232 protein-coding genes, 1 tRNA gene and 1 pseudogene (2 of these 234 running past the window's edge) are annotated in these 223,311 nt (G+C 64.6%); 135 read left to right on the forward strand and 99 right to left on the reverse strand.

From position 1 onward, the window contains the following. The 9 genes from EB230_RS04860 to EB230_RS04900 form a co-directional block, all read right to left on the reverse strand. Nucleotides 1-787: the 5' portion of an FAD-binding oxidoreductase gene (locus EB230_RS04860; protein ID WP_056574305.1), read on the reverse strand. The gene continues 518 nt to the left of window position 1, outside the view; only the first 787 of its 1,305 coding nucleotides appear in the window; the start codon lies at nt 785-787; its stop codon lies beyond the left edge, outside the window. A gap of 108 nt (nt 788-895) precedes the next feature. Then, nucleotides 896-1,948, reverse strand: coding sequence for an ABC transporter substrate-binding protein (locus tag EB230_RS04865; RefSeq protein WP_172371638.1), 1,053 nt, complete (start codon nt 1,946-1,948; stop codon nt 896-898). Beyond that, complete coding sequence (locus EB230_RS04870) at nt 1,941-3,053, reverse strand: ABC transporter ATP-binding protein (protein ID WP_172371640.1); 1,113 nt, start codon at nt 3,051-3,053, stop codon at nt 1,941-1,943. The genes EB230_RS04865 and EB230_RS04870 overlap by 8 nt, the downstream gene beginning before the upstream one ends. Further along, a complete protein-coding gene (locus EB230_RS04875) occupies nt 3,050-3,850 on the reverse strand; it encodes an ABC transporter permease (RefSeq protein WP_056574311.1) in 801 nt (266 codons plus the stop codon). Before EB230_RS04875 ends, EB230_RS04870 begins: the two co-directional genes overlap by 4 nt. Continuing rightward, the gene (locus EB230_RS04880) at nt 3,847-4,728 is read right to left on the reverse strand and encodes an ABC transporter permease (protein WP_246738914.1); all 882 of its coding nucleotides are present in this window, start codon (nt 4,726-4,728) and stop codon (nt 3,847-3,849) included. The genes EB230_RS04875 and EB230_RS04880 overlap by 4 nt, the downstream gene beginning before the upstream one ends. After that, complete coding sequence (locus EB230_RS04885; RefSeq protein WP_056574314.1) at nt 4,725-5,900, reverse strand: acyl-CoA dehydrogenase family protein; 1,176 nt, start codon at nt 5,898-5,900, stop codon at nt 4,725-4,727. The genes EB230_RS04880 and EB230_RS04885 overlap by 4 nt, the downstream gene beginning before the upstream one ends. A 23-nt stretch (nt 5,901-5,923) precedes the next feature. Next, nucleotides 5,924-8,023 (reverse strand): acetate--CoA ligase family protein, encoded by a 2,100-nt coding sequence (locus EB230_RS04890; RefSeq protein WP_210261339.1) that lies wholly within the window; start codon nt 8,021-8,023, stop codon nt 5,924-5,926. 209 nt (nt 8,024-8,232) lie between these two features. Next, nucleotides 8,233-9,156 carry a LysR substrate-binding domain-containing protein gene (locus EB230_RS04895; protein ID WP_172371646.1) on the reverse strand — a complete coding sequence of 308 codons (924 nt, stop codon included), beginning with the start codon at nt 9,154-9,156 and terminating at the stop codon, nt 8,233-8,235. Next, nucleotides 9,153-9,800, reverse strand: a complete 648-nt coding sequence (locus tag EB230_RS04900) for a TetR family transcriptional regulator C-terminal domain-containing protein (RefSeq protein ID WP_056574323.1) — start codon at nt 9,798-9,800, stop codon at nt 9,153-9,155. Before EB230_RS04900 ends, EB230_RS04895 begins: the two co-directional genes overlap by 4 nt. Nucleotides 9,801-10,054: 254 nt before the next feature. Here EB230_RS04900 and EB230_RS04905 point away from each other — a divergent pair, with 254 nt between their 5' ends. Together EB230_RS04905 and EB230_RS04910 are read left to right on the forward strand one after the other, a co-directional pair. Then, on the forward strand, nt 10,055-11,446 hold the full coding sequence (locus tag EB230_RS04905) for an aminotransferase (RefSeq protein ID WP_172371648.1): 1,392 nt from the start codon (nt 10,055-10,057) through the stop codon (nt 11,444-11,446). A gap of 29 nt (nt 11,447-11,475) precedes the next feature. Continuing rightward, nucleotides 11,476-12,531, forward strand: a complete 1,056-nt coding sequence (locus EB230_RS04910) for a peptidase C39 family protein (protein WP_155772492.1) — start codon at nt 11,476-11,478, stop codon at nt 12,529-12,531. 23 nt (nt 12,532-12,554) lie between these two features. Here the strand turns inward: EB230_RS04910 and EB230_RS04915 are convergent, their stop codons facing one another. After that, entirely contained in the window at nt 12,555-13,040 is a 486-nt protein-coding gene (locus EB230_RS04915; RefSeq protein ID WP_056574333.1) for a hypothetical protein, read from the reverse strand. A 220-nt stretch (nt 13,041-13,260) separates the two neighbouring features. On the opposite strand from EB230_RS04915, the gene EB230_RS04920 reads away from it, so the two are divergent. Together EB230_RS04920 and EB230_RS04925 are read left to right on the forward strand one after the other, a co-directional pair. Then, nucleotides 13,261-13,626 (forward strand): RidA family protein, encoded by a 366-nt coding sequence (locus EB230_RS04920; protein WP_056574337.1) that lies wholly within the window; start codon nt 13,261-13,263, stop codon nt 13,624-13,626. Between the two features lie 31 nt (nt 13,627-13,657). After that, on the forward strand, nt 13,658-14,893 hold the full coding sequence (locus EB230_RS04925; protein WP_056574340.1) for an amidohydrolase/deacetylase family metallohydrolase: 1,236 nt from the start codon (nt 13,658-13,660) through the stop codon (nt 14,891-14,893). Nucleotides 14,894-14,908: 15 nt separating this feature from the next. Here EB230_RS04925 and EB230_RS04930 read toward each other — a convergent pair whose 3' ends face one another. From EB230_RS04930 to EB230_RS04940, 3 genes are all read right to left on the reverse strand, one after another. After that, on the reverse strand, nt 14,909-15,517 hold the full coding sequence (locus tag EB230_RS04930; protein WP_155772493.1) for a CatB-related O-acetyltransferase: 609 nt from the start codon (nt 15,515-15,517) through the stop codon (nt 14,909-14,911). 83 nt (nt 15,518-15,600) lie between these two features. Next, nucleotides 15,601-17,391 carry an NAD(P)/FAD-dependent oxidoreductase gene (locus EB230_RS04935; protein WP_056574346.1) on the reverse strand — a complete coding sequence of 597 codons (1,791 nt, stop codon included), beginning with the start codon at nt 17,389-17,391 and terminating at the stop codon, nt 15,601-15,603. 24 nt (nt 17,392-17,415) lie between these two features. Continuing rightward, nucleotides 17,416-18,360, reverse strand: coding sequence for a MurR/RpiR family transcriptional regulator (locus tag EB230_RS04940; protein WP_056574348.1), 945 nt, complete (start codon nt 18,358-18,360; stop codon nt 17,416-17,418). 310 nt (nt 18,361-18,670) lie between these two features. On the opposite strand from EB230_RS04940, the gene EB230_RS04945 reads away from it, so the two are divergent. The 5 genes from EB230_RS04945 to EB230_RS04965 all read left to right on the forward strand — a co-directional run bounded on the left by EB230_RS04945 (nt 18,671) and on the right by EB230_RS04965 (nt 24,359). Beyond that, nucleotides 18,671-19,504 carry an ABC transporter ATP-binding protein gene (locus EB230_RS04945; protein ID WP_056574351.1) on the forward strand — a complete coding sequence of 278 codons (834 nt, stop codon included), beginning with the start codon at nt 18,671-18,673 and terminating at the stop codon, nt 19,502-19,504. Then, a complete protein-coding gene (locus EB230_RS04950; RefSeq protein WP_056574354.1) occupies nt 19,501-20,343 on the forward strand; it encodes an ABC transporter permease in 843 nt (280 codons plus the stop codon). Before EB230_RS04945 ends, EB230_RS04950 begins: the two co-directional genes overlap by 4 nt. A 67-nt stretch (nt 20,344-20,410) precedes the next feature. After that, nucleotides 20,411-21,574: an ABC transporter substrate-binding protein gene (locus EB230_RS04955; protein WP_056574356.1), complete on the forward strand. Its 1,164-nt coding sequence runs from the start codon at nt 20,411-20,413 to the stop codon at nt 21,572-21,574. A 75-nt stretch (nt 21,575-21,649) separates the two neighbouring features. Then, nucleotides 21,650-22,738 carry a Gfo/Idh/MocA family oxidoreductase gene (locus tag EB230_RS04960; RefSeq protein ID WP_172371650.1) on the forward strand — a complete coding sequence of 363 codons (1,089 nt, stop codon included), beginning with the start codon at nt 21,650-21,652 and terminating at the stop codon, nt 22,736-22,738. Nucleotides 22,739-22,922: 184 nt separating this feature from the next. After that, on the forward strand, nt 22,923-24,359 hold the full coding sequence (locus EB230_RS04965) for an amidase (protein ID WP_172371652.1): 1,437 nt from the start codon (nt 22,923-22,925) through the stop codon (nt 24,357-24,359). Between the two features lie 189 nt (nt 24,360-24,548). Here EB230_RS04965 and EB230_RS04970 read toward each other — a convergent pair whose 3' ends face one another. Then, nucleotides 24,549-25,790: a Xaa-Pro peptidase family protein gene (locus EB230_RS04970; protein WP_172371654.1), complete on the reverse strand. Its 1,242-nt coding sequence runs from the start codon at nt 25,788-25,790 to the stop codon at nt 24,549-24,551. A gap of 312 nt (nt 25,791-26,102) precedes the next feature. On the opposite strand from EB230_RS04970, the gene EB230_RS04975 reads away from it, so the two are divergent. After that, nucleotides 26,103-26,909: a SapC family protein gene (locus EB230_RS04975; protein ID WP_172371656.1), complete on the forward strand. Its 807-nt coding sequence runs from the start codon at nt 26,103-26,105 to the stop codon at nt 26,907-26,909. A 278-nt stretch (nt 26,910-27,187) separates the two neighbouring features. After that, entirely contained in the window at nt 27,188-27,481 is a 294-nt protein-coding gene (locus tag EB230_RS04980) for a hypothetical protein (protein WP_056574365.1), read from the forward strand. A 93-nt stretch (nt 27,482-27,574) separates the two neighbouring features. Here the strand turns inward: EB230_RS04980 and EB230_RS04985 are convergent. Continuing rightward, a tRNA-Gly gene (locus EB230_RS04985) sits at nt 27,575-27,649 on the reverse strand. A 210-nt stretch (nt 27,650-27,859) separates the two neighbouring features. Here EB230_RS04985 and EB230_RS04990 point away from each other — a divergent pair. From EB230_RS04990 to EB230_RS05005, 4 genes are all read left to right on the forward strand, one after another. Then, nucleotides 27,860-28,357 carry a prolyl-tRNA synthetase associated domain-containing protein gene (locus EB230_RS04990; protein ID WP_056574368.1) on the forward strand — a complete coding sequence of 166 codons (498 nt, stop codon included), beginning with the start codon at nt 27,860-27,862 and terminating at the stop codon, nt 28,355-28,357. 84 nt (nt 28,358-28,441) lie between these two features. Continuing rightward, nucleotides 28,442-29,461: a thioredoxin gene (gene trxA / locus EB230_RS04995; protein WP_172371658.1), complete on the forward strand. Its 1,020-nt coding sequence runs from the start codon at nt 28,442-28,444 to the stop codon at nt 29,459-29,461. 123 nt (nt 29,462-29,584) lie between these two features. Beyond that, on the forward strand, nt 29,585-30,256 hold the full coding sequence (locus EB230_RS05000) for an LON peptidase substrate-binding domain-containing protein (RefSeq protein ID WP_056576377.1): 672 nt from the start codon (nt 29,585-29,587) through the stop codon (nt 30,254-30,256). Nucleotides 30,257-30,349: 93 nt separating this feature from the next. Then, nucleotides 30,350-30,595 (forward strand): Trm112 family protein, encoded by a 246-nt coding sequence (locus EB230_RS05005; RefSeq protein ID WP_056574374.1) that lies wholly within the window; start codon nt 30,350-30,352, stop codon nt 30,593-30,595. Nucleotides 30,596-30,882: 287 nt separating this feature from the next. On the opposite strand, the gene EB230_RS05010 is transcribed toward EB230_RS05005, so the two are convergent. From EB230_RS05010 to EB230_RS32545, 3 genes are read right to left on the reverse strand one after another with little or no spacing between them, the layout of a single operon-like run. Beyond that, nucleotides 30,883-34,218 carry an error-prone DNA polymerase gene (locus EB230_RS05010; protein WP_172371660.1) on the reverse strand — a complete coding sequence of 1,112 codons (3,336 nt, stop codon included), beginning with the start codon at nt 34,216-34,218 and terminating at the stop codon, nt 30,883-30,885. Further along, entirely contained in the window at nt 34,215-35,690 is a 1,476-nt protein-coding gene (locus EB230_RS05015) for a DUF6504 family protein (protein WP_056574381.1), read from the reverse strand. The genes EB230_RS05010 and EB230_RS05015 overlap by 4 nt, the downstream gene beginning before the upstream one ends. After that, nucleotides 35,632-36,669, reverse strand: coding sequence for a hypothetical protein (locus EB230_RS32545; RefSeq protein ID WP_246738915.1), 1,038 nt, complete (start codon nt 36,667-36,669; stop codon nt 35,632-35,634). The genes EB230_RS05015 and EB230_RS32545 overlap by 59 nt, the downstream gene beginning before the upstream one ends. 172 nt (nt 36,670-36,841) lie before the next feature. Here EB230_RS32545 and EB230_RS05020 point away from each other — a divergent pair, with 172 nt between their 5' ends. Next, nucleotides 36,842-37,264, forward strand: a complete 423-nt coding sequence (locus EB230_RS05020; protein ID WP_056574387.1) for a metallopeptidase family protein — start codon at nt 36,842-36,844, stop codon at nt 37,262-37,264. An 18-nt stretch (nt 37,265-37,282) separates the two neighbouring features. Here the strand turns inward: EB230_RS05020 and EB230_RS05025 are convergent, their stop codons facing one another. Together EB230_RS05025 and EB230_RS05030 are read right to left on the reverse strand one after the other, a co-directional pair. Next, a complete protein-coding gene (locus EB230_RS05025; protein ID WP_027047555.1) occupies nt 37,283-37,489 on the reverse strand; it encodes a DUF1737 domain-containing protein in 207 nt (68 codons plus the stop codon). Nucleotides 37,490-37,525: 36 nt separating this feature from the next. Further along, nucleotides 37,526-38,407, reverse strand: coding sequence for a CoA ester lyase (locus EB230_RS05030; protein ID WP_172371662.1), 882 nt, complete (start codon nt 38,405-38,407; stop codon nt 37,526-37,528). A 403-nt stretch (nt 38,408-38,810) separates the two neighbouring features. Here EB230_RS05030 and EB230_RS05035 point away from each other — a divergent pair, with 403 nt between their 5' ends. The 5 genes from EB230_RS05035 to EB230_RS05055 are packed head-to-tail and all read left to right on the forward strand — an operon-like array spanning nt 38,811 to nt 44,026. Further along, entirely contained in the window at nt 38,811-39,005 is a 195-nt protein-coding gene (locus EB230_RS05035; protein ID WP_172371664.1) for a hypothetical protein, read from the forward strand. After that, on the forward strand, nt 39,002-40,549 hold the full coding sequence (locus EB230_RS05040) for a DUF4173 domain-containing protein (protein WP_172371666.1): 1,548 nt from the start codon (nt 39,002-39,004) through the stop codon (nt 40,547-40,549). The genes EB230_RS05035 and EB230_RS05040 overlap by 4 nt, the downstream gene beginning before the upstream one ends. A 3-nt stretch (nt 40,550-40,552) precedes the next feature. Further along, nucleotides 40,553-41,245, forward strand: a complete 693-nt coding sequence (locus tag EB230_RS05045; RefSeq protein ID WP_056574398.1) for a response regulator transcription factor — start codon at nt 40,553-40,555, stop codon at nt 41,243-41,245. Continuing rightward, nucleotides 41,236-42,831, forward strand: a complete 1,596-nt coding sequence (locus EB230_RS05050; RefSeq protein WP_172371668.1) for an ATP-binding protein — start codon at nt 41,236-41,238, stop codon at nt 42,829-42,831. Before EB230_RS05045 ends, EB230_RS05050 begins: the two co-directional genes overlap by 10 nt. Before the next feature lie 28 nt (nt 42,832-42,859). Continuing rightward, complete coding sequence (locus EB230_RS05055) at nt 42,860-44,026, forward strand: FAD-binding oxidoreductase (RefSeq protein WP_172371670.1); 1,167 nt, start codon at nt 42,860-42,862, stop codon at nt 44,024-44,026. A 47-nt stretch (nt 44,027-44,073) separates the two neighbouring features. Here EB230_RS05055 and EB230_RS05060 read toward each other — a convergent pair whose 3' ends face one another. The 4 genes from EB230_RS05060 to EB230_RS05075 all read right to left on the reverse strand — a co-directional run bounded on the left by EB230_RS05060 (nt 44,074) and on the right by EB230_RS05075 (nt 46,207). Beyond that, a complete protein-coding gene (locus tag EB230_RS05060) occupies nt 44,074-44,847 on the reverse strand; it encodes a DUF72 domain-containing protein (protein WP_172371672.1) in 774 nt (257 codons plus the stop codon). A 75-nt stretch (nt 44,848-44,922) separates the two neighbouring features. Then, nucleotides 44,923-45,411, reverse strand: coding sequence for an SRPBCC domain-containing protein (locus tag EB230_RS05065; protein ID WP_056574408.1), 489 nt, complete (start codon nt 45,409-45,411; stop codon nt 44,923-44,925). Between the two features lie 38 nt (nt 45,412-45,449). After that, entirely contained in the window at nt 45,450-45,896 is a 447-nt protein-coding gene (locus tag EB230_RS05070; RefSeq protein WP_056574411.1) for an SRPBCC family protein, read from the reverse strand. Further along, nucleotides 45,896-46,207: a metalloregulator ArsR/SmtB family transcription factor gene (locus EB230_RS05075; RefSeq protein WP_056576380.1), complete on the reverse strand. Its 312-nt coding sequence runs from the start codon at nt 46,205-46,207 to the stop codon at nt 45,896-45,898. Before EB230_RS05075 ends, EB230_RS05070 begins: the two co-directional genes overlap by 1 nt. Before the next feature lie 235 nt (nt 46,208-46,442). Here EB230_RS05075 and leuD point away from each other — a divergent pair, with 235 nt between their 5' ends. The 3 genes from leuD to EB230_RS05090 all read left to right on the forward strand — a co-directional run bounded on the left by leuD (nt 46,443) and on the right by EB230_RS05090 (nt 48,591). Next, complete coding sequence (gene leuD / locus EB230_RS05080) at nt 46,443-47,048, forward strand: 3-isopropylmalate dehydratase small subunit (protein WP_056574414.1); 606 nt, start codon at nt 46,443-46,445, stop codon at nt 47,046-47,048. A 64-nt stretch (nt 47,049-47,112) separates the two neighbouring features. After that, nucleotides 47,113-48,051 (forward strand): hypothetical protein, encoded by a 939-nt coding sequence (locus EB230_RS05085; protein ID WP_056574417.1) that lies wholly within the window; start codon nt 47,113-47,115, stop codon nt 48,049-48,051. Between the two features lie 48 nt (nt 48,052-48,099). Further along, a complete protein-coding gene (locus EB230_RS05090; protein ID WP_155772495.1) occupies nt 48,100-48,591 on the forward strand; it encodes an ester cyclase in 492 nt (163 codons plus the stop codon). Nucleotides 48,592-48,683: 92 nt separating this feature from the next. Here the strand turns inward: EB230_RS05090 and EB230_RS05095 are convergent, their stop codons facing one another. Further along, nucleotides 48,684-49,838, reverse strand: a complete 1,155-nt coding sequence (locus EB230_RS05095; protein ID WP_246738916.1) for a tetratricopeptide repeat protein — start codon at nt 49,836-49,838, stop codon at nt 48,684-48,686. Nucleotides 49,839-50,134: 296 nt separating this feature from the next. Between EB230_RS05095 and EB230_RS05100 the strand changes: the two genes are divergently transcribed. From EB230_RS05100 to EB230_RS05115, 4 genes are all read left to right on the forward strand, one after another. Further along, nucleotides 50,135-50,527: a RidA family protein gene (locus tag EB230_RS05100; protein ID WP_056574426.1), complete on the forward strand. Its 393-nt coding sequence runs from the start codon at nt 50,135-50,137 to the stop codon at nt 50,525-50,527. An 8-nt stretch (nt 50,528-50,535) separates the two neighbouring features. After that, nucleotides 50,536-50,886, forward strand: coding sequence for a VOC family protein (locus EB230_RS05105; RefSeq protein WP_172375000.1), 351 nt, complete (start codon nt 50,536-50,538; stop codon nt 50,884-50,886). A gap of 89 nt (nt 50,887-50,975) precedes the next feature. Further along, the gene (gene leuB, locus EB230_RS05110; protein ID WP_172371674.1) at nt 50,976-52,079 is read left to right on the forward strand and encodes a 3-isopropylmalate dehydrogenase; all 1,104 of its coding nucleotides are present in this window, start codon (nt 50,976-50,978) and stop codon (nt 52,077-52,079) included. Nucleotides 52,080-52,083: 4 nt separating this feature from the next. Then, nucleotides 52,084-52,572: a GNAT family N-acetyltransferase gene (locus EB230_RS05115; protein WP_172371676.1), complete on the forward strand. Its 489-nt coding sequence runs from the start codon at nt 52,084-52,086 to the stop codon at nt 52,570-52,572. 123 nt (nt 52,573-52,695) lie between these two features. Here EB230_RS05115 and EB230_RS05120 read toward each other — a convergent pair whose 3' ends face one another. Both EB230_RS05120 and EB230_RS05125 read right to left on the reverse strand, forming a co-directional pair. Further along, on the reverse strand, nt 52,696-53,406 hold the full coding sequence (locus EB230_RS05120; protein ID WP_172371678.1) for a DUF805 domain-containing protein: 711 nt from the start codon (nt 53,404-53,406) through the stop codon (nt 52,696-52,698). 204 nt (nt 53,407-53,610) lie between these two features. Further along, entirely contained in the window at nt 53,611-55,476 is a 1,866-nt protein-coding gene (locus EB230_RS05125) for a DEAD/DEAH box helicase (RefSeq protein ID WP_172371680.1), read from the reverse strand. A gap of 457 nt (nt 55,477-55,933) precedes the next feature. Between EB230_RS05125 and EB230_RS05130 the strand changes: the two genes are divergently transcribed. Next, nucleotides 55,934-56,968 carry an aspartate-semialdehyde dehydrogenase gene (locus EB230_RS05130; RefSeq protein WP_056574440.1) on the forward strand — a complete coding sequence of 345 codons (1,035 nt, stop codon included), beginning with the start codon at nt 55,934-55,936 and terminating at the stop codon, nt 56,966-56,968. Between the two features lie 172 nt (nt 56,969-57,140). Then, the gene (locus EB230_RS05135; RefSeq protein ID WP_056574443.1) at nt 57,141-57,593 is read left to right on the forward strand and encodes a GNAT family N-acetyltransferase; all 453 of its coding nucleotides are present in this window, start codon (nt 57,141-57,143) and stop codon (nt 57,591-57,593) included. Nucleotides 57,594-57,597: 4 nt separating this feature from the next. On the opposite strand, the gene EB230_RS05140 is transcribed toward EB230_RS05135, so the two are convergent. Further along, nucleotides 57,598-58,011 (reverse strand): ACT domain-containing protein, encoded by a 414-nt coding sequence (locus EB230_RS05140; protein ID WP_172371682.1) that lies wholly within the window; start codon nt 58,009-58,011, stop codon nt 57,598-57,600. 189 nt (nt 58,012-58,200) lie between these two features. Here EB230_RS05140 and EB230_RS05145 point away from each other — a divergent pair, with 189 nt between their 5' ends. The 6 genes from EB230_RS05145 (at nt 58,201) to EB230_RS05170 (ending at nt 61,696) form a co-directional block, all read left to right on the forward strand. Then, complete coding sequence (locus EB230_RS05145) at nt 58,201-59,106, forward strand: bestrophin family protein (protein WP_056574448.1); 906 nt, start codon at nt 58,201-58,203, stop codon at nt 59,104-59,106. A gap of 137 nt (nt 59,107-59,243) precedes the next feature. Next, on the forward strand, nt 59,244-59,591 hold the full coding sequence (locus EB230_RS05150; RefSeq protein WP_172371684.1) for a metalloregulator ArsR/SmtB family transcription factor: 348 nt from the start codon (nt 59,244-59,246) through the stop codon (nt 59,589-59,591). Nucleotides 59,592-59,621: 30 nt separating this feature from the next. Beyond that, a complete protein-coding gene (locus EB230_RS05155; RefSeq protein ID WP_172371686.1) occupies nt 59,622-60,113 on the forward strand; it encodes an SRPBCC domain-containing protein in 492 nt (163 codons plus the stop codon). 155 nt (nt 60,114-60,268) lie between these two features. After that, nucleotides 60,269-60,679 (forward strand): DoxX family protein, encoded by a 411-nt coding sequence (locus EB230_RS05160; RefSeq protein ID WP_172371688.1) that lies wholly within the window; start codon nt 60,269-60,271, stop codon nt 60,677-60,679. 95 nt (nt 60,680-60,774) lie between these two features. Continuing rightward, nucleotides 60,775-61,302, forward strand: a complete 528-nt coding sequence (locus tag EB230_RS05165; protein WP_172371690.1) for an SRPBCC family protein — start codon at nt 60,775-60,777, stop codon at nt 61,300-61,302. A 130-nt stretch (nt 61,303-61,432) separates the two neighbouring features. Next, a complete protein-coding gene (locus EB230_RS05170; protein WP_172371691.1) occupies nt 61,433-61,696 on the forward strand; it encodes a YMGG-like glycine zipper-containing protein in 264 nt (87 codons plus the stop codon). Nucleotides 61,697-61,767: 71 nt separating this feature from the next. Here EB230_RS05170 and rpsP read toward each other — a convergent pair whose 3' ends face one another. The 7 genes from rpsP to EB230_RS05205 form a co-directional block, all read right to left on the reverse strand. Continuing rightward, a complete protein-coding gene (gene rpsP / locus EB230_RS05175) occupies nt 61,768-62,169 on the reverse strand; it encodes a 30S ribosomal protein S16 (RefSeq protein ID WP_010912392.1) in 402 nt (133 codons plus the stop codon). 110 nt (nt 62,170-62,279) lie between these two features. Beyond that, nucleotides 62,280-62,606, reverse strand: a complete 327-nt coding sequence (locus tag EB230_RS05180) for a chorismate mutase (RefSeq protein WP_019862096.1) — start codon at nt 62,604-62,606, stop codon at nt 62,280-62,282. Nucleotides 62,607-62,613: 7 nt separating this feature from the next. Continuing rightward, nucleotides 62,614-64,218, reverse strand: coding sequence for a signal recognition particle protein (gene ffh / locus EB230_RS05185; protein ID WP_056574454.1), 1,605 nt, complete (start codon nt 64,216-64,218; stop codon nt 62,614-62,616). A 283-nt stretch (nt 64,219-64,501) separates the two neighbouring features. Then, nucleotides 64,502-65,479: a type II CAAX endopeptidase family protein gene (locus EB230_RS05190; RefSeq protein WP_246738976.1), complete on the reverse strand. Its 978-nt coding sequence runs from the start codon at nt 65,477-65,479 to the stop codon at nt 64,502-64,504. A 160-nt stretch (nt 65,480-65,639) separates the two neighbouring features. Next, nucleotides 65,640-66,245, reverse strand: a complete 606-nt coding sequence (locus tag EB230_RS05195) for a DUF1236 domain-containing protein (protein ID WP_172371693.1) — start codon at nt 66,243-66,245, stop codon at nt 65,640-65,642. A 63-nt stretch (nt 66,246-66,308) separates the two neighbouring features. Next, nucleotides 66,309-67,406, reverse strand: coding sequence for a putative zinc-binding metallopeptidase (locus EB230_RS05200; RefSeq protein ID WP_172371695.1), 1,098 nt, complete (start codon nt 67,404-67,406; stop codon nt 66,309-66,311). Nucleotides 67,407-67,497: 91 nt separating this feature from the next. Next, complete coding sequence (locus tag EB230_RS05205; RefSeq protein ID WP_172370950.1) at nt 67,498-67,662, reverse strand: hypothetical protein; 165 nt, start codon at nt 67,660-67,662, stop codon at nt 67,498-67,500. Between the two features lie 188 nt (nt 67,663-67,850). Between EB230_RS05205 and EB230_RS05210 the strand changes: the two genes are divergently transcribed. Then, on the forward strand, nt 67,851-68,648 hold the full coding sequence (locus EB230_RS05210; protein WP_056576392.1) for a lytic transglycosylase domain-containing protein: 798 nt from the start codon (nt 67,851-67,853) through the stop codon (nt 68,646-68,648). A 165-nt stretch (nt 68,649-68,813) separates the two neighbouring features. On the opposite strand, the gene EB230_RS05215 is transcribed toward EB230_RS05210, so the two are convergent. Together EB230_RS05215 and EB230_RS05220 are read right to left on the reverse strand one after the other, a co-directional pair. Next, nucleotides 68,814-69,332, reverse strand: a complete 519-nt coding sequence (locus EB230_RS05215) for a hypothetical protein (RefSeq protein ID WP_172371697.1) — start codon at nt 69,330-69,332, stop codon at nt 68,814-68,816. 2 nt (nt 69,333-69,334) lie between these two features. Continuing rightward, nucleotides 69,335-70,558: an argininosuccinate synthase gene (locus EB230_RS05220; protein WP_172371699.1), complete on the reverse strand. Its 1,224-nt coding sequence runs from the start codon at nt 70,556-70,558 to the stop codon at nt 69,335-69,337. A 268-nt stretch (nt 70,559-70,826) separates the two neighbouring features. Between EB230_RS05220 and EB230_RS05225 the strand changes: the two genes are divergently transcribed. The 9 genes from EB230_RS05225 (at nt 70,827) to EB230_RS05265 (ending at nt 79,810) form a co-directional block, all read left to right on the forward strand. Next, nucleotides 70,827-72,911 (forward strand): bifunctional diguanylate cyclase/phosphodiesterase, encoded by a 2,085-nt coding sequence (locus EB230_RS05225; protein WP_246738917.1) that lies wholly within the window; start codon nt 70,827-70,829, stop codon nt 72,909-72,911. Nucleotides 72,912-73,405: 494 nt separating this feature from the next. Continuing rightward, the gene (locus tag EB230_RS05230) at nt 73,406-74,254 is read left to right on the forward strand and encodes an amino acid ABC transporter permease (RefSeq protein ID WP_244494119.1); all 849 of its coding nucleotides are present in this window, start codon (nt 73,406-73,408) and stop codon (nt 74,252-74,254) included. Beyond that, the gene (locus EB230_RS05235; RefSeq protein ID WP_172371703.1) at nt 74,251-75,015 is read left to right on the forward strand and encodes an amino acid ABC transporter ATP-binding protein; all 765 of its coding nucleotides are present in this window, start codon (nt 74,251-74,253) and stop codon (nt 75,013-75,015) included. The genes EB230_RS05230 and EB230_RS05235 overlap by 4 nt, the downstream gene beginning before the upstream one ends. A gap of 38 nt (nt 75,016-75,053) precedes the next feature. Further along, nucleotides 75,054-75,917, forward strand: a complete 864-nt coding sequence (locus EB230_RS05240; protein ID WP_172371704.1) for an ABC transporter substrate-binding protein — start codon at nt 75,054-75,056, stop codon at nt 75,915-75,917. A 7-nt stretch (nt 75,918-75,924) separates the two neighbouring features. Beyond that, nucleotides 75,925-76,752: a GntR family transcriptional regulator gene (locus EB230_RS05245; protein ID WP_172371705.1), complete on the forward strand. Its 828-nt coding sequence runs from the start codon at nt 75,925-75,927 to the stop codon at nt 76,750-76,752. Beyond that, nucleotides 76,749-77,489, forward strand: coding sequence for a BtpA/SgcQ family protein (locus tag EB230_RS05250; protein ID WP_172371706.1), 741 nt, complete (start codon nt 76,749-76,751; stop codon nt 77,487-77,489). Before EB230_RS05245 ends, EB230_RS05250 begins: the two co-directional genes overlap by 4 nt. Beyond that, nucleotides 77,486-78,004: an ureidoglycolate lyase gene (locus EB230_RS05255; protein ID WP_056574485.1), complete on the forward strand. Its 519-nt coding sequence runs from the start codon at nt 77,486-77,488 to the stop codon at nt 78,002-78,004. Before EB230_RS05250 ends, EB230_RS05255 begins: the two co-directional genes overlap by 4 nt. Further along, nucleotides 78,001-78,939 carry a carbohydrate kinase family protein gene (locus EB230_RS05260; protein ID WP_172371707.1) on the forward strand — a complete coding sequence of 313 codons (939 nt, stop codon included), beginning with the start codon at nt 78,001-78,003 and terminating at the stop codon, nt 78,937-78,939. Before EB230_RS05255 ends, EB230_RS05260 begins: the two co-directional genes overlap by 4 nt. Nucleotides 78,940-79,168: 229 nt before the next feature. Beyond that, entirely contained in the window at nt 79,169-79,810 is a 642-nt protein-coding gene (locus EB230_RS05265; protein ID WP_056574492.1) for a LysE family translocator, read from the forward strand. Here EB230_RS05265 and EB230_RS05270 read toward each other — a convergent pair. The 4 genes from EB230_RS05270 to rlmN are packed head-to-tail and all read right to left on the reverse strand — an operon-like array spanning nt 79,782 to nt 82,367. Next, nucleotides 79,782-80,258, reverse strand: a complete 477-nt coding sequence (locus EB230_RS05270) for a hypothetical protein (protein WP_056574497.1) — start codon at nt 80,256-80,258, stop codon at nt 79,782-79,784. The two genes, EB230_RS05265 and EB230_RS05270, sit on opposite strands and share 29 nt — an antisense overlap. Further along, the gene (locus EB230_RS05275) at nt 80,255-80,704 is read right to left on the reverse strand and encodes a hypothetical protein (RefSeq protein WP_056574500.1); all 450 of its coding nucleotides are present in this window, start codon (nt 80,702-80,704) and stop codon (nt 80,255-80,257) included. Before EB230_RS05275 ends, EB230_RS05270 begins: the two co-directional genes overlap by 4 nt. Next, nucleotides 80,701-81,138 (reverse strand): hypothetical protein, encoded by a 438-nt coding sequence (locus tag EB230_RS05280; protein ID WP_155772497.1) that lies wholly within the window; start codon nt 81,136-81,138, stop codon nt 80,701-80,703. Before EB230_RS05280 ends, EB230_RS05275 begins: the two co-directional genes overlap by 4 nt. Continuing rightward, nucleotides 81,135-82,367, reverse strand: coding sequence for a 23S rRNA (adenine(2503)-C(2))-methyltransferase RlmN (gene rlmN / locus EB230_RS05285; RefSeq protein ID WP_172371708.1), 1,233 nt, complete (start codon nt 82,365-82,367; stop codon nt 81,135-81,137). The genes EB230_RS05280 and rlmN overlap by 4 nt, the downstream gene beginning before the upstream one ends. A gap of 358 nt (nt 82,368-82,725) precedes the next feature. Here rlmN and EB230_RS05290 point away from each other — a divergent pair, with 358 nt between their 5' ends. Continuing rightward, nucleotides 82,726-83,025 (forward strand): hypothetical protein, encoded by a 300-nt coding sequence (locus EB230_RS05290; RefSeq protein WP_056574509.1) that lies wholly within the window; start codon nt 82,726-82,728, stop codon nt 83,023-83,025. Between the two features lie 255 nt (nt 83,026-83,280). Continuing rightward, nucleotides 83,281-84,636 carry a chloride channel protein gene (locus EB230_RS05295; RefSeq protein ID WP_172371709.1) on the forward strand — a complete coding sequence of 452 codons (1,356 nt, stop codon included), beginning with the start codon at nt 83,281-83,283 and terminating at the stop codon, nt 84,634-84,636. A gap of 56 nt (nt 84,637-84,692) precedes the next feature. Here EB230_RS05295 and EB230_RS05300 read toward each other — a convergent pair whose 3' ends face one another. The 3 genes from EB230_RS05300 to EB230_RS05310 form a co-directional block, all read right to left on the reverse strand. Then, on the reverse strand, nt 84,693-85,196 hold the full coding sequence (locus EB230_RS05300; RefSeq protein ID WP_065005469.1) for an invasion associated locus B family protein: 504 nt from the start codon (nt 85,194-85,196) through the stop codon (nt 84,693-84,695). A gap of 275 nt (nt 85,197-85,471) precedes the next feature. Then, nucleotides 85,472-85,834, reverse strand: a complete 363-nt coding sequence (locus EB230_RS05305) for a YkvA family protein (protein WP_056574518.1) — start codon at nt 85,832-85,834, stop codon at nt 85,472-85,474. Between the two features lie 138 nt (nt 85,835-85,972). Next, entirely contained in the window at nt 85,973-86,269 is a 297-nt protein-coding gene (locus EB230_RS05310; protein ID WP_081295064.1) for a 4a-hydroxytetrahydrobiopterin dehydratase, read from the reverse strand. Between the two features lie 104 nt (nt 86,270-86,373). Between EB230_RS05310 and EB230_RS05315 the strand changes: the two genes are divergently transcribed. Next, nucleotides 86,374-86,889, forward strand: a complete 516-nt coding sequence (locus tag EB230_RS05315; protein ID WP_172371710.1) for a low molecular weight protein-tyrosine-phosphatase — start codon at nt 86,374-86,376, stop codon at nt 86,887-86,889. On the opposite strand, the gene thpR is transcribed toward EB230_RS05315, so the two are convergent. Continuing rightward, nucleotides 86,793-87,389 carry an RNA 2',3'-cyclic phosphodiesterase gene (gene thpR, locus EB230_RS05320; protein ID WP_056574530.1) on the reverse strand — a complete coding sequence of 199 codons (597 nt, stop codon included), beginning with the start codon at nt 87,387-87,389 and terminating at the stop codon, nt 86,793-86,795. The two genes, EB230_RS05315 and thpR, sit on opposite strands and share 97 nt — an antisense overlap. 127 nt (nt 87,390-87,516) lie before the next feature. Then, nucleotides 87,517-88,161 carry an arylesterase gene (locus tag EB230_RS05325; RefSeq protein ID WP_172371711.1) on the reverse strand — a complete coding sequence of 215 codons (645 nt, stop codon included), beginning with the start codon at nt 88,159-88,161 and terminating at the stop codon, nt 87,517-87,519. Between the two features lie 87 nt (nt 88,162-88,248). On the opposite strand from EB230_RS05325, the gene EB230_RS05330 reads away from it, so the two are divergent. The 4 genes from EB230_RS05330 to EB230_RS05345 all read left to right on the forward strand — a co-directional run bounded on the left by EB230_RS05330 (nt 88,249) and on the right by EB230_RS05345 (nt 93,222). After that, nucleotides 88,249-88,953, forward strand: coding sequence for an ABC transporter ATP-binding protein (locus tag EB230_RS05330; RefSeq protein WP_056574536.1), 705 nt, complete (start codon nt 88,249-88,251; stop codon nt 88,951-88,953). Then, entirely contained in the window at nt 88,953-91,502 is a 2,550-nt protein-coding gene (locus EB230_RS05335; RefSeq protein ID WP_056574539.1) for an ABC transporter permease, read from the forward strand. The genes EB230_RS05330 and EB230_RS05335 overlap by 1 nt, the downstream gene beginning before the upstream one ends. Before the next feature lie 261 nt (nt 91,503-91,763). After that, the gene (locus tag EB230_RS05340; protein ID WP_056574542.1) at nt 91,764-92,537 is read left to right on the forward strand and encodes a Bax inhibitor-1/YccA family protein; all 774 of its coding nucleotides are present in this window, start codon (nt 91,764-91,766) and stop codon (nt 92,535-92,537) included. Nucleotides 92,538-92,655: 118 nt separating this feature from the next. After that, nucleotides 92,656-93,222: a GNAT family N-acetyltransferase gene (locus EB230_RS05345; RefSeq protein WP_065005474.1), complete on the forward strand. Its 567-nt coding sequence runs from the start codon at nt 92,656-92,658 to the stop codon at nt 93,220-93,222. A gap of 134 nt (nt 93,223-93,356) precedes the next feature. On the opposite strand, the gene EB230_RS05350 is transcribed toward EB230_RS05345, so the two are convergent. Next, nucleotides 93,357-93,743: a DUF2794 domain-containing protein gene (locus EB230_RS05350; RefSeq protein ID WP_056574545.1), complete on the reverse strand. Its 387-nt coding sequence runs from the start codon at nt 93,741-93,743 to the stop codon at nt 93,357-93,359. Nucleotides 93,744-94,305: 562 nt separating this feature from the next. After that, on the reverse strand, nt 94,306-95,091 hold the full coding sequence (locus tag EB230_RS05355) for a thioredoxin family protein (protein ID WP_056574551.1): 786 nt from the start codon (nt 95,089-95,091) through the stop codon (nt 94,306-94,308). Nucleotides 95,092-95,270: 179 nt separating this feature from the next. On the opposite strand from EB230_RS05355, the gene EB230_RS05360 reads away from it, so the two are divergent. Further along, nucleotides 95,271-95,948 carry a ceramidase domain-containing protein gene (locus EB230_RS05360; RefSeq protein WP_172371712.1) on the forward strand — a complete coding sequence of 226 codons (678 nt, stop codon included), beginning with the start codon at nt 95,271-95,273 and terminating at the stop codon, nt 95,946-95,948. Nucleotides 95,949-95,983: 35 nt separating this feature from the next. Here the strand turns inward: EB230_RS05360 and acnA are convergent, their stop codons facing one another. Beyond that, nucleotides 95,984-98,674, reverse strand: coding sequence for an aconitate hydratase AcnA (acnA, locus tag EB230_RS05365; protein WP_172371713.1), 2,691 nt, complete (start codon nt 98,672-98,674; stop codon nt 95,984-95,986). 285 nt (nt 98,675-98,959) lie between these two features. On the opposite strand from acnA, the gene ccmA reads away from it, so the two are divergent. The 4 genes from ccmA (at nt 98,960) to EB230_RS05385 (ending at nt 101,114) form a co-directional block, all read left to right on the forward strand. Beyond that, on the forward strand, nt 98,960-99,586 hold the full coding sequence (ccmA, locus tag EB230_RS05370; RefSeq protein ID WP_172371715.1) for a heme ABC exporter ATP-binding protein CcmA: 627 nt from the start codon (nt 98,960-98,962) through the stop codon (nt 99,584-99,586). A 1-nt stretch (nt 99,587) separates the two neighbouring features. Further along, nucleotides 99,588-100,253, forward strand: coding sequence for a heme exporter protein CcmB (gene ccmB, locus EB230_RS05375; RefSeq protein WP_056574562.1), 666 nt, complete (start codon nt 99,588-99,590; stop codon nt 100,251-100,253). Nucleotides 100,254-100,371: 118 nt separating this feature from the next. Continuing rightward, nucleotides 100,372-100,539 carry a heme exporter protein CcmD gene (gene ccmD, locus EB230_RS05380; protein ID WP_056574565.1) on the forward strand — a complete coding sequence of 56 codons (168 nt, stop codon included), beginning with the start codon at nt 100,372-100,374 and terminating at the stop codon, nt 100,537-100,539. Then, nucleotides 100,536-101,114, forward strand: a complete 579-nt coding sequence (locus tag EB230_RS05385; protein ID WP_172371717.1) for a DsbE family thiol:disulfide interchange protein — start codon at nt 100,536-100,538, stop codon at nt 101,112-101,114. The genes ccmD and EB230_RS05385 overlap by 4 nt, the downstream gene beginning before the upstream one ends. Before the next feature lie 233 nt (nt 101,115-101,347). Here the strand turns inward: EB230_RS05385 and EB230_RS05390 are convergent, their stop codons facing one another. Then, nucleotides 101,348-101,515: a hypothetical protein gene (locus EB230_RS05390; RefSeq protein ID WP_172371719.1), complete on the reverse strand. Its 168-nt coding sequence runs from the start codon at nt 101,513-101,515 to the stop codon at nt 101,348-101,350. A 294-nt stretch (nt 101,516-101,809) separates the two neighbouring features. Here EB230_RS05390 and EB230_RS05395 point away from each other — a divergent pair, with 294 nt between their 5' ends. Both EB230_RS05395 and EB230_RS05400 read left to right on the forward strand, forming a co-directional pair. Then, nucleotides 101,810-102,730, forward strand: a complete 921-nt coding sequence (locus tag EB230_RS05395) for an SMP-30/gluconolactonase/LRE family protein (RefSeq protein WP_172371721.1) — start codon at nt 101,810-101,812, stop codon at nt 102,728-102,730. Between the two features lie 162 nt (nt 102,731-102,892). Further along, the gene (locus tag EB230_RS05400; protein ID WP_172371723.1) at nt 102,893-103,099 is read left to right on the forward strand and encodes a 4-oxalocrotonate tautomerase family protein; all 207 of its coding nucleotides are present in this window, start codon (nt 102,893-102,895) and stop codon (nt 103,097-103,099) included. A gap of 201 nt (nt 103,100-103,300) precedes the next feature. Here EB230_RS05400 and EB230_RS05405 read toward each other — a convergent pair whose 3' ends face one another. The 10 genes from EB230_RS05405 to EB230_RS05450 all read right to left on the reverse strand — a co-directional run bounded on the left by EB230_RS05405 (nt 103,301) and on the right by EB230_RS05450 (nt 112,122). Further along, nucleotides 103,301-103,831 carry an NADPH-dependent FMN reductase gene (locus EB230_RS05405; RefSeq protein WP_172375003.1) on the reverse strand — a complete coding sequence of 177 codons (531 nt, stop codon included), beginning with the start codon at nt 103,829-103,831 and terminating at the stop codon, nt 103,301-103,303. Nucleotides 103,832-103,869: 38 nt separating this feature from the next. Then, nucleotides 103,870-104,490, reverse strand: coding sequence for a pyridoxamine 5'-phosphate oxidase family protein (locus EB230_RS05410; protein ID WP_056574575.1), 621 nt, complete (start codon nt 104,488-104,490; stop codon nt 103,870-103,872). Between the two features lie 97 nt (nt 104,491-104,587). After that, nucleotides 104,588-105,262 carry a septation protein A gene (locus EB230_RS05415; protein ID WP_140776098.1) on the reverse strand — a complete coding sequence of 225 codons (675 nt, stop codon included), beginning with the start codon at nt 105,260-105,262 and terminating at the stop codon, nt 104,588-104,590. 45 nt (nt 105,263-105,307) lie between these two features. After that, nucleotides 105,308-106,459, reverse strand: coding sequence for a signal recognition particle-docking protein FtsY (gene ftsY / locus EB230_RS05420; protein ID WP_246738918.1), 1,152 nt, complete (start codon nt 106,457-106,459; stop codon nt 105,308-105,310). Nucleotides 106,460-107,261: 802 nt separating this feature from the next. After that, complete coding sequence (gene mtaB / locus EB230_RS05425) at nt 107,262-108,602, reverse strand: tRNA (N(6)-L-threonylcarbamoyladenosine(37)-C(2))-methylthiotransferase MtaB (RefSeq protein ID WP_172371725.1); 1,341 nt, start codon at nt 108,600-108,602, stop codon at nt 107,262-107,264. Beyond that, nucleotides 108,602-109,486, reverse strand: a complete 885-nt coding sequence (dapF, locus tag EB230_RS05430) for a diaminopimelate epimerase (protein WP_172371727.1) — start codon at nt 109,484-109,486, stop codon at nt 108,602-108,604. The genes mtaB and dapF overlap by 1 nt, the downstream gene beginning before the upstream one ends. A 72-nt stretch (nt 109,487-109,558) precedes the next feature. Beyond that, nucleotides 109,559-109,996, reverse strand: coding sequence for a VOC family protein (locus tag EB230_RS05435; protein ID WP_172371729.1), 438 nt, complete (start codon nt 109,994-109,996; stop codon nt 109,559-109,561). 123 nt (nt 109,997-110,119) lie between these two features. Continuing rightward, nucleotides 110,120-110,281, reverse strand: coding sequence for a DUF1328 family protein (locus tag EB230_RS05440; protein ID WP_032932257.1), 162 nt, complete (start codon nt 110,279-110,281; stop codon nt 110,120-110,122). A 199-nt stretch (nt 110,282-110,480) separates the two neighbouring features. Next, the gene (locus EB230_RS05445) at nt 110,481-111,047 is read right to left on the reverse strand and encodes a hypothetical protein (protein ID WP_172371731.1); all 567 of its coding nucleotides are present in this window, start codon (nt 111,045-111,047) and stop codon (nt 110,481-110,483) included. A 70-nt stretch (nt 111,048-111,117) separates the two neighbouring features. Further along, nucleotides 111,118-112,122, reverse strand: a complete 1,005-nt coding sequence (locus EB230_RS05450; RefSeq protein WP_172371733.1) for an MBL fold metallo-hydrolase — start codon at nt 112,120-112,122, stop codon at nt 111,118-111,120. A 270-nt stretch (nt 112,123-112,392) separates the two neighbouring features. Here EB230_RS05450 and EB230_RS05455 point away from each other — a divergent pair, with 270 nt between their 5' ends. The 13 genes and pseudogenes from EB230_RS05455 (at nt 112,393) to EB230_RS05515 (ending at nt 126,370) form a co-directional block, all read left to right on the forward strand. Continuing rightward, nucleotides 112,393-112,932 (forward strand): protease inhibitor Inh/omp19 family protein, encoded by a 540-nt coding sequence (locus EB230_RS05455; protein ID WP_056574595.1) that lies wholly within the window; start codon nt 112,393-112,395, stop codon nt 112,930-112,932. Between the two features lie 137 nt (nt 112,933-113,069). Beyond that, a complete protein-coding gene (gene zapE / locus EB230_RS05460) occupies nt 113,070-114,269 on the forward strand; it encodes a cell division protein ZapE (protein WP_056574601.1) in 1,200 nt (399 codons plus the stop codon). A gap of 365 nt (nt 114,270-114,634) precedes the next feature. Next, on the forward strand, nt 114,635-115,603 hold the full coding sequence (gene mdh, locus EB230_RS05465; protein WP_056574603.1) for a malate dehydrogenase: 969 nt from the start codon (nt 114,635-114,637) through the stop codon (nt 115,601-115,603). A gap of 45 nt (nt 115,604-115,648) precedes the next feature. Further along, nucleotides 115,649-116,842: an ADP-forming succinate--CoA ligase subunit beta gene (gene sucC / locus EB230_RS05470; RefSeq protein WP_056574606.1), complete on the forward strand. Its 1,194-nt coding sequence runs from the start codon at nt 115,649-115,651 to the stop codon at nt 116,840-116,842. Between the two features lie 4 nt (nt 116,843-116,846). Further along, nucleotides 116,847-117,218, forward strand: a complete 372-nt coding sequence (locus tag EB230_RS05475; RefSeq protein WP_056574609.1) for a cupin domain-containing protein — start codon at nt 116,847-116,849, stop codon at nt 117,216-117,218. Nucleotides 117,219-117,221: 3 nt separating this feature from the next. Next, the gene (locus EB230_RS05480) at nt 117,222-117,719 is read left to right on the forward strand and encodes a DUF1579 family protein (RefSeq protein WP_172371735.1); all 498 of its coding nucleotides are present in this window, start codon (nt 117,222-117,224) and stop codon (nt 117,717-117,719) included. Between the two features lie 12 nt (nt 117,720-117,731). Next, entirely contained in the window at nt 117,732-118,634 is a 903-nt protein-coding gene (gene sucD, locus EB230_RS05485; protein WP_172371737.1) for a succinate--CoA ligase subunit alpha, read from the forward strand. Between the two features lie 136 nt (nt 118,635-118,770). Continuing rightward, the gene (locus EB230_RS05490) at nt 118,771-121,758 is read left to right on the forward strand and encodes a 2-oxoglutarate dehydrogenase E1 component (protein WP_056574618.1); all 2,988 of its coding nucleotides are present in this window, start codon (nt 118,771-118,773) and stop codon (nt 121,756-121,758) included. Nucleotides 121,759-121,800: 42 nt separating this feature from the next. Continuing rightward, entirely contained in the window at nt 121,801-123,081 is a 1,281-nt protein-coding gene (odhB, locus tag EB230_RS05495) for a 2-oxoglutarate dehydrogenase complex dihydrolipoyllysine-residue succinyltransferase (RefSeq protein WP_172371739.1), read from the forward strand. Nucleotides 123,082-123,139: 58 nt separating this feature from the next. Further along, entirely contained in the window at nt 123,140-123,658 is a 519-nt protein-coding gene (locus EB230_RS05500; RefSeq protein ID WP_172371741.1) for a hypothetical protein, read from the forward strand. Further along, the gene (locus tag EB230_RS05505) at nt 123,655-124,410 is read left to right on the forward strand and encodes an SDR family oxidoreductase (protein ID WP_172371743.1); all 756 of its coding nucleotides are present in this window, start codon (nt 123,655-123,657) and stop codon (nt 124,408-124,410) included. Before EB230_RS05500 ends, EB230_RS05505 begins: the two co-directional genes overlap by 4 nt. A gap of 76 nt (nt 124,411-124,486) precedes the next feature. Next, nucleotides 124,487-125,902: pseudogene (lpdA, locus tag EB230_RS05510) on the forward strand (dihydrolipoyl dehydrogenase); the annotation flags it as partial. 162 nt (nt 125,903-126,064) lie between these two features. Next, entirely contained in the window at nt 126,065-126,370 is a 306-nt protein-coding gene (locus EB230_RS05515) for a hypothetical protein (protein WP_172370952.1), read from the forward strand. Nucleotides 126,371-126,573: 203 nt separating this feature from the next. On the opposite strand, the gene EB230_RS05520 is transcribed toward EB230_RS05515, so the two are convergent. Together EB230_RS05520 and EB230_RS05525 are read right to left on the reverse strand one after the other, a co-directional pair. Beyond that, the gene (locus tag EB230_RS05520) at nt 126,574-127,641 is read right to left on the reverse strand and encodes a TraB/GumN family protein (protein ID WP_172371747.1); all 1,068 of its coding nucleotides are present in this window, start codon (nt 127,639-127,641) and stop codon (nt 126,574-126,576) included. Nucleotides 127,642-127,941: 300 nt separating this feature from the next. Continuing rightward, complete coding sequence (locus EB230_RS05525; protein ID WP_172371749.1) at nt 127,942-128,880, reverse strand: tyrosine recombinase XerC; 939 nt, start codon at nt 128,878-128,880, stop codon at nt 127,942-127,944. A gap of 147 nt (nt 128,881-129,027) precedes the next feature. On the opposite strand from EB230_RS05525, the gene rimM reads away from it, so the two are divergent. Then, nucleotides 129,028-129,627, forward strand: coding sequence for a ribosome maturation factor RimM (rimM, locus tag EB230_RS05530; protein WP_056574639.1), 600 nt, complete (start codon nt 129,028-129,030; stop codon nt 129,625-129,627). Continuing rightward, the gene (gene trmD / locus EB230_RS05535) at nt 129,624-130,322 is read left to right on the forward strand and encodes a tRNA (guanosine(37)-N1)-methyltransferase TrmD (protein ID WP_056574642.1); all 699 of its coding nucleotides are present in this window, start codon (nt 129,624-129,626) and stop codon (nt 130,320-130,322) included. Before rimM ends, trmD begins: the two co-directional genes overlap by 4 nt. Here the strand turns inward: trmD and EB230_RS05540 are convergent. Further along, nucleotides 130,304-131,056, reverse strand: coding sequence for a sulfite exporter TauE/SafE family protein (locus EB230_RS05540; RefSeq protein ID WP_172371751.1), 753 nt, complete (start codon nt 131,054-131,056; stop codon nt 130,304-130,306). The genes trmD and EB230_RS05540 overlap by 19 nt on opposite strands. A 328-nt stretch (nt 131,057-131,384) precedes the next feature. Between EB230_RS05540 and rplS the strand changes: the two genes are divergently transcribed. The 9 genes from rplS to EB230_RS05585 all read left to right on the forward strand — a co-directional run bounded on the left by rplS (nt 131,385) and on the right by EB230_RS05585 (nt 140,158). Then, entirely contained in the window at nt 131,385-131,930 is a 546-nt protein-coding gene (gene rplS, locus EB230_RS05545; protein WP_027042867.1) for a 50S ribosomal protein L19, read from the forward strand. A gap of 154 nt (nt 131,931-132,084) precedes the next feature. Next, the gene (locus EB230_RS05550; RefSeq protein ID WP_172371753.1) at nt 132,085-132,498 is read left to right on the forward strand and encodes an organic hydroperoxide resistance protein; all 414 of its coding nucleotides are present in this window, start codon (nt 132,085-132,087) and stop codon (nt 132,496-132,498) included. After that, complete coding sequence (locus tag EB230_RS05555; RefSeq protein ID WP_172371755.1) at nt 132,495-133,031, forward strand: MarR family winged helix-turn-helix transcriptional regulator; 537 nt, start codon at nt 132,495-132,497, stop codon at nt 133,029-133,031. The genes EB230_RS05550 and EB230_RS05555 overlap by 4 nt, the downstream gene beginning before the upstream one ends. Before the next feature lie 157 nt (nt 133,032-133,188). Further along, a complete protein-coding gene (locus tag EB230_RS05560; RefSeq protein WP_056574648.1) occupies nt 133,189-133,986 on the forward strand; it encodes a transporter substrate-binding domain-containing protein in 798 nt (265 codons plus the stop codon). 84 nt (nt 133,987-134,070) lie between these two features. Beyond that, a complete protein-coding gene (locus tag EB230_RS05565) occupies nt 134,071-134,883 on the forward strand; it encodes an amino acid ABC transporter permease (protein ID WP_056574650.1) in 813 nt (270 codons plus the stop codon). Between the two features lie 55 nt (nt 134,884-134,938). Next, nucleotides 134,939-135,574 (forward strand): class I SAM-dependent methyltransferase, encoded by a 636-nt coding sequence (locus EB230_RS05570; RefSeq protein ID WP_172371757.1) that lies wholly within the window; start codon nt 134,939-134,941, stop codon nt 135,572-135,574. A gap of 380 nt (nt 135,575-135,954) precedes the next feature. Beyond that, on the forward strand, nt 135,955-137,364 hold the full coding sequence (leuC, locus tag EB230_RS05575; RefSeq protein ID WP_056574655.1) for a 3-isopropylmalate dehydratase large subunit: 1,410 nt from the start codon (nt 135,955-135,957) through the stop codon (nt 137,362-137,364). Between the two features lie 277 nt (nt 137,365-137,641). Further along, the gene (locus EB230_RS05580; protein ID WP_056574657.1) at nt 137,642-138,838 is read left to right on the forward strand and encodes a GGDEF domain-containing protein; all 1,197 of its coding nucleotides are present in this window, start codon (nt 137,642-137,644) and stop codon (nt 138,836-138,838) included. Nucleotides 138,839-138,943: 105 nt separating this feature from the next. Beyond that, nucleotides 138,944-140,158, forward strand: coding sequence for a GGDEF domain-containing protein (locus tag EB230_RS05585; protein ID WP_172371759.1), 1,215 nt, complete (start codon nt 138,944-138,946; stop codon nt 140,156-140,158). Here EB230_RS05585 and EB230_RS05590 read toward each other — a convergent pair. Next, entirely contained in the window at nt 140,142-140,504 is a 363-nt protein-coding gene (locus EB230_RS05590) for a hypothetical protein (protein WP_056574659.1), read from the reverse strand. The two genes, EB230_RS05585 and EB230_RS05590, sit on opposite strands and share 17 nt — an antisense overlap. A 315-nt stretch (nt 140,505-140,819) precedes the next feature. Here EB230_RS05590 and EB230_RS05595 point away from each other — a divergent pair, with 315 nt between their 5' ends. The 9 genes from EB230_RS05595 to EB230_RS05635 all read left to right on the forward strand — a co-directional run bounded on the left by EB230_RS05595 (nt 140,820) and on the right by EB230_RS05635 (nt 148,302). Next, nucleotides 140,820-141,245, forward strand: coding sequence for a hypothetical protein (locus EB230_RS05595; protein WP_172371761.1), 426 nt, complete (start codon nt 140,820-140,822; stop codon nt 141,243-141,245). A 232-nt stretch (nt 141,246-141,477) separates the two neighbouring features. After that, the gene (sdhC, locus tag EB230_RS05600) at nt 141,478-141,897 is read left to right on the forward strand and encodes a succinate dehydrogenase, cytochrome b556 subunit (RefSeq protein ID WP_056574665.1); all 420 of its coding nucleotides are present in this window, start codon (nt 141,478-141,480) and stop codon (nt 141,895-141,897) included. 2 nt (nt 141,898-141,899) lie between these two features. Next, nucleotides 141,900-142,295, forward strand: coding sequence for a succinate dehydrogenase, hydrophobic membrane anchor protein (gene sdhD, locus EB230_RS05605; protein ID WP_056574669.1), 396 nt, complete (start codon nt 141,900-141,902; stop codon nt 142,293-142,295). A 1-nt stretch (nt 142,296) separates the two neighbouring features. After that, nucleotides 142,297-144,132, forward strand: a complete 1,836-nt coding sequence (sdhA, locus tag EB230_RS05610; RefSeq protein WP_056574672.1) for a succinate dehydrogenase flavoprotein subunit — start codon at nt 142,297-142,299, stop codon at nt 144,130-144,132. A 2-nt stretch (nt 144,133-144,134) separates the two neighbouring features. Next, complete coding sequence (locus EB230_RS05615; RefSeq protein ID WP_172371763.1) at nt 144,135-144,572, forward strand: DUF3052 family protein; 438 nt, start codon at nt 144,135-144,137, stop codon at nt 144,570-144,572. Continuing rightward, complete coding sequence (locus EB230_RS05620; protein WP_010912301.1) at nt 144,572-145,351, forward strand: succinate dehydrogenase iron-sulfur subunit; 780 nt, start codon at nt 144,572-144,574, stop codon at nt 145,349-145,351. Before EB230_RS05615 ends, EB230_RS05620 begins: the two co-directional genes overlap by 1 nt. A gap of 159 nt (nt 145,352-145,510) precedes the next feature. Then, nucleotides 145,511-146,899: a PLP-dependent aminotransferase family protein gene (locus tag EB230_RS05625; protein WP_172371765.1), complete on the forward strand. Its 1,389-nt coding sequence runs from the start codon at nt 145,511-145,513 to the stop codon at nt 146,897-146,899. Nucleotides 146,900-147,053: 154 nt separating this feature from the next. Continuing rightward, nucleotides 147,054-147,500 (forward strand): DUF983 domain-containing protein, encoded by a 447-nt coding sequence (locus EB230_RS05630; RefSeq protein WP_172371767.1) that lies wholly within the window; start codon nt 147,054-147,056, stop codon nt 147,498-147,500. Nucleotides 147,501-147,672: 172 nt separating this feature from the next. After that, nucleotides 147,673-148,302: a DUF480 domain-containing protein gene (locus EB230_RS05635; protein ID WP_172371769.1), complete on the forward strand. Its 630-nt coding sequence runs from the start codon at nt 147,673-147,675 to the stop codon at nt 148,300-148,302. Between the two features lie 57 nt (nt 148,303-148,359). Here EB230_RS05635 and EB230_RS05640 read toward each other — a convergent pair whose 3' ends face one another. Continuing rightward, entirely contained in the window at nt 148,360-148,593 is a 234-nt protein-coding gene (locus tag EB230_RS05640; RefSeq protein ID WP_056574690.1) for a hypothetical protein, read from the reverse strand. Further along, complete coding sequence (locus tag EB230_RS05645; protein ID WP_081295004.1) at nt 148,590-148,742, reverse strand: hypothetical protein; 153 nt, start codon at nt 148,740-148,742, stop codon at nt 148,590-148,592. The genes EB230_RS05640 and EB230_RS05645 overlap by 4 nt, the downstream gene beginning before the upstream one ends. A 173-nt stretch (nt 148,743-148,915) precedes the next feature. On the opposite strand from EB230_RS05645, the gene EB230_RS05650 reads away from it, so the two are divergent. Then, a complete protein-coding gene (locus tag EB230_RS05650) occupies nt 148,916-149,887 on the forward strand; it encodes an AraC family transcriptional regulator (protein WP_172371771.1) in 972 nt (323 codons plus the stop codon). Between the two features lie 141 nt (nt 149,888-150,028). Here the strand turns inward: EB230_RS05650 and EB230_RS05655 are convergent, their stop codons facing one another. Then, nucleotides 150,029-150,454, reverse strand: a complete 426-nt coding sequence (locus tag EB230_RS05655) for an OsmC family protein (protein WP_172371774.1) — start codon at nt 150,452-150,454, stop codon at nt 150,029-150,031. Nucleotides 150,455-150,674: 220 nt separating this feature from the next. Between EB230_RS05655 and EB230_RS05660 the strand changes: the two genes are divergently transcribed. The 3 genes from EB230_RS05660 (at nt 150,675) to EB230_RS05670 (ending at nt 151,941) form a co-directional block, all read left to right on the forward strand. Further along, nucleotides 150,675-150,902: a hypothetical protein gene (locus EB230_RS05660; protein ID WP_056574696.1), complete on the forward strand. Its 228-nt coding sequence runs from the start codon at nt 150,675-150,677 to the stop codon at nt 150,900-150,902. Next, complete coding sequence (locus tag EB230_RS05665; RefSeq protein ID WP_172371776.1) at nt 150,899-151,255, forward strand: YciI family protein; 357 nt, start codon at nt 150,899-150,901, stop codon at nt 151,253-151,255. The genes EB230_RS05660 and EB230_RS05665 overlap by 4 nt, the downstream gene beginning before the upstream one ends. A 158-nt stretch (nt 151,256-151,413) precedes the next feature. After that, complete coding sequence (locus tag EB230_RS05670; RefSeq protein ID WP_172371778.1) at nt 151,414-151,941, forward strand: hypothetical protein; 528 nt, start codon at nt 151,414-151,416, stop codon at nt 151,939-151,941. 157 nt (nt 151,942-152,098) lie between these two features. Here the strand turns inward: EB230_RS05670 and EB230_RS05675 are convergent, their stop codons facing one another. Continuing rightward, entirely contained in the window at nt 152,099-153,358 is a 1,260-nt protein-coding gene (locus tag EB230_RS05675; RefSeq protein ID WP_056574705.1) for a ubiquinone biosynthesis hydroxylase, read from the reverse strand. A 98-nt stretch (nt 153,359-153,456) separates the two neighbouring features. On the opposite strand from EB230_RS05675, the gene tesB reads away from it, so the two are divergent. The 8 genes from tesB to EB230_RS05715 all read left to right on the forward strand — a co-directional run bounded on the left by tesB (nt 153,457) and on the right by EB230_RS05715 (nt 162,359). Further along, nucleotides 153,457-154,317, forward strand: coding sequence for an acyl-CoA thioesterase II (gene tesB / locus EB230_RS05680; RefSeq protein WP_056574708.1), 861 nt, complete (start codon nt 153,457-153,459; stop codon nt 154,315-154,317). 322 nt (nt 154,318-154,639) lie between these two features. After that, complete coding sequence (locus EB230_RS05685) at nt 154,640-154,978, forward strand: P-II family nitrogen regulator (protein ID WP_056574711.1); 339 nt, start codon at nt 154,640-154,642, stop codon at nt 154,976-154,978. Nucleotides 154,979-155,009: 31 nt separating this feature from the next. Then, entirely contained in the window at nt 155,010-156,365 is a 1,356-nt protein-coding gene (locus EB230_RS05690; RefSeq protein ID WP_056574714.1) for an ammonium transporter, read from the forward strand. Between the two features lie 337 nt (nt 156,366-156,702). Then, complete coding sequence (locus EB230_RS05695) at nt 156,703-156,978, forward strand: hypothetical protein (RefSeq protein WP_056574716.1); 276 nt, start codon at nt 156,703-156,705, stop codon at nt 156,976-156,978. Nucleotides 156,979-157,186: 208 nt separating this feature from the next. Beyond that, nucleotides 157,187-159,835, forward strand: coding sequence for a DNA translocase FtsK (locus tag EB230_RS05700; protein ID WP_172371780.1), 2,649 nt, complete (start codon nt 157,187-157,189; stop codon nt 159,833-159,835). Between the two features lie 130 nt (nt 159,836-159,965). Continuing rightward, nucleotides 159,966-160,646, forward strand: coding sequence for an outer membrane lipoprotein carrier protein LolA (locus EB230_RS05705; RefSeq protein ID WP_056574722.1), 681 nt, complete (start codon nt 159,966-159,968; stop codon nt 160,644-160,646). Nucleotides 160,647-160,910: 264 nt separating this feature from the next. Next, nucleotides 160,911-161,717, forward strand: a complete 807-nt coding sequence (locus EB230_RS05710) for an exodeoxyribonuclease III (protein WP_056574724.1) — start codon at nt 160,911-160,913, stop codon at nt 161,715-161,717. Nucleotides 161,718-161,741: 24 nt separating this feature from the next. After that, a complete protein-coding gene (locus tag EB230_RS05715) occupies nt 161,742-162,359 on the forward strand; it encodes a GNAT family N-acetyltransferase (RefSeq protein WP_056574728.1) in 618 nt (205 codons plus the stop codon). Nucleotides 162,360-162,361: 2 nt separating this feature from the next. On the opposite strand, the gene EB230_RS05720 is transcribed toward EB230_RS05715, so the two are convergent. Beyond that, a complete protein-coding gene (locus EB230_RS05720) occupies nt 162,362-162,817 on the reverse strand; it encodes a cyclic nucleotide-binding domain-containing protein (protein ID WP_056574730.1) in 456 nt (151 codons plus the stop codon). Nucleotides 162,818-163,038: 221 nt separating this feature from the next. Beyond that, complete coding sequence (locus EB230_RS05725; protein ID WP_056574733.1) at nt 163,039-163,722, reverse strand: response regulator transcription factor; 684 nt, start codon at nt 163,720-163,722, stop codon at nt 163,039-163,041. Between the two features lie 144 nt (nt 163,723-163,866). Between EB230_RS05725 and EB230_RS05730 the strand changes: the two genes are divergently transcribed. Next, complete coding sequence (locus EB230_RS05730) at nt 163,867-164,403, forward strand: L,D-transpeptidase (RefSeq protein ID WP_171883343.1); 537 nt, start codon at nt 163,867-163,869, stop codon at nt 164,401-164,403. Nucleotides 164,404-164,488: 85 nt separating this feature from the next. On the opposite strand, the gene EB230_RS05735 is transcribed toward EB230_RS05730, so the two are convergent. Next, nucleotides 164,489-164,734, reverse strand: coding sequence for a hypothetical protein (locus EB230_RS05735; RefSeq protein ID WP_056574740.1), 246 nt, complete (start codon nt 164,732-164,734; stop codon nt 164,489-164,491). Nucleotides 164,735-164,898: 164 nt separating this feature from the next. On the opposite strand from EB230_RS05735, the gene gcvA reads away from it, so the two are divergent. Continuing rightward, nucleotides 164,899-165,831: a transcriptional regulator GcvA gene (gene gcvA, locus EB230_RS05740; protein WP_056574743.1), complete on the forward strand. Its 933-nt coding sequence runs from the start codon at nt 164,899-164,901 to the stop codon at nt 165,829-165,831. A gap of 21 nt (nt 165,832-165,852) precedes the next feature. On the opposite strand, the gene EB230_RS05745 is transcribed toward gcvA, so the two are convergent. From EB230_RS05745 to tsaD, 7 genes are all read right to left on the reverse strand, one after another. Further along, complete coding sequence (locus EB230_RS05745; protein ID WP_056574746.1) at nt 165,853-166,596, reverse strand: glycosyltransferase family 25 protein; 744 nt, start codon at nt 166,594-166,596, stop codon at nt 165,853-165,855. 13 nt (nt 166,597-166,609) lie between these two features. Then, on the reverse strand, nt 166,610-167,026 hold the full coding sequence (locus EB230_RS05750; protein ID WP_172371782.1) for a DUF1761 domain-containing protein: 417 nt from the start codon (nt 167,024-167,026) through the stop codon (nt 166,610-166,612). Nucleotides 167,027-167,078: 52 nt separating this feature from the next. Beyond that, on the reverse strand, nt 167,079-167,735 hold the full coding sequence (locus EB230_RS05755; RefSeq protein ID WP_056576411.1) for a methyltransferase: 657 nt from the start codon (nt 167,733-167,735) through the stop codon (nt 167,079-167,081). Beyond that, on the reverse strand, nt 167,732-168,157 hold the full coding sequence (locus EB230_RS05760) for an EVE domain-containing protein (protein ID WP_056574751.1): 426 nt from the start codon (nt 168,155-168,157) through the stop codon (nt 167,732-167,734). The genes EB230_RS05755 and EB230_RS05760 overlap by 4 nt, the downstream gene beginning before the upstream one ends. 38 nt (nt 168,158-168,195) lie before the next feature. Beyond that, a complete protein-coding gene (locus EB230_RS05765) occupies nt 168,196-168,492 on the reverse strand; it encodes a YciI-like protein (RefSeq protein WP_056574754.1) in 297 nt (98 codons plus the stop codon). Nucleotides 168,493-168,559: 67 nt separating this feature from the next. Then, the gene (locus EB230_RS05770; protein WP_056574756.1) at nt 168,560-169,576 is read right to left on the reverse strand and encodes an NAD(P)H-dependent glycerol-3-phosphate dehydrogenase; all 1,017 of its coding nucleotides are present in this window, start codon (nt 169,574-169,576) and stop codon (nt 168,560-168,562) included. Continuing rightward, nucleotides 169,573-170,658: a tRNA (adenosine(37)-N6)-threonylcarbamoyltransferase complex transferase subunit TsaD gene (gene tsaD / locus EB230_RS05775; RefSeq protein WP_171883344.1), complete on the reverse strand. Its 1,086-nt coding sequence runs from the start codon at nt 170,656-170,658 to the stop codon at nt 169,573-169,575. Before tsaD ends, EB230_RS05770 begins: the two co-directional genes overlap by 4 nt. A 157-nt stretch (nt 170,659-170,815) precedes the next feature. On the opposite strand from tsaD, the gene hemC reads away from it, so the two are divergent. From hemC to EB230_RS05805, 6 genes are all read left to right on the forward strand, one after another. Continuing rightward, nucleotides 170,816-171,742, forward strand: coding sequence for a hydroxymethylbilane synthase (hemC, locus tag EB230_RS05780; RefSeq protein WP_056574761.1), 927 nt, complete (start codon nt 170,816-170,818; stop codon nt 171,740-171,742). A gap of 2 nt (nt 171,743-171,744) precedes the next feature. Continuing rightward, on the forward strand, nt 171,745-172,461 hold the full coding sequence (locus EB230_RS05785; protein ID WP_172371784.1) for a uroporphyrinogen-III synthase: 717 nt from the start codon (nt 171,745-171,747) through the stop codon (nt 172,459-172,461). A 109-nt stretch (nt 172,462-172,570) separates the two neighbouring features. Then, nucleotides 172,571-174,034, forward strand: coding sequence for a COG4223 family protein (locus EB230_RS05790; protein ID WP_056574766.1), 1,464 nt, complete (start codon nt 172,571-172,573; stop codon nt 174,032-174,034). 10 nt (nt 174,035-174,044) lie between these two features. Continuing rightward, complete coding sequence (locus EB230_RS05795; protein ID WP_172371786.1) at nt 174,045-175,646, forward strand: heme biosynthesis protein HemY; 1,602 nt, start codon at nt 174,045-174,047, stop codon at nt 175,644-175,646. A 37-nt stretch (nt 175,647-175,683) separates the two neighbouring features. Further along, nucleotides 175,684-176,163, forward strand: coding sequence for a TerB family tellurite resistance protein (locus EB230_RS05800; protein ID WP_172371788.1), 480 nt, complete (start codon nt 175,684-175,686; stop codon nt 176,161-176,163). Nucleotides 176,164-176,181: 18 nt separating this feature from the next. Next, complete coding sequence (locus tag EB230_RS05805) at nt 176,182-176,898, forward strand: glutamine amidotransferase (RefSeq protein WP_056574773.1); 717 nt, start codon at nt 176,182-176,184, stop codon at nt 176,896-176,898. Nucleotides 176,899-176,940: 42 nt separating this feature from the next. Here the strand turns inward: EB230_RS05805 and EB230_RS05810 are convergent, their stop codons facing one another. The 8 genes from EB230_RS05810 to EB230_RS05845 form a co-directional block, all read right to left on the reverse strand. After that, a complete protein-coding gene (locus EB230_RS05810; RefSeq protein ID WP_172371790.1) occupies nt 176,941-177,249 on the reverse strand; it encodes an NIPSNAP family protein in 309 nt (102 codons plus the stop codon). A 48-nt stretch (nt 177,250-177,297) separates the two neighbouring features. Next, nucleotides 177,298-178,536, reverse strand: coding sequence for an MFS transporter (locus EB230_RS05815; protein WP_056574779.1), 1,239 nt, complete (start codon nt 178,534-178,536; stop codon nt 177,298-177,300). Nucleotides 178,537-178,694: 158 nt separating this feature from the next. Next, nucleotides 178,695-179,795, reverse strand: coding sequence for an aminotransferase class I/II-fold pyridoxal phosphate-dependent enzyme (locus EB230_RS05820; RefSeq protein ID WP_056574782.1), 1,101 nt, complete (start codon nt 179,793-179,795; stop codon nt 178,695-178,697). 125 nt (nt 179,796-179,920) lie between these two features. Further along, complete coding sequence (locus EB230_RS05825; RefSeq protein ID WP_056574785.1) at nt 179,921-180,385, reverse strand: MucR family transcriptional regulator; 465 nt, start codon at nt 180,383-180,385, stop codon at nt 179,921-179,923. Between the two features lie 211 nt (nt 180,386-180,596). Further along, nucleotides 180,597-181,301 (reverse strand): ROK family protein, encoded by a 705-nt coding sequence (locus EB230_RS05830; protein ID WP_172375007.1) that lies wholly within the window; start codon nt 181,299-181,301, stop codon nt 180,597-180,599. A gap of 14 nt (nt 181,302-181,315) precedes the next feature. Continuing rightward, entirely contained in the window at nt 181,316-182,692 is a 1,377-nt protein-coding gene (gene zwf, locus EB230_RS05835; RefSeq protein WP_172371793.1) for a glucose-6-phosphate dehydrogenase, read from the reverse strand. A gap of 22 nt (nt 182,693-182,714) precedes the next feature. Beyond that, nucleotides 182,715-183,731 carry a phosphogluconate dehydrogenase (NAD(+)-dependent, decarboxylating) gene (gene gnd / locus EB230_RS05840; RefSeq protein WP_056574791.1) on the reverse strand — a complete coding sequence of 339 codons (1,017 nt, stop codon included), beginning with the start codon at nt 183,729-183,731 and terminating at the stop codon, nt 182,715-182,717. 55 nt (nt 183,732-183,786) lie between these two features. After that, nucleotides 183,787-186,192, reverse strand: a complete 2,406-nt coding sequence (locus EB230_RS05845) for a glucan 1,4-alpha-glucosidase (RefSeq protein ID WP_172371795.1) — start codon at nt 186,190-186,192, stop codon at nt 183,787-183,789. Nucleotides 186,193-186,388: 196 nt separating this feature from the next. On the opposite strand from EB230_RS05845, the gene EB230_RS05850 reads away from it, so the two are divergent. From EB230_RS05850 to EB230_RS05865, 4 genes are read left to right on the forward strand one after another with little or no spacing between them, the layout of a single operon-like run. Continuing rightward, nucleotides 186,389-187,402: an ABC transporter substrate-binding protein gene (locus EB230_RS05850; RefSeq protein ID WP_056574797.1), complete on the forward strand. Its 1,014-nt coding sequence runs from the start codon at nt 186,389-186,391 to the stop codon at nt 187,400-187,402. A 49-nt stretch (nt 187,403-187,451) separates the two neighbouring features. Then, on the forward strand, nt 187,452-188,921 hold the full coding sequence (locus tag EB230_RS05855; RefSeq protein ID WP_172371797.1) for a sugar ABC transporter ATP-binding protein: 1,470 nt from the start codon (nt 187,452-187,454) through the stop codon (nt 188,919-188,921). Between the two features lies 1 nt (nt 188,922). After that, the gene (locus EB230_RS05860) at nt 188,923-189,903 is read left to right on the forward strand and encodes an ABC transporter permease (RefSeq protein ID WP_056574803.1); all 981 of its coding nucleotides are present in this window, start codon (nt 188,923-188,925) and stop codon (nt 189,901-189,903) included. Nucleotides 189,904-189,906: 3 nt separating this feature from the next. Then, nucleotides 189,907-190,854, forward strand: a complete 948-nt coding sequence (locus EB230_RS05865) for an ABC transporter permease (RefSeq protein ID WP_172371799.1) — start codon at nt 189,907-189,909, stop codon at nt 190,852-190,854. Between the two features lie 9 nt (nt 190,855-190,863). Here the strand turns inward: EB230_RS05865 and EB230_RS05870 are convergent, their stop codons facing one another. After that, nucleotides 190,864-191,388 carry a TetR/AcrR family transcriptional regulator gene (locus EB230_RS05870; RefSeq protein ID WP_162258938.1) on the reverse strand — a complete coding sequence of 175 codons (525 nt, stop codon included), beginning with the start codon at nt 191,386-191,388 and terminating at the stop codon, nt 190,864-190,866. Nucleotides 191,389-191,550: 162 nt separating this feature from the next. Here EB230_RS05870 and EB230_RS05875 point away from each other — a divergent pair, with 162 nt between their 5' ends. Together EB230_RS05875 and EB230_RS05880 are read left to right on the forward strand one after the other, a co-directional pair. Continuing rightward, nucleotides 191,551-193,263 carry an MFS transporter gene (locus EB230_RS05875; protein ID WP_056574812.1) on the forward strand — a complete coding sequence of 571 codons (1,713 nt, stop codon included), beginning with the start codon at nt 191,551-191,553 and terminating at the stop codon, nt 193,261-193,263. Nucleotides 193,264-193,369: 106 nt separating this feature from the next. Further along, nucleotides 193,370-195,442, forward strand: a complete 2,073-nt coding sequence (locus tag EB230_RS05880) for a 3-hydroxyacyl-CoA dehydrogenase NAD-binding domain-containing protein (protein ID WP_172371801.1) — start codon at nt 193,370-193,372, stop codon at nt 195,440-195,442. Between the two features lie 23 nt (nt 195,443-195,465). On the opposite strand, the gene EB230_RS05885 is transcribed toward EB230_RS05880, so the two are convergent. Further along, nucleotides 195,466-196,278, reverse strand: coding sequence for a LuxR C-terminal-related transcriptional regulator (locus tag EB230_RS05885; protein WP_056574818.1), 813 nt, complete (start codon nt 196,276-196,278; stop codon nt 195,466-195,468). A 115-nt stretch (nt 196,279-196,393) separates the two neighbouring features. Between EB230_RS05885 and EB230_RS05890 the strand changes: the two genes are divergently transcribed. The 5 genes from EB230_RS05890 to EB230_RS05910 all read left to right on the forward strand — a co-directional run bounded on the left by EB230_RS05890 (nt 196,394) and on the right by EB230_RS05910 (nt 201,186). After that, a complete protein-coding gene (locus EB230_RS05890) occupies nt 196,394-197,530 on the forward strand; it encodes an ABC transporter ATP-binding protein (RefSeq protein WP_065005489.1) in 1,137 nt (378 codons plus the stop codon). After that, nucleotides 197,511-198,674 (forward strand): spermidine/putrescine ABC transporter substrate-binding protein, encoded by a 1,164-nt coding sequence (locus EB230_RS05895; protein ID WP_172371802.1) that lies wholly within the window; start codon nt 197,511-197,513, stop codon nt 198,672-198,674. Before EB230_RS05890 ends, EB230_RS05895 begins: the two co-directional genes overlap by 20 nt. Nucleotides 198,675-198,738: 64 nt before the next feature. After that, on the forward strand, nt 198,739-199,602 hold the full coding sequence (locus EB230_RS05900) for an ABC transporter permease (RefSeq protein WP_056574830.1): 864 nt from the start codon (nt 198,739-198,741) through the stop codon (nt 199,600-199,602). Further along, nucleotides 199,602-200,414 (forward strand): ABC transporter permease, encoded by an 813-nt coding sequence (locus EB230_RS05905; protein WP_172371803.1) that lies wholly within the window; start codon nt 199,602-199,604, stop codon nt 200,412-200,414. Before EB230_RS05900 ends, EB230_RS05905 begins: the two co-directional genes overlap by 1 nt. Nucleotides 200,415-200,424: 10 nt before the next feature. Then, nucleotides 200,425-201,186: a glucose 1-dehydrogenase gene (locus tag EB230_RS05910; protein WP_056574835.1), complete on the forward strand. Its 762-nt coding sequence runs from the start codon at nt 200,425-200,427 to the stop codon at nt 201,184-201,186. Between the two features lie 57 nt (nt 201,187-201,243). Here the strand turns inward: EB230_RS05910 and EB230_RS05915 are convergent, their stop codons facing one another. After that, on the reverse strand, nt 201,244-202,134 hold the full coding sequence (locus EB230_RS05915) for a LysR family transcriptional regulator (RefSeq protein ID WP_172371804.1): 891 nt from the start codon (nt 202,132-202,134) through the stop codon (nt 201,244-201,246). Between the two features lie 106 nt (nt 202,135-202,240). Here EB230_RS05915 and bla point away from each other — a divergent pair, with 106 nt between their 5' ends. Next, nucleotides 202,241-203,134 carry a class A beta-lactamase gene (bla, locus tag EB230_RS05920; RefSeq protein WP_172371805.1) on the forward strand — a complete coding sequence of 298 codons (894 nt, stop codon included), beginning with the start codon at nt 202,241-202,243 and terminating at the stop codon, nt 203,132-203,134. Nucleotides 203,135-203,171: 37 nt separating this feature from the next. Here the strand turns inward: bla and EB230_RS05925 are convergent, their stop codons facing one another. The 9 genes from EB230_RS05925 to EB230_RS05965 all read right to left on the reverse strand — a co-directional run bounded on the left by EB230_RS05925 (nt 203,172) and on the right by EB230_RS05965 (nt 210,953). Beyond that, nucleotides 203,172-204,680 carry an aldehyde dehydrogenase family protein gene (locus tag EB230_RS05925; RefSeq protein WP_172371806.1) on the reverse strand — a complete coding sequence of 503 codons (1,509 nt, stop codon included), beginning with the start codon at nt 204,678-204,680 and terminating at the stop codon, nt 203,172-203,174. Nucleotides 204,681-204,733: 53 nt separating this feature from the next. Then, the gene (locus tag EB230_RS05930; protein WP_172371807.1) at nt 204,734-205,078 is read right to left on the reverse strand and encodes a cupin domain-containing protein; all 345 of its coding nucleotides are present in this window, start codon (nt 205,076-205,078) and stop codon (nt 204,734-204,736) included. A gap of 20 nt (nt 205,079-205,098) precedes the next feature. Then, nucleotides 205,099-205,440: a cupin domain-containing protein gene (locus EB230_RS05935; RefSeq protein WP_172371808.1), complete on the reverse strand. Its 342-nt coding sequence runs from the start codon at nt 205,438-205,440 to the stop codon at nt 205,099-205,101. A gap of 19 nt (nt 205,441-205,459) precedes the next feature. Further along, the gene (locus EB230_RS05940) at nt 205,460-205,810 is read right to left on the reverse strand and encodes a cupin domain-containing protein (protein ID WP_056574853.1); all 351 of its coding nucleotides are present in this window, start codon (nt 205,808-205,810) and stop codon (nt 205,460-205,462) included. After that, the gene (locus tag EB230_RS05945; RefSeq protein ID WP_172371809.1) at nt 205,807-207,081 is read right to left on the reverse strand and encodes a glycosyltransferase; all 1,275 of its coding nucleotides are present in this window, start codon (nt 207,079-207,081) and stop codon (nt 205,807-205,809) included. Before EB230_RS05945 ends, EB230_RS05940 begins: the two co-directional genes overlap by 4 nt. 12 nt (nt 207,082-207,093) lie before the next feature. Beyond that, on the reverse strand, nt 207,094-208,167 hold the full coding sequence (locus EB230_RS05950; protein WP_172371810.1) for an ABC transporter ATP-binding protein: 1,074 nt from the start codon (nt 208,165-208,167) through the stop codon (nt 207,094-207,096). Next, nucleotides 208,164-208,958, reverse strand: a complete 795-nt coding sequence (locus tag EB230_RS05955) for an ABC transporter permease (protein WP_172371812.1) — start codon at nt 208,956-208,958, stop codon at nt 208,164-208,166. The genes EB230_RS05950 and EB230_RS05955 overlap by 4 nt, the downstream gene beginning before the upstream one ends. Then, nucleotides 208,951-209,793 carry an ABC transporter permease gene (locus EB230_RS05960; RefSeq protein ID WP_056574866.1) on the reverse strand — a complete coding sequence of 281 codons (843 nt, stop codon included), beginning with the start codon at nt 209,791-209,793 and terminating at the stop codon, nt 208,951-208,953. Before EB230_RS05960 ends, EB230_RS05955 begins: the two co-directional genes overlap by 8 nt. A 92-nt stretch (nt 209,794-209,885) precedes the next feature. Next, complete coding sequence (locus EB230_RS05965) at nt 209,886-210,953, reverse strand: spermidine/putrescine ABC transporter substrate-binding protein (RefSeq protein ID WP_056574869.1); 1,068 nt, start codon at nt 210,951-210,953, stop codon at nt 209,886-209,888. A 235-nt stretch (nt 210,954-211,188) separates the two neighbouring features. Here EB230_RS05965 and EB230_RS05970 point away from each other — a divergent pair, with 235 nt between their 5' ends. The 4 genes from EB230_RS05970 to EB230_RS05985 are packed head-to-tail and all read left to right on the forward strand — an operon-like array spanning nt 211,189 to nt 216,107. Beyond that, entirely contained in the window at nt 211,189-212,127 is a 939-nt protein-coding gene (locus EB230_RS05970; RefSeq protein ID WP_172371813.1) for a GntR family transcriptional regulator, read from the forward strand. A 10-nt stretch (nt 212,128-212,137) separates the two neighbouring features. After that, nucleotides 212,138-213,421, forward strand: coding sequence for a glycosyltransferase (locus EB230_RS05975; protein WP_172371815.1), 1,284 nt, complete (start codon nt 212,138-212,140; stop codon nt 213,419-213,421). Nucleotides 213,422-213,426: 5 nt separating this feature from the next. Next, nucleotides 213,427-214,806: a glutamine synthetase family protein gene (locus EB230_RS05980; protein ID WP_056576417.1), complete on the forward strand. Its 1,380-nt coding sequence runs from the start codon at nt 213,427-213,429 to the stop codon at nt 214,804-214,806. A 2-nt stretch (nt 214,807-214,808) separates the two neighbouring features. Continuing rightward, nucleotides 214,809-216,107 (forward strand): FAD-binding oxidoreductase, encoded by a 1,299-nt coding sequence (locus EB230_RS05985; protein ID WP_172371817.1) that lies wholly within the window; start codon nt 214,809-214,811, stop codon nt 216,105-216,107. 16 nt (nt 216,108-216,123) lie between these two features. On the opposite strand, the gene EB230_RS05990 is transcribed toward EB230_RS05985, so the two are convergent. Further along, nucleotides 216,124-216,894 (reverse strand): IclR family transcriptional regulator C-terminal domain-containing protein, encoded by a 771-nt coding sequence (locus EB230_RS05990; RefSeq protein WP_172371819.1) that lies wholly within the window; start codon nt 216,892-216,894, stop codon nt 216,124-216,126. Between the two features lie 118 nt (nt 216,895-217,012). Here EB230_RS05990 and EB230_RS05995 point away from each other — a divergent pair, with 118 nt between their 5' ends. From EB230_RS05995 to EB230_RS06020, 6 genes are all read left to right on the forward strand, one after another. Then, complete coding sequence (locus tag EB230_RS05995; protein ID WP_172371821.1) at nt 217,013-217,870, forward strand: CoA transferase subunit A; 858 nt, start codon at nt 217,013-217,015, stop codon at nt 217,868-217,870. After that, nucleotides 217,867-218,661 (forward strand): CoA-transferase subunit beta, encoded by a 795-nt coding sequence (locus EB230_RS06000; protein WP_172371823.1) that lies wholly within the window; start codon nt 217,867-217,869, stop codon nt 218,659-218,661. The genes EB230_RS05995 and EB230_RS06000 overlap by 4 nt, the downstream gene beginning before the upstream one ends. Nucleotide 218,662: 1 nt before the next feature. Then, nucleotides 218,663-219,868, forward strand: a complete 1,206-nt coding sequence (pcaF, locus tag EB230_RS06005) for a 3-oxoadipyl-CoA thiolase (protein ID WP_172375009.1) — start codon at nt 218,663-218,665, stop codon at nt 219,866-219,868. A 253-nt stretch (nt 219,869-220,121) separates the two neighbouring features. After that, nucleotides 220,122-221,153: a BMP family protein gene (locus EB230_RS06010; protein WP_056574893.1), complete on the forward strand. Its 1,032-nt coding sequence runs from the start codon at nt 220,122-220,124 to the stop codon at nt 221,151-221,153. A 172-nt stretch (nt 221,154-221,325) separates the two neighbouring features. Then, nucleotides 221,326-222,837, forward strand: coding sequence for an ABC transporter ATP-binding protein (locus EB230_RS06015; RefSeq protein WP_172371825.1), 1,512 nt, complete (start codon nt 221,326-221,328; stop codon nt 222,835-222,837). Continuing rightward, nucleotides 222,837-223,311 carry the 5' portion of an ABC transporter permease gene (locus tag EB230_RS06020; RefSeq protein ID WP_056574901.1) on the forward strand. 581 nt of this gene lie beyond the right edge of the window, so the window shows 475 of its 1,056 coding nt (coding positions 1-475); its start codon is at nt 222,837-222,839; its stop codon lies beyond the right edge, outside the window. Before EB230_RS06015 ends, EB230_RS06020 begins: the two co-directional genes overlap by 1 nt.

The following is a 223,311-nucleotide window of genomic DNA, read 5'->3' on the forward strand; positions in this document are numbered from 1 at the left end:
TGGTCACCGGGATGACGGTCTGGCGCAGCCCTGGCCACAGGTTTCCGGTGTAGGCGTTGGTGGCCAGCACGACCTGTCGCGCACGGACCGAGGCCTGCCCGAGATCGAGCCGCCAGTTGTCACCTTCGCGCCTGAGGCCGAGCGCCGGCGAACGCGCCAGCACGGTGGCGCCCTGCGACATGGCGGCGGCGGCCAGGCCACGCGCGTAGCTCAGCGGCTGCAGCACACCGCCGCGCGGGTCGAACCAGCCGCCATGATAGGCCTCGGGCGCCGAGCCGGTGAGATCGGCCATTTGCTGGCGGTCGAGCAGGCGCGCCTCGACGCCCCTGGCGTGCCATTGCCGGAAGCGGGGCGTCACGATGTCCGAAAAAGGCCTGGGTCCATGCGCGCCCTGGATCCAGCCGCTGCGCTCGGCGTGGCAGTCGATGCGGTACTTCTCGATGAGATCGACGACCAGATCGCCGCCGGCACCAAAGGTCTCGGTGATGGCCCTGCCCAGTTTCCGGCCGAACCTGGCTTCGAGCGTGTCGGGATCGTGCTTCAGCCCGGCGATGATCTGCCCGCCATTGCGCCCGGAAGCGCCCCAGCCGGGTTCACTGGCCTCCACCACGATCACCTTCCTGCCGGCCTGCGACAAATGAAGGGCGGCGCTCAAGCCCGTATAGCCGGCACCGACAATGGCGACGTCGGCCACGGCATCGCCTTTTGCCCCGGCATAGAGCGGGGCGGGGATGGCGGTCGCGGCCCACAGGCTGGCCGGCAAGGCTTGGGGTGGGTCAACAGGCATGTCTACTCCGGCGAGATCGTGCGATGCGCCGCCTCAATCGCGGGCGGCGTCCTTGGGCCGATGCTCCGGCGTGGCGGGTTTCGGATCAGCCACGCCGGTCGGCGCGGTTCACTGCAGCATCAGCTGGTTCCACTTTTCCTCATAGGCGACAGAATATTTGTCGGCTTCGCCCTCGTTGAGGATCAGCATGTCCTTGATGTTGTCGGGCGACATGACGAGTATCTTCTTCGTGTCGGCATCGGCGCCCGCTGTCGCGCTGCTCAGCACCGGGCCATAGGTCCTGAGCGCGAGCAGCTTAGCCTGCTGGGCTTCCGCGAGCGCGAAATCGATCGCCTCATGCGCCAGCTCGACATTGGGCGACCCCTTGGGAATGACCCACCAGTTCGCCCAGGCGATGCCGTCCTTGTAGGTGAAGCCGACGGGCGCGCCTTCCGCTTCCGCCGCCAGCACGCGGCCGCTCCAGGCCGAGGACAGCGCCAGCTCGCCCGAGGAGAGCAGTTGCGGCGGCTGCGCGCCGCTGCCCCACCAGACGGTGACATGCGGTTTCAGCTCCTTGATCTTGGCCATCGCCATGTCGGCCTTCTCGGTCGTGTAGGGGAACACTTCCGAAGGCTTGAGGCCGGAGGCCAGCAGGGCGGCCTCGTAATTGTAGTAGAAGAAGCGGTAGAGGCCGCGCGGGCCGGGAAAGCGCTTCACGTCCCAGAAGTCGGCCCAGGATTGCGGTCCGGCATCCGGGAATGCCGTCTTCGACCAGGCGATGACGGTGGCGCCGGTCGAGGTGGCGATGCCGTTGGGGGCGACCCAGCTTTTTTCGAGTGCCGCGGCATTGGGGATTTTCGAAACGTCGATCGGTTCGAGGAAGCCTTCATTGGCGCCCTGCCAGACCGTGCGACCGCCGACGTCGACGAGATCCCACTCGACCGCCTTGGCCTGGACCATGGCCTTGATCTTGGCGGTCTCGGTCGGCGAGGTGTTGACCACCGGAATGCCCTTGAGCTGGCCGAACGGGTCGATGAAAGCCGCTTTTTCGGCGTTGGACAGGGCGCCACCCCAGGAGGTGAAGGTGAAAGGCCGGTCCGCCGCGCGCGCCAGTCGAGGAAGACCCGTCGCGCCGGCCAGCACGCCGCCCGCTGCCGTCAGAAGGAAAGTACGCCTATGCATCGGCTTTCTCCGTTTTGGTGGGTTTGGATGGGGAATGAGGAACCGCGCGGACATGGCCAGGCTTCCACGAGACATGGACCCTGGCGCCGGCCCGCAATGTCCGGTCGGTGATCTGCCGGGCGGCGAGCGTCTGGCCGCTCTCCAGCCGCAAGGTGAGCTGGGTCAACTCGCCGAGATAGATCACCTCGACGATCTCGGCGGCGACGCCTTCGCCGCCGCCGCCGAGCTCGACATGCTCGGGCCGGATCAGCAGCCGCGCCGGCTCGCCCGGGGCCGTTCCCGGCGCCGCGTCGACGGCGATGGTCTTGCGGAACGCCTCGACATCGACCGAGGCCTTGCCGCCGGATGAGGAGAGCACGCGCACCGGCAGCAGATTGGATTCGCCGATGAAGCCGGCGACGAAGGCGTTGACGGGACGGTCGTAGAGGTCGTCCACCGTGCCCAGTTGCTGGATGCGGCCGCTGTCCATGACCGCGATGCGATCGGAGAGCACCAACGCCTCTTCCTGGTCGTGGGTGACATAGATCGTGGTGCGGCCGAGCTTCTGGTGCAGCCGGCGCAGTTCGAGCTGCACCGAGCGGCGCAGCTGCTTGTCGAGCGCGCCGAGCGGCTCGTCCATCAAAAGCACGTCGGGCTCGATGACCAGCGCGCGCGCCAGCGCCACGCGCTGCTGCTGGCCGCCCGAGAGTTGCTGGACGGGGCGGTCGGCAAAGCCGTCGAGCCGCATCAGCGCCAGGATGTCGGTGACCCGCCTGGTGATGTCGGGCTTGGGCAGCCGGCGCACACTCAGGCCATAGCCGACGTTCTCGCCGACACTCATATGCGGAAACAGCGCATAGTTCTGGAACACCATGCCGATGTTGCGGTGGCGGGCGGGCATGCGAGTGACGTCGCGCTCGCCGATGCGGATCTCGCCCGCCGTCGGCTCGATATAGCCGGCGGTGAGGTTGAGCAGCGTCGTCTTGCCCGAGCCGGAGGGTCCGAGCAGCGTCAGGAACTCGCCTGATGCCACGTCGAGGTCGGTGGGCTCCAGCGCCCGAAAGCCGCCATAGGTCTTCGACACGCCGGCCAAGCGCAGCGACTGTCCCGAATGGATCACGGTCATCGGCTCGGGCTCCCGGATTTGCGGCTGAGAATCTGCGCCAGCGCGAACAGGACGATGGCCAGCGCGATCATCACCGTCGCGGCGACAGCGATGACCGGCGTGAATTCAAGCCGAATCGATTCCCAGATCTTCACCGGCAGCGTTTTCGAGGCATAGCCGGCCATGAACACGGCGATGATCACTTCATCGAAGGAGGTGATGAAGGAGAAGATGGCGCCACCGACGATGCCCGGCGTGATGTTGGGCAATGTGACGGTGCGGAAGATCCGCCATGGGCCGGCACCAAGGCCGGCGGCGGCACGCAGCCAGTTGTCGTCGACGGCGCGCAGGGCGATGCCGACATTGATGACGACGAAAGGCAGGGCCAGTATGGCATGGCCGAGGCTCATGCCAAGGATGGTGCCGCTCAGGCCGACATCGAGCGCGCTGCGGTAGAGCGCCACCGCCGTGACGATGACCGGCACGATCATCGGCGCCAGGAACAGGCCGGTGACGAGGGTGCGCAGGCGGCCGTCGATGCGGCGCAGGCCGATCGCCGCGAGCGTGCCGAGCACCACCGCGATGATCGTGGCCAGCATGGCGACCTCGACGCTGTTGATGAGCGACGTGCGCCATTCCGGATCGGCGAGGAAGCGCTCGTACCAGACGCCGGACCATGCGCGGGGCGGCAGATAGATGAAGCTCGCCTTGTTGAAGGAGGCCGGCACCACGGCAAGGATCGGCAGCACGAGGAAGGCGAGCACCAGGCTGGCGCCGGCGTTGGCTGACACGCGGAGCAGGAGTGGCAACCTGTTCATCGTGCGAACAGCCCCCTCTCGATCGGCAGCAGCCGGGCGGCCAGCGCCATCAGCACCAGCACGATGGCGAGCAGTGCCAGCGAGCCGGCGGCGGCGAGCGACCAGGCGAGGCGGTCGTTGACGAAGCTGGCGATCAGCATCGACAGCGTGATGGCATTCGAGCCGCCAAGCAGGGCAGGCGTGATGAAGAAGCCGAGCGACAGCAGGAAGACGAAGGTCGCGCCGCCGGCAAGGCCGGGCAGGCAGAGCGGCAGGTAGATGCGCCGGAAGGTGTCGACGAGGCTGGCGCCGAGCCCATCGCTTGCCAGCAGCAGGCGGCGGTCGATGCGGACCATGGCGCCGTAGAGCGGCAGGATCATGTAAGGCAGGAGGATGTGGATCATGCCGACCAGCACGCCGACATTGTTGAACAGCAGCGCCAGCGGCGAGTCGGTGATGCCGGTCGCCATCAACAGCCGGTTGATCGGCCCGTTGCGCTCCAGAAGCAGCATCCAGGAGAAGGTGCGCACCAGCACCGAGATCCAGAAGGGAAACAGCACACCGTAAAGAGCGAGGCCGAACCAGACACCGTCGAGGCGCGACAGTACATAGGCGACCGGCCAGGCGAGCAAAGTGCAGAGCGCGGTGACCACGATCGCGACGACGAAGGTGTTCCACATCACCTGGCGGTAGACCGCGCTTTCGGCCAGCACGCCGAAGGTCGCGAAAGGTCCGGCCGGGTCGGTGAAGGCCAGCGAGAAAAGCAGCGCCAGCGGCACCACGAACAGCAACGCCAGCACGATCAGAGCCGGGCCGAGCAGGCATGCGGTCTCGACATGCCGGCGCGACGGCAAGGCGGCCCGCGCTCTCGGCTCCGGCAAGGTGCTTGTTACCGTCACGCCCAGGCCACCTCGCTGAAGACGCCGATGCCGCGCTTGCGGATCTGGCCGGCAACGACCACGCGCTGGATTTCCGACGTGCCTTCCCATATGCGGTCGACGCGGATGTCGCGATAGAGCCGCTCGACCGGGTTCTCGCGCATGTAGCCGCGCCCGCCCAGCACCTGCAGCGCCTTGTCGATGACGCGGCCGGCGGCTTCCGAGCAGTAGAGTTTCAACGCGCTGGCATGGGCGTGCACGCGCTTGCGGTCGAGGCCCTGGTCGATCTCCCAGGCGACGCGGTAGAGCATCGACTTGGCGGCGAAGATCTCGACCGCCATGTCGGCCAGCATGAATTCCACGCCCTGGAAATCGCGGATAGGCCGGTCGAACTGGTGGCGAGAGGTGGCATAGTCATTGGCGATCTCGGCGGCGCGGGTCGCGGCACCCACGGCATGCGAGGCGATCTGCAGGCGCGCCTCGACGAACCAGTCCTTGGTCAGCTCGAGCCCCTGGCCGATCTTGCCGAGCATCTTGTCCTCGCCGACCGTGGTGCCCTCGAAACGCAATTCGGCATGGTCGAAGGCGAAATTGTGCATGAATTTCGGCGAGCGCAGATGCACCATGTTGTTTACCGGCTTGTCGACCAGGAACAAGGTCGGCTTGTCGGGATCGTCGTCGACATGGGCATGCACGATGACGAAATCGGATGCGTTGTAGGAGGTGACGAACCATTTCTCGCCGGTCAGGTGCCACTGGCCATTTTTCAAGCGCGCGCTGGTCTTGACCCGGCGCGGGTCGGAGCCGGCCTCCGGCTCGGTGATGGCGAAGGCGCCACGGCGATGGCCGTGCGAGGACGGGATCAGATAGTCGTGCTTCTGCGTCTCGGTGCCGAATTTCAGGCTCACCGGCGGGCGCCAGACACAACTCCACAGGCCATTGGTGACGCGGCCGAGCTGTTCCTCGATCGCCGTCTGCTCGACCATGGTCAGGCCGAGGCCGCCATTTTCCCTCGAGTGGTTGATGCCGGCCAGCCCCCAGTCGCGCACCTGCTGCCGGACAGCCTCCCGGCGCTCCATCGGCAGTTCGCCGTGCTCGTCGGTGACCGCTTCCAGCGGCAGCAGCACCTGGTCGCAGAAGTCGCGCCCCTTCTTCGACAGTTCCTTTTCGCGCGGGCTGAGATCGAAGTTCATGGCAGTCCTCTAAAAGCAGTTCATCAGGTCGGGCGCCCGGCGTTGCGGCCGAGCAGGAGCGCGTCGACGGCCATGCAGCCATGGTCGGAAACCAGGAGTGGGTTGACGTCCATCTCGTCGATGAGGTCGCCGAGATCGGCGGCTAGCATCGAGAAACGGGCCAGGGCGGCATGGAGCGCTGCCCTGTCGGCGGCCGGCCGGCCGCGCCCGCCGTCGAGCAGCGGGCTTGTCTTCAGCCTGCCGACCAGGGCTTGCGCCTGTTCGAGGCTGAGCGGCGGCAAGGCGACCGCGCGGTCCCTGAGCACTTCGATCCAGATGCCGCCGGAGGCAATGATCAGATAGGGCCCGAACTGTTGGTCGCGGATCAGGCCGAATGCGATCTCGACGCCCTTGGGCGCCATTTCGGCAACCAGCACCTGCGGACCGAGCCGCGCCGCCATGTCGGCATAGGCGACCGTCAGCGCCGGTTCATCGGCCAGGCCGAGGCGGACGCCGCCGACATCGGATTTGTGCTGGATGCCGGGGGCGGCGGTCTTCAAGGCAATGGGAAAGCCGATCTTTCGCGCTGCGGCGACAACGTCTTCCGGCGTGGCGGCGGCGATCGCACGCGGCGTGGCGATGCCATAGTCGGCCAGCAGCGCCAGCGCTTCGCTTTCGCCGAACGGCTTCTCCTGGCCAAGGCGCCGGCGCCAGCGCTCGCGGACCTCGCGTGGCACGGCATCGGGATGGGTATGGGTCGCCGCGCGCCGGTCGCGAAACGCCAGCAGATTGCGGATGGCCTGCAGGCCTTCATCGGTGCCGTCGATGACCGGCACGCCGGCCTCCGTGGTCGACAAGGCGAGTGCGCGGTGGTTCACCGTGGCGTAGTTGCTGACCACGGCAACCGGCTTGCCGGTCTTGGCGTGAGAACGGATCACGGCGCGGGTAAAGCCTTCGGCGACGTAGGAGCCGTCGCGTATGTCCTGGAACAGCACGCCGATGGCGGTGTCGGGGTCGGCGAGCATGGCGTCCATGCAGGCCTCGACATGCGTCTCGAAGTCGAGGCCCGAGCCCCAGACATCGAGCGGGTTCGCCGGCTGCAGGCCGCTGTCGAGATGCAGACGCAACCCCTCCTTCGTCCGCTCCGAGATGGCTGCGAACGGCACGCCGGCCTTTGCCGCGAGGTCGGCGACCATTTCGCGTTCACCGCCGGAATCGTGCAGGCTGGCAAGGCCGCCGCTGGCGGCTGGCCGGCCGGCCGAAAACAGAGCGAGATTGGCGGCGAGCTGGTCCAGCGTCTCGACGCTGAAGACGCCCCATTTGTCGAACAGCGCCTCGTAGGCGGCATTGTCGCCGGCAATCGCGCCGCTGTGGCTGGCGGCGAAGCCGGCGCTCAATTCCGTTCGCCCGACCTTCAGGACAACGACCGGAATGCCGAGCCGGTCGGCCTTTTCCAGGCAGCGGGCAAAATCGTCCGGCCGGCGCGCGGTTTCGAGAAACAGGCCGATGACCGACGTGTCGGGCTGGTCGAGCGCCCAGTCGACATAGTCTGATGTCGTCGTCGTCAGTTCGCGGCCGCTGGACACGCAAAGCTGGAATTTCAGCCGCTGGTCGTTGTAGGCGAGCGCGGAAAAGGCCGAGCCCGATTGCGTGATCAGCGCCACGCCGCCGGGCTTCATGGCGAGACTGGAGGCAAAGCCGGAGACGCGCAGGCCGATGCCGGGGTTGCAGAAGCCCATGCCGTTGCCGCCGCAAATGACGATGCCGGCCTCGCGGGCGATTTCGGTCAGCCGGTCGGCGAGCGGGTCATTGGCCGCCCCGGTCAGGTCGCAGCTGGCGAAGATGGTGACCGCCCTGGCGCCATGGCGGGCGGCCGCCAGCAGGTTGTCCTCGAGATAGTCATTGGCGACGCCGAGCACGACATGGTCGACCCTCTCCGGCAGGCTCGCCAGATCGGGAAAACACGGCACGCCTTCCACGACGTCGTATTTCGGGTTGATGGCGTAGAGCCGGCCAGAGTAGCCATCCATCGCCGCGGCGCGCACCATGGTATTGCCCGGCGTGTTGGGCCGCACGGACGCACCGACGAAGGCGATCGACGCCGGCCGCAACAGCGGATCGAGACGATGTCCTGCATTCGTCATGCCACCGAGGGCGGCAGGAATCCCAGCCAAATCTCTTCCTCCCACGGCTCGTTCCCAAAGCCATCTCGTCCCGGCGCTCTGGTTTTGGTTTTGCGAGCTGTCGGACCGATGGCGACTATAGAACCGGGAAACGTTCGCGCACGCTCCGAATAGTCACGAGGCGATGACCTGCAGTCATGGGGGTAAGGGCAAACGCGGCCATCGGCGGTTCAGCCAGCGAGGATTTCCCGTTTCAGCACGGCCATTTCATTGAGCAGCCAGTCGCGCACCAGCACGGCCGGCTTGCGCAGCGGGCGCCGTGCCGTTGCCACCAGGTAATAGTGGTCGCCGGTGCGCAACTCATGCCTGCCGCCCTTGACCAGGCCCTTCTGCAACAGTTCGTGGGCCACGACATGCCACCAGCCGAGCGCCATGCCGCGACCCTTGATCGCCGATTGGACGACCAGCGTGTAGTCGGAGAAGGTCAGGCTGCGGCTGCCCACCGGCTGTGGATAGTCGAACTGCGCGAGATAGTGCTGCCAGGGAATGCGCAGCGCGCCGGAGAGATGAGCGAGCGTGTGCCGGCTGAGATCGCTGCAATCGTCGAGGCTGCCGTGCTCGGCCAGGTAGGACGGGCTGCACACCGGCAGCACGACCTCTTCCATCAGCGCCCAGCTCTGTTGTTCGGCATTGGGCGGCTGGTTATAGCGGATGGCGAGATCGACATCCTCGATCGGGCCGGTCGGCTCGCCGCGCACCAGCTGGAAGCGCAGATCGATGCCGGGAAAGCTGGCTTGGAAACGGTCGAAGCGCGGCATGAACCAGTGCATGGCGAAGGCCGATGACAGCGACAGCGTCACCGTTCCGGCCTCGCCCTGGCGCGCCCTGATATCGTCGAGCGCGATCTCGATCTGCTGGAAGCCGCTGCCGACGGCGCCATAGAGCAAGCGGCCGTCATCGGTCAGGTCGATGCCGGTCGGCGCACGCACGAACAGCTTGACGTCGAGATGGCTTTCCAGCCGCGCGATCATGCGGCTGATCGCCGACTGGGTGACGTTGAACTCGCGCGCCGCGCTGGTGAAGTTGAGATGGCGCGCGGCTGCCTCGAACATGAAGATCGCATTGGGCGAGGGCAGCAGCTTGCGCAGGGTCATGGCCGTTGGCTCGTTTCGGTACCGAAACTTTTTGGGAAGAAGGCGCGGAGATAAGCCCAGCAGATGGCGCGGGCGCGCGTCCAGTCGGTCTTGCCTTGCCCGTCGCCAACCTGGCTTTCGATCCACAGCCCATCGAAAATGGCGCTCAGCCCGCCGGCGACCAGCCGGTAGTCCGCGGCCGGCGGCTCCTTTTGGGCGAGGGCCGATATCAGCGGTTCGAGCCGCGCCAGATAGGCCCTGTTGAGTTCGCTGAACCGCGCCCGGTAGTCGGCGTTGCGCGAGGTTTCGGCCCAGAACGCCGTCCACACGGCGATGTGCCTGTCGTCGGTGACATCGGAACCGAGGTCGAGATCGATCAGCGCCGCGAGCTTGGCCGCGGCATCGTCATGGGCGTCGCTGCGCGCATGCCAGGCCGCTCGGTATTCCTCGACCAGGGCGTCGAGAGCGGCCAGAAGCAGGCGGTCCTTGGTCTCGAAGTGGAACGAGACCAGGCCGTAGCCGCAGCCGGCCTCGCGCGCGACATCGGCCAGCGTCACGCCTGGCAGGCCTTTTCGCGCGATAACGGTGATCGCCGCCTGGGTCAGGCTTTGCCGCCGGCGCGCGACCTTTTCGGCATCGCGGCTTTTCTTGTCGGGCTTGCTCAATGGCGACGTTCTCCCTGGAGTGGTTTCGTATCCGGTTTTCGGCCGGCGAAGCAATGCTTGGTGGATGGCCGTGCGTGCAGGCGATCACTGGAGGCGGTGGGCCTTCCATCTCCCTTTCGGGAGCGTTGGCGCTGCCCCTCATGCGACGGTCCACTGGCACAATCATCATTGACTGATCAATCAGTCTACGAGATTATCGGCCAGCCGCAACCGGAAACGCAGGAACGGTTGCCAGGAAAACAGGAAGCCGTGCCATGCCGCCGCAGGACCTCGCCAACGACCAACGCGCAGCGCTCGACGCGCGCCACCTGATCCATCCCTGGACCGATTTCCGCGAGCAGCCGGTGCTGATCCTGGAGGAGGGCAATGGCGTCCATGTCCGCGACAGCAACGGCCACCGGATGATCGACGGCATCGGCGGCATGTGGTGCGTCAACATCGGCTATGGCCGCAAGGAGATGGCGCAGGCGATCGCCGCCCAGGCGGAGAAGCTCTGCTATTATTCGCCGTTCGGCTTCCTCTCCAACACGCCGTCGATCGAGCTGGCGGCAAAGCTAGCCTCCTACGCGCCCGGCGACCTGACCCGCGTCTTCTTCACCACCGGCGGCTCGACCGCGGTCGATACCGCGATGCGGCTGGCGAGCTTCTATTTCAACGTCACCGGACGGCCCGGCAAGCGTCACATCATCACGCGCGATCTCGCCTATCACGGCTCGACGCATCTCAGCGCCTCGCTGTCGGGCAAGCCGTCCGACCGGGGGCTGATCGACCTTGTCGAGGGCACAATCCACCATATCTCGGCGCCCAATCCCTACCGGCGCCCGGAAGGCGTGTCGGCCGAGGCATTCCTCGATCAGAAGGTGCAGGAGCTCGAGGACAAGATCCTGGAGCTTGGCTCCGAGAACGTCGCCTGCTTCATTGCCGAGCCGATCCTGGCCTCGGGCGGCGTCATCGTGCCGCCTGCGGGGTATCACAGCCGCACGCTGGAGGTCTGCCGGCGCCATGACGTGCTCTACATCTCGGATGAGGTCGTCACCGGTTTCGGCCGCAACGGCGCGATCTTTGCCTCGGAACCGGTCTATGGCATCGTGCCCGACATGATCACCTGCGCCAAGGGGCTGACGTCGGGCTATGTGCCGCTGGGCGCGGTGATGGTGTCCGACCGCCTCTACCGGCAGATCGCGGAAACGACCGAAGGCAGGATCTTCGCCAACGGCTTCACCTATTCCTCGCATCCGGTCGCCTGCGCCGCCGGCCTGAAGAATCTGGAGATCATGGAGCGCGAGGGGATTTGCGCCCATGTTCGCGAGGTCGGCCCCTATTTCCAGGCCGCGCTGAAGCCGCTGATGGACTCGCCGATCGTCGGCGACGTGCGCGGCAGCCACCTGATGGCCTGCGTGGAATATGTCAGCGACAAGAACGCCAGGACCGTGCCGCCGCAGGCCTGGCAGATCGCCCAGCGCATCATCCGCGAGACCATGCCGCGCGGGCTCATGGTGCGGCCGATGGGTTCGATGGTGATCATGTCGCCGCCGCTCATCATCACCAGGGCCTACATCGACGAATTGGTCGCCATCCTGCGCGAAGCGACGGAGGTGGTGACGGAACAGCTGCGACAGGAAGGCCTGCTGCCGCTAAAATCATGACACTGCAATTTTCAAACGGAGATGACCCCATGCCAGCTTCGCTGCCGACCAGCAGGGCCAGCGTGACAGTCTTCACAGCCGCTGACGCATCCGTCTGGGCGGACCTCACGGCGGCCATGCCGGCGGAGATCGGCGATCGTCTGGCCGGCCTGCGGGAGATTGCCGGCGTCACCGGCGTGGCGCGATACAGGGAAGGCCGCCCGGAGGCGATCATGGTCGGCCAGCGGCGGCCGTCGGCGGCGATGATGCGCATTGCCCTCTACTGGTCCGCCGCCAGCTTCATCGCGGGTGACGGCCCGTGCCTGCTGGAGGCGCTGGAGGCGGAGGCGCTTGTGCAAGATCTGCGATGCCTGCGCGCCGACGAGGATATGGCGCTGCGAATCGGCGGCCAATGGGAACGCCAGGACGGGTTCCTGCAACGCTGGATCGGCGCCGGGCCGACGCGCCGGCCGGAGGGTATACCGCCGTCCTGGCCGCAGACGGCGGGCTTCACCTGCGGACCGTCGGCGCTCGCCATGGCCATGGCTGGCCTCGACCCGGCCTTGTTGCCGGATCGGGCGCTGGAGGTCGAGCTGTGGCGCGAGGCCACCACCATCATCGGCCCGAGCGGCCCGGGCGGCTGCGACCCCTACGGTCTGGCGCTGGCGGCGCACCGGCGCGGGTTGCAGGTCGAAATGTTCATGAGCAGCGCCGGGCCGATCTTCCTCGACCGTGCCGCCTCGGAGGAGAGGCGCGGGCTGATGCGCTTCGTGCAGGCCGGTTTCAAACGCGACGCCGAAGCCGCGTCATTGCCGATCGAGACGCGCGCCTTTGTCATCGAGGAAATCGGGCAGGCGCTCGATCGCGGCCTGTTGGCGCTGGTGCTGATCGATCAGGCGCCGATGATGGGCTACACCTGCCCGCACTGGGTGCTCGTCCATGGCCATGGCGACGGCATCTACTTCCTCAACGATCCCTGGATCGAGCCTGACCGGCTCGAACGGAAGATGGACGTTGTCGACCTTCCGGTCATCGCGGCGGAGCTTGAGCGGATGGCCTGGTACGGCAATCCGGCCTACCGCGCCGCTGTGCTGGTTGGGCGATAGCGTTCGGCTCATCCGCCCCGGGTCTAGGCTCCCAGCGGATAAGGCATGTAGCCGACGAAGCCGGCGATCTTCCAGGTTCCGTCGACCTTCCTGCAGAAGTACAGCGTCTGCCATTTCAGCCGGTCGACGCTGCCATCCGCCTTGGCAACGGAGCCATCGAATTTCTTGTGCAGCACGGCGCGGTCGCCGTCGACATCGATGTCGCGCAGATTGGTGACGCGAAACAGCGCCTCGCGCAGCGGCTCGGCGAATTTGGTCGCGGCCGTCTCCCGGGCCTGGCGCAGCCACTCGTCGCGATAGATTTCCAGCCTCGGGAACTGCAGCCGCCAGGCATCGGCGTTGGCGAGGAAATGCGCATGCATGCCGAAGAAGCTTTCGGCGACGAAGTCATTCTCGACCATGGACCAGTCCTGGCCGATGAAGGCGTCGATGTCGCGCCGCACCAGCATTTCCCACAGCGCGTGGCGGTCGGCGTCGCCTGGTGGGAACGGGTTCTTGTCGAAAGTCATCCGCGGTTTCTCCGGTCTCGCATAGGCACCTGTCCGTACCGGCCGCGAGGCCGTCCGGCAAGCGCGCACGATGCAAGCGCTCTTGTAATAAAGCAACACGGATTTCGAAGAATGTTGCTTTCCAACAAGGACCCTATCGGGACCGGCCCGATCGCGGTAAATCTGCGCCGAAGCGGGTGCCGCCCTTGTGCCCTGCCGCGTGATCAGAGGAGGCCGTCCCTTGCCCAAGCAGACTTTTGGAACATCCCATGTGCCGCTGTCGCCCGCCGTGCGGGCCGGCGATTTCGTCTATGTCTCCGGCCAGGTCCCGGTCGGCGGTGACGGCATCGTGGTCAAGGGCGGCATTACCGAGCAGACCGAGCAGGTGCTTGCCAATGTGAAGGCAGCGCTGGCATTGGCCGGCTGCACCCTGGACGACGTGGTGAAGACCACCGTGTGGCTGGAAGACGCGCGCGATTTCGGCGCCTTCAACGCGGTCTATGCCCGGCACTTCCCGAAGAATCCGCCAGCGCGCACCACGGTGGAATCGCGGCTGATGATCGACATCAAGATCGAAGTCGAGGCGGTCGCCTACCGGCCGGCCTGATAAAGGACGCCACGTAGCGGAGGGTCTTCCCATGCAATTCGACCTCCTGCTCAGGGGTGGCCGGCTGATCGATCCGGCATCCGGGCTCGACGCGCCGCGCGATGTCGCCATCGCCAATGGCCGGGTCGCGGCGATCGACCCCGACATCCCGGCGGATCGCGCCGCGCAGGTCGTCGACGCGACCGGCTGCATCGTCACGCCCGGCCTCGTCGACCTGCACAGCCACGTCTATTGGGGCGGCACTTCGCTTGGCGTCGATGCCGACCGGCTGGCGGCCAAGAGCGGCACCACCACCTTCATCGATGCCGGCAGTGCGGGCGCCGGCAACTTTCTCGGCTTCCGCCGCCATGTCATGGAGCGCTCCAGGGTGCGCATCCTGGCCTATGTCAACATTTCCTTTGCCGGCATCTTCGGTTTCTCGCAGACCGTGTCGGTCGGCGAGTGCAGCGATCTCAGGCTATGCGAACCGCGCGAGGTGGTTGCCGCCGCGCGCGAGCACGCCGACGTGGTCGTCGGCGTGAAAGTCCGCTCCGGCAAGCATGCCGGCGGCACCAGCGGCATCGCGCCTGTCGATCTCGCCCTGGAGGCCGCCGACAAGGCGGGCCTGCCGCTGATGGCGCATATAGACGAGCCGCCGCCCGGCCGCTCGGAAGTGCTGCCGCGCCTGCGGCGGGGCGATATCCTCACCCATTGCTTCCGGCCGTTCCCCAACGCGCCGGTCTTCGCCTCCGGCGCGGTGCGGCCCGACATGCGGCTGGCGCGGGAGCGTGGCGTGATCTTCGATCTCGGCCACGGCATGGGTTCGTTCGACTTCGAGGTTGCCCGCGCCATGCTCGCCGAGGGGCTGGCGCCCGATGTCATCTCGAGCGACGTGCACCTTTACTGCGTCGACGGGCCGGCCTTCGACATACTGGTCTGCATGTCGAAACTCCTGGCGCTCGGCATGCCGCTGGTCGAGGTCCTGCGGGCCGCGACGCAAGGGCCGGCGCGGGCGATCGCACGGCCGGATCTCGGCACGCTGGCGGTCGGCACCGTCGGCGACGTCGCTGTCCTCCGCCAGCGGCCAGGCCGCTTCACCTTCGTCGACGCGGTCGGCGCTTCGCTGGTCGCCGATCAGCGGCTGGTCTCGGAAGGCATCGTCATCGGCGGCACCTGGTGGCCGAACGAGGCGGCGAACGATGCCAGCGAAACCGAGCGTTTCGAGCCGCATGCCAACCACACGCATGTCGAGGTCGCCGCCCGGCATTTCGGGCATCGGCACGAATGAGATCGCGCGGCGTGGTTACGCCGCCCCCACGACGCTCAGGAAACGCTCGATGCCTGTCGCGGTCAAAAGCTCGATCCGCTCACGGATGAGGTCGTCGCTCCAGTTCCACCACTCCAGCGACTGCAGGCGTAGGATGATATCGGGTGCGAACCGGTACCGCATGGTGCGAGCCGGATTTCCGACCGCGATTGCATAGGGCGGAATGTCCCGGGTGACGATGCTGCCGGCACCGAGAACCGCTCCATTGCCGATCGTGACGCCGCTCAGGACGATACAGCGAGCGCCGATCCACACGTCATGGCCGACCGTGATCGGCCCCTTGCCCACGGTTCCATCGCCGTTGCGGATCTTGCCGTTCACAGACTGGATCGGAAAGGTGGTCGCGGTGTCCACGCGGTGCTCGGCCGCGCAGATAAAGAGAACATCCGGGCCAATCGAACAGAACGATCCTATGCGCACCGGCACGTCTTCTCGCGGAACGAAGAACGATTTCTTGCTGAGACCGTAGGTATGGCGACCGATCTCGACGCCAGGCAGCGGAGGCAACGGGTCCTTCTTCAATCCCAGTTTTATGCGAAGTCCTCTCAGCAGCCCCATCGGTTCCTCCCCCGGGTTGCCGGGCACTATAGCGGAAATCCTCCCTTCTGAGAGGCCGCTCCCATCCGCTCGGCGATCGCTCCTCCCAACGAGGAGGAGATCGGGCAGCCTCACTGCCCGGAATTGCTCGGCTTCCCGTAAACCGGCGTCGCGATCCCCTCCATACGCGCCTTGATCTGCAGCGCCACATATTTGGAGTAGAAACGCGACAGCGCCAGGTTGCCGCCGTGGAACCACAGCGCTTCCTGCGCCGTCGGCTTCCACATGTTGCGCAGCTCGCCCTGCCAGGGGCCGGGGTCGCCCTTGACGCCGGAGCCGAGACCCCAGCAGGGCCCGACCTTGTCGGCGACCTCGCGCGAGACGAGCGCGGCCACATTCTCGTTCATCGACTGGTAGCCGGTGCAGGCGATGATGGCGTCGGCCTCGAGTTCGCTGCCGTCCTCGAACAGAATGCCGTGTTTGGTCAGCGACTTGATGGCGATACCGCTGCGGATGCCGATCTTGCCGTCGATGATCAGGTCCGAGGCGCCGACATCGATGTAATAGCCCGAGCCGGTGCGGTAGGCCTTCATCAGCAGGCCGGTCTCGTCGTCGCCGAAATCGATGGCGAAGCCCGAGGCGCGCAAGCGGTCATAGAAGGCGGCGTCGCGCGCCCGGATGACATCGTAGAGCGCGCGCTGGCCCTTCGGCACCAGGGCAAATGGCGTCGAGGCGACGATCATGTCGGCCTTTTCGGTGGTGATGCCGCGCGCCAGCGCGTTCTCCGAAAAGATCTCGAAGCCGACCTCCATCAGCGTATCCGACTTGACCACGGTGGTCGGCGAGCGCTGGATCATGGTGACGTCGGCGCCGCTTTCCCAGAGGTCGACGCAGACATCATGTCCCGAACTTGCCGCGCCGATGACCGCAACACGTCTGCCGCGGAACTTGTCGCCGCTGGCATACTGGCTGGAATGCAGCAGCTCGCCCTTGAACTCATCGGCGCCGGCCAGGTCGATCTTTCGTGGCGGGCCATAGGCGCCGGTGGCGAAGACGATGTGTTTCGGCTTCAGCGTGATCTGCCGGCCGACGCGGTCGACGACCACGGTCCACTCCTTCTTTGCCTCGTCATAGGAAGCGCCGAGGCATTTCGTGGCGACCCAGTAGTTGAGCTCCATGACGCGCGTGTACATTTCCAGCCAGTCGCCCATCTTGTCCTTGGGTGTGAAGACGGGCCAGTTTTCCGGGAACGGAATATAGGGCAGATGGTCGTACCAGACGGGATCGTGCAGCACGAGCGTGCGGTAGCGGTTGCGCCACGAATCGCCGGGCCTGGCGTTCTTCTCGATGACGATGGTGGGCACGCCGAGCTGCCTCAGCCGTGCGCCCAGCATGATGCCGCCCTGGCCGCCGCCGATGACCAGGCAGTAGGGTTGCTCGGAGGCGCCGAGCTCGCGCGTCTCGCGCGCCCTCGCCTCCGACCAGGTCTCGCGTTCGGGGTCGGCCTTGTGGCGCACGCCGAGCGGCCGCTCTGCGCCCTTGCGTTCCTCGAATCCCTTGAGGTCGGTCATCGCCGTGAACAGCGTACGGCAGCGGCCGTTGCGCAGGCGCATGATGCCTTGGCCGGAAGCCACCGCGGTCTCGAATGTGAACCAGGCTTCGATCGTGCCTTCGTCCGAAGTCGCTTCGCCGGTGACCCGCCACGCGGTGGGTCTTGTCGTCGCCAGCGTTGCCGCGAGCATGTCGGCAATGGCCTCACGGCCTTCCATGGTCGTGACGTTCCAGGTGAAGGTCAGAAGATCGCGCCAGTAGCAATCGTCGACGAACAGGTTGGCCGCCGCTGCCACGTCGCCGGCCGCGAGCGCCTGCGCAAGGGATTCGAGCCACGCGGCTGCCTGTTTCGTCGGTGCTGTTTCGAGCATGTCTTCCCCTCTTCCTGCAATGAACTAATCCCCGAGCGGCTCCATCTCCTTGCCGGTGCGGTGGATCTGGGCGTTGTACTTGATGCGGCGCACCGTCTCGCGTGCGGACCCGTCGAGCTTGTAGGCCGAGGCCACCGCCAGCAGGTCGATCGCCGCCAGGAAGGCGAAGCGCGAGGCCGTCGGCTTCAGCGTGTCGGGATATTCGGGCACCGCCACCGTGAGCCTGACGTCGCAGGCGCGGGCCAGATCAGTGTCGGGCGCGGTCACGGCGATCGCGTTGGCGCGGTAATGCTTGGCGAGTTCGACGGCCTCGATCACCTCGCGCGTGCGCCCGGTCGCCGAAATGGCGATCACCAGGTCGCCGGGCTTCAGCGTCGAGGCGGTCATCCGCATCAGATAGGGGTCGCACTGGGCGCTGACCGTGATGCCGTAGCGAAACAGCCGATACTGGGTCTCCTGCGCCAGCGCCGAGGAACTGCCACCAAGGCCGAAGACAGTGACCTGCCGCGCCTTGGCGATCAGCTCGGCGGCCTTCTGCAGCTCACCCGGGTCGAGCTGCCGTTCGGCCTCCTGCAGCGCCCGGCGCGCCTCGCCGAAGACGGCGTTCCAGAACGGCATGCCATTGTCGTTGCTGACGGTCGGCGACTTGGCCAGGTACAGCGCGCCGACGACGAGGCTCTGCGCCAGCTTCAGCTTGAAATCGCGCACCCCCTCGCAGCCGATGGCGCGGCAGAAGCGGGTCACCGTCGGTTCGCTCACCCCGGCGCGTTCGGCAATCGCCGCATTGGAAGCGTCGACGGCGTATTTGACATCGTCGAGCACGACATCGGCGACGCGGCGTTCGGCCGGGCGCAGCTCGGCGTAGGAATCCTTGACCAGCGAGATGATGTCGGGAATACGCCGGACAGGCTCGAGATCCTCCGGATCGGTGCTCAAGGCGCTGTCTTCCCTGTTGTCAGCTTCGGTCATGAAGTCGGTCTTCCCTGCCCTTTTCGACCTGACCTCTTAACATGTTTGCACGCTGTCGTTCCATGCGCCCGGCCACGCTGCAACCGTTGCGTGCCGCAAGGCATGTTTGCATCCATTTCGCCGAGTATGTAGGAAAGCAACACGCATTTCAAGACGAAGAAAACCGTTCAAAAACAAAGTACTGCAGATGGACAGGAGTTTTGGCGATACAGGTATCACCGCGAGCGCTTGACAGCAAAGTAGGATAGTTACAAACTGATTTTTGGCAGTCCGATGACCATTGGATCATCGCGCAATCTCCGAGGGGCGGATGAACGCGGGCGAGACAACAACGCCGAAACTTGGCGTGCAGGCAGCGACCAAGATCTATCACACGGCATCCGGCGACCTGCTGGCGCTGGACCGCTGCAGCCTGGACATCCGAGCCAATGAAATCGTCTCGATCGTCGGCCCGTCCGGTTGCGGCAAGACCACGCTTTTGTGGTCGATGTCGGGCCTGCACGGCCTGACCAGCGGCGAGATCCGGCTCGACGGCAAGGCGATCACCGGCCCGCATCCCGATATCGGCATCGTCTTCCAGGAAGCCAACCTCTTGCCCTGGCGCAATCTCGACGCCAACATCCGCTTCCCCTTCGAGATCAAGGGCGAGAAGCCGGACCGTGCCTGGATCGCGCATCTCCTGAACCGGGTCGGCCTGGACGGCTTTGGCGGCAAGTTCCCGCGCGAGCTTTCGGGCGGCATGCAGCAGCGCGCGGCGATCGTGCGGGCGCTGGCGCTGAAGCCCTCGGTGCTGTTGATGGACGAGCCGTTCGGCGCCCTCGACAGCTTTACCCGCGAGGAGATGAACCGGCTGGTCGAGGAGATCTGGCTCGACACCAAGACCACCATCGTCTTCATAACCCACAGCATCGAGGAGGCGATCTTTCTCTCCGACCGTGTGGTGGTGCTCAGCGCCCGGCCGGGCCGGGTCGCGAAGGAATATCGCGTGCCGTTCGCGCGGCCGCGCTCGCTGGAGATCATGGCGACCAAGGAAGTCTTCGACCTCACCAACCGGATCAAGATGGACATTGTCGGCGAGCGCGCCAGGCCGAAGGCACCGGAACAGGAGCGCACCAGCGCCGAGATCGTGAGGATCAGGCCGTGAGCGACGCGATCCCCGAATTCTCCAAATCCAAGCCGGGCGACGGCAAGGATGTCAGCCTGACCAATCTGTCGGCCTTCGCCAGCGGACCCGGCATCAAGTCGGGCAAGGAAGTGGCGGCCATCATCGCCGTTGCGGTGATCATCATCGGCGGCATCGAGCTGGCGCTGCGGCTGTTCCACGTGCCGCTCTACATCATGCCGCCGCCAAGCTCGATCGCCTACGCGCTGTTCGACGAGTTCCCGCTGATCGCGCCGCATCTCGGCTATACGCTGGTCGAGCTCTTGTCCGGCTTTGCCATCGGCGCCGTCGTCGGCCTGGTGCTGGCCGCCGTCATCACCCAGTTCCCCTTCGCGGAAAAGATCGTCGCGCCATACATCCTGCTGCTGGTCACCACGCCGATGCTGGCGCTGGTGCCGCTGCTCATCCTGCGCTTCGGCTTCGGCTACACGCCGCGCATCATCGCGGTGGCGCTGGCGGCCGGGCCGATGGTGATGATCAACGCCGCCACCGGCTTTCGCCGCGTCGACAGTGCCAAGATCGCGCTCGCCCGCTCCTACGGCGCCAGCACCTTGCAGATATTCTGGAAGATCCGCGCGCCGATGGCGCTGCCGATGATCCTGGTCGGGCTGATGATCGGCGCCATCTTCGGCCTGCTCACCGCCGTCGGCGCCGAGATGGTCGGCGGCGGCTTCGGTCTCGGCAACCGGCTCACCACCTATTCGTCGATGATCCAGATGCCGCAGTTCTTCGCCGTGGTGCTGATCCTGTCGACGCTCGGCATCCTGATCTACGTGCTGTTCTTCCTCATCGGCAAGAAATGGGCGAGCTGGGAGGCATAGCAGAGGGTATCGACGGCGCCCGGGAGGCGGGCGACAAGAAACTGACGTCAAACAAAAGGGGAAAGCGATGACCAAAGACAATTCGATCCGCCAGGCGGGGATCTCCCGCCGCTATTTCCTGCAGGTCACCGGCGCCGGCCTGGTGACGGCAACGGCGCTTGGCGCCACCGGCCTCAAGGCCAGGGCCGAGGCCTACGGCAAGTTCACCTGGATCTCGCCGCGCGGCACGCTCGAGGTGCTCGACGACTATCCCTACTGGGCGGCGAAGAAGGCCGGCTATTTCGACGGGCTCGACACCGACATGCAGCCGGGACCTTCGGACGGTACGGCGACGGTGAAGTTCGTCGATGTCGGCCAGGCGGATATGGGCTTCCCCTCGCCCGGCGTGTTCTCCTTCGCCATCCAGAACGGTATGAAGCTGAAGTCGGTGTTCCATATGGGCGCGCGCGACACGTTCAGCATCGCCTTCCGCAAGGGCGAGGGATCGAACGACCTCAAGAAGCTGGAAGGCAAGACCATACTGCTCGGCTCCGCCGCCTGGCAGTCGATCACCGATCCGCTGCTGGCCGCGCAAGGCGTGGACATCAAGAAGGTCAAATATGTCGAGGCCGGCTGGCCGACCTGGGGCACTGCCCTTGCCGGCGGCCAGGGTGACGCGGCCCTTTCATGGGAAGGACTGCGCGCCGAATGGATCGCCAAGGGCCTCGACTTCGAATACTGGCTCGGCGTCGAGCATTCCAAGCTGCCGGCCAACACCTTCGTCGTGCGGAGCGCCGATCTCGAGGATGCCGACAAGAAGGCGTTCCTGGAAAAGTACCTGCGCGGCTGGGCGATGGGCCTCGAATTCGGCTACCAGAACCCGCGCGCTGCGGTCGAGGCGGTGTTCGAGCAGTTCCCGACGCTGGCCAAGAATCTAGGGCCGGAGCTTGGCACCACGTCGATCCTGCAGCAGATCAACGTCTTCCGTGGCGACATGGACAAGCGCGGCGGCTGGGGCTCGCACGACATGGCGAGCTGGCAGGGCTTCTTCGACGAGATCCACAAGATCGGCCAGATCACCAATCCGGTGAAGGCCGAGGATGTCTGCACCAACGACCTGATCCCGGCGGCCAACGACTTCGACAAGGCCAAGGTCAAGGCCGATGCCGACGGCGTCAAGCTGTCGGAAGGCTTTGCCGCGCTCGATGTCGAGAAGATCAAGGCGCATCTGTTCGATTCGGCGGTCAAGTAGGGACTGGCGGCAGCAGAACCGGGCGGCGACAGGGTTGCCGCCCGCACTTCATTGAAGAAAGCATGGGAGGCTGATGTGGCCGACAAGGTAAAAGTGCTGGTGGTGGGCCTGGGCAATATGGGTGCGTCGCATGCCAGCGCCTATCACCGCTCCGAGGGTTTTCAGATCGTCGGCATCATGAGCCGCTCGATCAAGAGCAACACGAAGATCCCGGCGGAATTAGCCGGCTATCCGCTCTACGAGGATTTCGACCTGGCGCTGAAGGAGACAAAGCCGGACGCCGTCTCGATCAACAGCTGGCCGAACACCCATGCCGAATATGCGCTGAAGGCGATCGCGGCCAATTGCCATGTGTTCATGGAAAAGCCGCTCGCCACCAATATCGAGGATGCCGAAAAGGTCGTGGCGGCGGCACGGGCCAAGAAGCGCAAGCTGGTGCTCGGCTACATCCTGCGCGTCCACCCCTCTTGGATCAAGTTCATCGAGGTCGGCAAGACGCTCGGCAAGCCGCTGGTGATGCGTCTCAACCTCAACCAGCAGAGCAGCGGCAGTGCCTGGCACTGGCACAAGAACCTGATCGATTCGCTGATCCCGATCGTCGATTGCGGCGTGCACTATGTCGACGTCATGTGCCAGCTTACCGGCGCCAAGCCCGTACGTGTGCACGGCATCGGCGCCAAGCTCTGGGCGGAGGCCGACAAGCAGAATTACGGCCATCTGCACGTCACCTTCGATGACGGCTCGGTCGGCTGGTATGAAGCCGGCTGGGGTCCGATGATGAGCGAGACGGCCTATTTCGTGAAGGATGTGGTCGGCCCCAAGGGCGCGGTGTCGATCGTCGCCGGCCAGGCGGCGAGCACGGCCTCGGATGCCGAGGTGTCCAATTCGGCCGACATCGACCGGCACACCAAGACCGATGCGCTGAAGATCCATTATGCCGCCGTCGACGGCGACAAGAATTTCAAGAAACCCGACGAGATCGTCAGCATGGAGGACGAGCCCGGCCACCAGGAGCTGTGCGACCGCGAGCAGGCCTTCTTCCTGCGCGCCATTCGCGAGGATCTCGATCTGACCGAGCAGATGGATGCGGCTGTCAACAGCCTGCGTATCGTGCTCGCCGCCGAACAGAGCATCGAACTCGGCCGGACCGTCGAGCTGGCCTGACGCAATCCGGCCGCTGGTGCTGGAGGAGGCGCCGGCGCCGCAGGAGTTTCATCCTTCTCCCGTCCCTATACGGGAGAAGGTGCCGGCGGGCGGATGAGGGGCGGCGCTTGCATTTGCAATTGACTGGCAGGGACAGCGCGCATTTCCGGCGCGGTGCCGAGGCATGGAAATTGGGAGGAGAGACATGGTCACCGACAGTCTGTTGAAAACCTACGCCGAGTCCGACGCGCTCGACCTGGCCAGGTTGGTGCGCGGCGGCGAGGTTTCGCCGGCCGAACTGGTCGAGGCGGCGATCACACTGGTCGAGCGGCTCAACCCGGCGCTGAACGCGGTCATCCACCGCTTGTACGACATGGCGCGCGCGCAGGCGCAGACGGTCGACAAATCGGCTCCGTTCGCCGGCGTACCATTCCTGCTCAAGGAGCTGGCCTCGTCCTGGACAGGTGCGCCCAACACCAATTCTTCCTTCTATTTGAAAGATGTCGTCGCCGATTTCGACACCGAAGTGGTCCGCCGCATGAAGGCGGCTGGGCTGGTGCTGGTCGGCAAGTCGAACGCACCTGAAAACGGCTGGTCGATCACGACGGAACCGAAACTCTACGGGGTGACGAAGAACCCGTGGAAGGAAGGCATCACGCCCGGCGGCTCGAGCGGCGGCGCGGCGGCGGCGATTGCGTCGCGCATGGTGCCGATCGCCGAAGCCAGTGACGGCGCCGGCTCGATCCGCATTCCGGCCTCCTGCTGCGGCATTGTCGGCCTGAAACCGTCGCGCGGCCGCGTCAGTCTCGCGCCGTTCGGCGACTATTGGTATGGCGGCGCCTATTTTCTCTGCTGCTCGCGCAGTGTGCGCGACACGGCGGCCTATCTCGACGCGGTGGCCGGCGCGCTGCCGGGCGATCCCTATACGCCACCGGTGCCGGATGGCTCCTGGCTCAGCCTGTCGGCGCGGGCGCCGAAGAGATTGCGCATCGGCTTCTCCGTCACGCCGCCCAACGGCACCGCCATCGATCCGGAGGTGAAGGCGGCGGTACTGGCAACCGTGGCGACGCTCGAGCGGCTGGGACACGATGTCGAGGCGCATGACATGCCGCTCGACGCCAATGCCGTCTGGGCGACCTACACCAACATGACCTGCGTGCAGACGGCGGCGACCTTCGACTATCTCGAAACGGTGATCGGCAGGCCGGTCACCCCAGGCGACGTCGAAGCGGTGACCTGGGCGATCATCGAGCGCGGCCGCGAGACGAGTGGTGTCAGGCACATTTCCGATGTCGAGCAGCTCAGGCAGGTCGGCCGCGACATTGTCGGCGATCTCAACGCCTACGACCTTTTCATCACGCCGACTCTGACCCAGTTGCCGCGTCCGCTCGGCTATTACGACATGTCGGAAACCGACATCGACCGCTACAATGCCAAATGGGCGGACTCCGTGTTTGCCTTTCCCTTCAACATTTCCGGCCAACCGGCGATCTCGCTGCCGCTCGGATGGTCGAAAGGCGGGGTGCCGATCGGCGTGCAGCTGGTCGGCCGCTATGGCGACGAGGCGACGGTGCTGGCGGCGTCGGCACAGCTGGAGCAGGAGATGCCGTGGATGGATCGGCGGCCGGCGGTGAGTGGTTAGGATGTGCCGATATTCAGGTGATGCCGGCCTGCAATCGGCGGTTCCCTGCGCTTCCGGTGCTCACGTACTTTAAGTACGCTCCGCTCCGGTTCTGGAACCACCGCTTTCGGCGCGGCCTGACCTGAATCTCAACACATCCTACGGCGTGCAGTCCAACAGCGCGCCGCGGCTTCGGTGCCGAGATGCCATTTACCCAATCGTCTCCAGCCGCCTCGGCAGCCGATTCATCGCAACAGGCCCATCCGCCGTGATCAGGAACTGGTCCTCGAGATTGAAGCTGGCGAGGCCGTCTATGTAGAGCGGGATCTCGAAGGCCAGCACCATGCCGGCCTCGATCACGACATCGCTATCGGCCGCGATGAACGGCCATTGCTCGGAAAACACCGACTGGCCGACGCTGTGGCCGAAATGGCCACGGCGGTAGGAGCGCAGCCCCTGCCGCGCCAGGCTTTCGGTGGTGACGCGGTGGACATGGGCGAGGGAGTTGCCCGGCACAAGCGCCGCCAGTCCGTCCTCGAAAGCCCGCTCGGCGAGCGCATGCAGTTCGGCCTGGTCGGCGGAAGGCGGCCCGAAGATGAAATTGCGCGACATGTCGGAGGCGTAGCCGCCGACCGTGCAGACCATGTCGCATTTCAGCGGGTCGCCCGCCACGGCCCTGGCATCGGCGCCCTTGGCCCGGGCACCCAACGTCACATATTCGGCGGTGGCGACCGGATGCGACAGCCCTGCCGCCGCCTCGGCGACGCCTTTCCGGTAGAGCGCGACGAGATCGGCCTGGCGCATGCCGGCCATCGCGTCCACCTGCAGGCGCTCCAGCCCGGCTTCCGACAGGATGATGCCTTGCTGCAGCAGATCGATCTCGCGCTGCGTCTTGATGGCCCTGAGCCGGTCCAGGACCGGTGAACCGTCGGCGAACAGGCAGTGCGGAAGCAGCGCCTGGATGGCCGTGAAATCGGCGGCCGGAATAAAGTCGAGGTCGACGCCGAGCGTCGCGCGCGCCAGCCCGAAGTCGTCCAGCAGGGCCCGCAGCTGGTTCACCGAGCCGGCGAGATCGAAGGTGGCGGGGCGCGAGAAATCCGGCGCGCGGCCAAGCGAGGCGAGACCGGCCTCGATGCGCTCCGCCAGAAGACCGTGAGCGCCTGTCTCCAGTGGCGCGGTTTCGATCCAGATCGGGTGCGAACGCACAGTCGCTTCAGGCGCGGCGAGCCGCAGCTGGGCGACGTTGAAGTCCGCGACGACGATGCCGATCGGCAGATCCTGCCGGGCCGGGATGACGACGAAGCCGCCGCCGGCGCGCCGGAACAGTCCCGCCGGGCCGATCCACGCCCCGGTCGCATGGTGGAAGGCCTCGGGCGCCGAGAGCACCAGCGCCCCGATGCCGGCGCTTTCCATCAAATGCGCGGCGCGCTGGCGGTCGACAAAGCCGGTCATGTGTTCTCCCGATGTCCGAGAGGGCAACGGAGCATTGCGGGCAGCGTCGATCAAGGGGCAAATGCCGACCGGGCGCCAATGCCGGCGAAATCGTTTGCTTGATCGGCTCCAGCTTGAATGGCCGCGGTGAAGCCGATCAACGACACCGGATGGTGACCGGGCGACCGATTCCATGCCAATGGACACTGTAGTAGCTTGCTGCCGCGCCGGATTCTTGCCCGGGCAATATCAGCGCAACAAGTGCGGATGCCGGCCTTCGGGTCGATGCTGCAGAAGCCTGCTCGATCGGCTGGCGTGAGAAAGGGATGGACCATGGCGGACAAGGCGGCGAAGACGGAAGCGGTGCCGGAAAGCGGTGCCATGCCGCTGTTCTATTCCAGGCCCGAGGCGCTCAACCCGGCGCGGCACGGCTCGCTGGGCCTGACCACGCGCGGCGACCTTTCCTTCGCGCGTGCAGTGCATGCCATTCCGGTGGTGGCGTCGGAGATGCCGGCGGCGATGCGCTCCTATCCGATCGTCTTCATCGGTCCGGCCAAGGCGCCGGTGATCATCACCGGCGTGCGCCAGGGCGAGAACCTGTTCGTCGACAAAGACAGCCGGTGGGCCGCGCCGCATTACGTCCCCGCCTATGTCCGCCGCTATCCCTTCATCCTGGCCGAGGACCCGACCACGGCGGGCCGGCTGACGCTGTGCGTGGACAGGGCAAGCGAGCGGGTCGTCGACAAGGTGCTCTCGTCCCTCCGTGACGACAAGATAGCCCCCTTCTTCAACGGCGCCGAGCCCACGGAAGCGACGAGGCAGGCGCTGGCCCTCTGCAATCAGTTCCAGATCGACTTCAGGGCCACCCGCGAGATGGTCGAGAGGATCGACGCGCATCGCCTGTTCGCGCCGCGCCAGAGCACGGTGACGCTGGAAGGCGGCGAAACCCTCAACCTCACCGATTTCCAGGTGATCGACGAGGACGCCTTCAACAAATTGAGCGACGAGGCCTTCCTCGACCTGAGGAAATCCGGCGCGCTCACCCTGCTCTATTGCCACCTCGCCTCGACCAACAGCTGGACCTCCCTGGTGCACCAGGCGTCGCTGCGCAAGGCGGGACAAGGACGGTCGCCCTCCTGAAAGACGAAAGGGCCGGATCGCCGACAGACCGCACAACGCCGCCTGGAAATTGGCTTGCGTGCTCAAATTTCAGGTCGCCGCAGGATCTTCGGATGTCTCGCGCATCCATCCGACCGGCGCGGGTTACCCTATGCAATGAGCCGCGTCAGTGTCGCCCTACATCACAGATTCGAAATGTTCGGGATGAACGGCGGTCCGAAGAGCGTTTAATCATTAGTTCGCCGGGTGCTCCTGAGACTCCGAGCGCCCTTAAATCAACCGTTTTTGGGAGAACAACGATGAAACATCGCCTCATTCCCATGGTGCTGGGCTTGCTTGCAACCTCCGCCGGCCTGGCCTTGGCCGCCAATGTCCACTCGGTAACGGGGACCAAGGGGCAGCCCAATCAGACAATCGGCACCCCTCAGACAGGGACTGCCACCCCTGGCAATGCCAGCACAGCGCCGGGTTCGGCCTTCAACCCGGACGGGAACGCCGGAACACATTACGCAGGGACCCAGCCGCAGAACTCCAAGAATCCGAAGAGCGTATCTCAATACGATGTTGCGGGCTTCCAGCAGTCCCAAAAGTGACAACCGCCCTTGGCGCCGGCGTTCCGGCCGCCCAAAAACGAAAAAGCCGCGGCGGACCGCGGCTTTTCGATGCTTGATTTCCCGAGAGGAAACTGGAGCGGGTGAAGCGATTCGAACGCTCGACCCCAACCTTGGCAAGGTTGTGCTCTACCCCTGAGCTACACCCGCTCACACGGCGTCTTGGCCGCAAGCCGGGCCTATATGGCTTAAGAGCGCGGCGATTGCAACAGGGAAATCGCAGCCTTTTTACAACCTTTCGAGTGATGCCGGCAAACCGCCGCGATGCGCGGATTTCATTGTGCCATCGCGCGATGGTCTTGTGTCTGACGCCTCATTGGCCGTAAACGGCGAGGCAGGAAACGGACAAAGAAGAAACCAATGCCGAAGACCGAAGCCGAGCTTTTTGCCTTTCTTGCCGAACTGGGCATCGCCGTTTCGACGAAACGCCATCCGCCGCTCTATACGGTGGCCGATTCGCAGGCGCTGCGCGGCGAAATCGACGGCGGGCACACCAAGAACCTGTTCCTGAAGGACAAGAAGGACAATTTCTTCCTGGTCACCGTCGGCGAGGACGCGGTCGTCGACCTGAAGCAGATCCACCAGCTGATCGGCGCCGCCAGCCGTGTTTCCTTCGGCAAACCGGAGATGCTGATGGAGCTTCTGGGCGTTTCGCCGGGCGCGGTCACCGTCTTTGGCGTCATCAACGACACGGCAAACAAGGTGAAGCTGGTGCTCGACAAGGATTTGATGGATCATGCCGTCATCAATGCGCATCCGCTGACCAATGAGGCGACGACATCGATCGCGGCGGCCGATCTCATCAGATTCGTCGAGGCAACCGGGCATGATGCTGCTATCTTGAAAGTCTCGGCATGATCGCCACATGGATGGCGAAACCGACTTCCAATAAAGACATTGCACCGACCCGCGGGCCGGCGGCGCGACCGAAAGGGTGACGAGATGAGCGACAACAATCCGTTTGGCGGATCATTCGGCAGCAATGGCGGCCAGTATGCCACCACCGTGCAGTATGGCGGAACCGCACCCGCGCCGGCAAAGGTCGCGCTTGGCGACGCGGCGGGCGCCCCTTCCGCTCCCCCAGCCACCGGCGATGTCATCAAGGACACGACGACCGCTGCCTTCGCCGCCGACGTCATTCAGGAATCGCGCCGCCAGCCGGTGCTGGTCGATTTCTGGGCGCCGTGGTGCGGGCCTTGCAAGCAGCTGACGCCGCAGCTCGAAAAGGCGGTCAAGGCCGCCGGCGGCAAGGTCAAGCTCGTCAAGATGAACATCGACGACCACCCCTCGATCGCCGGCCAGCTCGGCATCCAGTCCATTCCGGCGGTCATCGCCTTCAAGGACGGCCAGCCGGTCGACGGCTTCATGGGCGCGATCCCGGAGAGCCAGATCGCAGAATTCATCACCAAGGTCGGCGGCAAGGGCAATGGCGCGCCGGCCGTGGCCGAGGCGCTGGCGGCGGCGGCGGAAGCCCGCGACGCCGGCGACATGCAGACCGCCGCCGACATTTTTGACGCCATCCTGGCGCAGGCGCCGGAGACGGTCGAGGCAATCGCCGGGCTGGGTGACCTGCTGTTCGAGGCCGGCGACACGGAAGGCGCCGAGGCGTTGCTGGCGACAGCGCCTGAGGCCAAGAAGGATGCGCCGGCGCTTGCCGCGCTGCGTGCCAAGATGGCGCTTGCCGCGCAAGCGGCGACGCTCGGCAATCCGGCCGAGTTCGAGCGGCGCCTGGCGGAAAATCCCAGGGATCATCAGGCCCGTTTCGATCTGGCCATGATCCAGAACGCCAGGGGCGAACGCACGGCGGCGGCCGACAATCTGCTGGCCATCATCAAGGCCGACCGCGCCTGGAACGAGGATGGCGCCAGGACGCAATTGCTGCAATTCTTCGAGGCCTGGGGCATGACCGACGAGGCGACGCTGGCGGCGCGGCGCAAATTGTCGGCGCTGCTGTTTTCCTGAGCCGGCGGCTGTTTCGTCGCATGGGCTTGGCGTCGGCGGCGGCAGCGCCAGATTAGGAAGCTGGCGCCGGTTCGCCAACGATCCCGGCGGCGGGAAGCGGAAGAAGTCGATGGGAGGACTATGGTGCAAGCGGGAAACGCGCATTACCGGCTCGCCAAGGATCTGCCGTCGACGATCCCGATTTTTCCGCTCGAGGGGGCGCTTCTGCTGCCGGGCGGCCGCATGCCGCTCAACATCTTCGAGCCGCGCTACCTGCAAATGGTGGACGAGGCGGTGGCCGGCTCTCGGCTCATCGGTATCATCCAGCCACGTCTTGACGGCGCGTTGCGCGACGACGGCGAGCCGGAGCTCTGCAATGTCGGCTGCGCCGGGCGCATCATCGCCTTTTCCGAGACCGGCGACGGCCGCTACCTGATTTCGCTGCAGGGCGTGTGCCGGTTCCGCATCGGCCATGAACTGACGGTCAAGACGCCGTTTCGCCAGGCGAAACCGGCGCCCTTCCTGGCCGATCTCGATGACGATCCGGCGGCGAACGAGATCGACCGGCCGGCGCTGCTAAGGGCGTTTCGCGCCTATCTGCAGGCCAATGATCTCGAAGCCGACTGGGAGAGCGTCAGCCGTGCCGAAAATGCCATGCTGGTCAACGCGCTGTCGATGATGGCGCCCTACGGTCCGGCCGAGAAGCAGGCGCTGCTCGAGGCCGCCGACCTGAAGACAAGGGCCGAAACGCTGATTGCCATCACCGAAATGGCGCTGGCGCGCGAGAATGAGGATTTTGGTTCGAGTCTGCAGTAAGATGTGCCGATATTCAGGTGATGCCGGCCATTTTCGACTCGGCCTGACCTGAATCTCAACGCATCTTCCGATAGTTGGTCAGGAGGCGACACGGTGGCGGCGGATGGGCGTGACGGAAAGAATTTCAATGTCGACCCCAAGTTGCTGGAGCTTCTGGCCTGCCCGTTGACCAAGGGGCCGCTGGCCTGGGATCCGGAGCGGGGCGAGTTGGTCTCGCGGGTCGCCAAACTGGCTTATCCGGTGCGCGACGGTATTCCGATCATGCTGCCTTCGGAGGCGCGGACGTTGTCGGCCGAGGATGTGCTGGCGCCGCCGCCCCGCCTGAGCGGACCGGGTTGAGCGGGCCGTCGCAGGAGGCGGTGCCATTCATCGCGTCGTCGTCCCAGGGCGGAGCAGCCGCGTAGCGGCGTCGCGGAGACCCTGGGATCCATGCCGCGACGTATGTGACGTGCGAAAGCGGGCCGGAGCCGGTTGCCTTTCGTCCCACGATGTAAAGACGCTATTCTGGACCGTGGCACTCTTCGTTCGAAGTCGCGGCATGGATCCTCGGGTCTCCGCGACGGAGCTTCGCTCCTGCTCCGCCCGTGGATGACGAAAGGTGGGTGAGGGCGAAGCGGCGCCGTACGCTACTGAAAATTCCGTCCCTTTGGCATGACACTTTCTGCTTCTTCCGACAGTGTTGCGAGATCTTGTCTCGCCGGCCCCGTTTGGCTGGAGCGATCCAGACCCTCGCTGGAGGCGTGTCGCGCGCCCGGCTGCCCGGCCCCGCTCACCTTCTCCAGAAGCACGGTCAGCCAGGGCGTCAGATCCTCGATCTTTTCCGCAACGATATGGATCACACCCGATTCCGACTGCAATTTCCCTGACACCTTCACGAACCGCGCGCCCATGACGATGGGCCGGAAGCGGGTAAAGGTCCGCTCCCAGAAGATGACGTTGGCGACTGCCTTGTCGTCCTCCAGCGTCAGGAAGATCGCGTTGCCCTTGCCGGGGCGCTGGCGCACCAGCACCAGCCCGGCAACGGAGACGCGCCTGCCGTCGCGCACGGAAGGCAGGTTGGCATTGGGCGTTACGCCGGCGCGGTCGAGCCGTTCGCGCAGGAAGGCGACCGGATGCGCCTTCAGCGACAGGCCGAGCGAGCGGTAGTCGTGGATGACGTGTTCGCCGAGCGGCATTTTCGGCAGCTTCGTCTCGGGCTCGAGTTCGCGCAGGCGCAGCGCCGGCTGGTCGAACAGCGGCAGTTTTTCGGCCGCGCTCCTGGCGCCCAGCGCGCGCACCTCCCACAGTGCGGCACGGCGGTCGAGGCCGATCGAACGGAAGGCATCGGCCTGCGCCAGCCGCTCGATCTCGTCGACATTGAGGCCGGAGCGCAGCCAGACGTCCCGGACGGTTTCGTAGCCTGAGCCGCGTCGCGCCACGAATTGCTCCATGCGTTCCTTGGAAAGCCCCTTGATCTGCCGGAAGCCGAGCCGCAGCGCATGGGACGTCTCGATGACGCCGCGCATCTCGGCATGGCGCGGCAGGATGCGGGCCGGATCGAAAGCCGCCTTTTCCAGGGTGCAGTCCCAGACGGAATAATTGACGTCGACCTCGCGGATGTCGACGCCATGGTCGCGCGCGTCGCGTACCAGTTGCGCCGGCTGGTAGAACCCCATCGGTTGCGAATTCAGGATCGCGGCGCAGAACACGTCGGGATAGAAGGTCTTGAACCAGCACGAGGCATAGACGAGCAGAGCGAAGGAGGCGGCATGGCTTTCGGGAAAGCCGTATTCGCCAAAGCCCTCGATCTGCTTGAAGCAACGCTCGGCGAAGTCCTTGGTGTAGCCCTTGCCGACCATGCCCTTGATCATTCGATCGCGGTAATTGCCGATGGTGCCGGTGCGCTTGAAGGTGGCCATGGCACGTCGCAGTTCGTCGGCCTCGCCCGGCTTGAAGCCGCCGGCGACGATGGCGATCTTCATCGCCTGTTCCTGGAATAGCGGCACGCCCAGCGTCCTGCCGAGGATGTCTTTCAATTCCGCCTTCTGATATTCAGGTTTTTCCTTACCTTGCCGTCGGCGCAGATAGGGATGCACCATATCGCCCTGGATCGGGCCTGGCCGCACGATCGCGACCTCGATGACAAGGTCATAGAAATCCTTTGGTTTGAGCCTTGGCAGCATCGACATCTGGGCGCGCGATTCGATCTGGAAGACACCGAGCGTGTCAGCCCGGCCGATCATGTCGTAAACGCGCTTGTCTTCCGGTGGCAAGGTGGCCAGCACATAGGGTTGGCCGTAGTCATCCCGCGCCTTCGGATAGTGCTCCGTAAGCAAGGTGAAGGCCCGCTGGAGACAGGTCAGCATGCCGAGCGCCAGGACGTCCACCTTGAGGATCTTCACCGAGTCGAGATCGTCCTTGTCCCATTCGACCATCTTGCGCTGGTCCATCGCCGTCTTGACGATGGGCACGATCTCGTCGAGGCGGTCCCTGGTGATGACGAAGCCGCCGACATGCTGGGAGAGGTGACGGGGAAAGCCCATGATCTCGTTGGCGCGTTCCATCACATGCCGTGATGTGGGGTCGCTCCGGTCAAGGCCGCCGGCGCGGGCTTCCTTTTCGCCGAGTTCCGAGGTCGACCAGCCCCAGATCGAACCCGATAACGACGCCCTGACATCCTCCGACAGCCCCATCGCCTTGGAAACCTCGCGCAGTGCAGAGCGGCCGCGATAGCTGATGACAGCGGCGGCGAGCGCGGTACGCTTGCCGCTGTATTTCTCGTAGATGTACTGCATCACCTCTTCGCGTCGTTCATGCTCGAAGTCGACGTCGATGTCAGGCGGTTCGTTCCTCTCCTCGGAAATGAAGCGCTCGAACAGCGTATCGATCTTGTCCGGACCAACCTCGGTGATGCCGATGCAGAAACAGATGATGGAATTGGCGGCAGATCCACGGCCCTGGCAGAGGATATTCTGGCTGCGGGCGAATTTGATGATGTCGTAGACGGTCAGGAAATAGCGGGCGTAATTCAGCCGCTCGATCAGAGCGAGCTCTTCCTGGATGCGTTTTATGACGCTGGTGGGGACACCGCCCGGGAAGCGCTTGGCCGCGCCTTCTCGCGCCAGCCTCTCCAATTCGGCCTGCGGCCCGAGGCCCGATTCCGTCGGCTCGTCGGGGTAGTTGTACTGGAGGTCGCTGAGCGAGAAGGCCAGCTCCTCCCCGAAACGCAGCGTCTCGGCCAGCGCTTGCGGGTGCCTGCGGAACAGGCGCGCCATCTCCAGCGGTGGCTTCAGGTGACGCTCGGCGTTGGCGGTGAGCTCAAGGCCGACCTCTGCGACGGGCGTGTTGAGGCGGATCGCGGTGAGCACATCCTGCAATGGACGCCGTTCCGCCGCGTGGTAGAGGACATCGTTGGTCGCCATCAGCGGGATGCCGGCACTTTCGGCCAACGCCGCCGCCTGCTCGATCCGGAAACGATCATTGCCCGCATAGTCGGGCGAGACGCCAAGCCGCAGGGCCTTGCCGAAACGATCCTTGAGCTGGCGAAGCAGGGCAAGACCGCCTTGCGCGTCCGCCACCAGATCGGGCAGGACCGCCAGCGACATCAAATCCCCCCATTCCAGGAGGTCGCTGTGCTGGAGAAGCGTGGCGCCCTTTTCGGTTTCGTCACGCAGATTGGCCTGGGTGAGCATGCGGCACAGATGCCCCCAGCCCGCACGGTTCCGGGGATAGGCGAGAATGTCCGGCGTGCCGTCGCCGAAAACCAGCCGGCAGCCGGGGTGATAGGAGAGTTTTTCGACCTTGGCTTGCTGCCAGGCGCGCACCACGCCGGCAACCGTGTTGCGGTCGGCAAGGCCGATCGCGGAGAAGCCCAGCAGCTTGGCCGCGACCACCAGTTCCTCCGGCTTGGAGGCGCCGCGCAGGAAGGAGAAATTCGACTGGATGCCGAACTCGGCATAGGGGATGACGGTCAGCGCGTTCATGCGAAGACCCCGTGCATGAACCAGCGCGGCGGCACCCGGGGGTTGCCATAAAGGCCTTGCCGGTAGAGCCAGAAGCGGCGGCCGTCGGCATCCTCGATGCGGAAATAGTCACGGGTGGATGTGGCCGGATCGCTTGACGCCTCCCGCCACCATTCGGCGGCGATGCGTTCCGGACCCTCGACGCGGGTGACGCGGTAGAGCGCGCGCCGCCAGCGGAAGTGCAGCGGCGGCCCCTCCGGCATTTCGGTAGCGGGCACCTCGATGGGCTCGGGCGCGCGGAACAGCCGGATCGGCCGTTCCGGCGGGAAGATGGTTTTGGGCGCCTGCATCCTGTCCGGCTTCCTAGGCGGCGTGGTCCGGCGCGGGGCCTCGGTGAAAGGAATGATGGCGACGGCGCGTTCCGGCAGATGGCTTTCCACGGCGACCGGCTGCAGGACCGCGCCTTCGCCGAGCCGGGCGCGGATGCGGTCGGCGAACAGCGCGATGTCGGCGCCGTCGTCGGTCACGTCGCCCGTCAGGTCGGCCTGCGCCATGTCGAAGGCGGCGGCGGCCAGCACGGAGAGCCGCACCAGGTCGAAGCCATAGCCAGCATCGATACCTTGCTCGAGTGCCGCCAGCCTTTCATGGAACAGCTTCTGGATCAGCCGGGGATCGCGCATCGGCCGCGAGGTACCCAGAGCAATGCGGCTGACCGCGCCGTCGACGCGGAAGAGCAGCAGCGCCAGCGTCCGGGCGCCCTCGCCACGGCGCTCGAGATCGGTCTTCAAGGTCGTCGCCAGCAGGCCGACCAGGCGTTCGATGTCCTCGATCAGCGTGACGGGCTCGGCGAGATGGCGCTCGACCGAAAGCGGCGCGACGGGAAGACGCGGCGAGACCGCCTCGTCGAGACGGCCAAGCGCCTGGTCGAGGCGCAGCAGCAGGGCGGCGCCGAAGCGGCGGGCGAGCGGCGCGCGCGGTGCCGCCATGACGGCGCCCGCCGTGCGCAGGCCGACGCTCTCCAGGCTGGCGCGGGTTTCCGGCGCTATGCGCAATGCGGCGAGCGGCAAGGGTGCCAGCAGTGCTTCCTCCTCGCCCCCGGCGACGATGCGGTCGCCGCAAAAGCGTGCCGCCGCCCAGGCCGCTCCCGGCGTCGGGGCAAGGCCGGCGCGGACATCGAACCCCTGATGGAAGAAGCGCGACAGGATGTCGTCGAGCATGGCGCGTTCGCCGCCGAACAGATGGGTGCAGCCGGTGACGTCGAGGAACAGGCCGTCCGTCCCGTCCAGCGCCACCAGCGGGGTGTAGCGGTCGCACCAGTCGGCAAGGCCTTCGAGCAGGCGGCGGTCGGCTTCCGGATCGGCCTCGACGATGTCGATCGACGGATGCATGGCGCGCGCATCGGCAATGCCCATGTCGCGCTTCAGGTGCAGCGCCTCAGCCCGCTCGTCGAGGGCCGAAATGCGTTGCGCGTTGCCCTGGCGGTGGCTGACCACCAGTGGCGGATGATCCGACGACGGCCGGGAACGCCAGGACCGCCCCAGACGCTGCCGCAGGATCCTTTCGGCTGCCAAGTAGGGAAACCACAGCGACAGGATCCTTTGCCCGTTCCCGTTTTTCCTCGCCTCTTCTTTCGTCGAATGCGCGTTCATCGGGGTTCCACTCCAGTGTGAATTGTCCTGGCAAGGCCGTGCGGCTCTTGCCGATGGTAATGGTGAAGGCAGGGCGGCCGATCGAACCGGCGAGCGGCCCGGCGACCGTGGCGCGCGGCACGGCCGGCGCCGACGCGACGATGAGGCGGACGGGCGCCGCCGTCGGTTCTGGCTCGGCCGCCTGCCGCAGCAGGAACACCGGCCGGCCGGCGCTTGCCGCCCTTGCATGCAGCCGGCGCGTCGCGGTCAGGTCCAGCCGCTGCGGGTTGCCGCGAATTTCCAGGATGACGGCGGCGAGTGCCGTCATCCTGGCGGCCTCCTCGGCGACCCACAACGCATCGACGAGCCTGGGCGCCTCGGAAAACAGCAATTGCCCGGGTTCGATGCCGAACGCGGCATGCAGCCCCCTGGCATAGGGAAAGCCGGCCTCGCCAAAGATCTCCGATGTACCGATCCACAGCACCGGCAGCCCGTGTGCCTGCTTCAGGATCAGGCTGGTGAGCGACAGAGCGAAGCCCGCAACGGCTCCGGCATCACGGGTTTGCCCGCCATGGATTTCGCTCAAGGCGGCTTTCGGCAAGCCGCCGCTCAGGGCGGCATCGAGGCGCTCGACGCCGGTTGGCAGGAAGGCATCCGGCAAGGCCGCGGCAAGGCCGCGCCGGACGATCGTGAGGTCGGCACTGGACGTGACATCGGCGCTGGCGTCGGCATCAAGCGGCGCGCCAGCCGGCGCCTGCAGGCGCTCGGGCGGCGTTCCCTCGATTTTCGCGATCTGGCGGCGCAGGGCAAAAACAGTCTCCCGCGCCACGGCGCTCATCGCCATGACGGTCAGCTTCCACTCACAATTGTTCCTGTTATGTTCCTATAGATTCCAGAGGGCGATTGAAGAGTCAAGCAGAGTCACAAGGAATTTATTCCTCATCCCTGCGCGCCTCATCCCTGTAATTTGCCTCGACCGGTGCGAAAGCCTATATGCCGGGATCAAAGGACAAAGCATGGCCCGCATCTACAAGACCCGCACCTGGCACGGCGAACTTGCGCCCTCGATGGAGGAGCTGGAGTTCCTCGCGCTGGAGGCCTATGCCCATTTGCCGGAGGAGTTTCGCAAGCTGACCGGCGAGATCGTCATCCAGATCGCCGAGTTCCCGACCGACGAAATCATGGACGACCTGTCGCTGGAAACGCCGTTCGACCTGCTCGGCCTGTTCGAGGGACGCGGCATTGCCGAGCGCTGGAACCCGCAGACCGGCGAAGGCCCGAACCGCATCACGCTCTATCGCCGTGCCATGCTCGACTACTGGGCCGAAAACGAGGAAACGCTGGGCGACATCGTCACCCATGTGCTGATCCACGAGATCGGCCACCATTTCGGCCTGTCGGACGATGATATGGAGCGGATCGAGGAAGCGGCTGAATAGGCTCGAAGAGAGGAAGCCCTACCAGTCGCTGAGCTTGGTGTCCGGCCCGTATTCCTGGCCGTCGACATCCTTCACCACGGCCTGGCCGCAGCGCATGGTCTTGGCTTTCTTGTCATAGGCATAGGTCGGCGAGCCGAACAGGTGCCAGCCCTTGTTAAGCGCCGCCGTCACCTTGTGGCAGAAGCTGGCGTCGTCCGGGCCGGTCAGAAAGCGGTAGAGTTTCATTTTCTCAAGTCCTGTCGTGAATGAACTTGGCCGCGATCATGCGCCGATGGCGGCTGCCTTCGCCAGCAGTTTTTCGGCCTGCGCCAGGTGCAGCCGCTCGACCATTCTGCCATTCAGCGCGATCACGCCCTTGCCGCTGTTTTCGGCAAGGGCAAACGCGTCCTTAACCAGGCGCGCCTCGGTCAGCGCCGCCGGCGACGGCGCGAAGGCGCGGTTGGCCGCGTCGATCTGGGCCGGATGGATGAGGGTCTTGCCATCGAAGCCCATGGCCGCCGCTTCCGCGCACTCACGGGCAAAGGCGTCGAGGTCGCGAAAATCGTTGGCCACGCCGTCGAGCATGTCGAGACCGCCGGCGCGCGCGGCCAGCACCATCTGCATCAGCCACGGCACGAGGTAACGCCGGTCCGGCGTCGCCAGCACGCCGGTGTCCTTGGCCAGGTCATTCGTTCCGGCAACGAAACAATTGAGCCGTGAGGCCGGATCGCGGCCAAGCTCGGCGATCGCGCCGATGTTGAGCATGGCCTTGGGCGTCTCGATCATCGCCCACAGCTTCACGCTGTCGGGGGCAAAATTGTCATCGAGCACGTCGCCGACCTCAAGGATATCGCGCGGTGTGGCGACCTTGGACAACAGGATGCCGTCGGGCTCGAATCTTGCCGCGGCCAGCAGGTCGTCGGCGCCCCATTCGCTGGCCAGCGCGTTGACGCGCACCACCATCTCGCAGCGTCTAGCGGGGCGATTGGCGAAAATTCCGGCCAGCTTGTCGCGAGCGGCGATCTTGTCGGCCGGGGCGACGGCATCCTCGAGGTCGATGATGACGGCGTCGCAGGATAGCTGCGCGATCTTGGCCAGTGCCTTGTCGTTAGAGGCCGGGACATAGAGCACCGAGCGGCGCGGGCGGTAGGGTTCGGTTGTCATGCTCGATCTATGCCGTCTGTGGGCGGGTGAGGCAAGCGTCCGACCGGTACCTGACACGAGCCAACCGCGAAAGCTTGCGCTCCCTTGCCTTCCGTTCTCTGCAGCTGTTGCGGAAGCGGTCTTTCCTCTCCCCCGTCGATCGGGGAAGAGGTGTCGAGCGAAGCTCGACGGAGTGGGGGTCGATCCTTGGGTGCTAGGCGAGGCGATGCTTGCGCCTAGCGCCCTTCCTATGTCCGTTCGCGGCGTTTGCCAGGTGGTTCCCCCACTCCGTCTCGGCTTCGCCGAGCCACCTCTCCCCCTCCGGAGGGAGAGGAAAGAGCCCTGCACGAAAACTGCACAGGCCTGCGGAAAAGCTCCTCGAATCCGCCGCATCGCTTCCCCACCGGCCTGCGAGACGGGGGGCATGCACAAGCGAGCAAAAACCTGGTCCTTGCCCTACCGGCTGCGCAGCGACGGCTGGTGGCTGGCCGATCCGCCGCGCGCCAATCCCGCGGCGATCCTCATTCCCTTTGTCCGCAAGAGCCCGCCGCCAATGCGGCCGGATGCGATCAGGCCAGATGCCATCAGGCCAGATGCCATTAGGAAGGTCAGCTCATGACATCGTTCTTCACAGCGGCACCAAGCTATTGCAGCCGCTTCGGCGTTGCCGTGCTGCTGGTCGTGCTGGCGGATTTTCTCTTCTATGGCCAGCCCGCCGGCATCACGGTTTTCTTGTTCGCCCTCCTGATCGCCGCCGCGGTCGTGGCGGTGCATCCCGCGGCCTTCAGCGACGGCAGGGTCTGGCTCAAGTCCGCCGCCTTGCTTGTCGCGTTGCTTCCGCTCGCTGAAAACGTCAGCGCCCTGTCGGTAGCGATCGCGCTGGCGGCCCAGGTCGTGTTCGCGCTTTCGCTGAGCGGCCGCTTGCGACACCGCGCCGCCCGCATTGCCGGCCAGATCGTACTGTTCTGGCTGGCGGCACCGTTCCGGTTCGCCAATGACTTCATCCGCTGGCGCAAGGCCGCGCGCCGGTTCGGCGGGCGCCGCATCCGGCTGGCGGCGATCGCGGTCTGGGTGATGCCGCTGACGCTGGGCGCTGTCTTCCTGGCGCTGTTCGGCGCCGCCAACCCGGTCATCGACCACTGGCTGTCGCTGATCGACCTGATGAAGCTGCTCGATCTCATCCAGCTGGCCCGGATTGCCTTCTGGCTGTTCGTGCTCGCCGGCGTCTGGGCTTTCCTGCGGCCACGCCTGCCGCGATTCCGGCGGCGCACCCCTCGGCCGAACCATCCCCGTGCCGATGCCCAACCGGCAGCCGTCCCGGACAGGCACGTCGTCGAGGACATGGTGTTCGGCAAGGCAGCCATCCTGCGCGCGCTCGTCGTCTTCAACATCCTGTTCGCGCTGCAGACCGGGCTCGACGCCACCTATCTGTGGGGCGGGGCAGCGCTTCCCGACGGGTTGAGCTACGCCGCCTATGCGCATCGCGGCGCCTATCCCCTGATCGTCACGGCGCTGCTTGCAGCCGGTTTTGTCCTGGCGGCGCTCAGGCCCGGCAGCGAGACCTCAGGGGATCCCGTCATCCGCCGGCTGGTCTATGTCTGGGTGGCGCAGAACATCATGCTGGTCATCTCGTCGATCCTGCGGCTCGACCTCTATGTCGGCATCTACGCGCTGACCTACTGGCGCATCGCCGCCTTCGTCTGGATGGTGCTGGTGGCGGCGGGCCTTGTGCTCATCATCGCCCGCATCGCGCTTGGAAAATCCAATGAATGGCTCTTGTCCGCCAATCTTCTGACGTTATCGGCGATGCTCTATGCCTGCTGCTTCATCAACTTCGCGGCCGCGATCGCCAACTACAATGTCGACCATTCCTTCGAAATGACCGGCCAGGGCATTCCCCTCGACGCCTGGTATCTGCGCTCGCTCGGTCCGGGCGCGTTTGCGGCGCTCGATCGTTTCTTCGATCATCAGGGCAAAACGCCTGCCGCGGGCGCTGTCCGCGAACTTGAAGGATTGCGGACCAGTGACGAAGACTGGTATCGCACCGTCCAGCAGAACTGGCGTGCCTGGAGCTTTCGCGACTGGCGCCTGCTTCGATATCTCGACAGCAAGGGGTCGCTCGTGCTTCCTCAGCCTCCGCAACCTTCCTTGCCGGGCCGCTGATCAATGCCGCATCACATCCTCGTCGCCGACGATGATCCGCATATCCGCGAAGTGATCTGCTTCGCGCTGGAAAAGGCCGGCATGAAGACTTCAGCCGTTTCCGATGGCGCCGCCGCCCTGCAGGCGGTCGAACGGCATCCGCCCGACCTCATCGTGCTCGACATCGGCATGCCCGAGATGGACGGGCTGGAGGTCTGCCGGCGGCTCAGGCAGCGATCCGATGTGCCGGTGCTGTTCCTGTCCGCGCGAGACGAAGAGATCGACCGCATCCTCGGTCTCGAAATGGGCGGCGACGACTATGTGACGAAGCCGTTCAGCCCGCGCGAGCTCGTCGCCCGTGTCAACGTCATCCTGCGCCGCGCGCGCCCGGCGGTGCCCCAACCCGCCGACGACACGCAGTTTTCGCATGGCAAGCTCACGCTGGCGCCGGCCAGCCACGCGGCCGCCTTCAACGGTGAGCCGCTTGCCCTGACGGGCATCGAGTTCTCGATCCTGAAAGGGTTTCTGGCGCGGCCGACGCATGTGCTCGGCCGTGACGCGGTGATGGCCAATGCCTATGCCGGAAAAATCCATGTCGCCGACCGCACGGTCGACAGCCATATCCGCAACATCCGCGCCAAGCTGGCGGCGGTCGGTTGCCAGGAGGTCATCGAGACCGTGCATGGCGTCGGCTTCCGGCTCGGCCGATGCGGCTGACGAGCAAATGGATCGGCCGCAAATGGCGGCCACGGCTTGCCACGGTCGTCGTCGCCATCCTGATCCTGGTGATGGCGCTGCCGCTGGTCGGCCTGTTCTTCTTCCGCCTCTACGAGAACCAGCTGATCCGGCAGACCGAGGCGGAGCTGATCGCGCAAGGGGCGGCGATCGCCGCCATCTACGCGCAGGAGGTGCGTGACGCGGGCATTGCGCCGGACAAGCTTGGCGCGCCGATGCCGCAGCCGGACGGAAGTGCGAGCCGAGGCGCCAATATCGACGGACCCTACCGGCCAATCGAGCCACGCCTCGATCTCGCCTCCGACTCCGTGCTTCCGACCCGGCCGGCGGCGATACCAGCCACCGCCGATCCCGCCTTCGCCGCGATCGGTACGCGCCTGTCAGGCATTCTCGACGCGACGCAGAAAACCACGCTGGCCGGCTTCCGGCTGCTCGACCCCGCGGGCGTCGTCATTGCCGGGCGCAACGAGATCGGGCAGTCGCTGGCCAATGTGGAGGAGGTTCGCGAGGCGCTTGCCGGCCGCTATGACAGTGCGTTGCGACTGCGCATCCCCGACCAGCCGGCGCCGCCGCTCTATTCGGTCAGCCGCGGCACCAGGGTGCGTGTCTTCGTCGCCATGCCGGTGGCCGTCGACGGCAAGGTGGCAGGCGTGGTTTACGTGTCGCGGACGCCCAACAACATCGTCAAGCATCTCTATGGCGAACGCGGCAAGGTGACCTTGGCGGCGATCGCCATTCTCGGCGGCACGCTGCTCATCGGCCTCGTCTTCCTGCGGACCGTCAGCCGGCCGATCTATGCGCTGATCGACCGCACCCAGCGCATCGCCGCCGGCGAGCGCGACGCGATCCGGCCGCTCGACCACCACGGCACCCACGAGATGGCCGAGCTTTCCGCCGCCTTCCTCGACATGGCCGAAAAGCTGCAGGCGCGCTCGGACTCGATCCAGACCTTCGCCACCCATGTCTCGCACGAGCTCAAGTCGCCGCTGACGGCGATCCAGGGCGCGGCGGAACTGCTGCGCGATTCCGGCAGCGCGATGGATGATGTCGAGCGGCGGCGCTTCTCCAACAATATCGTCACCGATGCCGGGCGGCTCAATCTTCTGGTGCGCCGGCTCCTCGACCTGGCGAAAGCCGAAAACCTCGCACCCAGCGGCGAAAGCACCTCGATCGATGCCGCGCTGGCGCTGCTGCCCGTCGACAGCAGGCTGGCGGTCCGCGTCGAGGCCGGCGGCGACCTGGCCCTGCGCATATCGGGCGAGAACGGAGCAATCGTGCTTGCCAATCTCATCGACAATTCCGCCAGGCACGGCGCGACACTGGTTTCGATCACGGCGGCAAGTACCGGCGGCAAGGCAACGGTGCTGGTCGGCGACGACGGCGCCGGCATTTCGCCGAGCAACCGGGCGCGCATCTTCGAGCCGTTCTTCACCACGCGGCGTTCCACCGGCGGCACCGGCATGGGCCTCGGCATCGTGCTGGCCCTCCTGAAAGCGCATGATGGCTCGATCGGGCTGGTTGACTCCGAACGCGGCACGCGCTTCGAGATCATTCTGCCGGCGACGTAGAGAGGCTGGCGACCGGATCGGAGAAAAAATGCGCTACGACATCGTCATCATCGGCGGGGCCATCGTCGGGTCCTCCATCGCCTACTACCTGCGCGAGGAAGGGTTTTCCGGCTCCATAGCGCTGATCGAGCGCGACCCGCAATTCGCCCACGCGGCAACGACACTGTCCATGGCCTCGATCCGCCAGCAATTCTCCATCCCGGAAAACATCCGGCTGTCGCAGTTCACCCTGAAACTGTTCCGGCGGCTGAAGGAAGAGTTCGGCGCGGACGCCGATATCGGATTTCGCGAGGGCGGCTACCTCATCCTCGCCGGGGAGGACGGCCTGCCGATCCTCAAGGCCAATCACGAGGCGCAGATGGCCGAGGGCGCCGACATCGTGCTCGAGGACGCCGAGCAGTTGGCGCGGCGTTTCGCGTGGCTGTCGACCGAAGGCATCTCCGCCGGCGCCTATGGCCGGACCGGCGAAGGCTGGTTCGACGCGCATGCGATGCTGATGCTGTTCCGTAAGGCTCTGCGCGACAAGAAGATCGATTTCATCGCCGCTTCAGTCACCGCCATTGCGCGCGACGGCAACCGCGTCACCGGCGTCTCCCTCGACAATGGCCAGACGCTTGCCGGCGGCATCGTCGTCAATGCGGCCGGGCCGAACGCCGGCAATGTCGCGGCTTTCGCCGGGCTGGCGCTGCCGGTCGAGCCGCGCAAGCGCAACGTCTTCGTCTTCGAGGCGCGCGAGAAATATGCCGACATGCCGCTGCTGGTCGATCCCTCCGGCATTTATGTGCGCCCTGAAGGCTCGGTCTACCTCACTGGCGGTGCCGAGCCGGAAGAGATCGACGGTCCGGCCGATCCCGCCGATTTCGAGGTCAACTGGCCGCTGTTCGAAGAGGTGATCTGGCCGGCGCTGGCTACCCGCATTCCGGCCTTCGAGGCGATCAAGCCGACCCGCGCCTGGGCCGGGCATTATGACTACAACACGCTGGATCAGAACGCCGTGATCGGCCCGCATCCCGAGGTCGGCAATTTCCTCTTCGCAAACGGCTTTTCCGGCCACGGCCTGCAGCAGGCGCCGGCGGTGGGCAAGGCGCTGGCGGAACTCGTCGTGCATGGCGGGTATCGGACGATCGACTGCTCGGCGTTCGGCTACGAACGCGTGGCCGAAGGAAGGGCATTCCGGGAACTGAATGTGATTTGAGGGGACTGGACGGCGCTCAGAATTCGCGAGGCGGGCCAGGTCCTTCGTCATTCCAGGGTCCGCGCCGCTTTGCTCCGCCCTGGAATGAGGGGGGATATCATCGCATCAACCTTGAGAGCGTTGCCAAGCGCGTGGCCTTCGGCCGTGTTGTCGAAGATGCCCCAGACCTCGCCGCCCGATGCTGCCGTTTCCTGCACTTGGCGGCCGATCCGGTCGAGGCTTTCGGCGTCGTAGTCCGAGTAATAGACACGCGGCACGCCATGCCAGCGAAAATAGGCAAGGCCGGACCAGCCGCCCGGCACTGCCGCGGCAGGGACCGGCGCCGGGTCGGCGGCCACACGTGCAACCTGGCGGCGGGCCAGAAGCGTTTCCGCTGCCGCTTCGAACCAGCTGGGATGGCGTGGTTCACAGGCCAGCCTTGCCTTTGTCCGCTTGCTCAGCATGTCGAAGAAGCCGCCAGCGATGTCTGGCTCGAACGGCAAGCTCGGCGGCAGTTGCACCAGAAGCACGCCCAGCTTTTCGCCAAGACCCTCGACCTGCTGGAGAAACACTTCGGCAAGCGCATCGCAATCCACAAGACGATGCTCGTGGGTCATGGCCTTCGGCGTCTTCACGGCGAAGCGGAAATGCTCCGGGACGGAACTTGCCCAGCGTTCATAGGTCTCGCGGCGATGCGGCTTGTAGAAGGACGTGTCGATCTCGACGATCTGAAAACGCCTGGCGTAACGTTCGAGATGTGATCCTGGCTGCGGGAAGTCTTCCTTGTTCCGGGTTGGAATTCCCCAGCCGGCCGTGCCTATGAAGCATCCCTGTCTTTCCATGCATGGGGATGTGGACCAGAGGCGGTGCGGGTCAAGACGAGAGAGCGTGAAGCGTCGCTGCCACTGACCTGCTTCTCAAGCCGCCGCCAGCCTCCCGGCCAGATACGCCTGCAGCCAAGCCAGCACCCGGCCCCAATCCTCGGCATGCTCGGTCGCCGCTTCGGCCAGCCCGGCGAAACCGCCATGACAGATGGTCAGGCGCGTGCCCCTGGCGGTCGGCTGCAGCAGCCAGGCAAGCATGGTTTGCCGCCGGCCAAGCGTGGGATGGTCCCATGCGTAAGCTCGCGTCTGCACGATCCGGCGCGGCGCCTCGATCTCGACGAATTCGCCGCTGGCCGGCAGGTCCCTGCCGTCGGCGCCACGCGCAGTGGCCGTCCAGCGGCCGCCGACGCGAAGATCGGCCGACCAATCGACCATCCGGTAGCTGTCGGCGGACCCCCACCATTGCTCGACTTCCTTGCCGACCAGTGCCCGGAAGACGCGTTCCGGCGGCGCCTCGATCTCGGCCGATGCCATGATCGTCTCGCCATTGGTCATGCTCTGTACCCAGGGATCATGCATCATCGATGCCTCCAATTCGTTTCGCTACCGAAACGATCCTTTCATCCTTTCGATGGCGGGCGCTCAAAGCCCTTGCCGGTCTCAAGCAGGCTCTTGAGGCTGGCCAGCACCAGCGGCCAGCCCCTGGCGACGTTGCCGATCAGTTTGTGCGGCCCGTCCGCTTCATGGGTCACGGCGAGCTTCATCAGTTCGCCATCCTGCTCGATGGTGAAGGTGCAGCGCGTGTAGCCGTCTTCCCTGACCTCGGGCATCCATTCATTGCGCCATTTGATGACCAGGCGCCGCGGCGGGTCGATCTCAAGAATCTCGCCGCTGTCGGCGACACGTCCGTCAGGCAGGATCAGCTTCCAGCTGGCACCCACTTTCCACTCGCTCTCCTGATAGGAGCAGAGGAAGAACTGCCGGTTGAACTCCGGGTCGGTCAGGGCCTCCCAGAGCTTTTCGGCCGTGGTGCGGATGTAGGTCACGTAAACGAAGCTGTTGCTCATCAGTCTTTCCTTTCGAGGCGTCTCTTCAAGTCGCTGAGGGCGGTCAATTGCCCCCGCTCGAATTTGCCGATCCAGCGCTCGGCGATCTCGTTGATCGGAACCGGGTTGAGGTAATGCTCCTTCTCGCGCCCCTTGCGGATGGTGGTGACGAGGTTTGCTTCCTCCAGGATCGCCAGATGCTTGGTCACCGCCTGTCGCGTCATGTCCATCTCCGCGCAAAGCGCGTTCAGCGTCTGCCCGTTCCTGGCGTGGAGGCTGTCCAGCAATTGCCGGCGTGTCGGGTCGGCCAACGCGCGAAAGACTGCATCCATGCTCATGGCTTTAATATGCAACCATTTGGTTGCATGTCAAGCGGCAAGATCTCGCGTCGTGGCGACGCGATGCGGCACCGCGGAAAACATCAGCCTTTGCAAAACCGCAGCCATTTTGGGCGTCATGCATCACCCCTTGTGCCGGCGCGCACGAACAGTTGGCTTTTATTTGCCAGCGGCTTTGTGTAAACGGAGCTTCAGCAAATCCCCCGCAACGAAAACACGGGCCAAAGCCATGGAAAAATTCACCAAGCTCACCGGCGTCGCCGCTCCGATGCCGATCGTCAATGTCGACACCGACATGATCATCCCGAAGGATTATCTGAAGACGATCAAGCGCACCGGGCTCGGCACCGGCCTGTTCGCCGAGATGCGTTACAAGGATGACGGTTCGGAAAACCCGGATTTCGTGCTGAACAAGCCGGCCTACCGCAAGGCGCAGATCCTCGTTGCCGGCGACAATTTCGGCTGCGGTTCGAGCCGCGAGCACGCGCCGTGGGCGCTGCTCGATTTCGGCATACGCTGCGTTATCTCGACCTCGTTCGCCGACATCTTCTACAACAACTGCTTCAAGAACGGCGTGCTGCCGATCACCGTCAGCCCCGAGGATCTCGAGAAGCTGATGGACGACGCCTCGCGCGGCTCCAACGCAACTCTGTCGATCGACCTCGAGGCCAAGGAGATCCGCGGCCCCGATGGCGGCGTCGTCACCTTCGACCTCGACGACTTCAAGCGGCACTGCATGCTCAACGGCCTCGACGACATCGGCCTGACCATGGAGAAGGCCGGCGCCATCGCCTCGTTCGAGAAGCGCAACGCCGAGCAGCGCCCCTGGGCCTGAGCGGCACCATCCGATCCCGGCCGCTTTCAGGCCGGGCTCGCATCGACTGAGGGGAGGGATAGTCATGGCACGTTCGCTTCTTGCCAGCGTTTGCGGGCTGGCCTTGTTGCTGGTTCCCACCATGGGCGGCTTCGCGCAGACGCAGACGCCCGCCGCGCAGCAGACGCCCGCGGCAGCCCAGAAGCCGGCCGACCCGGGATCGTCAAGCACCAGCGACGCGGCGCCCGCCGACAATGACAGCCAGGCGCCGATACCGTTCGAGGGCGGCCAACTGACCATCACGCAGCCGGAGCAGGATGGCGAGAAGGTGCTCGCCTATGACGGCAAGCAGTTGGCCAGCAACTACGATGTCTTCTTCGACAAGATCGTGAAGATCGGCGACGTCAATGTGGCGCTGGTCGATGTCGGCGACGGCGGCAATCAATGCGGCCCGGTAAAGGTCATCGTGTGGAAGCCGGAAGGTGGCGAGATCCAGACCACGACGGTCGAGCAGGACGAATGCGGCGCGCCACCGGCGGCAATCTCCGACAGCGCCATTTATTTCGTGCCCTATCTGCTGCCGGGCGATGAGAAGCCGGCCTTGCAATGGTCGCCGACATCGGGGCTGACCACATCAGGCAATCTGATCTACATGCCCGAACCCGGCACCGACTGGAAGGATATCGACCCGTCGAAATACGACAACATCATCGACGCCTTCCACAATGAGGCCGTCTACAAGGAAGCCGAAAAGCTGCTCGGCAAGGACATGCCCGACATGGCGACCAGCCTGCTGGTCGGCGGCGGCACCGAAAAGACCGCGTCCGGCGTCTTCTATGCCAGCGGCTGCGTGCCGCATGATTGCGGCGGCAATGACGGCTTCATGGCGGTCGACCCGGCCAAGCACAAGCTCTACTTCGCCCGCCGCGGCGACAAGCCCGAGCCGGACGCCTGGCCGCCGACGGCGACATGGCCGGCAGATGTCAAGGAAGCGCTGGACAAGGCGCTTGGGTCGCCGAATTAACGGGTCGCCAGGGCGTCTTCCCGTTGCCATTTGCCGACGGAGGTCACGATGCAGAATCGGCGACAAGTAACGGCAGCCGCGCTGCTTCTTGGCGGCGGCTTGCTCACACCGGCTCTCGCCCGGGCGGCGACCGCGCCGCAATCGCTGGCGGATCGGTTCGCGGCGACATTGAGCGCGGGCGACATCGACGGCTTCTCCGAACTGTTCGCCGACACCTATGTGAATCATCAACAAAGCGCCGCGGCACCGCCGCCGGCGAATGTCACCCCGAAACAGGCGACTGTGGCTTTCTTCAAGGCGCGGCTGGCGGCAATGCCGGATCTCAAGGTCGACATCGAAGTCGTGGTCGCCGACAAGGACCATGTCGCGGCGAGTTTCGTCTACAGCGGTACGCACAAGGGCGCCTATTTCGGCGTCGCACCGACCGGTCGGGCACTTCGCTTCACCTCATGCGACATTTTCCGGGTGCAAGACGATCGCATCGTCGAGCATTGGGGCATGGGCGATATCGCAGGCGTCCTGGCCCAACTGCGAGCCTGACCTCCACCGGCTCACTGTTGGGGGCCCGCCATCCGGCCGGTCGGACGGACTTGCTTCGCGCCTTTAGGCAGCGGTGAAATTCGGCTGAAGCCTTATGGCGAGGTCGGCTTGCCGTCGCCACCGGCAAGCTGGTCGCCGCAGGTTCCGGCCCGCTCTGGATCGAGCGCGATGGCTTTTCGGCAGTCGGCGGCGGCTCCGGTGGCATCGCCGCTCAGCGCCCGCGTCAGCGAACGGACGAACCAGGATCGCGCATCGTTCGCATCGAGCTCGATCGCCTTGCCGAAATCGGCGATGGCGCGATCTTTGTTGCCATTGCTCGCCCAGGCGAGGCCTCGAAAATAATAGCCGTCGACGATCGCCGGATCGAGTTGGATCGCTTTGCTGGCGTCGGCGATCGCGCGCAACCAGCCATCCTTGCTGAGCCAGGCCGCGCTGCGGTTGGCATAGGCTTCGGCACTCTTGGGGTCGATACCGATGGCGGCGTCGTAGTCGGCCATCGCTTGATCGAACTCACCCCGGTTGAGGCGGTTGAGGGCGCGGTTGAGAAGCGCGATCATGTCGGTCGGGTCAAGCCGGATAGCCTCATCATATTCGGCGCTCGCCTTGTCGCGCTCACCTTTCCTGTCCCAAGCCTGACCGAGTCCCGTATGCGCCGCGCTGTTTTGCGCATCGGCCTCGATCGCCTGCTGGTAATCCACCATAGCCGCGTCGATATTGCCCTTGCGCAGGAAGGCCGCGCCGCGGCTGGAATAGGCCTCGCTGGCGGACGGCTCCAAGCTTATGGTGACGTCGAAGTCGGCTATTGCGCGGTCGTCGTCTCCCTTGTTGTACCAGTCGGCGCCACGGTTGAAGTAGGCCGCAGCCTGCTTGGGATCGATCGCGATCGCCTCGCCATAGTCGGCGATCGCACCGTCCCAGTCTTCCTTGTCGTTCCGGGCGGAAGCTCGGTAGAAGTAAGCTTTGGCGCGCAGGAGCAACGCTTCGGTCGTGTCCTCTGCAATCACCGAGCAGGCGGCGATGCGCCGGTCGGCCGCGCCATCGTCGACGCTCGCTTCGTTCCCGTAGATGGGCCCGCTGTCGTCGTCCGAGCCTTTTTCATCACCGAAGCAAAGCGCATAGTCCCGTGTAACGGCCGAAGACGGAGCGGTCAGAGCACCAAGCATGATAACAACTGCAAGGACTACCAGGGGCCCGCGCAATAGCCCGGCAACAAATGCGCGTGCCAGCGCGTCGGTGCGGCGTAACATGGCTCTGACCCCCCAGAGTTACTGCGACTGCTCTCGCGGATACTTATAGTTCCGCTTTTGTTCCTAAATGCAAGCAGAAATTGCAGTGTTCGTTGAAAACGATAGATTCCCTTTGGAGGGGTTGGCGAGTTCGGACGGGAAGCAACATTGCTTGGCTTTCCGAACGACGAACGCCCGGCGAGCAGAGAACTGGCCCGCTGGCATTGGAGATATTGCACCGTCGATTGGTCTGCGTTGGCCCATGGCTGGATCAGGTCTTGTCTGCAAAGTGGCGGCGCCGATTTTTGAGGACATCCATGCGAAAACTCATCTCCACCGGCTCTCCGTTCGAAAAGACCGCCGGCTATTCGCGGGCCGTGGTGCAGGGCGACTGGTGCTTCGTGTCGGGGACGACCGGCTACGACTATGCGACGATGACGATGCCGGAGACCGTCGAGGCGCAGACGCGCAACTGCCTGGCGACGATCGGCAAGGCGCTGAAGGAGGGCGGCTTCGACATGGCCGACGTGGTGCGGGCGCATTACTACATCACCGACCAGGCCTTTGTGGACGCGGTTTTCCCGATCCTGGGCGAGACGTTCGGCGACATCAGGCCGGCGGCGACGATGATCGTCTGCCAGCTCAACAAGCCGGAAATGAAGATCGAGATCGAAGTCACGGCGCTGCGGCGGACGGCTGCGGGATCTTGAGGAAGCCCGTGAAGGTCCGGCGCATCGTTGCCAATATCGAGACCCGGGATGCGGTAGCGGCGAAGCGCTTCTATCATGACGTGCTGGGCCTCGACGTGCTGATGGATCGGGGCTGGATCGCCACCTACGGTTCCAAGGAACAAATGCAGGTGCAGGTCAGCTTCATGGAGCAAGGCGGCTCCGGCACGCCGGTGCCGGATCTGTCGATCGAGGTCGACGATGTCGACGAGGCGCTTGCCGCCATGAAGGAAGCCGGCTTCGCCATCGAATACGGCCCGGCCGACGAGCCCTGGGGTGTACGGCGCTTCTATGTGCGCGATCCGCTGGGCCGGCTGGTCAACATTCTCTCGCATCGGTGAATGCGCTTCTCAAGCGCAGGCTTGCGCCGCAAGCGCTTGGCGTTTAGCAAGGCCGCGGTTCAAATTCTTTTTCTGGGACGGTTTTCTCCATGGCAACGAAGCATCTTTTCCTGCTCCCCGGCGACGGCATCGGCCCCGAGGCCATGGCCGAGGTCAAGAAACTGATATCGGCCATGAACGAAAAGCTCGGCAGCGGCTTCGCCACCGATGAGGGCCTGGTCGGCGGATGCGCCTACGATGCGCATGGTGCGGCCATTTCCGATGCCGACATGGCCAAGGCGATGGCGGCGGACGCGGTGCTGTTCGGTGCCGTCGGCGGTCCGAAATGGGATGCGGTGCCCTACGAGGTGCGCCCCGAAGCCGGCCTGCTGCGGCTGCGCAAGGACATGGAGCTGTTCGCCAATCTGCGCCCCGCCATCTGCTATCCGGCGCTGGCGGCGTCCTCCTCGCTCAAGCAGGAGGTGGTCGAAGGCCTCGACATCCTGATCGTGCGCGAACTCACCGGCGGCGTCTATTTCGGCGAGCCCAAGCAGATCATCGATCTCGGCAACGGCCAGAAGCGCGGCATCGACACCCAGGTCTACGACACGTTCGAGATCGAGCGCATTTCGGGCGTCGCCTTCGAACTGGCGCGGACCCGCAAGAACCACGTCACCTCGATGGAAAAGCGCAACGTCATGAAGTCCGGCGTGCTGTGGAACGAGGTCGTCACCCAGACCCACAAGGCGCGGTACGCCGACGTCAAGCTCGACCACATGCTGGCCGACGCCGGCGGCATGCAGCTGGTGCGCTGGCCAAAGCAGTTCGACGTCATCGTCACCGACAATCTGTTCGGCGACATGCTGTCCGACATCGCCGCCATGCTGACCGGCTCGATCGGCATGCTGCCGTCGGCCTCGCTCGGCGCGCCCGACGTCAAGACCAAGAAGCGCAAGGCGCTCTACGAGCCGGTGCACGGTTCGGCGCCCGACATTGCCGGCAAGGGCATCGCCAACCCGATCGCCATGATCGCGTCCTTCGCCATGTGCCTGCGCTATTCCTTCGGCATGGTCGCGGAAGCCGACAAGCTCGAAGCCGCGATCGCCGCCGTGCTCGACGATGGCCTGCGCACCAAGGACATTCTCTCCGCCGGCATGACCGAGGTCGGAACCGTCGAGATGGGTGACGCGATCATCGCCAAGTTCCTGGGCTGATCCCATGCCGGTCGACGTCCGTTGGGCGACGGCCGCGGATGCCTCCGCACTTGCGGTCATGCTGTGCGCCATGGCGGCGCATTACCGGCAGCCACCGCTCGACCATGAGCGGGCTTTGTCCGCGGCGCGCAAATGGCTTGGCGAGGAAAGCCCGGCCTATCCGCATTTTGCGCTCGCCTTCGTTGAAGATGAGGTCAGCGGGTTGGCGTCGGTGGCGATCGCGCATCCGGGCGTCGATCTCGAGCGGCTGCTGTTCCTCAAGGATCTGTTCGTGCGTGACCAGGTCCGTGGCGCCGGCGTCGGCCGGGCGCTCATCGATTTTCTCGCCGATCATTGCCTCAGCCACGGTATCGGCCGCATTGATCTGACCACCGAGGACTGGAACGAGGGCGCGCTGCGCTTCTACGCGCGGCTCGGCGCCGAACGGCACGGCCAGAAGATTTTTCTCAGGTTTTCGGGCGACGCGCTGAAGGTGTTAAAACCTGACGCCTGACGCCTGACGTCGGGTCGGCCTCCCGCGCGATCACCGGCTGAAGGTGGCTCTCCGGGGACGACTTGACCGCCTGTTTCTATGCAGTTTCAGGTCAGAAAGATTTCAGTCTTTGGAAACTGCCCCCTAAATCCTCACACCCACCGGCACCGGTCCCCACTGGTTTTCGCGTCCCTGTGTCGGGATCAGTGCGAAGACCAGGATGATCAGGCTGCCGAAGGTCGGGATCAGGATGAGCAGGCAGAGCCAGCCCGACAGGCCGAGGTCGTGCAGGCGGCGCACGATCATGCCGAGGCTGGGGAAGAACGTGGCCAGCAGGAAAGCGCCAAACAGCCCGATCGTCACCACCGGTATCTCGATGCTGCCGAAAGTGCCTATCTGGACATCGATGAGAACGCCGACGCCGATGACCACCAGCAGCGCGATCGTCCAGAACAGGCAATAGGCCCAATATTCCTTGCGGCGGGCGCGGCCGGCGAAATTGAAATAGTTCCCGGTCATCGCTCGCCAGAAATAGGACCAGAGATCCGTGGGCCCGGCTGGCTCGGCCGACCGGCCGAAGGGGTGCGCCCGCGATGCGACGGCAGCCGGCGCGGGATCGGCTTGAGCCGGTGCGGCGCTGGCGGCGGCGTCGGCGGCCGGGCTTGCGGCCTGGACGGCGATCGAAAAAACGTCACGGGCCTGGCCGCCGCCCGCCTGGAACTCGACCGCCGTTCCCCTGGGCATCGCGGTTTCCCGGCGAAGGTTCTCGCGGGTGAAGGTGTAGCGGTTGCCGTCGGATCCGGTGATGAAGCCGAAGCCCTGGTCCTCGTCATAATGGAGCACTTCGCCGCGCATCACCCGCCCCCTTGTCGCCGCGTCCCCAAGGTGTGGCACAGGGCCGAGCCCATGGGCAAGCCGTGCGACCATCTGCGCCGGGCGCTGGGGCTGGATGATCGACCCGCTGCGCGCCTATCAAGGCCGGTCTGAAGGAGAGTGCGCGCGGGCGGCGTGCGGAACACCAGGCGCCGTGACCGCGACGGCTCGCCGCTTCAGCGGGTCTTACGATGGCCGCTTCGGCTTCTTGTGCTTTGGCGGGCCGGCATTGTCGAATTTCGGCTTGCCCGGCTTCCTTGCCCAGGGCTTTGCCTCATGCGCGGCTGCCGGGCGCTGGTCGGCTGCGGCCGGTGCGCGCTTCGCGAATTTGCCCTTCGGCGCGTTCGGATCGAATGGCGCCTTGCCGCGATGCGGTTTCTTTTCCGGGCTTGGCGGCTGGTAGCCGGCGCGCGACAGATCCGGCGTGCCCTCGAGCCGCTTCACCACGATGTTGCCCTGCAATTTGCGGTCGGGTCCGATGGCGGCCAGAAAACGATCGGCCCAGTCCGCCGCGATCTGCACGAAAGTCTCCTCCGGCTGCATCTTGATGGCGCCGATCTCGCGCTTGGAGATGCTGCCGGCCCGGCACAGCATCGGGATCAGCCAGCGCGGCTCGGCATTCTGCCGGCGCCCGACCGAAAGCGAGAACCAGACGCTGGCGCCGAAATCGTCGCGGCGGCTGGGCGCCTCGTCGCGGGGCGTGAATTTCTCGCCCGGCGTTCGTTCACGCGAAGGCGTGAACGGGGCGACGTCCATCAGATCCTCGGGCGCCGAACGGCTGGCGCGGCACTGGCGCACGAAGGCGGCCGCCACCTGCTCGGCGCCATGACGGGAGAGAAGCGCGTCGATGAAGGTGCGCTCGTCATCCTTCACCGGCTCATCGAAGGCCGGGTCGGCGAGGATGCGCTCGTCGTCGCGGCGGATCACGTCGTCGGCCGAGGGCGGGCTTGCCCATGTCGCCTTCAGGCCGGCGTTCTGCAGCAGCCGTTCGGTGCGCCTGCGGGCGCTGCCCGGCACGATCAGCGCGCTGACGCCCTTGCGCCCGGCGCGCCCGGTGCGGCCGCTGCGGTGCAGCAGCGTTTCCGGGTTGGTCGGCAGATCGGCGTGGATAACCAGTTCGAGATTGGGCAGGTCGATGCCGCGCGCGGCGACGTCCGTCGCGATGCAGACCTTGGCGCGGCCGTCGCGCATGGCCTGCAGCGCGTGGCTGCGCTCATTCTGGCTGAGCTCGCCCGACAGCGCCACGACCGAAAAATTGCGGTTGTTGAAGCGCGCGGTGAGATGATTGACGGCGGCGCGCGTGTTGCAGAACACCAGCGCGTTCTTCGCCTCATAGAAACGCAGCACGTTGATGATGGCGTTCTCGCGATCGGCCTGGGCGACGTTCAGCGCCCGGTATTCGATGTCGAGATGCTGCTTCTCCTCGCCGGCGGCGGAGATGCGCACGGCATCGCGCTGGTACCCTTGAGCCAGCGTCGCGATCGAGCGCGGCACGGTGGCCGAGAACATCAGCGTGCGGCGCTCGGCCGGGGCGGCGTCGAGGATGAATTCAAGGTCTTCGCGAAAGCCGAGGTCGAGCATCTCGTCGGCCTCGTCGAGCACCACGGCCTTGAGCGCCGACATGTCGAGCGATTGCCGTGTGATGTGGTCGCGCAGCCGGCCGGGCGTACCGACGACGATGTGGGCGCCGCGCTCCAGCGCGCGCCGCTCGGTGCGCATGTCCATGCCGCCGACGCAGGACGCCACGGTGGCGCCGGTCGGCTCGTAAAGCCATTCCAGTTCGCGCGTCACCTGCAGCGCCAGCTCCCGCGTCGGCGCCACCGCCAGTGCCAGCGGTGCCGTGGCCGCGCCAAAACGTTCCGCGCCGTCGAGCAGCGTCGGGGCCATGGCAAGGCCGAAGGCCACTGTCTTGCCCGAACCGGTCTGCGCCGACACCAATGCGTCGGCCTGGCCGAGTTCCAGCACTGCCTTCTGCACCGGCGTCAGCTCGGCATAGCCACGTTTTTCCAGCGCCTTTGCCAGCGCGGGAACAATACCTTCGAAGTTGGACATCTCGCTCTTTCGGAATTCAGGGGTCTGCGCTCATCATGGAGCACGAGCCGGGGCCGGCGCCGCGCCAGCCAAACAATCTTGGCCGTACGTACTTCTTGGCGTCGCTCTTGTACAGGGCGCGCCATGAAGGCCATGCGACGCCGCCAATTGACTCCTGCCGCAAACCGCGTAAAAGCCCGCCTCGAACGGGATTGTCTTCGATGCGCGGCCTTTTGATGGCTCTTCTTGCATTCGACGCCCCCAGCCACAATGTTAAGCATTGGGCCGGGCGCTTGGACGCGTCCGTCCGTTCCAGCAAAACCCCATTCTTGGCCGAGAAAACTGGCAAAACCACCACCAAAACGGTGTGATTCCCTTGGCCTAACCACCCTCTCCCGGGTCCGGCCCGGGGGACGGAACCCGCATCGGCCGGCGGGTTTTCTCCAAAAACCAAGCGGAGAGGGACAGGAGATATCAGATGAGTTTCAAGGTTGCAGTCGTCGGCGCCACGGGCAATGTGGGCCGGGAAATGCTCAACATACTGGAGGAGCGCGGCTTTCCGGTAAGCGAAGTGGTGGCGCTGGCCTCGCGGCGCAGCCAGGGCACGGAAGTGTCGTTCGGCGACCGCACGCTGAAGGTCAGGACGCTCGACCAGTATGATTTTTCCGACACCGACATCTGCATCATGTCGGCCGGCGGCAATGTCTCCAAGGAATGGTCGCCGAAGATCGGCAAGCAGGGCTGCGTCGTCATCGATAATTCGTCGGCCTTCCGCTACGACCAGGACGTCCCGCTGATCGTGCCGGAAGTGAACCCGGACGCGATCTCGCTGTTCACGCGCAAGAACATCATCGCCAACCCGAACTGCTCGACGGCGCAGCTCGTCGTGGCGCTGAAGCCGCTGCACGATTTCGCCACCATCAAGCGCGTCGTCGTCGCCACCTACCAGTCGGTGTCGGGCGCCGGCAAGGAAGGCATGGACGAGCTCTTTACCCAGACCCGCGCGGTGTTTGTCGCCGACCAGGTCGACGTCAAGAAGTTCACCAAGCGCATCGCCTTCAACGTCATCCCGCATATCGATGTCTTCCTCGACGACGGCTTCACCAAGGAAGAGTGGAAGATGGTCGCCGAGACCAAGAAGATGCTCGACCCCAAGATCAAGCTGACGGCGACCTGCGTGCGCGTGCCGGTGTTCATCGGCCATTCGGAAGCGGTCAATATCGAGTTCGAGAAGCCCATCACTGCCGACGAGGCGCGCGATATCCTGCGCGACGCTCCTGGCTGCCAGGTCTTGGACAAGCGCGAGGATGGCGGCTACATCACGCCGCTCGAATCGGCTGGCGAGGACGCCACCTTCATATCGCGCATCCGCGAGGATTCGACCGTTGACAACGGCCTGTCGATGTGGGTGGTGTCGGACAATCTGCGCAAGGGCGCGGCGCTCAACGCGGTGCAGATCGCCGAGCTTTTGGTCGAGCGCGGCCTGATCCAGCCAAAGAAGAAGGCGGCCTGACGGCGTTTAGTTTTCGCTCACGGGCCGTACCGCCGCTTGCGCGGCGGGCACTCCGCGGGGGCGCCGGACGACCGGCGGCCCGCTGTCGCGGGCTCGGCCTTTGGCCGTTAGCTCCCTTCTCCCCGTTACGGGGAGAAGGTCCCGGTAGGGGGACCAGGGGCGGCGCCGGCCTATGAGCGATCGCACCAAAATCACTCTGCGCCCGGCTATCGGTTCGGATGCCGCCGCCATCGCGACCATGATGCGCGCGTCGCTCAACGCTTTCGACTGGATGCCGGTGCTGCATACGCCGGAGGAAGACCTCTTCTTCATTCGCGACATCGTGCTGCCACGGCAGCAGGTGACGGTCGCGGAAGCCGGTGGCGCGATTGTCGGCTTCATCGCCGTCAGCGGCGATTGGGTCGAACAACTCTACCTCGACCCGGCCTGGACGGGGCATGGCATAGGCAGCCGGTTGCTGATCGACGCGACCGCTGCCCTGCCGGTCGTGAAACTCCATTGCTTCCAGGCCAACACCGGCGCCCGGCGCTTCTATGAGCGCCATGGGTTCCGTGCGGAAGCGTTCGGCGATGGCACCACCAACGAGGAAGGCCTGCCGGATATTCTGTATGTCCGCGGACACTGACCGCTTACCGAGCCCGTCCGTTCCCTGCCGCCAGTCCCCGCAACAAGAATATTGCCTCCTCCGCCCGCTCGGCCGGCACGAACAGATGATCGTGATAGAATGCCGAAACCGGATTGACGCCCATGCCGGCGCTGGCCAGCCGTGTGGTGATGGCGGCGAGGAAGCCGACGGCTTCCAGCGATGAGTGGATGTTCAGCGTGATCATCCGGCAGCGGAACGAGGCGGTCAGTCCGGCTGCCTTTGCTGCCTCCTCCGTCACGATCAGTGTCGTGCCCTCGTGCTCGCGGAACAGCATCACGGGGTCGAGGTTCTTCGGCTGGGAAACTCCAGGCGCCAGCGTGACAAAGACATAGATGCTGTCGAGCAGTTCCGGTGTCATTGACGCCAACAGGGTCTTCAGATCGGTTTCGCCGGCCATTCTTCTCTTCTCGCCTGTCTCGGGCGGGCCATGGCCCGCAGGCTTCCCAGTATCCGTAACCTGTACATGGCGATAGTCCGCACACCGGGCGCGCGACATCGCGATGTCGCTGACGGCTGGGCTTGCGGATCTGGCGCATCGCACAATACAGGAGTTGAGGGCCGATGCCGGTCCGTGAAAGAGCCGCCCATGATCGTTCGCCCGCGCCCCAACTTCCTGCAGCTGTTCTTCATCATGCGCGGTTCCGTGGTGCCGCGCATCCTGCCGCAGATCTTTGGGTTCGCCATCTATTCGGCGGTCATCCTTGCCCTGGCGCGGTGGTTCAAGCTCGATCTCGGCGTCTTCAACATCGCGCCGTTCGGATTGGTGGGCGTGACGCTGTCCATCTATCTGTCGTTCCGCAACAACGCCGCCTATGACCGCTGGTGGGAGGCACGCAAGCTGTGGGGCACGCTGGTCTTCGAAGTCCGCAACCTGGCGCGCGCCACCACCAGCCTGATCGCCGATCCGGCCGAACAGCGTGCCTTGCTCATGGAGGCGCTGGCCTTCTGCCATTTCCTGCGCGGCCAGTTGCGCAAGACCGACAGCATCAAGGACGCCCGTGCCTTTATCGACGCCGAAGCGGAGACGGTTGCAGCCTTTGCCAATCCGGCGGATGAGATGGTCAGGCGCATGGGCCGGCGCGCCAACGCGCAGCGCCGGGCGGGCGAGGTCGATTCGATCGGCTTCCGCATCCTCGATGAAAGGCTGGCGTCGATCACCGCCATCCAGGCCGGCTGCGAGCGGATCGCCGGCACGCCCTTGCCCTTCGCCTATACGCTGCTTGTGCATCGCACGGCCTACATCGTCTGCCTTCTCCTGCCGATCGGGCTGATCTCGACCACGGGCTGGGCGACGCCGCTGTTCACCGCGCTGATCGCCTACACCTTCTTCGGCCTCGACGCGCTTTCGGAAGAGCTCGAGGATCCTTTCGGCACCGAGGCCAACGACCTCGCCCTCGACGGCCTGTGCCGCGTCTGCGAGATCTCGGTGTTCGAGGCACTTGGCGAAACACCGCCGAAAATGCTCCCGGCCGAAAAGTTCTATTTCTCATAGCAAGTCCTGGTTCTGCGGGCATTCGAACCGCACGGGTCTGGCGAGTGGCATTTCGGCCACCTCAACGCGGGCCTTGACGTATCGGCCCGAGTCTCGTATCAAACTAAAAGGTTATATAACCATTTGGTTTGATAAGCATGACGACCGACAGTCTCAGCCTGACCCTCGCTGCGCTTGCAGACCCGACGCGGCGCGCCATCCTGGCGCGGTTGTCGCGCGGCGAGGCTTCGGTGACGGAGCTGGCGGAGCCGTTTGCCATGAGCTTTCCGGCGGTGTCGAAGCATCTCAAGGTGCTGGAACGTGCCGGCCTTGTAGTGCGCGGCCGTGACGCGCAGTTCCGGCCGCGCCGCCTGCAGCCGGAGCCACTGCGCGAGATCGACGCGTGGCTAGAATCCTATCGCGTGCTGTGGGACGGGCGGTTCGATCGGCTCGAAACCTATCTGCAGGCCTTGCAAAAGGGAGATCCCGACGTCAGCCATAGCTGAAGCCGCCGGCCCATTCAAAGAGGGGAAAAAGTGACAGATCAGTCGATAGAACTTCCGTCCGCCGACCCGGCGATCATCATCACCAGGACGTTCGATGCGCCGCGTGCTCTGATGTTCAAGCTGTTTACCGATCCCTATCATCTGGTGCGGTTCTGGGGGCCGGAAGGATCGAGCTACCCGATCTGCCAGATGGATGTGCGGCCGGGTGGCGAATGGCGCCTGACTATGCGTTTCGCCGACGGCAGCGAGTATCCAACCAACAGCGTCTACCTTGAGATCGCCCCGCCGGAACGGATCGTCTACCGCGACGCGCCGCTCGACCGCAGCCAATGGCAGGACAGCCTGCCCGCACCCAATATGGTGACGACTATCGTGTTCGAGGATTTCGGCGGCGGGACGCGGATCGTCGCCACTATCCGCGCCAACTCGATCGCCGCCCGGGACATGGCGGTGAAGATGGGCTTCGGCCAGATGGTGATGGCGAGCTACGCGCGCCTGGAGGCCTATCTCAAGACGCTTTGAACGAAGCGCGGTCCCGATGTCGCGTCGCGGGCCGCCGCACCGGACAGCAAAAAGAATCCGTGGTGTGTCGGGTCATCGTGCCGACGCGCGTCCTTGGATCGACCTTCGCCAAGAAGGCCGGCGTGCCTGAACCTGAATCACCGGAGGGAACATCAATGAGCATTTCCGAAGCCGCACCCGTTTCGACTGGCGCCCTGTGGACCGGCCGCGTACTCAGCGGCATCATCGTGCTGTTCATGATCTTCGACGGCGCCATTAAATTGCCGCCACTCGACATCGTCACCCAGACCATGGTGCCGCTTGGCTGGCCAGCAGATCCTGATATGGCCCGCTTGCTTGGCGTCATCGGCCTGGTGTCGACGGCGCTCTACGCCTGGTCGCGCACTTCGGTGCTCGGCGCCATCCTGCTAACCGCCTATATGGGCGGCGCCATCGCAACCAAGCTGCGCATCGACAGCCCGCTGTTCTCGCACACGCTGTTCGGCGTTTATCTCGGTGTCATACTGTGGGGCGGCCTCTATCTGCGCGACCCCAGGCTGCGCGCATTGATCCCTTTCAGCCGATAAGCACATTGTTTTGGCCCAATTCCCCAAGGAAGCGCCATGCGCTTTCTCGGGGAGATCGCTTCACACTTTTCCTGGAATTGCCTTGGGAGAGAAAAATGTTCAGCATCATCCTCATCATTCTGCTCGTCATCATCGCCGCCGTCCTCATCCATGCCGCGACTCGGCCCAATGATTTCGTCACCACCCGCACCGCCACCATCAAGGCTCCGCCGGAAGCGATCTTCCCGCTGATCGATGATTTCAGTCGCTGGCCGGCTTGGTCGCCTTACGAAAAGCTTGACCCCAACATGAAGCGCGCTCTCTCCGGCGCGCAAAGCGGCAAGGGCGCCGTCTATGCCTGGGAAGGCAATGGCAAGGCCGGCAAGGGGCGCATGGAGATTGTCAATTCGGTGCCGTACTCGCTGGTGTCGCTCAAGCTCGATTTCGAGAAGCCGTTCCGGGCCAACAACAGCGTCGACTTCACCTTGACGCCTTCGGGCGACAACACCGCCGTCAGCTGGGCCATGCGCGGCAGCCGCCCCTTCATCGCCAAGCTGATGGGCCTGTTCATGAATTTCGACACGCTGATCGGCCGGGATTTCGAGGTTGGTCTCGCCAATCTGAAGCGCCTCGGCGAGGCATGATCGGCGTGGGACGATACTGCTCGCTCAAGCGAGAAAGGTCGAGATCGTCATTCTCCTCGGGATCAAATCAGCCGTCTGAGAGTTAAGGAGTCGGCGGCGAGACGGCGACCCGCGTGAGAGAGGAACGAAAATGAAGAAAATCCTGGCTATTCTGGTATTGGCGACGGCGCTCGGTGCGTGCTCGCAGACGGAAAAAGGCGCCGCGGTCGGTGGCCTTGGCGGTGCTGCGATCGGCGCGGCCGTGGCCGGAGATCCGGTCCAAGGTGCTGTCGTCGGAGGCGCCGTTGGCGCCGTTGCGGGCGCCCTGATAGGCCATGCCAGCGAAAGCGGCCAATGCCGTTATCGCGATCGTCACGGCCGTGTCTATGTAGACCGCTGCCCGAGCGGCTATTGACCGGCACTGGACTTTAGTCGGCAAAACGGCGGGCACAGGCCCGCCGTTTCGTCGATGCGATGAACCAATATTTATTCGGCCGTGGCGGCTTCCGCCTCGGCGGGTGCTGCGGCAGCGGCGGCAACCGCGGCGGCTGCGTCTTCCTGCGCCTTCTTCAGAAGGGCTGCGCGTTCCTGGGCCTTCTTGCCGGGCTCCGCCTTCTTCGGGTTGGAGCGGGCGTCGCGCTTGGCAAGGCCCGCCTCGTCGAGGAAGCGCAGCACGCGGTCGGTCGGCTGGGCGCCGTGCGACAGCCAGTGCTTGACGCGATCGGCGTCAACCTTGACGCGCTCGCCGTCCTTCGGAAGCAGCGGGTTCCACGAGCCGAGCGACTCGATGAACCGGCCGTCGCGCGGCGAACGGGCGTCGGCAACGACGACGTGGTAGTAAGGACGCTTCTTCGAGCCCGCACGGGCCAGTCTGATCTTCAGTGCCATTTCTTTTCTCCTAAAAGCTCTGATTTCGTTGATCGGTTTGTGGCTGAATTTCTTGTCTGTGCATGTCGTTGTCCCAAAACCGCTGAGCACTTTCGGGCGACATGCACCGGTCAGCCGGTTTTCGTCACGCCGTTGGCAGCGGCGATCTGTTCGTGGTGGCGGATCACTTCGCGGACGACGAAGTTCAGGAACTTCTCCGCGAAATCGGGGTCGAGATGCGCGTCCTTCGCCAGCTGGCGAAGGCGGGCGATCTGCTGCTGTTCGCGCGCCGGGTCGGCCGGCGGCAGGCCATGCTCGGCCTTGAGCACGCCGACCGCCTTGGTGCAGCGGAAGCGCTCGGCCAGCATGTGGATGAGGGCGGCATCGATGTTGTCGATCGAGGCGCGATAGCCGGCCAGGATGGTGCGGGCGTCGGCCATGTCTTTTTCTTCGTTCACAGCTTCCTCACTTCTTCTTGCCAAGCCCAGGCAGTCCGCCACCGCCGAGGCCGGGAAGCCCCGGAAGTTTCATGCCGCCGGGCAGACCGGGCAGGCCGCCGCCGGGAAGACCCCCCGGCAAGCCTTTCATGCCGCCGAGGCCCGCGGCCTGCGCCTGCTTCTGCAAGGCTTCCAACTGCTTGGGATCCATCTTCGACAGATCGGGCATGCCGCCGCCCATCATACCCCCTGGGCCGCCGGGCATCATGCCGCCAAGGCCCATCTTGGAGGCGAGGCCGCCCATCATGCCGCGCATGAGGCCGCCGCCTTTGCCCTTGCCGCCCATCGCCTTCATCATGTCGGCCATGCCGCGATGCATCTTCAGGAGCTTGTTGATCTCGGCCGCGTCGGTGCCGGAGCCGGCGGCGATGCGCTTCTTGCGCGAGTGCTTGAGCATATCCGGATTGGCGCGCTCGGCCTTGGTCATCGAGGAGATGATGGCAAGCTGGCGGCCGAACATCTTGTCGTCGAGGCCGGCGGCGGCCATCTGGTCCTTCATCTTGCCCATGCCGGGCATCATGCCCATGATGCCGCCCATGCCGCCCATCTTCGACATCTGCTGAAGCTGCTGGGCGAGGTCGTTCAGGTCGAACTTGCCCGATTGCATCTTCTTGGCCATCGCCGCCGCTTGCTCGGCGTCGATGTTCTCGGCGGCCTTTTCGACGAGCGAGACGATGTCGCCCATGCCGAGGATGCGGTCGGCGATGCGCTTGGGGTGGAATTCCTCCAGCCCGTCCATCTTCTCACCGGTGCCGATCAGCTTGATCGGCTTGCCAGTGACGGCGCGCATCGAAAGGGCGGCACCACCGCGACCGTCGCCGTCCATGCGGGTCAGCACAAGGCCGGTGATGCCGACACGGTCGTCGAAGCTCTTCGCCAGATTGACGGCGTCCTGGCCGGTCAGCGAATCCGCCACCAGCAGGATTTCGTGCGGGCTCGACACCTTCTTGATGTCGGCCATCTCGACCATCAGCGGCTCGTCGATATGCGTGCGGCCGGCGGTGTCGAGGATAACGACGTCGTGGCCGCCGAGCTTGGCCGCCTGCACGGCGCGCTTGGCGATATCGACCGGGTTCTGGCCGGCAATGATCGGCAGCGTCGCGACCTTGACCTGCTCGCCGAGCTGGCGCAGCTGCTCCTGCGCGGCGGGACGCCGCGTGTCGAGCGAGGCCATCAGGACCTTCTTGTTCTGCCGCTCGGTCAGCCGGTTGGCGATCTTGGCCGAGGTGGTCGTCTTGCCGGAGCCCTGCAGGCCGACCATCATGATGACGACGGGCGCCGGCGCATTGAGGTCGATGGCGACGCCCTCGGCGCCCAGCATGTCGACCAGCTCGTCATGGACGATCTTGACGACCATCTGGCCGGGTTTGATCGACTTGAGGACCGCGGCGCCGACGGCCTTCTCGCGCACCTTGTCGGTGAAGGACCGCACCACTTCCAGCGCCACGTCCGCCTCGAGCAGCGCACGGCGCACCTCACGCAGCGCCGCCGAGACATCCGCCTCCGACAGCGCGCCGCGGCCTGTCAGGCCGTTCAGGATGGAGCCAAGACGCTCCTGCAGCGATTCAAACATCGATCGTCCTTCAATCTCGGTTCGGGTTCGATCCGAGAGGTAATGCGTTCGCGCCAACTGTCCAAGCAAAAGCAAAGCCCAAAACCAAAAAGCACCCGGGGGCGCACAGCGCTGCCGGGTGTTGGCCTCCAGGATCTGTTTACAGCACTTGGCCTCAAAGAGGCTTCGGCGTCCTGGTCGGCTTGCTCGGAGGGATACTCGTCGCGGAATTCGAGGCGTGTAGACAGGAAATCGGCCGCGGAGTCAAGACAAGGGCCGGCTCGCGCCGTTCCTCGCGCCCCAATCAGCCTGCCTTCGCGCCGCTCGGGAGCTCGGCCGTGACCTTCAGCGGCGAGCGGGAATGCAGCAGCAACACGATCGTCAGCAGGCTGCAGGCGATGCCGATAAGGGCGATGAGAATGGCATCCGACGTCATCCAGCCGGGGCCTTCGAGCGGCCTCGCGGTGAACAGGGCAAAGGAGTTGTAGCTCTCCTGATGCGAGATCAGCAGGAAGCCGGTCAGATTGTTGCCGAGATGGGCGCCCAGCGCCGCACCGAGGTTGCCCGTGGCGTAGACCACGAGCGTCAGAAGCAGCGCGAAGGCCGCGATCGAGACCAGCACGCAAGCGTTGATGGCGAGCGACGAAGCGCTGCTCCAGTGCAGCGAGGTGAACAGCAGGCCCGGCAGCATCGCCCAGATGAGCGGGCTCCTGAACCGGTTGGCCAGGCCACGCAGCAGGTAGCCGCGAAACAGCACCTCCTCCGACGAGGTCTGCAGCAAAGTGAGCGCGACGATCGGGATCACAAACAGCAGCCAGGAGGACAGGCTGATCGTGCCACGCGCGATCTCCGGCTGCAGCAAATAGAGCAGGATTTCGGATAGGGCCGAGGTGATCAGCACCGCGACCAGTCCCTTGAGGAAGTCCGGCCACGAGACGCGCCGGCTGACGCCAAGCAGCGCCGACAGCGGTTCGCCATGCACCCAGCGCATGGCGATCCACAGGCCGATCCAGATGCCGGCGAAGGAGGCGAGGGCGCTGAGGATGCCGATCGGCGAAGCGAGGAAATCCTGCATGCCGGACGGCGAAGCAGCCGTCTGCCAGGCGAAGTAGGCATAGGTGCCGCCGAACAGCACGGCCGCGGTGGTGACGGCCCAAAGCAGGACGACGACCAGCGTTCCGAGGAAGAGACGCAACAAGGTCGTCCTTACGTTCGGCGAGTGCCGGTAGCGTTCGAAGGCAGTGTCGTCGATCGTCACGCTCGGTCCCTCGCCCGAATCCATCATCTCCTGATCTAGCCGATGGGTTCGGAAATCGGAATCGCAATTCGTCAGGGATCAATGCGCAAGTAGACACATCGCGGCACCCAGGCGTTGCTCGGGTGCCGCGGGATCGACGGTCCCAGGTGTCGCCAGCGGCCGCTTGGGCGACCGCTGGTTTGCGTCAACGCACCACGTACATGATGCGCCGCGTCTGCGGATCGATCAGCGCCGGCTGGCCGTTCACATAGACATAGCGGTAGTTGTAGTCGGGAATTTCGCGCAACTCGACCGTGTCGGGCAAGGTGGCGCCGGTCACCACCTCGCCGTCGAGATAGACGGGGTCGAGGCGATGCGTATCGACATAGGTGCGTACCTCGGCCGGAGGCGGGGGAAAGGCGCCCTCGACCGGCTCGCCGGCGACGATCGCCCCGGTATAGTCGGTCGAATAGTCGCCGATGTCTTTCGGCGGCGAGACGACAGCAACGCTGGATCCATGCGGACGCTGCGTCAGCACCACCCGGGTGCCGCTGAAATCGGCCGTCACATAGTCGGAATAGACCCAGCCCTGGCCGCCGGCTTCGGCGATGGTGCACCATTTGCTGTTTTCGATGCAGCCGTTGAGCGTCGCCGACTGGCCGGCGGCGAGCACGCCGATGACAGGATATTGCGGGCCGGGGCCGGCGCGCACGTTGAGATCGGTGACGGCCGAGACGGCGGTGTCGGCAAAGGCGGCACCCGACATCACGGTCATCATCCCGGCGATTGCGGGAAACAATACGGATTTCATGGTTTCTCTCCGTTTTCATGGTCCCTCGGCGGTGAAAACGGGGCAGTCGCGCATGCGTTCCGGCTAAAACGCCGGCGTTACCTCACGATTTGTTCCCGCGTCTTTCGGCAGGCCGGTCAGAAGGTCGTGAACGAAGGCCAGTTTTCGCGCCGTCGTGTCCGAAATGACGAAGGGATAGAGATCGGGCAGACCCATGCAGCGGTTGATCGAATTGGAGGCCTCCGACAGCACCAGCCAGCGGGCAAGGATTTTCTCGAAGGGCTCGGGCGTGTTGGCGGGTTCCGACGGGGCCGCCTGCAGTTCGCCGCCCGTGTCGCCCCGCGGCAAATCGTTGGCCTCCACCGTCTCAAGCCGGCCGAGCGGGAAGTTCAGCGCATGGACCATCTCCAGCGTGTCGGTGATGTGCAGGTGGTGAGCCCAGGTTTCGGCCCAGTCCTCCCAGGGATGCGAGGTGGCGTAGGCCGAGATGTGGTCTTGCTGCCAGTCGGGCGCGGCACCATTAGCGTAGTAAGCCTTCAACGCCTGTTCGTAATCGGCGCGCTCGTCACCGAACAAGGCGCGGAAAGCATCCAGCCTCCGTGCATCGTCGCGGATCAGGCGATCCCAGTAGTAGTGGCCGAGTTCGTGGCGGAAATGGCCGAGCAGCGTGCGGTAATTCTCACCCATCTCGACGCGACGCTTCTCGCGCTCGGCGGAGTCGGCCTCGGCGACATTGAGCGTGATCAGGCCATTGTCATGGCCGGTGAGGATGCGTTCGCCGCCGGGCCCACCGCCGATCGGATCGGCGAGGAAGTCGAAGGCGAGGCCAGCCTCGTCCGTGGGTGCCTGCTTGGGCGCCACCGGCAGGCCGAAGGCGAGCAGCGAATAGATGGCGCGCTTCTTCGCCGCCTCGACCCGGATCCAGCGGCGGCGGTTGCCGTCGACGGAGAGATCGGGGATCAACTGGTTCAGCCGGCAGGCACGGCAAAAAACCCGCCCAGGCTCGGCCATCCAGTTGCAGGCGCATTCATCGGCATTGATGCACTGAAAGGTGCCGTCCGCGCCCGACAGGGCAAAGCGGGCGTCCTCGGGATCGTAGAGCACGAGGCTTCCGCAGTTCAGGCACTGCGCATTCTCGAAATAGAGACGGTGGCCGCAATGCGGGCAGTCGAAGAGTTTCATGTCTGTCTCGATTCATCAGAGTAGGCACGGTGTGCATGGCGGCCCGTGCCCAAACGCGAACCGCCTGCCGGCGTTCCGCATTCCATCGAGACTATTTCGCCGCAAGCTGGGCGACGACCTGCCTGGCCACCGCCTCGCCCGACCGCCGCGCGCCGCCGCAGGACTGTATCAGCGGTCCGGCGACATGCCATGCGGTCCATGCCTCGAGCGGCTTGAAGGAGAGGCTCGCCGCCCGCACGGTCCTGGTCGCGGACAATCCGCCGAGCCGGCGCCGATGATCACGACATCAACGTCTTCCATGCTATTTCGACCCCGCCACAATAATCACTTGATCGTAAGCAAATTCCCCGGCATTCGCCAGCATCGCGCCACAGGACGGTGACAAAGGCGCGTTTCGCTGGCAAATTCCCGCCGGGACGTGAATCAGGCAACCAGGAGAATGACATGGCAATACTTGCCAAGGGTAGGATTTTAGCGGCCGCACTGGTGGCGGTGCTGGGGCTGGCGACGGGCGCGCAGGCGGCGGGGAGTTGCGGCAAGACCGGCGCCGGCTTCGATGCCTGGAAGCAGGATTTCGCCGCGGATGCCAAGGCCGAAGGTGTGGGCTCCAAGGGCCTGGCCGCCCTGGCCGGCGCGACCTACGCAACAAGGACGATCGCCGCAGACCGCGCCATTCACAAGGCTTTCAGCGGCTCGGTGGACGACTTCATGAAGCGCCGTGGCGGGGCGGCCATCATTTCCAAGGGCCGGTCGCTGAAGAAGTCGAACGCGGCGCTGTTCAACCAGATCGAACGGAATTATGGCGTATCGCCAGGCGTGCTGCTCGCCATCTGGGGCATGGAGACCGGCTTCGGCGCTTCCATGGGCAACCAGAATACGATCTCCGCCATTTTGACGCTTGCCTATGATTGCCGCCGCCCGGACTACTTCCACCCACATGCCATCGCGGCCCTGAAGCTGGTCGATCGCGGCGCGTTGACCTCCTCGTCGGTCGGCGCCATGCATGGCGAGGTCGGCCACACGCAGTTCCTGCCCGGAAATGTCCTGAAATATGCGGTCGGCAACGGAAACCTGCGCGACAAGGCCACCGCGCTGGCTTCCACCGCCAACTACCTCAAGGGTCATGGCTGGAGGGCCGGCGCGAGCGCAAGCGCCAATATGGGCGCGATTGCCGGCTGGAATTCGGCAAACGTCTATCAGCAGGCCATCGCCCGCATCGCCGACGCGATCGATGCCGACTGATAGAAGCCTCTGTTTCGAGCAAGAGCCCGGCCATGCGCCGGGCTTTTTGTTGCGCTGAACAGCAACGGGAATTCGGCCGAAGCCTCTCCAATGCCGTCATCCTCCGGGTCCGCGCTGCGTTGCCACGCTCCTTGCTCGGCCCGTTGAAGGGACCGATGCTGCCTGCTAATCGCCGACATCAATCACATAGGAGCAGCCGGCCAGCGTCTGGCCGGGATGGGTATCGACAGTCGACACATTGAGCGTGACGCGCGTGGAAAGGTTCACGCCGCCACTCTCCTCGGTGCTTTCGGCCAAGACTTTCTCGCCGAGGAATTTGTCTGGCGTCGAGACCGTCGCCGGGACATCGAGCCGCCGGGCGAGGTCGGGCGCGGCAATGCCGTCAAGCACGGCCATCGGCCCTGTCGCGGTGAAGACGATTGTCGCCGTCTCACGCCCGAAGACATGGACCGGAGCGGGCAATTCATACTGGCTGAGGAATGGATTGCCTGATGCAACCTCTTTCCAGCCCAGCTTCTCAACGGTCCCGGGGTCGCCGGTCAGCCAAAGGGCAAAACCGTTATAGGTCGGCACGTCGGCCCTGCATTCGATGAGCGCGGCGAGGTCGAGAGAGGCGGGATCGAAATCCCCGGCCGCCGCCGGTGCCGCCAGAAGAACCAGCGGCACCAGGCCGAGACGGCGCATGCCTATTTGTTGCGGTTGCGCGCGGCCAGCGTGCGCAGCCTGAGCGCATTGAGGCGGATGAAGCCGGCGGCGTCCTTCTGGTCGTAGGCGCCGCGGTCGTCCTCGAAGGTGACCAGCGCGTCGGAATAGAGCGTCTTCTTCGACTTGCGGCCGGTGACGATGACATTGCCCTTGTAGAGCTTGAGGCGCACCGTGCCTTCCACGTCTTCCTGGCTCTTGTCGATCATCGCCTGCAGCATCAGGCGCTCGGGCGAGAACCAGAAGCCATTGTAGATGAGTTCGGCGTAGCGCGGCATGAACTCGTCCTTGAGGTGCGCCGCACCCCGGTCGAGCGTGATCGATTCAATGGCGCGGTGGGCCACGATCAGGATGGCGCCGCCCGGTGTCTCGTAGACGCCGCGCGATTTCATGCCGACGAAGCGGTTCTCGACCAGGTCGAGCCGGCCGATGCCATTGTCGCGGCCAAGATCGTTCAGCGCCGCCAGCATGGTCGCCGGCGACAGCTTCTTGCCGTTGAGCGCGATCGGATCGCCCTTCAGGAATTCGATCTCGATCTCGGTGACCTTGTCGGGCGCGTCCATCGGCGAAACGGTGCGCTGGTGGACGAATTCCGGCGGCTCGCTCCACGGATCTTCGAGAACCTTGCCCTCGGAGGAGGAATGCAGAAGGTTGGCGTCGACCGAGAACGGCGCCTCGCCCCGTTTGTCCTTGGCAACCGGGATCTGGTGCTGCTCGGCGAAATTGATCAGGTCGGTGCGCGACTTGAACGACCAGTCGCGCCACGGTGCGATGACCTTGATGTCGGGGTTCAGCGCATAGGCCGACAGCTCGAAGCGCACCTGGTCGTTGCCCTTGCCGGTGGCGCCATGCGCGATCGCATCGGCGCCGGTCTCCTTGGCGATCTCGACGAGATGCTTGGAGATCAGCGGGCGCGCGATCGACGTGCCGAGCAGATAGGTGCCCTCATAGACGGTGTTGGCGCGAAACATCGGGAAGACGAAGTCGGAGACGAATTCCTCGCGCACATCGACGATGCGGATGTCCTTGATGCCCATCATCTCGGCTTTCTGGCGCGCCGGCTCCAGCTCGCCGCCCTGGCCAAGGTCGGCGGTGAAGGTGACGACCTCGGCGCCGAGTTCGGTCTGCAGCCATTTCAGGATGATGGATGTGTCGAGACCGCCGGAATAGGCGAGCACGACTTTCTTGACGTCTTTGGTCTTGGACATTTCTGCTCCGTCGATGGCGGACGCTTGGGCAAGGGCGTCACGGATTGTCGGAGCGCCTTTTAGCAGGAACGGCAAAGCGAGCAAGCGCGCGCGGCGCCAGACTGCTGATCCAGCGCACGACAGGCGCCAACTCTTCGGGATCAGGCCCCGGGGAAACAACCTGCTACAATCGTGGGCTGCATTTATGCCGAGGATTTAAGCAAGTTTTCATGTCCTGCCGCTAAACCGGCCGCTCAATACGGGTGTCCTCGGGCTTGGACCATTCCTGATGCGCGTTATATCATGCATCGCCACGGAGCATAATCTGTGGCTCGTCCTGCTGGCGGCGCTGATGTGCGTCACCGGGTGCTGGGTGACGATCGGTCTCCTGGACCGCGCCAGGAAAACCGTCGGCGTGCAGATGCGGGGATGGCTGTTCCTGACCGCGGTCGCGGCCGGTTCCTCGATCTGGTGCACGCATTTCATCGCCATGCTGGCTTATCGGCCCGGCGCGCCGATCACCTTCGATCCGGCGCTCACCATGATGTCCCTGGTCATCGCCATGGTTGGAACCGGGGCGGGTTTCGGCCTTGCCCTGGACAAGAGCCGCGGCCTGGCGCCGGAATGGGGCGGATGCCTTGTCGGGCTGGCGATCTCGGCCATGCACTATACCGGCATGATGGCCTATCACGTGGCCGGCATCGTCGAATGGAACGGCTCCTATGTCATCGCCTCACTTGTCATTTCGTCGGTATTCTCCGCAGTGGCGATCGGCCAGGCGGTGCGCCGGCCATATCGCCGGTCGCACTATCTCGGAATCGGCCTTTTGGTGCTGGCAATCGTCGGCCTGCATTTCACGGCGATGGCGGCGGTGGCGGTGACGCCGCTCTCCTTCATCACCACGGGCACCAATCCCGATATTCTCGAAGCGATGGCCGTCGCGGTCGCCGTGGTCGGCATGATCGTCGCGGCCACCGGCTTCGCCAGCTATCTGATCGACGAACGCGGCCGGCTCGAGAGCTTCGAGCGGCTGCAGCATCTTGCGCTGAACGACTCCCTCACCGGCCTTGCCAACAGGGTCTCCTTCAACGACCGCCTCGACCATGAGATCGAGCGGGCGCGCGAGGATGAGGAGACGATGACCGCCGTCATCGTCATCGATCTCGACCGCTTCAAGGAAATCAACGACCTCAGGGGACACGCTGCCGGCGACCAGGCGCTTAAGATCATTGCCCGCAGGCTGGCGAAGCTGACCGGCGATGGCGAGTTCGTCGCCCGACTCGGCGGCGACGAGTTTGCCGCCATCAAGCGCTTCAAGGACCAGAACGAGTTGCTTGGCCTGGTGTCGCGGCTGGAAAAATCATTGTTCCAGCCCCTGCGGATCGACGATTTCGAGACCGTCACCGGCGCCAGCATCGGCGTCGCCGTCTATCCGCGTGACGGCGCCGACCGGGAGAGGCTGGTCAGCAATGCGGATCTGGCGATGTACCGGGCCAAGAACGACGTGACGCGGGCCGTCTGCTTCTACGAATCGGCCATGGACGAGACGGCGCGGGCGCGCCGGGCGCTGGCCACCGACCTTCGCCTGGCGGTCGAGCGCGGCGAGCTCTCGCTGCACTACCAGGTGCAGACCTCGGTTGCGACCGGCGCCACCTGCGGCTACGAGGCGTTGCTGCGCTGGACACATCCCGTGCACGGCATGGTCCCGCCCGCCGAATTCATTCCGATCGCCGAGGAGAATGGCTCCATTCTGCCGATCGGCGAGTGGGTGCTGCGCACCGCATGCCGCCAGGCGGCCTCCTGGGACAATGGCCACAAGATCGCGGTCAATCTGTCGCCGGTGCAGTTCGCCCATGCCGATCTCGCCAAGCTCGTCCATCAGATCCTGATCGAGACCGGCCTGTCGCCGAAGCGTCTCGAGCTCGAGCTGACCGAATCGACAATCGTCGCCGACAAGGTGCGCACGCTGCACGTGCTGCGGCAGATAAAGGCGCTGGGCGTGACGATCGCGATCGACGATTTCGGCACCGGCTATTCGTCGCTCGACACGCTGCGCTCGTTTCCGTTCGACAAGATCAAGCTCGACCGCTCCTTCATGGCCGATGTCGAGCGCAGCCCGCAGGCCAAGGCGATCATCCGCGCCGTGCTGACACTGGGGCGCAGCCTCGATATTCCCGTGCTCGCCGAAGGCGTCGAGACCCATATCCAGCTCACCATCCTGCAGGTCGAAGGCTGCAACGAGGCGCAAGGCTATTTCCTCGGCCGCCCCAAGCCGATCGATCAGATACTGCCCACCGGAGCGGGCCTCGACACCTCGAACGTTCCGCGCGCCGACCGGGAGCCCGGCAGGATGCGTCTGGCCAAGCGGGCATAGGGTTGGACCGCAGGTTTGACGGGGAATGATCGATAGGCTGCATCGGTCAGAATCTCGGTCGCCGTTCGCCCTATCTCCCAGCCAGTGCCTTTCTGGCGAGTCTCCCTTTCGGAAGCATCCTGGCGCCGCAATTCCATCCGTTTCGGATGACCCGCGCCTTGGGCCGGATTGGATGACCTCCAACTCCCTGGTTTGACGCCGTGCCGGACGGAAAGCCGTTTCACGCTTTCCCGGAATTGCTCCAGCGGCACGTCGCGTTCGAACGGGTTCATGCGGCACGTGCCTTAGATCTCCAGCCCTGAACCGCTGCCTCCCAAGGTCCGAGTGATGTCCCCGCGGCATGCTGCTTGCGCCTCCATAGCCGCTTGACAGTCGGCAAAGCCACATCTACAAAGTTGTAGACCTAACCATACATTTGAGCAATGAGCACGTCAAAACCCACCCTATGGCTGCAAGTCTCCGACCTGCCAGATCCCGATGCTCCGAGACGCCGGTTGGCCCATCCTGGCCGCTGGATCAGCGGTGCAATCGGGCTTTTGGTACTGGCATTGCTGATCCGCGCTTTCGCGATGGGGCAGATCCGCTGGGATGTGGTCGGACAGTTTCTCACCGCCCGCGTCATCCTCGTCGGGTTTGGCTGGACGCTGCTGATCTCGGCCTGCGCGTTGGCCCTGGGCATCGTCCTTGGATTGGGATTTGGCATCATGCGCACGGCGGCCAACCCGACACTGAGATTTGCCGCCTGGCTCTATGTGTGGATCTTCCGCGGCACGCCGGTGCTCCTGCAACTGTTGATCTGGTTCAACATCGGGCTGGTCTTTCCGCGGCTTTACATTCCAGGCCTTGTCGACGAGCGGATGGTTGACGTGGTGACCCCCTTTGTCGCCGCCGTATTGGGGCTTGGCGTCAATGAAGGTTCCTACCTAACGGAGGTCGTGCGCGGGGGTATCGGGTCCGTCGATCGCGGCCAGATCGAGGCGGCCAACACGCTGGGTATGACCCCTGGCCAGACGATGCGACGCATCGTCCTGCCGCAGACCTTGCGGTTGATCCTGCCGGTGTTGGGCAACAGCGCCGTCGGCATGCTCAAGTTCTCTTCGCTCGCCGCGACCATTGCGATGGGCGAAATGCTGAACGCCGCGCAGCGGATCTACTTCATCAATGGCGCGGTCATCGAACTGCTTTTCGTCTGCTCGATCTGGTATCTGGTCGGAACCACGCTGCTGTCGATCGGTCAATTCTATCTGGAACGGCATTTTGGCCAAAGTGCCGTCAGCACCGGAAGCCGCAGGCAATGGTTCAAAACGCGGTCGCGGCCAGCGATTGCTTCGGGTGAAGCATGAGCCTCGCGATCAAGGCAGTCGGCATCCGCAAGCGGTTCGGTACACATGAAGTGCTGAAGGGGCTCGACCTGGACGTCACCTATGGCGAGGTGGTCTGCATCCTCGGTCCCTCCGGCAGTGGCAAAAGCACGTTTCTGCGCTGCATCAACCATCTCGAGGTTCCGAACTCGGGCTATGTCTGGATAGACGGCTCGATCGTGGGGTACGAACTGCACGGCAAAGTGCTGCACGAGTTGCCGGTTCGCCGCCTGCGCGCCCAGCAGCGCCAGCTGGGCATGGTGTTCCAGCACTTCAACCTGTTCGCCCACCGCACGGTGCTGGGCAATGTCATCGAAGGGCCCATGATTGTACGGGGCCTGCGCCGTGCCGAGGCAGAGAAACGCGCCATGGAGCTCCTGCATCAGGTCGGCATGGCCAACCGGGCATCGAGCTACCCCTCGCAGCTTTCGGGCGGACAGAAGCAGCGCGTCGCCATTGCGCGCGCGCTTGCGATGGAGCCCCGCGTGATGCTCTTCGACGAACCGACCAGCGCGCTCGACCCCGAACTCGTGGGCGAGGTGCTGGAGGTGATGCGCGGCCTCGCCAAGGGCGGCACCACCATGATCGTCGTCACACACGAAATCGGCTTTGCCCGCGAGGTCGCCGACCGCGTTCTGGTGATGATCGACGGCGAGATTCGGGAAATGGGAAAACCCGAACAGGTTCTGAGCAACCCCGGTGATCCGCGCGTCAGAACATTCCTCAGCCGCGTGCTGTCCTGAGACAGGGCGCGCAAATCTTCACAATGGGAGAACTAAAAATGACACGGACGTTTTCGCTGGTTCAGCGCCTTGCCTCGGTGGCGCTTCTGGGCTTGGCTGTGTGCAGCCCTGCCCGCGCCGCAACCGATGAAGCCGCGGCCGCCAAGCTGCCGGATGCCGTGCGCAGCGCCGGCAAACTCAACGTCACTATCAGCCTTGCCTACCCGCCGATGGAATACAATGATGCCGGCTCGACCGATCTCAAGGGCTTCGATATCGATCTGGCAAAGTCAATCGCCGATCGGCTCGGCCTGAAGATCGAGTTCCAGAATGTCGAGTTCCCGCAGCTCATCCCGCAGGTCGTCACAGGCCGATCGGACATCATCATGACGGCATTCTCCGACAAGGTCGAACGCCAGACGCAGCTGGATTTCATCGATTACTTCAAGACCGGCAATGTCTTCTATTCCGCCGCCGAACTGAAGGACACGATCAAGGCCGAGTCGGATCTCTGCGGCAAGACCATCGCGGTCGCGACCGGCACCAGCTGGGTCACATGGGCCGAGGACCTGAGCAAGACGACCTGCGCGGCCGACAAGCAGATGAACGTCATCCAGATACCAACGCAGGCCGAACACATCATGCAGATCCGCCAGGGCCGTGCACAGGCCTCGATCATCGGACTGGAGGGATTGCTCGATCTGATGAAGCAGGAGCCTGGCAAGTTCTACCAGATCGGCGCGGTTGGCGAGATCAACCACTATGGCATCGCGCTTGCCAAGCCCAACACGCAATTGCGCGACGCTGTCCAGGCGGCACTCAATACGATGAAGACAGATGGTACCTATGCCGAGATTCTGGATCGCTATGGCCTGAAAGAGGCTGGCGTCGAGGACTTCACGATAAACGGTGCAAAGAAGTAGAGGAACCATGCCGCGACCTGATCCGCACGATCCGTCCGCCACCGATCCTTCCCTCCAGACAGGCCGCCCTGAGGTCGACCTGTCACGGCTGCGGCTCGACACATATTCGGGGGAACAGCTCTACCGTCAGCTGTACCGAATGCTGCGGGCCGCAATTCTGAGCGGGGATATTGCCGAGGGTGAAGCCATTCCATCGGAAAACCAGCTGCGCGATCAGTTCGGCATAGCGCGAACCACGGTCCGCAACGCAATGACGCTGCTGGTGTCGGAGGGGTTGGTGCGGCAGATCCGGGGTCGTGGAACGATCGTCTCCCACCGGCCGGTCAGCCACAGCATCTGGAACTTCGGCAGCTTCACGGAACTGGCCCGCCGGCAAGGCCAACGTCCGGTCACCCGCACGCTGGAACATCAGGTAAAGGACGGCGAATTGCATCTGGTGCGTGCGCGCGGCCTCGCCAATGGCGAGGCCGTCACCTGGCTTAACGTGGATATGTCGTGGCTGAGTCTTGAACTCTATCCCGGCATCGAAAGCTACGATTTCGCGACGCAGTCGCTTTATGAGGTACTGCGTCGCGACTACGGCAGGCATCCAATGCGCTCGGAGCTTCTGCTCACGGTCGTGCCGCCCTCGGAGCGGCTGAAGGAGGTCTTCGCAACGGCAGCGGAAGTGCCGGGCTATCTCTGCGCCAGCGGCGACGTCCTGGACGGCAACGACCAGTTGGTCGAACGCACGTCGATCGTCTATTCGCCCGCCGTCCAGATGAAATTCGCAACGCGCTGGGGACGCAACATGGCGCAACTCCCCTCGGAGCGGAGCGCAGGAGACCAGACATGAGCCGCTTCGGCAAAACCTTCACCACCCCCAAGCCGATATTGGCGATGCTGCATCTCGCCGGCGAAGGGCGTCAGGCCAAGCTTGCGCAGGCCGAGGAAGAGGCGCGTATCCTGACCGGCGAAGGCGTGGATGGGCTGGTGGTCGAAAACTATTTCGGCGACGCGGACGACGTCGAGCGCGCGCTTGACCGTATCTGCGGACTGGGCCTGGGCGGCAAGATCGGCGTCAACGTGCTGCGCGACGACGCGTCGGCCTTTGCGCTGGCTGGACGCTATCCCGTCGATTTCATTCAGATCGATTCGGTCGCGGGCCATCTGCCGCCCGAAGCCGATGCGCCCTTCGCCGCGGAACTGGCGGCGCGGAGAGCGGCCGCTCCGGTGCTGCTGCTCGGTGGGGTGCGCTTCAAATACAAGCCTGTCCTATCCGGCCGGTCGGAAGCCGAGGATGTCCAGATCGGCGCTGCCCGCTGTGACGCGCTGGTCGTGACATCAAACGCTACTGGCGAGCCGACGGAGCTCGGCAAGGTGGCGAGATTTCGTGCCGCGACCGGCGGAAGTGTGCCGCTCTTGATCGGCGCCGGCATGACGGAGGCCAATGCCGCCGAGCAACTGGCGGTCGCCGACGGTGCAATCGTCGGAAGCTGGCTGAAACGCGATCACCGGGATACCGGCGCGATGGAAGCCGACCATGTCGTACGCTTCATGCGGGCCGTGCGTTCCCTGCGAGCCGCGGCATGAACAGGCAGGACCATGTCGTCGCGTGCCCCGCGACCGCCGAGGCTTTCGCGCGCTTCGGCACCGTCTATGACCTGTCGGGCGGCAGCGACCCCAAGGTCGTCTGGACGCTTGGCAATGGCTGGCAGGACGGCTTCACCCAGAAGCCGCTGATCGGCGGCAGCGGCCATCTTGGCTTGACCCGTGGCGGGGCCGCTCCCTGGCGTTGCACTGAGATGGAACGCCACCCGGGCACGGAAGAGGCTATCTTCTGCGCCGATGCGCCGGTGGTCCTGGCCGTCGCTCCAGCTTCCGCCATGCCGGCGCCCCACCGTGACGAGATCGAGGCATTCGTGATTTCACCCGGACAGGCAGTGGTGATGGACCGAGGCGTCTGGCACGATGCCTGCCGGGGCCTGACGCGCCCGACACCCTATTTCTGGATGGCGATCTGCGGGCTTGGCGCCAGTCCCTGGGTTCCGGTCGAAGGCGGGGCGCTTCTGGTCTGTGCCGACGCGAACCAGGTAACGCGTGCATGACGGCATTCTTCATCGGCGACGTGGCGCTCGACGAATACTACACCGCCGACCGCTGGCCGGGCCGTGCCGACAAGGGGATGGTCACCGAGATGCCGGCCGAAACCGGCGGTTCGATCGCCAACGCTGCTGTCGTCCATGCGGCCCTTGGCGGGGCGACAGAGTTCATATCGCTGTTGAACGACAGTCCGCTGTCGCGGCGCCTGATCGCCGATCTGCGCGCCAATGATGTCGGCGTGGCGCATATGCTGACCGATCCGGCCATTCCGGAATCGCGCAACCTGATCTTCCTGGTTGATGGCGAACACATCGTGCTGACTGTCGAGATGGGCCAGCAACCGATGTGGCTGCCAGCGGCGACCTTGGCCGCCCTGCGCGCCCCGGGCTTTCTCTACACAACGCTCTACCGTGCTCGCAGGCTGCATTGTCGGGTCGCCGGCGAGGTGCTTGCACAGGCAAGGCTGCTGGCTGACCTGCGTGAACACGGTCGCCGCACGATTTTCGATCTGGATGTCGGCGGCTGTACCAGGGAGGACCTGCCCTATCTGCTCGGGGCCGAAGCTGTCATCTTCAACCAGGTCGGCTTTCGCACAGCCTTTGGGCATGACGATCTGTCGCTCATTGGCGACTGGATGCGGGCCGCGGAGATCTCATGGGTGGTTCGCACCATGGCAGGCGAGGGAGCCGAGGCGAGCAATGGCGGGGCGATCCTTCGCACGCGCTTCTATCCGGTCGAGGTGGTCGACGTGACCGGTGCCGGCGACACGTTCGGCGGAACCTTGACCTGGTGCCTGTCGCGCGGACAGGTCTTCGCCGAGGCACTCGATTTTGCAGTCGCGGCGGCCTCCCGCTCGGTCACCATCCACGGGCCGCGGGGCGGCAAGGCCAGGCTTGACGAAGTATGCGCCTGGCGCGACAAGGCCCTTTCCTCAATCTGACTTCCGGCTGGCCTCGGGGGCACTTCGTTGTCTGCATCGATGGGATCCGGGGCGTGTCAGAGGCCGCACGTTTTGCCGTGGCTGGATCAATCCGCGATAAGCAGGGGATCGCCGCCATGTCTGGTGCCGGGGTGGCATATCCTGTATAGGCGTTGCGTTTCATCTGTTTGACGCAATTCCCAAGGGAGAATGTTTCATACTTTTCCTGGAATTGCTCTTTGGGCCTTGCATGTCCTTCATTCCCGACACCACTACGCTGATCCAGTTCGCCATCGCCACCGTGATCCTGGCGATAACGCCCGGCCCCGACATGACCCTGTTCGTCTCGCGCACGCTGAGCCAGGGGCGCGTCACCGGCTTTGCCTCGATGGCCGGTGCGCTGTGCGGCACGCTGATCCACACCACGCTGGTGGTGGTCGGCGTCTCGGCGCTGATCGTCGCCTCGCCGATGGCCTTCTTCGTGCTGAAGATCTTCGGCGCCGGTTATCTCGTCTTCCTGGCCTGGCAGGCGATCGCCAAGGGCTCGGCCTTTTCGCCGGAAAAGAAGACGGGACCGCGGATCTCGCTGTTTCGCAGCTGGGCGGCGGGGCTCGGCGTCAATCTGCTCAACCCGAAGATCATCCTGTTCTTCATGACCTTCCTGCCGCAATTCGTCTCCGCGCATGATCCAAACGCGCCGGGAAAGCTGTTCTTCCTCGGCGCCATGTTCATCGTGCTGTCGATCCCGGTGACGGTGCCGATGGTGCTGGCGGCGGAAAAATTTTCGGCGGCGATGAAGGCCAGCCCGCGCGTCACGCGGGTGGTCGACTATCTCTTCTCCGGCGTGTTCTCGGCCTTCGCGCTCAGGATCCTGACCGCCCAGGCGAAATAGGGGCGTCCTTCCACCAGCTTCCGGCCCAGCGCCCGGCGCTGAGCCAGTAGAAGATGCCGCCGACCATGCCGCCGCCGATGACGGCCATGATGGCGCTGGTGTCGGTCACGGCGAAGATGGACTCCTGGGCGTGATCGACCAGGCCAAGGAAGGCGCCCGCCACCACCGCACCGGCGAGCGCATAATACAGCCAGTCGCGCCGGCCGAGAATTTCGGCAACCAGGATGACGATCGCCGCCGGCATGAAGGCGAAATAGGCGACGAACAGGGCGACGAAGGGAATCGAAAAATACAGCGAGGCGGTTGCGGCCGGCTGCGCATGCTGCGGCGCATAGCCAAGCGAGGCCAGGAACAGGATGTTGAGGAAGGCGCTCGCCGCCAGCGACGCGACGGCATAGCCGAACAGGATGGTGGCAAGGCGCACGATATAGGCGACCAGACGGTTCATCCCGCATCTCGCTGCATGGGACGGCCAGACTTGCGCCCCGCCAGAAGCCAGTAGACCGACCCGGCGGCGGTGCCGGCGGTGGCCAGGAACCCGAGAAAGCCCGGATTGAAAACAAAGCCTCCAGCAGAGCCGGGAACAAGAACGCCAAATGCGATGGAGGTGATCGCACCCGTGACCGCGAAATAGAACCATCCTCGCAGCGACAGCCGTTCGGCAAGCAAGATCGCAGGGCCGACGATCAGCAGCGCGCAGACTGCCACGGTCAACACGGCGAGCGGGAACGAACCCAGCCAGTCGAATGTGAAGACCAGGGACCAGTTGCCGTATTCGATCCCTTCCAGAAGGGTGATCAGCAGCACGGGGACCAGGATTGATGTCAGCACAGCGGCGACATAACCGACTGCTATGGTGACGAAGCGCTTGAGCCCGGCGAGGGGACGGTTCATCGGGCTGTCCTGATGCGCGTGTCGCCCGGAAGCAGTCCCATGACCAGTCGGTAGACGGCGCCGCCCAGGCTACCCGCAACGATCAGGGCAATCAGCAAATCGAGCGCGGGCCGTGTCCGCGCCATCGGATAGATCTGCATGATCGCGAACATAACGGTCCCCACGAGGGCGCCGCCGAGGATCGAAAACGTCCACCCCCGGCGCTCGGTCAGTTCCGATACCACAATCAGCGGTACCGCGGGGAGCGCGCCATAAATGGCGGCTATTATCGTGCCAGCGACCAAGGCCACCAGCTGGTCTTTCAGATCGAAGAAAAGCCGGCCGCCGCGCCAGAAGATGGAAGCGTCTTCGTACAAAAGAAACACAAGGGGCATGACGAGCGAGGCTAATGCATAGGAAATGGCGACAGCCGCCAGTCGCCAAGAAAAGCTCACGCTTCGCCGTGCCCCGCGATCATCATGGCTTCCAGCGCCAGCCGGTCGACCTTGCGCATGCGCTCCGATTCCGACTTGAGCTGACCGCAGGCGGCGAGGATGTCGCGGCCGCGCGGGGTGCGGATCGGCGAGGCATAGCCGGCATTGTTGATGTAGTCGGCGAATTTCTCGATCGTCTCCCAGTCCGAGCACTGGTAGTTGGTGCCCGGCCATGGGTTGAACGGGATCAGATTGATCTTGGCCGGAATGCCCTTGAGCAGCTTGATCAGGCCCTTGGCGTCCTCGATGGAATCGTTGACGTCCTTCAGCATCACATATTCGAAGGTGATGCGCTTGGCGTTCGACAGGCCGGGATAGGCGCGGCAGGCGGCGATCAGTTCCTTCAGCGGATACTTCTTGTTGATCGGCACCAGCAGGTCGCGCAGATCGTCATTGGTGGCATGCAGCGAGATCGCCAGCATGACGCCGATCTCCTCGCCGGTGCGGAAAATCTCGGGCACGACGCCGGAGGTGGACAGCGTGATTCGCCGCTTGGACAAGGAAAGCCCGTCGCCGTCGGAGGCGATCAGCAGCGCCTTCTTCACCGCCTCGAAATTATAGAGCGGCTCGCCCATGCCCATCATGACGATATTGGACACCTTGCGGCCCTCGGCCGGCACGATGGCGCCGTCCGGCGTGTCGCGGTCGGGGAAATCGCCCAGCCGGTCGCGCGCGGTGAGCAACTGGGCGAGAATCTCTTCCGCCGTCAGATTGCGCACCAGCTTCTGGGTGCCGGTGTGGCAGAAGGAGCAGGTCAGCGTGCAGCCGACCTGCGAGGAGATGCAGAGCGTGCCGCGGCCTTCCTCGGGAATATAGACGGTCTCGATCTCGACCGGGCGGCCGGCACCGCGCGGCGGGAAGCGGAACAGCCATTTGCGGGTGCCGTCGGAAGAAATCTGCTCCTCGACAATTTCGGGCCGCGCGACGGTGAAATGCTTGTCGAGCGCGGCGCGCAGATCCTTGGAGATGTTGAACATGCCGGCAAAGTCGGAAACCCCGCGCACATACATCCAGTGCCAGAGCTGCTGGGCGCGCATCCTTGCCTGGCGCTCGGGCACGATGCCGGACGCAACGAGCGCCTCGCCAAGCTCTGCGCGCGTCAGGCCGATCAGCGATGGCTTCTCGGGCGCGGCACGGGCGCGCAACGCGTCACGGGCACCCTCGGTGGTGAGGTCGAAGGAAAGGGTCATGGTCGCACTGATATAAGCGGTTTGCGGCCGATTTCATCCATCGTGCCGGGAACTGAAGCGCGGCGCATAGCACAGGTTGAGGGCAGAGTCATGCGGTGGCGACCACAAGCCGAGCGGGCGACAGCGTTTCGATCGCGATGTCCTGATCGACAGACGGTCTCTGCGTCTGCACGGAGAGTTCATCGGATGAACCAGTTTGTCGCATCACGATAACCCGCTACGGCCGACTGGCAGCCTTGCGCCCAATCTTCCCGGCACGCGAGTGCCGATCACATAGTCGTGTTGACGTAACGATTCCCCTGCCGCCTTCGAAGGCTGAATGGGGCGACCATGCCCTTGCAAAATGGGAGTATGCTGAATGAACTCGATCAAGCTCGCCGTCATTGCCGCCCTCGTCGGCCTTTCCACCCCGCAAGCTTTTGCCGAAGACGCAATGGGCAAGATGACCATGATGAAAGGCGGGGAGGTGACGGCGATCATGCCGGACGGGCATATGGGCACCATGATGCCAGATGCAAAAATGGGTGCCGAGATGATGAAGATGGCCAAGCCGATCAAGCACTGCATGATGATGATCACCGATGCCAAGGGCAAAGCCTACATGATCGATACGTCGACCAAGAAGGCCCAGGCCGAATGTGAAAAAATGGCTATGTGAGACCTGAACCCGCAGGAACCCCTCCCGCCGGCAGGAGCTGGCGGGAGCATCCGCGCTCGGAATGTAGGCGCCAGCGCCGAACCTGGGGCCGCGTCCAGGACCAGCCTTCAAAACTTCCGCGCATGCAAACAGCCGCGATCCGCGGACGTTTGGCCGAGGCCCTGTTTCAAATAAGCGCGTGACAGCGACGTGATCCGACAGCCTTGATCGACGTGATGTGTATGCTAGGGCTGGGCCTCCATTGCGAGGACAGACATGGCCGGCATATCGCGAAAATATCCCATGCTGCGGCGCTCGCGCGCGATGTGGGGCTCGCGGCGCGTATGGCAGCCGCGCCTGGTGTTCTGGGCCGGCGCGGTCTCGATCGGCGTCATCAGCGTGCTGTTCGCGGTGCTGGCCGACAAGGCGCAGGTGCTGTTCCATGTCATGACCGGCGATGGCGGCGGCTGGCGCTTCTATCTGCCGCTCATGGTCACGCCGCTTGGCTTCGTGCTGTGCGCCTGGCTGGCCCAGGCTTTCTTTCCGGGCTCGCAAGGCAGCGGCATTCCGCAGGCGATCGCCGCGCGCCATTTGCGTGACGACGACGACCGCCACCACCTGCTCTCATTGCAGCTTGCGGCCGGCAAGATCGCGCTCACCATCGTCGGCCTGTTCTGCGGCGCTTCCATCGGTCGCGAAGGCCCGACCGTGCAGGTCGGCGCCTCGCTGATGCTGCAGGCGGCGCGCTGGGGCGGCATGGCGCAGGCGCGGGGCCTGATCCTGGCCGGATCGGCCGCCGGCATCGCGGCCGCCTTCAATACACCATTGGCCGGCATCGTCTTCGCCATCGAGGAAATGGGTCGCACCTATGAAGCGCGCACCAACGGGCTTGTGCTGACGGCGGTAATCCTGGCCGGCCTCGCATCGCTCGGCCTGCTCGGCAACTACACCTATTTCGGCATCTCCAGAGACACGATCTCGTTTGCCGCCGAGTGGCCGCTGGTGCTTGCCTGCGGCGTCATAGGGGGCGGATTCGGCGCGCTGTTTTCGCGGCTGGCGCTGAAGATCACGCGCCGGATCCGGCGCTGGCACACGCAGCAGCCCTTGGCTCGCGCGCTGCTGGTGGCCGCATTCTGCGGGCTCGGCGTGGCGGTGATCGGCATTGCGTCGGGCGGTCTGACCTTCGGCACCGGCTACGCGCAGGCGCGCGGCGCGGTGGAAGGTACGCCGCTGCCATCGTTCTTCTTCGTGGAAAAATTCCTCGCCGGGCTGCTGTCGATGGTTTCGGGCATTCCGGGCGGCATTTTCGCGCCCTCGCTGGCGGTCGGCGCCGGGATCGGCAGTTCGCTCGGCCTCTTGTTCGGCGCCAGCGCGGGAGCCGCCGCGCTGCTCGGCATGGCCGGCTATTTCGCCGGCGTGGTGCAAGCGCCGATGACGGCTTTCGTCATCATCCTGGAGATGACCGGCAACCACGACAATGTCATCGCGCTGATGCTGGCCTCTATGCTGGGCTACGGCACGGCGCGGATGATCTCGCACGAGCCGCTCTATCACGCGCTGTCGCGTGTCTTCATCGCCGAGGCGATCCGACGCCGGCGGGCGGAGGCGGAACCAGCGCAGGGCCATGGCTGAAAAGCAAAAAAGGCCGGGCTTTGCGGCCCGGCCTTCGTTTCAAAACTCGGCTTTGCCTATTTGCACTTGGCGATCGACGACAGCGCCGCCGAAATGCCCTTCAGCGAGAAGACATAGGAGGTGGGATTGCCGCGGCCGGATTTCGCCGTCACCTTCATGTCCGAACCGGTCTTCATGGCGGCGATCAGCACGGGTTCCTCGGCGGCGTTCTCGACCCAGGCCGACTTGCCGCGGGTGAACATCGAGAACGACTTCTTGTCGATGGTGACGGTTGCCTTGGAACCTTCCTGGAAATTGTAGCCGGCAATGAACTGCGGCTCATAGGATACCTGCTGGCCGGGCCGCTGGCTGACGAAGAAGAACATATCGCCATGGTCGAGCGTCGGCGGCTGCTTGTCGGTCGGCACGGTCAGCACGTAGCAGACCTTGCCGCCCTGCGCCTGATAGCTGTAGGTGCCCCAGGCATTGTGCTGGCCGATCTTGGTCGCCTGCTGCGCCAGTGCCGGCGCTGCTGAGGCCGCCAGGACCAGGCTCGAAACTAGTGCTGTCAATCCGCGCATCGTCTTTCCCGTATTCCAAATGGTGCGGAGGCGGGCCGCCTGGCGTCCTGCCGTCGCTTCATTTTGATTTAATCTGGGTTACCAAACGGTGAATTTCCCTCAACAAAAGGACGCTCACCCCAGGAAACCGCCGCCAATCCCGCGCCGCCGCCCTTGTCAGCAGCCGGCGCGACGTCCCTTCGGCGACTTGGAGGCCACGAAAGCGGCAAGAGTTTGACTTTTCAACCGGACCTGCGAAGGCCTCCATCCACAAGATGCGCGCCGCGTGCAGACGCTCAGCCCTTGTCGGCGATGGCGTCCTTGGCGGCCTGGCGATGCGCCGGCGTGATGTGGGCGCTGACGGCGGTGATCGCGGCGGTCAGCACGGCGATGTCGTCGGTGAAACCGAGGCCGAAGATAAAGTCGGGAATGAGGTCCACCGGCAGGACGAAATAGCCGAGCGCCGCCACCAATATGCCCTTGGCGCGCAACGGCGTGTTCTTGTCCATGGCGCAGTAATAGGCGGCGACGACGTCTTCCATGAAGGGGATCTGCCGGGCGGCCTTCTTCGCCGTGCGCCAGAATTTGTCGCGCACTTCACCCTCCCCGCCCAGCCTGTCGCCAAAGCCGAAGAAATCAAAACCGGGTTGTTGCGCCATCAATCACTCCTAGCGGGTCTCATGCGCATCCAGGCGCATGCCTCGCGGGGAAAATGTGGTGAAAGGTGAACCCGGGTGCAAGATGCGGGTACCGATTTGGGGTTCTCCGCTGCCTTGGCGGCTTTGCGATACCAGGCATCAGCCACCGGCAAAGCGGTTCATCTTCTTCGCCAGTTCGATGTCGAGTGCGGTTACGCCACCGGCGTCATGAGTGTTCAGCGTCACGTCCACGGTCTTGTAGACGTTCGACCAGTCGGGATGATGGTCCATCTTTTCGGCTGCCAGCGCGACGCGGGTCATGAAGGCGAAGGCTTCGGAAAAATTGTTAAAGACGAAGCCGCGCCTGATCGAGGCGCCATCCGTGGCCAGCGACCAGCCGCCGAGTTCGGCAAGGGCAGCGGTGATGGCGTCCTTGCTGAGTTTTTCTCTCGTCATGATGATTTCCCGTGCTATCTCGATTTTGACCCTCACCATACCGCAAGTCGCCCAAAAGTGTTTTGCGGTTTTGGGGTTCCAGATGCACAAACGGCGCATATCGAATGAGCATAACGCCCATAAATTCCATCCTTTTCGTCTGTCTCGGCAATATCTGCCGGTCGCCGCTGGCTGAGGGCGTTTTTCGCGCCGCTTGGGTCGAGCGCGGCTGGGGCCGCGATATCCGGCTCGATTCGGCTGCCACAAGCGGCTGGGAGGTCGGCTCGCCCCCCGATCCGCGCTCGATCGCGGTCGCTATGCGTCACGGCATCGATATTTCCGGACAGAGGGCGCGCAAGATCACGCCGCAGGATTTCTCCCGTTTCGACCTGGTCCTCGGCATGGACCGCTCTGTTGTCGCCGACCTCAAGGCGTTGGCTCCGGCCGCGCGCGACCGGGTGCGGCTCTTCCTGGAGTTCGCGCACGGACAGGCGCGCGACGTGCCCGATCCCTATTATGACGGGCCGGAGGCCTTTGCCGAGGTCTATCGCATGATCCGCGAGGCGTCGGAGGCGCTGGCGACACGGCTGGCCGCGCGGGCGTCGGCGCCCGACAGCGGCCAGGCCTCCTCGACGATATAGGGGCCGCCGCCGACCGAATCGCGCGACGACATCAGGACGAAGCGGCCGATACGAAACGGCAGCGTCGAGAAATTGCCGCGGGCCGAAAGATACTGGGCGACATCCAGCGGGCTCGAATTGCGCAGCCGCGCCAACGTCACATGCGGCATGAACTTGCGGGGATCGGCGGGAATGCCGAGGCGCTGGCAGATGCGGTCGATCTCGCCCTGAAGCCCGGCCAGATCGGGCGAGGCGGAAGCGCCGGCCCACACCGCATGCGGCTTCTTCTGGCCAAAGGCGCCGACACCGGACAGGGTCAGCGAGAAGGAGGGCCGGTGGACGCGGTCCAGCGCATTGGCGATCTCGTCGGCGACATGGCCCTCGACATCGCCGATGAAGCGCAGCGTCAGATGGTAGTTTTCGACATCGATCCAGCGCGCCCCGGGCAGGCCGCCCCGGAGCAGGGACAGCGAAAGGGCGGCGTCACGCGGAATTTCGAGGGCGGTGAAAAGACGCGGCATGAAGAGCCTCCCTTCCTCGAATCGAACTGTCATCCATAGCGAATCATCGATAGTCGAATGGAGCAAGAGGTTTATTGGTCACAGGCTTTGCCAAAAGTTTCCGCAAGGGAAAGCAATGTATCCAGCCTCATGAACCCCCCGGGACCACCGCCATGGTCTTCTCGACCGTCGGCAGGATGCGCTCGACCATCCGGTCAACACCGCCGGCGTTCGGATGCATGCCGTCCTCGAGCTGCAGGCCGGGCTGTCCGGCGACGCCGTCGAGGAAGAACGGATAGATCGCGACACCGTATTTCGCCGCCAGATCCGGAAAGATGGCGTCGAAGGCGTTCTGGTAGTCGGCGCCGAGATTGGGCGCGGCGCGCATGCCGGCGAGCAGCACAGCGATCTTGCGCTGTTTGAGCTTGCCGAGCATCTCGTCGAGGTTCTTCCTGGTGATGTCGGGCGAGATGCCGCGCAACATATCGTTGGCGCCGAGTTCGAGGATGAGCAGCTGCGTGCCGTCCGGCACCGACCAATCGAGCCGCGCCAGGCCGCCGCTCGTGGTGTCGCCGGAAACGCCGGCATTGGCGACGGTCACGTCATGGCCCTTGGCACGCAGCGCCGCCTGCAATTTGTCGGTAAAGCCTTGATCGGGCCCAAGCCCGAAGCCCGCCATCAGGCTGTCACCGAAGCCAACGATCTTGAAGGGCTCGGCACGCGCCGACGAAATGGCGCCGCAAATGGCGAGGAAAAGGACCAAGCCTGCGGCTATCTGGCGTTTGAAAGACATGCGGCAGGCCCCATATGACCAAGGAATTCTTCCGGCGACGGCCTCCGGCAAGCAGAGCCATCATCCCTGATATAGGACGCTTTCATTTTGACAGAAGCCGTCATCGCGCTGAAAGACGTATCCCTGACACTCGGCGAAGGCGCGTCGTCAGTCCATGTGCTGAAGGGCGTCAGCCTCGAGGTGGCGCGCGGCGAGGCGACCGGCATCGTCGGTCCATCGGGGTCCGGCAAGTCGACACTGCTGATGGTGCTGGCAGGCTTGGAGAGGGTCGATTCGGGTACGGTACGAATCGCCGGTGAACTGCTCAACGGCAAAAGCGAGGATCAGATTGCTTCGTTTCGTGGCCGAAACATTGGCATCGTCTTTCAGTCCTTCCACCTCATCCCCAACATGACGGCGCTTGAAAATGTCGCGGTGCCGCTGGAGCTGGCCGGCCATGCCGATCCGTTTTCGGTAGCGGCGCGCGAGCTGGCGGCGGTGGGCCTCAGCGACCGCGTCACCCATTACCCCGGCGAACTCTCCGGGGGCGAACAGCAGCGCGTTGCGATTGCCCGGGCGCTGGCACCCTCGCCGCGCATTCTCATCGCCGACGAGCCGACCGGCAATCTCGACCAGGCGACGGGGCGGCAGGTCGCCGACCTGCTGTTCGCCAAGGCGGCCGAGCGCGGCATGACGCTGGTGCTGGTCACCCATGATCCCGCGCTCGCGGCGCGCTGCGCGCGCCAGGTGTCGATGCGCTCCGGACGTATCGAGGCGCCGAACCCGCCGACCCCACTGGAGGTCACCGCCTGATGCCGCCGGCACGGACGCTGAAGCTCGCCATCCGCTTTTCGTTGCGCGAGATGCGCGGCGGCCTGTCAGGCTTCCTGATCTTCCTCGCCTGCATCGCGCTCGGCGTCGCGGCGATCGGCGGCGTCAACTCGGTTGCCCGTTCGATCAGTGCCGGCGTCGCCAACCAGGGCCAGACGCTGCTTGGCGGCGATCTTCGCTTCCAGATCAACCAGCGCGATGCCAGCCAGGCCGAACATGGCTTTCTCGACGGGCTGGGCGTTGTTTCGCGCACCGCCAGCATGCGCTCGATGGCGCGTCTGGCAGACGGCTCCGACCAGGCGCTGGTCGAGGCCAAGGCAGTCGACGATGCCTATCCGCTCTATGGCGCGCTGGAGACGGAGCCGGCGCTGACAAAGCAGGAATTGTTCGGCGAAGAATTCGGCGTCTTTGGCGCGGCGGCGCCCGATCTTCTGTTCGAACGACTGCATCTCAAGCTCGGCGACCGCCTGAAGCTCGGCACCGCCACCTTCGAACTGCGCGCCAGGCTGGTCACCGAGCCGGATGCCGTGTCCGACGGTTTCGGCTTCGCGCCAAGGCTGATGATCTCGACAGAGGGCCTGACCGCGACCGGGCTGATCCAGCCGGGCAGCCTGGTCGAAAACGCCTACAAGATCCGGCTGCCCGCCGATGCCGACGAGGCGCGGCTCAAGGCCATACAGGATCAGGCGGCCAGGGATTTTCCGGAAGCCGGCTGGTCGATCCGCACGCGCGGCAACGCCGCCCCGGCCCTGTCGTCCAACATCGAGCGCTTCTCGCAGTTCCTGACGCTGGTCGGGCTGACGGCGCTGGTGGTCGGTGGCGTCGGCGTCGCCAATGCGGTGCGCGCCTATCTCGACGGCAAGCGCGGCGTGATCGCCACCTTCAAGAGCCTCGGTGCTTCCGGCGGCTTTGTCTTCACCGTCTATCTCGTGCAAATCCTGATCATAGCGGCACTCGGTATCGCCGCCGGTCTGGTGCTCGGCGCGCTGATGCCTTTTGCCGCAAGCGCCGCGCTTCAATCCGTCATTCCGGTGCCGGCGCAAGGCGGCTTCTATCCCGGCGCGCTCGGCATGGCGGCGCTGTTCGGGCTGCTGGTGACGCTGGCCTTCGCGCTGCTGCCGCTCGGGCGCGCCCGCGACGTGCCGGCGACAGCGCTGTTTCGGGAGATGGGCCTCGAAGGCCGCGGCCTTCCGCGACTTGTCTATATGGCCTCCGCCATCGGCATCGCTTTGCTGCTGGCGGTTCTGGCCATCCTCTTCTCCGGTGACCAGCGCATCGCCTCGATCTTCGTCGGCGCCACCATCTTTTCCTTCCTGGTGCTGCGTCTGGTCGGAGCGTTGGTGCAATGGGTGGCAAGGAAGAGCCCGCGCGTGCGCTCCGTTGCGCTCCGTCTCGCCGTCGGCAACATCCATCGACCAGGCGCCTTGACCCCATCGGTGGTGCTGTCGCTGGGGCTCGGGCTGACGCTGCTGGTGACGTTGGCGCTGATCGACGGCAATCTGCGGCAGCAGATCTCCGGCAGCCTGCCGGAGCGGGCGCCGAACTTCTTCTTCGTCGACATCCAGAGCAGCGATGTCGATGCGTTCTCGGGCCTGGTCGGCAAGGAGGCGCCTCAGGGGACATTGGTCAAGGTGCCGATGCTGCGCGGCCGGGTGATGGCGCTCAACGGCGTCGCCGTCGACAAGGTCAAGGTGCCGGCCGAGGGCGCCTGGGTGCTGAAAGGCGATCGCGGCCTGACCTATGACGCCAGGCAGCCGGAAAACGCGACGCTGACCGAGGGCGAATGGTGGCCGGACAAGTATGCCGGCGAGCCGCTGGTCTCCTTCTCCGCGCAGGAAGGCAAGGAGATCGGGTTGAAGCTCGGCGACACCGTCACCGTCAATGTGCTTGGCCGCAACGTGACGGCCAGGATCGCCAACTTCCGTCAGGTCGAGTGGGAGACGATGGGCATCAATTTCGTCATGGTGTTCTCGCCCAACACATTCGCTGGCGCGCCGCATGGCTGGATGGCCACGCTGACTGAAAAGAGTGCCTCGACCGCGGACGATGCCCGTATCCTCAATGCCGTTACCCGCGCCTTCCCGGCGGTGACGACGGTGCGCGTCAAGGACGCGCTCGATGTCGTCAACCGTCTGGTCGGCCAGCTCGGCACCGCGATCCGGGCCGCGGCCGGGGTGGCGCTGATCGCTTCGGTGCTGGTGCTGGCAGGCGCGCTGGCTGCCGGCAACCGGGCGCGCATCCACGACGCCGTGGTGCTGAAGACGCTCGGTGCGACCAGGAGGACGCTGATAACGGCATTCTCCCTGGAGTACATGCTGATCGGATTGGCCACGGCCATCTTCGCGCTGGCCGCCGGCGGCATCGCGGCTTGGTACATTGTCGCCCGCATCATGACGCTGCCATCGCATTTCATGCCGGAGGTGGCCGTGGCAACCATCGTCTTTGCCCTGGTCATCACGGTCGGCATCGGTCTTGCCGGCACCTGGCGGGTGCTCGGCCACAAGGCGGCGCCGGTGCTGCGTGACCTGTAATCCTTCGCCGGAACTCGCTAATCCCCGGGGGATTCTGGGGTGGAGCGGGCCCTCTGCAATTAAATCTTGGTAAGGATGCCGGCCCGGAAGCCCGGAGAATCGGCATTTCGGCCTCTCACGAACCGTTACATCCGGTTACGGTCTTGTTCTTGACGCGAATAACCATCATATTTCGCCGCAGGCATGCTGGAGTCCCGCCAGCGGCGCCTGGGTCCGCAAGAGGCCCGACACCGGACGGGGCAGAAGCAATAGAGGATTCCAATGGCTGATCCCATTCGCAATTATCAGACGTCGGCGGTGCCCGGCGTCCGCGCCGACATCGATCAGGGCCTGCGCGCCTATATGATCAAGGTCTACAACCTGATGGGGCTTGGCCTCCTCATCACCGGCCTTGCCGCCGTCGGCACGATCATGCTGGCAACCACCACCGATCCGGCCTCGGCTGTCGCAACGCTGCCGAGCGGCGAGATGCTGACGTCCTTCGGCTATGCGATCTTCGGGTCGCCGCTGCGCTGGGTGGTGATGCTGGCGCCGCTGGCCGCCGTATTCTTCCTGTCGTTCAGGATTCAGTCGATGAGCGTCGCTGCCGCGCAGACCACGTTCTGGGTCTATGCAGGCCTCGTCGGCTTGTCGCTGTCGTCGATCTTCCTGGTCTACACCACGGCCAGCATTTCGCAGACCTTCTTCGCCACGGCCGCCGCCTTCGGCGCGCTGTCGCTGTTCGGCTACACGACCAAGCGCGACCTGACGGCGATGGGCTCGTTCCTGATCATGGGCGTGTTCGGCATCATCATCGCGTCGGTGATCAACATCTTCCTGCAGTCGTCGGCGCTGTCCTTCGCCGTGTCGGCGATCGGCGTCTTGGTCTTTGCCGGCCTGACCGCCTATGACACGCAGAAGATCAAGGAGATGTATTTCGAGGGCGATGTTTCCGATGTCGCCGGCCGCAAGGCCATCATGGGCGCGCTGAGGCTCTATCTCGATTTCATCAACCTGTTCATGTTCCTGCTCCAGTTCATGGGCGACCGCCGCTAAGGCACGCTTCATGGTCTGACTGGACCATCGGGTTTGAAAAGGGCGGCCCAACGGCCGCCCTTTTCTTTTGTGCCGGCGTTTGCTGTTATCGGAAGCAAACAGAAGGCCTGCATAAAGAATGTGCACCATCGTGATACGGCCGGCGACTTCGGCCGACCTCGACACCATCACCGAAATCTATGCCGACGCGGTGACCCATGGCACGGCGAGCTATGAGCTGGAGCCGCCAGGCCGCGCCGAGATGGGCACGCGATTCGCCGCGCTCACGGCCGGCGGCTTTCCGTATCTGGTGGCGGAAAAGGACGGCGCCGTGCTTGGCTATGCCTATGCCGGTGCCTTCCGGCCGCGCCCGGCCTACCGCTTCATCGTTGAGGATTCGGTCTATGTCGCGCCCGAGGCCAAGGGCCAGGGTGTCGGCCTCATGCTGATGCGCAGCCTGATCGCCGCCGCCGAGGCGGCGGGCTTCCGCCAGATCGTTGCCGTGATCGGCGACGGCCATCCAGGCAGCGCCTCGGTCAAGCTGCATGAAAAGCTCGGCTTCCGCCACTCTGGCCGGCTCGAAGGTTCCGGCTACAAGCACGGGCGCTGGCTGGACACGGTGTTCATGCAGCTGTCACTGAATGGCGGCGCGTCGATGCCGCCTGATCCGGCTTCCTTGCCGGAGCGGAGATTTCGTGGAGCATGAGAGGGAATTGGAGAATTGAAGAATTGACGAACTGAAGAACAAAGAAGGCGGCGGGAACATCAGGCGCCTTCTTCTTCAACTCTTCAACTCTTCAATTCATCAGTTCTTCAATTCCCCTGCTCCAATTTCCCCGCTCAAGCCTCTACAACTTTGAGCTTGGAATCGAAGACGCCGAGCACGCGGCCGAGTTCCTGCCCGCGCTTGAGGATGCGGCCGCCAGCGGCGATAACGGCGAAGGCGCCCTGTTTGCGGGCCAGTTTCGGATCCTTGACGATCTGGAACAGCGGCACCTCGCTGGCCCGGCGGAAGACGGAAAACACGGCCCTGTCGGTGAGATGATCGATGGCATAGTCGCGCCATTCATTGGCGGCCACCATGCGTCCGTAGAGCCTGAGGATCTGGTCCAGTTCACGCCGATCGAAGCGCACGGGCTGGTCGAGGCGCTCACGTCGTGCCTCGTGCAGCGGGATCAATATTGCGGATGCGTCACCATCCCCCGTCCCGCCGCTGTCATCGCTCATGCCTCGATCCTTCAAATGAATCTTTGCCAACCAAAATTGGCCCCTTCGCGCCGCAATTGCAAGAGCCGGCGAAGCGGTGCGGCGGCGCGCCGTTTCCGTTGCGTCCAGTCACGTTTGCAAACCGCATGTTGGAATTGGTGATGCTTCGCCACATTTCTGCCTTTTTTTATCCGCGCTCATGCCCCAATGTCCGACGAATTTACCCGTGTTGCCTGAGACGGTTCGGTCCGGCACCGGCTCGTAAACCCCAAGCCCCCCGCCCACGGGTCAGCGTCGGATCGAACCAACCTCGGTTTTTCCTTGGAAAAATCAGGTGCGACGATCCCAAAACCTAAATGACCGGCGTCAGAAGCAAGCTGACGTCGGTTTTTTGTTGGCCTTTTTCCTTCCGCCTCCGTCATGTCGCGCCGAAGGAGGCGAGCGAGCGACGTTTGGCTGGTGGAGCCGGCTGATGCGGCATTGTGCAAGATTAGTTCGACGTTGCGATCCGTCCAGCCCCCTCATCCGTCTCGGCGCTATCGCGCCGATCCACCTTCTCCCACACGGGGAGAAGCAAGAGGCGTTACGGCTTGTGGATGAAAGCAGCGCCGAGGATGGGGCCCGGCATGCCATCCTTGCCGACCGACTGCAAAAGCACGGCGCAGCCGCCCTTCTTGGTGATCTCGCTCAACGGCAGTTCATAACGCTGCGCCTTGCCGTGCCACATGCCGGCGGTCTGGATGCTGGTGACGGCGTTCCAATAGGTCATCTTGCGGCCGGAATTCTCACCCTGGGCGATCTTGACCGTCTGCGGCGGCTCGAAATAGACGATCACGACATGGGCGTCGTTGGGGCCGGTCCCGGCGTCGCCGGCATCGATGATGACGCGGTCACTGGTACGGCTGACCTTGACGGGCACATGCATGCCTTCGCCGGATTTCGCCATGCGGGTGAGCGCCCCGTTGACCTCGCCACGATTGGCGCCGTTGACATGCACGCGGCCATTGAGGACAGCCTGCGGCGTATAGACGGAGCGGCTACTGAAGGCGCGCATATAGTCATTCTGCCGCTCGGTGTTTTCCTTGCGGCTCAGCGTGTCCTTCCAGCCGAGATAGTCCCAATAATCGACGTGGTAGGAGAGCGCGACAATGTCTTCCCTGGCGGCAAGTTCGGCGAAAAACGCGTCGGCCGGCGGACAGGAACTGCAGCCCTGGCTGGTGAACAGCTCGACCACGCCGAGCGGCTTTTCAGGCTGGGCTTTCTCGGCCTGGGTTCTTTCGGACTCGCCGGCATGGCCGGCATCGGCAAAAGCCGAGAAGGCCAGCGCAAACGCCGCCAGCCACAGTGATCTTCGCCAGGCCATGACCATTCCAATTCCCGCCGGTGGCGCCGGCTTTGTTCTGATTGGCTGAAATATGTGGCAGAAGCCGAAGTCAACGGGAAGTCACGTTGCGGTGAAATTTTTGCCGTTGCAGCCGAAAGTAAGGGCGCAATAGGAGATACACTGCATTTCACGACGTGGTTCGATTCGGGGATGGCATTATCACCATGTGGCAAACTCTCCTGACCCCTGTCGATCTCTATTGCGAGCGGACCGGATCTGGACTTTGGTCCGAGCCAACGAATGCTTCGACTAACCTTGCCTTCATTGTCGCGGGACTATGGGGTGTGCGGGAAGTGCGCCGACTGAAAGCCGGGACCTTCGCCGAAGTGCTGGCCTGGTGGGTGGTGGCGATCGGCATCGGCTCGACGATCTTCCATACCTTCGCCACCAAGGGCACGGTCTGGATCGACGTGCTGCCGATCGCCGGCTTCACGCTGGCGTACACGCTGTTCAACCTGCGCCGCTTCCTCGGGATGGAATGGCGCAAGGCGATCGCGGTCTTCGTCGTCTTCTATGCGGTGGCCGGCGCGATCAGTTTCGCCGTGCCGGATTGGCTGCGCCAGGCGTCAAACGGCACGACCGGCTACCTGCCGCCGTTCCTGGCGCTCGCCTTCTTCGGTGCCTGGGTGACGGTGAGCGGCAACCGGGCCGGCCGGTACAATCTGGTTGGGTCGGCGATCTTCGTGGTGTCCGCCATCTTCCGCATGATCGACCCGATGGTCTGCGCCGGCTTTCCGCTCGGAACTCACTTCCTGTGGCACATCTTCAACGGGCTGATGCTTGGCGTCCTGCTGGCCGCCGCGGCGCGCCATGGCGCGCCGAAGGTAGTGAGTAGTGAGTAGGCTCTTCCCTACTTCCTACTCACTACTCACTGTTTCTAAGCCGCCAGGTCGCGCAGCACGTACTGCAAGATGCCGCCGTTCTTGAAGTAGTCGAGTTCATCCAGCGTATCGATGCGGCAGATGATCGGCACGTTCTTCACCGAGCCGTCGCCATAGGTGATCTTGGCGGTCATCGTCTGGCGCGGCTTGATGGCACTCAGGCCATCGATCTCGACCAGTTCGTCGCCCTTGAGGTTGAGCGAGGCCCACGAGGTGCCTTCCTCGAAGACGAAGGGGATGACGCCCATGCCGACCAGGTTCGAGCGGTGGATGCGCTCGAAGGACTGGGCGATGACGGCGCGGACACCGAGCAGGTTGGTACCCTTGGCCGCCCAGTCGCGCGACGAGCCGTTGCCGTATTCGACACCGGCGAAGATGACCAGCGGCACGCCTTCCTTCTTGTATTCCATCGCCGCGTCGTAGATCGATTCCTCTTCCTTCGACGGGTAGTGGATGGTGTAGCCGCCCTCGCGGCCATTCTCGCCCAGCATGTGGTTGCGGATGCGGATGTTGGCGAAGGTGCCGCGCATCATCACCTCATGGTTGCCGCGCCGCGTGCCGTACTGGTTGAAGTCGGCGACGCCGACGCCATGGTCGGTGAGGTACTTGCCGGCCGGCGAGGCGGCCTTGATCGAGCCCGCCGGCGAGATGTGGTCGGTGGTGATCTTGTCGCCGAACAGGCCGAGCACCCGGGCGCCCTTGATGTCGCCGATCTTGCCGAAACCGGCGGTCATCCCGGCGAAATAGGGCGGGTTCTGCACATAGGTCGAGTTGTCGTCCCAGGCATAGGTCTGGCCTTCCGGCGCCTGCACCTTCTGCCAATGCTCGTCGCCCTTGAAGACGTCGGCATATTTGCGGGCGAACAGCTCGCGGGTGACGTTCTTCTCGATGAACTCCTGGATCTCTGCCGAGCTTGGCCAGATGTCCTTGAGGTAGACCGGATTGCCGTTCTTGTCCTCGCCGAGCGGCTCGGTGGTGAGATCCTTCGTCACGGTTCCAGCCAGCGCGTGCGCCACGACCAGCGGCGGCGAGGCGAGGTAGTTTGCCTGGACGTCGGGCGAGACGCGGCCTTCGAAGTTGCGGTTGCCGGAGAGCACCGCGGCGGCAATCAGACCCTTGTCATTGATGGTCTTGGAGATCGGCGCCGGCAGCGGGCCGGAATTGCCGATGCAGGTGGTGCAGCCGAAGCCGACCAGGTTGAAGCCGACCTGGTCGAGCTCCTTCTGCAGGCCGGATTTCTCCAGATATTCGGCGACCACCTGGCTGCCGGGGGCCAGCGATGTCTTCACCCAGGGCTTCTGCTTGAGGCCGAGCCGGTTGGCGTTGCGGGCGAGCAAGCCCGCGCCGATCAGCACGCTCGGATTCGAGGTGTTGGTGCAGGAGGTGATGGCTGCGATGACGACGTCGCCATGGCCGAGGTCATGGTCCGTGCCTTCGACGGCGTAACGCTTGGAGATTTCCGCCGCCTTCTTGTACTCGGTCTCCATCGCCTTGGCGAAGCCGTCCGGAATGCCTTCCAGCGCGACACGGCCTTCGGGACGCTTGGGGCCGGCCATTGACGGCACGACGCTGCTCAGCTCGAGTTCGAGCAGGTCGGTGAAGACAGGGTCGGCGGAGCCCGCCTCGCGCCACATGCCTTGCGCCTTGGAATAGGCTTCCACCAGCGCGATGCGGCTTTCCTCGCGGCCCGACATCGTCAGGTAGCGGATGGTCTCCGAATCGACCGGGAAGAAGCCGCAGGTGGCGCCATACTCGGGCGCCATGTTGCCGATGGTGGCGCGGTCGGCCAGCGTCATGTTGGAGAGGCCCGGGCCGAAGAATTCGACGAACTTGCCGACGACGCCCTTCTTGCGCAGCATCTGGGTGACGGTCAGCACCAGGTCGGTGGCGGTGACGCCTTCCTTCAGCTTGCCGGTGAGGCGGAAGCCGATCACTTCGGGCAGAAGCATGGAGACGGGCTGGCCAAGCATGGCCGCCTCGGCCTCGATGCCGCCGACGCCCCAGCCGAGCACCCCAAGGCCGTTGATCATGGTGGTGTGCGAATCGGTGCCCACGCAGGTGTCGGGATAGGCTGTGGTTTCGCCGTCCTCGGTGTTGGTCCACACGACCTGGCCGAGATATTCGAGGTTGACCTGGTGGCAGATGCCGGTGCCGGGCGGCACGACGCGGAAGTTGCGGAATGCCTGCTGGCCCCATTTCAGGAACTTGTAGCGTTCCTCGTTGCGCTCATATTCGAGTTCGACGTTGCGGGCGAAGGCCATCGGCGTGCCGAACTCGTCGACAATGACGGAGTGGTCGATGACGAGGTCGACCGGCACCAACGGGTTGATCTTCTGCGGATCGCCGCCGAGCGAAGCCATGGCGTCGCGCATCGCGGCAAGGTCGACCACGGCTGGAACACCGGTGAAATCCTGCATCAGCACACGGGCCGGGCGATAGGCGATCTCGACGCCGGCGGTGCCCTTGTCGGTCAGCCAGCCGGCAACCGCCTGGATCGATTCCTTGGTGACGGAGCGGCCGTCCTCATTGCGAAGCAGGTTTTCCAGCAGCACCTTCATCGAATAGGGCAGCTGGGCTATGCCGGTGAGGCCGTTCTTCTCGGCCTCGACGAGGTCGAAATAGACGTATTCGGCGCCGCCCGCGGTCAGTGTGCGGCGGCAATTGAAACTATCGAGGGATTTTGACACGTGCGATCCGTCCTTGTCTGTTCAGCCTGAAAGGGAACGGACGCCGATGGCATGCAATCACGCGCAAAGGTGCGGGTACGGCCATTTCCGCTGTCCGCTCCCAAGCAACCCGAGCCGTTCAAGGCGGCGCGTGCGCTGGTTCGGCGCAAATTCTGTTCCCGCGCCGACCGCTGGCACGGATGCACCGCATATAGAGAATTTTCTGGAATAGTTCTAGACAGTTGGAGAGCAAATTTGTGCGATGCGGCAGCGCTCGCGAAACATTGTTTTCAGGGCAGGCGGGGAATGCGGCTTATCGCCGAAAATCTGGGCGGCGAACGCGGCGGCGAGGCGGTATTTTCCGGCATTGGCTTCGCCCTCGGCGACGGTCAGGCGCTGGTCGTCACCGGACCGAATGGATCGGGCAAATCGACCTTGCTCAGGATCATCGCCGGGCTGCTGCCGAAGGCGGAAGGTCGATTGCTGATCGAAGAGGGCGGCGATGACTTTCCGTCGATCGCTTCGGCCTGTCATTATCTCGGTCACCAGAATGCGATGAAGACCGCGCTGAGCGTCACGGAAAATTTGCGCTTCTGGCACGACTTCAACGGCATTGGAGGTGTCGGGGTCGAAGAGGCGCTGGAAACGGTCGGGCTGGGAGGCATCGGGCATCTGCCGTTCGGCTATCTGTCGACCGGGCAAAGGCGCCGCGCGGCGATCGCGAAACTCCTGGTCAGTCCCCGGCCATTGTGGCTGCTCGATGAGCCGACGGCGGGACTGGACAAGGCTTCGGAGGAGCGATTCGCGGGGCTGATGACGAGGCATTGCGGGTCTGGTGGGATGATTGTCGCGGCGACGCATCTGCCGCTGGGGATCGAGGGGGCGAGGGAATTGGCGATGGGACATTCACCCTCCCCCTTGTTGGGAGGGTGAAGTGCTAGCCCTCTTCCTGCGCGACATCCGTCTCAATATCCGCGCCGGCGGCGGCGCGCTGACCGGCGTCATCTTCTTCCTCGCCGTCATCGCCACCATCCCCTTCGGCGTCGGGCCAGACCTGAAGCTGCTTGCCCGTATCGGTCCGGCCATCCTGTGGATCGGGGCTCTGCTCGCCTGTCTGCTCGGGCTCGACCGGCTGTTCCAGGCCGACCGCGAGGACGGCTCGCTCGATCTCCTGGTGCTCGGCAACGACCGGCACATGCTGGCGCTGACGGTGCTGGTAAAGTGCCTCGCGCATTGGGCGGGAAGCGTGCTGCCGCTGGTCATCGCCGCGCCCTTGCTTGGCCTGTTCATGAACATGGAGCCGCTCGCCATCGGCGCCACGGCGCTCACCCTGCTGGTCGGCACGCCGGCCATCACCTTCATCGGCGCGGCAGGTGCGGCCGTCGCGGTGGCGCTGCCGCGCGGTGGACTTCTGATCTCCGTGCTGGTGCTGCCGCTGACCATCCCGGTGCTGATCTTCGGCGTCTCGGCGAGCTATGGCGCAACGGCAAATCCCGATCCGTTCCTGCAGCCCTTCCTCATTCTTGCCGCGCTGACCTTGTTTCTTGCCGTGCTGGGGCCGGTCTCGGCGGCGCTCGCCTTGCGGCATGGAACGGATTGATGTGGCCGACAGGCCCAAGGGCCGCGACGCGGCGTCCGATTGCGAAGCCGATGGCGCAAAGCTAAGGGATGGGCATGGTCGGGTATGGTGAAACGATAGCGGGAGGGGAGCGAGGCGCATGAGTGCACACGCGCTCTATGTCACCGCGGCCTACGGCATCACCGCCATTGTGCTGGCCGGGCTGATCGTCTGGATCCTGCTCGACCAGCGGGCCCGCAAGCGCGAGCTCGCCGAACTCGAGGCAGCCGGCGTGCGGCGCCGTTCCGACAAGGTGGCCAAGCCATGAGCAGCGAAACCGAAACGCCGACGCGCAGTCGCCGCCTGTTCGTGCTGTTGCCGCTGCTGGTCTTCCTCGGCCTTGCCGGCCTGTTCCTGTCGCAACTGCTTTCCGGACGCGATGTCTCGGAAGTGCCGTCGGCGCTGATCGGCCTGCCGGCGCCGCGGACCAACCTGCCGGCGCTGGAGGGCTCAAACCTGCCGGGGCTGGATTCGAAAGCGTTCGCCGGCAAGGTTACGCTGGTCAATGTGTTTGCGTCATGGTGCGCGCCGTGCCGGGAAGAGCACCCGGTGCTTCTGGCGCTGTCGCAGGACAAGCGATTCGTGATGGCGGCGCTGAACTACAAGGATCAGCCGGAAAACGCCCGCCGGTTCCTCGGCGATCTCGGCAATCCGTTCCAGGCGATCGGCGTCGACGAAGCCGGCCGCGCGGCGATCGACTGGGGTGTCTATGGCGTGCCGGAAACCTTCGTCATCGGCAAGGACGGCAAGATCGCCTACAAGCATGTAGGCCCGCTGACGGCGGAGTCGGCGCGGGGTCTGCTGTTGCCGCAGATCGAGAAGGCGCTGGCGGCGCCGGGTTAGGCGCAGCCCCTTCTTTCGTCATTCTAGGGCGAAGCAAGGAGCGAAGCGACGCGGCGCAGACCCTAGAATCCATGCCGTGACATTCGTGACAGGCGAAAGCGGCCCAAGATCGATAGCTGTTCGCTACCGCAAGAAGCCCTATTCTGGGCCGCTGCGTTTCTCGTTGGCGTCGCGGCATGAATCCTCGGGTCAAGCCCGAGGACGACGAACGCGCGAGGGCGATCAGGCGGAGATCAGCCGTAGATCTGCTTGTGGATCTGGTAGAGCATTTCCGAGCGGTCGGCGCGCATGTCGGCCAGATCGCGGCTCGAGAAGCTGTCGATTTCGGCGACGAGGCGGTTGTAGTGCTTGCGCTTGGCGATGCTGTTGCGAGCGCGGTTCACGAGATCGTTGAAGATCATGGCAAGGTTCCTTCTACGCCGCATTTCCGCGGCCGGTTGTTCCTCCCTTGATCGATACGGAGCATGACATAGGAATGGTGCATTGCAAAAAGAAGATGTTGCAATGCACCATTGCACGCAGCGCATAGCCGGTTAATCGAGTCCTAAGGCGCGTCGTGACCGCACGGTCGTGGGCCGGCCGAGCCGCATGGCAGCTTCCTCTCCGTTTTGTCATACAAATTGCGAAGGCGCCGTCTTGCCAGATCGATCGCGGGCTGGCTTGATCCGGCGTCACGTGATGCCGGGAGGAAATGCATGGCGGCCGCAGACTATTATGAAGTTCTCGATCCGCGCTTCGCGCGCCTGTTCAATGGCAGCGCGCAGGTGGAGAAGCTGTTCACCGGATGCCGCTGGGCGGAGGGGCCGGCCTGGTTCGCCGCCGGCCGCTATGTCGTCTGGTCCGATATTCCGAACAACCGCATGCTGCGCTTCGACGAGACGGATGGCAGCGTCAGCGTCTTCCGCCAGCCCTCGGGCAATTCCAATGGCAACACCGTCGACCGGCAGGGCCGGCTGGTCACTTGCGAGCACTCGGGCCGCCGCGTCAGCCGCACCGAGCATGACGGCTCGGTCACCACCATCGCCGCCAAGTGGAAGGGCAAGCGGCTGAACTCGCCCAACGACGCGGTGGTGAAATCCGACGGCTCGATCTGGTTCACCGACCCGAGCTACGGCATCGACACCGACTATGAGGGCGACAAGGCCGAGAGCGAGATTGGCGCCTGCCACGTCTACCGGGTCGATCCCGATAGCGGGGACGTCGAGGCCGTCATCACCGACATGGTCAGGCCCAACGGGCTTGCCTTCTCGCTCGACGAGAGCCTGCTCTATGTCGTCGATACCGGCCGCACGCATGGCGCCGAGAATCCGGCGCATATGCGGGTGTTCAATGTCGGCAAGCATGGCAAGAAGGTTTCGGGCGGCAAGGTCTTCGCCGACTGCACGGCCGGCCTCTTCGACGGCTTCCGGCTCGACGCCGACGGACGCATCTGGACCAGCGCCTTCGACGGCATCCATTGCTACGATCCGGACGGGACGCTGATCGGCAAGGTCAAGGTGCCCGAGGTGACCGCCAATTGCGTGTTCGGCGGCGCCAAGCTGAACTGCCTCTACATCGCGGGCACCACCTCGCTCTATTCGGTGCGGCTGATGGTGAACGGGGCCAAGACCTATTGAGGCTGCTGGACACTTTTCTTTGGCGGGTCTTGATGGCGCTCCTGCGCATAAAAGGGGTGCCCGCTGCGCCGAAGTTGCCGCAGCGGCCACCATTCAGTCCGTCGGAGAGGCTTTCAAAGCAGCTTCTTGCCGGAAAGCAGAAAAACCCAAGGGGAGAGCGTCATGCCATTCGTCAACATCCGCATCGTCAAGGAAGTGATCGCCGCCGATCCGGCAGGCAAGAAGGCTGATATCGCCAAGAAAGTCACGGCGGCCATCATGGATGCCACCGGGCTCGGCAATGATGATGTCTGGGTGGTTTTCGAGGAGGTCAGCGCCCGCGACTGGTATGTCGGCAAGACCGATGTCGAGACCCTGCGGAAGGGGTAGCTCTTCCCTTCTCCCCTTGTGGGAGAAGGTGGCCTCGCGAAGCGAGGTCGGATGAGGGGTGTTCCAGCTTGGCGGTACGTCAACAGCGAACCGAACCAGAAAACACCAACGCCTCACCCCGCTGGAACACCCCTCATCCGTCTCGGCGCTGCGCGCCGATCCACCTTCTCCCACAAGGGGAGAAGGGAAAGGCTGCGCCGCTCAATGCGAGCGGATGAAATCCGCGAAACCCTGCACCGCATTGCGCATTGCCAGCACCTTTTCCGGCTCGGCCAAGATAACCTCCATCTCCGCCGGCTTCTTGCCAAGCAGGGCGATCTCCAGCTCACCATCATACATCGCGAACGACATGGTGCGCATGATCTCGGCCAGCGCCGCGCGGGCGAACAGCGAGCGGGGCGAGGCGTGCGCAAGCATGGCCGGCTTGGCGATGGCGGCGTCGCGCGAGACCAGCCAGTCGAGCGCGTTCTTCAGCCCGCCCGGCACGCCATGGGCATATTCGGGACAGGAGACGACGAGGCCGTCGGCGCCGGTGACGGCGTCGATCAACCTGGAGGCTTCGCGGGGCGTGCGCTCGCCCTCGTCGTCCGGATTGAAGATCGGCAGGCGGTCGAGTCCGTCATGGACAGTGACACGGCAGCCAGGCGGCGCGTTGCGCACCAATGCCGCGAGCAAGGCCGAATTGGTGGAGGCGGCCCGCAGGCTGCCGGAGATGGCAAGGATGTTCAGCACAGTCGGCGAGGCCAGTTCGGACGAATCGCTGGGAAAGCCTACCACATGGTCTGCTTGTAATCGTCGTCGAGCCAGCGGTCGGTCGCCTCGGCCGAATCGGCGAGCGCCAGCTGGTCGCGCAGGATCTGGCCGAGTGTCGGCAGCGTGGCGCGGTCGTACCAGCTCTCCGGCTTCCACAGGTCGGAGCGCATGAAGGCCTTGGCGCAATGCATGTAGGCGGCCTTGACGGCGACGACGATGACGCTTTGCGGCTCCTTGCCGTCGACGGCCAGACGCTCGCGCAAAGTTGCATCGACGGTGATGCGGGCATCGCCGTTGACGCGCAGCGTCTCGTTCATGCCGGGGATGAGGAAGAGCAGTCCGACCGAGGGATTGCGCAGGATGTTCTCCAGCGTATCCAGCCGGTTGTTGCCTGGCCTGTCGGGAATGGCGATGGTGCGGTCGTCGAGAATGGCGGCGAAACCTGGCTTGTCGCCCTTCGGCGTCACGTCGGCATTGCCGGCGCCGTCGGACGAGCCGATCAGCACGAAGGGGCTCTTGCCGATGAAGGAACGGCAATGGCCGTCGAGCCCCTTCAGCTCCTTGCGGATCGAGCCGTCGGTCGGGCGCGGCGTCTTGTAGATCGTCCGCAATTCCTCGCGCGTGGTGACGAATTCCATGGCTCTCCCCCTTGTTTTTTAGTTTGACGCAATTCCCTAGGGAAACCGCGATGCGGTTTTCCCGGGAAAACCGCTTCACACTTTTCCTGAAATTGCTCTACTTGCCTGCCTTCTCTTCCCCGCTCGCCTTGTCGTCCAGCGAATGGCGCAGGATCAGCGGCATCTGGCTGAAGGTGAACAATAGCGTGATCGGCATGATGCCCCAGACCTTGAAGGTAACCCAGGCATCGGTGGAAAAATTGCGCCACACCACTTCGTTGACGACAGCCAGGAACAGGAAGAACAGGCCCCAGCGGAAGGTGAGTTTTTTCCAGCCTTCGGCATCCAGCTTGAAGGCTGAATCAAAGACATAGCCGAGCAGCGACCTGCCGAAGAACAGGCCGCCGAGCAGAACGCCGCCGAACAGCGTGTTGACGATGGTCGGCTTCATCTTGATGAAGATGTCGTCCTGCAGATAGAGCGTCAGTGCCCCGAATATGAAGACGACGACGCCCGAAACCATCGGCATGATCGGCAAGGTGCGTGTCAGCAGCCAGGAAGCGATCAACGCGATGGCCGTGGCGGCCATGAACAGGCCGGTGGCGACGAAGATCGGGCCGCCGAATTCGCCCAGGACCGGGAATTTCTGCACCAGCCATTCGCCGCGCGCATTGGCGAAGAAGAAGACCAGCAGCGGCCCAAGCTCCAGCACCAGCTTGAGCAGGGGATTGACGCCTTCCTTCTTCTCTTTCTGCGGGTCGGACGGATCGCGTTCGAGAATGGGTGGGTTCATGATCTTCCTTCTTACGCACGATCCCGTTCAAAAGGGACCATGCCGTTACGCCACTCCAGCGATCGCCCTGGCGAATTCGCTTGCCGAGAAAGGCTCGAGGTCGTCGACCTGTTCGCCGACGCCGATGAAATAGACAGGCAATTTGTGCTTTGCCGCGATCGCCACCAGAATACCGCCGCGCGCCGTGCCGTCCAGCTTGGTCATCACCAGGCCGTTGACGCCGGCGATGTTGCGGAAGATCTCGACCTGGTTGAGCGCGTTCTGGCCGGTGGTGGCGTCGACCGTCTGCAGCACGGTGTGCGGCGCCTCCGGATCGAGCTTGCCCAGCACGCGCACGATCTTTTCCAGTTCCGCCATCAGTTCGGTCTTGTTCTGCAGGCGGCCGGCGGTGTCGATGATCAGCACGTCGGAGCCGGCTTCCCTGGCCTTCTCGAAAGCGTCGTAGGCGAGGCCGGCCGCATCGGCGCCGAGCTTGGAGGCGATGACGGGCGATTTCGTGCGCTCGCCCCAGATCTTCAGCTGCTCGATGGCCGCGGCGCGGAACGTGTCGCCGGCCGCCAGCATCACCGACAGGCCGCCATCGGTCAGTTTTGCCGCGAGCTTGCCTATGGTGGTGGTCTTGCCGGTGCCGTTGACGCCGACCACCAGGATGACATGCGGCTTGTGCGAGAGGTCGAGCTCCAGTGGCCGGGCGACAGGGGTCAGCACCTTCTCCACCTCGGCGGCCATGACGGTGCGCACGTCCGTGTCGGAGACATCCTTGCCGTAGCGGCTGGCGGCCAGCGCGTCGGTGATACGAAGCGCGGTTTCCATGCCGAGGTCGGCGCGGATCAGCACGTCCTCCAGGTCCTGCAGCGTGTCTTCGTCCAGCTTACGCCTGGTGAAGACGCCCGCAATGTTGCCGGTGAGTTCGCGCGAGGAACGGGCAAGCCCATCCCGCATGCGCTGGAACCACGACCGCCTCGGCGCCGCCTCCGGCGCTTTTTGCGGCTCGGCCTTCTGCTCGACCTTCTTGGCGACGGTCACCTTGCCGGGAGCGGGTTTCGGCTCGGGCGCCGGCTGGGGGACGGGCCGCGGCTCGGGCGCGATCTCGGCAATGACAGGCTGCGTCTCGACCGGCGCGGGCTGGCGGATGGGCGGTGCGATCTCCACCGGTGGCGCCGGAATCGTAGGCGCGGCTTCGGCGGCTGGCGTCACGTCATCCGCAGGCTGGCGCTGCCCCTCACCCTTACCCTCTCCCCGTGAAGTACGGGGAGAGGGGGGCGTCAGTGTCGAGGCTTCTTCTTCGATGCAGTAAGATGGGCGCTGGCGTCACGGGTTCTTTCCCCGTCCCTATACGGGGAGAAGGTGCCGGCAGGCGGATGAGGGCGGCGCCTGCCTCTGAAGTCGGCTGCGTGGGAGGCGAGGCCGGTGGGGGCACTTCGACGGGTGCGGGCGTCTCGGCTGGAACCTCGGCAGGCGGCGCCGGCACTTCTATCGGCGCCGGTTCGGGCTGCCTTTCCGGCGGCGGCGCAATCGGCTCGGCTGGCGCGGGAGCGGGGACTGCGGCTGCGGTCGGGCGTGATAGTTGCCTGGGGAGCGGAATTTGGGCGCCGGCGGCTCCACACTCGCCTGTCGTATAGCGCACACTTATTTTCTCTCGTTTCTCCGTCGCTAAAGATGTGTATAAGGGCCAGAGCGTGTCCTTTACCTCCCTCTCGACGGGGGAGGTCCCAAGCGAATCTTGGGGGTGGGGGTCACTGGCGCTGGCGTCGGCGCCATCACCCCTCCCCGCCACTTCGTGGCGACCCTCCCCATCAAGGGGAGGGTGGGGCTCAGGCCGCGGCTCGTCGCGCTTCAAGAACTCCGGAACGACCTGTTCGGCCGCCGGCTTCAGCGCATCGAGCTGGTCCCATTTGATCGGCGGCAGCGGGGCGGTCTCGTCAACGCGCTCCTCGACAACCTCTTTCTTGCCGAACGAAAATATCTTCTTGAAAAAACCAGCCATGCTTTGCGTTTCTCAGGCGGCGCGTGCGGCAAGCGGGGCTGCGTTCAGCCTGATACCATCGTGGCCAGTAATTGTCGCTTCGACGATCTCGCCCGGCGCGCCGGTGCCGAGTGCGGCAAGCGTGAAGCCTTCGGTGCGGCCGAGGCCGTCACGCTCGATCAGGATCGACTGACGCGTTCCGGGCAGCGAGGACAGATGGCGCCGATACGCGGCTTCGCCGGCGGCGCGCAGCCGGGCGGCGCGCTGCTTGACCACCTCGCGGCGCAGTTGCGGCATGCGCGCGGCGGGCGTGCCTTCGCGCGGGCTGAACGGGAAGACGTGAAGGTGGGTCAGGCCGCACTCCTCGACGATTTTCATCGAGTTCTCGAACATGGCCTCGGTCTCGGTCGGGAAGCCGGCGATAATGTCGGCGCCGAAGACAATCGCGGGGCGCAATTTGCGCACATCCTCGCAGAAACGGATCGACTGGTCGCGCAGATGCCTGCGCTTCATGCGCTTCAGGATCATGTCGTCGCCGGACTGCAGCGACAGATGCAGATGCGGCATCAGCCTGTGTTCGGTGGCGATGGCTTCGAGCAATTCGTCGTCGGCCTCGATCGAATCGATCGATGACAGCCTGAGCCGCTTCACGTCGGGCACCTGCCTGAGGATGGTCTTCACCAGTCTGCCAAGCTTGGGCGAGCCCGGCAGGTCGGCGCCGAAGCTGGTCATGTCGACACCGGTCAGCACGATCTCGGCATAGCCGTTGCCGGCGAGCCGCTTGACCTGTTCGACCACCGCGCCCATCGGCACCGAGCGCGAATTGCCGCGGCCGTAAGGAATGATGCAGAAGGTGCAGCGATGGTCGCAGCCATTCTGTACCTGGACGAAGGCGCGGGCGCGGCCCTCGATGGCGTCGACCATATGGCCGGCGGTCTCGCGCACGGAGAAAATGTCGTTGACGCGGGCCTTCTCGGTGTCGTTGACGCCGAAATCGGGCAGTGCGCGGTAGGAATGCGCCTTGAGCTTCTCTTCATTGCCAAGCACGAGATCGACCTCGTCCATGGCGGCAAATTTTTCCGGTTCGGTCTGCGCGGCGCAGCCGGTGACGATTATGCGTGCCCGCGGGTTGTCGCGGCGCGCCTTGCGGATCGCCTGTCTGGCCTGGCGCACCGCCTCGCCGGTGACGGCACAGGTGTTGAAGATGACGGCGCCGCCGTCCAGCGCGCCGAGACCGGCGCTCTCGGCCTCGCGCCGCATCACTTCGGATTCATAGGTGTTCAGCCGGCAGCCGAAGGTCACCACCTCAATGCGGCTGGGGGCCTCGGGAGGGGAGCCGTCGACATCAGGGCTCCTGGACAGAGCAACCGACATCAGGCCGCGCTTTCGGTATCACGGGCCCAGGTGCCGGTCGAGGGATCGAAACTGCCGGAAAATTCCCATTCGGCCGCACCCGTCAGGATCACGTGGTCGTCATCGCGCCATTCGACATGCAGCGTGCCGCCGCCGGGGGTCAACAGGCTGACGCTGCGTCCGGTCCGCCTGGTGCGCGCTGCCGCCACCACGGCGGCGCAGGCCGCCGAGCCGCAGGCCTTGGTCAGGCCGGCGCCGCGTTCCCAGGTACGGATGATCATGCTCTCGGGAGACGTGACCTGGGCAATGGTGATGTTGGCGCGCTCGGGGAAGATCGGGTGGTTTTCGAGCAGCGGGCCGAAGCGGTCGAGCTCATAGGACCAGACGTCGCGGTCGACCCAGAAGATGGCGTGCGGATTGCCCATCGAGACGGCCGAAGGGGAATGCAGCACGGGCGCGTCGATCGGGCCGATCTGCAATTCGATCATGCGGGTGTCGCGGAACTCCTCGGCGAGCGGAATCTCCTGCCAGCCGAAACGCGGCGTGCCCATGTCGACCGAGATCGTGCCGTCGGCATGTTCCCTGGCGTTGAGGATGCCGGCGCGGGTCTCGAAGGTGAAGGTCTTCTGGCCGGTCTCGGCGGCAAGCGCCTGGACGACGCAGCGCATGCCGTTGCCGCAGGCCTGCGCGCTGGTGCCGTCCGAATTCAGGATGTCGACATAGTAGGCCGTGCCCGGTGTCCTAGCGTCATGGATCGCCATGATCTGGTCGAAGCGGGTCGCGGCATCGGCGTTCAGCGCAAGGGCGGCCGCCGCCGTCACCTGATCGGCACGGCCGCGCATGTCGGCGACGATGATCTCGTTGCCGATGCCGTTCATCTTGGCGAAGGGGGCGGTGCCTGCCATTCTTCCGGTCATTCCGTGTCCATTTGGCGCTATATGGCGGAAACGGGCGGGAATTACCAGTCCGGCGTCGGTTCAACCGAGTTCTTGGGCAAGTCCGATGAGAAGCCCTTCAGGCCCACGGATGTAGCAGAGCCGATACACGTCTTTGTACTGGACGACTTCGCCCACGAGTTCAGCGCCGCGCCTGCGGAGCCTTTCAAACGTATCGTCGACATTGTCCACGGTGAACATGGCGCGAAGGTAGCCCAGCGCGTTGACTGGCGCTGTCCGGTGATCCGCGACGACAATCGGCGTGAGGAAGCGAGAGAGCTCAAGCCGGCTGTGGCCGTCCGGTGTGCGCATCATGGCGACCTCGACGTGCTGATCGCCCAGTCCAGTGACACGTCCGGCCCATTCTCCCTCGATCGTGGCCCGCCCTTCGAGTTCGAGGCCGAGTTCGAGAAAGAAATCGATCGTCGCTGCGAGATCTTCGACGACGATTCCCACGTTGTCCATCCGTTTGAGCGCCATGTTCGCAATCTCCAAGATGCCATGCGACCGTTTCGTTGCCGTCCACATCGGGAGCTTGAATCATGGACCGCCTCAAACCGCTACCATTTTCCAGACGGTCATCCGACGGCGAAAACGCCAGACTTACGTCACCGCGAAGATGCCAAGCACCACCAGCAGGAAGATGACGAGAACGATGCCGATGAGGATGCGCGCGCCTGTGGCGGCGGCTCCGGCCAGCGCCGGCATGCCGAGCAGGCTCGCCGCCGCGGCGATGATCAGGAGAATGATGATCCATTTGATCATGGGAATGCCTCGCAAACCGACAGATTTTGAAACCGCATGAAGAACGCGGCTGCCGTGCCTGGGTTCCCGCGGTCCGGGAGGCGGTGTCAGCGGCAAAACCTAAGCGCGTCGCGTAAGCGGATCATGCGGCGCGCTTCAGGTCTTTAGTTCCTATGCGTGTCATTCTCCCAAAGCCGAGATCGCTTTTGGGCGACATGCATCAGCTTGCGATCTCGATATCGGTGCTGAAGGGCGCGGTCTTGGCCGAGTTCTGGTCATGCATGAGGAAGTTGCACTTGTATTTCCCGGGCGGCAGTCCATCCAAGGACAGGTCGAGCTTGAAGAAGAGTTCGCGGTTGTGCGAGCGGGAAGCGACCTGAACGCTGCCGATCTTCTCGAAGGTGCCCAGGGCTTCGCCCGAGTCCGAAAGCACGGTGAGGTCGACGGAAAGCGCGATCTGGCTGTTGCCGAGGCCGTCCGACCCGTAGCCATAGCCGACCGGTTCCATATAGAGCACGACCTTCTCGCCGGGCTTGTAGATGTGATTGGCGCGCTCGCTGTAGATGCCGAAGCCGCTGGCCGTGTCGACCTGTTTGACATTCTGCACGGCGAGCGGCATCGCTTGCCACAAGGCTTCCTCGGCGCCGCGGAATTTCTCCAGCGCGCCGGCTCCGTCCCCCGCCTGCAATGCCTTTTCGGCGTCGGCGGCGCGGTCGGCGATGTCCCCGGCATAGGCCGCCGAGGTGGAGATTGTCGCGGCAAGCAGGGCAGCCAGGATCGATTTCATAGGATGCGTCTCCGTTCTTTGAGATGGTGGGCGAAACTCCCGTGGGGTAGACGTCAAACCTTGCCGGAGTTCAAGGCACTCTCCAGATTTCACCAGGCCGCAGGGCTCGAAAGCGCTCCCGTGGGATGTCCTCGGCGTCAAGCGCTTCGGCAAGTTTGCGGACCGGCTCGTCCATCGGCTCGTCGGTGAGCTGGAAGGTGCCCCAGTGGCAACCGGCGGCGAAGGCGGCATCGCACAGCTTCATGCCTTGCACCGCTTCCTCCGGGTTCTGGTGCTGCGGCGCCATGAACCAGCGCGGCTCGTAGGCGCCGATCGGCAGGATGGCGAAACGGAAACGGCCATGTTTGGCCGCCATCAGCCGGTAGTTGATGCCGTCGTGGAAGCCGGTGTCGCCGGCGAAGTAGATATTGCCGCCTGGCGTCTCGATGACGAAGCCGGCCCACAATGCCATGCGCCGGTCACGCGCGCCGCGCGCCGACCAGTGATGCGCCGGCTCGATGTGGACGAAAACGCCGTCACCGAGATCGACCCTGTCACCCCAGTCATATGCCGAAAGACGCATGCCGGGAACCGCCTCGCCGATGAGGACGTCGTTGCCGAGCGGGGTGACCACCAGCGGATGATGGCCGGCCTTGAGCTGCTTCAGCGTGGCGAGGTCGAGATGGTCGTAGTGATTGTGGCTGACCAGGACGAGGTCTATCGGCGGCAAGTCGGCGAAGGCGATGCCCGGCGGATTGACGCGTCGTGGCCCGGCGAAGGAAAACGGCGAAGTGCGTTGCGACCAGACCGGATCGGTGAGGATGTTCAGCCCGGCGGTCTGGATCAGCAGGGTGGAGTGCCCGACCATGGTCACCGTGAGCTCGGCCCCCTCGACCTTCGCGGCTGGCCTTGCCTGTGGAAATGGGCTCGCACTGGTCGTGGGCCATTTCGCGCGCTGGCCGTTGAACTGCCATTTCAGCAGATCCACGAAGCGGCCGGGCATCCGGCCGCCCGGGTTGAAGAACAAGGTGCCATCGAAATGGTCGCTGGGCGGACCGCTGTAATAGCGGTTGGCGGCTTTCTTTCTCGCGGCCAAGGTGTGCTCCGGCGTTTCGGCCCCTAGACATAGGTCCTGCGCCGATCGGCGCAAGCGCAGAATGGCGAAGGCGGAAGCTTTGCAAGCTGGGATCGCGGAGGCCGAGCAGCAAGCCGTCCGGTCATCCTGACTGCGATAAATTTGCAACAAATCTTGCTACAAACCCTATTTTAACCATATCGGGTTGAAATTTCGCCACCTTCTCCATCTTGGTGGAGGTGAGAGATTGCGCGGACGGCGTTCCCCCAGCCGGATCCGACGGAGGTTGGAATGAATTTTTCGAAAAGCGGTCTGGTGGCCGTATCGCTGGCGGCGCTCGTTGCGAGTGGTTGCTCAACCTCACGGTTCTCGTCGATGGACGACCAGCAGCCGGCACCATTGCAGCCGGCGCCGGCCGGCCAGGTGACCTCCAATCAGCTGCCGCCGCCGGCCTCGCCCGGCGCCACCGACCCGTCGCGGTTCCCGACCGCTCCGGCGAATACGCAGGTCGCGTCCTTGCCGCCGGACGGCTCGGCACCCGCCGGTGCCTCGGATCTCAGCGCGGCAAGCGTCGCCGGCGTCTGGAACGCCAGCGTTTCCGGCCAGAGCTGCAAGATCGCGACGCCGCAGACCAAGTTCGGCGCCGGCTTCCGCGCCGGGCCGCTGCACTGCCCGGCGCCGATCGATGGCATCAAGTCGTGGAATGTCGCCGGCAAGCAACTGACGCTTTATGATGACAATGGCGGATCGCTGGCGCGGCTCTATTCCTCGGGCGGCTCGAAATTCGACGGCCAGACTTCCAGCGGGCAGCCGATTTCGCTTACAAGATAAGCTGGATATGCCGATATTCAGGTGATGCCGGCCTGCGAACGGCTTCTCGAAAGCCGACATTCTCGGCTCGGCCTGACCTGAATCTCAACACACCAAGTCCTCCCCGGAGCATCCTGCTCTGAACAACGACGTGACCGATGCATCTGCGTGACGGCCTCCAGACCCATGCGACCGTCAGGCAGCGCTACCACCATCTGGTGGAAACCGGCGCGATCGAGAGCGATCCGGCGCAGGAGCGCATCGCCGCCGCGCTCGACCGGCTGACATCGGAAATCTCGGCAAAACGGCTGGCGCACAAATCCAGTGCGCTGGGCTGGCTGTTTGCCCGCAAGCGCGAGACGCGGGAAATCGTCAAGGGCCTCTACATCCATGGCGGTGTCGGCCGCGGCAAGACGATGCTGATGGACATGTTCTTCGAGCTGCTGCCGGTCCGGCGCAAGCGCCGCGTCCACTTCAACGACTTCATGGCCGACGTGCAGGACCGCATCCAGAGGCACCGGCAGGCGCGCAAGAATGGCGACGTCAAGGAAGACGATCCGATCCCACCCGTGGCAAAAGCCCTGGCCGAGCAGGCCTGGGTGCTGTGCTTCGACGAGTTTTCGGTCACCGACATCGCCGATGCGATGATCCTGTCCAGGCTGTTTTCGGCGCTGTTCGCCAATGGCGTGGTGCTGATCGCCACCTCGAACGTGGCGCCGGAGGATCTTTACCGCGACGGGCTCAACCGCCAGCTGTTCCTGCCGTTCATCGGCATACTGGAACGGCACGCGCAGGTGCTGTCGCTCGACAGCGACAAGGATTACCGGCTGGAAAAGCTCGCCCGGACGCCGGTCTATGTCACGCCGGCCGACGCGGAAGCCGACCGCGCGCTCGACGAGGCCTGGCGGACGATGACGCGCGGCGCGCCGACAGCCGCGACTTCGCTGACGCTGAAGGGCCGGCAGGTCGTGGTGCCGGCCGCTGCCGGCGACGCGGCGCGGTTTGCCTTCGCCGATCTCTGCGAGAAACCCCTCGGCGCGCGCGATTTCCTGGCGATCGCAGGACGCTTCTCGACGGTCTTCATCGATCACGTTCCGGTTCTGGGCGAGGGCAAGCGCAACGAGGCCAAGCGCTTCATCCTGTTGATCGACACGCTCTACGACCACCATGTGCGCCTGGTGGTGAGCGCCGAGGCGCCGCCGCAAGAGCTCTATGTGGCCAAGCGCGGCGTCGAGGTGTTCGAGTTCGAGCGCACCGCGTCACGCCTGATCGAGATGCAGAGTCGCGACTGGCTGGAAGACTGGGCGGAGCGGCGCAAAGAGAAGGCTGCCCCGGAAGCGTCGCGCGCGCAGGCGTGAGGGGACAGTTTCCGGAAGGCCGCGATCCTTCGCGCGCCCTTTGTCCCTCGGAGGTTTGAAACTCACATCCCCGGCGGCCAGCATCACAAGGGCGTCATCGCCTCTTCAAGCCTTCTGATTGTCATCCTAATTGTGTAATCTCAGGCAGGTCGGCTTACAAACTTTGACGCTTACGTAAATCCCAAACCATCTAACCGATTGAAAACGCTCACTCCAAAATAATCGATTGAATTTATCTTGCACCGGGGCTATTGGGTGCGGCGAAATCTCGCGGGTTTCCTCGGCATTCCGGCCTCTTCCTCGGCACCGTCATCAAGTCGTCAAAGATTTCGGCGCAGTCACAGACAAAGGGAAAACATCCTCACATGGCACGCAACAAGATAGCGCTTATCGGCTCGGGCATGATCGGCGGCACGCTCGCCCACATGATCGGCCTCAAGGACCTCGGAGACGTGGTGCTGTTCGATATTGCCGAGGGCATCCCGCAAGGCAAGGGGCTCGATATCGCGCAGTCGTCGCCGGTCGATGGTTTTGACTCCCGGCTGACCGGCGTCAACGATTATGCCGGCATCGAGGGCGCGGATGTCTGCATCGTCACCGCGGGCGTGCCGCGCAAGCCGGGCATGAGTCGCGACGACCTGCTGGGCATCAACCTCAAGGTCATGGAACAGGTCGGCGCCGGTCTCAAGAAATACGCGCCGAAGGCCTTCGTCATCTGCATCACCAACCCGCTCGATGCCATGGTGTGGGCGCTGCAGAAGTTTTCGGGCCTGCCCAAGACCCATGTCGTGGGCATGGCCGGCGTGCTCGACAGCGCGCGCTTCCGCTACTTCCTGGCCGAGGAGTTCAAGGTCTCGGTCGAGGACGTCACCGCTTTCGTGCTCGGCGGCCACGGCGATTCCATGGTGCCGATGATCCGCTATTCGACGGTCTCGGGCATTCCGCTGCCCGACCTCGTCAAGATGGGCTGGACCTCGAAGGAGAAGCTCGACCAGATCGTGCAGCGCACCCGTGACGGCGGCGCCGAGATCGTCGGCCTGCTCAAGACCGGCTCGGCCTATTACGCGCCGGCCGCCTCGGCGATCCAGATGGCCGAGGCCTATCTCAAGGACAAGAAGCGCGTGCTGCCTTGCGCGGCGCACCTCTCCGGCCAGTATGGCGTCAAGGGCACCTATGTCGGCGTGCCCGTGGTGATCGGCGCCGGCGGCGTCGAGCGCATCATCGAGATCGACCTCAACAAGGCCGAGCAGAAGATGTTCGAAAGCTCGGTGGCGACGGTGCAGGGCCTGACCGAGGCCTGCGTCAAGATCGCGCCGCAGCTCGCCTCGAAGTGAACCCCGCCAAAAACAACCCCGGCAAAGACCTGGAGATCGTTCCCCATGAACATCCATGAATATCAGGGCAAGGCGCTGCTGAAGAGCTTTGGCGCGCCGGTGGCCGAAGGCGTGCCGGTGTTCAAGGCAAGCGAGGCGGAAGCCGCGGCACAAGCGCTTCCCGGTCCGCTCTATGTGGTGAAGAGCCAGATCCATGCCGGCGGCCGCGGCAAGGGCAAGTTCAAGGAACTGTCGCCCGACGCCAAGGGCGGCGTGCGGCTGGCGAAGTCGGTCGCCGATGTCGTCGCCAACGCCAACGAGATGCTCGGCCACACGCTGGTGACCAAGCAGACCGGTCCGGCCGGCAAGCAGGTCAACCGCCTCTATATCGAGGACGGCGCCGACATCGAGCGCGAGCTTTATCTGTCGATCCTGGTCGACCGTTCGGTCGGCCGCATCGCCTTCGTCGTCTCGACCGAAGGCGGCATGGACATCGAGGCGGTCGCCCATGACACTCCGGAAAAGATCATCACCGTTGCCATCGACCCGGAAAAGGGCGTCACGGCCGATGATGTGAAGAAGCTCAACGCGGCCCTCAAGCTCGACGGCGACGCGGCCAAGGACGGCGATATGCTGTTCCCGATCCTCTACAAGGCCTTTGTCGAGAAGGACATGAGCCTGCTCGAGGTCAACCCGCTGATCGTCATGAAGAATGGCCGGCTGCGCGTGCTCGACGCCAAGGTGTCGTTCGACAACAATGCGCTGTTCCGCCACCCGGACGTGCTCGCACTGCGCGACACCACCGAAGAGGACGAGAAGGAAATCGAGGCGTCGAAATACGACCTCGCCTATGTCGCGCTCGACGGCAATATCGGCTGCATGGTCAACGGCGCCGGCCTTGCCATGGCGACGATGGACATCATCAAGCTCTATGGCGCCGAACCCGCCAACTTCCTCGATGTCGGCGGCGGCGCGTCCAAGGAGAAGGTGACGGCTGCGTTCAAGATCATCACCAAGGACCCGGCGGTCAAAGGCATACTGATCAACATCTTCGGCGGCATCATGAAGTGCGACATCATCGCCGAGGGCGTGATCGCCGCGGTCAAGGAAGTCGGCCTCAAGGTTCCGCTGGTGGTGCGCCTGGAAGGCACCAATGCCGAGCTCGGCAAGAAGATCATCAATGACAGCGGCCTCAACGTGGTGTCGGCCGATGATCTCGATGACGCGGCCAAGAAGATCGTGGCGGCGGTGAAGGGCTGAGCGGATGCCTCCGCGCAAGATAAATCTGGTCGAGGCGGCGGATCAAAAGATCAGCAAGGTCTTCGATCCGCATATCGCCGGCGACGTCAACGACAGCCAGGCGAAGGTCGCCAAGTTCGGCGAGGCCTTCGACTGGCACGCGCATGAGCACGAGGACGAAGCCTTCCTCGTACTGCGCGGGCGCATTGCCATCGATTTCCGCGACGGTCCGGTCGAGCTTGGCGAGGGCGATTTCATGGTCGTGCCGCGTGGCGTCGAGCACCGGCCGCGTTCGCTGACCCAGGAGCCCGTGGTGCTGATGTTCGAGCCGTCGACGACGCTCAACACCGGCAATGCCAAGAGCGACCTTACCGTCACCGACCTGAAGCGGCTCTGACCGATGAACGCGGCTTCCTTCTCCTCGCTCTCGGCCGATCACCAGCGCCTGCAGGCGCTGGTCGGCGCGTGGCGTGGCGAGGAAGAGGTGGCGGACACACAATGGGCCGATGGCGGCACGGCGACATCGGAAATGCTGGCGGAGGCTCAGTTCGGCGGCCTGTTCGTGGTGCAGCGCTATCGCCAGCGCCGCGACGGCACGATTTCCTTCGGTTCGCACAACGTGTTCGGCTTCGACCAGCAGAACAGCGTCGTCACCATGCACCAGTTCGATTCGATGGGCTTTGTGCCGACCTCGCCGGCCACGGGCACATGGAACGGCGGCGAGCTCAATCTGGAGCGGTCATCATCGCGCGGTTCGGCGCGCGTGACGTATATTTTTGACGATGCCGACACCTACCGCATGCGATTGCATTTCAAACCCGCCGGCAGCGATGCATGGCAAGACATGGTGAGCGGCGTCTACAAGCGTGTCTCGCCTTCCTCGATCAACGGTTTTTAGAAAAGGGCTCCGATGTCCATTCTCGTCGACAAGAACACCAAGGTGCTGGTGCAGGGCCTGACCGGCAAGACCGGCACGTTCCACACCGAACAGGCGCTGGCCTATCACGGCACCAAGATGGTGGGTGGCATCCACCCCAAGAAGGGCGGCGAGACCTGGACCGGGTCGAAGGGCGAAAGCCTGCCGATCTTCGCCACCGTTGCCGAGGGCAAGGAAAAGACCGGGGCCAACGCTTCGGTCATCTATGTGCCGCCGGCGGGCGCCGGCGAAGCGATCCTGGAGGCGATCGAGGCGGAAATCCCGCTGATCATCTGCATCACCGAGGGCATTCCGGTGATGGACATGGTCAAGGTCAAGGCGCGGCTCGACCGCTCGACCTCGCGTCTGATCGGACCGAACTGCCCGGGCGTGCTCACCCCTGACGAATGCAAGATCGGTATCATGCCCGGAAACATCTTCCGCAAAGGCTCGGTCGGCGTTGTTTCGCGCTCGGGAACACTTACCTATGAGGCCGTGTTCCAGACCACCAATGTCGGCCTCGGCCAGACCACCGCCGTCGGCATTGGCGGCGATCCCGTCAAGGGCACCGAGTTCATCGACGTGCTCGAGATGTTCCTCGCCGACGACGAGACCAAGTCGATCATCATGATCGGCGAGATCGGCGGTTCGGCCGAGGAAGACGCCGCGCAGTTCCTCAAGGACGAAGCCAGGCGTGGCCGCAAGAAGCCGATGGCCGGCTTCATCGCCGGGCGCACGGCGCCGGCCGGCCGCACCATGGGCCATGCGGGCGCGGTCATCTCCGGCGGCAAGGGCGGCGCCGAGGACAAGATCGCGGCAATGGAATCGGCCGGTATCAAGGTCTCGCCGTCACCGGCGCGGCTTGGCACGACGCTGGTTGAAGCCATCAAGGGCTGAATCCGGCGCCGGTTATGGAATGAGGGCCAACGACGGTTCGTTGGCTTTTGAGGGGACAAGAAGGGCGGGTGAACCGCCCACTATCGCGGCCCTGCCGCAAACGTAAGGAGACGGAGCGCTGCTCCGCTGAAACGACATGGCAAGACAAGATCAGGCCAACGACCAATTTTCGCTCACCTCATTCCTCTATGGCGGCAACGCCGATTATATCGACGCGCTCTATGCCGCCTATGAGGATGATCCCGCCTCGGTCAATCCCGAATGGCAGGAGTTCTTCGCGGGTCTGAAGGACGATGCCGGCGATGTGCGCAGGAATGCCAAGGGCGCCTCCTGGGCCAAGCCCTCCTGGCCGCTGCAGGCCAATGGCGAGCTGGTGTCGGCGCTCGACGGCAATTGGGGCATTGTCGAGAAGCATCTGGAAAAGAAGGTCAAGGACAAGGCGGTCACCAACGGTGTTGTTCTTTCCGACGCCGACGTGCACCAGGCGACGCGCGATTCGGTGCGCGCCATCATGATGATCCGCGCCTATCGCATGCGCGGCCATCTGCACGCCAATCTCGATCCGCTCGGCATCGCCAAGCCGCTCGAGGACTACAATGAACTGTCGCCCGAGAATTACGGCTTCGTCGAAGCCGACTACGACCGGCCGATCTTCCTCGACAATGTGCTGGGGCTCGAATTCGGCACCATCCGGCAGATGCTGGAGATCCTGACCCGCACCTATTGCTCGACGCTCGGCGTCGAATTCATGCACATCTCCGATCCCGAGGAGAAGGCCTGGATCCAGGCACGTATCGAGGGCGCCGACAAGGAGATCTCCTTCACCACCACCGGCAAGAAGGCGATCCTGCAGAAGCTGGTCGAGGCGGAAGGCTTCGAGCAGTTCATCGACGTCAAGTACAAGGGCACCAAGCGCTTCGGCCTCGACGGCGGCGAAGCGCTGATCCCGGCGCTGGAGCAGATCGTCAAGCGCGGCGGCCAGCTCGGCATGAAGGAGATCGTGCTCGGCATGGCGCATCGCGGCCGGCTGAACGTGCTCTCCCAGGTGATGGCGAAGCCTCATCGCGCCATCTTCCACGAGTTCAAGGGCGGCTCCGCCGCTCCCGACGAGGTCGAAGGCTCGGGCGACGTGAAGTACCATCTCGGCGCTTCGTCGGACCGCGAGTTCGACGGCAACAAGGTGCATTTGTCGCTGACGGCCAACCCGTCCCACCTGGAAATCGTCGACCCGGTGGTGATGGGCAAGGCGCGCGCCAAGCAGGACTACCTGTTCGGCCGCGGCCGCGAGGAGATCGTGCCGCTGGAGGAGCGCGCCAAGGTGCTGCCGCTGCTCCTGCATGGTGACGCCGCCTTCGCCGGCCAGGGCGTGATCGCCGAAATCCTCGGCCTGTCGGGCCTGCGCGGCCACCGCGTCGCCGGCACGCTGCATTTCATCATCAACAACCAGATCGGCTTCACCACCAATCCGCGCTTCTCGCGCTCGTCGCCCTATCCGTCCGACGTCGCCAAGATGATCGAAGCGCCGATCTTCCACGTCAATGGCGACGATCCGGAAGCCGTGGTCCACGCCACCAAGGTGGCGATCGAATTCCGCATGAAGTTCCACAAGCCGGTGGTCGTGGACATGTTCTGCTACCGCCGCTTCGGTCACAATGAGGGCGACGAACCGGCCTTCACCCAGCCGATCATGTACCGCAACATCCGCACCCACAAGACGACGGTGCAGATCTATGGCGATCGTCTGATCGCCGAGGGCCACATCACCCAGGCCGAGCTCGACCAGATGAAGGCCGACTGGCGCGCGCATCTGGAATCCGAATGGGAAGTCGGCCAGCACTACAAGCCCAACAAGGCCGACTGGCTCGATGGCGCCTGGTCCGGCCTGCGCACGGCCGACAACCAGGACGAACAAAGGCGCGGCAAGACCGCCGTGCCGGTCAAGACGCTGAAGGAAATCGGCAAGAAGCTGACCGAGGTGCCGAAGGGCTTCGAGGCGCACAAGACCATCATCCGCTTCCTCGAAAACCGCCGCGAGGCGATCGAGTCCGGCGAAGGCATCGACTGGTCGACGGCCGAGGCGTTGGCTTTCGGCGCCATCCTGCTCGACGGCAATCCGATCCGCCTGTCTGGGCAGGATTCCGAGCGCGGCACCTTCTCGCAGCGCCATTCCGTGCTCTACGACCAGCGCGACGAGACCCGCTACATCCCGCTCAACAACCTGTCGGCGGCGCAGGCCGGCTACGAAGTCATCAACTCGATGCTGTCGGAAGAGGCGGTGCTGGGCTTCGAATATGGCTACAGCCTGGCCGAGCCGAAGGCGCTGACCTTGTGGGAAGCGCAGTTCGGCGACTTCGCCAACGGCGCCCAGGTGGTGTTCGACCAGTTCATCTCGTCGGGCGAGCGCAAGTGGCTCAGAATGTCCGGCCTCGTCTGCCTGCTGCCGCACGGCTATGAAGGCCAGGGGCCGGAACATTCGTCGGCCAGGCTGGAGCGGTTCCTGCAGCTTTGCGCCGAAGACAACATGCAAGTGGCCAACTGCACGACGCCGGCCAACTACTTCCACATCCTGCGCCGGCAGCTGAAGCGCGACTTCCGCAAGCCGCTGATCCTGATGACGCCGAAGTCGCTGCTGCGCCACAAGCGGGCGGTGTCGACGCTGCCGGAAATCTCGGGCGAAAGCTCGTTCCACCGGCTGCTGTGGGACGACGCGCAGCTGTTGCCCAACCAGGCGATCAAGCTGACCAAGGATTCCAAGATCCGCCGCGTCGTGCTGTGTTCGGGCAAGGTCTATTACGACCTCTACGAAGAGCGCGAGAAGCGCGGCATCAACGACATCTACCTCTTGCGCGTCGAACAGCTCTATCCGTTCCCGGCCAAGGCGCTGATCACCGAACTGTCGCGCTTCCGCAACGCCGAGATGGTGTGGTGCCAGGAGGAGCCCAAGAACATGGGCGCCTGGTCGTTCATCGACCCGTACCTGGAATGGGTGCTGGCGCATATCGACGCCAAGCATCAGCGGGTTCGCTACACCGGCCGGCCGGCGGCCGCGTCGCCGGCGACCGGCTTGATGTCCAAGCACCTAGCCCAGCTCGCCGCCTTGCTCGAAGACGCGCTCGGCGAATAAAGCAGGCGAATAGAACAGAACCGACAAGAACGGACAGGCACAATGGCTACCGAAATCCGCGTTCCCACTCTCGGCGAATCCGTCACCGAGGCGACCATCGGCAAGTGGTTCAAGAAGGTCGGCGATGCCATTGCCGTCGACGAGCCGCTGGTCGAGCTCGAAACCGACAAGGTGACGGTGGAGGTTCCGGCCGCGGCCGCGGGCATCCTTTCGGAGATCGCGGTCAAGGAAGGTGAGACGGTTGGCGTCGGCGCGCTTCTAGGGTCGATTTCGGCCGGCGGCGCAGCCGCCGCACCCGTGACCAAGCCGCAGGCGGTGTCGCAGGCTTCGAGCCCGGATGCGGCGTCGACCACCAAGCAGGCCGCGGCCGAGACCGCCAAGATCGCCGGCGGTGCCGGCGCGGTCGAGCCGCGCTCGATGCCGCCGGCGCCGGCCGCCGCAAAACTGATCGCCGAGAACAATCTGTCGGTCGACCAGCTTTCCGGCTCGGGCAAGCGCGGCCAGGTGCTGAAGGGCGACGTGCTCGACGCCATCTCCAAGGGCGCGCCGTCGCAGCCGGCCGAGACGCCGAAGGCGGCGCCGGCGCCGATCGCGGTGCGTGCGCCGTCCTCGGGCGACGATGCTTCGCGCGAGGAGCGCGTGCGCATGACCAAGCTGCGCCAGACCATCGCGCGCCGGCTCAAGGAAGCGCAGTCGACCGCCGCCATGCTCACCACCTTCAACGAGGTCGACATGTCGGCGGTGATGGCGCTGCGGACCAAGTACAAGGACGTGTTCGAGAAGAAGCACGGCGTGAAGCTTGGCTTCATGGGCTTCTTCACCAAGGCCGTCACCCACGCGCTGAAGGAAATCCCAGCGGTCAATGCCGAGATCGACGGCACCGACATCATCTACAAGAACTTTGCCCATGTCGGCGTCGCCGTCGGCACCGAGAAGGGCCTGGTCGTGCCCGTCGTGCGCGATGCCGACCAGATGTCGATCGCCGAGATCGAGAAGGAGATCGGCCGGCTGGGCATCGCCGCGCGCGACGGCAAGCTCTCGGTCGCCGACATGCAGGGCGGCACGTTCACGATTTCCAATGGCGGCGTCTACGGCTCGCTGATGTCGACGCCGATCCTCAATGCGCCGCAGTCGGGCATTCTGGGCATGCACAAGATCCAGGACCGGCCGGTCGTGGTCGGCGGCCAGATCGTGATCCGGCCGATGATGTATCTGGCGCTGAGCTACGATCACCGCATCGTCGACGGCAAGGAAGCGGTGACCTTCCTGGTGCGCGTCAAGGAAAGCCTGGAGGATCCGGAACGGCTGGTGCTCGATCTCTAGGGGTTGGTGCTGATCCGGAGTTTCACTGCAAGCCGGAGGAAGGAATCTGCGCAGCAGGATGACGACTCGTCCCCTTAGCCTTCCAAGGAGCGTTCTGATCTCGACCATCGCGGGCGGCATGGTGCTGGCCGCGGCCAACGCGCATGCCGCCTGCCCGATCGAACTCGCGGTCTATGGCGACGCGCAAAGCGGCAGCGAGATCGATTTTACCCCGACCGGCACCTCGGCCACCGTCACCAATACATTCCGCATGATCCTCGACAACAATGTGGTGCTGAACGGCATCGTCATGTGGAACGAAGGTGTTTCCAGGCCGAACGGCGCGCTGATGTACAAATGCCCGGAAGGCGACACCACCGGCGATGAACTCGCCGCCTGTACCCCTTGGCATGGTGTCATCTACACATCTGACGACAAGGGCAGCATCGGGCTCTTGCCGGCGGAAGGCGTCGGGGCGCCGAAGACGCTGATCCTGCCGGACCTCGGTCCGATGCTGCATCAGTCAACTGCCTATGGCGGCAGCGGGTTTTCGAAAGTGCCGTCGGATGTGTTCACACTGAAGGGATGCCAGGAATGAACGAGGCGCAAAAAGTGCTGCTGGTCACCGGCGGCAGCCGCGGCATCGGCGCCGCCGTCTGCCGGCTCGGGGCCAAGGCCGGCTATCGCGTCCTGGTTAACTACACTGCGAACAAGGCTGCCGCCGATGCGCTGGTCGGCGACATCAAGGCCGCCGGCGGCGACGCTTTTTCGGTCAAGGGCGATGTTGGCAGCGAGGCCGATATCCTGGCCATCTTCGACGCGGTGGACCGCAGCTGGGGCAGGCTCGACGCCTTCGTCAACAATGCCGGCATCGTCGACGCCAAGGCGCGCGTCGACGAGATGAGCGTGGCACGGCTCGAACGCATGATGCGCATCAATGTCGTCGGTTCCATCCTCTGCGCCCGCGAGGCGGTCAAACGCATGTCGACCCGCCATGGCGGCAAGGGCGGAGCGATCGTCAATATCTCGTCGGCCGCGGCGGTGCTGGGCGCGCCGGACAATTACGTCGACTATGCCGCCTCCAAGGGTGCCATCGACACGTTCACCGTCGGGCTTGCCCGCGAGGTGGCGCTGGAAGGCATCCGCGTCAACGCGGTGCGGCCGGGCATCATCGACACCGACATCCACGCCTCCGGCGGACAGCCGGACCGGGTGGCGCTGATCCAGGACACGCTGCCGATGAAAAGAGCCGGCACCGCCGATGAAGTCGCCGCCGCTGTTCTCTATCTTCTATCCGATGCCGCGTCCTATACGACAGGCGCGATCCTGAATGTCAGCGGCGGCCGCTGAGCGCTCTCAAGCAGTTCGAGCATGATGTCATCCGAAAACCGCGTCACACTTTTCGGCATCATGCTCAAAACAGAAGGACAGTATCATGGCTTATGACGTCGTTATCATCGGATCGGGACCCGGCGGCTATGTCTGCGCCATCAAGGCGGCGCAGCTCGGGCTGAAGGTCGCGGTGGTCGAGAAGAACGCAACCTTCGGCGGCACCTGCCTCAATATCGGCTGCATCCCGTCCAAGGCGCTGCTGCATGCCTCCGAGATGTTCGCCGAGGCCGGACATTCCTTCGATACGCTCGGTGTGGAGATCGCCGCACCGAAGCTGAACCTGACGAAGATGATGGCGCACAAGGATGCGACGGTGTCGTCCAACGTCAACGGCGTCGCCTTCCTGTTCAAGAAGAACAAGATCGACTCGTTTCGCGGCACCGGCAAGGTGCTTTCCGCCGGCAAGGTGTCGGTGACCGGCGAGGACGGCAAGGTCGAGGAGATCGAGACCAAGAACATCGTCATCGCCACCGGATCCGACGTCGCCGGCATACCCGGCGTCAAGGTCGATTTCGACGAGAAGGTGATCGTGTCGTCGACCGGCGCGCTGTCGCTGGACAAGGTTCCCGGCCATCTGGTGGTGGTCGGCGGCGGCGTCATCGGGCTCGAGCTCGGTTCGGTGTGGGCGCGGCTTGGCGCCAAGGTCACCGTGGTCGAGTTCCTCGACACCATCCTCGGCGGCATGGACGGCGAGGTCTCCAAGCAGTTCCAGCGGCTGCTCTCCAAGCAAGGCTTCGAGTTCAAGCTCGGCGCCAAGGTCACCGGCGTCGCCAAGGCAAAGAAGGGTGCGACCGTCACCTTCGAGCCGGTGAAGGGCGGCGCCGCCGAGACCATCGCTGCCGACGTCGTGCTGATCGCCACCGGCCGCCGCGCCTTTTCGGACAGTCTCGGCCTGAAGGAAGCGGGCGTCGAGGTCGACGAGCGTGGCCGGGTCAAGACCGACGGGCATCTCAAGACCAACGTGCCCGGCATCTATGCCATCGGCGATGTCATCGCCGGGCCGATGCTGGCGCACAAGGCCGAGGACGAGGGCGTGGCGGTGGCCGAAACCATCGCCGGCCAGGCCGGCCATGTGAACTACGAGGTCATTCCGAGCGTCGTCTACACCAGCCCTGAAATCGCCTCGGTCGGCAAGACCGAGGAAGAACTGAAGAAGGCCGGCATCGACTACAAGGTCGGCAAATTCCCGTTCAGCGCCAATGGCCGGGCACGCGCCATGCTGCATACCGATGGTTTCGTGAAGATCCTCGCCGACAAGGTCAGCGACCGCGTGCTGGGCGTGCATATCGTCGGCTTCGGTGCCGGCGAAATGATCCACGAGGCGGCGGTGCTGATGGAGTTCGGCGGCTCGTCGGAGGATCTCGCCCGCACCTGCCATGCGCATCCGACGATGTCGGAAGCGGTGAAGGAAGCGGCGTTGGCCACCTTCTTCAAGCCGATCCATATCTAGGGGGCACCCAACGCTTCGTCATCCTGTGGCGGAGCAAGGAGCGGAGCGACGCGGTAGACCATAGGATCCATGCCGTGACTTCAGAGCCCCCAGCGGCCATGAATTCTGCTCCGCGGCGACTTGGTCGAGGCCGCGGCATGGATCCTCGGGTCAAGCCCGAGGATGACGACCGTGCGAAACGACGGTCATCGCTCAAAACAAAACGGCCCGCTTTTCAGCGGGCCGTTTGTATCTGGTATCGAGCCGATCAGTTGGCCGGTGCAGGCGCCGGAGCGGGAGCGGGCGCTGGAGCCGGAGCAGGCGCGGGTGCTGGTGCTGGTGCAGGGGCCGGAGCTGGCGCGGGCGCCGGTGCTGGCTCTGGTGCCGGAGCGGGCGCTGGGGCCGGTGTGCTGGCGGCCGGCGCTTCGGCGGGTGCCGGATGCTCGCCGCTTCTGCCGAAAACGTAATACGCGACAATCGCCAGGATAACGACGACCAGAGCAATCAGCCAGGGGCTGCCGCCGCTGCCGCTTGGCCTGGGAGTGTCGTTCGATGGATTCGCCATAAAAGTGTCCTCCGTGGATGAAAATAATCAATCAACAGCCATCAACGCGCAACCGTTGAATGGGTTTCACGCTAGGGAAGGAAAGCGCCGAAAACGCGGCGTTTGGGACCCTCCGCTGCCATCCGACTCAATTGACGGCGGTGACAGTATAGCCGGCTTTGCGAAAATCCTCGACCAGTCCCTCGGGACCGGGAAGGTGCAGCGCGCCGACCGCCATGAAGGCGTTGCCCCTGGCCAGGATCGGCTCGGCGTGATCGATCATCACCTTGTTGCGGCTGGTGATCATGGTTTCCTCGAAGGCCGCATAGCCGGCCGCGTCGTTCTGCTCTTCGGGCATGGCGGCGCGGAACAGCGGCCAGAACATGCCGGTTTCGCCGCGCTGGTAGAGCAGGATCATGGTCTCGTTGATGTCGTTGACCTTGTCGCCGAGTTTCAGCGTGTCGACGAGGCCCTTCATGTGAAAGGCGAGCGGCAGCGAGGCCATGGCGCGCAGCTGGCTCTCGGCCGTTTCCAACCCCTCCACCGGCTTGCCCGCGGCCTTGGCGCCTTCGGCCAGCTTGACGTCGAGCACAGGGGCGCCACCGGACTGGCGGGCGAGTTCGCAGGCCGGAAGCGCCATCATGGCCGAAAGCATCCAAGGCTTCATCTTGGCGACCGTTGCCGGCGGAATGCCGCGCGCATCGAGCGCGGCATTCATGGCCGCTGCTTCGTCCGGCGTCAGCAAGGACGACAGCGTCGTGGAGTCGGTGAACATCATCAGGTCCGGCTCCTTGAGCATCGCCGTCATCATCTTCTGCTTGTCGAGCACGTCGGTGGTTTCGATGATGAGGGTGCCGGCGGCGTCAAAGGCTTTCTGCGCGTCCGGCGGCAGCGTGGTGACGCGCGGGTCCGTCATGTGCATGGTGCCGAAAAGGTAGGATGGCTGTTCGCCTGGTTTTTCCAGCTTCCACAACAGGCCTTTGCCGTTGAGTGTCGCGGCGGCCTCCGCCTCGATCTTGCTGTAGGTTGCAGGGCTGCTCTTCTGCAGGGCCGTCACCATGTCGGCGCCGGTGCAGGTCGGGATTTCCGCATGCGCCCTGCCCGCCGCGAACAACAGCATGGCAAGGAAGGACAGGAAAAACAGCACGTTGAGCGTGACAAGCAGCCTCAGCGAGATGGAAGCCGCACGGTCGGCGATGGCAATGACGCGTTTCATGGCACCTTTCTAAGGATGAAAAGCGGCAAAACGGTTAATTGGCGCTATGAAATTGTCCTCAGTGCGATGAGCTGTCGGATGAAGTGCCCTTTGTAGTTTGCGGAAACGCTCATCGCGTCGTCATCCACGGGCGGAGCAAGGAGCGCAGCGACGCAGCGCAGACCCGAGGATCCATGCCGTGACGTTAATGCGTTGCAGCGGTGCAGAATTCTGCTCCGCTAGTATTCCACGCCCGAGGGTCACGGCATGGATACCAGGGTGTCCGCGACAGAGCTTCGCTCTAGTATGACGAAGCCAGTTTCACGCCCTCGGATGCGCCGATTCGTAGATTTCGAGCAGTCTCGCCGTGTCGACGCCGGTGTAGATCTGCGTCGTCGACAGGCTGGCGTGGCCGAGCAGCTCCTGGATGGTGCGCAGATCGCCGCCCCTGCCGAGCAGATGCGTGGCGAAGGAGTGGCGCAGCGCGTGCGGCGTCGCCGTGTCGGGCAGGTTGAGCGCCGAGCGCAGTTTCGCCATGTCGCGCTGGATGATGGCCGGATTGAGCGGGCCGCCGCGCGCGCCACGAAACAACAGGCCTTTCGGGTCGAGATGATAGGGGCAGAGCCTGCGGTATTCGGCGATTGCCCGAAGCGCCACCGGCAGCACCGGCACCAGCCGCGTCTTGCCGCCCTTGCCGGTGACGCGCAGCACGGTGTCGGCCTCCGAGGCCAGGTCGGCGCCGGCGAGGCCGAGCGCTTCCGAGATGCGCAAGCCCGAGCCGTAGAGCAGCGTCAGCACGGCTGCATTGCGGGCGGCGATCCAGGGCTCTTCCGCCAGTTGACCTTCCATGGACACAACCTGTTTGGCATCGCTTGCAGTCAGCGGTTTGGGCAGCGACTTGGGCTGGCGCGGCGCGCTCAGGGCTGTGGCACCCGCGGCGTTGGCGAGGCCATGGCGTTCCAGGAACCGCAGCAGCGAGCGGATGCCGGCGAGACCCCGGCCGAGCGTACGGGCGCCGACGCCTTCGTTGCGGCGGGCGGCGAGGAAGCCGCGCAGATCCGCCGGGCGCAGATTGGCGATATCGGAAATGCCCGGCGAGCCGCCGCAATGGCCGGTAAGGAAATGCAGGAACTGGCGCGTGTCGCGCTCATAGGCTTCCACTGTCTCGGATGACAGGCGACGTTCACGCGCGAGCATCTTCAGCCAGCTTTCGCGTGCCGCCTGGAGATCGGGTTTGGCCGGGATGAGAAATTCCTGCATGGCGGCATTTTGGTGTATCCGGGTTAGGAAGCGGTGAAGAGCCCGTCAATGAAATGGCAGCGGGGAAATGACAGTGGGGAAATGACAGCGGGCGATCATTGAAATGACGCCGGGCTGGGGCTAGAGCAGGCCAAAGGATATTTCGCGATGAGCAAGCCGCAAAACCCCGTCCAGATGGCCGTTATCGGCGCCGCCCACGGCATCAAGGGCGAGCTCAGGGTGAAAACCTTCACCGGCGAGCCGATGGCGCTGGCCGATTATGGCCCGCTCTATGCCAGGGATGGCCGTGCCTTCCAGATAACCGACATAAGGCCGGCCAACACCGTCGTCGTGGTGCGCTTCAAGGGCATCAGCGACCGCAACGCCGCCGAGGCGCTCGCCGGCACGGAGCTGTTCGTCGACCGCTCGATGCTGCCCGACGATGGCGAGGAGGACGAGTTCTATCATGCCGACCTGATCGGGCTGGAGGTCCGGGACGATACGGGTGCCGCGCTCGGCAAGGTGGTCGCGGTGCACAATTTCGGTGGCGGGGACATCCTCGACGTGACGCTTTCCGGCCGCAAGGGCGTGCTGATCCCGTTCACGCAAGCCGCCGTGCCGCAGGTGTCGATCGCCGAGGGTTTTGTCCGCATCGATCCGGCGGCTGCCGGCCTGGTCGAGGACGAGGATGGCGAAGCGCCGCGCGAGGAAGACTTCGACCCCAAGGGCAGGCCGCGCGGACCGCGCGACGCCGGGGGCAACCGGTGACGTTCAAGGCTTCGGTGCTGACGCTCTATCCCGAGATGTTTCCCGGCGCGCTCGGCCTGTCGCTGGCGGGCCGCGCGCTCGAGGCGGGCACATGGTCGCTGGAAGCGATCCAGATCCGCGACTTCGCCACCGACAGGCACCGCACCGTCGACGACACGCCGGCCGGCGGCGGCGCCGGTATGGTGATGCGCGCCGATGTGCTGGCCAGGGCGATCGACCATGCCTCGCCGGGAGGCGATCCACGCCCGCGCCTGCTGATGAGCCCGCGCGGCGGACCGCTTACGCAGGCGAGGGTGCGTGAGCTTGCCGCCGGGCCGGGCGCCGTCATCCTGTGCGGCCGCTTCGAGGGCGTCGACCAGCGGCTGATCGAGGCCCGCGGCCTGGAAGAGGTGTCTATCGGCGATTTCATCCTCTCCGGTGGCGAGCCGGCGGCGCTCGTTCTGCTCGACGCTGTGGTGCGGCTGTTGCCCGGCGTGATGGGCAATGCGGTGTCGGGCGAGGAAGAAAGTTTCGAGAACGGCCTGCTCGAACATCCGCACTACACAAGGCCGCAGGAATTCGAGGGACGCGAGATTCCCGAAGTGCTGATCTCCGGCAATCACAAGAAGATCGCGGCATGGCGGCGTGAGCAGTCGGAAGCGCTGACGAAAGAACGGCGGCCGGATCTGCTTGGCGGTCAGCCCTTGCCGAAATAATAAAAAGCCAGAAACAGGCCGACGGCGATGACGAAGCCGCGCACCACGTTCTGCGGCACTCGCTTGGCGATCCAGACGCCGGCATAGCCGCCCAGCGCACCGCCCGGGATCATGACGATTGCCTGCGGCCAGGCGACGACGCCACCCGAGACGAAGACGACGATGGCGACAGCCGCGATGACCACGGCCAGCATGTTCTTCAGCGCATTCAGCCGGTGGTAGTCGCCGGACTGCGTCAGGCCGAGCGTTGCCAGCATCATCACGCCCATGCCGGCGCCGAAGAAGCCGCCATAGATGGCGGTGGTGAATTGCGCCAGCGAGCCGGCGAGCGAGCCAACCGATGCCTCATGGCCTGGTTTTGGCGCCGGCTTCAGCCATGGTCCGGCGGCAAACAGCGCCGTTGCGCCCAGCAGCAGCCACGGCACCAGGGCGCGGAACGAGGGATTGTCGAGCGCCAGCAGGATCAGCGCGCCGGCCAGCGCACCGATCGCCGAGATGAGACAGAGCAGCAGGGCGCCGCGCCAGAAGTGGCGGATGTCGGTCCAATAGGCGAGCGTCGAGGTGATGTAGCCTGGAAATTGCGTGACCGAGGAGGTTGCGTTGGCGACGATCGGCGGCAAGCCGACCAATGTCATGGCGCCGAAGGTGATGAAGGTGCCGCCGCCGGCGACCGCGTTGGCAGCGCCGGACAGGAAGCCCGCCAGGAAAAGCAGGATGGCGTCGAAGACAGACATGGAATGCCGCCGCGGAAACTGTGGTATTCCAGGCTTAGGAAGCTTGGCAGGCGGGCGCAACCCGGCACGGGCGGTATTACAATGGTGCCATGCAGGCAAAAAAGAGTCGTGCTCGGGCGTGACAAAGCGCCGAAATAGCTGTATGTGCGCGCCGAACCGGAAGAAAAATCTGCCGGGCCCGTCAACAATGACGGTGTAGTCGCCCCTGTCCGATGTCTTGGAGACAAAAATGTCTCAGGGACAAAGGACATAGCCGAGCGGTCAATGGAACTGCAAGGCGAGCGCAGGGCGCTCTGACTGTCGGAAGAACAAGAAGTGGACTATTGAGATGGATATTCTCCGTCAGCTCGAGGCCGAGCAGGCCGCCAAGATCGAAGCCAAGCGCAAACTTCCCGAATTCCAGCCCGGCGACACCGTGCGCGTCCAGGTCCGCGTGACCGAAGGCACCCGCACCCGCGTCCAGGCCTATGAGGGCGTCGTCATCGCCCGCGCCGGTTCCGGCTTCCAGGAAAATTTCACCGTCCGCAAGATCTCCTACGGCGAAGGCGTCGAGCGCGTGTTCCCGGTCTACTCGCCGATGGTCGAGGGTGTCGAGATCGTGCGTCGCGGCAAGGTGCGTCGCGCCAAGCTCTATTACCTGCGCGACCGTCGCGGCAAGTCGGCCCGTATTTCGGAAAACACCGGCGTGCGCGCCCGCAAGCTCAACGACGAGGAGCGCGACGCGCTGAACGCCGAGAAGGCCCGCATCGAGGCCGAGAAGGTCGCCGCAGCCCAGGCGCTGGCCGCCGAGACCGCCGCCAAGGAAGCCGCCGAGAAGAAGGCCGCCGCCGAGGCTGAGGCCGCCAAGGCCGCTGAAGCGACCCCGGCCGAATAAGATTTTCGGCAATCCTATTCAAAGGCGGCTTCGGCCGCCTTTTTTCGTTTCACCGGACTGTGAGCGCCTCGGGCCTGGGAAATTGGATCCGGGTATTGACGGCATATTATCTTGTACACTAACTAATCGTGCACAAGATAATTGGAGGCATGATATGGCACTTTATACCGCACAGGCTCACGTCACCGGTGGCCGCGCCGGCCATGGCGAGACCAGCGATGGCCTGCTCAAGGTCGATCTGGCGATGCCCAAGGAGCTTGGTGGGCCGGGCGGCGCCACCAATCCCGAGCAGCTTTTCGCCATCGGCTACGCTGCCTGCTTCGAGAGCGCCATCCGCTTCGCCGCGCGCAAACAGAAGCTGCCGCTCGAGGATGCCGCGATAACCGCCACCGTCAACCTGCTTCCCAATGGCGAGGGCTTCAAGCTCGGCGTCGCGCTCGCGGCGGAGACGAAAGGTCTTGATCAGGCGGCCGCTGAGGCGCTTGTATCGGAGGCACACAAGATTTGCCCCTATTCGAATGCCATCAGGGGCAATGTCGACGTAGCGCTTTCGGTAAAGGCGGCATGACGACAAAAGTTGAAACGAGAGCCAAGGATGTCCCGGCGGAGGCGGCCGGGACATTTCACGTGCCGCGGCTCGATCAGCAGCTGTGTTTCGCGCTCTATTCGGCGAGCGGGCTGATGACCAAGGTTTATCGCCCGCTGCTCGAGCCGCTTGGTCTCACTTATCCGCAATATCTGGTGATGCTGGCGCTGTGGGAGCACGCACCGAGCACCATTGGCGCGCTTGGCGAGGCGCTGGGCCTGGATTCCGCGACGCTGACGCCGCTGCTCAAGCGGATGGAGGCAAGTGGTCTCGTCACGCGCCGGCGCGATGCCGCCGACGAGCGCCGGGTGCTTGTCGAGCCGACGGCCAAGGGCCAGACGCTGCGTGCTCACATGAAGGATGTGTCCGCCGCACTCGCATGCAGCGTGCCGCTGGGGGCTGGCGAAGCGAAAGCCCTGCACGCAACACTCACCCATCTTGTCGCCGGTCTGCGCAAAGCCGCGACCGATGATCGATCAGCGGATGCGCAAGCGCCGGTCCCTGGCTCGAGATAAGCCGATCATCCCGAAATCCCTGAATTGAGGGCATCGGAATCCCCTTTCACGCACGCTGACGCAGCGGACCGTCTTGCATGGCGTTTGCGGAAAGCTAAAGTCGGCGCCGGATTTCCTGTAAGCCCATCCGGGCGCCTTCAATTTTCGGGAGTGTTTCATGACCAAGTCGAAACTGCTGCTGGCCGTCCTGCTTGCCCTCGTCCTGGCGCCTATTGCCGCTTTCGCCCAGGCGCTGCCCGATCTCGGCGGCAAAAAGGTGGTGGTGGTGACCGAAAACGCCTATCCGCCGCTGCAGTTCATCGACGCCAAGACCGGCAAGCAGATCGGCTGGGAGTATGACGCGATGAACGAGATCGCCAAGCGGCTCAACTTCAAGGTCGAGTACCAGAACACCTCCTGGGACGCGATGATCCAGGCCGTTTCCGACAACCAGTACAACATCGGCATGACCGGCATCACCATCAAGGACGACCGCAAGGCGAAGGTCGATTTCTCCGATCCCTATATGCGCTCGGAGCAGTTCATGCTGGTGCGCGGCGACGAAAGCCGCTTCACCGACGCCAAGACCTTCGGGGCCTTCAAGGACGGGCTGATCGGCGCGCAGGCCGGCACCACACCCTTCTACACCGCCGTCTACAGCGTGCTCGACGGCAATGAGCAGAACCCGCGCATCAAACTGTTCGAGACGTTCGGCGCCACGGTGCAGGCACTGAAGTCGGGCGACGTCGATGTCGTGCTGACCGACGGCACCGCCGGCAAGGGCTATGTCGATGCGTCGGGCGGCAAGCTGAAGCTGATCGGCGGACCGCTCGGCACCGAGGATTTCGGCTTCATCTTCCCGAAGGGATCCGATCTGGTGAAACCGGTCAACGCCGCGATCGCCGCGCTCAAGGCGGACGGGACGTTCGACGCACTGAACAAGAAGTGGTTTCTCGACTACAAGATGGGGCAGTGAACTCGTCTTGGCGCGTTCGTGGGGTGACGTAGAACTCGCGCCAGGTCCGGCCGGCTTGGCACGCTGCCTTGGCGGCCGCGCCTGATGGCGCCTTCGTCCTCGTCCACCAAAGCCGAATTCCCCTGGTGGCTTGCCGTTGCCGCCGCCCTTGCCCTGGCGGCGGCTTTGTTCATCGCGGCCAGCGATCTCTATGCCCAGGTCTTCGCCACCGTCGCCAAGGGCATCGGCGTCACGGTCTTCGTCACTGTGGTCGCTTTCGCCCTGGCGTCGATCATCGGCCTCGGCATCGCCTTGATGGGCCTGTCCGCGTCGCCCTGGCTGCGCCAGATCGCCCGCTTCTATGTCGAGATCATCCGTGGCGTGCCGATCCTGGTGCTGCTGTTCTGGATCGCGTTTGCCGGCGCACCGGGCTTCGTCGCGGCCTGGAACGCGCTGACCGCGCCGCTGCAGAGCGCCGGCTATCTCGGCGAACTTCTTGTGCGCGACGTGTCGCTGCTGTGGCGCGCCATCATGGCGTTGACCATCGGCTACTCGGCCTTCATCTCTGAGGTTTTCCGGGCCGGCATCCAGTCGGTCGAGAAAGGCCAGATCGAGGCGGCCAAGGCGCTCGGCTTGAGCCGCGCGCAACGCTTCCGGCTGATCGTGTTTCCGCAGGCGATCCGCACCATATTGCCGCCGCTCGGCAATGACTTCGTCGCCCTGGTCAAGGATTCCTCGCTGGTCTCGGTGCTCGGCGTCGCCGACATCACCCAGATGGGCAAGGTCTATGCCGCCGGCTCGTTCCGCTTCTTCGAGACCTATTCGATAACAGCCTATATCTATCTCATCCTGACCGTCGGCCTGTCGCTGGCGCTGAGGGCGCTGGAGCGGCGCCTGCGTCGCCAGCACCAGGAATAGTCTTTCGACGCGGACAGGGTTACGATCCTGTCGGCATACAGGTGTGAGAGGTCTCATGATCGTCGACAAAGCCAATGCGGCGCTGGATTCCGTCTATGGCGCCAACACGCCGGAATCGCTGGCGCAAGCCTACGCCGCATGGGCCGCGACCTATGACAGCGAGACCGCCTCGCTCGGTTATCTGCTTCCCTTCCTCATTACCGCCTGGGTGGCGCGCTATGTTCCGGCCGGGGAAGGGCCGCTGCTAGACGCCGGCTGCGGCACCGGCCTGTCCGGGCCGTCGCTGAAGGCGCTTGGCTATCGTGACATTGCCGGGCTCGACCTGTCGGATGACATGCTCAAGATCGCCGGCAGCCGCAACGCCTATGGCGAGCTGAAACAGGCGATGCTGGGTGGGCCGCTGCCATGGCCGGACGGTTATTTCCGGGCCTTCTTCTCGACGGGTGTGTTCACCATCAGCCACGCTCCGGCATCCGGCCTGCACGATCTGGTGCGCATCACCAAAAAGGGTGGCCACGCCATCTTCACCGTACGCGACCAGGTCTTTGAAAGCGGCGGCTTCCAGGCGGTCTTCGACGAACTCACGACAGCGAACAAATGGCAGCTCGTCGAACAGAGCCCGTGGTTCCGCTGCTACGCGATCGCCGAGCCCGATGCATTGGTGAAGACGTTCGTGTTCGAGGTTTTGTGAGCGGTGCGTTCCCCAACCTTGGCTCCTTCCTCTCCCCCGATCGACGGGGGAAAGGAAGGGCGCGCGTTCGCCGCGCTTGGTGCCCTTCCTCTCCCCTGAAGGTGTGGAAGCGTGGGCGACAGACCCAAGTCGCGCCGCCACGCCGCAATTGCCGAAAAGCCAAAACATTGGTATGAGCCACGCCATGGAAGAGCTTTTTGGCGATCCGGCCTACAAGGGGTTCGTGCTGCAGGACAGAAAACGCCTGCCGTCGCGCTTCTCCGCGCGCGTGTCCGGCGCGCTGACCAGCCGACTTACCTAGGCCAACCTGTTCAGGTCGTCGCGCCGGGAATTGCCCGGCGTCTGCTCTTTCCCATTCTCATATCGACGGATTTACGCACATGAGCGCACCGCGCACCCTCTACGACAAGATTTTCGACGACCACGTCGTCGACCGCCAGGACGACGGCACCTGCCTGCTCTACATCGACCGCCACCTCGTCCATGAAGTGACCAGCCCGCAGGCTTTCGAAGGCCTGCGGCTGAGCGGCCGCAAGGTCCGGCATCCGGAAAAGACGCTGGCCGTGGTCGATCACAATGTCTCGACCTCGCCCGAACGCAAGTTCGGCATCAAGAATGAGGAAAGCCGCATCCAGGTCGAGGCGCTGGCCAAGAACGCCAAGGATTTCGGCGTCGAATATTATTCCGAGAACGATATCCGCCAGGGCATCGTCCACATCATCGGCCCGGAGCAGGGCTTTACCTTGCCCGGCATGACCATCGTCTGCGGCGACAGCCACACCTCGACGCATGGCGCGTTCGGCGCGCTGGCGCACGGCATCGGCACGTCGGAAGTCGAGCATGTGCTGGCGACGCAGACGCTGATCCAGCGCAAGGCCAAGAACATGCTGGTGCGCGTCGACGGCCAACTGCCGGAAGGCGTCACCGCCAAGGACATCATCCTGGCCATCATCGGCGAGATCGGCACCGCCGGCGGCACCGGCTATGTCATCGAGTATGCCGGCGAGGCGATCCGCTCGCTGTCGATGGAAGGCCGCATGACGATCTGCAACATGTCGATCGAGGGCGGCGCGCGCGCCGGCCTGATCGCGGCCGACGAGACCACCTTCGCCTATGTCAAGGACAAGCCACGTGCGCCGAAGGGCGCCGCCTGGGATGCCGCGCTCGCCTATTGGAAGACGCTGCAGTCCGACGAGGGCGCGCATTTCGACAAGGTGATCGTGCTCGACGCGGCCAAGCTGCCGCCGATCGTCTCCTGGGGCTCGTCGCCCGAGGATGTCGTCTCCGTGCAAGGCATCGTGCCGAACCCGGACGATATCACCGACGAAAACAAGCGCACCTCCAAGCAGCGCGCGCTCGACTATATGGGCCTGACGCCGGGGACAAAGATCACGGACATCGCGCTCGACCGCGTCTTTATCGGCTCCTGCACCAATGGCCGCATCGAGGATCTGCGCGCCGCCGCCAAGGTGATCGAGGGCAAGACCGTCAATCCGCGCGTCAACGCCATGATCGTGCCGGGGTCGGGCCTGGTCAAGGAACAGGCGGAAGCCGAGGGCCTCGACAAGATCTTCCTGGCCGCCGGTTTCGACTGGCGCGAGCCGGGCTGCTCGATGTGTCTCGCCATGAATGACGACCGGCTGAAGCCGCATGAACGCTGCGCCTCGACCTCGAACCGCAATTTCGAGGGCCGGCAAGGCTTCAAGGGCCGCACCCATCTGGTCTCGCCGGCAATGGCGGCGGCGGCGGCGATCGCCGGCCACTTCGTCGACATCCGCGACTGGAAATAACAGCCGGTCCACACGTTTCCACGTATGAAAGACCCCGGGCCGCATCGCGGCTCCGGGGTCTTTTTCATTCGAGCGGCCCGCATATTCGCCTAGAGCCGGATGATTTCAGGTCGAATCGACCTGAAATCTGAATCCGCCTCTAAATCAAAGAGATAGAGCATGATGTCGTCCGAAAACCGCTTCACACTCTTCGGCATCATGCTCTGGGCTTAACCGCTTGTTTGGGCTTGCCCTCTACACTCTTACGCGACGTCAAACGAGGGGAAGTCACGGTCCTTTGGACACCGGCCTGTTCATAGCGCTGCTCAATCCAACGATCGCGCTGGCCCTCGGCGCGGCCTTCCTCGTGCTATGGACCTATCAGCGCCACCGCCCCTATCTGGCCGTGCTGGCGTTCAGCTACTGTGTTTCGGCACCCGGCTTCCTGTTCCAGTATTTCACCTTGCCCATCGGCATGGCGCTGACCAAGCTGGTGTCCAACATCTGCTTCACCATCGCCGGCTGCTGCCTGTCGGGGGCCATCGTCGCCCGCTACGGCCGCAAGGTACCCCATGTGGGCATCGGCGTGCTGGCAGGCGGCGGCCTGGCGTCATTTTGCTGGTTCCTGTTCGTCGAGCCGGATCTCACCTGGCGCATCCTGGCGATGAATTTCGCCTTCGGTGGCATCAGCCTGCTGGTCGCCGCCGAATTGCGGCCGGTGCGCAACAATGGCCCAACCGAGAAGATCCTGTTCCTACTGTCCCTGCTGTCGGGCCTGAATTTCTTCGTGCGCACCCTTGTCGTCGTCATCGCGCATGGGCCGTTCACCAGCTATGACGGTTTCTACGGTTCGTCCTACTGGACGACGGCGTTGCTGTCGCACGCGCTCTTGTCGCTGCTGATCGCGCTTTGTCTGTTCACCGCCGCCGCACTCGACGTGATGAAGGCGCTCAAGGCCGAGACGCATACCGACCCGCTGTCGGGCCTGCTCAATCGGCGCGGCTTCGAGGAGCGCGCCGAGTTCCTGTTGCAGCGTTGCGCGGCGGCGAAGTTTCCGGTCGCGCTGGTGCTGGCCGACCTCGACCACTTCAAGGCGCTCAACGATGTGCACGGTCATGCCGCCGGCGATCGGGTGATCGCCGATTTCGCCGCCAAGCTCCGGTCCGCCACCGGCGCGCGGGGTGCCGCCGGGCGCATCGGCGGCGAGGAATTCGCCGTGCTCTTGCCGTTGAGCGATCTCGCCGCCGCGCGGCTGTTCGCCGAGGCCGTGCGCACGCTCTATTCGGCAGGCGGCATCGACGGGCTCCCCGCCGGCACCAAGGTCACCGCCAGCTTCGGCGTGGCGGCCCGCAGCGGCGAGGAAGCGCTGGAACCCTTGATGCGACGTGCCGACGAAGCGCTCTACAAGGCCAAGAAGAACGGCCGCGACAGTGTGCGCCTTTCCTTTGAACGGCCGGAGGCGGTGTTCGTGCCGGAGCCGTCCAGAGCCGGATGATTTCAGGGCGAATCGACCTGAAATCTGAATCCGTCCCAATCAAAAGAGATAGAGCATGATGTCGTCCGAGAACCGCTTCGCACTTTTCGGGGAATGCGAAAAAAGATGAGCGGCGCCAACTTCATCCTGCTGATCAATCTGTCGGTTGCCGGCCTGCTGGCGGCATCCTTCATGGCGGTCGCGTTCCATGATGCCGGCCGCGTCCCGGCACGATGGTTTGCATCGGGCTATGTCCTGGGCATGGCCTACTCGGCCATCGAATTCAGCATTCCCGCCTTCACCGATGCCCGGCTGCCGGTGGTGACCGCCTTCGCGGTTTTCCTCGGCGCCACAATTGCCTTCAATGCCGGACTGGCCCGCAAATACGGCGTCGCGCCGCCGTGGCCGGCGATGCTGTTCTTCCTGCTTGCCGCCACCATCGCGGTCTATCTCGTCCAGGACCTGCCGCGCCAGTCGCTGGCGCGCATGATGGCCTACCAGCTTCCCTATGCCGTGATGCAATTCGTCGGGCTGGCCATCGTCTGGTCGTCGAGGCAAAGGCATGGCCGACTCGATCGCATCCTGATGGCCGTGCTGGCCGCCAGCGGGCTCCAATTCGCCTCAAAGCCGTTCATCGCGCATGCGCTTGGCGGCTGGGGGGCCAATCCGCAGGCCTATCTGCAAAGCAACTACGCGCTGGTTTCACAATCGCTCGGCACTGTCTTTGCCCTGGCACTGGCGCTGCTGATGTTGGCCATCCTGGTTCGTGACGTGCTTGCCGAAGTGACGTCCAAGTCGGAGACGGACACGCTCTCGGGATTGCTCAATCGTGGTGCCTTCACGCGACAGGCCGAGCTCGCGGTGCTTGGCGCCCTGCGGCAAGGCGTGCCGGTCGCCCTGGTCATCGCCGATCTCGATCATTTCAAGGGCATCAACGACAGTTTCGGCCATGCCTCCGGCGACCGCGTGATCGAGACCTTTGCCGGCTTCCTGCGCGAAGCCGCCGCCGGCCACCATGTCGCGGGCCGCCTCGGCGGCGAGGAGTTCGCAATCATCCTGCCCGGGACCAACCTCGCCGCCGGCCGGTTGTTCGCCGAAGGCACGCGCAGCGCTTTCGGCGCGCTGCCCATCGACGGGCTGCCCGTGGACAATCGCTGCACGGCGAGTTTCGGGGTCGCCGAACTTCATCCGGGCGAGGAGATTGCCGATCTCATGCGGCGCGCCGATGAGGCGCTCTATCAGGCGAAGAATGCCGGCCGCGACTGCGTACGCATCTCCGCCGGGCCGGCGGATGTCCAGGTGTCGGCCGGGTCGGAAGCCAGCGCTAGCGGCAGGGGCTGAGTTCGGGCATTTCGCCGTCGGACAGTCCGTACATGTAGCTGCGGCCTTTGATGAAGACCGGCGGCCGGTAGCAATCGCTGTAGCCCGATATCTCGTCGGATTCGTTCTGGTAGATCACCTTGGGCTGGCCGGCACTGGTGTAGTCGGACAGTTGCTTGGCCAGTCTGCCCTCACCGACGAGGATGCGCTTGTAGCCGGCGGCGCTGTCGATGACGAGATTGCCGAAGGAATCGGCGTAGACGCGGTCCTGATGACGGGTCCCGGCGAGCGCCGGCACAGCCAGGCCGGCAACCGAAGCCGCCATGATGATCGCCGCAAGGCGCGATCTGCCAGAGTTCGAACGCATGGCGTCCTCCGTGTTCGAGGTTTGATGGGATGCATGTCGTTGCCCAAACCGCCGACGCACTTTGGAGCGACATGCACAGCCTCCTCGAATCAGAAATTAACCTTTTCTTAACCTTTGTTAAGAGGCCAGCGCGTTTGGCGGCGATGTCTCGACAAACATGGTTAATATCCGTCTGGACAAAAACCGGGCGGCCATCATTCGGCCATGCTTGGCCGCACCATCGCGGCCGGCATCGAAGCGATCCGAGGGTAACGCTGGGGCAACCTTGATCTTGGCGCGGCATCGTGGCTAGTCTGCCGCGCGGGAGGACAGCATATGGCGTTACGCGGGACGGTTTGGGTGTCCGTTTTCCCGTTGCTCGCCATCGTTGCCGCGTGCGTGCCTCAGGATGGCGCGCCGAAGGCGGCCAACACCGTCCCGCCCCCGCCGGCTCTGCAGTCCGTCGCGGCCCCGCCGCCCTCGGCACCGGCGACCAAGATCACCACCGACCTGACCGCGCCGCGATCCGGCATCGGCACGGCCACCTACAGATGCGGCAACAACGGCATGATCACCATCCAGAATCTCGGCTCGTCATTGCATGTGGTCGGACCCGGTGGCGCGACCGAGGAGTTCGCGGCGTCGCCCGCCAATCAGTCCAGCCGCTACCAGGAGGCAGCGACGCATGACGCAATCGTGATCGACGGGCGCGAGGCGCTGGTGATGAAGAGGGGCTCGACGCCACAGACCTGCAGGCGATAAGGCCTGCGTAAACCGCGGCGGCCTATCGCACTGCAGCGAACGCTGTGCCGGCTTCTAATCGATTGAGGCGAACGGCCGCCGGTTTGTCAGACTAAATGACGTTTCCAAAACGATTTTCTGGCTTTGACGCGGTGCAAAAAGAGCATTAGAAACCGGCTGTCCGAAGTCGCAACCGAAAGCGGCAATGCCGCATTTCCACCTGGGGCTCCAGAGACGCCGAACTGGGGGAGCCATGAGCAAATCACCAGCCACCCGCGAATTCGCCCGGCGTGAACGGCCACTTTCGCCGCACCTGAGCGTGTACCGGCCGCCGATCACCATGACGATGTCGATCATCCATCGCATCACCGGCGGCGCGCTTTACTTCGGCACGCTGCTGGTCGCGGCCTGGCTGATGGCGGCGGCAAGCTCGCAGCCGGTTTTCGACTGGGTCAACTGGGCCTTCGGCACATGGCTCGGCCGGCTCATCCTGTTCGGCTACACCTGGGCGCTGATGCATCACATGCTGGGCGGCGTGCGCCACCTGGTCTGGGATACCGGCACCGGCCTCGAAAAGCACACGGCCTCCAGGATCGCCTGGGCAACGCTCGCGGGTTCGATCCTGCTCACATTGCTGATCTGGGTCGCCGGCTATATGGCGCGAGGAGCCTGACCATGAGTACTGGCAAGACCGACATGCGCACGCCGCTGGCGAAAGTCCGCGGCCTCGGCTCCGCCCGTGAGGGCACCGGCCACTTCTGGCGCCAGCGTCTCACGGCCATCGCCAACATCCCGCTGACACTGTTCTTCGTCGGGTTCCTCATCGCGCTCAACGGCGCCGGCTATGCGGAGGTGCGCGCGGCACTTGCCAATCCGTTCGTCGCCCTTGTGCTGGCCCTGGTGCTGGTCTCCGGCCTTATCCATATGCGGCTCGGCATGCAGGTGATCATCGAGGACTACGTGCATGGCGAAGGCATGAAGCTGGCGCTCATCGCGCTCAATACATTTTTCACTGTAGCGGTTGGCGTTGCCTCGATCTTCGCCCTGCTCAAACTGGCATTCGGAGGCTGAGTTGGCCAAGGACGCGAAATCAGCCAACACGGCAGGCTACACCTTTGTCGACCACAAGTTCGACGTGGTGGTGGTCGGGGCCGGCGGTGCCGGCCTGCGCGCCACGCTCGGCATGGCCGAGCAGGGCCTGCGCACCGCCTGCATAACCAAGGTGTTCCCAACCCGCTCGCACACGGTGGCGGCGCAAGGCGGCATTGCCGCCTCGCTGTCCAATATGGGCCCGGATTCCTGGCAATGGCACATGTACGACACCGTCAAGGGATCGGACTGGCTCGGCGATGTCGACGCCATGGAATATCTGGTGCGCGAGGCACCGGCGGCGGTCTACGAACTCGAGCACTATGGCGTGCCGTTCTCGCGCACCGAAGAGGGCAAGATCTACCAGCGGCCGTTCGGCGGCCACATGATGAACTACGGTGAAGGCCCGCCGGTGCAGCGCACCTGCGCCGCCGCCGACCGCACCGGCCACGCCATCCTGCACACGCTTTACGGCCAGTCGCTGAAGAACAACGCGCAGTTCTTCATCGAGTATTTCGCGCTCGACCTGATCATGGAGCCGGACGGCACCTGCACCGGCGTCGTCGCCTGGAATCTCGATGACGGCACCATCCACCGCTTCTCGGCCAAGATGGTGGTGCTGGCGACCGGCGGCTACGGCCGCGCCTATTTCTCGGCCACCTCGGCCCACACCTGCACCGGCGACGGCGGCGGCATGGCATCGCGGGCCGGCTTCCCGCTGCAGGACATGGAGTTCGTGCAGTTCCATCCGACCGGCATCTATGGCGCCGGCTGCCTGATCACCGAAGGCGCGCGAGGCGAAGGCGGCTATCTCGTCAATTCCGAAGGCGAGCGTTTCATGGAGCGCTACGCGCCGTCGGCCAAGGACCTTGCCTCGCGCGACGTCGTCTCGCGCTGCATGACGCTGGAGATCCGCGAGGGCCGTGGCGTCGGCAAGAAGAAGGATCACATCTTCCTGCATCTCGACCATCTCGATCCGGCCGTGCTGCATGAGCGGCTGCCCGGCATCTCGGAATCGGCAAAGATCTTCGCCGGCGTCGACCTGACCAAGGAGCCGATCCCGGTTCTGCCGACGGTGCACTACAATATGGGCGGCGTGCCAACCAATTACTGGGGCGAGGTGCTGAACCCAACCGCGGAGAACCCGGACCGGGTGTCGCCCGGGCTGATGGCGGTCGGCGAGGCCGGCTGTGCCTCGGTGCACGGCGCCAACCGGCTGGGCTCGAACTCGCTGATCGATCTGGTGGTGTTCGGCCGCGCCGCGGCGATCCGCGCCGGCCAGGTCATCGACCGCAAGGCGGCGATCCCTTCGCCCAACGAAGCCTCGGTCGAGAAGATCATGGATCGCTTCGACGGGCTGCGCCACGCCAATGGCTCGACGCCGACGGCGGTGCTGCGCGAGAAGATGCAGAAGGCGATGCAGGAAGACGCCGCCGTGTTCCGCACGCAGGACTCGCTGGAGAACGGCTGCAAGCGCATTTCGGAAATCTGGGGCGAGCTCAAGGACATCAAGGTCTTCGACCGCTCGATGATCTGGAATTCCGACCTGGTCGAGACACTGGAACTGGAGAACCTGATGGCCAATGCCATCACCACGGTCTACAGCGCCGAGGCGCGCAAGGAGAGCCGCGGCGCGCATGCGCGGGAAGACTTTTCCGCGCGCGACGATGCCGCCTGGCGCAAGCACACGCTGGCGAGGGTGAGTGAGGACGGCAAGGTGACGCTCAGCTACCGGCCGGTGCACACCGAGCCGCTGCTGGCCGAAAAGGACGGCGGCATCAGCCTCGCCAAGATCGCGCCCAAGGCCAGGGTGTACTGACGATGGCGCTGGCGGCGACGGGATATTCCGGCACGCCTCTTCCGGCCAAGCTCGGCCTGAAGGACGGCATGACCGCGGCCTTTATCGCGCTGCCGCCGGAACTCGACGGCCTGACGGACGCCGTCGCTTTTGCCGAAGTCGACCGGCTGGCCGATTGGTCCGGCATTTCCGGTTTTGCTCTCAAATACGACGCTGTCCACGCCTTCACCAGGCAGCGCGCCGAGATCGAGAATCGCTTGGGCGATGTCGAGGCGGCGATCAAGCGCGATGGCATGGTCTGGGTGTCCTGGCCGAAAAAGGCATCGAAAGTGCCGACCAATGTCACCGAAGGGGTCGTGCGCACTGAAGCGCTGAAGCGCGACCTTGTCGACGTCAAGGTCGCCGCAGTGAATAAAATCTGGTCCGGGCTGAAGCTCGTCATCCGAAAGGACCTGAGGTAATGGTCGAACTCACGCTTCCCAAGAACTCGAAGATCCAGCAGGGCAAGACCTGGCCGAAGCCGGAGGGCGCCACCAATCTGCGGGAATACCGCATCTACCGCTGGTCGCCGGACGATGACGAGAATCCGCGCATCGACACCTATTTCGTCGACATGGACGATTGCGGGCCGATGGTGCTCGACGCGCTGCTCTGGATCAAGAACAAGATCGACCCGACGCTGACCTTGCGCCGCTCCTGCCGCGAAGGCATTTGCGGCTCCTGCGCCATGAACATCGACGGCTCCAACACGCTGGCCTGCACCAAGGGCTGCGACGACATTTCCGGCGCCGTGAAAGTCTATCCGCTGCCGCATATGCAGGTGGTCAAGGACCTGGTGCCCGATCTCACCAATTTCTACGCCCAGCACGCCTCGATCGAGCCGTGGCTGAAGACGGTGTCGCCGCAGCCGGCCAAGGAATGGCTGCAGAGCCATGAGGACCGCGAGAAGCTCGACGGGCTCTACGAATGCATCCTGTGCGCCTGCTGCTCGACCTCGTGCCCGAGCTACTGGTGGAACGGCGATCGCTATCTCGGCCCGGCGACGTTGCTGCAGGCCTATCGCTGGCTGATCGACAGCCGCGACGAGGCCAAGGGCGAGCGGCTCGACAATCTCGAAGACCCGTTCCGGCTCTACCGCTGCCATACCATCATGAACTGCGCGCAGACCTGCCCCAAGGGCCTCAACCCGGCCAAGGCGATCGCCGAGATCAAGAAGATGATGGTCGAACGGCGCGTCTGACGCCGACTATCTTGCCCGCCCTTGGGGCGGGCTGTCGTGTCGGCAAGGTCGGATCGTCCGGTCGCCGACAGTGCTCCCATCGCCAGCCAATTGTCGGGGCCTTGCATTCGCCTGCCGTGACATACAATATCCATACATCTGGATCGCGAGGCGAAGGCAATGGACGACAATCAGGCTTCATGGACGCCGGTCATCCGCAAGGGCGACGGGCCGGTCTACCTCGCCATTGCCGATGCCCTGTCGGCTGATATCGTCTCGGGCCGGCTGGCCGGCGGTTTCAGGCTGCCGCCGCAGCGCGCGCTGGCGGATGCGCTCGGCATCGATTTCACCACGGTCAGCCGCGCCTATGCCGAGGCGCGCAAGCGAGGCCTGATCGACGGGCGGGTCGGGCAGGGCACCTATGTCGGCTCGGCGACCGAGCGAGGGACGGGTTTCTCGACCGGCCTTGTCGACATGAGCATGAACCTGCCACCCCGGTTCGAGGATGCCGGGCTGGTCGCGCGAATGTGGGATCGAATTGCCGATCTGCGGGCGGATGACGGGCTGGGCCTGCTTCTGCGCTACCAGGAGGCCGGGGGAACCGCGCGCGACCGCGCCGCGGGCGCGCGCTGGCTTTCACCGAGGCTCGGCGCCATTCCCGCTGAGCGGCTTCTGGTCTGCCCCGGAGCACAGGGCGCGCTGCTGGCGCTGGCCGGCGTGCTCGCCGGACCCGGGGAGACGATCTGCGTCGAGGCCCTGACCTATCCCGGCTTCCGGTCGCTTGCCGCGCATCTCAGGATCAATCTCGTCGGCGTGCAGATCGACGAGCATGGACTAATTCCCGAAGCATTCGAGGCCGTGTGCGCGGAACATCGGCCAAAAGCACTCTACTGCACGCCGACCCTGCACAATCCGACGACCGCGACCCTGCCTCTCGGCCGTCGCGAGGCCCTGATCGAGATTGCCCGCCGCCATCAGGTGCCCATCATCGAGGACGATGCCTACGGTGCCTTGCCGGCCGACGCCGTGCCGCCGCTGGCCGCGCTCGCGCCGGATCTCGTCTATCATGTCGCGGGCCTGGCGAAATGCCTGTCCCCAGCCTTGCGGATCGCCTATCTCGTGCCGCCGGATGGCCGCTCCGCCGCCAGGGTGGCGAGCGCCATAAGGGCGACCGCCTCCATGGCCTCTCCCCTGACGGCCGCGATCGCGACCCGCTGGATCGAGGAGGGCACCGCCGACGCGGTCCTTGCCGCGATCCGCGAGGAGTCGCGTCGCCGGCAGGCGATCGCCGCCGCCATCCTGCCGCCCGGCTTCGGACAGGCCGACCCGCAGGGTTTCCACGCATGGCTGCGGCTGGCCGGTCCCTGGACGCGGGGCGAGTTCACCGCGCGCCTGCGCTCGGCCGGCATCGGCGTGGTGGCGAGCGACGCCTTCGCCATCGCCTCGCCGCCCGAGGCTGTCCGCCTTGGGCTTGGCGCGGCCGCCAATGAAGACGATCTGCGTGACAGCCTGCGGATCGTTGCGGACCTTCTGTCGCAGTCGCCGGCCATGTCGTCGATGGTGGTTTGATCTTGTAGGGATTGCTCTTGACAATGTATGCATACATACCACATACATTGTGCAATCAATGACGCCATGGGGACCAGCAAGTTCTGCCGCCGCACGCGGGCGAGTGACCGCGAAAGGGCAGGGTTTCCACGCGCCGCAGACAAGGGCAAAACAAATGGTTCAGGATCGCGAATGGCCTCCCCTCTCACCGATTGAGACGGGCATAAGGGGGCGGTGTCCGCGCTGTGGCGAGGGACATCTGTTCGAGGGCTTCCTGAAGCTGCGCAAAGGCTGCGAGGTCTGCGGGCTCGACTATTCGTTCGCCGACCCCGCCGATGGCCCGGCTTTCTTCGTGATCTGCTTCGCATGCGTGCCGAGCGTAGTGCTGGCGCTCTGGATCGAGGTGCGCTTCGAAGCGCCCTACTGGGTGCATCTCTTCACCACCTTGCCGTTCATGCTCCTGACCTGCATCCCGCCGCTGCGGCCGCTGAAGGGATGGCTGGTGGCCAGCCAGTATTTCTACAAGGCGGAGGAGGGCCGGATGGTAACGCCGCTGATCCCGCCGGCATCCGTCGTGGGGGCTGGTTCGACCGCGACCTTGCCTGGCGACGACAGGCGGTGACGACAGCAACCGCCGAAATGACGGTTGAACGATGCGTCCGGTGGCGGCTATAGGCATTGGACGGAGTGCTTGAGGAAATCAACCTGGCCGGCGTGGTCAGAGATGACGCCCGTCAAGCCCGCAAACGGACGCTTGCAACCGGTCTTTACCGCCGGGAGGCTGAACAACTTTCATGAGCGAAGACCTTCCCATCCTCAATCCCGTCGAAGCGCGCGTGCTCGGTTGCCTGATCGAGAAGAAGGAACTCACGCCTGATGTCTACCCGCTGACGCTCAACAGTGCACTTGCCGCCGCCAACCAGAAGACGGCGCGCGAGCCGGTGATGGCGCTGGAGCAGACAGAGGTGCACCGGGCACTGAAGCTGCTCGAGCAGAAGGGGCTGGTGCGGCAGATGTTCGGCTCGCGCGTCGAGCGCTACGAACATCAGATGGCGCAACGCTTCTCGCTGACCACGCCGCAGAGCGCGTTGCTTGGCCTGCTCTTGCTGCGCGGACCGCAGACGGCGCATGAGCTCCTGACGCGAGCCGAGCGCATGGCGCGGTTTGCGTCGATCGAAGACCTGCGCGGCGAACTCGACATGCTGATCGGCCGCCGGCCGCCGCTGGTCCAGGAAATACCGCGGGGGCCGGGACAGCGCGAGGACCGTTACGTGCATCTTCTCGCCGGCCCGGTGGACGTCGCGGTGCTATCGGCGCAGCGCGGTGTGCCGGCCCTGCCTCACTCCGACCTGGAAGCGAGGCTGGAGGCTCTGGAGCAGGAAGTCGCCGCACTTCGCGCCCGGCTTGACGCGCTGGGCGGTTGAAGCCGCGAGGCTGCGTGCCGGCATCGAGCCGCTGACCGGCGGAGCCGGCCAGGCGCCTCACTTCCTGCCATAAACGCCGCTCATTTCCCCGTCAGGGGCGATCAGCCGCAGCTGCCCGCCCTCCAGTCGCCAGCGCAGCGAAACCGGCTTCAAATCGCCCGGCTTGAATTTCCACAGGCCTGTCAAATCGGGCAGGCAGCCATTGACGGATTTGTAGCTTCCAGCCGTTGGCGTGAAGACCAGGGTCGAACCCCGTACCACGGTCTTGCCGGTCTTCAGGGTAAGCCTCATGGCTGACGCTCCCCAGGGCGCGGCGGCCGCTTCAGGTCGCGGTGGTCGGCAACGGTTCCACCGAGAGCGATGGACAGCAGATAGACGCGTGGATTGAAGCCCGCCGACGCGAGACCCGACAGGGTCTTGAACAGTTGCAAATGATACATCGAACCCCCTTATGGTTGTTTCGGCTTGCGGCTCCGGGTCGGAAGCGCGCCGCAAACTAGGTCCGGGGAATGAGGCCAGCTTGGACGCAGCGGCCCTAAAAACGGCCCAAACGGCCCTGTATTGACGTTTTCGGGGTCACAGCGCATATGCGCGCTCTGGCATGAGGGGGCCGATGACGGCGACGATGGGGCCAACCGCCTCGTTTCGACTGATTACCGACATGGTTCCCGAGCGGGACCGTATCGAGGTCATGCGCGAGGTCTATGGCCGCACGGTGCTCAAGGTCGACCTCGATCCGCTCGGTCCCACCCAGGTCGACATGAAGGTGCGCGCGCTGCCGGGTCTTGGCATCGCCACCGGCACCTCCTCGGAATTCCGCGTCCATCACTCGACATCGCTGATCGAAAGCGACGATCTCATCCTACTGGCGGCTCTCGACGGCGCGAGCGTCATGAAGCATCGCGGTCGCGAAGAGGCGGTCGGCAACGGCCAAGCGCTGATGATGAGCGGAGAAGAGGTCGGCCTCAACGTCATCCAGCCCGGCGGCTTTCGCTTCGTCAATATGAGCTTTTCGCTTAGAGAGCTTTCACCGCTGATCGGCGATCCGGCCCGGGCCCTGATGCAGCCCCTGGCGACCGGCAGCGGGCCGATGCGGTTGCTGCTCGACTATGTCCAGTCGCTCCAGGATTCCGGCGACGCGCTGACGCCGGAGACCTGGCGTCTGGCGACGGCGCATATGTTCGATCTCGTGGCGCTGGCCATGGGGGCGACCCGGGAGGCGGCCGAAATCGCGCGCGGGCGCGGCGTGCGCGTGGCGCGGCTGCGTGCCATCAAGGCCGATATTGCGGCCCATGGCGGGCACGGCGGCCTGTCGGCCGAGGACATCGCCCGTCGTCACCGCCTTTCGGCCCGTTATATCCGGAAGCTGTTCGAGGGTGAGGGGACGTCGCTATCGGACTTCATGCTCGGCCAGCGCCTGCTGCGTGCGCATCGCATGCTTTCAGATCCGCGCCACTCAGGCCGCAGCATCACCGCGATCGCCTTCGAGGCCGGCTTCAACGACCTGTCCTATTTCAACCGGGCGTTCCGGCGCCGCTACGATGCAACGCCGTCCGATGTGCGGGCGGGGGCGTCGAAGAGTTGATTCTCAACCGCGAACGCCAGCCGGGAAGCTGGCGCCCGCAATCAAGGTCGTGTTGCTCCGACTCTTGTCCTGACGCATCCCCAAGGGAAAGCGCTACGCGCTTTCCCGGGAAAACCGTTTCATATTTGTCCCGGAATTGCTCTAGCCAAGCCTGGCGTCGAGCGACACTTTTATGGCGCCAAGAGCCTTGGAGACCGGGCATTCGGCCTTGGCCTTCTCGGCCAATTCCTTGAATTTCGCCGCATCGATGCCGGGCACCTTGCCGACGAGCGTGATCGCGCTGCCGGTGATGCCGGTGCCCGGGACCAGCGTCACCACGGCCTTGGCGTCGAGTTCGGCGGCGGGCGTGCCGTTCTCGGCCAGGAAATGCGAAAGCTGCATGGCGTAGCAACCGGCATGGGCGGCCGCGATCAGCTCTTCCGGATTGGTGCCGGATTTGCCGTTTTCATCCTCGAAGCGCGCCTTGAACGAATAGGGCGTGCCTTTCAAGGTTCCGCTCTGGCTGTCGAGCGTGCCCTTGCCTTCTTTCAGATTGCCTTTCCAGACGGCGGTGGCGGTGCGGTCCATGAAGTCCTCCTTGGCCTCGATTGCGCCGGCCCGGCGCCAGCGTTCCTGCCAACTATAGCGCGGGCGCCGGCGAAGGCCACCGCGCGATGGCCGCGGAAACCGCGACATTGGTGTCGCGCCGCAATTTTTCCTGAAAAAAGCGCGTGCGAAAATGTCGACTTCCATCCGGCCCGGCCGTCCTGGGGGCGGCCATGGGATTTGTGGCCGGATGGAGGTTCACATGGACAATCTGTTTTTCGCGCTATGGGCGCGGCCAGGCCAAAAGGCCGTGCGACAGGAAGACTTCTGGCGCGATCCGCCCGCGCCCGGCCTCGGCAGGCTGCTGGCGGCTGTTGCCATCATCGGCGCCGCGGCATGCCTTCTCGACCGCACGGCCGCGGTCGACGGCAAGGCTGACACGCCCATCGCCGCATCCTATGGTTCATCGCGGCACGGGAGCGCGCAATGAAATATGTCTGCCTGGTCTATGGTGAGGAAAAAGACCTCCATGCATTGACCGTGGAGCGTGGGGCCAGGCTCGACGCCGATTCGCTGGCCTATGACAGGTCCCTGGATAAACAGGGCAAGCTGATCATCGCGCAGGCGCTGCAGTCGGTGAAGACCTCGAAGTCGGTGCGACGGCGCAGGGGCAAGCGCCTTGTCACCGACGGCCCTTTCGCCGAAACCAAGGAGCAGTTGCTTGGCTTCGTCATGGTCGAGGCGGACACTCTCGAGGAAGCGCTGGACATCGCCGCCGACATTCCGCTGGCCGAACTCGGTACGATCGAGGTCAGGGCGATCTATGACATACCCGGGTCATAGGCGGCGCCTGGCTTTGGCGGTTGGGCCTGCAAATCGGCTTATCCAGTCGCCCAGGCTATACCAGCCGCAAATTGCTTTTTCTTCGCCGACGGCAATTCTTGCGTGTTGAAGCAACGCGGCAGTTCTCCTATCGTCCCTCGGCTCCTGGGGATTTCGACATGCCTTTCCTGATTGCTGTCCTTGGCGTGCTCGGGGCGGCGGCGCTCTGGTGGTACCGGATGAAGGCCATGAACGACGCCGCGCGCGAGGTCGCCGATGTCGTCGGGCGAGTGCGAGGCAACATCAGGCGCAAGAAGCTGCGCAACCAGGCGGCCCTGTCGCCGCTGACGGCGATCGACGATCCGGTGGTGGCCGCCGCGACGCTGATCACATCGATGGTCTCCGAGAACGGGCCTGTCCTGCCGCGGCGAGAAGCCGTCATCCGCGCGGTGATCTCCGAGATCGCCGACAAGAAGAAGACCGACGAGGCGATCATCTACGCCAAGTGGGCGGCCTCGCAGATCGACGACACCACTGTCGTCATCGACAAGCTGGCGCCCTTCCTGCGCGAGCGCCTTGACGTATCGGAACGAAACGATCTGCTGCAGATGGTGAACCGTGCGGCCCAAGGCGGCGAGAAGCGCCTCGAAATCGCCGACCAGCGCATGCTGAGGCTGCGGCAGAAGCTGGGTTTCGAGGTGAACTAGGGTGTGCTGATATTCAGGTGAGGCCGGTCTGCGAACGGCAGCTTTCTGCGCTTCCGGTGCTCACGTACTTAAGTACGCTCCGCTCCGGTTCTCGAAAGCTACCGTTCTCGACTCGGCCTGACCTGAATCTCAACACACCCCGGCGCCACCAAGACGGCTAAATCGCCTCGCCCTTCAAAAGCCTCGGCGTACCGGCGGACAGCCCTGACGCCTGCCGGATAAAGAATTCCTTCAGGCGCGGCATGCGCTCGACGAGGCCGAGGCCGATGTCGCGAACGGTGCGCAGTGGGGTGATGTCGTTTGAAAACAGCCGGTTCAGCACATCCGTGGTGACGCCCATCTGCACCGTGTCGAAACGGCGCCATTGCTGGTAGCGCTCGAGCACGTCGAGCGCGCCGATGTCCTGGCCGAGCCGGTCCGCCTCGACGATCACCTCGGCAAGTGCCGCCACATCCTTGAAGCCGAGGTTGAGGCCCTGTCCGGCGATCGGATGGATGCCGTGGGCGGCGTCGCCGGCAAGGGCCACACGCGGCGCGACGAAGGCGCGTGCAATGGTGAGGCCGAGCGGCCAGGCGCGCGGCTTGTCGGCGACACGGATCTCGCCGAGCTTCAGGCCAAAGCGCTGTTCGAGCTCATGCTCGAAGACGAGATCGTCGCCTTCCACGAGCGCCTTGGCATCCTCCGTGCGTTCGACCCAGACGATCGACGAACGGTTGGTGCCGTCCTCGTCGGGTTTCAGCGGCAGCGTTGCAAAGGGTCCGGCGGGCAGGAAATGCTCTTCGGCGCGGCCATTGTGAGGCCGCTCATGCGCCACCGTGCAGACGATGCCGGACTGGCCGTATTCCCATTTCACCGTCTTGATGCCGGCCATGTCGCGCAGCTTCGAATTGACGCCGTCCGCGGCGACCAGCAGCCGCGCCGTCAGCGCGGCTCCGTCGGCCAGGTGCACCGATATGCCGGCACCGCCGGTCTCAAAACCCTGCACCGCGACGCCTTCGATGATGTCGATGCCGAGCTTCTCGGCCCTGCCGCGCAAGGCGCCGTTCAACGCCTTGTTGGCGACCATGTGCGCGAAGGGCTCGCCCGGCGCCACTTCCCCGCCGAAGGTCAGGAAGACGGGGCGCACCGGATCGGAGCTGCGCGAATCGGTGATGATCATTTCGGTGATGGCCTGCGCCTGCGGCGCGATCTCGGCCCAGACGCCGAGCTGGTCGAGCATGCGGCAGGCGGCGGCGGCAATGGCCGAGGCGCGGCCATCGCGTTGCCAGACGCCGGCCGGCGCGGCATCGACCAACGCCACGGCAAGACCCGGCCGCGCCTGCTTCAGCGAGACGGCGGCGGCCAGCCCGACATAGCCGGCGCCGGCAACGAGGACATCGAGCCCGGGTCTGGTCTTGGCGTCCGCCTTGCGTTCCATTGTCCTGGCTCCTTGCGCACCGACCGGGCTTGCGCCCTTGACGGCTCGTCCTTCCTGTCGGAAACCGCCATAGCAATTTTGCGGTAAGGTCACAAAACATGACGGCGGCCATGGACGAGCTTCTGCGCATTCTCGACCTCGAGAGGCTCGAACACAATCTGTATCGTGGTCGCAGCCCCCAGGTGGAGTGGCAGCGCGTGTTCGGCGGCCAGACCATCGCCCAGGCGCTGGTGGCGGCGCAGCGCACGGTCGAGCCGGACCGCTTCGTGCATTCGCTGCACGGCTATTTCATGCGGCCGGGCGATATCAAGGTGCCGATCGTCTACGAGGTCGACCGCATCCGCGACGGCGGCTCCTTCACCACCCGACGCGTGCTGGCAATCCAGCACGGACAGGCGATCTTTTCGCTGGAAGCCTCGTTCCAGGTCGATGAAAAGGGGCTCGAGCATCAATTCGCGCTGCCCGACGACGTGCCGCCTCCGGAGGGCCTGCAGACCCAGCGGCAGCTGCTCGAGAAGGCCGAACGTGTACCTGAAGCGGTGCGCCGTTTCTGGGCGCGTGAGCGGCCGCTGGAGCTCAGGCCGGTCAATCTCCAGCACTATGAGAGCCGCGACAAGCTGCCGCCCCGGCAGAATGTCTGGATCCGTCTTGCCGGGCCGGTTCCCGACGACCGCGCGCTGCAATCGGTGCTGCTCGCCTATCTCTCGGACATGACACTGCTCGACACCTCGACCTTCGCGCATGGGCGCGGCCTGTTCGATCCCGATATCCAGGCGGCGAGTCTTGACCATTCCATGTGGTTCCACCGGCCGCATTCGCTTGACGGCTGGCTGCTCTATGCGCAGGACAGCCCTTCGAGTTCGGGATCGCGCGGCTTCAGCCGTGGCACCCTCTATGCCCGTGACGGCACGCTGATCGCCTCGATGGCCCAGGAAGGCCTGATCCGGCTCAAGCGTTGAGCACCGCGAGTCTTGTTTGAGCAGGATGACCGGACAAACGAAAACCGTTTGTCCGAGAAAACCGGCTCCTCCTTTTCGGCGCCATGCCCAAAGCCGGCAAAATAGGCAAAATGGAAAAATTGCACAAATTTTAAGCATGCAGCACGCCGCAGGGATCTGCGCCTGCTGACTTCGGTCACTCCATTCCCTTTGTTTACAACAGGTTAACACGCTGCTTCGGCACTTGGCACGGAGCTTGAATCCTTGGGGGCACTCTCCGGCTCCTTGGGATCGGTGAAGTCGTGCAAACGCGGGGGACCGCAACAGCAAAGGGTGAAACCTTATGAAAATCGTGATGGCAATCATCAAGCCGTTCAAGCTGGACGAGGTGCGCGAAGCGCTTACCGCCGTCGGCATCCAGGGCCTGACCGTCACCGAAGTCAAAGGCTACGGGCGTCAGAAGGGGCATACGGAAATCTATCGCGGGGCGGAATACGCGGTCAGTTTCCTGCCGAAGATCAAGATCGAGGTCGCGGTCAGTGGCGACACGGTCGACAAGGCCGTCGAAGCCATCACCGCCGCAGCCAAGACCGGCCAGATCGGCGACGGCAAGATCTTCGTTTTCGGCATCGACCAGGCGGTGCGTATCCGCACCGGCGAAACAGACACCGACGCGCTCTAAGCGGCGAACACGTATTCCAATGGAGAGTTCAATGAATATTTCTTCCACCTTGAAGACGACGGGACGGGCGGCCCTTCTGGGCTCGCTTGCTCTCGCAGCATTGGGCAGCGTCGCCGCCTTCGCGCAGGAAGCAGCTCCGGCCGCCGCCGCCGCCGCACCGGCCGCCGCCCCGACACCGGTGCTCGATACCGGCAATACCGCCTGGATGCTGACCTCGACGGCGTTGGTGCTGATGATGACCATCCCCGGCCTGGCGCTGTTCTACGGCGGCATGGTGCGCAAGAAGAACGTGCTCGCCACCATCATGCAGAGCTTCGCCATCACCTGCCTGGTGACGATCCTGTGGTTCATGTTCGGCTATTCGCTGGCCTTCTCCGACGGCGGCGGCATGAATGCCTATCTCGGCGGCTTCTCGAAATTCTTCCATCACGGCATCACCACCTCGACGCTGTGGGCGCCCGGGGTCGCGAACATTCCTGAATTCGTCTTCTCGATGTTCCAGATGACCTTCGCCATCATCACGCCTGCCCTCATCGCCGGTGCCTTCGCCGAGCGCATGAAATTCTCGGCGCTGCTGATCTTCATGGCGCTGTGGCTGCTGGTCGTCTATGCGCCGATCGCGCATTGGGTCTGGGGCGGCGGCTTCCTTGGCGCGGCCGGCGTGCTCGACTTCGCCGGCGGCACGGTCGTCCACATCAATGCCGGTGTCGCCGGTCTCGTCTGCGCCCTGGTTCTGGGCAAGCGCGAAGGCTATGGCACCACCAACATGGCACCGCATAACCTGGTCTATTCGGTGATCGGCGCTTCGCTGCTGTGGGTCGGCTGGTTCGGCTTCAACGCCGGTTCGGAACTGGCGGCCGACGGCCTTGCCGGTGCCGCCATGCTCAACACCCAGGTCGCCACCGCCGCGGCGGCCCTTGCCTGGATGTTCGCCGAATGGATCGTCGCCAAGAAGCCTTCGGTGCTCGGCATCATCTCGGGTGCCGTCGCCGGCCTGGTCGCGGTGACGCCGGCTTCCGGCTTCGTCAACCCGACCGGCGCCTTCATCGTCGGCATCGTCGCTGGCGTGGTCTGCTACATCTCGGCGGTCAAGGTGAAGCACATGTTCGGCTATGACGACTCGCTCGATGCCTTCGGCGTCCATGGCGTCGGCGGCGTGGTTGGTGCGTTGCTGACCGGCCTGCTCGCCGACCCGGCGATCAACAGTCTGTCGTCGGGCGCCTCCGTCGGCAAGCAGCTCTACGGCATCGTCTTCACCATCCTGTGGACGGCGATCGCCACCTTCGTGATCCTCTACATCGTCAAGGCGCTGGTCGGCCTGCGTCCGACGACCCAGGAAGAGGTCGAAGGCCTCGATATCTCCCAGCATGGCGAAGTGGTGCCGTAAGGCCAGCCTCGCCAAGGGGCCGGCGGATACTCCTCCCGCCGGCCCCATATTTTCACGCAACTTTCCAACTGAAGACCGCGGTTCGGTTTTCACCGGAGTTGCTCCAGAGATCCCGTCGTGACGTTCTCGAAAGAGGCTCACGCATTGAGGCCCGAAGCAATTCGGGCCTCTTTTTTTGGAAAATCGTACGCTTCGAAAAGATGAATGAGGAATCGTTTTTCGGAAGGATCACGTTCGCGTGATCGGCCAAAGGGAAGAAACATAGGGCCTTCCGGCTCCGTACTGGGGAAGCGAGCGCCGTTCCGACGCTCGCTACCAACAGGGAAGGAACCAACTGATGAACATTAAGAACATGTTCCTGGGAGCGCTGGCTCTGTCGATGCTCAGCGGTGTTGCACTTGCTGGCGCGCTCGACGAGCCCGACAACATGGCGCCGTTCTTCACCGATTCCGGCATGAAGACGATGAAGTCGGAAGCGGACTTCAAGGCAGCCTGGGCCGCGACGGCCAAGGACAAGCAGGACGCGATGATGAAGGAGTGCCAGGACGCGGCGATGAGCAAGCCTCATGCCGAATTCTGCGCCAACCTGATGATGTACGCCGGTCACAAATGATCGCGCGGGATCGGGTCCGGAGGGCCCTGATCGCATCGGCGTTTGAAGACAAGAATGGCGGGCTTCGCGGCCCGCCACTCTCGTCCGCGGGACGGCATCGGTAAAAAGCCATGGTTAATGCGGCCTTAACCTTCCCACAGCTAGTCTGACTTCCGAATCTGCCGGAGTGCGTCATGCGCTCTGGCCAGGCAATCTGACGGGGAAGAGCATGCGTTCAGGGGCTTCAGCACCGCTCGCGCTGGCCGATACGGGGCACGGCATCCAGGCTTTCGCGCGGCGCCAGGTCGGCCGTCTGGTCGGTGCCGGCATGTTCCTGGCGGTGGCCTTCGGGGTTGCCAGCCTCGCCACCTGGAACGTTGCCGATCCAAGCTTCTCGCACGCCACCAACAACACCGTCACCAACGCCATGGGCTATGCCGGCGCTGTGTTCTCCGATCTTGCCATGCAGTTCTTCGGCCTTGCCGCGGTTGCCGCGCTGGTTCCGGCCGTGATCTGGGGTTACCTCCTGTTTTCGGCGCGTGGTGTCGACAGGCTGCCCAAGCGCGGGCTGTTCTGGTTCGGCTTCGCGCTGCTCGCCGCCGCCATCGCCGGTTGCATCGTTCCGCCCAAGACCTGGCCGCTGCCCACCGGCCTCGGCGGCGTGTTCGGCGACATGGTGCTCAAGATTCCCGGCGTCCTCATCGGCGGCTATCCGACCGGACTGATCGCCAGCGTGCTCGCCGTTCTGCTGGCGGCACCCGCGCTCTGGCTGTTCGCCTATGGCTCGGCGCTGATCGGGCGCAAGAACGGCTTCGCCGTGATGGAGGAACCGGCCGCGGACCCGCGCGAGGACGATCTTCTGTTCGACAATGACGAGGATGAGGGCGACGAGGGCATATTGGCGCTCGGTGCCATTACCCATTGGTGGCTGTCGTTGCGCGCGTGGATGCATCGGCGCGCGGTGCGCCGCAGGCAGGAGCGGGACGAATACGAGCCGGAGCTGGAGCCGCGCGCCAGCGCCTGGCGCCGCGCCGCCGAACGGGTCGAGTCGGCCGAGTTCGCCGAGCAGCGCATGAGCCAGGATGGGCGCGCCCGCGTCGAGCCGGAATTCTTCGCCGCCATGGTCAATGACCGCAGCGTTTCCGTCGATCCGGATGATGACGATATCTTCGACCGCGACGACGACATGGACGACGAGGGGCCTATCGTCCAGCGTCGCGCTGGCTCCACCGCCAAGGTGCAGCAGTTCCGCTCCGACGCCGCCACCCGCGTCGAGGCGCCGGCACCACGCCCGGCTCCCGGCGCGCGCGTCCAGCGTGAGGCGCAGACCTCGCTGATCGGCTCGGACAAGTTCGAGATGCCGTCGCTGCATTTCCTGTCCGAACCGAAGAACGTGGCGAAGGACCCGAGCCTGTCGAAGGACGCGCTGGAGCAGAACGCGCGCCTGCTCGAAGGCGTGCTGGAAGATTTCGGAGTCAAGGGCGAGATTATCGCCGTACGCCCCGGTCCCGTGGTCACCCTCTATGAGCTGGAACCGGCGCCCGGCATCAAATCGTCTCGCGTCATCGGCCTTTCCGACGACATTGCCCGCTCGATGAGCGCGATCGCCTGCCGCGTCGCCGTGGTGCCCGGCCGCAACGCAATCGGCATCGAACTGCCGAATGCCAAACGCGAGACCGTGTACCTGCGCGAGATCATGGCCAGCCGCGACTTCGAGACAACCAAGGCCAAGCTGGCGCTGGCGCTGGGCAAGACCATCAATGGCGAGGCCGTCATCGTCGACATCGCCAAGATGCCGCACGTGCTGGTCGCCGGCACCACCGGCTCGGGCAAGTCGGTCGCCATCAACACCATGATCCTGTCGCTGCTCTACCGGCTGACGCCGCAGGAATGCCGGCTGATCATGATCGACCCGAAGATGCTCGAACTCTCCGTCTATGACGGCATCCCGCATCTTTTGACGCCCGTCGTCACCGATCCGAAAAAGGCGGTGGTGGCGCTGAAATGGACCGTGCGGGAGATGGAGGACCGCTACCGCAAGATGTCCAAGGTCGGCGTGCGCAACATCGACGGTTTCAACGCCCGCGTTCAGCAGGCCGAGAAAAAAGGCGAGAAGATATCGCGCACGGTGCAGACCGGCTTCGACCGCCAGACCGGCGAGGCGATCTACGAGACCGAGAATCTCGACCTCGAGCCGATGCCCTACATCGTCGTCATCATCGACGAGATGGCCGACCTGATGATGGTCGCCGGCAAGGACATCGAAGGTGCCGTGCAGCGCCTGGCGCAGATGGCGCGTGCCGCCGGCATCCATGTCATCATGGCGACGCAACGTCCCTCGGTCGACGTCATCACCGGCACGATCAAGGCCAACTTCCCGACCCGCATCTCCTTCCAGGTCACGTCGAAGATCGACAGCCGCACCATCCTGGGCGAGCAGGGCGCCGAGCAGCTGCTCGGCATGGGAGACATGCTCTACATGGCCGGCGGCGGCCGCATCCAGCGCGTGCACGGTCCTTTCGTCTCCGACGACGAGGTGGAGAAGATCGTCGGGCACCTGAAGCTGCAGGGCGTGCCCGAATATCTCGACGCCATCACCGAGGATGACGACGAGGACGACGACGAGCCATCCGGCAAGGGCGGTTCCGGCGGCGGCAGCGGCAATTTCGAGGATTCCGACGACCCTTACGACCAGGCGGTCGCCGTGGTGCTGCGCGACGGCAAGGCATCGACCAGCTACATCCAGCGCCGTCTCGGCATCGGCTACAACCGCGCCGCCTCGATTATCGAGAAGATGGAAAAGGAAGGCATTGTCGGCCCGGCCAACCATGCGGGAAAACGCGAAATCCTGGTGCCAACCGAAGACGACAAGTTCTGATGGGAAGCCGGCCGCAACCTTGAACCTTGCGGCGCGTTGAAACGAGCAGCACCGTCCGTCCGCCAAACTTCAGCCAAACTGGGGGCTCAGGACAACGACAGATACAGGAATCACCACGAGAGTGACCGCCATGAAAAACGATCTTTCAGCACTCGGAAATTTCGCCCCGACCCGCCGCCAGCTGCTTGGCCTCGGCCTTGTCGCTGCGGGTGCAGCCGCCCTCAATGTGATACCTGGCTTCGAATTGCTGGCCTCGGCGCAGGCCGCCGTGCCCGCAGCCGCGCAGAAGATCGCCGACCATTTTTCCTCGGTCAAATCGATGAGCGGCGAATTCGTCCAGTTCGGCCCCAAGGGCGAGCAGACCGGCGGCAAGTTCTTCCTGGAACGGCCGGGCAAGATCCGCTTCAACTATGACGGAGCGTCGAATTTCCGGGTGATTTCCGACGGCAAGTCGGTGGTCATCCTCAACAAGAAGCTGAACACGTCGGATCTCTATCCGCTATCCAAGACGCCGCTGAAGCTGCTGCTCGACGACCGCATCGACCTCTCCGGCGATCGCGTCAAGAGCGTCAAGGAAGAGGACGACCTCACCACCATCAAGCTCGCCGACAAGTCGGTATTCGGCAATGCGATGATCACCATGATGTTCGATCCGAAAACCTATGATCTGCGCCAGTGGACGATCACCGACGCGCAAGGCAAGGACACCACGGTGATGATCTTCAACACCAAGGAAGGCGTCAGCTTCGCCGCCGACACCTTTGCCATCGACTATACGGCCAACCGCGAGCTGAACACCAAGACGCGCTGATCGCCAACTCTATTCTGTGCCGTTGCGTTTTTGGGCGGACGTTACGGAATGGATCCCAGGGTCTCCGCGACGGCGCTGCGCGCCTGCTTCGCCCCAAGATGACGAAGTTGGGAAGGCTTTGGCCGATCTCGAAGGGTATGCAACATGGCCCGGCTTGTCTTTGTGGCGCCCGGCTGGCAGTTTCGGGGCTGACTCCCTCAAAAGGCGTCTTCTCCGTCAGGATTCATCGGTCCTGGCTGGAAGTACGCTGTCCCGGATTGCCAAATGCCCTTTTCCATCGCCACCTGGAACATCAACTCCGTGCGCCTGCGCATGCCGATCGTCGAACGCCTGCTCGATGAGTACGCCCCCGATGTGCTGTGCCTGCAAGAGACCAAGGTTCCGGACGAACTGTTCCCGGAAAAGGCATTCCGCAAGCTCGGCTACGGGCACATCGCCTTCCATGGACAGAAGGGCTATCACGGCGTCGCCACCGTGGCGCGGCGGCCGATCGAGGTGGTCGAAAAGCGCCGTTTCTGCGAGATCGAGGATAGCCGGCATTTGTCGGTGACTGTGCGCGCCGGCGGCAAGACGATCCTGCTGCACAATTTCTACGTCCCGGCGGGCGGCGACGAACCGGATCCCGAAATCAACAAGAAATTCAAGCACAAGCTCGATTTCGTCGCGGAGATGAACGCCATCCGCGCCGAGCACAACGAGGTGTCCGCTTCGGTGCTGGTCGGCGACCTCAACATCGCGCCGCTCGAGCACGACGTCTGGTCGCACAAGCAATTGCTCAATGTGGTCAGCCATACGCCGGTCGAGACCGAAAACTTCGAGGCGATGCGGCTGGCCGGCAACTGGGTCGACCTGATGCGGCTCAACGTGCCATCGGACCAGAAGCTCTACACCTGGTGGAGTTATCGCGCTCAGGACTGGGAAGCGTCGAACCGGGGCCGGCGGCTCGACCATGTCTGGTCGTCGCCCAACCTGGTGCCGGATTTCGCCGGTTACGAAATCCTGAGGGCGGCACGCGGCTGGGACCGCCCCTCGGACCATGTGCCTGTCATTGCACGGTTCGACCTGGATTAGACCGGAGGCCAAAGGGGTCGTTGAATGGAGATAGTGGCGGCACGAGAGCCGGATGTGACATCGGCGGCCGACTGCCTGGCGGCTGCCTTTGCCGATGATCCGCAGATGGCTTTTTTCTTCTTGGGCGATCCTGCGCAGCGTCAGGCGCTGGTGACGGAGTTCTTCTCGATCCTGATGGCGGCGCGCCTGGCGCTTGGAATGCCTGTGCTGCTGTTAAAGAGCGAGGGTCGCATCCTTGGTGCGGTGATGGGCTATGATACGCGGCGGCCTGAATGGCTTCCAGCTCACCAACAGAGATGGGCTCTGCTTCAGCAAAGGCAGGAATCGATGGCTTCGCGCTTCGAGAGGGCTGACGCCATCAGTGAAGAATACAAGCCGCGGAAACCGCATTTCTACCTTGGCGTCCTTGGCGTTCACCCCTCAATGCAGGGAAAGGGGGCTGGCGGCGCGCTCATCAAGGCTTATTGCGATCTTGCCGAAAGAGATCCTGTCTCGGCAGGGACGTTTCTCGAAACCGCACGACGCAGGAATTTGGCTTTCTATGAACGTTGCGGGTTTCAACTCCTCGGCCAAGGTGAACTTGGGCCCGGGAAGCCATTCTGGTGCCTGTTCCGGCCAAAAGCCGTTCGAGACGGCAATTAGACCTACCCGTCAAACCGCGGCCCCAGCTCCTCGATGCGGGCGATCAAGGCTTGGAAATCGTCGAGGATGCGCTGGTGCAGTTTCACCGCCACCTCGGGATACTCCTCCAGGATGCGGCGGAACATCTTGCGGCTGAGGCGGATCACTTCCGAGTCGATTTCGGCCGACGCGCTGGTCAGCCGGTTGGTGTCGGCGATCAATGCCAGTTCGCTGAGCATCGTGCCGGGGCCGGCCTCGCCGATCGGGATGCGTTGGCCATTCTGCTCGCGATAGAGCACGATGCGCCCGCTGACCACGATATAGGCCGAATCGGCCTCGTCATCCTCGCGGTAGAGCTTGTGGTCGGCCCGCACCACGGTGGTCTCGGCGCCGAAGGCGAGCAGGCGCAGTTGTTCCTGCGTGAAACCCTCGAAGAGCCTCACGGCGGACAGGATGCGGATGTCGTCATCCAACGCCATCTCTAGCTGCGTCCCCGAACGGTCAGTCCAATCCCTCCTTCAGAGCGCCGCGCATCTCCTTGGACGCGCAAAGGACGCTCTGCCATTTTCAATTTTGCGCATCGTGCTTTCCAAAAATCGAAGCGATTTTTGGGCCGATGCGCGGTCGATCCCGAATACCCTCCAACAGGATCGTACCCGACAGCGGTCCCGCCCAGACCGCGCATTGGATAATGAAATGTTTAAGGAACCAGCTTGTAGCCGCCGCTTTCTGTCACAAGAATTTCCGCATTGGAAGGATCGCGCTCGATCTTCTGGCGCAGACGATAGACATGGGTTTCCAGCGTGTGCGTGGTGACACCGGAATTGTAGCCCCAGACCTCCTCGAGCAGCACGTCGCGCGTCACCACTTTCTGGTCGGCGCGATAGAGATATTTGATGATCGAGGCTTCCTTCTCCGTCAGCCGCACCTTGCCGCCGCGCGGGTCGATGAGCAGCTTCTGGCTGGGTTTGAAGGTGTAGGGGCCGACCGAGAACGTGGCGTCCTCGCTCTGCTCATGCTGGCGCAACTGGGCGCGGATGCGCGCAAGCAGCACCGCGAAGCGGAAAGGCTTCGTCACATAGTCGTTGGCGCCGGCCTCGAGACCCAGAATCGTGTCCGAATCGGTGTCGTGGCCGGTCAGCATGATGATGGGCGCCTTGTAGCCGCCCTTGCGCAGGATCTTGACGGCCTCGCGGCCATCCATGTCGGGCAGGCCGACATCCATGATAAGCAGGTCGATGAGGCCGCCGCGTGCCGCCGTGACGCCTTTTGCCGCAGTCGCTTCCTGCTGCACGTCGAATTCCTCGTAGAGGGCGAGTTGCTCGACCAACGTGCCGCGCAGGTCGTCATCGTCGTCGACGATCAGGATGGTGCGTGAAGTCATGGATCAATCCGTTGTTTTGAAAATGAAATTCAGTTGACCGCTGCGTATTTATGCGGAAGCTGGCCGACACAATAGCCGATCACAGTGATTTGTTCAGTGGCACGATCATACAAGAAAAAACACGATCGCAATGCAGCCGGCGCAATTTTGGTAAAACGGCTGCGCGTGCTGACCGTGCGGGCGAGGCCCGGCCACCCCAGCCAGGGCCTTTTGCAGGCCGGCAATGCGGTGTTTGCCTGCGCGTTGGGGCATGGCGGCATCTCGGCCGACAAGCGCGAGGGCGACGGCGCCACGCCGCTGGGCTCGATGCGGATCCTGTCGGGTTATTTTCGGGGAGATCAGTTCGCCGGCGGTCGCCGGACGCGTCTGGCGATGACGCCGATCGGGCCCGATCTCGGCTGGTGCGAGGTTCCTGACGACCGCAACTACAACCGTCCGGTCAAGATTCCCTACCGCGCCAGCCACGAACGCATGCGGCGCGACGACGATCTCTATGATGCCTGCCTGGTGCTCGACTGGAACATCGCGCCACGCCGCAGGGGGCGCGGCAGCGCCATCTTCTTCCACTTGGCGCGTCCCGGTTTCACACCGACGCAAGGCTGCGTCGCGGTGAGCGCACGCACGATGGCGCGGTTGCTGCCGCTGCTGTCGGCCCGGACGGTGGTCAGGGTGGTGAGGTAGGAAAGGGCAGTAGGGCAGTAGGGCAGTGGGGCGTGTCTTCCGGTGCCGCCTTGCATTTCCCCTGCTGCCGTACTGCCTTACTCCCCTATCCCCTCCTCCGGGGCTGCTGCCAGCCGATGTCGAGCAGACCCAGCCGGCCGATCTCGCGGTCCATGGCGCGGGCGATGTCCTTGCGCCCGGCGCCGATGTCGCGCAGCTGGTGATCGGACAGGTCCTCGACGTTCTGGTGAGGAAGGTTGATCGCGACCCTGGCCTGACGCAGCCAGTCGCGGATCGCCGACAGCCGTGCCGGCCGGGCGGTACAGGCGGGGTGAAGAGCGATGTGAGACATGGTGTAATCCGTTCTTCCTGACTTCAAATCCGGTTTGATGGTGTTTCAGTGCGTGCATCATGCCGGATTGAAATCTTGGAAGGAAACGAGTAGTTTTTTCTCAATCATCAAGTTTTATTTGAGGATTGAGGCGCCATGGAACACTTTTCCCGGGTTACGCGCTGATGGCAACCCTGCTGCCGGGAACGCGGGCGTTGAGGACGCTGGAGGCGGCGGCGCGTCACCTCAATTTCACTCGCGCCGCCGACGAACTTGGGCTGACGCCGGCGGCAGTCAGCCACCAGATCAAGGAAATCGAGGATCAGCTCGGCATCGTGCTTTTTACGCGCACCAGCCGCACCATCCGTCTGACGGAGGCGGGCACGGTGCTGTTCGAGGCCGCGACCGACACGCTCGACCTGCTTGGGCGGGCCGTCATGCGGGCGCGCAAGATGGCACGCGGGACGGAGTTTCTGAAGGTAACGCTGGATGCCCAGTTCGCGGCGAAATGGCTGATGCGGCGCGTCGAGGATTTCCGCAAGCAAAGGCCGGGGATCGAGCTCAGGTTCGACATCGCCTACGGGCTGCGTGATTTCGACCTGGATGATGTCGATGTCGGCATCCGCTTCGGCGCCGGCAAGTATCCGGGGCTTTGCGCGCACCGCCTGTTCGACAACATCATCATCCCGGTGTGCAGCCCAGGCCTGCTGGCGTCCGGGCCACCGTTGCGCGAACCGCGCGACCTCTTCCTCCACACGCTCGCCCATATCGAATGGGCGCGGCAGGGGGTGACATGGCCGAACTGGCGCATGTGGATGGCGGCGGCCGGTGTCGACGATTTCGACGACAGCCGCACCGTTGTCTTCGGCACCTCCACGGATGCGGTCCAGGCGGCGCTCGACGGCAACGCCGTCGCACTCGCCGATTTCGCCATGGTGGCGAACGACCTTTCCGAAGGCCGGCTGGTGCAGCCCTTCGCGCTCAGCATCAAGGTCGCGCCCGAATACGCCTATTTCCTGGTCTATCCCCAGGGGATGGTTGACGACCCCCGCATCGTCGCTTTCCGTGAATGGATACTGGAGGAAGTGGCCAGGACGCGAACGACGGACAAGGCATAGATCATCACGGCCAGATTGAGCTCACGACCTGGCATTGTGGCCGAAGATCATGCGGGTGTATTTCTTCCACTTCCATTTCAGGCTTTTGTACAGAAGCGAATGCGGCTTGCCGGAAACGGACGTGTGGAATGCTCCATTTTCGCTTCCCTGTTCAGCGATCGGCCGTTCGAACCACAACATTTCGACCCCCAGCTCTTCGTCCATCTGTTCGATCTGGTGGTCGATCGCCGTGAAGATCTTGTTGCGGTCGACCCAGGCGCAGCGCGCTTCCGCCACCGGCCGGGTGATGAGATAGGAATCGGCACAGCGCGCATGCAGTGCCGGGTAGAGCCTTTGACCCTTCCGCAGTTTCCAGCTCGGTGTGTAGTAGTTGCTGCCATTGCCGAGATAGATGACGGCCTTGCGCTTGGGGCTGCCGAGCTCGGCCAGTCCCTGCCGGAACTTGGCGACGAAGTCGCGGGCGAGGAACACGTCGTCCTCGAACACCAGGCAATAAGGCTGGTCGGTCTCGAGGAAATCGCGCCAGATGCCGACATGCTTCAGCGCCAGCGAGACGGCCGGAGGGTGGGTAAAGGCCGGCGCGATCAACTCGTCGCGGATCTCCGGCGTGATGTCGGCCTGATCCCAGTCGGTATAGAAATAGACCGGCACGCCGCGCCGCTCGAATTCGCGGACAATGTGGCGGCGCCGGTCGTCATAGCCCTGTTTGACGTGGCAGACCCGGGTGAACACCAGGTCGCGCGGGAAACCGGACTCATCTGCCATCGTCAACCCACTCTCAGCTTGCCGCGGCACCGAACCAGCCGATCACCGCACCGATGATCAACAGCACACCCAGCCAGTGACCGCCATCGATGAGGGTCAGGTCCCAGCCGAAATTCTCGTAGCGATGATTTACCGACAGCGTTGTCGCGATGAAACCCAGCCACAGCACGAAGCCGAAGACAAGCCCGGCAAGCAGTGTCGGCTCACCGCCGGTCATCGCGCCGACGACCAGGGCCATGATATAGGCCATGACCAGTTCGGCGATGAAGCTGATGACGAAAGGCAACGGCGATTTCTTCATCGTCGCCGGATCGAGCCTGGCCGCCTTCAGCCACGCTTTGCTCAGGGCCATGTACCAGGCGGCTCCGAACAGCCAGGCCAAGACGGCGGCGGCGATCACCGCCAGCCAGTTCACTGCCGAAAAATCCATGAGCTTGCCCCTCCGATGCGGATTTTATGGAAACGCCTGTTCGGCGGTGGCGTCAAGCAAAGCGCCAGACGGTGGTGCGCTTGACCAGCGAATCCTCCAGTGCCCGCGTGACGGCGACCTCATAGACCGCAAGCGGTTCCAGCCCTGATCCTGGCAGATACGACCGGCCGGGATCTCCCACGAGGATCTCGGCGCCACGCGCCTTGAGCGTTGCGAACCACGGCATCAGGCGGTCGGCGAAGGATCTGTCGTAGAAAACGTCACCGGCGAGGATCACATCCCAGCCCGCATCGGTGCCGATGCAGTCCATGCCTAGGAAATCGACGCCGACGCCATTGGCCTCACCATTGAGACGTATGGCGGTGGCGCAGAACGGATCGATGTCGGCGGCGGTCACTTGGGCAGCACCCGCCCTGGCGGCGGCGATCCCGACAAGGCCGGAACCCGAGGCGAAGTCGAGCACGCGCTTGGCCCGCACCGTCTCGGGATTGTCCAGGATATAGCGGGCGAGGCCCTGGCCGCCGGCCCAGGCGAAGGCCCAGAAGGGTGGCGGCAGGCCGATCTCGACCAGTTCGTCCTCGGTGCGCTGCCAAAGATCGTGCGCTTCATCGGCAAGATGAAGCAGAATCTCAGGTACATGCGGCGGCGCCATCAGCGCGGTGTTGTCGAGGATGAACTGCCTGGCGCTGTGCGGGGTGAGGGCGGTCACGGAGCCGGCGTCAAGCCGCCCATGCGGCAGACTTCCTTCCATTCGGCCGGGGTGACCGGCTGCACGGAAAGCCGTCCAAGCCGCACCAGCGCCATCTCGGCAAGCTTCGGGTTGGCCTTGATCTCCGCCAGCGTCGGCGGGTTGGGGACATCCTTGAAAGCGCGGACATCGACGCACTCCCAACGCGGATCGTCCGACGTGGTGTCGGGATGGGCGAGCGCGCAGACCTCGGCGATGCCGACCACGTTCAGCCCCTCGTTGGAATGGTAGAAGAAGCCGAGATCGCCGATCTGCATGGCCTTCATGTTGTTGCGGGCGGCGTAATTGCGTACGCCATCCCACTGCGTGCCGGCTTTGCCCTTGGCCTTCAGCATCTCGAAGGAGAACTTGAACGGCTCCGATTTGAACAGCCAGTAGTTCATTTCTTCTCTCCTTGCGGCCCTGCTGCGAGCGACCGAGATTAACTAGCCGCCGGCTTGTTGAACGTCCAGTTCCACGGGCGGATTTCGACGTTTTCGAACAGTCCGGCCTTGGCATAGGGGTCGGCGGCCGACAGGGCCTGCGCTCCCGCCAGATCCGGCGCCTCGACGACCACGAGGCTGCCATTGGGCTTGCCGTCGGCATCGAGGAACGGACCGGCAAACGCCAGTTTCTTGTCGCCATTCAGCCCCTCGAGAAAGGCGACATGCTCGGGCCGCGTGTCGAGGCGCACCTGCAGGCTTCCCGGCTTGTCCTTGCAAATCAAAGCAAACAGCATGGTTTTTCTCCTGGTCTTGGGGTCGAGATTTGGCGGATTGGGATTTGGGGGATCAAAGTCGTGGGGATCAATCGTTGGTTTCGGTCTTCAGCGGCCGGGTCATCAAGGCCGTCACAGCCTGGCGGATGGTGATGGTGCCGTCCAGTATGGCAGCGACTGCGGTGATGATCGGGGCGTCGATGCCGCGTTCGGCGGCGATGCGAGCGGCGATCGCCGCGGTCGGCACGCCTTCCGCCAGCGGCAGTCCGGAAAGCGACTTGCCCTGCCCGAGCGCCAGCCCGTAGGCGAAATTGCGCGATTGCGCCGACGAGCAGGTCAGCAGCAGGTCGCCAAGGCCGGAAAGCCCCATCAGCGTCTCTGGCCGGGCGCCGAAGGCGGCGCCGATGCGGCGCAGTTCGACGAAGCCACGCGTCACCATCGCGGCCTGGGCGCTGGCGCCGAGCCCGGCGCCGGTGACGGCACCCGCGGCAATCGCAAAGACATTCTTCAGGGCGCCGCCGATCTCGACGCCGATCAGGTCGTCGCTCGAATAGCAACGCAGATTCTCCGCGGAAAAGCGGGCAGCGAGGTCGGCCGCCAGGGCCTCGTCGCCGGCGGCCACCACTACCGCTGTCGGCAGGCCTCGGGCGACATCGGTGGCGAAGCTCGGGCCAGACAAGGCGGCGACAGGGTTTCGCGGCAGGATCTCGGTGACAATCGCCGACAGCAAGGAGCCGGTGTCGCGCTCGATGCCCTTGGCGCAGAGAACGAGCGGGATGCCGTCCGGAATATGGTCCTTCGCGGCCGCCAGCGTCGCCCGCAAGGACTGCGCCGGTGTCACCGCCAACACGCAATCGGCACCGGCGAGCGCCGCCCTGATGTCCGATGTCGCTTCGATGCCGGGCGCAATCGCGATGCCGGGCAGGTAGCGCGGGTTCTGGCCCCGGCCGATCGCGGCCACGGTTTCCGGATCGCGCGCGAAGAGCCGCACCGCATGTCCGGCGCGCAGCATGGCCAGCGCCAGCGCCGTGCCCCAGGCGCCGCCGCCGAGCACGGCGACACGCCAGCCGCTTTTGCCTGGATTGTTCCTGGCTTCACCCGTCATGCCTTGGCTCCGCGCCGGCCGGAGCCGACCATCGGCGCCGAGATGCTGTCCAGCGGCCAGCGCGAACGCGGCACGAAATCGAAGCCGTTCTCCTGCGCCATGCCTTCTCGCAGGCGCTCGATGCCGGCCCAGGCGATCATCGCCGCATTGTCGGTGCAAAGTTTCAGCGGCGGCGCGACAAAGGTGAAACCGGCCTGGGCGCAAAGCCGCTCCAGCGTCGCCTTGATCGTGCGGTTGGCGGCGACGCCGCCGGCGACGACCAGCGCCGGGTTCCTGGTGCCGGGAAATGTTTCGCTGAACCGTGCCAACGCGCGCGATACACGGTCGGCAAGCGCATCGGCGACCGCCGCCTGGAATGAGGCGCAGATGTCGGCGACGTCCTGGTCGCTCAGCGGCTCGATCGCCGTGGCGGCCTGGCGCACGGCGGTCTTCAGGCCGGAGAAGGAGAAATCGGGCTGCGCCGATCCCTTCATCGGCCTGGGAAAGGCAAAGCGCATGGGGTCGCCGCTCCGTGCCGCCTTCTCGACATTCGGGCCGCCGGGATAGGGCAGGCCGAGCATCTTGGCGGTCTTGTCGAAGGCTTCGCCGAGCGCGTCATCAATGGTGGTGGCCCAGCGCTGATAGTCGCCGACACCGCGCACGGCCAGGATCTGCGTGTGACCGCCGGAGACGAGCAGCAGCAAATAGGGAAACTCGAGCCCGTCGGTCAGCCGTGCCGTCAAGGCGTGGCCTTCCAGGTGGTTGATGGCGATCAGCGGCTTGCCCGCCGCCGCGGCGATCGCCTTGGCCGTCATCAGCCCGACGATCAGGCCGCCGACCAGGCCGGGGCCGGCGGTGGCGGCGATGGCATCGATATCGGCAAGGGCCGTGCCCGAATCGGCTAGGGCCGCCTCGACGATGCCGTCCAGCGCCTCGACATGGGCGCGCGCGGCAATCTCGGGCACGACGCCGCCGAAGGCGGCATGCTCCTCGATCTGGGAAAGCACGACGTTGGACAGGATTTTCGGCGCGGCATCGCCCTCGAGCGCCACGACACTGGCGGCTGTCTCGTCGCAACTCGTCTCAATGCCCAGAACACGGATCAATTCGTCGCTATCCCAAGAGATTGTTTATCGGGCCTTTCCCCGTTAGGAGAAAGCCCGAAAAGGCCTCGGTTATTCCAGCCGCGTTTCCGCGACGCCAGGTGGCTCCACTTGGCTGCAAAATGCTCTGGCCGGGGGTTATCACGGACCGCGCGCCATGCAAACAACCTTGAAAATCGGAACACGCGGCAGCCCGCTGGCGCTCGCCCAGGCGCATGAAACGCAGGCGCGTCTGATGGCGGCGCATAAAATGCCGGCGGATGCCTTCGAGGTTGTCGTCATTTCGACGAGCGGCGACCGCATCCAGGACCGTCCGCTGTCGGAGGCCGGCGGCAAGGGCCTGTTCACCAAGGAGATCGAGGAAGCGCTGCTCGCCGGCGCGATCGACATCGCCGTCCATTCGTCCAAGGACATGCCGACGCAATTGCCTGGCGGCCTCGAGCTCTCCGCCTTCCTGCCGCGCGAGGATGCGCGCGACGCCTTTGTCGGCAAGGCGGTGAAGACGATCGCCGAACTGCCGCGCGGCGCCAAAGTGGGCTCTTCATCGCTCAGGCGGCAGGCGCTGATCCGCCGCATGCGGCCGGATCTCGACGTGGTGATGTTCCGCGGCAATGTGCAGACGCGGCTGCGCAAGCTCGACGAAGGCGTCGCGGCTGGAACCATCCTCGCTTATGCCGGGCTGAAGCGGCTGGGGCTCGAACATGTCGCCACCGATTTGATGCCGCTCGAGATATTCCCGCCGGCGCCCGGCCAAGGCGCGATCGGCATCGAGACGCGCATCGGCGATCGCGCTGTCGAGAGGATGCTGGTGGCGATCCACGATGTGCCGACCGGACAGGCACTCGCCTGCGAGCGCGCCTTCCTGGCGGCGCTCGACGGTTCCTGCCGCACGCCGATCGCCGGCTATGCGGTGATCGATGCCGGAAAACTCACCTTCGCCGGCCTGATCATCTCGCCCGACGGCACGCAGTCGCACACGGTCGAACTGCAAGGAGCAGCACAGGATGCCGCCCGCATCGGCGATGAGGCCGCGCGGACGGTGCGGGCCAAGGCCGGCGAAAAGTTCTTCGACGGCTGGGTCTGAACATGCTTCGCGTCCTGGTGACCAGACCGGAACCGGGCGCCTCGCGCACGGCCCGGCGGCTTCAGGACACAGGCTTTCAGCCGGTTCTCCTGCCGCTGACTGAAACGGCGACTTTGCCTGTCGATGCCGGGCTGATTCCAGATGACGCTGTCGCCGTTGCCGTCACCAGCGCCAATGCCTTGCGTCATGCCCCCAGGGAAGTGATCGCGGCGCTCGCCGCCCTGCCTTGCCACGCCGTGGGGGCCAGGACCGGCGAAGCGGCTCGCAAGATGGGGTTCTCGTCGGTCGTTGAAGGCGCCGGCGATGCCGAGGCGTTGGCCGATAGCCTTGCGACCGCGTTTCCCGGCAAGGCAATCGTCTATCCCTGCGGCCGCGTGCGGTTTCCGCTGTTCGAGCAGAGGCTGGAAGCAGCTGGGGTCCTGGTCCACGCCGTGGAGACATATGACACGCTCCCGGTGCGGCATTCGGATGGTACCATCCTTGCGCTTATGTCCGGCCGGCCGGTCGATGCGGTGCTGCTCTATTCGGCCAAGGCGGCCGCCGCGATGCGGGTTCTGGCCACACGGCCTGACTTGCAAGGGGTTTTTGAAAAGACACGCTTTTTCGCTCTTTCCGCGCGCATCGCCGCTGCCTTCGACGACAGTGGCGGCAGGGCGATCCGCGTCGCCGGGGAGCCCGATGAGGAAGCCCTGCTGGCGCTTTTGCCGCCGCCCCGCTGACCCGCGTCATCACACCGCCCCTTTTCACCGCTTGGTGATGTGCTAGACCCTTTGTGAACCATCACGCGCCGCCAGGCGTTGAGACGAAGCGAATTTTGCGGAGCCAGGCATGGTCAAGACGCCGAAGATGCGACACTCGAAAAGCCGCCGCGAGCCGGTGACCATCGATCTCGAGCCCGGCGCCGTCTCCCGTATCGTCGACGAGGATGCCGCGAAGTCGCCAGCGACAAGCGAAGAGGCCCAGGCCGCGGAAGGGTCTCAAGCGGAGATTCCCGAAGAGCCGGTGCATGCCGACCAGACCGACCTTGAACCCTGGGAACACGCCGATGCCGCCGGGCAGGCCGGGACAGAGCCGCCCGTGGAGGCCAAAGCCGCTGGGCCAGAGCTGCCCTATCCCGGTTCGGATGCACCGTCCGACGCCGCCAGGGCCTCGGACTACAATTTCGAGGACGCGTCGGCGAAGCGCGCCGACGACAGCAAGGCAAAAACCGACACACGGGGCGAGAAAATGGCGCCAACTCCTCCTCCGGCGAAGCGTGGCGGCGTCAACGGTATTGCCGCCGGCCTTATCGGCGGCGTCATCGCGCTGGTCGGCGCCGGCGGCCTGCAGTTTGCGGGCCTGCTTGGCGCGCCCGGTTCCGGCGCCGGCGTCTCACTGGACGGCGTCAATGGCGAGATCGCCTCGCTGAAGAGCGAAATCGCCGGCTTGAAGGAAACCGGCGGCAACAATGACGCGGCGGCCAAGATGGTCGGGCTTTCCTCGGGTCTGGAGCAGGTAAAGGCCGATGTCGCGGCGCTGAAATCGGCGGTCGAGCAGGGTGGCGCCGGCAACGGTGCCGGGCTTGCCGCGCTCGGCGACAAGGTCAAGCAGATCGAAGCTGCGGTCGCCGCTCTCGGCAAGGCCGGCAGCGCCGCACCTGTCGATCTCGGGCCGCTCAACGAAAAACTGGCCGGTCTCGACGCGCTGGTGAAAGCAACGGACGAGGCGGCGAAGGCCAGGGATGGCCGGCTGACCGCGCTGGAGCAGTCGGTGTCGCAGCTTTCCGGCAAGGTCGAGGCGGCTGCGGGTCAGCCCAAGATCGCGCTCGCCATTGCCGCGTCGGCCTTGAAGTCGGCGCTCGAACGCGGCGCGCCGTTCTCGGCGGAGCTCGATACTCTGGCCGCGATCTCTCCCAACGCGCCTGAACTCGCGACCTTGCGGCCCTATGCCGAAAAGGGCGTTCCGACCCGTACCGAGATCGCCTCGCAGATGGATGCCGCCGCCAATGCCATGGTCGCCGCCGCCACGCCGGTCGACCAGAATGCCGGCTTCCTGCAGAACCTGATGTCGAGCGCCGAATCGCTGGTCAAGGTCCGGCCGATCGGCGCCGTCGAGGGGGTGGGCGCACCCGAAACCGTGGCGCGCATGGAAGTGGCGGTCACCCAGGGCGACTATGCCAAGGCGCTCACCGAGTATAATTCGCTGCCTGAAGCGGCGAAGGCCGCGGGCGCCGACTTTGCCGGCAAACTGAAGGCGCGCATCGAGGTCGAAACCCAGGTCGACGCCCTGATCTCCGGCGCGATGAAGGCATGAGGGCAACACGATGATCCGCCTGCTCGCCTTCCTCATCGTCGTCTTCGCGCTCGGTCTGGGCTTTGCCTGGCTGGCCGACCGGCCGGGCGACATGGTCGTCACCTTCAACGGCTACCAGTATCAGGTCAGCCTGATGGTGGCTGCGGTGGCCATCGTCGCCGTCGTCGCCGCGGTGATGATCCTGTGGTGGCTGGTCAGGTCGCTGTGGAACAGCCCCTACACCATATCGCGCTATTTCCGCGTGCGCCGCCGCGACCGCGGCTACCAGGCGCTGTCGACCGGCATGATCGCCGCCGGCGCCGGCGATGGCGCGCTGGCGCGCAAGAAGACCAAGGAAGCGGCCAAACTGATCCGTTCCGACCAGGAGCCGCTGATCCATCTGCTCGAGGCGCAGGCGTCGCTGCTCGAGGGCGACCATGAAGGCGCGCGGCAGAAATTCGAGAGCATGCTCGACGATCCCGAAATGCGGCTGCTCGGCCTGCGCGGGCTTTATCTGGAAGCCGAACGGCTGGGCGACCGCAATGCCGCCCGCCACTATGCCGGCCGTGCCGCCGCCGTTGCGCCGCAACTGGCCTGGGCGGCCGAATCGACGCTCGAGGAGTTGACGGCGCGCGGTGACTGGGACGGCGCCTTGAAGCTGGTCGAGGCGCAGAAGTCGACGCGGCAGATCGAACGCGATGCCGCCAGCCGCCGTCGCGCCGTGCTGTTGACCGCCAAGGCGCAATCGCTCGCCGACAGCGATCCCGCCGCCGCCAGGACGGCGGCGCTGGAGGCGAACAAGCTCAGGCCGGATTTCGCGCCGGCCGCCGTCGCCGCCGCGGCAGCGCTCTTCAAGCAGAACGATGTGCGAAAAGGCTCCAAGATCCTGGAGACGGCCTGGAGGGCCGAGCCGCATCCCGAGATCGCCGAGCTCTACACCCATGCTCGTCCGGGCGATGCCGTGCTCGACCGCCTCAACAGGGCGAAGAAGCTGCAGGAAATGAAGAAGAACCACGCCGAATCCTCGATGACGGTGGCGCGTGCGGCGCTCGACGCGCAGGATTTTTCGACCGCCCGCAGCGAAGCCGAGGCCGCGATCCGGATGGACCGCCGCGAGGGTGCGTATCTGCTTCTGGCCGATATCGAGGAGGCCGAGACCGGTGACCAGGGCAAGGTTCGGCAATTGCTCTCCAAGGCCTTGCGGGCACCCCGGGACCCGGCCTGGGTGGCCGACGGCGTCGTATCGGAACGCTGGGCGCCGGTGTCGCCGGTCACCGGACGGCTTGACGCCTTCGAGTGGCGCGCGCCGATGGAGCGGCTTGGCCAGTTGATCGACAGCCGTGACGATGCACCTGACGCCGCCGTGCCGGTCATCGAAGCGCTGGCGAAGCCGGCCAGTGAAAAGCCGATCGACGTGATCGATCATGCCGCCCCGGCCAGCGAGGCGAGGGGCAAGGACGTCGAGAGCCGCGAGGACCATGTTACCCCGGTCACGGCGGCTGCGTTCGCGGCGGTGCCGGCCGATGCCGAGGCCGTGGAGCCGGCGGAGGAACTGGCTCGCCTGCCGGACGATCCCGGCGTCGATCCGGACGACGAGGCGGAGAAGTCGCCGCGCCGGTTCCGGCTGTTTTGATTTGGGCAGGCCCATTGGGCCGTTTGGGAATGGATTGATGTTCGAACGCGTTCTGTCGTTTCTCAGGGACCTGCCGGCCGGCGCCGGTGCGCATGCCAGCGCGGATGATCCTCGTGTTGCCGCCTCGGCGCTGCTCTACCATGTGATGAATGCCGACGGCGTGCGCCAGGACGTCGAATGGGAGCGGTTCAAGGCGGTGCTGGCGGAGAGCTATTCGATCAGTGGCGCCGAACTGGAAGCGCTCGCCGCCGCCGGCGAACGCGCCGACAACGAGGCGATCGATCTCTACGCCTTCACCAGCGTGCTCAAGCGCCATCTCGACGCCGAGGGGCGCAAGGCGTTCATCGGCCTGATGTGGGAGATCGTCTATGCCGATGGCGAGCTGCATGAGCTCGAGGACAATACGGTCTGGCGTGTCGCCGAGCTGATCGGCGTCGAGCGCCATGACCGGGTCGAGGCGCGCCGCAAGGCGGCGGCGCATGCGCCGGGCGCGCGTGGAACATCCAGCGACGAATAGACGGGATCTCGCCTACAGATGCCGCACGGAACGCGTTCGAAGCCAAAGATCCTGATCGTGCTGCATCAGGAGAATTCGAGCCCCGGACGCGTCGGCCACATGCTCATCGAAGAGGGTTTCGAGCTCGACATCCGCCGGCCGCCGCTGGGCGACGCCTTGCCGGAAACGCTGGATGGCCACGCCGGCACGGTGGTGTTCGGCGGGCCGATGAGCGCCAATGACGAGGACGAATTCGTCCGCCGCGAGACCGACTGGCTGAAGATTCCGCTCAAGGAGAACCGGCCATGTCTTGGCATCTGCCTCGGCGCGCAGATGCTGGTCAACCATCTCGGCGGCAAGGTCGAGGGGCACGGCGAAGGGCTGGTCGAGATCGGCTGGTATCCGCTCAAGGCGACCGAGGCCGGCAGGAAACTGATGCACTGGCCCGACATGGTCTACCAGTTCCACCGCGAGGGTTTTTCGCTGCCCAGCGACGCGACACTGCTGGCGACGGCCGAGACCTATCCCAACCAGGCCTTCCGCTATGGCGACAATGCCTGGGGCATCCAGTTCCATGGCGAACTGACAAGGGTGATGATGCAGCGCTGGGTGGTGCGCGGAGCCCACCGCTTCGAACTGCCGGGCGCACAGCCCGGCCGCGATCACCTCGGCGGCCGGCTGATCTGGGACATGCACCTGAAGCGCTGGCTGGACGAGTTTTTGCGCATGGTGTTCGGCAGGCCGGTCGTACGTTAGCTGCGTCGCAATTCCGGACAGAACCGTCTCGCTGCAAATTCTCTAGGGTTCGAGCACCGGCCGCAAGAAGCTGCGCTCGTAGCTGATAATGCTGCGATTGCGCTTTTCCGTTTCAAACACCTCCTGGCATTCGGGGTCGGCCGCCATCCGCTTGCGATAGTCCTCGTAGTCGGCAAGGCTCGGAAAGCTGAACATGGCATAGGCGATATTGTTCGCTCCTTCGCTCGGAAGGAAATAGCCATGATGGTTGCCGCCCAGGCGATTGACCAGACCGATCCAGCGACGGCCGTATTCTTCAAACTCGGTAAGCTTGTAGGGGTCGATGACATATTTCAGGTAACAGGTGATCATGGCAGCTCCTGTGAACAGGTGATGTAATGTTGCTGACGATCAGCAGCGTCAGTTGCGCCCGTTCAGATGCCGCACCCTGCGCAATTGCGGGAACAGATACGCCCACAGTCCCGCCACCGCGATCGCCCCGACGCCGCCGATCACCACCGCAGGCACGGTGCCGATCAGCGCCGCCATGGTGCCAGCGCGGAATTCGCCGACTTCGTTGGAGGCGCCGACGAAAACCTGGTTGACGGCGTTGACGCGGCCGCGCACCGCGTCCGGCGTCCACAACTGGATCAGCGTCTCCCTGATGTAGACGCTGAACATGTCGGTGGCGCCGAGAAGGGCCAGCGCGACGATCGACAGCCAGGTGACGGTCGACAGGCCAAACAATACGGTGCAGGCGCCGAAGGCAGCGACAAAGCCGAGCATGATCTTGCCGGCATTGTCGCGAAGCGGATGCCCGGCGAGCCAGATGGCGACGCAGATGGCGCCGATGCCGGGCGCCGAGCGCAACAGGCCGAGGCCCCAGGGGCCGAGTTCAAGAATATCGCGCGCATAGACCGGCAGCAGCGCGGAGGCGCCGGACAGGAGCACGGCGAAGAGATCGAGCGAGATGGCGCCGAGCACGATCTTCTCGCTCCAGATGTAGCGGAAGCCGGCAAACAGCGTCTCCATCGTCGGCTTGTCGGTGGCGGTCTGCTGGGCGGGCTTGGGAATGGTGAAGATCAGCAGGCCGGCCACCAGCATCAGCACGGAGGCGACGGCGTATGCGGCCTCCGGCGAAACGCCGTAGAGCAGGCCGCCCGCGACCGGCCCAACGATGGTCGCCGTCTGCCAGGCGGACGAGTTCCAGGCAATCGCATTGCCGAAATCCTCCGGCGGCACCAGATTGGCGAACAGCGACGACGAGGCCGGTCCGTAAAAAGCGCGCGCCATGCCGAACAGCGCCAGGACGACGAAGATCGGCAGCGGACTGACGAGGCCGTGCAGCGTGAAGGACAGGAGCACGAGCGCGCAGCTTGCCTCGACCACCGTGGCCAGAGCCATGATCAGGCGGCGGCCGAACCGGTCGGCAACAACACCCGTGACAAGCACCAAAAGCAGCGACGGCAGGAACTGGACGATGCCGACAATGCCAAGGTCGAAGGGATCGCGCGTCAAATCATAGATCTGCCAGCCGACGGCGACGGAGACGATCATGGTCGCGAAAGTGGTCAGAAAGCGTGCCGTCCAGTAGCTGAGGAAGGCTTTGTGCCGGAAGGCGGCGTAACGCTGCTCCGGGGAAGTTTGTACTGGTGTCATGGAGAGAGGCCCCGTTGCGATTGCACCGGCTGGCGGGGCACTTCCCGAAAGGGCGCTGTTCCGGCCAATGAAACTTAGTAAAGTTCGGCGCGCATATGCGTTAAAATCGCTGCAGGATCAAGGGACCTTGCACCTTTTCCTTCGGCTGCACGAGGAAGTTACTGCCGCAGCGCCGCCGAAATTGCTTCGAGCCCGCCTTTCAACTCGGCTTCCGTCGGCCAGCCAAAACCGACGCGGAAGAAGCGTTTTTCCATTTCGAACCAGTGGCCGGGTCCGACATAGGTGCCGTGGTTCTCCAGCAGGTTCGCGTAGAAACGGTCGAGGTGCAGGCCGGGTTCGACATTGAGGCGCGGGAAGCCGACGACACCGCCTTCGGGCCGCACCCAGTCGACCAGCGGCTCGCGATCGATCCAGGCCTGGACGATATCGCGGCGCTTGGCCATCTCGGGCAGCAGCGCCGCGAGGAACGTGTCCCGGCGCTCCAGCATGCCGTGCGCAATGCCTTCGTCGATGACGCTGCCGCAGATGCCGATCTGTTCCTTGGCGGCGAGGAATGTCTCCTGAAGGGCGGCATCCCTGGTGATCAGCCAGCCGATGCGGATGCCGGGAATGCCGAAGGCCTTGGACAGCGACGAGACGCTGATCGCCTTCTTGCTCAGCGAGGCCGCCGACGGCAGCCGCCTGCCATAGGAAAGATCGCGATAGGTTTCGTCGACCAGCAAATGGCAGTTATGGGCCTCGGCGAGCGCCACCAGCGCGTCGAGATCGGCGCGCGACATCATCGTGCCGGTCGGGTTGTGCGGGCAGGTGACGCTGATCAGCTTCGTGGTCGGCCGGATCGCGGCCTTGATGGCGTCGACATCGATGGCAAATCCGTTCTCGAAGGCGAGGTCGACAAAGCTGATGGCGCAGCCGATCGCGCGTGGCGTTTCGATGTTGGTGGCGTAGTTGGGCCTGATGACGACGAGATGGTCGCTCGTCGACAAAAGCGAGGTCGAGATGATGAACAGCGCGCCGGCGGCACCGGCGGTGACCAGCACGTCATCGGGCGAAATGCCGGCATCCTGCGCCGCGACCAGCGCGCGTAAGTCCTTGTCGCCGCGATGCTCGCCATAGAACAGTGTCAGATCCGGCAGCGACAGCCCGATGTCGGAAAGCTTCTGATCGGCGATCGAGCTTTCGGAGAGATTGTAGCGGATGCGGTCGTAACCGTATTCCTCCGGTGCTTCCTTCTCGATCACCATCCTGGTGTAGTTCATGGCTTCGCTTCCCCCCAAAACCTGTCCGGTTCATCCAAGCCACAAAAACGTGAAGCCTGCCAAGGCGAATTCGCCGGCAGGCTTCTGTTCCAGTCGTCCTAACGATTGGCTCAGGACTGATCTTCTCAGGCCGAGACCTTGGCCTTCCGGCCCTTGGCCTTGACGGGCACCACTTCGACGGCCTTGCGGCCGAGGCCGATCGACTTCGCCAGCTCCGAGCGCGAGGCCGCATAGTTGGGCGCAACCATCGGATAGTCCGCCGGCAAACCCCATTTGGCGCGATAAGCGTCCGGCGTCAGGCCGAAATGCACGCCGAGATGGCGCTTCAGCGATTTGAACTTCTTGCCGTCCTCGAGGCAGATGATGAAATCCGGCGTCACCGACTTCTTCGGGTTGACAGCGGGAACCAGGGGGGCCGCCACCGGCACGGCCGGCTTTCCGAGCCCGCCGATCGAGGTGGCGACGCTGGCGATGAGGTCGGCAAGGCCGGAGACGGGCAGGCGATTCTTCTCGACGTAAGCGGACACGATATGGGCGGTCAGCTCGAGAAGGTCGATGTCTTTGCGAGCGTCGTTGCTATCGTCGGTCAATGTTTCCTCCGTCTGTGGCACACGGCCTCGAAAATCAGAATCGTTTTCGGCAGGACTGGGCACACATCAAAAATGCTGAAGCGTCTTGAGCGTATCCACTGGAGCACGCCGGACAGTGCGGCGAAATTCCTAGTCGGCAAATCTGCATAACGCAATGATCTAGCGCGCCGTCACACGTTATTTTGAACAACTATACTAAACTGTAATAATATCAGACGATCAAGGCCTTGTCTCGCCACAGACGAAATCCACCTTCGAAGGCGCGTGTGTTGTCACCGCGCCTGGACTCGGGCGGCAACTCGTCGAGCTTGTCGACATTGCCGCCGCCAATGATGACATAGTCTGGTTGCAGGGCGGCGCGCAGCCGGTCGACGACGTCGAAGACAGATTCGCGCCATTTTCTCTTGCCGCGCCTTTCCAGGCCGCGCTCGCCGACATAGTCCTCGAAGCTCTTGGTCTTCTTGTAAGGAAGGTGGGCGAGTTCCATGGGCAGCCCGACATTGTCGAAGACCATCGCCGCACCGAGGCCGGTGCCGAGGCCCAGGAACAGCATGCGCCCGCCTTCATAGCTGCCGATGGCTTGCATCAGCGCATCATTGACCATCTTGACCGGCTTGCCGAACTGCGCGGCGAAATCGAAGCCGGCCCAACCCTTGCCGAGATTCATCGGGTCGAGCACTGGCTTGCTGTGACGCACCGGGCCTGGATAGCCCATCGATATGACGTCGTAGGGGAGGCCCTCGGCGAGCTTCTTCACCTTGTCGATCATCTGCTGCGGCGTCAGGTCCGGGCCGGAATCGTCCCGGCGCTCCGTGCCGCCGGCGCTGGTCAGGATCTTGACGTGCGAGCCGCCAATGTCGATCGCCAGCACGATCTGCTCGGGGCCGGCTGCTGCTTGCTTCACCGCCTTGGCCATCGGGTCCCCTCCGCTCATGCCACCGGGTCGATCCAGCCATTGGGCGGGCCGAAGCCGGCCATGGCGTCCGCCGGCCCCCATGTCTTCGGGTCGTAGAGATGCGGCGGCGTGGTGTCGCCAAGCACTGGCCCGACGATGCGCCAGGCCAGTTCTGCCGCGTCCTGGCGGGTGAAGAGCTGGCCATTGCCGTTCATGGCGTCGCCGATCAGGCGCTCGTAGGGCGGCATGTCGGCCTTGCTGTCGTCGAGCGCCGTCAATTCCACCTGTTCGCCGACCATGTCGTCGCCGGGCGCCTTGCGCTGCGCGCCGATGGCGATCACCACCTGCGGGTCGATGCGGAAACGCACGTAGTTCTGGTCGGCGGGCTTGATCGGATCGAAGACGTCGAGCGGCGGCCGTTTCAGCCGCACCACCACCTCGGTGACATGCACCGGCATGTTCTTGCCGGCGCGGATGAAGAACGGCACGTCCTGCCAACGCCAGGTGTCGACGAAGAAACGCACCGCCGCGAAGGTCTCGACCGGCGAGTTCGGCTTGACGCCGGGCTCGGCGAGGTAGCCGGTGAACTGGCCGCGCACGACATCGTCCCTGGTCAGCGTGCGGATCGCGCGCAGCACCTGGACCTTCTCGTCGATCAGGTCGTCGGCGGAGCGCCCGACCGGAGGTTCCATGGCGAGCAGCAAAAGGATGTTGAGCAGGTGGTTCTCGATGACGTCGCGGATGCAGCCGACATCGTCATAGAATTTACCGCGGCCCTCGATGCCGAAATCCTCGGCCATGGTGATCTGCACGCTCTCGACGAAATTGCGGTTCCAGATCGGCTCGAGGAAGGAATTGGCGAAGCGGAAATAGAGCAGGTTCTGGATCGCTTCCTTGCCGAGATAGTGGTCGATGCGGAAGATCGACTGTTCGTCGAACACCAGATGCAGCACGCGGTTCAGCCAGCGCGCCGATTGCAGATCATGGCCGAAGGGCTTTTCCACCATCAGCCGCGCGCCATGCGCCGTGCCCGACTGTTCCAGGCCCTGCACGACTGTCTCGAACATGGTTGGCGGCACCGCCATGTAGTGCAACGGCCGCTGGGCGCTGCCAAGCGCGGTCTTCAGCTTCTCGAACGTGGCCGGGTCGCGATAGTCGCCGCTGACATAGCGCAGCAGCGAGGCGAACTTGGCGAAGACTTTCTCGTCGATCTTGCCCAGCGCATTGACGATGCCGTCGCGGGCGCGGTCCTGCAACTGCTTCAAGTCCCAGGCGTCGAAGGCGACGCCGATCACCGGCTCGGTGAGCGTGCCCTTGGCGACCATCTGGTAAAGTGCCGGAAATATCTTCTTGTGGGCAAGGTCGCCGGTCGCTCCGAAGAGCACCAGCGTGTCGGACCGTTCCTGGCTCATGCGTGCGTCTCCCGCTGTGGCGTCACTGGCCAGCCTTTGGCTTCTCGACATGGCCGCCGAAGGCATAACGCATGGCGGACAACAGCTTGTCGGCGAATTCGGATTCGCCTTGCGAGGAGAAGCGATCGAACAAGGCCGAGGACAGCACCGGCGCCGGGACGCCGGTATCGATCGCCGCCTTCAGCGTCCAGCGGCCTTCGCCCGAATCCGAAACGCGGCCGCCGAAATTCGCCAGGCCCGGATCGCTCTTCAGCGCGCCGGCGGTGAGATCGAGCAGCCAGGAACCGATGACGCTGCCATGCCGCCAGACCTCGGCCACCTGGGGAAGGTCGATATCGAACTGATAATATTGCGGGTTCTCAAGCGGGCTGGTCTCGGCGTCCGCCGTCCGTTGCCGCTTGCCCGCATTGGCCGATTTCAGGATGTTCATGCCTTCGGCATAGGCGGCCATGACGCCATATTCGATGCCGTTGTGCACCATCTTGACGAAGTGGCCGGCGCCGCTCGGTCCGCAATGCAGGTAGCCGAAGGGCGCGGTTCCGGCCGCCTTGTCGGGAGCGGGCGAGCCGGCATCGGCGCCCGGCGCCAGCGTGGCGAAGATGGAATCGAGGTGTTGTACCGCCACGTCCGGGCCGCCGATCATCAGGCAGTAGCCACGCTCCAGGCCCCAGACACCGCCGCTCGTGCCGACATCGACAAGATGGATACCTTTGGTGGCCAGTTTAGCGGCCTGGTCGACGGCGTCGTGATAATAGGAATTGCCGCCGTCTATGACGATGTCGCCGGGCTCCATCAGCGCCGCGACCTGATCGATGATCTTGCCTGTTATCGCGGCCGGCAGCATGAGCCAGACACAGCGCGGCTTGGCGAGCTTGCCGACGAATTCTGTCAGGGATGCCGCCCCCAGGGCGCCGTCGCTCACCAGGGCCGCGACGCTGGCGGGGTTGATGTCGTAGACGACGCATTCATGGCCGTCGCGCATCAGGCGGCGGACCATGTTGGCGCCCATCCGGCCCAGTCCCATCATTCCGATCTGCATGGTTTCGTCCCGATTGTTTGAGGAAAGAACAAATCTATCGGCCCCGCTGCCTTAATCATGATGCGTCGATGCCAACGCTGAAGTCGACATTCTCCCAACGCATCGCATCGGGCCAGAAAAAAGTGAAGACGAGGGCGCCTCCCGGCTTCAGTCCGGCGACCGGCAGGTCGACCAGATGAACGCCGAAAGCGTTCTCGCTGGTTTTGTGGTCCTGGACCGTCAGCCATTTGTCGCTGCTCCAATGGACGACGCCTGGCGCCGAAAGCTCGACGCGCAAAACCTTGCCGGCCGGGATGGAGCGGATCTTGTTGTTGAAGCGCCATGTCCTGAGCGGCGAGCTTGTCTTGCCCTTGATGTAGCGCTCGACGCCTTGCGGCGGCATGTCGAAGACCGCGCCGTCGCGGAGCGAGCGCAACAGCTTGATGTGCTCGGCATGTGCCCAGACCAGTGGCATGGCACTGCCCGACGGTTTGCCAAGCCACAGCTCGCGGTCGGGCACATCCGCGCTGTCCCAAACCTGTTCCGGCAGCAGCCCGCCTATGCCCGCCGAGCGCTCCAAGGTCTCGAGAAGCTGCCCGGCTTTCTCCTTGCGGCCGGCGGCAAGCTCGTAATGCGCCCGCTCGCCGGTGAGCAAGGGCCAGGCGCGTCCCTGGCCAGTGCCGTCAAAAGGCGCGCCATCCTCGTGCTCGCCATAGCCGTCACTGGTGTAGCGGTACCAGATCGGGCCTTGCGGCAGATCGCAACGCAAAAGCGCATCGACGGCCTTGACGGTATCGACGATGCGCGGATCGTCGGCCGCCCTGAGGCCAAAGCGAACCAGGGCCAGGGCGTCGGGACTGACTATGGCTTCCGCCGGTTTGTCGGTGTCGGCCGGTGGACGGTTCTTGATCGGCACGAAGCCGTCCTTCGGCGTAGCGGCGCCCGCATCGTCCGGCGGCGCGATACGCACATAATAGCCTGTGACGCCTACGTCGATGGAGAGCTGAGTGCCCGTGACATAGGTCCAGCGCTCAACCTGATCGTTCCAGCAGTCAGCGGTTTCGCGCAGGTAGTTTGCCGGCTCACTCTTTCCGGCGACATCCAGCATATCGGCGGCGGCAAGCAGCGCGGCGATCTCGACGGCCAGCGTGAACGGGCTGTATCCGGCGTCTTCCTCCCAGCGGTCCTCGCCGGTGACGGGGCCGTTGCGCACGACATAGGAGGCGGCGGCTTCGATCATGGCCATGAAATCGGCGAGCCTGGCACGCGGCAGATGGCCCGCGCGGCGCAAGGCGTCGGCCAGAAGCAGCGGAAAGGCGCATTCGTCCATCTGGATGCCGAGCCAGTAGGCGGTGCCGTCCGACCAGACATTCTGCGGCCAGTGACCGTCCGGCTGCTGGATCGAGCGCAGATAGGCCAGGATCCGCAGCGCCTGCTTGCCGTCGCCGGCGGCAAGGAAACCGCCAGCCGTCTCGACCAGATCGCGGGGCCAGACCAGGTGGTAGCCGCCGAGATCGTCGTCGCCCTTGTTGAAGCCCCATGGGATCGACAGGCTGGCAACGGCGGCGCCGGGTCTCGCGACCGAGAGATGCGTGGCCAGAACCGCTGTGCTCACACGGTAGGTGTTCAGCCCGGAGGCGCTGTGGCGGTCGAGCTTCTCCAGTCCGGTCTGAAATGCCCGCCAGTTCGCGACATAGGTTTCGGCGGCGGCGTCGAAACCCTGCTTGAGGCTGGCCAGCGCCAGGTCCGCTGCTGCTTCCGGCGAAGCGCCGAAGCCAAGCGCCAGCAAGGCCGTGGTCTTGCCAGCGGAAAAGCCGATCTCGCCGGTCAGGGCGACATTGCCGTCTTCCGCCCGCTGGCAGGAGGGATCGAGCGCACCGCCGTTCTGCAATTGCTGCCACCCGTCGGTGAAACCGACATAGCCGGCCGAACAGCCATGCCACGGCAGTGATGAGACCAGCGCCAGTGACACGCCGCGCCCCGTGGCAAAGAGCATGCGCTGGCCCTTGTGTTCGCCAACCCAGGCGGTATTGCCCATGCCCGCGTTGACGAGGTGCGGCGCAAGCAGCGCGTGGACATGGTAGCCGGCTGCTGGACCTTTCAGCGGCACGAATGCAATCTCCTGCAGCAGGACAGGCCGTTTCGGATCCGTAATGATGCGTTTTTCGATACGGTAGGCGCCGTCCGCGGTGTTGGTCAGCCTGTAGCCCGGCACGCCGTCCTCGAACGGCGCGATGGCGTGCGCGGCGTCGCGCTTCTCTTCCGAGAAATAGCCGCCGGGGCCGGTGACGATCAGCTCCATGTCGCGCGTGCAGGCGCTGTCGAGACGCGGATAATAGATCTCGTTCAAGATGCCGTGACTGATGGTGAACCAGAGCGGGCTCCTGGCCGAAAACGCGGTGCCGACGCCACTCTTGGCGCTTGATGTCCAGCGCGCCGGTATTCCGGGGGCGCCTTTGGCGACGGTCGGCGTTACTGCCATCAAATGGCCTCCTGTCGTGCTCCTAGACCATGTGCGGGCGGCTTTTTCAATCATCGCACCGCAAGTTGATCGAAGGCACGCCAAGCTTTGCAGTTGACAGCTTGCGGTTCGTCTGAATTTGTCTGACAATAGATAAAAAACAGGGACTGTGCGTAACGCTCATCAGGCAAAACTAGCAACTTTGGGAGGAAATCATATGAAGAAACTGCTCGTTCTGGGTGCGCTGACGGTTATGTTGGCCTCGGGCACCGCACTTGCCGACACCAGCGGCAAGAAGATCGCGTTCTCCAACAATTACGCCGGCAATTCGTGGCGGCAAGCCATGCTCGACAGCTACGGCATCGTCACCAAGAAGGCGGTCGCCGACAAGATCGTCGGCGCGGCCGACATCTTCACCACCGCCGACAAGGAGGTGCCGACGCAGGCAGCCCAGGTGCAGAACCTCATCCTGCAGGGCTATGACGCCATCGTCATCAACGCCGCCTCGCCGGATGCGCTCAACGGCGCCATCAAGCAGGCCTGCGACGCCGGGATCGTGGTCGTCTCCTTCGACGGCATCGTCACCGAGCCCTGCGCCTATCGCGTCGTTGTCGACTTCAAGGACATGGGCAAGCAGGAAATCGAGCAGATGGCCAAGTTCCAGCCGAAGGGCGGGAACCTGCTGGAAATCCGCGGCCTTGCCGGCACGTCCATCGACGATGCCATCCATGCCGGTATCCTCGAGGGCGTCGCCGCCCATCCCGAATTCAAGATCGTCGGTTCGGTGACCGGCGACTGGGACCAGACGACGGCGCAGAAAGCGGTCGCGACCATCTTGCCCTCGCTGCCCGATGTCGTCGGCATCGTCGATCAGGGCGGGGACGGCTATGGCGCGGCACAGGCTTTCGCCGCCGCCAAAAAGCCGCGCCCGACCATCATCATGGGCAACCGCCAGGACGAGCTGAAGTGGTGGAAGGAACAGAAGGACAAGGACGGCTACAAGACCTGGTCGGCTTCGATCGCACCCGGCGTGTCCTCGCTTGCCTTCTGGGTGGCGCAACAGGTGCTCGACGGCCGCAAGGACATTCCGCACGATCTCCTGGTGCCATATCTGGCCTTCACCCAGGACGATTTCGAGGCCGCGCTGCCGAAGATCAAGGAAGGCGGCGTCGCGACCCACGAATACAGCCAGGCAGATGCAATGGCGGCCATCAAAGCCAACATCAAGTGAGCATCGCGGCAGCGTTGCCGTCCGTATCGCCGAGCGAGTACCGTTGAGCATGCCTGAAGGGAACGCTGACATCATCAGACTGAACGGCGCCGAAAAACATTTCGGCGCCGTTCGCGCGCTGGGCGGGGTGGATTTTCATGTCGGGCCTGGCGAGTGCGTCGGCCTGGTCGGCCACAATGGCGCCGGCAAATCGACGCTGATGCACATGGTGGCGGGCACGATGGTGCCCGACAGCGGCAGGATTGGCGTGCATGGCGGCATCGAGGAGAACTACTCGGTGTCGCGTGCGCAAAAACTCGGCATACGTTGCGTGTTCCAGGAACTGTCACTCTGCCCCAACCTCAGCGTCGCCGAGAACACGCGCATCAACCATGCCTCGCTCTCCGGCTTCGGCTGGCGGCGCAAGGCGGCCGCGCTGATCACCGCCAAGCTGGACGAGATCTTCCCGGACCATGGCATCTCGGCCTGGGACATTGTCGGCGACCTCTCGATCGGGCGGCGCCAGATGGTCGAGGTGGCGCGCGCCTTCACGGTCACCCAGGACCGGCTCGATCTCGTCATTCTCGACGAGCCGACATCGTCGCTCGACGCGCATACGGCCGGTCAATTGCTGGCCTTCGTGCGCCGCTTCGTCGCCGGCGGCAAGAGCTGCATCCTGATCTCGCATGTGCTGGGCGAGGTGCTGAAGAACGCCGACCGGATCGTGGTGATGCGCGACGGCAAGGTGGTGGCGTCGGATGCGGCCGATGTCTTCGACCGCGACCGGCTGGTGACGGTGATGGGCGGCGCGGAAGCACGCCGCAAGATCGCGGCGCAAGCGGCTGCCGCGAAACCCGGGGCGGGTCCGCTGCGGGTGCGGGCACGGCCCGCCGCGCAGAAGGATGGCGCCGACCTCGAGGCGCGGGCCGGCGAGATCATCGGCCTTGCCGGATTGGCCGGTCATGGCCAGACCGACCTGCTGCTGGCGATCTTCAGCGGAGCCTCGCGTGCCAAGACGGGGATCGAGGTGACCGCGCCAGTGGCGCTTGTCGCGGGCGACCGTCAGTCGGACGGCATCTTCCCGCAATGGTCGATCGCGCAGAACATCGGCATCCGTTCGCTGGCGCGCCTGCGCAAGGGGTTGTTGATCTCGCCACAGCGCGAGGCCGAACTTGCCGAGGCCTGGCAGAAGAGGATCGGCATCCGCACGCCCGACATGAACAACAACATCTTCTCGCTGTCGGGCGGCAACCAGCAGAAGGCATTGTTCGCCCGCGCGCTCGGCTCCGACGCGCAGATCGTGCTGATGGACGACCCGATGCGCGGCGTCGACATCGGCACCAAGCTCGAAGTGTACGACCTCGTGCGCGAGGAGGCTGGCCGCGGCCGCACCTTCCTGTGGTACACGACCGAAACCGAAGAGCTCGACAATTGCGACCACGTCTATGTCTTCAAGAACGGCCGCATCGTCGCCAACCTCACGCGCGACGAACTGACGGAGGAAAAGATCATCCAGTCCTCGTTCGGCGATGCGGCCTGAGATGACGGCAGCATCCATCGACAATGGCTTCAAAGGGGCGGCGGCGCGCAATGCGGCGGCGCGCGCCCGCCTGCTGCGTGGCTTGCTGCCGGCGCTGTCCCTGGCGCTGGTGCTGCTCGCCATTGCCTGGCTCAATCCACGCGCGATCAGCTACTTCGGCTTCAGCCTGATGCTGAACCTGGCGATCCCGATCGCGCTGGCGACGATCGCGCAGATGTTCGTCATATCAGGCAATGAGCTCGACCTGTCGATCGGCACGTTTGTCGGTTTCGTCGGCTGTGTCACCGCGACCTGGCTGAAGGACGCGCCGCTCATCGGCGTCGCCATCCTGCTCGGCTCGATCGGCGTCTATGCGCTGCTCGGCGCGCTGATCCATCTGCGTAATCTGCCGTCCATCGTGGTGACGCTCGGCATGAGCTTCGTCTGGCAGGGGTTGGCCATTCTCGTCCTGCCCAAGCCCGGCGGCAAGGCGCCGGACTGGCTGCTTGCGATCATGTCGTTCAAGCCGCCTTTCATTCCCTTCCCGATCATCGCGGCGCTGCTGATCGGTCTCATTGTCCATTTTGGCCTGATGCGCACCTCCTATGGCGTGATCCTGCGCGGTTCCGGCGGCAATCCGGCAGCGCTTCGACGTGCCGGCTGGTCGTTGCTCAAAACCAAGGTCGTGCTGTTCGCGCTGGCCGGCCTGTTCGGCGTGCTGTCCGGCATGGCGCTGATCGGCATCACCACCTCGGCCGACGCCAATATCGGCAATGGCTACACGCTGCTGGCGATCGCCGGCGTCATCCTCGGCGGCGGCGAATTCGTCGGCGGCCGGGTGTCGCCGATCGGCGCGGTGATCGGCGCGCTGACACTGGCGCTGGCGGCCTCGCCGCTGCTCACCTTCATGCACATTCCACCCGACTGGCAGGTGGCCGCCAACGGCGCCATCCTGATCATCGTGTTGGCGGCGCGGGTGCTGATCAGCCGCAGGGAGAGGTGAGCGATGGTCTTGGTGAAATCGCTGGCGGCCAAACCCTGGATCTGGTCGTTCGTCGGCGCGCTTGTCGTGTGGCTGGCGACGATCGCCTTCACCGGCGGCCATGGCGCCGGCGGCATGGTCACGGCGGCACTCTCGCTCGCGGTGTTCACCGTCATCGTCGGCGTCGGCCAGATGTTCGTCATCACGCTCGGGCCCGGCAATGTCGACCTGTCGCTGCCGGCCAATATCGGGCTCGCCAGTGCCGTTGCCATGAAGGTGATGGCAGGCAGCGACGCCATGATCGTGGTCGGGCTGCTTGCCGCGCTCGCCTGCGGCGCGGCGATCGGCGCGGTCAACTACCTGCTGATCTGGGCGCTGCGCATTCCACCGATCATCGCCACCTTGTCGGCGAGCTTCATCATCCAGTCGATCGACATCAGCTATGGGCGCGGGCTGCAGATCAAGCCGCCGCCCGGCTTCGCCGATTTCACCAATTGGCAGATCCTGGGCATTCCCGTGCTGGCGATCCTGACCGTGCTGTTCACCATCGGGGCGGCCATCGCCTTGCAGCGCATGATCTATGGCCGCTCGGTGCTGGCGATCGGCCAGAACATCCGCGCCGCGTGGCTCGCCGGCGTCAATGTCGGCCGCATCCGCTTCCTCACCTATACGCTGTCGGGGGCGCTCGGCGGCATCGACGGTGCGCTGCTCGCCGGTTATTTCCGTGGCGCCAATGTCGATATCGGCAATGAATACCTGCTGGCCTCGATCGCTGTCGTCGTCATCGGCGGCACGTCGGTCGCCGGCGGCAAGGCCAATGTGCCGGGTGTGTGGGGCGCGGCGCTGTTCCTGGTGTTGCTGCTCACCATGCTCAACACGTTCGGCGTCAGCGCCGGCGTGCGGTTGCTGCTGACGGGGCTGATCATCGTCGGCGTCATTACGGCTGCCGGTGGGGAGAAGGCGGTGCGCTGAGTCGTCCGGTTACGCACTGCCCTCGAGGTGCCTTGCAAGCATCAGCCTTAATTCCTCGAGCACGCCGTCGCGCAACCGTTTCTCGCCGACCAGCGCCAGCGGGATGCGCATCAGCTGCGGCACGATGACGGCGAGCCGCTCGGCCTTGCCGGCTGGAAGCGGCGGCTCGGCCCGCGCGAACAGCGCGGCGATCTGGTCGCGCCGGCGAGCCCGCATCGCGCGGCGCCAGCCATCGTCACCGGGCAGGTCGAGCAACGCGGAATAGACCGGGTGCGTGGCGACGAAACGGCCCAGCACCTCGAACAGCGCGTCGGCGATCGCTGCCGGCGCCAGGCCCTTGGCCTGTTCCTGCAAGGCGTCAAGCTGAGTTGACAGGGTTTCCGCGTTCTCGGCCAGAATGGCTTGCGCCAACGCTTCCTTGGTGGGGAAGAAAAGGTAGAGCGTGCCGATGGCGGCGCCGGCTCGGGCGGCGATCTCGGTCATCGTGGTGGCGTCGAAACCCTTCTCGACGAACAGCGCTGCCGCGCTCGCCATGAGTGCCGCGACCCGTTCGCGCCCTCTTTTTTGCTGCGGCGCACGCGGATTCGCCACCGACGCTCTTGCTTTTTCCGAGGCCATCCTCATATTCCAAACCTGAGACTATCCTCATATATACCGCTGACGGCAACCGCGCCAGCATCCTTGGACCTTGCCACCATGAATACCGCCGCAGACAGCCGCCCGCAGAGCCACAAATGGATGGTCCTGAGCAATACCACGCTCGGCATGCTGGCCGCCGCCATCAATGGCTCGATCCTGCTGATCAGCCTGCCGGCGGTGTTCCGCGGCATCGGCCTCAAGGCGCTCGATCCCGGCAATATCAATTATCTGCTCTGGGCGATCATCGGCTACATGATCGCCACAGCGGTGCTGGTCGTGGCCTTCGGCCGGCTCGGCGACCAGTTCGGCCGGGCGAAAATGTACAATCTCGGTTTTGCCGTCTTCACCGCCGCCTCGATCGCGCTCGGCCTGTTGCCGGGACAAGGCGATTTCGCAGCGATATACCTGATATCCGTGCGCATCATCCAGGGCATTGGCGGCGCGCTGATCATGGCCAACTCCACTGCGCTGCTCACCGATGCCTTTCCGGAAAACGAGCGCGGTTTCGCGCTCGGCATCAATGTCGTGGCGGCGATTGGCGGCCAGTTTGTCGGACTTTTGATCGGCGGCCTGCTTGCCGACACCGACTGGCGTCTGGTGTTCTGGATCAACGTGCCGTTCGGCCTCGTCGGCACGGTCTGGGCGTATCTCAAGCTGCACGATGCGCCGAACCGCTCCACCCACACGATCGACTGGCTCGGCAATATCAGCTTCGGCCTCGGCCTCGTGCTCATCCTCACCGCCATCACCTACGGGCTGCAGCCCTATGGCGACCAGGTGATGGCGTGGACCAGCCCGAAGGTGTTGATCCTGTTTGCGGTCGGCTTCGCCTCGCTGATCGCCTTCGTCTTCATCGAGCAGCGCGTCGCCAAGCCGATGCTCGACCTCAAACTGTTCCGCATCCCCGGCTTCGCCTATGGCAACATAGCCAATCTCGCCTCGGGCATAGCACGCGGCGGGTTGCAATTCATGCTCATCGTCTGGCTGCAAGGCATCTGGCTGCCGCTGCATGGCTATTCCTTCGAGGAGACGCCGCTGTGGTCGGCGATCTTCATGCTGCCGCTGACGGTCGGCTTCCTCATCGCCGGTCCTGTATCGGGCTATTTCTCCGACCGGGTCGGCGGCGTGCCCTTCGCTGTTGGCGGCATGGTCGTGGGCGCCGCGAGCTTCGTGGCGCTGATGGCGCTGCCGGCCGATTTCTCCTACACGGTTTTCGCCGCGCTGCTGTTCCTCAACGGCCTCGGCTCCGGCCTGTTCGTGGCGCCGAACTCGACGCAGATCATGAATTCGGTGCCGGCGCGCGAACGCGGCCAGGCCTCCGGCATGCGCGCCACCACCACCAATGCCGGCCAGGTGCTGTCGATCGGCCTGTTCTTCAGCCTGATGATCGTCGGCCTCGCCGCCAGCCTGCCGCAGAGCATGGAGGCCGGCCTGCTGGCGCAGCACGTGCCTGAAGCGGTCGCTCACCAGATCGCCAACATGCCGCCGGTCGCCAGCCTGTTCGCAGCCTTCCTCGGCTACAACCCGATGGGCGAACTGATCCCGGCCAATGTACTGCACGCGCTGCCGCAGCAAAGCATCGACACGCTGACCGGCCATGTCTTCTTCCCTGAGTTGATGTCGGGGCCGTTCAAGCATGGCTTGGTCTTCGCCTTCACCTTCTCGGCCATTCTCTACCTTGTGGCGGCGTTCGCCTCCTGGCGCGGCGGACGCACCATCGATACCGCGATGCCGGAGATGCTGGCGGCGGAGGGTGCCGGCCGGCGCTGATCCACACGGTAAACACTGTGCCAGGCAGGCATCTGGTTCCCATCCGCGCCATAGCCCTGTAAATCCCGATCGCGGCCATGCCGCTCACCATTGCTGGGAGGTTTGTGTGTCCGATTTCGTGAAGGTCAGCCGGGACGGCGACGTTGCCATCGTCATCATCGACAATCCGCCGGTCAACGCGCTGAGTTTTCATGTCCGCGATCCGCTGATGCACGCGCTGGTTTCCTTGCGCGGTGATGTTTCGGTCGCGGCCATCGTGATTGCCTGCGCCGGACGAACCTTCGTTGCCGGCGCCGACATCACGGAATTCGGCAAGCCGGTGCAACAACCCGATCTGCGCGCCCTTATCGTCACGCTTGAGACCATCGCCAAGCCGACGGTCGCCGCCATCCACGGCACCGCGCTCGGCGGCGGCCTGGAGCTGGCGCTTGGCTGCCATTTCCGCGTTGCCGATGCCGGCGCCAGGCTCGGCCTTCCCGAGGTGAAGCTTGGGCTATTGCCGGGCGGCGGCGGCACTGTACGGCTGCCGCGCCTCGTCGGCGGGGTGAAGGCGCTGAGGATGATCGTTTCCGGCACGCCGATCGGTGCGGCCGAGGCGCATGCCGCCGGTCTCGTGGACGCCGTTTTCGAGGGCGATCTGACCACGCATGCCGTGAACTTTGCCCGCGAAATCGCCCGCAAGGGTGGCCCCTTCACGCCGGTGCGTGATCGCGACGACGGGCTCAAGGAAACCGACCTCAGGGCTTTCGATGCCGAGGCCGCCGACCTCGCCAGGAAAGCGCGCGGGCTGGAAGCGCCGATCGCGTGTGCGCAAGCGGTGCGCAACGCCGTCACGCTGCCCTTCGACGAGGCGCTGGCGGCGGAGCGCGCACTGTTCGTGACGCTTGTCGGCAGCGACCAGTCGCGCGCCCAGCGTCATCTGTTCTTCGCCGAACGCGAGGCGGCAAAGCTTCCCGGCAAGGACACGCCCAAGCGCAGGATCGCACGGATCGGCGTCATCGGCGCCGGCACGATGGGCGGCGGCATCGCCATGGCCTTCGCCAATGGCGGCTATCCCGTGACCTTGCTGGAAACCAGCGGGGAGGCGTTGCAACGCGGGCTGGGCACGATCGAGAAGAACTATGCGGTCTCCGTTTCGCGCGGTTCCCTGACCGAGGACGCCAAGCGGCAGCGGCTCGCCCAGTTCAAGGGCTCCACCGATCATGCCGATCTCGCCGAGTGCGACCTGATCATCGAGGCGGTGTTCGAGGACATGGCGGTCAAGAAGGAGGTTTTCGGAAAGCTGGATGCCGTCGCCAAGCCGGGCGCGATCCTTGCCACCAACACTTCCTATCTCGACATCGATGAAATCGCCGGCTCGATCTCGCGGCCGCAGGATGTGCTCGGCCTGCATTTCTTTTCGCCGGCCAATGTCATGAAACTGCTGGAGATCGTGCGCGCCGAAAAGACCGCGCCGGATGCGCTGGCGACGGTGGTCGACCTCGCGCGGCGGATCGGCAAGGTAGCGGTCGTCGTCGGCGTCTGCCACGGCTTCGTCGGCAACCGCATGCTGGCCGCGCGCGGCTCGGAATCGGAAGCGCTGCTTCTGGAGGGCGCGACACCCAGCCAGATCGACAAGGCCTTCACCGATTTCGGCTGGCCGATGGGGCCGTTCCAGATGGGCGATCTCGCCGGCCTCGACATTGGCTGGCGCAACCGCAAGGCACGCGGCCTGACGGCCGTGATCGCCGACACGCTGTGCGAGCAGGGGCGCTTCGGCCAGAAGACCGGCCGTGGTTTCTACCTTTACGAGGCCGGCGCCCGGGCAGGCGTTCCCGATCCCGAGGTGGAGGCGCTGATCCGCCACAAGGCGGCCGAGCGGGGCATCGAACCGCGCGCGATCGGCGCCGAGGAGATCATCGAGCGCACGCTCTATCCCATGATCAACGAGGGGGCGAAGATCCTCGAGGAAAAAATCGCGGCCCGCGCCTCGGACATCGACGTCGTCTGGGTCAATGGCTACGGCTTTCCCATCGGCAAGGGTGGCCCGATGTTCTGGGCCGGCCTCGAAGGCGGAGCCAGGATCGTCGAACGGCTCGAGCATTGGTTCCGGCAGACCGGCAAGGATGTGTTCAAGCCGGCCCCGCTGCTGAAGCGGATGGCCGAGACCGGCTCCTGGGAGACCGACGCGACGGCCTGACCAGATGCCGAGCGTTATGGCGGTTATCGAATCCGCGCGTCGATGATCTCGACGAAGCGGGCGAAGAGGCCGGCCTGCGACTTGATCTTGAGCTTGCGGTAGATGTTGCGGCGGTGGACCTTCACGGTTCCCGGCACGATCCGCATGGCTCTGGCGATCGATTCCGTCGAGTGGCCCTGCAGCACCAGGTCGACCACATGCTTTTCGCGCGGCGTCAGCGACAGGCTCTTCCAGATATGGGCACGGTCGAACTCGTTGACCGCGGCGATCGGCTGATCTTGCCTGGCTTCAGCCGGCTCGTCGATGGGAAGGGTAGGCCAGCGCAGCCGGATGAAGCTGATCACGGCCGGCGCCATATCGCGCAGCAGCCTGGCGTCGGCGGTGCCGAACGGGCCTGAAGCGCGCAGCCGCATCAGCGACAGCACCAGCGCGTCCTTGCCGGGCAGCGGCACGAAGAAGCCGACCTCCTCGGCCAGCCTGGTCTGGCTGTAGTAGGAGCGAAAGTACTCGCTGGCGTAGAAGCGGTCCGGCGCCAGTTCGCGCATGCGCCAGAACCCCTCCTTGCGCTCGACCGCGGCGTGGTGGAACGGATCGAGCAGATAGGGCCCTTCCTGGTAGAGCGCGACGAAGACATGGCTTTCCGCCGGCGAGAAGGTTTCGAACAGCAATGGCGGGCGCGAGGCGCCGCGATAGCCGAAGACCACGCAGTGGTCGAAGCTGACATGCTGGCGCAGCCAATCGACCATCGCCTTGCCGAACAGGTCGCCGCTCGTCTCCCGCGTCGCCGCGACAAGGGCGGCGAGCCGGCTGTATTCGTCGCTGCGGGACGCACCCAATACCTACCCCTCTAAACGCGAAAATAGATCAGATATACCACCTGCGAGGTATATACTAGTCGCCATTGGCTCTGGTAGCGTTCGGAAATAGCCCTGTCGCTGGAGCCCGCAGCCTTTGACCGCAGTGCCCGACATCGAGTTTCGCGGCGTCACCAAGCGCTATGGCGCGGTGACCGCGGTCAGCGGCATCGATCTGTCTGTCCCGCCCTCCGCCTTCGTCGCCCTGCTCGGGCCGTCCGGCTGCGGCAAGACAACGTGCCTGCGCATGATCGGCGGCTTCGAACAGCCGAGCGAAGGCCAGGTGTTCATCCGCGGCCAGGACATGGCCGGCACGCCGCCCTATCGGCGGCCGGTCAACATGGTGTTCCAGCAATACGCGCTGTTTCCGCACCTGGATGTCGAGGACAACGTCGCCTACGGGCTGCGCCAGGCACGGCCGCGGCTGTCGTCGCGCGAGATTGGCCAGCGGTCCGGCGAAGCGCTCGAAATGGTGCGGCTTGCCGGCTATGGCGGCCGCAAGATCCACGAACTGTCGGGCGGCCAGCAGCAGCGTGTCGCGCTGGCGCGCGCGCTGGTCAACAAGCCGGCGGTGCTGTTGCTCGACGAGCCGCTGGCCGCGCTCGACAAGAAGCTGCGCACCGACATGCAGATCGAGCTGCAGAACCTGCAACGCGAGATCGGCATCACCTTCGTGCTTGTCACCCACGACCAGGAGGAAGCGCTGTCGATGAGCGACTTCGTCTGCGTCATGAATGGCGGGCGCATCGTCCAGCTCGGCCAGCCGAGCGAGATCTACGACGAGCCGGCCGATCTGTTCGTCGCCGATTTCGTCGGCAAGACCAATCTGTTGAGCGGCAAGGTCACCGGGCATTCGGGCGATCTGGTTGACGTGGCGCTGGCCGACGGCACCGTCATTGCGGCGCGCAAGCGGACCGCCTTGCGGCAAGGCGAGACCGTTTCGGTCAGCCTGCGCCCGGAATCACTCAGCCTCGGCGCTCCGCAAAGCGGTCCGCTCATGGGCATCGTGCGCAACCGCATCTTCCTGGGCTCGACCGCGGAATACGCCATCGAGGTCCAGGGCATCGGAACGCTGCTGGCCAAGGCCGACCATCTGATCGGACAAGGCAATCTCTTCAAGCCGGGCGAACCCGTCGCCATCGGCTATGCCGCCGGAACGCCGCTGGCGTTTCCGGAAACCAAGAACAACGGGACCAACCAGAGGGTAAACCAAAATGTCGAAATCATATCGTGACGGACTGCCGATAAGCCCTGAAAAATTCGTCGACCAACTGATGCGCCTCAAGCGCGGCTCGATCGGCCGCCGCGACTTCCTGGGCCTTACCGGCCTCGGCATTGCGACGGCGGTGATGGCGCGTGAGATCGGCATCATGCCAACGCCGGCTTTTGCCGCCGAAAACCTGGGCGACCGCATGTCGATCGCCACCTGGCCCAACTACCATGATCCGCAGACCTTCGAGAACTTCAAGAAGGACACCGGCGTCGCCGTCGAGGTCAACGTGTTCGGCTCCAATGAGGAGATGCTGGCCAAGCTGCAGGCCGGCGCCTCGGGCTGGAGCCTGTTCGTGCCGACCAATTACACGATCTCGACCTACAAGAAGCTCGGCATCATCGAGCCGCTCGACATGGCGAAGCTGCCGAATTTCGACGGCACGCAGGAAGACCCGCGCTTCACCTCGGAGGGCACGATCGACAAGGTGATCTACGCCGTGCCGAAGAACTGGGGCACGACAGGCTTCGCCGTCAACACCAAGAAGCTGACCAAGCCGATGACGAGCTGGAAGGAGTTCTGGGACACGGCCATGGCCGAGGGCGACGGCCGCACCATGGTGCACGACTACCAGCTGACGACGATCGGCAATGCGCTGAAGTACTTTGGCTACTCCTTCAACTCGCTCAAGCAGGACGAACTTGCCAAGGCCGAGGAACTGCTGCTGAAGGTCAAGCCGCATCTGTTCGCGGTCTCCTCCGACTACCAGCCGGGCATGCGCGCGGGCGACGCGTGGATGACGATGTGCTGGACCAATGACGGCGCGCAGCTGCATCGCGACATTCCCGAGATCGCCTATGTGCTGGGCAAGGAGGGCGGCGAAATCTGGACCGACTTCTACGCCATCCCGAAGGACGCGCCGAACAAGCCGGCCGGCTATGCACTGCTCAACTACCTGATGAACCCGCAGGTCGCGGTGAAGGAGCACCTTGCCAACGGCGCGCCCTCGACCGACGCCCGCGTCAACAAGCTGCTGCCCAAGGAAGTGCTCGACAATCCGATCCTCTATCCGGCGGCCGACCTGTTGACGCCGCTGGAGTTCGGCGCAGCGGCAACGCTGACCGATCCGGGCCGCGCCGAGCTGATGGCGCGCTTCAAGTCGGCCTGAGCGCCGGCCTGACGCGGACAATTGACCGGCGGGCGCACGCCCGTCGGTATCGGGGCGGTTTCAAATGCACGGCAACAGATTTCGTCACAATTTCCTGACCGCCTTGCTGCTTGCTCCGGCAACGGCGTGGCTGGTGGTGTTCCTGGTGCTGCCGTTCATCGCGATCGCCGTTTTCAGCGTCGGCGAGCGGGCACCGGAAGGCGGCTATCAGGCGGCCTTCACCTTCGCGCAATATGCCAACCTTCCGGCGCGGGCGACGGCCTTCTGGAACACGATGGTGCTGGCGCCGGTGGGCGCGCTGGCCTGTCTGCTCGTCGCCTACCCGGTCGCCTACTACCTCGCCTTGCGGGCACCGCAGCGCTGGCGGCTGATCCTGCTCGCGCTCGTCGTCATTCCGTTCTGGACCAGCCTTCTGATGCGGACCTATGCCTGGATGTACATTCTGGGCGGACGCGGCATCCCGGCGCTGCTCGCCTTTGTCGGCATCGAGGATGTCAGGCTGATCAACACGCCGGGCGCCGTGCTGCTCGGTATCGTCTACGGCTACCTGCCGCTGATGATCCTGCCGATCTATGTCAGCCTCGAGCGGCTCGACCGTAGGCTCTTGGAAGCATCCGCCGATCTCGGCGCGACGCCGCTGTCTACCTTCCTCGGCGTGACCCTGAAACTTTCGCTGCCGGGCGTGATGACCGGCTTCTCGCTGGTGATGATCCTGCTGCTCGGCGAATACCTGATCCCGACGCTGCTTGGTGGCGGCAAGGTTTTCTTCATCGGCAATGCGCTGGTCGACCTGTTCCTGCAGTCGCGCAACTGGCCGTTCGGATCGGCCATCGCCATCACGCTGGTGCTGGTTTCGGTTGTGGTGCTGATCGTGGCCAACCGCATCTCGACCCGCGTCTCGGGCGCCCGCCGCGTGGACCTGATCTGATGCGCGCCTTCGTCATTGCCGTCTTCGGTTTCCTCTATCTGCCGATCGCGCTGGTCGTGCTGTTCTCCTTCAATGCCGGCCGCCATGCCAGCGAGTTCACCGGCTTCTCGGTGCAGTGGTACGGCACGGCGCTGTCGAACCCGTTCCTGGTCGAAGCGCTGAAGAACAGCCTGTTCATCGCCACCACCAGTGCCCTCTTGGCAGCGGTGTTCGGCACCGCGGCGGCGCTTGGCCTCGCGCGTGTCGGAATCAGAACCCGGGCCGTCTTCGACGCGCTGCTGGGCGCCGCGATCGTGGTTCCCGGCGTTGTCATCGGCATCTCGACGCTGGTCGCGCTCGTCCAGCTGTTTGCTGTCGTCAATCCGTTCCTCGCTTCGATCTGGCCTGACGATCAGCCGCCTCGCCTGTCGCTCGGCTATGGTTCGATCATCGCCGCGCATGGCCTGTTCTCGATGGCGCTGGTGACGATGATCGTCGGCACGCGGCTCGGCAGTCTCGACCGCAATCTCGTGGAGGCGTCGAGCGATCTCTACGCGACGCCGCTGACGACATTCCGCTCGATCGTGCTGCCGCAGATCATGCCGGCGGTGGTCGCCGGCTTCCTGCTCGCCTTCACCTTTTCCTTCGACGATTTCATCATCGCCTTCTTCGTCGCGGGCGCGCAGACGACGCTGCCGATCTATGTGTTCGCCTCGATCCGGCGCGGCGTGACGCCGGAAATCAACGCCATCGCGACGATCGTGCTCGTCGCTTCCGTCCTGCTCGTGGTTCTTGCCCAGTGGCAGTTGCGCCAGCGCAAGCCATCCAACTGAAAGCCGCATCATGATCCTCAAAGACCGCATCGCCGTGGTGACAGGCGCCGGCTCCGGCATCGGCCGCGCCGGCGCCATGATCATGGCCAGGGAAGGCGCAATGGTCGTCATCGCCGACAGGGACCAGGCCGGCGGCGAGGCGACAGCTTCGGATATCCGCGCGGTGGGCGGCGGTGCCGAGGCTATCGCCACCGACGTTTCGGATGACGCCGCTGTCGAAAAGCTCCTTGCCGGCACGCTGCAAAAGCATGGTCGCATCGACATCCTGCACAATCACGCCGGCATCCAGGTCGGCGGCACGCTGACCGAGGTCGGGACCGACGGCATGGATGCCTCGTGGCGGGTCAATGTGCGGGCGCAATTCCTGGCCGCGAGGATCGTCATGCCGTCGATGATCGCGCAAGGCGGCGGCGTCATCCTCAACACCGCCTCGAATTCGGGTGTCTTCTACGACCGCGAGATGATCGCCTACGCGACATCGAAGCATGCCGTGGTGGCGATGACGCGGCAAATGTCGCTCGACTATGCTCGGCACAATGTGCGGGTCAACGCGCTCTGCCCGGGCTGGGTCGACACGCCGTTCAACGAGCCGTTCATCGCCCAGATGGGCGGACGCGAGGCGATCGAAACCTATGTCCGCACCAAGATCCCGATGGGCCGCTGGGCGAGTGCGGAAGAGATAGCGGAGGCGATCCTGTTCCTCGTCTCCGACCGCTCATCCTTCATGACCGGCCAGGCGCTGGTGATCGATGGCGGCGAGAGCATCGGCTGATCCCTGATTTCGCGCAATCCCCAGGGAAAGCGCCAAGCGCTTTTCCCGGGAAAACCGCTACACACCTTTCCTGGAATTGCTCCCAGCTGTTTCCGCCGTTAGCCAGTCCGCGAAGGTCGTCATCGCCTGCGAGTTCTGTCGCCTGCGCCTTGCCGACAGCCAGTAGCGGCCGACATCGACCGTGCTGTCGAAGGGCTGCACCAGCTGGCCGCAACCAAACTCGCGGCTGAACATCGAGACCGGCAGCAGCGCCACGCCGGCGCCCTGGACGGCGGCGTTGGCCATGGTGACGGAGGAATCGAAGACGATGCCCTTGATCGGTGGGCAATGGCGGCCCGCCGCCTCGAACCAGCGCAGCCACTCGTCTTCCCGGTAGGAGCAGAGCAGCGTCTCGCGGGCGAGATCGGAGGGGTCGCGCAGGCGCGCGGCTATGTCGGGCGCGCAAGCAGGCGAGAACGAGCCCGACATCAGTGGCGTGTTGTCCGTCCCTTGCCAGGAGCCGTCGCCGAAACGGATGGCGAAGTCGAGGCCGTCGGCGGCGAGGTTGACCCGGTTGTTGTTGGTCGAGATGCGCAGTTCGATGTCCGGATAGGCCTGGTGGAACAGTGGCAGTCGTGGGATCAGCCAGCCCGAGGCGAAGGTGCCGACGACGCCGACCGTGACGATGTCGTGGAAGCGGCCGCCCTCGAAACGGTCGAGCGTGATGCTGATCCTGTTGAAGGCGTCGCTCAGCACCGGCAGCAAGGCTTCGCCTTCATCGCTTAAAGTCAGCCCGTGCGGCAGCCGGCGGAAGAGCCTGACGCCAAGCACCTCTTCAAGGCCCTTGACCTGATGGCTGATGGCGGCCTGGGTGACGCGCAGTTCGAGGCCTGCGCCGGTGAAGCTGCGATGCCGTGCGGCGGCCTCGAAGGCGCGCAAGCCGTTCAGAGGAAGATGCGATCGCTTCATCGGGTGCAGCCCTAGTTTTTCTTATGGCGGAGGCGACGTTTACTCGTTTGCGATGGCGTCGGATCCGGTTCAGTTTCTGCGGCGCGGGGCAACAGAGAGTGTGGACATGACGAGCAGACGCAGTTTCATTGGTGGTCTCGCAGTGGTTTTGACGGCCCCCATCACGCTTGGCGCGGCGGCGAAGGCGGCAACAAGCCCGACAAAATTTGATGGGGTCTTGCCGAAAATAAGGCGGATCGAAGCGAAAAGCGGTGGCCGGCTTGGTGTTGCCTGCCGGATCGCGGGGAAGGGGGTTCAGTTCGGTTATCGCGAGAACGAGTTGTTTCCGATGTGCAGCACCTTCAAGACGCTTGCCGCGGCGTTCATCCTGCATCGCGTCGACGGCGGCATCGAACAACTCGACCGCAGCATGGAGGTGCCGCACAACGCCGTTGTCGCGAACTCGCCAACGACCAAGAACCATGCCGGCGGCGCAATGACGGTGGCGCAGCTTTGCGAGGCCGCGGTGACGGTCAGTGACAATGGCGCCGCCAATCTGCTGCTGGCCTCCTTTGGCGGACCGCCGCAACTGACCGCCTATCTGCGCTCGATCGGCGACACGGTGACCAGGCTCGACCGTATCGAGCCGGAGCTGAACGAATCCGTTCCGGGCGACCCCCGCGATACGACCTCGCCGCTGGCCATGATCGAGGATTACGAGCGCCTCGCTCTCGGCGACAGCCTGTCGCAAAAGAGCCGGGCGCAGCTCGTCGACTGGCTCGTCGCCAACAAGACCGGCGACGACCGCATCAGGGCAGGACTGCCGAAACGCTGGAAATGCGGCGACAAGACCGGCACCGGCGAGCATGGTAGCACCAATGACGCGGCGGTCATCTGGCCGACGTCAGGCAATCCGGTTCTGATGTCGGTCTACCTGACCGGCACCAGGCAGAGCCTGGCCAAGCGCAATGCGACGATCGCCTCGGTCTCGCGCGCCTTGGGGGAAGCAATCGAGGCATGAGTCGTCGGAGCGGCGCGGCGGTGCCGCGTCGCCTTTCTCACACATGCTTGCGGCCGCCGGTCTCGCGGAACCAGCTGTCCGGGTAGGGATACCACCATTCCTGGATCGCCGGCTTGTGGTCGATGATGACCATCTTGGAACGGCGGAAGGCGTCGAGGCCCTGGCGGCCGAGTTCACGGCCGAGGCCGGACGCCTTCCACCCGCCGAAGGGCAAGGCGTCATTGTCGATCAGCGGGTTGTTGACCCAGACCATGCCGGCTTCGAGCCGCTCGGCCGCCTCATGCGCCTCGGCGAGGTCCGTCGTGAACACCGAGGCGCCGAGCCCGAACGGGCTGTCATTGGCGAGCCGGATCGCCTCGTCGAAATCCTTCACCCGGCAGATGGCGGCGACCGGCCCGAAACATTCCTCGCGCACGATCGCCATATCCGGGGTGACGCCGGTCAGGATCGTCGGTTCGTAGAACCAGCCGGTGTTGTGCGCCGGCGGGACGCGCCCGCCCGTGACGGCTTTCGCTCCGTGCGCGACGGCGTCATCGACCAGCCTCATCACCTTGGCCCGCGCACTTTCGCTGACCAGCGGCCCGATCTCGGTCTTGTCCATGCCGTTACCGATGCGCAGCGCGCGCGTCCTCTCGGCGAACAGGTCGACAAAGCGGTCATGCACGGCGTCGACGACGAAGAAGCGCTCGGCCGAGGTGCAGACCTGGCCGGTGAGGTGGAAGGCGGCGGTGACGCTGCCGGCCGCCGCGACCTCGAGCGGGGCATGTTCGCTGATGATCAGCGGATCGCTGCCGCCGGCCTCGATGATGCAAGGCTTCATGCGCTCGGCGCAAGCCACCGCCACCACCTTGCCGGCGGCGACCGAGCCGGTGAAGGCGACCGCATGGGTGCGTTCGGAAGTGATCAGCGCCTGCGCGGTGGCCGCGCCGCCCGGCAGGCAGGAGACCAGCCCTTCAGGCAACGAGCGGAATACGGCCATGTAGTCCAGCGTCGACAGCGTCGTCGCCTCGGCCGGCTTAATGACGCAGGCATTGCCAGCGGCAAGCGAGGCGGCCACCGTCCAGCACATCAGCAGGATCGGAAAATTGTAGGGCATGATGTGGACAGAGACGCCATAGGGTTCGTAGCGCGCATACTGGAAGGAACCGGCCTGCGTCGTGCCGGCGACCTTGCCGGCATCGTCGCGCGCCATCTCGGCATAGTAGCGGAAGATCGGCGCGCAATTGGCGATCTCGCCGATGGCTTCGGGATAGGGCTTGCCCATCTCGCGCACCATCAGTTCGGCGCAGCGCGTGAAGTCCGCCGCCTCAATGGCGTTGGCGACGGCATGGAGGTGTTTCGCCCGGCTCTTGGCGTCGAGCTTCTTCCAGGCGACCTGCGCTGTCGTCGCGGCGGTCAGCACGGCGTTGATTTCGTCGTCGCCGGCAGCCGCGATGGCGCCGACCGTTTCAAGCGTGGCCGGATCGATCACCGGTCTTATCGCGCCGGCCATCGGCCGGTAGTCCGGATTGACGAAGAAGGTCGGCCGGTCAGGGGAGAAATGCATTTGTGTCCTTCTCCACGCATGGAGCCTGTTTTGAGGATTCGCCCGGCCGAGGCTCAGCGGATCATGTAGACCTTCTTGATAGTCTCATGGACGGTGCAGACGCCCTTCCAGTCCTGCGGAAAGAAGGCCGCCGTGTCCGGTTCGATTTCGATCACCTCGCCGGATTCATGCACATAGGTGCAGCGGCCTTCGAGGAAGTGGCAGAACTCGTCGCGGGTGACGTGGCAGTGCCATTTGCCGGGGGTGCAGACCCACAGGCCGCACTCGGAGCGGCCTTCGGGCCCTTTGTGCAGCAATTTACCCGAGGTGTGGGATTGCCCCTCGATCATGGTCGGGATGATGCCCCAGTCGACGAGGTCGGTGATGGCCAAGGGGGATTGCATGATGGGAGTGGTCATATCGATTCCTTGAAATGGGCTCACCGGCACATGAAGGCCTTGGTCAGCGTTTGCGTGATGATGGAGATGCCGGTCCAGCCGGCGGGGAAGAACACGAGCGTGCCGGCCTCCACCGGAATCTCTTCGCCGTTCTCGTGGACATAGCTGCCGTGACCCGACAGGAAGTGGCAGAACTCGTCGGCGGCGAAGGTGACCTTGCGGGTGCCCGGCGTGCAGGACCACAAGCCGCATTCGCTCGATCCGTCCGGATTCCGCGACAGGATCTTGCCGGAGGCGCGCGGCGCGCCGGCAAGCGTGTTGCTGCCCGCCCCCCAATCCTCCAGTTCCACGATCGAGGCCTTCGGCCAATGCGGTGTCGGCATGTCATGCTCCTATGAAGTGTCAGGCCAGCATGTAGATGTTGCGCATGGTCTCATGCACGGTGCATTCGCCCGTCCAGCCGGCAGGGAACATGACCACGGTCCCGGCCGACACTTCTATCACTTCACCGACATCCGACCGGTAGGTCGCACGGCCGGCGACGAAATGGCACAATTCATCGCGCGGGATCGAGAGCCGCCAGCGGCCCGGCGTGCACACCCAGATGCCGGATTCCGGCTGGTTGTTCGGGCCCTTGTGTACCAGCCTGCCGGTGGAATGCGAGGCGCCTTCCAGCACGTCAGGCTGGGCGCCCCAGTCGACGAGATCGGTGCGGTTGGAGGCCTGATGGAGGTGTGGGGCGGAAGAGGTCACAGCAGTTCCTCCAGCAGCCCAGCCGCCTTTTCCGGGCCATTCTGCGCGTGCATCTGTGCTGATGTCTTCGCCAGCTTAGCCTTCATCCTGGCATCGGTCAGGCAGGTCTCGATCTTCGCGGTCAGCTCGGCATCGTTCCAGTCGTAGCGCGGCATGCCGAAGCCGTGGCCGGTTTCCTCGACCCGGGTGGCGTTGTCGTGGCCGTCCCAGACATAGGGCATGATGATCGCCGGCTTGCCGAAATAGAGGCACTCGGTGAACGAGTTGTTGCCGCCATGGTGGATGACCGCATCGACCTGCGGGATGACCGAGGGCTGCGGGAACCAGGTCTCGACGATGACGTTGCCGGGTACGTCCGTGTACTGGTCCTTGTAGCCGCCGACATTGACCAGAGCGCGGTAGCGCGTCTTGCCCAGCGTCGCGATGATACGCTTCAGCAAGTCGACATCGCCGGCGCCGAGGCTGCCGAAGGAGACATAGAGCAGCGGCCCATCATTGTTCTTCGCGAAGGTCGGTATCGCATAAGGTTTCTCCTGCCGCACGCAGCCTTCGAGATACTGGAATTTCGCCGGATCGAGCGGATGGCGGCGCTTGAATTTCGCGGCCTCGGGATAGAGCAGCAGATTCAGATAGGGCGACGACTCGAAGAACTGGCCAACCGGATAGGGCGCTTCGTTGTTGGCGGTGAGAAAGGCATTGAAGTCGTCATGGATCGGCTTGATCACCGCGTTGAAATGGTCGCGGTAGCGCTGGTGTCCGGCATGATCGTTCTCGCCGCAGCCGGAGAGATGCGGTGGGATATTCTCGTCCTCGATCTCGTTTTCGGAACAGGAGATGACACGCACCCACGGCTTGCCGAATTGTTTTATGGCCGGGAACAGGATGACGTTGTCGACGCAGATCACGTCGGGCTTGATGGCGGCCAGCACGCCTGGCAGATCCTTCTGCGCCCATTTGGCGCTGTCGACGATCGCGGTCCAGCAATCCTTGACGTAATTGTCGACCTGATCGTAGGGCGACTTGCGGAAATTCGGGATGTGGCCGTTGATGAAATCCTCCCAGAATTTTGCCATCTGCTCTGGCGGCATCGGCTCGGAGAGGTTCACCGGATGCGCCTCGAAACCGTAGCCCCTGTAGACCTCGACAAAGCCGGGGTCCGACAGGAACACAGCCTTGTGGCCGCGCGCCTCGACGGCTTGCGCGATGCCGACGGAATTGAGCGCCGGGCCGTAGGCGGCTTCTGGAAAAAACGCGATCGTCTTCTGCGCCATCAGGCTTCTCCTCTATTCCTCAAAAATTCTGACATCGGCGGCGTCCCAGCCGAGTTCGACCTGGTCGCCTGATGCGACAGGCCGCCGGTCGGCGGCGTCGGCGGTGACCCGCACCAGAAACGGTTTTGGCGACAAAAGCGTGCGGACATGCAGCTGCAGGTCGAGTCCGTGATAGGCCAGCGCCTCGACCGTGCCGGTGGCGCGGTTGGCGGTCTCGGCTGACGGGAACAATCGGATGCGTTCGGGCCGCACCGACGCGACAGCGGACGCGCCAGGTGAAAGTGTGGCGGGGACCTTGCCCGTGACGCGCGCGCCGCTCGCGGCCAGCACGCCATCGGCGGCAGCCTTGCCGGGCACGAAATTCATCACGCCGATGAAGTCGGCGACGAAGCGATCGGCCGGATGTTCATAGATCGCGTGCGGCGTGTCGCATTGCAGCAGTCTGCCGTCTTTCAGCACCGCCATGCGGTCGGCCATGACCAGCGATTCTTCCTGGTCGTGGGTGACGATGACGAAGGTGATGCCGACCTCGTGCTGCAGGCGCTTCAGCTCCAGCTGCATGGCGCCGCGCAGTTTCTTGTCGAGCGCGCCGAGCGGCTCGTCGAGCAGCAGCAGGCGCGGCCGCTTGACCAGGGCGCGGGCGAGCGCGACGCGCTGCTTCTGGCCGCCGGACAATTGGTCAGGCTTGCGGTCGGCGAACGGGACCAGTTCTGTGGTCGCCAGGATGGCGTCGACGCGGGAGCGGATTTCCTTAGCCGGCAAGCGCTCCATTTCCAGCCCGTAGGAGACATTGGCGCGCACGCTCATATGCGGGAACAGCGCGTAGGACTGGAACATCAGGTTGACCGGCCGCTTGTTGGGCGGCGTCCGGGCGATGTCCTTGCCGTCGAGCAGGATGCGTCCGTCGGTCGGGGTCTCGAAGCCGGCCAGCATGCGCAGGAGCGTGGTCTTGCCGCAGCCGGAGGGCCCAAGCAGCGCGAAGAACTCGTTCTCCCTGATGTCGAGCGAGATGCCGTCGACAGCGGTGACCCGGCCGAATTTCTTCGACACATGGTCGATGGCCAGCAGCGTGCGCGGTTCGCTCATTGGCCGATAATCCCTCGATTGAGCCGCTGCGACAGGGTGAGCGCGGTGATGGAGACGGCCATGACGATGGTCGCCAGCGCATTGATCTCCGGCGTGATGCCGAAACGGATCATGGCGTAGATCTGCATCGGCAGCGTGGTCGAGGCACGGCCGGCACCGGATGTGAAGAAGGCGATGATGAACTCGTCGACCGAAAGCGTGAAAGCAAGCAGCGCGCCGGCGATCACCGCCGGCAGGATGACCGGCAAGGTCACGCGCCGGAAGGTGGTTACGGCGGAGGCGCCGAGGTCGGCGGAGGCCTCGGCGATCGACCAGTCGAAACTCTTCAGCCGGGCACGCACCACCGAGCAGACAAAGGCGAGGTTGAAGACGACATGGGCGAGGATGATGGTGTGCAGCCCCATGGTCAGGTTGAGCATGGAAAAGAACGACAGCAACGCGATCGCCAGCACGATGTCGGGAATGATCATCGGCGCGAAGATCAGCGCTTCCAGGCCCCTGCCGTATTGCCGGCGCATCTCGACGCCGATCGCCAGCAGCGTGCCGAGCAGCGTTGCGATGGCGGTGGAGACCAGCGCCACGATCAGGGTGTTGAGCGCGGCGGAAAGGATCGCGGAGTTGTTGGCCAGCGAGGCATACCATTTCAGCGAAAAGCCCGACCATGCCGTCGGCAGCCCGCCTTCGTTGAAGGACAGTGCGACCAGCACGGCGATCGGTATGTAGAGGAAAGCGAAGACGAGGGTAAGCACGAACCAGAGCGTGCGCCGCGTGGCTGGGGAACGCTCAGCCATCGACATTACCTTTGGCCTCGGCCACCCGCCCCGAGGCGCGGTCGGCGGCCAGCGCTTGCGCCATCAGCACCAGAAGCATGATGGCGATCAGCGCCATGGCGAGTGCCGCGCCGAAGGGCCAGTCATTGGCGGTCAGGAACTGGTCGTAGACCAGATTGCCGATCATCTGGAAACGGCCGCCACCGAGCAGGGCCGGGGTGACGAAATTGCCGATCGACAGCACGAAGACGAAGACGGCGCCGGCGGCTATGCCGGGCACGGTCAGCGGCAGGATGACACGGCGAAAGGTGGTGGCGGCCGAGGCGCCGAGATCGCGCGAGGCTTCGGCAAGCTCCGGGTTGAGCCGGGACAGAGGCGCGTAGCAGGCGAGGATGACGAAGGGCAGATAGTTGTAGACCAAGCCGGCAATGACGGCGCCTTCGGTATAGAGCATCGACGGCGGCTCGCCGGCGTAGCCGAACCAGCGCAGCAGTTGCGTGATCAGGCCTTCACGGTTGAGCAACACGATCCAGGCGTAGGTGCGGATCAGGTAGTTGGACCAGAACGGCAGCACGGCGAAGAACAGGAACACCGGCTGCCACCGGCGCGGCGCGGCAGCGATCGCATAAGCGGCGGCATAGCCGACCACCACCGCGATCAGGGTGGCTGTGCCGGCGATGCGCGCCGATTTGAGGAAGATGCCGGCATAGAGCGGGTCGAAGACCAGCCCGAAATTCTCCAGCGTGAAGGTATAGTCGATGCCGCCATAGATGCCGCGCCGGAAGAAGGCGAGCGCCAGCACCAGCGCGCACGGCACCACCATCAGCGCGGTCAGCCAGACCAGCGCCGGGGCCATCAGCAAGGAGGAACGAAGTCGGGTCTGGGACAATTCAGGGTACCGCTCAGGGCCGGCAGACGAAGCGCTGCCGGCCGTGATATCCGCGCCGCTTACTGCGCGGCCTTGATCTCGCTGACGATCTTGGAATAGTCGCGCTGGGCTTCGCCGACGTCACGCAGCTGCTCGAACTTGACGAGATCGGCCACCGGCATCGCCATGTTGGGGAATTTGGCGAGGAAGTCGGCCGGCAGGCTTTCCATCGCCGGCTTGTTCGGCACCTTGTAGTCGATGTTTTGCGCCGCCCAGGCGTGGTTCTTGGCGTCGAGCATGAAGTTGATGAACTTGAAGGCGTCGTCCTTGTGCTCGGAAGCCTTCATCACCACCATCGTGTCTACCCAGAGATCGGAACCTTCCTTCGGGATGACGTATTTGATCTCGGGTTTTTCGGCGATGCCGTAATTGCACCAGCCGTCCCAGGCCTGCACCATCAGCGCCTCGCCGGAAACCAGCTTCGAATAGAAGGTGGTGTCGTCATAGGCGAGCAAGGTCTTCTTGGCCGAGATCAGCAGGTCCTTGACCTCGGCCATCTTGGCCGGATCGGTCTCGTTGACGGAAAAGCCCTTGTCGAGCTGGCCGGCGGCCAGCAGCCAGCGATCGGTCGCCAGCATGGTGGTCTTGCCCTTCAGCTCGTCGGAAGGGGCGAGCAGGTCGCTCCAACTCGTTGGCGCCGCCTTGACGAGATCCGAGCGGTAGCAGAGGCCCGTCGTGCCCCAGGTGTACGGCACGGAGAACGTGTTGCCGACATCGTGCGGCAGTTTCGTTGCCTCGGGATAGAGGTTGGCGAGGTTGGGGATCTTGGCGTGGTCCATCGGCTCGGTCAGGCCAAGCTTGTTCAGCACTTCGGCGAAGGGCGAGGAAACGAAGACCACGTCATAGCCCTTGCCGCCGGCGGCGATCAGCTTGCCCATGATCTCTTCATTGGTGGCGTGCACCACGACCTCGCCGGAGACGCCGGTCGCGGTCTTGAAGGAGGCCATGGCATCGGGCGCCATGTAGCCGTCCCAGTTGGAGATGACGAGGCCGGCGGCCATTGCCGGTGCGGCGGACAGCGCCAGGGCAAGGCCGACAGCGATTGAAGAAACCTTGAGCGCACGGCGCCGCGGGCTGGTAGCGGTCATGGCAGACTCCCATTCCGGTTGATCGTCGAATTCTGTGCTGGACCGGGTGCGACCCACGCCGCTGCCCTCGATCCTGTTCCCTCGGTCTTTTTATCGCCGATTGCACTGACAGTACTATTGCAGAAAAAAGTACGTCAATCCATAATTTGCCAACCGACCGAGGAATCTGGCCGATTGCGCTTGTCCCGGCGATCGGCCAAACCAGTGAGGTCCCATCCGTCCGCCGAGACCAGTCATGCAAGCCGCAGCCCGACGCCCTCGCACCAACCATCTCGATCTGGCACAGCGCATCCTGGATGTGGCGCGGCAGCGCGGCTTCGAGCCCGGCGCGCGCCTGCCTGAGCAGCAGATCGCTTCGCTGTGCAATGTCTCGCGCACGCCGGTGCGGGCAGCACTCAGCCTGTTGGCGGAACGGGGCGTCGTGCGCTGGGAGGCCGATACCGGTTACCACCTGGCGGTCGACCTCGCAGCGCAGCCGGCTATTGCCACCGAGCTTCCCAGCGCGGAGGAGGACGAGCTTGCCGAGGCGATCCTGCGCGACCGTTCGGCGCGCAGGCTGGACCAGACGGTGACCGCCGCAGCGTTGATGCGACGCTACAATGCCGAGCGGAAGACGGTACTAAAAGCGCTTAATAAACTGACGGAAGAGAATCTGCTGGACCGGGCGCCCGGACAGTCATGGCTGTTCCGCCGCACGCCCGACGATCCGGAGGCGCAAGGCGAAAGCTATGAATTCCGCCTGGTGCTCGAGCCCGTGGCGATCCTGACGCCGGGCTTCCGGCTGGACGGCGCGCGGGCGGCGGCCTTGCGCCAAGGCATGGACGCGCTATCGGCGCTGCCGGATGCCGCCTTCGACACGCGCGAGTTCCAGCGGCTGGATATAGATTTTCACGGCATGATCGCCGAGGGCTGCGCCAATCGCTTCGTCGCCGACGCGCTGGCCGATCACCTCAGGCTGCGCCGGCTGCCGGGCCTCTACGGCGGCGTCAACGTCTTCCGGCTCCGGCAATCCTTGCTGGAACACCTGAACATACTCGACCATCTCGAAAGCCGGCAGTATGAGGTGGCTGCAGATCTGCTTCGCATCCACCTGCGGCTCTCCCGCAACCAGCGACCGCAGGCGGCCAGCCGCGGCGCCCCCGCTCTGTTCAGCATGATCAGCCGGCCGGAATGAAGAGGATTAATTGACGCGTAAAGCCAGCCCGACCATCGCGCTGTTTCCCGAAGCCAGTTTCGGGGCGGCGCTGAATTGCGTCGGCATCGCGCAGGCGTTGCGGGCCAAGGGCGCCAGGCCGGTCTTCATCTGCCATGCCGGCTTCTCCGGCGTCTTTGCCGACTATGGTTTCCAGGAATACCAGCTGCCGACCGACGAGCCGCTGAGCGACAGCGAGCGCCAGAGCTACTGGCAGGCCTTCGTGCGCCGGCACCTGCCGCATTTCAGGCTCAGCCCGATCGACCAGCTCGAAACCTATGTCGCGCCGACCTGGCAGGCGATCGTCGATACGGCGGTCAATGCCGAGGGACCGCTGCGCCGATTGCTGGCGCGGCTGAAGCCGGACGCGGTGGTACTCGACAATGTCATCATGTTCCCTGCGATCGCCGCCGCCGGCTGTCCCTGGGTGCGCGTCGTCTCCTGCGCGGAGACGGAGCTGCCCGACGCCCAGGTGCCACCCTATCTGTCCGGCCTCGGCGCCGATGATCCGCAACGCGCGGCGTTCGAGGCCCGCTATCTCTCGGCCTCCGCGCCCGCGCATGACCGCTTCAACCGTTTTCGTGTGGACGCCGGCCTGGCGCCGTTGCCGAAGGGCCTGTTCCTGGAAAGTTCGCCCGACCTCAACCTGCTGCTGACGCCGACGATCGTGCGCCGCGAGCGTGCCAAGCCGCTCGATCCGGCCCGCTTCGTCTATCTCGAGGGCTGTGTGCGGTCGGAAGGACCGTTCGAGGTGCCGGTCTTCCCGCGCAATGGCGGACCGCTGGTCTATGTCAGCTTCGGCAGCCTCGGTGCCATGGATGTCGGGCTGATCGAGCGCATGCTCGCCGTCTTCGACAGGCTGCCCGCGCGCTTCATCGTTAATGCCGGCGGCCTGCGCGACGCATATCGCGCGGTGCCTGACAATGTCTATCTCGACGCCTGGTTTCCGCAGCCTTCGGTGGTGGCGAAGTCAGACCTGTTCATCCACCATGGCGGCAACAACAGCTTTTGCGAGGCGCTGCGCTTCGGCGTGCCGTCGCTGATCATGCCCTATTGCTGGGACGGACACGACAATGCGCGCCGCGCCGAAGAGACCGGCACCGGCGATCATATCGGCCGCGACGGCTGGACCGAGGGAGTATTGGAGAGAGCCATTCTCGGCCTGCTGGCCGATAACGCCATGCGCGCCCGCCTGAGGGACAATGCAGCCCAGATGGCGCTGAAACCCGGAACGGACGTGGCCGCGCAAGCCATACTCTCCCTGATACGGACGTGAACGAAATGCTCGACAAGAACACGAATACCTCTCTCTCCAGCGGCAACGACCCCAAGGCCTGGCTGGGCCAGCACGGCATCAACGAGGTCGAATGCCTGGTGCCCGACATGAACGGCGTGCTGCGCGGCAAGGCGCTGCCGGCGGCAAAATTCCTCAAGGCGCTGGAAGACCGCGCGCTCTATCTGCCAAGCAGCGCCTTCCTGGTCAGCATCGACGGCCGCTATTCCGGCTCGATCGACGAGGGTTTTGCCTATTCGGACCCGGACATGCGCATGGTGCCTGATGTCTCGACGCTGTGCCTGGCGCCCGGCGCTGGGGCGGGGAAAGCCTATGTCTTCGCCGACGCCTTCCACATGGACGGCAGGCCATGGATGGCCTCGCCGCGCCACGTGCTGCGCGCCGTGCTCGATCTCTACCGCCAGCGTGGCTGGCGGGCCGTGGTGGCGCCGGAGGTCGAGTTCTATCTGACCGCGCATAATCCCGATCCGGACAAACCCCTGACCGCGCCGTTCGGGGCCAATGGACGCGCTGAAACCGTGCAGCATCCCTATGACATGGCGGCGCTCGAGGAGTTCGAGCCGGTGATCCGGCGCGTCTATGAGTATGCCGCGGCCGCCGGACTGCCGCTCGACACGCTGATCCACGAATCGGGCACGGCGCAGCTGGAGATCAATCTCCTGCATGGCGACGCGCTGCCGCTGGCCGACCAGGTGCTTTTGTTCAAACGGTTGACGCGCCAGGCCGCGCAGCAATACGGCATGCATGCGACCTTCATGGCCAAGCCGATCGCCGCGCAGGCCGGCAGCTCGATGCATCTGCACATGTCCGTCGTCGACGACGCGGGCAACGCGCTGTTTGCCGGCGCGGATGATGCCGACACCGAGATGTTCGGCCATTTCATCGGCGGCCTGCAGAAATATGTCCCCGAAATCATGCCGCTGTTCGCGCCCAATGTGAACTCGTTCCGCCGCATAAGGCCAAACCACAGCGCGCCGGCCAACATCGAATGGTCGCATGACAATCGCTCCTGCGGCCTGCGCGTGCCGGCCGGCGGGCGCGCCGCGCGGCGGGTGGAGAACCGCTTGCCGGGCGCCGATTCCAATCCGTATCTGGCGATCGCCGGCTCGCTGCTCGCCGGCTATCTCGGCGTCGAGCAGAAGCTGGCGCGCTCGGCCGAGGCGTCGGGCAATGCCTACAAGATCAAGAGCACGCTGCCGAAGACCATGGAGGAGGCGCTCGATCGTTTCGAGGCTTGCGACCCGGTGCGCAAACTGCTCGGCGAGGATTTTTTCCAGACCTATCTGCGCGTCAAGAGCGTCGAGCTCGACCTGTTCCAGAGCGTGGTGACGAGCTGGGAACGCGATCATCTGCTGCTGAAGGTGTGATCATGGCATCTTCGACAGGCTTCAATTCCGGTCTCGATATCGGCAAATCCTACTATGTCGCCACGGCCAATCCGGCGCCTGATCATCCGGCGCTTGCCGGTGATGTCGAGGCCGACCTGGTCGTCGTCGGCGGCGGCTGCACCGGGCTGTCCGCCGCCTTGCATGCCGCTGAGCGCGGCTTGAAGGTGGTGCTGCTCGAAGGCGGCAAGATTGGCTGGGGCGCTTCGGGGCGCAATGGCGGCCAGATGATCCCCGGCCTGCGCAAGGGCGCCAAGGGTCTGGTCAAGCTCTACGGTCCCGAGCGGGCGAAGGTGCTGTTCGACCTCGCCTTCGAGGCGCGCGGCCTGGTGCTCGACATCATCGAGCGCCATGCCATCGATTGCGACGTGAGGCTGACCGGCCATCTGGTCGGCGCGGTCAACGGCTCCGACCTCAAGGATCTGGAAGAAGAGGCCAAATGCCTCGAGAGCGTGATGAAATTTCGCGACGTCGAGATCCTGTCGGCGACGGCCGCACGCGCCAAGGTCGACACGCCCTATCACGGTGCCATGTATGAGCCGCTCGGCGGCCATATGCACCCACTGAACTACACGCTCGGCCTTGCCCGCGCGGCCGCGGCCGCCGGCGTCGTCATCCATGAGAATTCGGTGGCGGTGAAGCTGGAGCGCGAGCCTTCGATCCGCGTCTCGACATCGAAGGGTTCGGTGCGGGCCAAACATGTCGTGCTGGCGGGCGATGCGCTGCTGCACGGGCTGGAGCCGCGCGTCAACAGCCGCATCATGCCGGTCGGCAACTACATCGTCGCTACCGAGCCGCTGGAGGGCAAGCGCAATGTCATCCCGGCCAATGTCGCGGTGTCCGACACACGCTTCGTCGTCAACTACTACCGCATGTCGGCGGATGGCCGCCTGCTTTTCGGCGGCGGGGAGCGCTACACGCCGTCGCCGCCGGCCGACATCGCCGGCTTCGTGCGGCCGCATATGGAAGGCACGTTTCCGCAGCTTAGGGGTTGCCGCATCGATCATGCCTGGGGCGGCCTGGTTTCGGTGACGACGTCGCGGCTACCGCATGTCGGGCACTATGGCGAGGTCTATTTCGCGCATGGCTATTCCGGCAAGGGCGTCATCCTGTCGACACTGTCGGGCAAGCTGCTCGCCGAAGCGATCACCGGCGATGCCTCACGGCTGGATCTGTTCTCGACGCTCACGCCCATGCCGTTCCCCGGCGGCACGGCGCTGCGTGGGCCGCTCTATGTGCTGGGCATGCTGTGGTACGCGATGCGGGACCGGATCAAGCATTGAGGTTGCCGGATGCGGTCTAGACGACAAAAAAATCCTCGATGCGCTCTCTGGCTCCAAGCAGCGCCGGCAGGATTTCCCGCTCCATCTCGGCGACGTTGAACCGCGCCGACTGGGTCGAGACATTGATCGCCGCGACCGTGCGCTTCGCCCGGTCGCGGATCGGCACGGCAATGGAGCGCAGGCCGAGCTCCAGTTCCTCGTCGACGATGGCGAAGCCGTCCGCCTTCGCCTTGCCAATGGCGCCGGCCAGCGCACGCTTATCGGTGATGGTCTTTGGCGTTCGTCTCTCGATGGTCGCCTGGCCGAGAAATGTGTCCAGTTCCCCTGATGTCAGGCCGGCAAGCAGGATCCGTCCCATCGAGGTGCAGTAGGCCGGCAGCCTCGTGCCGACATCGAGCGAGACGCTGAGGATACGGCGGCCGGGAATACGGGCGACGTAGACGACATCCTCGCCCGACAGGATCGCGGCCGAGCAAGCCTCGTTCAGTTGTGCCGCCACGGCCCGCATGATGGGGGCGGCAAAGCTCCAGAGGGAGGCGCCGCCGAGCCATGTGCGGGCAACAGTCAGCAGGCGGGGCGACAGCGAAAACACGCGGCCGGCCTGTGTGGCATAGCCCGTGGCAACCAAGGTCAGCAGGAAGCGGCGGGCGCCGGCGCGGGTCAGGCCCGCCTCCTCGGCCATTTCGGTCAGCGTCATGCCCGCCGGATGCCGGGCCAGGATTTCCATGACGGCAAGGCCGCGTTCGAGCGAGCCGACATGATCGCGGGAAGGGGTCTCGTCGTTCATCTCGCCTCCGCGCAAGGGCGTTGTCGCCAAGATTGACTCCGCGCCCTTAACCGGACTAGAAGTATCACATACAAAACATATGTTCGCAATACGAACTTTTTGGATTGGAGCCCTGGCGATGGTCAAGTTCCTGCCGCTCAAGCAGGCCGTTGCGGAGAATCTGAACAATGGCGACTCCGTCGCCTTCGAGGGCTTCACCCATCTGATCCCGACAGCCGCCGCGCATGAGGCGATCCGCCAGGGATTTCGCGACCTGACCCTGATCCGCATGACGCCGGACCTGATCTACGACCAGATGATCGGCATGGGCATGGCGAAGAAGATCGTCTTCTCCTATGTCGGCAATCCCGGCGTCGGCCTGCTGCGGCGCGCGCGCGACGCCATCGAGAACGGTTTTCCCCGGCCGATCGAGGTCGAGGAGCACAGCCATGCCGGCATGGCCAATGCCTATGAGGCGGGCGCGGCCGGCCTGCCCTGCGCGGTGTTTCGTGGCTATCGCGGCGCAGGCCTCGCGGCGGTCAACCCGAACATAAAGTCGGTTACGTGTCCGTTCACCGGCGAGGTGCTGGCGGCGGTTCCTTCGATCCGTCCCGACGTCACCTTCATCCATGCGCAGAAGGCCGACAAGAAAGGCAATGTGCTGGTCGAGGGCATTATCGGCATCCAGAAGGAAGCGGTGCTGGCGGCCAAACGCGCCGTGGTGACCGTCGAGGAAGTGGTCGACAATTTCGACGATCTCCATCCCAATCTGACGGTGCTGCCACGCTGGACGATCGCGGCGATCTCCGTCGTGCCGGGCGGATCGCACCCATCCTACGCGCATGGCTATTACGCACGCGACAACGCCGCCTATCTGGAGTGGGACGAGATCGCCGCCGACCGTGAGAAATTCCAGGCCTGGATGCAGGCAAACGTCATCGAGAAGAGCGCCGGTGACTTCGCCGGACGTGTCGAGCATCTGAGGAAAGCGGCATGAGCGCGATAGGCTTCACCCCCAACGAGATGATGACCATTGCCGCCAGCCGAGCGTTGAAGAACGACGATGTCTGCTTCGTCGGCATCGGTGCGCCGTCGGCCGCCTGCAATGTGGCGCGACTGACGCATGCGCCCGACATCACGCTGATCTATGAGAGCGGCACGATCGGCACCGCGCCTGACGTGCTGCCATTGTCGATCGGCGATGGCGAATTGTGCGAAACCGCTGTCACCACCGTCGCGGTGCCGGAAATGTTCCGCTACTGGCTGCAGGGTGGCCGCATCTCGATCGGTTTCCTGGGGGCTGCCCAGCTCGACAAGTTCGGCAACATCAACACCACGGTGATCGGCGATTATTTCCATCCCAAGACCAGGCTGCCCGGCGGTGGCGGCGCGCCGGAGATCGCGACCTCGTCGAAGGAAATCTACATCACCATGGCGCAGACCAAGCGTGGCATGGTCGAAAAGATCGACTTCTTCACGTCCTTCGGCCATGGCGAGGGCGGCGACCATCGCCAGCGGCTGGGCATCGACACATCGGGCCCTACCTTGCTGATCACCGATCTCGCCATCTGGAAGCCGGACCCGGTGACCAAGGAATTCACCGTCGTGTCGCTGCATCCGGGCGTCACCCGCCAGCAGGTGCAGGAAAGCTGTGGCTGGGTCGTTAGGTTCGCCGAGGCGCTTGACGAAACACCGGCGCCAAGCGAACTCGAACTCAATACATTGCGCGACCTGCAAACCCGCACCAGGGCGGCGCATGAGGGAACCGGAAAAGCAAAGGCTGCATGACATGGCCGAGGCCTATATCTGCGACTATATCCGCACGCCGATCGGCCGCTTCGGTGGTTCGCTGTCCTCGGTACGCGCGGACGATCTCGGCGCCATCCCGCTGAAGGCATTGGTCGAGCGCAATGCCGGCATAGACTGGCAGGCGGTCGATGATGTCGTCTATGGCTGCGCCAACCAGGCCGGCGAGGACAACCGCAACGTGGCGCGTATGGCGCTGCTGCTGGCCGGCCTGCCGAAGGAGATCCCGGGTTCGACCGTCAACCGGCTGTGCGGGTCGGGCATGGACGCGCTGACCATCGCCGCCCGCGCCATCAAGGCCGGCGAGGCGGAATTGATGATCGCCGGCGGCGTCGAATCGATGAGCCGGGCGCCGTTCGTCATGCCCAAGGCCGACACGGCCTTTTCGCGCAATGCCGAGATTTACGACACCACCATCGGCTGGCGCTTCGTCAACCCGCTGATGAAAAAGCAGTACGGGGTCGATTCGATGCCTGAAACCGGCGAGAACGTCGCCGAGGATTTTGCCGTCTCGCGCGCGGACCAGGACGCCTTTGCCGTGCGCAGCCAGGACAAGGCCGTCGCCGCGCAGGCCAATGGAAGACTGGCCAAGGAGATCACGCCGGTGACGATCCCGCAGCGCAAGGGCGATGCCGTCGTCGTGTCGAAGGACGAGCATCCCCGTGCCGGCACCACGGTCGAGACGTTGGCCAAGTTGCCGACGCCGTTCCGTCAGGGCGGCACGGTGACGGCCGGCAATGCCTCCGGCGTCAATGACGGCGCGGCGGCGCTGATCGTTGCTTCCGAGGCTGCTGTGAAGAAATACGGCCTGACGCCGATCGCCCGCATCCTTGGCGGCGCTGCTGCCGGCGTCGCGCCGCGCATCATGGGCATCGGCCCGGCGCCGGCCACCGAGAAACTGTGCGCCCGGCTTGGCCTGACGCCAAAAGAATTCGATGTCATCGAGCTCAACGAAGCCTTTGCCTCGCAAGGCATCGCCGTGCTGCGCCAGCTCGGCATCGCCGAGGATGCACCGCACGTCAATCCGAATGGCGGCGCCATCGCGCTTGGCCATCCCCTGGGCATGTCGGGCGCACGCATCTCCGGCACGGCGGCGTTGGAGCTGCGCGAACGTGGCGGCCGCTATGCCCTGGCCACCATGTGCATCGGCGTAGGCCAGGGCATCGCCATCGCGCTCGGAAGGGTCTGATCGCGCGATTCCCTGGCTTGCCGAATCATGGTCGGATTCGGTGCGTCGCCAAATTTGACCATGTGGACAAAAGCCCGGCCTCGTTCCATAGTTCCCCGCGCATGACCCCGAAAATCGAAATCGATTTTCCGAAAGGATCATGCGCAGAACTAAGAAGCTACAGCGTCCTTTGCGCGTCCGAGGGACGCGCGGCGCTGTAGGCTGATTTCTAGAACAGCCGGCTCGACACGGCTGTCGAACAGAGGGGACTGCAATGGAAAACCGGAAGACCAAATTCCAATCGACACGCGAAGGGATTTCGCGACGCAATGTGCTGGAACTCGGCGCGCTTGGCCTGGCAGCGGCGATGCTGCCGGGCGCAGCCTTCGCCAAGGACAAGAAACTGAAGGTGGCGGCGATCTTCGCCACGCCGATCGAGGAGCCCTGGGACAACCAGATCCATGTCGCCCTGCAGAAGGCCGAGAAGGAACTGGGTATCGAATACAAATGGTCCGAGAAGGTGCAGACCGCCGATTTCAGCCGCGTCATGCGCGAATATGCGCAAGGCGGCTACCAGCTGGTGCTGGGCGACGCCTTCGCCGCCGAGCGCGAGTCGCGCCGCACGGCCAAGCAGTTCCCCAAGACGGCCTGGCTGTTCGGCTCGGGCGCCGGTCCGGCGGAGCCCAATTTCGGTGTCTTCGACAACTGGATCCATGAGCCGGCCTATCTCTCGGGCATGATCGCCGGCAAGATGTCGAAATCGGGCACGGTCGGCGCCGTGGCGGCGATGGGCATTCCGGAAGTGAACCGGCTGGTCAACGCTTTCTTTGCCGGCGCCAAGGAGGTCAATCCGAACGTCAAGAAGAAGGTCGCCTTCATCGGCTCCTTCTTCGATCCGCCGAAGGCCAAGGAGGCCGCGGTGGCGCAGATCGATGCCGGTGTCGACGTCATCTATGCCGAGCGCTTCGGCGTCATCGAGGCGGCGGTCGAAAAGAAGATCTACGCCATCTCCAACATGTCCGACCAGTCGAGCCTCGGCCCCGACACGGTCATCACCGGCCCGGTCTGGGATATGTATCCGACCGTCGAACAGGCGATCAAACTGGTCAAGGCCGGGGTCTACACCGCGCAGGACTATGGCGATTTCTCGCGCATGGCCAAGGGCGGCTCCTATCTCGCCCCGTACCACAAGTTCGACAAGACGCTGCCGGCTGACGTCAAGGACCTGGTCGAGAAGAAGAAGGCCGAAATCCTGGAAGGCAATTTCCGCGTCGACGTCGACGAGAACACGCCGGTTTCGGATTAGAGCGGATTTCCCTCCCCCTTGAGGGGAGGGTGGCTCGCAGGACCGGTGGGGTCCGCCGCGCCGCGCTCCATCTTGTTAAGTTATAGGTTGAGGCAGCCGAGGTGACCCCTCCCGCCTCGCTTCGCTCGGCACCCTCCCCTCGAGGGGGAGGGGCATCTCCGCAGGAGTCCCCTTGCCCGCCCCACTCATCGAAATGCGCGGCATCACCAAGAGCTTCGGCGCCGTCAAGGCGAACGAGGCCGTCGACCTCAGCGTCGCGCCGGGCGAGATCCTTGGCCTGCTGGGTGAGAACGGCGCCGGCAAGACGACGCTGATGAACGTGCTGTTCGGCGCCTACGCGCCGGACGCCGGCGAAATCCTGATCCAGGGCCGGCCAGTGAGGATCACCAGTTCGGCCGATGCGCTGGCCGCCGGCATCGGCATGGTGCACCAGCATTTTCATCTTGCGCCACGGCTGACGGTCCTGGAAAATCTGCTCATCGGCATCCCGGGAAAATCCGGGCGGATCGATCGCGCCGGCGGGCTGGCGCGGTTGGCCGAAATCAGCCGCCAGCATGGGCTGACGCTTGATCCCGATCTGCCGGTTTCGGCGCTGTCGGTCGGCGAACAGCAGCGGCTGGAGATCGTCAAGGCGCTGTTTCGCGGCGCCAGGCTGTTGATCCTCGACGAGCCGACGGCGGTGCTCGCGCCAAGCGAGGTCGACGGACTGTTTTCAGCGCTGCGCTCGATGGCGGCACAGGGCCTCGGCATCATCTTCATCTCGCACAAGCTCAACGAGGTGCGGGCGCTCACCCATCGCTGCACCGTGCTGCGGCATGGCCGTGTCGCGGGCCGTGTCGACGATCCGCCCAACACGACGTCGGCTGCGATGGCACAACTGATGTGCGGCCACGAAATCGTGCCGCCGGCAAGGGGCGCGTCGACGCCCGGTGCCGACGTGCTGACGCTCGACGGCATTTCCACCTCGCGTCATTCAGGCACAGTGCTGCGCGACGTGTCGCTTGCCGTTCGCGCCGGTGAAATCCTCGGCATTGCCGGCGTGTCGGGCAATGGCCAGCGGGCGCTGGCGGAGGTGATCTCCGGCGTGCGCGCGCCCGATGCCGGCCGGATGACGATCGCCGGCCAGAAGGTGTCGCGGTTCTCGCCGCGCGAGGTGCAGGCGCTTGGCCTCGGCCGCATCCCGGAAGACCGCATGACGACCGGCCTGGTCACCAATCTGCCGCTCGCCGATTCGATGGTGCTGCCGCGCATCGGCACCGCCGCGTTTTCAGCCAAGGGCCTGCTCAAGCCTGACGCGATCCGCGCCTTCGCCGAGGCGCAGATCAAGGCCTATGATATCAGGTGCCCCGGGCCGATGACCCGAGCCGGGGCGCTGTCCGGCGGCAATCTGCAAAAGGCGCTCCTGGCGCGCGAGCTCGCCTTCGATCCGAAAGTGCTGATCGTTTCCCAGCCGACGCGCGGCCTCGACATCGGCGCGGCGCGCTTCATCCACGAAAAATTTCTCGACATGCGGACCAAGGGCTGCGGCATCATCGTCATCGGCGAGGATCTCGAAGAACTGCTCGTTCTCTGCGACCGCATCGCGGTGATGTATGAGGGCCGCATCGTCGGCACGCTCGACAGCGCCGATACGACGATCGCGCGGCTCGGCCTGATGATGACCGGGGCGGGGGGCCACAGCTGATGTTTCGCCTGGAAGTCCGCACCTCCACGCCCGCCTGGTTCAATCTGGCACTGCCGCTGCTGGCGATCGGCGCCACGCTTGTCCTGTGCAGCGGCCTCATCGCGCTGGCCGGCGCTGGCGTGCTCGAATCCTACGGGGTGATGTTCACGGCCTCGCTCGGCGACAGCTATGCTATCACCGAAACGCTGGTGCGCGCCGCACCGATGATCTTCACCGGGCTGGCGGTCGCCGTCGCCTTCCGCGCCAAATTCTGGAACATCGGCGCTGAAGGGCAATTGCTGGCCGGCGCGGTCGCCAGCTGCTTCGTCGGCGCGATCCCGATGCCAGGGGCGCTCGCCATGCTGCTGATGGCTGTCGCGGGTGCCGCCGCCGGAGCGGCCGTCGCCCTTGTTCCCGCGACGCTGCGGGTCAAGTTCAGGGTTGACGATGTGGTGAGCTCGCTGCTGCTCAACTCGGTCATCTACTACGCGCTGA

The organism is Mesorhizobium sp. NZP2234, from assembly GCF_013170765.1.
Classification (GTDB): Bacteria; Pseudomonadota; Alphaproteobacteria; order Rhizobiales; family Rhizobiaceae; genus Mesorhizobium; species Mesorhizobium loti_D.

Bases quoted from the DNA above. Each gene is read 5' to 3' on its own strand.
- EB230_RS05655 (WP_172371774.1), bottom strand. From the start codon at position 150,454: ATGGACCGCACCGCCACCGCCGTCTGGAAAGGCAATCTGAAAGAAGGC.
- EB230_RS05645 (WP_081295004.1), bottom strand. From the start codon at position 148,742: ATGTATCATTTGCAACTGTTCAAGACCCTGTCGGGTCTCGCGTCGGCG.
- EB230_RS05035 (WP_172371664.1), top strand. From the start codon at position 38,811: ATGCACAAGCGAGCAAAAACCTGGTCCTTGCCCTACCGGCTGCGCAGC.
- leuD (WP_056574414.1), top strand. From the start codon at position 46,443: ATGGAAAAATTCACCAAGCTCACCGGCGTCGCCGCTCCGATGCCGATC.
- EB230_RS05040 (WP_172371666.1), top strand. From the start codon at position 39,002: ATGACATCGTTCTTCACAGCGGCACCAAGCTATTGCAGCCGCTTCGGC.
- EB230_RS05805 (WP_056574773.1), top strand. From the start codon at position 176,182: ATGCCGCACGGAACGCGTTCGAAGCCAAAGATCCTGATCGTGCTGCAT.
- EB230_RS05875 (WP_056574812.1), top strand. From the start codon at position 191,551: ATGAATACCGCCGCAGACAGCCGCCCGCAGAGCCACAAATGGATGGTC.
- EB230_RS05360 (WP_172371712.1), top strand. From the start codon at position 95,271: ATGTGGCAAACTCTCCTGACCCCTGTCGATCTCTATTGCGAGCGGACC.
- EB230_RS05965 (WP_056574869.1), bottom strand. From the start codon at position 210,953: ATGACCGCTACCAGCCCGCGGCGCCGTGCGCTCAAGGTTTCTTCAATC.
- EB230_RS04890 (WP_210261339.1), bottom strand. From the start codon at position 8,023: ATGACGAATGCAGGACATCGTCTCGATCCGCTGTTGCGGCCGGCGTCG.
- EB230_RS05565 (WP_056574650.1), top strand. From the start codon at position 134,071: ATGGCGCCTTCGTCCTCGTCCACCAAAGCCGAATTCCCCTGGTGGCTT.
- EB230_RS05765 (WP_056574754.1), bottom strand. From the start codon at position 168,492: ATGCTGTTTGCTTTGATTTGCAAGGACAAGCCGGGAAGCCTGCAGGTG.
- EB230_RS05785 (WP_172371784.1), top strand. From the start codon at position 171,745: ATGCTTCGCGTCCTGGTGACCAGACCGGAACCGGGCGCCTCGCGCACG.
- EB230_RS05540 (WP_172371751.1), bottom strand. From the start codon at position 131,056: ATGTCTGTCTTCGACGCCATCCTGCTTTTCCTGGCGGGCTTCCTGTCC.
- EB230_RS04870 (WP_172371640.1), bottom strand. From the start codon at position 3,053: ATGACCGTGATCCATTCGGGACAGTCGCTGCGCTTGGCCGGCGTGTCG.
- EB230_RS04965 (WP_172371652.1), top strand. From the start codon at position 22,923: ATGGTCACCGACAGTCTGTTGAAAACCTACGCCGAGTCCGACGCGCTC.
- EB230_RS05905 (WP_172371803.1), top strand. From the start codon at position 199,602: ATGCGCGCCTTCGTCATTGCCGTCTTCGGTTTCCTCTATCTGCCGATC.
- EB230_RS05560 (WP_056574648.1), top strand. From the start codon at position 133,189: ATGACCAAGTCGAAACTGCTGCTGGCCGTCCTGCTTGCCCTCGTCCTG.
- EB230_RS05745 (WP_056574746.1), bottom strand. From the start codon at position 166,596: ATGGCAGATGAGTCCGGTTTCCCGCGCGACCTGGTGTTCACCCGGGTC.
- EB230_RS05095 (WP_246738916.1), bottom strand. From the start codon at position 49,838: ATGTTACGCCGCACCGACGCGCTGGCACGCGCATTTGTTGCCGGGCTA.
- sdhC (WP_056574665.1), top strand. From the start codon at position 141,478: ATGAGCAAATCACCAGCCACCCGCGAATTCGCCCGGCGTGAACGGCCA.
- EB230_RS05160 (WP_172371688.1), top strand. From the start codon at position 60,269: ATGAGCATTTCCGAAGCCGCACCCGTTTCGACTGGCGCCCTGTGGACC.
- odhB (WP_172371739.1), top strand. From the start codon at position 121,801: ATGGCTACCGAAATCCGCGTTCCCACTCTCGGCGAATCCGTCACCGAG.
- mdh (WP_056574603.1), top strand. From the start codon at position 114,635: ATGGCACGCAACAAGATAGCGCTTATCGGCTCGGGCATGATCGGCGGC.
- EB230_RS05140 (WP_172371682.1), bottom strand. From the start codon at position 58,011: ATGGCCGGCGAAACCGATCTGAAGACCCTGTTGGCGTCAATGACACCG.
- EB230_RS05310 (WP_081295064.1), bottom strand. From the start codon at position 86,269: ATGACGAGAGAAAAACTCAGCAAGGACGCCATCACCGCTGCCCTTGCC.
- EB230_RS05085 (WP_056574417.1), top strand. From the start codon at position 47,113: ATGGCACGTTCGCTTCTTGCCAGCGTTTGCGGGCTGGCCTTGTTGCTG.
- EB230_RS05165 (WP_172371690.1), top strand. From the start codon at position 60,775: ATGTTCAGCATCATCCTCATCATTCTGCTCGTCATCATCGCCGCCGTC.
- EB230_RS05215 (WP_172371697.1), bottom strand. From the start codon at position 69,332: ATGCGCCGTCTCGGCCTGGTGCCGCTGGTTCTTCTGGCGGCACCGGCG.
- EB230_RS04905 (WP_172371648.1), top strand. From the start codon at position 10,055: ATGCCGCCGCAGGACCTCGCCAACGACCAACGCGCAGCGCTCGACGCG.
- EB230_RS05075 (WP_056576380.1), bottom strand. From the start codon at position 46,207: ATGGATGCAGTCTTTCGCGCGTTGGCCGACCCGACACGCCGGCAATTG.
- sucD (WP_172371737.1), top strand. From the start codon at position 117,732: ATGTCCATTCTCGTCGACAAGAACACCAAGGTGCTGGTGCAGGGCCTG.
- EB230_RS05340 (WP_056574542.1), top strand. From the start codon at position 91,764: ATGGCTGATCCCATTCGCAATTATCAGACGTCGGCGGTGCCCGGCGTC.
- pcaF (WP_172375009.1), top strand. From the start codon at position 218,663: ATGGCCGAGGCCTATATCTGCGACTATATCCGCACGCCGATCGGCCGC.
- EB230_RS05675 (WP_056574705.1), bottom strand. From the start codon at position 153,358: ATGGAACGCAAGGCGGACGCCAAGACCAGACCCGGGCTCGATGTCCTC.
- EB230_RS04975 (WP_172371656.1), top strand. From the start codon at position 26,103: ATGGCGGACAAGGCGGCGAAGACGGAAGCGGTGCCGGAAAGCGGTGCC.
- EB230_RS05850 (WP_056574797.1), top strand. From the start codon at position 186,389: ATGAAGAAACTGCTCGTTCTGGGTGCGCTGACGGTTATGTTGGCCTCG.
- EB230_RS05100 (WP_056574426.1), top strand. From the start codon at position 50,135: ATGCGAAAACTCATCTCCACCGGCTCTCCGTTCGAAAAGACCGCCGGC.
- leuC (WP_056574655.1), top strand. From the start codon at position 135,955: ATGAGCGCACCGCGCACCCTCTACGACAAGATTTTCGACGACCACGTC.
- EB230_RS05050 (WP_172371668.1), top strand. From the start codon at position 41,236: ATGCGGCTGACGAGCAAATGGATCGGCCGCAAATGGCGGCCACGGCTT.
- EB230_RS05990 (WP_172371819.1), bottom strand. From the start codon at position 216,894: ATGAACGACGAGACCCCTTCCCGCGATCATGTCGGCTCGCTCGAACGC.
- EB230_RS05245 (WP_172371705.1), top strand. From the start codon at position 75,925: ATGCCGCGACCTGATCCGCACGATCCGTCCGCCACCGATCCTTCCCTC.
- EB230_RS04875 (WP_056574311.1), bottom strand. From the start codon at position 3,850: ATGAACAGGTTGCCACTCCTGCTCCGCGTGTCAGCCAACGCCGGCGCC.
- gnd (WP_056574791.1), bottom strand. From the start codon at position 183,731: ATGCAGATCGGAATGATGGGACTGGGCCGGATGGGCGCCAACATGGTC.
- EB230_RS05710 (WP_056574724.1), top strand. From the start codon at position 160,911: ATGCCCTTTTCCATCGCCACCTGGAACATCAACTCCGTGCGCCTGCGC.
- EB230_RS05735 (WP_056574740.1), bottom strand. From the start codon at position 164,734: ATGTCTCACATCGCTCTTCACCCCGCCTGTACCGCCCGGCCGGCACGG.
- EB230_RS05690 (WP_056574714.1), top strand. From the start codon at position 155,010: ATGAATATTTCTTCCACCTTGAAGACGACGGGACGGGCGGCCCTTCTG.
- EB230_RS05830 (WP_172375007.1), bottom strand. From the start codon at position 181,301: ATGGCCAAGGCGGTGAAGCAAGCAGCAGCCGGCCCCGAGCAGATCGTG.
- EB230_RS05210 (WP_056576392.1), top strand. From the start codon at position 67,851: ATGGCAATACTTGCCAAGGGTAGGATTTTAGCGGCCGCACTGGTGGCG.
- EB230_RS05385 (WP_172371717.1), top strand. From the start codon at position 100,536: ATGAGCAGCGAAACCGAAACGCCGACGCGCAGTCGCCGCCTGTTCGTG.
- EB230_RS05270 (WP_056574497.1), bottom strand. From the start codon at position 80,258: ATGAACCGTCTGGTCGCCTATATCGTGCGCCTTGCCACCATCCTGTTC.
- EB230_RS05060 (WP_172371672.1), bottom strand. From the start codon at position 44,847: ATGGAAAGACAGGGATGCTTCATAGGCACGGCCGGCTGGGGAATTCCA.
- EB230_RS05960 (WP_056574866.1), bottom strand. From the start codon at position 209,793: ATGGCCCCGGCGCTGGTCTGGCTGACCGCGCTGATGGTGGTGCCGTGC.
- EB230_RS05390 (WP_172371719.1), bottom strand. From the start codon at position 101,515: ATGATCTTCAACGATCTCGTGAACCGCGCTCGCAACAGCATCGCCAAG.
- EB230_RS05595 (WP_172371761.1), top strand. From the start codon at position 140,820: ATGGCGTTACGCGGGACGGTTTGGGTGTCCGTTTTCCCGTTGCTCGCC.
- EB230_RS05045 (WP_056574398.1), top strand. From the start codon at position 40,553: ATGCCGCATCACATCCTCGTCGCCGACGATGATCCGCATATCCGCGAA.
- EB230_RS05290 (WP_056574509.1), top strand. From the start codon at position 82,726: ATGAACTCGATCAAGCTCGCCGTCATTGCCGCCCTCGTCGGCCTTTCC.
- EB230_RS05800 (WP_172371788.1), top strand. From the start codon at position 175,684: ATGTTCGAACGCGTTCTGTCGTTTCTCAGGGACCTGCCGGCCGGCGCC.
- EB230_RS05275 (WP_056574500.1), bottom strand. From the start codon at position 80,704: ATGAACCGTCCCCTCGCCGGGCTCAAGCGCTTCGTCACCATAGCAGTC.
- EB230_RS05240 (WP_172371704.1), top strand. From the start codon at position 75,054: ATGACACGGACGTTTTCGCTGGTTCAGCGCCTTGCCTCGGTGGCGCTT.
- EB230_RS05660 (WP_056574696.1), top strand. From the start codon at position 150,675: ATGGACAATCTGTTTTTCGCGCTATGGGCGCGGCCAGGCCAAAAGGCC.
- EB230_RS05625 (WP_172371765.1), top strand. From the start codon at position 145,511: ATGGACGACAATCAGGCTTCATGGACGCCGGTCATCCGCAAGGGCGAC.
- EB230_RS05400 (WP_172371723.1), top strand. From the start codon at position 102,893: ATGCCATTCGTCAACATCCGCATCGTCAAGGAAGTGATCGCCGCCGAT.
- EB230_RS04895 (WP_172371646.1), bottom strand. From the start codon at position 9,156: ATGACCCTGCGCAAGCTGCTGCCCTCGCCCAATGCGATCTTCATGTTC.
- EB230_RS05915 (WP_172371804.1), bottom strand. From the start codon at position 202,134: ATGAAGCGATCGCATCTTCCTCTGAACGGCTTGCGCGCCTTCGAGGCC.
- EB230_RS06000 (WP_172371823.1), top strand. From the start codon at position 217,867: ATGAGCGCGATAGGCTTCACCCCCAACGAGATGATGACCATTGCCGCC.
- EB230_RS05170 (WP_172371691.1), top strand. From the start codon at position 61,433: ATGAAGAAAATCCTGGCTATTCTGGTATTGGCGACGGCGCTCGGTGCG.
- EB230_RS05010 (WP_172371660.1), bottom strand. From the start codon at position 34,218: ATGAACGCGCTGACCGTCATCCCCTATGCCGAGTTCGGCATCCAGTCG.
- EB230_RS05200 (WP_172371695.1), bottom strand. From the start codon at position 67,406: ATGAAACTCTTCGACTGCCCGCATTGCGGCCACCGTCTCTATTTCGAG.
- EB230_RS05810 (WP_172371790.1), bottom strand. From the start codon at position 177,249: ATGATCACCTGTTACCTGAAATATGTCATCGACCCCTACAAGCTTACC.
- EB230_RS05145 (WP_056574448.1), top strand. From the start codon at position 58,201: ATGATCGTTCGCCCGCGCCCCAACTTCCTGCAGCTGTTCTTCATCATG.
- EB230_RS05135 (WP_056574443.1), top strand. From the start codon at position 57,141: ATGAGCGATCGCACCAAAATCACTCTGCGCCCGGCTATCGGTTCGGAT.
- EB230_RS05250 (WP_172371706.1), top strand. From the start codon at position 76,749: ATGAGCCGCTTCGGCAAAACCTTCACCACCCCCAAGCCGATATTGGCG.
- EB230_RS05585 (WP_172371759.1), top strand. From the start codon at position 138,944: ATGAGCGGCGCCAACTTCATCCTGCTGATCAATCTGTCGGTTGCCGGC.
- EB230_RS05950 (WP_172371810.1), bottom strand. From the start codon at position 208,167: ATGAGCGAACCGCGCACGCTGCTGGCCATCGACCATGTGTCGAAGAAA.
- EB230_RS05265 (WP_056574492.1), top strand. From the start codon at position 79,169: ATGTCCTTCATTCCCGACACCACTACGCTGATCCAGTTCGCCATCGCC.
- EB230_RS05995 (WP_172371821.1), top strand. From the start codon at position 217,013: ATGGTCAAGTTCCTGCCGCTCAAGCAGGCCGTTGCGGAGAATCTGAAC.
- EB230_RS05415 (WP_140776098.1), bottom strand. From the start codon at position 105,262: ATGAACCCACCCATTCTCGAACGCGATCCGTCCGACCCGCAGAAAGAG.
- EB230_RS05355 (WP_056574551.1), bottom strand. From the start codon at position 95,091: ATGGTCATGGCCTGGCGAAGATCACTGTGGCTGGCGGCGTTTGCGCTG.
- EB230_RS05770 (WP_056574756.1), bottom strand. From the start codon at position 169,576: ATGACGGGTGAAGCCAGGAACAATCCAGGCAAAAGCGGCTGGCGTGTC.
- EB230_RS05700 (WP_172371780.1), top strand. From the start codon at position 157,187: ATGCGTTCAGGGGCTTCAGCACCGCTCGCGCTGGCCGATACGGGGCAC.
- EB230_RS05555 (WP_172371755.1), top strand. From the start codon at position 132,495: ATGACGACAAAAGTTGAAACGAGAGCCAAGGATGTCCCGGCGGAGGCG.
- EB230_RS05935 (WP_172371808.1), bottom strand. From the start codon at position 205,440: ATGCCGACACCGCATTGGCCGAAGGCCTCGATCGTGGAACTGGAGGAT.
- tesB (WP_056574708.1), top strand. From the start codon at position 153,457: ATGACGGCGGCCATGGACGAGCTTCTGCGCATTCTCGACCTCGAGAGG.
- sucC (WP_056574606.1), top strand. From the start codon at position 115,649: ATGAACATCCATGAATATCAGGGCAAGGCGCTGCTGAAGAGCTTTGGC.
- hemC (WP_056574761.1), top strand. From the start codon at position 170,816: ATGCAAACAACCTTGAAAATCGGAACACGCGGCAGCCCGCTGGCGCTC.
- EB230_RS05795 (WP_172371786.1), top strand. From the start codon at position 174,045: ATGATCCGCCTGCTCGCCTTCCTCATCGTCGTCTTCGCGCTCGGTCTG.
- EB230_RS05030 (WP_172371662.1), bottom strand. From the start codon at position 38,407: ATGACAACCGAACCCTACCGCCCGCGCCGCTCGGTGCTCTATGTCCCG.
- EB230_RS05790 (WP_056574766.1), top strand. From the start codon at position 172,571: ATGGTCAAGACGCCGAAGATGCGACACTCGAAAAGCCGCCGCGAGCCG.
- EB230_RS04990 (WP_056574368.1), top strand. From the start codon at position 27,860: ATGCCGAAGACCGAAGCCGAGCTTTTTGCCTTTCTTGCCGAACTGGGC.
- EB230_RS05500 (WP_172371741.1), top strand. From the start codon at position 123,140: ATGACGACTCGTCCCCTTAGCCTTCCAAGGAGCGTTCTGATCTCGACC.
- EB230_RS05130 (WP_056574440.1), top strand. From the start codon at position 55,934: ATGAGTTTCAAGGTTGCAGTCGTCGGCGCCACGGGCAATGTGGGCCGG.
- mtaB (WP_172371725.1), bottom strand. From the start codon at position 108,602: ATGTCGGTTGCTCTGTCCAGGAGCCCTGATGTCGACGGCTCCCCTCCC.
- EB230_RS05475 (WP_056574609.1), top strand. From the start codon at position 116,847: ATGCCTCCGCGCAAGATAAATCTGGTCGAGGCGGCGGATCAAAAGATC.
- EB230_RS04970 (WP_172371654.1), bottom strand. From the start codon at position 25,790: ATGACCGGCTTTGTCGACCGCCAGCGCGCCGCGCATTTGATGGAAAGC.
- EB230_RS05870 (WP_162258938.1), bottom strand. From the start codon at position 191,388: ATGGCGAGCGCGGCAGCGCTGTTCGTCGAGAAGGGTTTCGACGCCACC.
- EB230_RS05665 (WP_172371776.1), top strand. From the start codon at position 150,899: ATGAAATATGTCTGCCTGGTCTATGGTGAGGAAAAAGACCTCCATGCA.
- EB230_RS05620 (WP_010912301.1), top strand. From the start codon at position 144,572: ATGGTCGAACTCACGCTTCCCAAGAACTCGAAGATCCAGCAGGGCAAG.
- rplS (WP_027042867.1), top strand. From the start codon at position 131,385: ATGGATATTCTCCGTCAGCTCGAGGCCGAGCAGGCCGCCAAGATCGAA.
- EB230_RS05895 (WP_172371802.1), top strand. From the start codon at position 197,511: ATGTCGAAATCATATCGTGACGGACTGCCGATAAGCCCTGAAAAATTC.
- EB230_RS05520 (WP_172371747.1), bottom strand. From the start codon at position 127,641: ATGAAACGCGTCATTGCCATCGCCGACCGTGCGGCTTCCATCTCGCTG.
- EB230_RS05125 (WP_172371680.1), bottom strand. From the start codon at position 55,476: ATGTCCAACTTCGAAGGTATTGTTCCCGCGCTGGCAAAGGCGCTGGAA.
- EB230_RS04940 (WP_056574348.1), bottom strand. From the start codon at position 18,360: ATGACCGAAGCTGACAACAGGGAAGACAGCGCCTTGAGCACCGATCCG.
- EB230_RS32545 (WP_246738915.1), bottom strand. From the start codon at position 36,669: ATGGCGATGAGCGCCGTGGCGCGGGAGACTGTTTTTGCCCTGCGCCGC.
- EB230_RS04910 (WP_155772492.1), top strand. From the start codon at position 11,476: ATGCCAGCTTCGCTGCCGACCAGCAGGGCCAGCGTGACAGTCTTCACA.
- rlmN (WP_172371708.1), bottom strand. From the start codon at position 82,367: ATGACCCTTTCCTTCGACCTCACCACCGAGGGTGCCCGTGACGCGTTG.
- EB230_RS05025 (WP_027047555.1), bottom strand. From the start codon at position 37,489: ATGAAACTCTACCGCTTTCTGACCGGCCCGGACGACGCCAGCTTCTGC.
- EB230_RS05435 (WP_172371729.1), bottom strand. From the start codon at position 109,996: ATGGCGCTCAAACGGATGGACAACGTGGGAATCGTCGTCGAAGATCTC.
- EB230_RS05860 (WP_056574803.1), top strand. From the start codon at position 188,923: ATGACGGCAGCATCCATCGACAATGGCTTCAAAGGGGCGGCGGCGCGC.
- ffh (WP_056574454.1), bottom strand. From the start codon at position 64,218: ATGTTTGAATCGCTGCAGGAGCGTCTTGGCTCCATCCTGAACGGCCTG.
- EB230_RS05150 (WP_172371684.1), top strand. From the start codon at position 59,244: ATGACGACCGACAGTCTCAGCCTGACCCTCGCTGCGCTTGCAGACCCG.
- EB230_RS05760 (WP_056574751.1), bottom strand. From the start codon at position 168,157: ATGAACTACTGGCTGTTCAAATCGGAGCCGTTCAAGTTCTCCTTCGAG.
- EB230_RS05670 (WP_172371778.1), top strand. From the start codon at position 151,414: ATGCCTTTCCTGATTGCTGTCCTTGGCGTGCTCGGGGCGGCGGCGCTC.
- EB230_RS05570 (WP_172371757.1), top strand. From the start codon at position 134,939: ATGATCGTCGACAAAGCCAATGCGGCGCTGGATTCCGTCTATGGCGCC.
- EB230_RS05685 (WP_056574711.1), top strand. From the start codon at position 154,640: ATGAAAATCGTGATGGCAATCATCAAGCCGTTCAAGCTGGACGAGGTG.
- EB230_RS05335 (WP_056574539.1), top strand. From the start codon at position 88,953: ATGCCGCCGGCACGGACGCTGAAGCTCGCCATCCGCTTTTCGTTGCGC.
- rimM (WP_056574639.1), top strand. From the start codon at position 129,028: ATGAGCAAGCCGCAAAACCCCGTCCAGATGGCCGTTATCGGCGCCGCC.
- EB230_RS06010 (WP_056574893.1), top strand. From the start codon at position 220,122: ATGGAAAACCGGAAGACCAAATTCCAATCGACACGCGAAGGGATTTCG.
- EB230_RS04865 (WP_172371638.1), bottom strand. From the start codon at position 1,948: ATGCATAGGCGTACTTTCCTTCTGACGGCAGCGGGCGGCGTGCTGGCC.
- leuB (WP_172371674.1), top strand. From the start codon at position 50,976: ATGGCAACGAAGCATCTTTTCCTGCTCCCCGGCGACGGCATCGGCCCC.
- EB230_RS05725 (WP_056574733.1), bottom strand. From the start codon at position 163,722: ATGACTTCACGCACCATCCTGATCGTCGACGACGATGACGACCTGCGC.
- EB230_RS05900 (WP_056574830.1), top strand. From the start codon at position 198,739: ATGCACGGCAACAGATTTCGTCACAATTTCCTGACCGCCTTGCTGCTT.
- EB230_RS05630 (WP_172371767.1), top strand. From the start codon at position 147,054: ATGGTTCAGGATCGCGAATGGCCTCCCCTCTCACCGATTGAGACGGGC.
- EB230_RS05190 (WP_246738976.1), bottom strand. From the start codon at position 65,479: ATGGATTCGGGCGAGGGACCGAGCGTGACGATCGACGACACTGCCTTC.
- EB230_RS05440 (WP_032932257.1), bottom strand. From the start codon at position 110,281: ATGATCAAATGGATCATCATTCTCCTGATCATCGCCGCGGCGGCGAGC.
- thpR (WP_056574530.1), bottom strand. From the start codon at position 87,389: ATGCCGCGTCTTTTCACCGCCCTCGAAATTCCGCGTGACGCCGCCCTT.
- EB230_RS04935 (WP_056574346.1), bottom strand. From the start codon at position 17,391: ATGCTCGAAACAGCACCGACGAAACAGGCAGCCGCGTGGCTCGAATCC.
- EB230_RS05220 (WP_172371699.1), bottom strand. From the start codon at position 70,558: ATGTCCAAGACCAAAGACGTCAAGAAAGTCGTGCTCGCCTATTCCGGC.
- EB230_RS05255 (WP_056574485.1), top strand. From the start codon at position 77,486: ATGAACAGGCAGGACCATGTCGTCGCGTGCCCCGCGACCGCCGAGGCT.
- EB230_RS05815 (WP_056574779.1), bottom strand. From the start codon at position 178,536: ATGACACCAGTACAAACTTCCCCGGAGCAGCGTTACGCCGCCTTCCGG.
- EB230_RS05195 (WP_172371693.1), bottom strand. From the start codon at position 66,245: ATGAAATCCGTATTGTTTCCCGCAATCGCCGGGATGATGACCGTGATG.
- EB230_RS05315 (WP_172371710.1), top strand. From the start codon at position 86,374: ATGAGCATAACGCCCATAAATTCCATCCTTTTCGTCTGTCTCGGCAAT.
- EB230_RS05720 (WP_056574730.1), bottom strand. From the start codon at position 162,817: ATGGCGTTGGATGACGACATCCGCATCCTGTCCGCCGTGAGGCTCTTC.
- EB230_RS05980 (WP_056576417.1), top strand. From the start codon at position 213,427: ATGCTCGACAAGAACACGAATACCTCTCTCTCCAGCGGCAACGACCCC.
- EB230_RS05955 (WP_172371812.1), bottom strand. From the start codon at position 208,958: ATGGCTGAGCGTTCCCCAGCCACGCGGCGCACGCTCTGGTTCGTGCTT.
- EB230_RS05055 (WP_172371670.1), top strand. From the start codon at position 42,860: ATGCGCTACGACATCGTCATCATCGGCGGGGCCATCGTCGGGTCCTCC.
- EB230_RS05640 (WP_056574690.1), bottom strand. From the start codon at position 148,593: ATGAGGCTTACCCTGAAGACCGGCAAGACCGTGGTACGGGGTTCGACC.
- EB230_RS05395 (WP_172371721.1), top strand. From the start codon at position 101,810: ATGGCGGCCGCAGACTATTATGAAGTTCTCGATCCGCGCTTCGCGCGC.
- EB230_RS05455 (WP_056574595.1), top strand. From the start codon at position 112,393: ATGAATTTTTCGAAAAGCGGTCTGGTGGCCGTATCGCTGGCGGCGCTC.
- trxA (WP_172371658.1), top strand. From the start codon at position 28,442: ATGAGCGACAACAATCCGTTTGGCGGATCATTCGGCAGCAATGGCGGC.
- EB230_RS05120 (WP_172371678.1), bottom strand. From the start codon at position 53,406: ATGCGCGGCGAAGTGCTCCATTATGACGAGGACCAGGGCTTCGGCTTC.
- EB230_RS05505 (WP_172371743.1), top strand. From the start codon at position 123,655: ATGAACGAGGCGCAAAAAGTGCTGCTGGTCACCGGCGGCAGCCGCGGC.
- dapF (WP_172371727.1), bottom strand. From the start codon at position 109,486: ATGGCAGGCACCGCCCCCTTCGCCAAGATGAACGGCATCGGCAACGAG.
- EB230_RS05225 (WP_246738917.1), top strand. From the start codon at position 70,827: ATGCGCGTTATATCATGCATCGCCACGGAGCATAATCTGTGGCTCGTC.
- zapE (WP_056574601.1), top strand. From the start codon at position 113,070: ATGCATCTGCGTGACGGCCTCCAGACCCATGCGACCGTCAGGCAGCGC.
- EB230_RS05970 (WP_172371813.1), top strand. From the start codon at position 211,189: ATGCAAGCCGCAGCCCGACGCCCTCGCACCAACCATCTCGATCTGGCA.
- sdhD (WP_056574669.1), top strand. From the start codon at position 141,900: ATGAGTACTGGCAAGACCGACATGCGCACGCCGCTGGCGAAAGTCCGC.
- EB230_RS05235 (WP_172371703.1), top strand. From the start codon at position 74,251: ATGAGCCTCGCGATCAAGGCAGTCGGCATCCGCAAGCGGTTCGGTACA.
- EB230_RS05525 (WP_172371749.1), bottom strand. From the start codon at position 128,880: ATGCAGGAATTTCTCATCCCGGCCAAACCCGATCTCCAGGCGGCACGC.
- EB230_RS05845 (WP_172371795.1), bottom strand. From the start codon at position 186,192: ATGGCAGTAACGCCGACCGTCGCCAAAGGCGCCCCCGGAATACCGGCG.
- EB230_RS05945 (WP_172371809.1), bottom strand. From the start codon at position 207,081: ATGGCGCAGAAGACGATCGCGTTTTTTCCAGAAGCCGCCTACGGCCCG.
- EB230_RS05650 (WP_172371771.1), top strand. From the start codon at position 148,916: ATGACGGCGACGATGGGGCCAACCGCCTCGTTTCGACTGATTACCGAC.
- EB230_RS04945 (WP_056574351.1), top strand. From the start codon at position 18,671: ATGAACGCGGGCGAGACAACAACGCCGAAACTTGGCGTGCAGGCAGCG.
- EB230_RS05715 (WP_056574728.1), top strand. From the start codon at position 161,742: ATGGAGATAGTGGCGGCACGAGAGCCGGATGTGACATCGGCGGCCGAC.
- EB230_RS04955 (WP_056574356.1), top strand. From the start codon at position 20,411: ATGACCAAAGACAATTCGATCCGCCAGGCGGGGATCTCCCGCCGCTAT.
- EB230_RS05490 (WP_056574618.1), top strand. From the start codon at position 118,771: ATGGCAAGACAAGATCAGGCCAACGACCAATTTTCGCTCACCTCATTC.
- EB230_RS05855 (WP_172371797.1), top strand. From the start codon at position 187,452: ATGCCTGAAGGGAACGCTGACATCATCAGACTGAACGGCGCCGAAAAA.
- EB230_RS05930 (WP_172371807.1), bottom strand. From the start codon at position 205,078: ATGACCACTCCCATCATGCAATCCCCCTTGGCCATCACCGACCTCGTC.
- EB230_RS05750 (WP_172371782.1), bottom strand. From the start codon at position 167,026: ATGGATTTTTCGGCAGTGAACTGGCTGGCGGTGATCGCCGCCGCCGTC.
- EB230_RS05295 (WP_172371709.1), top strand. From the start codon at position 83,281: ATGGCCGGCATATCGCGAAAATATCCCATGCTGCGGCGCTCGCGCGCG.
- gcvA (WP_056574743.1), top strand. From the start codon at position 164,899: ATGGCAACCCTGCTGCCGGGAACGCGGGCGTTGAGGACGCTGGAGGCG.
- zwf (WP_172371793.1), bottom strand. From the start codon at position 182,692: ATGAGCCAGGAACGGTCCGACACGCTGGTGCTCTTCGGAGCGACCGGC.
- EB230_RS05305 (WP_056574518.1), bottom strand. From the start codon at position 85,834: ATGGCGCAACAACCCGGTTTTGATTTCTTCGGCTTTGGCGACAGGCTG.
- EB230_RS05300 (WP_065005469.1), bottom strand. From the start codon at position 85,196: ATGCGCGGATTGACAGCACTAGTTTCGAGCCTGGTCCTGGCGGCCTCA.
- EB230_RS04915 (WP_056574333.1), bottom strand. From the start codon at position 13,040: ATGACTTTCGACAAGAACCCGTTCCCACCAGGCGACGCCGACCGCCAC.
- EB230_RS05345 (WP_065005474.1), top strand. From the start codon at position 92,656: ATGTGCACCATCGTGATACGGCCGGCGACTTCGGCCGACCTCGACACC.
- EB230_RS05020 (WP_056574387.1), top strand. From the start codon at position 36,842: ATGGCCCGCATCTACAAGACCCGCACCTGGCACGGCGAACTTGCGCCC.
- EB230_RS05350 (WP_056574545.1), bottom strand. From the start codon at position 93,743: ATGAGCGATGACAGCGGCGGGACGGGGGATGGTGACGCATCCGCAATA.
- EB230_RS05515 (WP_172370952.1), top strand. From the start codon at position 126,065: ATGACGACCGTGCGAAACGACGGTCATCGCTCAAAACAAAACGGCCCG.
- EB230_RS05820 (WP_056574782.1), bottom strand. From the start codon at position 179,795: ATGAACTACACCAGGATGGTGATCGAGAAGGAAGCACCGGAGGAATAC.
- EB230_RS05985 (WP_172371817.1), top strand. From the start codon at position 214,809: ATGGCATCTTCGACAGGCTTCAATTCCGGTCTCGATATCGGCAAATCC.
- EB230_RS05865 (WP_172371799.1), top strand. From the start codon at position 189,907: ATGGTCTTGGTGAAATCGCTGGCGGCCAAACCCTGGATCTGGTCGTTC.
- EB230_RS04925 (WP_056574340.1), top strand. From the start codon at position 13,658: ATGCAATTCGACCTCCTGCTCAGGGGTGGCCGGCTGATCGATCCGGCA.
- EB230_RS05445 (WP_172371731.1), bottom strand. From the start codon at position 111,047: ATGAAATCGATCCTGGCTGCCCTGCTTGCCGCGACAATCTCCACCTCG.
- EB230_RS05550 (WP_172371753.1), top strand. From the start codon at position 132,085: ATGGCACTTTATACCGCACAGGCTCACGTCACCGGTGGCCGCGCCGGC.
- ccmD (WP_056574565.1), top strand. From the start codon at position 100,372: ATGAGTGCACACGCGCTCTATGTCACCGCGGCCTACGGCATCACCGCC.
- EB230_RS04885 (WP_056574314.1), bottom strand. From the start codon at position 5,900: ATGAACTTCGATCTCAGCCCGCGCGAAAAGGAACTGTCGAAGAAGGGG.
- EB230_RS05695 (WP_056574716.1), top strand. From the start codon at position 156,703: ATGAACATTAAGAACATGTTCCTGGGAGCGCTGGCTCTGTCGATGCTC.
- EB230_RS05090 (WP_155772495.1), top strand. From the start codon at position 48,100: ATGCAGAATCGGCGACAAGTAACGGCAGCCGCGCTGCTTCTTGGCGGC.
- EB230_RS05705 (WP_056574722.1), top strand. From the start codon at position 159,966: ATGAAAAACGATCTTTCAGCACTCGGAAATTTCGCCCCGACCCGCCGC.
- EB230_RS05635 (WP_172371769.1), top strand. From the start codon at position 147,673: ATGAGCGAAGACCTTCCCATCCTCAATCCCGTCGAAGCGCGCGTGCTC.
- EB230_RS05910 (WP_056574835.1), top strand. From the start codon at position 200,425: ATGATCCTCAAAGACCGCATCGCCGTGGTGACAGGCGCCGGCTCCGGC.
- EB230_RS05410 (WP_056574575.1), bottom strand. From the start codon at position 104,490: ATGGAATTCGTCACCACGCGCGAGGAATTGCGGACGATCTACAAGACG.
- EB230_RS05480 (WP_172371735.1), top strand. From the start codon at position 117,222: ATGAACGCGGCTTCCTTCTCCTCGCTCTCGGCCGATCACCAGCGCCTG.
- EB230_RS04980 (WP_056574365.1), top strand. From the start codon at position 27,188: ATGAAACATCGCCTCATTCCCATGGTGCTGGGCTTGCTTGCAACCTCC.
- EB230_RS05065 (WP_056574408.1), bottom strand. From the start codon at position 45,411: ATGATGCATGATCCCTGGGTACAGAGCATGACCAATGGCGAGACGATC.
- EB230_RS05925 (WP_172371806.1), bottom strand. From the start codon at position 204,680: ATGCATTTCTCCCCTGACCGGCCGACCTTCTTCGTCAATCCGGACTAC.
- bla (WP_172371805.1), top strand. From the start codon at position 202,241: ATGACGAGCAGACGCAGTTTCATTGGTGGTCTCGCAGTGGTTTTGACG.
- EB230_RS05325 (WP_172371711.1), bottom strand. From the start codon at position 88,161: ATGTCTTTCAAACGCCAGATAGCCGCAGGCTTGGTCCTTTTCCTCGCC.
- EB230_RS05115 (WP_172371676.1), top strand. From the start codon at position 52,084: ATGCCGGTCGACGTCCGTTGGGCGACGGCCGCGGATGCCTCCGCACTT.
- EB230_RS05260 (WP_172371707.1), top strand. From the start codon at position 78,001: ATGACGGCATTCTTCATCGGCGACGTGGCGCTCGACGAATACTACACC.
- EB230_RS05070 (WP_056574411.1), bottom strand. From the start codon at position 45,896: ATGAGCAACAGCTTCGTTTACGTGACCTACATCCGCACCACGGCCGAA.
- EB230_RS05615 (WP_172371763.1), top strand. From the start codon at position 144,135: ATGGCGCTGGCGGCGACGGGATATTCCGGCACGCCTCTTCCGGCCAAG.
- rpsP (WP_010912392.1), bottom strand. From the start codon at position 62,169: ATGGCACTGAAGATCAGACTGGCCCGTGCGGGCTCGAAGAAGCGTCCT.
- EB230_RS05590 (WP_056574659.1), bottom strand. From the start codon at position 140,504: ATGCGTTCGAACTCTGGCAGATCGCGCCTTGCGGCGATCATCATGGCG.
- ccmA (WP_172371715.1), top strand. From the start codon at position 98,960: ATGCGGCTTATCGCCGAAAATCTGGGCGGCGAACGCGGCGGCGAGGCG.